Source organism: Leclercia adecarboxylata (assembly GCF_006874705.1).
Taxonomy (GTDB): domain Bacteria; phylum Pseudomonadota; class Gammaproteobacteria; order Enterobacterales; family Enterobacteriaceae; genus Enterobacter; species Enterobacter adecarboxylatus_C.
The window spans coordinates 4,125,835-4,356,520 of sequence record NZ_CP035382.1 but is presented as its reverse complement, the minus strand read 5'-3'; the positions used below and the strand labels follow the sequence as shown (position 1 = coordinate 4,356,520).

Annotated in this window: 210 protein-coding genes and 2 pseudogenes (2 of these 212 running past the window's edge); 128 read left to right on the top strand and 84 right to left on the bottom strand. The window is 57.1% G+C overall.

Annotated features, from left to right (window positions below):
- Positions 1–888, top strand: the 3' portion of a protein-coding gene (locus ES815_RS21715) for an aldehyde dehydrogenase family protein (RefSeq protein WP_142489677.1). Its footprint begins 612 nt before the window's first position; 888 of the gene's 1,500 nt are visible here — the last part of the coding sequence; its start codon lies beyond the left edge, outside the window; the stop codon is at positions 886–888.
- A 122-nt stretch (positions 889–1,010) separates the two neighbouring features.
- On the opposite strand, the gene ES815_RS21710 is transcribed toward ES815_RS21715, so the two are convergent.
- The 3 genes from ES815_RS21710 to paaZ form a co-directional block, all read right to left on the bottom strand.
- The gene (locus tag ES815_RS21710) at positions 1,011–2,987 is read right to left on the bottom strand and encodes an alkyl/aryl-sulfatase (protein ID WP_142489676.1); all 1,977 of its coding nucleotides are present in this window, start codon (positions 2,985–2,987) and stop codon (positions 1,011–1,013) included.
- A gap of 323 nt (positions 2,988–3,310) precedes the next feature.
- On the bottom strand, positions 3,311–5,578 hold the full coding sequence (gene tynA, locus ES815_RS21705) for a primary-amine oxidase (RefSeq protein WP_142489675.1): 2,268 nt from the start codon (positions 5,576–5,578) through the stop codon (positions 3,311–3,313).
- 176 nt (positions 5,579–5,754) lie between these two features.
- Positions 5,755–7,800, bottom strand: coding sequence for a phenylacetic acid degradation bifunctional protein PaaZ (gene paaZ / locus ES815_RS21700; protein ID WP_142489674.1), 2,046 nt, complete (start codon positions 7,798–7,800; stop codon positions 5,755–5,757).
- 282 nt (positions 7,801–8,082) lie between these two features.
- On the opposite strand from paaZ, the gene paaA reads away from it, so the two are divergent.
- From paaA to paaY, 13 genes are all read left to right on the top strand, one after another.
- Complete coding sequence (gene paaA, locus ES815_RS21695; RefSeq protein ID WP_260609645.1) at positions 8,083–9,012, top strand: 1,2-phenylacetyl-CoA epoxidase subunit PaaA; 930 nt, start codon at positions 8,083–8,085, stop codon at positions 9,010–9,012.
- 11 nt (positions 9,013–9,023) lie between these two features.
- Entirely contained in the window at positions 9,024–9,311 is a 288-nt protein-coding gene (gene paaB / locus ES815_RS21690) for a 1,2-phenylacetyl-CoA epoxidase subunit PaaB (protein WP_032611057.1), read from the top strand.
- 8 nt (positions 9,312–9,319) lie between these two features.
- Positions 9,320–10,066 (top strand): 1,2-phenylacetyl-CoA epoxidase subunit PaaC, encoded by a 747-nt coding sequence (gene paaC / locus ES815_RS21685; RefSeq protein WP_142489672.1) that lies wholly within the window; start codon positions 9,320–9,322, stop codon positions 10,064–10,066.
- A gap of 14 nt (positions 10,067–10,080) precedes the next feature.
- A complete protein-coding gene (gene paaD / locus ES815_RS21680; protein WP_142489671.1) occupies positions 10,081–10,578 on the top strand; it encodes a 1,2-phenylacetyl-CoA epoxidase subunit PaaD in 498 nt (165 codons plus the stop codon).
- 7 nt (positions 10,579–10,585) lie between these two features.
- Entirely contained in the window at positions 10,586–11,656 is a 1,071-nt protein-coding gene (paaE, locus tag ES815_RS21675; RefSeq protein ID WP_142489670.1) for a 1,2-phenylacetyl-CoA epoxidase subunit PaaE, read from the top strand.
- A complete protein-coding gene (gene paaF / locus ES815_RS21670; protein WP_142489669.1) occupies positions 11,653–12,420 on the top strand; it encodes a 2,3-dehydroadipyl-CoA hydratase PaaF in 768 nt (255 codons plus the stop codon). Before paaE ends, paaF begins: the two co-directional genes overlap by 4 nt.
- A complete protein-coding gene (gene paaG, locus ES815_RS21665) occupies positions 12,420–13,208 on the top strand; it encodes a 2-(1,2-epoxy-1,2-dihydrophenyl)acetyl-CoA isomerase PaaG (protein WP_142489668.1) in 789 nt (262 codons plus the stop codon). The genes paaF and paaG overlap by 1 nt, the downstream gene beginning before the upstream one ends.
- 1 nt (position 13,209) lies before the next feature.
- Positions 13,210–14,634: a 3-hydroxyacyl-CoA dehydrogenase PaaH gene (gene paaH / locus ES815_RS21660; RefSeq protein ID WP_142489667.1), complete on the top strand. Its 1,425-nt coding sequence runs from the start codon at positions 13,210–13,212 to the stop codon at positions 14,632–14,634.
- Positions 14,624–15,046 (top strand): hydroxyphenylacetyl-CoA thioesterase PaaI, encoded by a 423-nt coding sequence (gene paaI / locus ES815_RS21655; RefSeq protein WP_142489666.1) that lies wholly within the window; start codon positions 14,624–14,626, stop codon positions 15,044–15,046. Before paaH ends, paaI begins: the two co-directional genes overlap by 11 nt.
- On the top strand, positions 15,046–16,251 hold the full coding sequence (pcaF, locus tag ES815_RS21650; protein WP_142489665.1) for a 3-oxoadipyl-CoA thiolase: 1,206 nt from the start codon (positions 15,046–15,048) through the stop codon (positions 16,249–16,251). The genes paaI and pcaF overlap by 1 nt, the downstream gene beginning before the upstream one ends.
- A 39-nt stretch (positions 16,252–16,290) precedes the next feature.
- Entirely contained in the window at positions 16,291–17,628 is a 1,338-nt protein-coding gene (gene paaK / locus ES815_RS21645; protein WP_142489664.1) for a phenylacetate--CoA ligase PaaK, read from the top strand.
- 87 nt (positions 17,629–17,715) lie between these two features.
- Positions 17,716–18,651, top strand: a complete 936-nt coding sequence (gene paaX, locus ES815_RS21640; protein ID WP_142489663.1) for a phenylacetic acid degradation operon negative regulatory protein PaaX — start codon at positions 17,716–17,718, stop codon at positions 18,649–18,651.
- Positions 18,652–18,661: 10 nt separating this feature from the next.
- Complete coding sequence (gene paaY, locus ES815_RS21635) at positions 18,662–19,258, top strand: phenylacetic acid degradation protein PaaY (RefSeq protein WP_142489662.1); 597 nt, start codon at positions 18,662–18,664, stop codon at positions 19,256–19,258.
- Positions 19,259–19,915: 657 nt separating this feature from the next.
- On the opposite strand, the gene nadS is transcribed toward paaY, so the two are convergent.
- The 3 genes from nadS to azoR all read right to left on the bottom strand — a co-directional run bounded on the left by nadS (position 19,916) and on the right by azoR (position 21,377).
- Entirely contained in the window at positions 19,916–20,200 is a 285-nt protein-coding gene (gene nadS / locus ES815_RS21630) for a NadS family protein (protein ID WP_142489661.1), read from the bottom strand.
- Between the two features lies 1 nt (position 20,201).
- Positions 20,202–20,534 (bottom strand): type II toxin-antitoxin system RelE/ParE family toxin, encoded by a 333-nt coding sequence (locus ES815_RS21625; RefSeq protein WP_142489660.1) that lies wholly within the window; start codon positions 20,532–20,534, stop codon positions 20,202–20,204.
- A gap of 237 nt (positions 20,535–20,771) precedes the next feature.
- Positions 20,772–21,377: an FMN-dependent NADH-azoreductase gene (gene azoR / locus ES815_RS21620; RefSeq protein ID WP_142489659.1), complete on the bottom strand. Its 606-nt coding sequence runs from the start codon at positions 21,375–21,377 to the stop codon at positions 20,772–20,774.
- A 203-nt stretch (positions 21,378–21,580) separates the two neighbouring features.
- On the opposite strand from azoR, the gene hrpA reads away from it, so the two are divergent.
- A complete protein-coding gene (gene hrpA / locus ES815_RS21615) occupies positions 21,581–25,483 on the top strand; it encodes an ATP-dependent RNA helicase HrpA (RefSeq protein ID WP_142489658.1) in 3,903 nt (1,300 codons plus the stop codon).
- A 79-nt stretch (positions 25,484–25,562) separates the two neighbouring features.
- On the opposite strand, the gene ES815_RS21610 is transcribed toward hrpA, so the two are convergent.
- The 4 genes from ES815_RS21610 to ES815_RS21595 are packed head-to-tail and all read right to left on the bottom strand — an operon-like array spanning position 25,563 to position 30,466.
- Positions 25,563–26,222, bottom strand: a complete 660-nt coding sequence (locus ES815_RS21610) for an O-methyltransferase (RefSeq protein ID WP_142489657.1) — start codon at positions 26,220–26,222, stop codon at positions 25,563–25,565.
- Positions 26,223–26,274: 52 nt separating this feature from the next.
- Complete coding sequence (locus tag ES815_RS21605; protein ID WP_142489656.1) at positions 26,275–27,693, bottom strand: efflux transporter outer membrane subunit; 1,419 nt, start codon at positions 27,691–27,693, stop codon at positions 26,275–26,277.
- Complete coding sequence (locus ES815_RS21600) at positions 27,690–28,769, bottom strand: HlyD family secretion protein (RefSeq protein ID WP_142489655.1); 1,080 nt, start codon at positions 28,767–28,769, stop codon at positions 27,690–27,692. The genes ES815_RS21605 and ES815_RS21600 overlap by 4 nt, the downstream gene beginning before the upstream one ends.
- A gap of 44 nt (positions 28,770–28,813) precedes the next feature.
- Positions 28,814–30,466: an MFS transporter gene (locus ES815_RS21595; RefSeq protein ID WP_409518819.1), complete on the bottom strand. Its 1,653-nt coding sequence runs from the start codon at positions 30,464–30,466 to the stop codon at positions 28,814–28,816.
- Between the two features lie 189 nt (positions 30,467–30,655).
- Between ES815_RS21595 and ES815_RS21590 the strand changes: the two genes are divergently transcribed.
- Both ES815_RS21590 and aldA read left to right on the top strand, forming a co-directional pair.
- Positions 30,656–31,459, top strand: a complete 804-nt coding sequence (locus ES815_RS21590; RefSeq protein WP_142489654.1) for a YdcF family protein — start codon at positions 30,656–30,658, stop codon at positions 31,457–31,459.
- A gap of 198 nt (positions 31,460–31,657) precedes the next feature.
- The gene (aldA, locus tag ES815_RS21585) at positions 31,658–33,097 is read left to right on the top strand and encodes an aldehyde dehydrogenase (protein WP_142489653.1); all 1,440 of its coding nucleotides are present in this window, start codon (positions 31,658–31,660) and stop codon (positions 33,095–33,097) included.
- Between the two features lie 101 nt (positions 33,098–33,198).
- Here the strand turns inward: aldA and ES815_RS21580 are convergent, their stop codons facing one another.
- Together ES815_RS21580 and gap are read right to left on the bottom strand one after the other, a co-directional pair.
- Positions 33,199–34,125 carry an alpha/beta hydrolase gene (locus tag ES815_RS21580; RefSeq protein ID WP_142489652.1) on the bottom strand — a complete coding sequence of 309 codons (927 nt, stop codon included), beginning with the start codon at positions 34,123–34,125 and terminating at the stop codon, positions 33,199–33,201.
- 103 nt (positions 34,126–34,228) lie between these two features.
- Positions 34,229–35,230 (bottom strand): type I glyceraldehyde-3-phosphate dehydrogenase, encoded by a 1,002-nt coding sequence (gene gap, locus ES815_RS21575; protein WP_142489651.1) that lies wholly within the window; start codon positions 35,228–35,230, stop codon positions 34,229–34,231.
- 183 nt (positions 35,231–35,413) lie between these two features.
- On the opposite strand from gap, the gene cybB reads away from it, so the two are divergent.
- On the top strand, positions 35,414–35,941 hold the full coding sequence (gene cybB, locus ES815_RS21570) for a cytochrome b561 (protein ID WP_142489650.1): 528 nt from the start codon (positions 35,414–35,416) through the stop codon (positions 35,939–35,941).
- A gap of 9 nt (positions 35,942–35,950) precedes the next feature.
- The gene (locus tag ES815_RS21565; RefSeq protein WP_260609644.1) at positions 35,951–37,219 is read left to right on the top strand and encodes an MFS transporter; all 1,269 of its coding nucleotides are present in this window, start codon (positions 35,951–35,953) and stop codon (positions 37,217–37,219) included.
- A 67-nt stretch (positions 37,220–37,286) separates the two neighbouring features.
- On the opposite strand, the gene ES815_RS21560 is transcribed toward ES815_RS21565, so the two are convergent.
- From ES815_RS21560 to ES815_RS21550, 3 genes are all read right to left on the bottom strand, one after another.
- Positions 37,287–37,505, bottom strand: coding sequence for a hypothetical protein (locus ES815_RS21560; RefSeq protein ID WP_142489649.1), 219 nt, complete (start codon positions 37,503–37,505; stop codon positions 37,287–37,289).
- 117 nt (positions 37,506–37,622) lie between these two features.
- Positions 37,623–37,805, bottom strand: coding sequence for a general stress protein (locus ES815_RS21555; RefSeq protein WP_039028538.1), 183 nt, complete (start codon positions 37,803–37,805; stop codon positions 37,623–37,625).
- Positions 37,806–38,111: 306 nt separating this feature from the next.
- The gene (locus ES815_RS21550; protein WP_142489648.1) at positions 38,112–39,446 is read right to left on the bottom strand and encodes a PLP-dependent aminotransferase family protein; all 1,335 of its coding nucleotides are present in this window, start codon (positions 39,444–39,446) and stop codon (positions 38,112–38,114) included.
- Positions 39,447–39,536: 90 nt separating this feature from the next.
- Here ES815_RS21550 and ES815_RS21545 point away from each other — a divergent pair, with 90 nt between their 5' ends.
- The 6 genes from ES815_RS21545 (at position 39,537) to ES815_RS21515 (ending at position 48,134) form a co-directional block, all read left to right on the top strand.
- Entirely contained in the window at positions 39,537–40,415 is an 879-nt protein-coding gene (locus ES815_RS21545) for a DMT family transporter (RefSeq protein WP_142489647.1), read from the top strand.
- Positions 40,416–40,951: 536 nt separating this feature from the next.
- Positions 40,952–41,413 carry a hypothetical protein gene (locus ES815_RS21540; protein WP_142489646.1) on the top strand — a complete coding sequence of 154 codons (462 nt, stop codon included), beginning with the start codon at positions 40,952–40,954 and terminating at the stop codon, positions 41,411–41,413.
- A gap of 578 nt (positions 41,414–41,991) precedes the next feature.
- Positions 41,992–43,479, top strand: a complete 1,488-nt coding sequence (gene ltrA / locus ES815_RS21530) for a group II intron reverse transcriptase/maturase (protein WP_004178082.1) — start codon at positions 41,992–41,994, stop codon at positions 43,477–43,479.
- Positions 43,480–43,553: 74 nt separating this feature from the next.
- Positions 43,554–43,973 carry a translesion error-prone DNA polymerase V autoproteolytic subunit gene (locus ES815_RS21525; protein WP_142490102.1) on the top strand — a complete coding sequence of 140 codons (420 nt, stop codon included), beginning with the start codon at positions 43,554–43,556 and terminating at the stop codon, positions 43,971–43,973.
- A gap of 574 nt (positions 43,974–44,547) precedes the next feature.
- On the top strand, positions 44,548–47,646 hold the full coding sequence (locus ES815_RS21520) for a CapA family protein (protein WP_185902360.1): 3,099 nt from the start codon (positions 44,548–44,550) through the stop codon (positions 47,644–47,646).
- Positions 47,643–48,134 carry a GNAT family N-acetyltransferase gene (locus ES815_RS21515; protein ID WP_142489644.1) on the top strand — a complete coding sequence of 164 codons (492 nt, stop codon included), beginning with the start codon at positions 47,643–47,645 and terminating at the stop codon, positions 48,132–48,134. The genes ES815_RS21520 and ES815_RS21515 overlap by 4 nt, the downstream gene beginning before the upstream one ends.
- A 12-nt stretch (positions 48,135–48,146) precedes the next feature.
- Here the strand turns inward: ES815_RS21515 and gcvA are convergent, their stop codons facing one another.
- On the bottom strand, positions 48,147–49,073 hold the full coding sequence (gene gcvA / locus ES815_RS21510; protein ID WP_142489643.1) for a transcriptional regulator GcvA: 927 nt from the start codon (positions 49,071–49,073) through the stop codon (positions 48,147–48,149).
- Positions 49,074–49,251: 178 nt separating this feature from the next.
- On the opposite strand from gcvA, the gene ES815_RS21505 reads away from it, so the two are divergent.
- The 11 genes from ES815_RS21505 (at position 49,252) to ES815_RS21455 (ending at position 59,663) form a co-directional block, all read left to right on the top strand.
- Positions 49,252–49,533 (top strand): hypothetical protein, encoded by a 282-nt coding sequence (locus ES815_RS21505; RefSeq protein WP_142489642.1) that lies wholly within the window; start codon positions 49,252–49,254, stop codon positions 49,531–49,533.
- Positions 49,534–49,559: 26 nt separating this feature from the next.
- Positions 49,560–49,901 carry a carboxymuconolactone decarboxylase family protein gene (locus tag ES815_RS21500; protein WP_142489641.1) on the top strand — a complete coding sequence of 114 codons (342 nt, stop codon included), beginning with the start codon at positions 49,560–49,562 and terminating at the stop codon, positions 49,899–49,901.
- Between the two features lie 55 nt (positions 49,902–49,956).
- A complete protein-coding gene (locus ES815_RS21495) occupies positions 49,957–50,631 on the top strand; it encodes a cupin domain-containing protein (protein WP_142489640.1) in 675 nt (224 codons plus the stop codon).
- Positions 50,628–51,698 (top strand): flavin monoamine oxidase family protein, encoded by a 1,071-nt coding sequence (locus tag ES815_RS21490; RefSeq protein ID WP_142489639.1) that lies wholly within the window; start codon positions 50,628–50,630, stop codon positions 51,696–51,698. Before ES815_RS21495 ends, ES815_RS21490 begins: the two co-directional genes overlap by 4 nt.
- A 3-nt stretch (positions 51,699–51,701) precedes the next feature.
- On the top strand, positions 51,702–52,727 hold the full coding sequence (locus tag ES815_RS21485; RefSeq protein ID WP_142489638.1) for an alcohol dehydrogenase: 1,026 nt from the start codon (positions 51,702–51,704) through the stop codon (positions 52,725–52,727).
- 192 nt (positions 52,728–52,919) lie between these two features.
- Positions 52,920–53,858 carry a LysR family transcriptional regulator gene (locus tag ES815_RS21480; protein WP_142489637.1) on the top strand — a complete coding sequence of 313 codons (939 nt, stop codon included), beginning with the start codon at positions 52,920–52,922 and terminating at the stop codon, positions 53,856–53,858.
- A 372-nt stretch (positions 53,859–54,230) separates the two neighbouring features.
- On the top strand, positions 54,231–55,511 hold the full coding sequence (locus tag ES815_RS21475) for an amino acid permease (RefSeq protein WP_142489636.1): 1,281 nt from the start codon (positions 54,231–54,233) through the stop codon (positions 55,509–55,511).
- Between the two features lie 193 nt (positions 55,512–55,704).
- Positions 55,705–56,889, top strand: coding sequence for a PLP-dependent aminotransferase family protein (locus ES815_RS21470; protein WP_142489635.1), 1,185 nt, complete (start codon positions 55,705–55,707; stop codon positions 56,887–56,889).
- Between the two features lie 79 nt (positions 56,890–56,968).
- Positions 56,969–58,174: a cystathionine beta-lyase gene (gene metC, locus ES815_RS21465; protein WP_142489634.1), complete on the top strand. Its 1,206-nt coding sequence runs from the start codon at positions 56,969–56,971 to the stop codon at positions 58,172–58,174.
- Between the two features lie 51 nt (positions 58,175–58,225).
- On the top strand, positions 58,226–58,915 hold the full coding sequence (locus ES815_RS21460) for a LysR family transcriptional regulator (RefSeq protein ID WP_312845882.1): 690 nt from the start codon (positions 58,226–58,228) through the stop codon (positions 58,913–58,915).
- 50 nt (positions 58,916–58,965) lie between these two features.
- Positions 58,966–59,663 (top strand): IS1-like element IS1A family transposase gene (locus tag ES815_RS21455; RefSeq protein WP_231600413.1). Its coding sequence is split into 2 segments (ribosomal slippage): positions 58,966–59,215 and positions 59,215–59,663, totalling 699 coding nucleotides; the frame shifts between segments, so codons are not numbered across the junction.
- Here ES815_RS21455 and ES815_RS21450 read toward each other — a convergent pair.
- Together ES815_RS21450 and ES815_RS21445 are read right to left on the bottom strand one after the other, a co-directional pair.
- The gene (locus ES815_RS21450; protein WP_142489633.1) at positions 59,657–59,779 is read right to left on the bottom strand and encodes a helix-turn-helix domain-containing protein; all 123 of its coding nucleotides are present in this window, start codon (positions 59,777–59,779) and stop codon (positions 59,657–59,659) included. The genes ES815_RS21455 and ES815_RS21450 overlap by 7 nt on opposite strands.
- Positions 59,780–59,926: 147 nt before the next feature.
- Positions 59,927–60,568, bottom strand: a complete 642-nt coding sequence (locus tag ES815_RS21445) for a hypothetical protein (protein ID WP_142489632.1) — start codon at positions 60,566–60,568, stop codon at positions 59,927–59,929.
- 495 nt (positions 60,569–61,063) lie between these two features.
- On the opposite strand from ES815_RS21445, the gene ES815_RS21440 reads away from it, so the two are divergent.
- From ES815_RS21440 to ES815_RS24010, 7 genes and pseudogenes are all read left to right on the top strand, one after another.
- A complete protein-coding gene (locus tag ES815_RS21440) occupies positions 61,064–61,633 on the top strand; it encodes a fimbrial protein (RefSeq protein WP_142489631.1) in 570 nt (189 codons plus the stop codon).
- A 58-nt stretch (positions 61,634–61,691) separates the two neighbouring features.
- The gene (locus tag ES815_RS21435) at positions 61,692–62,387 is read left to right on the top strand and encodes a molecular chaperone (protein WP_105902572.1); all 696 of its coding nucleotides are present in this window, start codon (positions 61,692–61,694) and stop codon (positions 62,385–62,387) included.
- Positions 62,388–62,397: 10 nt separating this feature from the next.
- Positions 62,398–64,794, top strand: a complete 2,397-nt coding sequence (locus ES815_RS21430) for a fimbria/pilus outer membrane usher protein (protein WP_142489630.1) — start codon at positions 62,398–62,400, stop codon at positions 64,792–64,794.
- A 20-nt stretch (positions 64,795–64,814) separates the two neighbouring features.
- Positions 64,815–65,834 carry a fimbrial protein gene (locus ES815_RS21425; RefSeq protein WP_142489629.1) on the top strand — a complete coding sequence of 340 codons (1,020 nt, stop codon included), beginning with the start codon at positions 64,815–64,817 and terminating at the stop codon, positions 65,832–65,834.
- Positions 65,835–66,120: 286 nt separating this feature from the next.
- On the top strand, positions 66,121–66,672 hold the full coding sequence (locus tag ES815_RS21420; RefSeq protein WP_142489628.1) for a hypothetical protein: 552 nt from the start codon (positions 66,121–66,123) through the stop codon (positions 66,670–66,672).
- Between the two features lie 81 nt (positions 66,673–66,753).
- Complete coding sequence (locus tag ES815_RS21415; protein ID WP_142489627.1) at positions 66,754–67,062, top strand: hypothetical protein; 309 nt, start codon at positions 66,754–66,756, stop codon at positions 67,060–67,062.
- Positions 67,063–67,181: 119 nt separating this feature from the next.
- Positions 67,182–68,872 (top strand): annotated as a pseudogene (locus ES815_RS24010) (ISNCY family transposase).
- Between the two features lie 3 nt (positions 68,873–68,875).
- Here the strand turns inward: ES815_RS24010 and ES815_RS21405 are convergent.
- Entirely contained in the window at positions 68,876–69,457 is a 582-nt protein-coding gene (locus ES815_RS21405; RefSeq protein WP_103825505.1) for a DJ-1/PfpI family protein, read from the bottom strand.
- Positions 69,458–69,498: 41 nt separating this feature from the next.
- On the opposite strand from ES815_RS21405, the gene ES815_RS21400 reads away from it, so the two are divergent.
- A protein-coding gene (locus ES815_RS21400; protein ID WP_260609641.1) for an IS1-like element IS1A family transposase occupies positions 69,499–70,196 on the top strand; the annotation gives its coding sequence in 2 pieces (ribosomal slippage) (positions 69,499–69,748 and positions 69,748–70,196; 699 coding nt in all).
- A 169-nt stretch (positions 70,197–70,365) separates the two neighbouring features.
- Positions 70,366–72,198, top strand: a complete 1,833-nt coding sequence (locus ES815_RS21395; RefSeq protein WP_142489626.1) for a methyl-accepting chemotaxis protein — start codon at positions 70,366–70,368, stop codon at positions 72,196–72,198.
- Between the two features lie 308 nt (positions 72,199–72,506).
- On the opposite strand, the gene ES815_RS21390 is transcribed toward ES815_RS21395, so the two are convergent.
- The 3 genes from ES815_RS21390 to ES815_RS21380 form a co-directional block, all read right to left on the bottom strand.
- Positions 72,507–72,950, bottom strand: coding sequence for an EAL domain-containing protein (locus tag ES815_RS21390; protein WP_233212313.1), 444 nt, complete (start codon positions 72,948–72,950; stop codon positions 72,507–72,509).
- Between the two features lie 35 nt (positions 72,951–72,985).
- Positions 72,986–73,683 (bottom strand): IS1-like element IS1A family transposase gene (locus ES815_RS21385; RefSeq protein WP_260609641.1). Its coding sequence is split into 2 segments (ribosomal slippage): positions 72,986–73,434 and positions 73,434–73,683, totalling 699 coding nucleotides; the frame shifts between segments, so codons are not numbered across the junction.
- A 222-nt stretch (positions 73,684–73,905) separates the two neighbouring features.
- Positions 73,906–74,136: a hypothetical protein gene (locus ES815_RS21380; protein ID WP_142489625.1), complete on the bottom strand. Its 231-nt coding sequence runs from the start codon at positions 74,134–74,136 to the stop codon at positions 73,906–73,908.
- A gap of 143 nt (positions 74,137–74,279) precedes the next feature.
- Here ES815_RS21380 and ES815_RS21375 point away from each other — a divergent pair, with 143 nt between their 5' ends.
- Entirely contained in the window at positions 74,280–74,681 is a 402-nt protein-coding gene (locus tag ES815_RS21375; protein ID WP_142489624.1) for an H-NS family nucleoid-associated regulatory protein, read from the top strand.
- Between the two features lie 814 nt (positions 74,682–75,495).
- Here ES815_RS21375 and ES815_RS21370 read toward each other — a convergent pair.
- Positions 75,496–75,798, bottom strand: coding sequence for a sigma-S stabilization anti-adapter protein IraP (locus ES815_RS21370; protein ID WP_185902359.1), 303 nt, complete (start codon positions 75,796–75,798; stop codon positions 75,496–75,498).
- Positions 75,799–76,032: 234 nt separating this feature from the next.
- On the opposite strand from ES815_RS21370, the gene hmpA reads away from it, so the two are divergent.
- The 4 genes from hmpA to ES815_RS21350 all read left to right on the top strand — a co-directional run bounded on the left by hmpA (position 76,033) and on the right by ES815_RS21350 (position 79,106).
- Positions 76,033–77,298: an NO-inducible flavohemoprotein gene (gene hmpA, locus ES815_RS21365; protein WP_142489622.1), complete on the top strand. Its 1,266-nt coding sequence runs from the start codon at positions 76,033–76,035 to the stop codon at positions 77,296–77,298.
- A gap of 421 nt (positions 77,299–77,719) precedes the next feature.
- Entirely contained in the window at positions 77,720–77,950 is a 231-nt protein-coding gene (vapB, locus tag ES815_RS21360; RefSeq protein WP_039032651.1) for a type II toxin-antitoxin system VapB family antitoxin, read from the top strand.
- Positions 77,947–78,375 carry a type II toxin-antitoxin system VapC family toxin gene (locus ES815_RS21355; RefSeq protein WP_142489621.1) on the top strand — a complete coding sequence of 143 codons (429 nt, stop codon included), beginning with the start codon at positions 77,947–77,949 and terminating at the stop codon, positions 78,373–78,375. The genes vapB and ES815_RS21355 overlap by 4 nt, the downstream gene beginning before the upstream one ends.
- A gap of 33 nt (positions 78,376–78,408) precedes the next feature.
- Positions 78,409–79,106, top strand: a protein-coding gene (locus ES815_RS21350; RefSeq protein WP_231600413.1) for an IS1-like element IS1A family transposase whose coding sequence is annotated in 2 segments (ribosomal slippage) — positions 78,409–78,658 and positions 78,658–79,106 — 699 coding nt in all. Because the reading frame shifts where the segments join, the coding sequence is not laid out codon by codon here.
- A 388-nt stretch (positions 79,107–79,494) separates the two neighbouring features.
- On the opposite strand, the gene ES815_RS21345 is transcribed toward ES815_RS21350, so the two are convergent.
- The gene (locus ES815_RS21345; protein WP_142489620.1) at positions 79,495–80,814 is read right to left on the bottom strand and encodes a 6-phospho-beta-glucosidase; all 1,320 of its coding nucleotides are present in this window, start codon (positions 80,812–80,814) and stop codon (positions 79,495–79,497) included.
- A gap of 132 nt (positions 80,815–80,946) precedes the next feature.
- Here ES815_RS21345 and ES815_RS21340 point away from each other — a divergent pair, with 132 nt between their 5' ends.
- From ES815_RS21340 to ES815_RS21315, 6 genes are all read left to right on the top strand, one after another.
- Complete coding sequence (locus ES815_RS21340) at positions 80,947–81,855, top strand: LysR substrate-binding domain-containing protein (protein ID WP_142489619.1); 909 nt, start codon at positions 80,947–80,949, stop codon at positions 81,853–81,855.
- Positions 81,839–82,327 carry a copper-binding protein gene (locus ES815_RS21335; protein WP_260609640.1) on the top strand — a complete coding sequence of 163 codons (489 nt, stop codon included), beginning with the start codon at positions 81,839–81,841 and terminating at the stop codon, positions 82,325–82,327. Before ES815_RS21340 ends, ES815_RS21335 begins: the two co-directional genes overlap by 17 nt.
- 46 nt (positions 82,328–82,373) lie before the next feature.
- A complete protein-coding gene (locus tag ES815_RS21330) occupies positions 82,374–84,392 on the top strand; it encodes a protein-disulfide reductase DsbD family protein (protein ID WP_142489618.1) in 2,019 nt (672 codons plus the stop codon).
- A complete protein-coding gene (dsbG, locus tag ES815_RS21325) occupies positions 84,392–85,147 on the top strand; it encodes a thiol:disulfide interchange protein DsbG (RefSeq protein WP_142489617.1) in 756 nt (251 codons plus the stop codon). Before ES815_RS21330 ends, dsbG begins: the two co-directional genes overlap by 1 nt.
- Before the next feature lie 118 nt (positions 85,148–85,265).
- Positions 85,266–86,237 carry a GlxA family transcriptional regulator gene (locus tag ES815_RS21320; RefSeq protein WP_142489616.1) on the top strand — a complete coding sequence of 324 codons (972 nt, stop codon included), beginning with the start codon at positions 85,266–85,268 and terminating at the stop codon, positions 86,235–86,237.
- Positions 86,238–86,378: 141 nt separating this feature from the next.
- Positions 86,379–87,464 (top strand): LLM class flavin-dependent oxidoreductase, encoded by a 1,086-nt coding sequence (locus ES815_RS21315; RefSeq protein WP_142489615.1) that lies wholly within the window; start codon positions 86,379–86,381, stop codon positions 87,462–87,464.
- 46 nt (positions 87,465–87,510) lie between these two features.
- On the opposite strand, the gene ES815_RS21310 is transcribed toward ES815_RS21315, so the two are convergent.
- A complete protein-coding gene (locus tag ES815_RS21310) occupies positions 87,511–88,059 on the bottom strand; it encodes a cysteine hydrolase family protein (RefSeq protein ID WP_142489614.1) in 549 nt (182 codons plus the stop codon).
- 102 nt (positions 88,060–88,161) lie between these two features.
- Positions 88,162–89,145, bottom strand: a complete 984-nt coding sequence (locus ES815_RS21305) for a GlxA family transcriptional regulator (RefSeq protein WP_142489613.1) — start codon at positions 89,143–89,145, stop codon at positions 88,162–88,164.
- Positions 89,146–89,453: 308 nt separating this feature from the next.
- Between ES815_RS21305 and ES815_RS21300 the strand changes: the two genes are divergently transcribed.
- Positions 89,454–90,719 (top strand): Y-family DNA polymerase, encoded by a 1,266-nt coding sequence (locus tag ES815_RS21300; protein ID WP_142489612.1) that lies wholly within the window; start codon positions 89,454–89,456, stop codon positions 90,717–90,719.
- 439 nt (positions 90,720–91,158) lie between these two features.
- On the opposite strand, the gene ES815_RS21295 is transcribed toward ES815_RS21300, so the two are convergent.
- Positions 91,159–91,836 (bottom strand): SOS response-associated peptidase, encoded by a 678-nt coding sequence (locus ES815_RS21295; protein ID WP_142489611.1) that lies wholly within the window; start codon positions 91,834–91,836, stop codon positions 91,159–91,161.
- A 107-nt stretch (positions 91,837–91,943) separates the two neighbouring features.
- On the opposite strand from ES815_RS21295, the gene ES815_RS21290 reads away from it, so the two are divergent.
- Positions 91,944–92,747 carry a DMT family transporter gene (locus tag ES815_RS21290; protein ID WP_231600392.1) on the top strand — a complete coding sequence of 268 codons (804 nt, stop codon included), beginning with the start codon at positions 91,944–91,946 and terminating at the stop codon, positions 92,745–92,747.
- A 5-nt stretch (positions 92,748–92,752) separates the two neighbouring features.
- Here ES815_RS21290 and ES815_RS21285 read toward each other — a convergent pair whose 3' ends face one another.
- Both ES815_RS21285 and ES815_RS21280 read right to left on the bottom strand, forming a co-directional pair.
- Entirely contained in the window at positions 92,753–94,558 is a 1,806-nt protein-coding gene (locus tag ES815_RS21285) for a glycoside hydrolase family 15 protein (RefSeq protein ID WP_231600391.1), read from the bottom strand.
- A gap of 146 nt (positions 94,559–94,704) precedes the next feature.
- Positions 94,705–95,091, bottom strand: a complete 387-nt coding sequence (locus tag ES815_RS21280) for a helix-turn-helix domain-containing protein (RefSeq protein ID WP_142489608.1) — start codon at positions 95,089–95,091, stop codon at positions 94,705–94,707.
- Between the two features lie 112 nt (positions 95,092–95,203).
- On the opposite strand from ES815_RS21280, the gene ES815_RS21275 reads away from it, so the two are divergent.
- Positions 95,204–96,253: an NAD(P)-dependent alcohol dehydrogenase gene (locus tag ES815_RS21275; protein WP_142489607.1), complete on the top strand. Its 1,050-nt coding sequence runs from the start codon at positions 95,204–95,206 to the stop codon at positions 96,251–96,253.
- Between the two features lie 126 nt (positions 96,254–96,379).
- On the opposite strand, the gene catA is transcribed toward ES815_RS21275, so the two are convergent.
- Entirely contained in the window at positions 96,380–97,057 is a 678-nt protein-coding gene (gene catA, locus ES815_RS21270) for a type A chloramphenicol O-acetyltransferase (protein ID WP_142489606.1), read from the bottom strand.
- 344 nt (positions 97,058–97,401) lie between these two features.
- On the opposite strand from catA, the gene ES815_RS21265 reads away from it, so the two are divergent.
- A complete protein-coding gene (locus ES815_RS21265) occupies positions 97,402–97,884 on the top strand; it encodes a glutathione peroxidase (protein WP_142489605.1) in 483 nt (160 codons plus the stop codon).
- 76 nt (positions 97,885–97,960) lie between these two features.
- Here the strand turns inward: ES815_RS21265 and ES815_RS21260 are convergent, their stop codons facing one another.
- From ES815_RS21260 to ES815_RS21245, 4 genes are all read right to left on the bottom strand, one after another.
- Positions 97,961–98,992 carry a methionine synthase gene (locus ES815_RS21260; protein ID WP_142489604.1) on the bottom strand — a complete coding sequence of 344 codons (1,032 nt, stop codon included), beginning with the start codon at positions 98,990–98,992 and terminating at the stop codon, positions 97,961–97,963.
- A 27-nt stretch (positions 98,993–99,019) separates the two neighbouring features.
- Complete coding sequence (locus ES815_RS21255; RefSeq protein ID WP_142489603.1) at positions 99,020–100,003, bottom strand: DUF1852 domain-containing protein; 984 nt, start codon at positions 100,001–100,003, stop codon at positions 99,020–99,022.
- 162 nt (positions 100,004–100,165) lie between these two features.
- A complete protein-coding gene (locus ES815_RS21250; protein ID WP_142489602.1) occupies positions 100,166–100,936 on the bottom strand; it encodes a hypothetical protein in 771 nt (256 codons plus the stop codon).
- A gap of 1 nt (position 100,937) precedes the next feature.
- Entirely contained in the window at positions 100,938–101,135 is a 198-nt protein-coding gene (locus tag ES815_RS21245) for a hypothetical protein (protein WP_142489601.1), read from the bottom strand.
- Between the two features lie 174 nt (positions 101,136–101,309).
- Here ES815_RS21245 and ES815_RS21240 point away from each other — a divergent pair, with 174 nt between their 5' ends.
- Positions 101,310–102,683 carry an FAD-binding oxidoreductase gene (locus ES815_RS21240; RefSeq protein ID WP_142489600.1) on the top strand — a complete coding sequence of 458 codons (1,374 nt, stop codon included), beginning with the start codon at positions 101,310–101,312 and terminating at the stop codon, positions 102,681–102,683.
- A gap of 68 nt (positions 102,684–102,751) precedes the next feature.
- On the opposite strand, the gene ES815_RS21235 is transcribed toward ES815_RS21240, so the two are convergent.
- On the bottom strand, positions 102,752–103,075 hold the full coding sequence (locus tag ES815_RS21235; protein ID WP_142489599.1) for a hypothetical protein: 324 nt from the start codon (positions 103,073–103,075) through the stop codon (positions 102,752–102,754).
- Between the two features lie 230 nt (positions 103,076–103,305).
- Here ES815_RS21235 and ES815_RS21230 point away from each other — a divergent pair, with 230 nt between their 5' ends.
- From ES815_RS21230 to ES815_RS21215, 4 genes are all read left to right on the top strand, one after another.
- A complete protein-coding gene (locus ES815_RS21230; protein WP_032610935.1) occupies positions 103,306–103,581 on the top strand; it encodes a metal/formaldehyde-sensitive transcriptional repressor in 276 nt (91 codons plus the stop codon).
- 29 nt (positions 103,582–103,610) lie between these two features.
- Complete coding sequence (locus tag ES815_RS21225; protein ID WP_142489598.1) at positions 103,611–104,729, top strand: S-(hydroxymethyl)glutathione dehydrogenase/class III alcohol dehydrogenase; 1,119 nt, start codon at positions 103,611–103,613, stop codon at positions 104,727–104,729.
- Positions 104,730–104,904: 175 nt separating this feature from the next.
- Entirely contained in the window at positions 104,905–106,596 is a 1,692-nt protein-coding gene (locus tag ES815_RS21220) for a methyl-accepting chemotaxis protein (protein ID WP_142489597.1), read from the top strand.
- Positions 106,597–106,802: 206 nt separating this feature from the next.
- Positions 106,803–107,255 carry an energy transducer TonB gene (locus ES815_RS21215; RefSeq protein WP_142489596.1) on the top strand — a complete coding sequence of 151 codons (453 nt, stop codon included), beginning with the start codon at positions 106,803–106,805 and terminating at the stop codon, positions 107,253–107,255.
- A 41-nt stretch (positions 107,256–107,296) separates the two neighbouring features.
- On the opposite strand, the gene ES815_RS21210 is transcribed toward ES815_RS21215, so the two are convergent.
- Together ES815_RS21210 and ES815_RS21205 are read right to left on the bottom strand one after the other, a co-directional pair.
- Positions 107,297–109,675 carry a glucose/quinate/shikimate family membrane-bound PQQ-dependent dehydrogenase gene (locus ES815_RS21210; protein WP_142489595.1) on the bottom strand — a complete coding sequence of 793 codons (2,379 nt, stop codon included), beginning with the start codon at positions 109,673–109,675 and terminating at the stop codon, positions 107,297–107,299.
- Positions 109,676–109,955: 280 nt separating this feature from the next.
- Positions 109,956–110,879, bottom strand: a complete 924-nt coding sequence (locus tag ES815_RS21205) for a LysR substrate-binding domain-containing protein (protein WP_142489594.1) — start codon at positions 110,877–110,879, stop codon at positions 109,956–109,958.
- A gap of 274 nt (positions 110,880–111,153) precedes the next feature.
- On the opposite strand from ES815_RS21205, the gene ES815_RS21200 reads away from it, so the two are divergent.
- Both ES815_RS21200 and ES815_RS21195 read left to right on the top strand, forming a co-directional pair.
- Complete coding sequence (locus tag ES815_RS21200) at positions 111,154–112,497, top strand: VOC family protein (RefSeq protein ID WP_142489593.1); 1,344 nt, start codon at positions 111,154–111,156, stop codon at positions 112,495–112,497.
- A 42-nt stretch (positions 112,498–112,539) separates the two neighbouring features.
- Positions 112,540–114,048 carry a carboxylesterase/lipase family protein gene (locus ES815_RS21195; RefSeq protein WP_142489592.1) on the top strand — a complete coding sequence of 503 codons (1,509 nt, stop codon included), beginning with the start codon at positions 112,540–112,542 and terminating at the stop codon, positions 114,046–114,048.
- Here ES815_RS21195 and ES815_RS21190 read toward each other — a convergent pair.
- Positions 114,035–114,877: a LysR family transcriptional regulator gene (locus tag ES815_RS21190; RefSeq protein ID WP_142489591.1), complete on the bottom strand. Its 843-nt coding sequence runs from the start codon at positions 114,875–114,877 to the stop codon at positions 114,035–114,037. The two genes, ES815_RS21195 and ES815_RS21190, sit on opposite strands and share 14 nt — an antisense overlap.
- Positions 114,878–114,987: 110 nt before the next feature.
- Between ES815_RS21190 and ES815_RS21185 the strand changes: the two genes are divergently transcribed.
- From ES815_RS21185 to rimL, 4 genes are all read left to right on the top strand, one after another.
- A complete protein-coding gene (locus ES815_RS21185; protein ID WP_142489590.1) occupies positions 114,988–116,172 on the top strand; it encodes a pyridoxal phosphate-dependent aminotransferase in 1,185 nt (394 codons plus the stop codon).
- Positions 116,169–116,942: an ABC transporter substrate-binding protein gene (locus ES815_RS21180; RefSeq protein WP_059307840.1), complete on the top strand. Its 774-nt coding sequence runs from the start codon at positions 116,169–116,171 to the stop codon at positions 116,940–116,942. Before ES815_RS21185 ends, ES815_RS21180 begins: the two co-directional genes overlap by 4 nt.
- Before the next feature lie 377 nt (positions 116,943–117,319).
- Entirely contained in the window at positions 117,320–118,975 is a 1,656-nt protein-coding gene (locus tag ES815_RS21175; RefSeq protein ID WP_142489589.1) for a glucan biosynthesis protein D, read from the top strand.
- Positions 118,976–119,139: 164 nt separating this feature from the next.
- Positions 119,140–119,685 (top strand): 50S ribosomal protein L7/L12-serine acetyltransferase, encoded by a 546-nt coding sequence (rimL, locus tag ES815_RS21170; protein ID WP_142490101.1) that lies wholly within the window; start codon positions 119,140–119,142, stop codon positions 119,683–119,685.
- On the opposite strand, the gene ydcK is transcribed toward rimL, so the two are convergent.
- Positions 119,680–120,660, bottom strand: coding sequence for a YdcK family protein (gene ydcK / locus ES815_RS21165; protein WP_142489588.1), 981 nt, complete (start codon positions 120,658–120,660; stop codon positions 119,680–119,682). The two genes, rimL and ydcK, sit on opposite strands and share 6 nt — an antisense overlap.
- A 122-nt stretch (positions 120,661–120,782) precedes the next feature.
- On the opposite strand from ydcK, the gene tehA reads away from it, so the two are divergent.
- Complete coding sequence (tehA, locus tag ES815_RS21160; RefSeq protein ID WP_142489587.1) at positions 120,783–121,787, top strand: dicarboxylate transporter/tellurite-resistance protein TehA; 1,005 nt, start codon at positions 120,783–120,785, stop codon at positions 121,785–121,787.
- The gene (gene tehB / locus ES815_RS21155) at positions 121,784–122,380 is read left to right on the top strand and encodes a tellurite resistance methyltransferase TehB (protein WP_142489586.1); all 597 of its coding nucleotides are present in this window, start codon (positions 121,784–121,786) and stop codon (positions 122,378–122,380) included. Before tehA ends, tehB begins: the two co-directional genes overlap by 4 nt.
- An 86-nt stretch (positions 122,381–122,466) precedes the next feature.
- On the opposite strand, the gene pepT is transcribed toward tehB, so the two are convergent.
- A complete protein-coding gene (pepT, locus tag ES815_RS21150) occupies positions 122,467–123,696 on the bottom strand; it encodes a peptidase T (protein ID WP_142489585.1) in 1,230 nt (409 codons plus the stop codon).
- 114 nt (positions 123,697–123,810) lie between these two features.
- On the opposite strand from pepT, the gene ES815_RS21145 reads away from it, so the two are divergent.
- Together ES815_RS21145 and ES815_RS21140 are read left to right on the top strand one after the other, a co-directional pair.
- Positions 123,811–125,403: an ABC transporter substrate-binding protein gene (locus tag ES815_RS21145; RefSeq protein WP_142489584.1), complete on the top strand. Its 1,593-nt coding sequence runs from the start codon at positions 123,811–123,813 to the stop codon at positions 125,401–125,403.
- 140 nt (positions 125,404–125,543) lie between these two features.
- Positions 125,544–126,215, top strand: coding sequence for a DUF3313 domain-containing protein (locus tag ES815_RS21140; RefSeq protein WP_142489583.1), 672 nt, complete (start codon positions 125,544–125,546; stop codon positions 126,213–126,215).
- A gap of 35 nt (positions 126,216–126,250) precedes the next feature.
- Here the strand turns inward: ES815_RS21140 and ES815_RS21135 are convergent, their stop codons facing one another.
- Complete coding sequence (locus tag ES815_RS21135) at positions 126,251–127,147, bottom strand: DMT family transporter (RefSeq protein ID WP_142489582.1); 897 nt, start codon at positions 127,145–127,147, stop codon at positions 126,251–126,253.
- Between the two features lie 186 nt (positions 127,148–127,333).
- Here ES815_RS21135 and ES815_RS21130 point away from each other — a divergent pair, with 186 nt between their 5' ends.
- A complete protein-coding gene (locus ES815_RS21130; protein WP_142489581.1) occupies positions 127,334–128,206 on the top strand; it encodes a helix-turn-helix domain-containing protein in 873 nt (290 codons plus the stop codon).
- Here the strand turns inward: ES815_RS21130 and ES815_RS21125 are convergent.
- A complete protein-coding gene (locus tag ES815_RS21125) occupies positions 128,186–129,352 on the bottom strand; it encodes a benzoate/H(+) symporter BenE family transporter (RefSeq protein ID WP_185902358.1) in 1,167 nt (388 codons plus the stop codon). The genes ES815_RS21130 and ES815_RS21125 overlap by 21 nt on opposite strands.
- An 89-nt stretch (positions 129,353–129,441) precedes the next feature.
- Here ES815_RS21125 and ES815_RS21120 point away from each other — a divergent pair, with 89 nt between their 5' ends.
- Both ES815_RS21120 and ES815_RS21115 read left to right on the top strand, forming a co-directional pair.
- Positions 129,442–129,969 (top strand): helix-turn-helix domain-containing protein, encoded by a 528-nt coding sequence (locus ES815_RS21120; protein WP_142489579.1) that lies wholly within the window; start codon positions 129,442–129,444, stop codon positions 129,967–129,969.
- 80 nt (positions 129,970–130,049) lie between these two features.
- On the top strand, positions 130,050–132,014 hold the full coding sequence (locus ES815_RS21115; protein ID WP_142489578.1) for a peptidase U32 family protein: 1,965 nt from the start codon (positions 130,050–130,052) through the stop codon (positions 132,012–132,014).
- Here the strand turns inward: ES815_RS21115 and ES815_RS21110 are convergent, their stop codons facing one another.
- From ES815_RS21110 to ES815_RS21075, 8 genes are all read right to left on the bottom strand, one after another.
- Positions 132,015–132,245: a DUF2554 family protein gene (locus ES815_RS21110; protein ID WP_142489577.1), complete on the bottom strand. Its 231-nt coding sequence runs from the start codon at positions 132,243–132,245 to the stop codon at positions 132,015–132,017.
- A 151-nt stretch (positions 132,246–132,396) separates the two neighbouring features.
- Complete coding sequence (locus ES815_RS21105; RefSeq protein ID WP_142489576.1) at positions 132,397–132,525, bottom strand: DUF2474 domain-containing protein; 129 nt, start codon at positions 132,523–132,525, stop codon at positions 132,397–132,399.
- Positions 132,525–133,535: a cytochrome d ubiquinol oxidase subunit II gene (gene cydB / locus ES815_RS21100; protein WP_142489575.1), complete on the bottom strand. Its 1,011-nt coding sequence runs from the start codon at positions 133,533–133,535 to the stop codon at positions 132,525–132,527. Before cydB ends, ES815_RS21105 begins: the two co-directional genes overlap by 1 nt.
- On the bottom strand, positions 133,535–134,941 hold the full coding sequence (locus ES815_RS21095; protein ID WP_142489574.1) for a cytochrome ubiquinol oxidase subunit I: 1,407 nt from the start codon (positions 134,939–134,941) through the stop codon (positions 133,535–133,537). Before ES815_RS21095 ends, cydB begins: the two co-directional genes overlap by 1 nt.
- Before the next feature lie 495 nt (positions 134,942–135,436).
- Entirely contained in the window at positions 135,437–135,697 is a 261-nt protein-coding gene (locus ES815_RS21090; protein WP_142489573.1) for a hypothetical protein, read from the bottom strand.
- Positions 135,697–136,173: a DUF2778 domain-containing protein gene (locus ES815_RS21085; RefSeq protein ID WP_142489572.1), complete on the bottom strand. Its 477-nt coding sequence runs from the start codon at positions 136,171–136,173 to the stop codon at positions 135,697–135,699. Before ES815_RS21085 ends, ES815_RS21090 begins: the two co-directional genes overlap by 1 nt.
- The gene (locus tag ES815_RS21080) at positions 136,170–136,652 is read right to left on the bottom strand and encodes an Hcp family type VI secretion system effector (protein WP_142489571.1); all 483 of its coding nucleotides are present in this window, start codon (positions 136,650–136,652) and stop codon (positions 136,170–136,172) included. Before ES815_RS21080 ends, ES815_RS21085 begins: the two co-directional genes overlap by 4 nt.
- A 178-nt stretch (positions 136,653–136,830) precedes the next feature.
- A complete protein-coding gene (locus ES815_RS21075) occupies positions 136,831–137,859 on the bottom strand; it encodes an LLM class flavin-dependent oxidoreductase (RefSeq protein ID WP_142489570.1) in 1,029 nt (342 codons plus the stop codon).
- A gap of 374 nt (positions 137,860–138,233) precedes the next feature.
- Between ES815_RS21075 and ES815_RS21070 the strand changes: the two genes are divergently transcribed.
- From ES815_RS21070 to patD, 7 genes are all read left to right on the top strand, one after another.
- Complete coding sequence (locus ES815_RS21070; protein WP_142489569.1) at positions 138,234–138,422, top strand: cold-shock protein; 189 nt, start codon at positions 138,234–138,236, stop codon at positions 138,420–138,422.
- Positions 138,423–138,535: 113 nt separating this feature from the next.
- On the top strand, positions 138,536–139,954 hold the full coding sequence (locus ES815_RS21065; RefSeq protein ID WP_142489568.1) for a PLP-dependent aminotransferase family protein: 1,419 nt from the start codon (positions 138,536–138,538) through the stop codon (positions 139,952–139,954).
- A 293-nt stretch (positions 139,955–140,247) separates the two neighbouring features.
- Positions 140,248–141,393: a putative ABC transporter substrate-binding protein YdcS gene (gene ydcS / locus ES815_RS21060; protein ID WP_142489567.1), complete on the top strand. Its 1,146-nt coding sequence runs from the start codon at positions 140,248–140,250 to the stop codon at positions 141,391–141,393.
- Positions 141,394–141,410: 17 nt separating this feature from the next.
- On the top strand, positions 141,411–142,424 hold the full coding sequence (locus ES815_RS21055) for an ABC transporter ATP-binding protein (RefSeq protein ID WP_142489566.1): 1,014 nt from the start codon (positions 141,411–141,413) through the stop codon (positions 142,422–142,424).
- Between the two features lie 7 nt (positions 142,425–142,431).
- The gene (locus ES815_RS21050) at positions 142,432–143,370 is read left to right on the top strand and encodes an ABC transporter permease (RefSeq protein ID WP_409518840.1); all 939 of its coding nucleotides are present in this window, start codon (positions 142,432–142,434) and stop codon (positions 143,368–143,370) included.
- Complete coding sequence (locus ES815_RS21045; RefSeq protein ID WP_142489564.1) at positions 143,360–144,166, top strand: ABC transporter permease; 807 nt, start codon at positions 143,360–143,362, stop codon at positions 144,164–144,166. Before ES815_RS21050 ends, ES815_RS21045 begins: the two co-directional genes overlap by 11 nt.
- 24 nt (positions 144,167–144,190) lie before the next feature.
- Positions 144,191–145,615 (top strand): aminobutyraldehyde dehydrogenase, encoded by a 1,425-nt coding sequence (gene patD / locus ES815_RS21040; RefSeq protein ID WP_142489563.1) that lies wholly within the window; start codon positions 144,191–144,193, stop codon positions 145,613–145,615.
- A 39-nt stretch (positions 145,616–145,654) separates the two neighbouring features.
- Here patD and ES815_RS21035 read toward each other — a convergent pair whose 3' ends face one another.
- Positions 145,655–145,837: a DUF1869 domain-containing protein gene (locus tag ES815_RS21035; protein WP_059307860.1), complete on the bottom strand. Its 183-nt coding sequence runs from the start codon at positions 145,835–145,837 to the stop codon at positions 145,655–145,657.
- Positions 145,838–145,841: 4 nt separating this feature from the next.
- Positions 145,842–146,183, bottom strand: coding sequence for a DUF1971 domain-containing protein (locus ES815_RS21030; protein WP_142489562.1), 342 nt, complete (start codon positions 146,181–146,183; stop codon positions 145,842–145,844).
- 423 nt (positions 146,184–146,606) lie between these two features.
- Here ES815_RS21030 and ES815_RS21025 point away from each other — a divergent pair, with 423 nt between their 5' ends.
- Positions 146,607–146,780, top strand: coding sequence for a GhoT/OrtT family toxin (locus ES815_RS21025; RefSeq protein WP_072036615.1), 174 nt, complete (start codon positions 146,607–146,609; stop codon positions 146,778–146,780).
- A gap of 212 nt (positions 146,781–146,992) precedes the next feature.
- Positions 146,993–147,763, top strand: a complete 771-nt coding sequence (locus tag ES815_RS21020; RefSeq protein ID WP_142489561.1) for an alpha/beta fold hydrolase — start codon at positions 146,993–146,995, stop codon at positions 147,761–147,763.
- A 103-nt stretch (positions 147,764–147,866) separates the two neighbouring features.
- Here ES815_RS21020 and ES815_RS21015 read toward each other — a convergent pair whose 3' ends face one another.
- From ES815_RS21015 to ES815_RS21005, 3 genes are read right to left on the bottom strand one after another with little or no spacing between them, the layout of a single operon-like run.
- On the bottom strand, positions 147,867–150,029 hold the full coding sequence (locus ES815_RS21015) for a virulence factor SrfC family protein (protein ID WP_142489560.1): 2,163 nt from the start codon (positions 150,027–150,029) through the stop codon (positions 147,867–147,869).
- Positions 150,026–153,007, bottom strand: coding sequence for a virulence factor SrfB (locus ES815_RS21010; protein WP_142490100.1), 2,982 nt, complete (start codon positions 153,005–153,007; stop codon positions 150,026–150,028). Before ES815_RS21010 ends, ES815_RS21015 begins: the two co-directional genes overlap by 4 nt.
- Before the next feature lie 4 nt (positions 153,008–153,011).
- The gene (locus ES815_RS21005) at positions 153,012–154,352 is read right to left on the bottom strand and encodes an SrfA family protein (protein WP_142489559.1); all 1,341 of its coding nucleotides are present in this window, start codon (positions 154,350–154,352) and stop codon (positions 153,012–153,014) included.
- A gap of 281 nt (positions 154,353–154,633) precedes the next feature.
- Here ES815_RS21005 and ES815_RS21000 point away from each other — a divergent pair, with 281 nt between their 5' ends.
- From ES815_RS21000 to ES815_RS20985, 4 genes are all read left to right on the top strand, one after another.
- Positions 154,634–156,232, top strand: coding sequence for an ABC transporter substrate-binding protein (locus ES815_RS21000; RefSeq protein WP_142489558.1), 1,599 nt, complete (start codon positions 154,634–154,636; stop codon positions 156,230–156,232).
- Positions 156,233–156,329: 97 nt separating this feature from the next.
- Positions 156,330–156,563, top strand: coding sequence for a YdcY family protein (locus tag ES815_RS20995; RefSeq protein WP_142489557.1), 234 nt, complete (start codon positions 156,330–156,332; stop codon positions 156,561–156,563).
- A 172-nt stretch (positions 156,564–156,735) separates the two neighbouring features.
- Entirely contained in the window at positions 156,736–157,197 is a 462-nt protein-coding gene (locus ES815_RS20990; protein ID WP_260609639.1) for a hypothetical protein, read from the top strand.
- Entirely contained in the window at positions 157,197–157,463 is a 267-nt protein-coding gene (locus tag ES815_RS20985; protein WP_142489556.1) for a hypothetical protein, read from the top strand. The genes ES815_RS20990 and ES815_RS20985 overlap by 1 nt, the downstream gene beginning before the upstream one ends.
- Positions 157,464–157,474: 11 nt before the next feature.
- Here ES815_RS20985 and ES815_RS20980 read toward each other — a convergent pair whose 3' ends face one another.
- Together ES815_RS20980 and ES815_RS20975 are read right to left on the bottom strand one after the other, a co-directional pair.
- Entirely contained in the window at positions 157,475–157,924 is a 450-nt protein-coding gene (locus ES815_RS20980; protein ID WP_142489555.1) for a DMT family transporter, read from the bottom strand.
- Positions 157,921–158,439, bottom strand: a complete 519-nt coding sequence (locus ES815_RS20975) for a GNAT family N-acetyltransferase (RefSeq protein WP_142489554.1) — start codon at positions 158,437–158,439, stop codon at positions 157,921–157,923. Before ES815_RS20975 ends, ES815_RS20980 begins: the two co-directional genes overlap by 4 nt.
- A gap of 149 nt (positions 158,440–158,588) precedes the next feature.
- On the opposite strand from ES815_RS20975, the gene ES815_RS20970 reads away from it, so the two are divergent.
- The 4 genes from ES815_RS20970 (at position 158,589) to ES815_RS20955 (ending at position 162,910) form a co-directional block, all read left to right on the top strand.
- Positions 158,589–159,164, top strand: a complete 576-nt coding sequence (locus ES815_RS20970) for an XRE family transcriptional regulator (protein ID WP_142489553.1) — start codon at positions 158,589–158,591, stop codon at positions 159,162–159,164.
- Positions 159,165–159,229: 65 nt separating this feature from the next.
- On the top strand, positions 159,230–160,270 hold the full coding sequence (locus ES815_RS20965) for an NADP-dependent oxidoreductase (protein WP_142489552.1): 1,041 nt from the start codon (positions 159,230–159,232) through the stop codon (positions 160,268–160,270).
- Between the two features lie 252 nt (positions 160,271–160,522).
- On the top strand, positions 160,523–161,191 hold the full coding sequence (locus ES815_RS20960) for a GntR family transcriptional regulator (protein ID WP_142489551.1): 669 nt from the start codon (positions 160,523–160,525) through the stop codon (positions 161,189–161,191).
- 180 nt (positions 161,192–161,371) lie between these two features.
- A complete protein-coding gene (locus ES815_RS20955) occupies positions 161,372–162,910 on the top strand; it encodes a methyl-accepting chemotaxis protein (RefSeq protein WP_142489550.1) in 1,539 nt (512 codons plus the stop codon).
- 34 nt (positions 162,911–162,944) lie between these two features.
- Here ES815_RS20955 and pqqU read toward each other — a convergent pair whose 3' ends face one another.
- On the bottom strand, positions 162,945–165,059 hold the full coding sequence (gene pqqU / locus ES815_RS20950) for a TonB-dependent receptor PqqU (RefSeq protein WP_142489549.1): 2,115 nt from the start codon (positions 165,057–165,059) through the stop codon (positions 162,945–162,947).
- A gap of 264 nt (positions 165,060–165,323) precedes the next feature.
- On the opposite strand from pqqU, the gene ES815_RS20945 reads away from it, so the two are divergent.
- Positions 165,324–166,385 (top strand): YncE family protein, encoded by a 1,062-nt coding sequence (locus ES815_RS20945; protein ID WP_142489548.1) that lies wholly within the window; start codon positions 165,324–165,326, stop codon positions 166,383–166,385.
- Positions 166,386–166,473: 88 nt separating this feature from the next.
- On the opposite strand, the gene ES815_RS20940 is transcribed toward ES815_RS20945, so the two are convergent.
- Positions 166,474–167,070 carry a TetR/AcrR family transcriptional regulator gene (locus ES815_RS20940; protein ID WP_142489547.1) on the bottom strand — a complete coding sequence of 199 codons (597 nt, stop codon included), beginning with the start codon at positions 167,068–167,070 and terminating at the stop codon, positions 166,474–166,476.
- 128 nt (positions 167,071–167,198) lie between these two features.
- Between ES815_RS20940 and ES815_RS20935 the strand changes: the two genes are divergently transcribed.
- A complete protein-coding gene (locus ES815_RS20935; RefSeq protein WP_142489546.1) occupies positions 167,199–167,591 on the top strand; it encodes a RidA family protein in 393 nt (130 codons plus the stop codon).
- A 294-nt stretch (positions 167,592–167,885) separates the two neighbouring features.
- On the opposite strand, the gene ansP is transcribed toward ES815_RS20935, so the two are convergent.
- The 4 genes from ansP to ES815_RS20915 all read right to left on the bottom strand — a co-directional run bounded on the left by ansP (position 167,886) and on the right by ES815_RS20915 (position 173,258).
- Positions 167,886–169,382 carry an L-asparagine permease gene (gene ansP, locus ES815_RS20930; protein WP_142489545.1) on the bottom strand — a complete coding sequence of 499 codons (1,497 nt, stop codon included), beginning with the start codon at positions 169,380–169,382 and terminating at the stop codon, positions 167,886–167,888.
- A gap of 376 nt (positions 169,383–169,758) precedes the next feature.
- Entirely contained in the window at positions 169,759–170,649 is an 891-nt protein-coding gene (locus ES815_RS20925; protein ID WP_142489544.1) for a LysR family transcriptional regulator, read from the bottom strand.
- Positions 170,650–170,703: 54 nt separating this feature from the next.
- Positions 170,704–172,008, bottom strand: coding sequence for an HdeD family acid-resistance protein (locus ES815_RS20920; protein WP_142489543.1), 1,305 nt, complete (start codon positions 172,006–172,008; stop codon positions 170,704–170,706).
- Between the two features lie 2 nt (positions 172,009–172,010).
- Positions 172,011–173,258, bottom strand: a complete 1,248-nt coding sequence (locus tag ES815_RS20915; protein WP_142489542.1) for an MASE1 domain-containing protein — start codon at positions 173,256–173,258, stop codon at positions 172,011–172,013.
- 302 nt (positions 173,259–173,560) lie between these two features.
- Between ES815_RS20915 and ES815_RS20910 the strand changes: the two genes are divergently transcribed.
- Positions 173,561–174,379 carry an HNH endonuclease signature motif containing protein gene (locus tag ES815_RS20910; RefSeq protein WP_142489541.1) on the top strand — a complete coding sequence of 273 codons (819 nt, stop codon included), beginning with the start codon at positions 173,561–173,563 and terminating at the stop codon, positions 174,377–174,379.
- A 139-nt stretch (positions 174,380–174,518) separates the two neighbouring features.
- On the opposite strand, the gene ES815_RS20905 is transcribed toward ES815_RS20910, so the two are convergent.
- A complete protein-coding gene (locus ES815_RS20905; protein ID WP_142489540.1) occupies positions 174,519–176,054 on the bottom strand; it encodes a methyl-accepting chemotaxis protein in 1,536 nt (511 codons plus the stop codon).
- Positions 176,055–176,402: 348 nt separating this feature from the next.
- Here ES815_RS20905 and ES815_RS20900 point away from each other — a divergent pair, with 348 nt between their 5' ends.
- The 10 genes and pseudogenes from ES815_RS20900 (at position 176,403) to pptA (ending at position 185,486) form a co-directional block, all read left to right on the top strand.
- Positions 176,403–176,942: a (d)CMP kinase gene (locus ES815_RS20900; protein WP_142489539.1), complete on the top strand. Its 540-nt coding sequence runs from the start codon at positions 176,403–176,405 to the stop codon at positions 176,940–176,942.
- A gap of 110 nt (positions 176,943–177,052) precedes the next feature.
- Positions 177,053–178,048, top strand: coding sequence for an LLM class flavin-dependent oxidoreductase (locus ES815_RS20895; RefSeq protein ID WP_142489538.1), 996 nt, complete (start codon positions 177,053–177,055; stop codon positions 178,046–178,048).
- Positions 178,045–179,166, top strand: coding sequence for an amidohydrolase (locus ES815_RS20890; protein WP_142489537.1), 1,122 nt, complete (start codon positions 178,045–178,047; stop codon positions 179,164–179,166). Before ES815_RS20895 ends, ES815_RS20890 begins: the two co-directional genes overlap by 4 nt.
- A 15-nt stretch (positions 179,167–179,181) precedes the next feature.
- Positions 179,182–181,457: pseudogene (locus ES815_RS24005) on the top strand (NtaA/DmoA family FMN-dependent monooxygenase).
- Positions 181,458–181,466: 9 nt separating this feature from the next.
- Entirely contained in the window at positions 181,467–181,976 is a 510-nt protein-coding gene (locus tag ES815_RS20875) for a GNAT family N-acetyltransferase (RefSeq protein WP_142489534.1), read from the top strand.
- Positions 181,977–181,985: 9 nt separating this feature from the next.
- Positions 181,986–182,909, top strand: coding sequence for an amino acid ABC transporter permease (locus ES815_RS20870; protein ID WP_142489533.1), 924 nt, complete (start codon positions 181,986–181,988; stop codon positions 182,907–182,909).
- Positions 182,893–183,666, top strand: coding sequence for an amino acid ABC transporter ATP-binding protein (locus tag ES815_RS20865; RefSeq protein ID WP_142489532.1), 774 nt, complete (start codon positions 182,893–182,895; stop codon positions 183,664–183,666). The genes ES815_RS20870 and ES815_RS20865 overlap by 17 nt, the downstream gene beginning before the upstream one ends.
- A 9-nt stretch (positions 183,667–183,675) precedes the next feature.
- Entirely contained in the window at positions 183,676–184,563 is an 888-nt protein-coding gene (locus ES815_RS20860) for a transporter substrate-binding domain-containing protein (protein WP_142489531.1), read from the top strand.
- Between the two features lie 39 nt (positions 184,564–184,602).
- On the top strand, positions 184,603–185,223 hold the full coding sequence (locus tag ES815_RS20855; protein WP_142489530.1) for a glutathione S-transferase family protein: 621 nt from the start codon (positions 184,603–184,605) through the stop codon (positions 185,221–185,223).
- Between the two features lie 32 nt (positions 185,224–185,255).
- Entirely contained in the window at positions 185,256–185,486 is a 231-nt protein-coding gene (gene pptA, locus ES815_RS20850) for a tautomerase PptA (RefSeq protein WP_142489529.1), read from the top strand.
- A 51-nt stretch (positions 185,487–185,537) separates the two neighbouring features.
- Here the strand turns inward: pptA and ES815_RS20845 are convergent, their stop codons facing one another.
- A complete protein-coding gene (locus ES815_RS20845; RefSeq protein WP_142489528.1) occupies positions 185,538–186,431 on the bottom strand; it encodes an ABC transporter six-transmembrane domain-containing protein in 894 nt (297 codons plus the stop codon).
- Positions 186,432–186,523: 92 nt separating this feature from the next.
- Between ES815_RS20845 and ES815_RS20840 the strand changes: the two genes are divergently transcribed.
- On the top strand, positions 186,524–187,105 hold the full coding sequence (locus tag ES815_RS20840; protein WP_142489527.1) for a TetR/AcrR family transcriptional regulator: 582 nt from the start codon (positions 186,524–186,526) through the stop codon (positions 187,103–187,105).
- Positions 187,106–187,479: 374 nt separating this feature from the next.
- Positions 187,480–188,664: a hypothetical protein gene (locus ES815_RS20835; protein WP_142489526.1), complete on the top strand. Its 1,185-nt coding sequence runs from the start codon at positions 187,480–187,482 to the stop codon at positions 188,662–188,664.
- 258 nt (positions 188,665–188,922) lie between these two features.
- Here the strand turns inward: ES815_RS20835 and ES815_RS20830 are convergent, their stop codons facing one another.
- Complete coding sequence (locus ES815_RS20830) at positions 188,923–189,819, bottom strand: LysR family transcriptional regulator (RefSeq protein WP_142489525.1); 897 nt, start codon at positions 189,817–189,819, stop codon at positions 188,923–188,925.
- Between the two features lie 129 nt (positions 189,820–189,948).
- On the opposite strand from ES815_RS20830, the gene ES815_RS20825 reads away from it, so the two are divergent.
- The 7 genes from ES815_RS20825 to ES815_RS20795 all read left to right on the top strand — a co-directional run bounded on the left by ES815_RS20825 (position 189,949) and on the right by ES815_RS20795 (position 197,405).
- Entirely contained in the window at positions 189,949–191,256 is a 1,308-nt protein-coding gene (locus tag ES815_RS20825; protein ID WP_142489524.1) for an MFS transporter, read from the top strand.
- A gap of 14 nt (positions 191,257–191,270) precedes the next feature.
- Positions 191,271–192,338: a tartrate dehydrogenase gene (locus tag ES815_RS20820; RefSeq protein ID WP_142489523.1), complete on the top strand. Its 1,068-nt coding sequence runs from the start codon at positions 191,271–191,273 to the stop codon at positions 192,336–192,338.
- Positions 192,339–192,341: 3 nt separating this feature from the next.
- Complete coding sequence (locus ES815_RS20815) at positions 192,342–193,604, top strand: glycerate kinase (protein WP_142489522.1); 1,263 nt, start codon at positions 192,342–192,344, stop codon at positions 193,602–193,604.
- Between the two features lie 292 nt (positions 193,605–193,896).
- Positions 193,897–194,130 (top strand): type II toxin-antitoxin system Phd/YefM family antitoxin, encoded by a 234-nt coding sequence (locus ES815_RS20810; protein WP_142489521.1) that lies wholly within the window; start codon positions 193,897–193,899, stop codon positions 194,128–194,130.
- Positions 194,131–194,158: 28 nt separating this feature from the next.
- Positions 194,159–194,494, top strand: a complete 336-nt coding sequence (locus tag ES815_RS20805) for a type II toxin-antitoxin system RelE/ParE family toxin (RefSeq protein WP_142489520.1) — start codon at positions 194,159–194,161, stop codon at positions 194,492–194,494.
- Positions 194,495–194,668: 174 nt separating this feature from the next.
- Positions 194,669–196,771, top strand: a complete 2,103-nt coding sequence (gene fusA / locus ES815_RS20800) for an elongation factor G (RefSeq protein WP_142489519.1) — start codon at positions 194,669–194,671, stop codon at positions 196,769–196,771.
- A gap of 16 nt (positions 196,772–196,787) precedes the next feature.
- Positions 196,788–197,405 carry a serine protease gene (locus ES815_RS20795; protein WP_142489518.1) on the top strand — a complete coding sequence of 206 codons (618 nt, stop codon included), beginning with the start codon at positions 196,788–196,790 and terminating at the stop codon, positions 197,403–197,405.
- Here ES815_RS20795 and ES815_RS20790 read toward each other — a convergent pair.
- Positions 197,399–197,974, bottom strand: a complete 576-nt coding sequence (locus ES815_RS20790) for a flavin reductase family protein (protein WP_142489517.1) — start codon at positions 197,972–197,974, stop codon at positions 197,399–197,401. The genes ES815_RS20795 and ES815_RS20790 overlap by 7 nt on opposite strands.
- Positions 197,975–198,110: 136 nt before the next feature.
- Here ES815_RS20790 and ES815_RS20785 point away from each other — a divergent pair, with 136 nt between their 5' ends.
- The 4 genes from ES815_RS20785 (at position 198,111) to nhoA (ending at position 202,379) form a co-directional block, all read left to right on the top strand.
- Positions 198,111–198,803, top strand: coding sequence for an ABC transporter ATP-binding protein (locus tag ES815_RS20785; protein WP_142489516.1), 693 nt, complete (start codon positions 198,111–198,113; stop codon positions 198,801–198,803).
- Entirely contained in the window at positions 198,800–199,768 is a 969-nt protein-coding gene (locus ES815_RS20780; protein WP_142489515.1) for an ABC transporter substrate-binding protein, read from the top strand. Before ES815_RS20785 ends, ES815_RS20780 begins: the two co-directional genes overlap by 4 nt.
- A 38-nt stretch (positions 199,769–199,806) precedes the next feature.
- Entirely contained in the window at positions 199,807–201,462 is a 1,656-nt protein-coding gene (locus ES815_RS20775) for an iron ABC transporter permease (RefSeq protein WP_142489514.1), read from the top strand.
- Positions 201,463–201,533: 71 nt separating this feature from the next.
- Positions 201,534–202,379 (top strand): N-hydroxyarylamine O-acetyltransferase, encoded by an 846-nt coding sequence (gene nhoA, locus ES815_RS20770; protein WP_142489513.1) that lies wholly within the window; start codon positions 201,534–201,536, stop codon positions 202,377–202,379.
- A gap of 27 nt (positions 202,380–202,406) precedes the next feature.
- Here nhoA and ES815_RS20765 read toward each other — a convergent pair whose 3' ends face one another.
- The 7 genes from ES815_RS20765 to ES815_RS20735 all read right to left on the bottom strand — a co-directional run bounded on the left by ES815_RS20765 (position 202,407) and on the right by ES815_RS20735 (position 212,151).
- Positions 202,407–202,643 carry a type II toxin-antitoxin system PemK/MazF family toxin gene (locus ES815_RS20765; RefSeq protein ID WP_260609638.1) on the bottom strand — a complete coding sequence of 79 codons (237 nt, stop codon included), beginning with the start codon at positions 202,641–202,643 and terminating at the stop codon, positions 202,407–202,409.
- A 620-nt stretch (positions 202,644–203,263) separates the two neighbouring features.
- Positions 203,264–203,944, bottom strand: coding sequence for a respiratory nitrate reductase subunit gamma (narI, locus tag ES815_RS20760; protein WP_142489511.1), 681 nt, complete (start codon positions 203,942–203,944; stop codon positions 203,264–203,266).
- The gene (narW, locus tag ES815_RS20755; protein ID WP_142489510.1) at positions 203,941–204,636 is read right to left on the bottom strand and encodes a nitrate reductase molybdenum cofactor assembly chaperone; all 696 of its coding nucleotides are present in this window, start codon (positions 204,634–204,636) and stop codon (positions 203,941–203,943) included. Before narW ends, narI begins: the two co-directional genes overlap by 4 nt.
- On the bottom strand, positions 204,636–206,180 hold the full coding sequence (narH, locus tag ES815_RS20750) for a nitrate reductase subunit beta (protein WP_142489509.1): 1,545 nt from the start codon (positions 206,178–206,180) through the stop codon (positions 204,636–204,638). Before narH ends, narW begins: the two co-directional genes overlap by 1 nt.
- Positions 206,177–209,917, bottom strand: a complete 3,741-nt coding sequence (locus ES815_RS20745) for a nitrate reductase subunit alpha (protein WP_142489508.1) — start codon at positions 209,915–209,917, stop codon at positions 206,177–206,179. The genes narH and ES815_RS20745 overlap by 4 nt, the downstream gene beginning before the upstream one ends.
- 68 nt (positions 209,918–209,985) lie before the next feature.
- On the bottom strand, positions 209,986–211,377 hold the full coding sequence (locus tag ES815_RS20740) for a NarK family nitrate/nitrite MFS transporter (RefSeq protein ID WP_142489507.1): 1,392 nt from the start codon (positions 211,375–211,377) through the stop codon (positions 209,986–209,988).
- A 198-nt stretch (positions 211,378–211,575) separates the two neighbouring features.
- A complete protein-coding gene (locus tag ES815_RS20735) occupies positions 211,576–212,151 on the bottom strand; it encodes a TetR family transcriptional regulator (RefSeq protein WP_142489506.1) in 576 nt (191 codons plus the stop codon).
- A 115-nt stretch (positions 212,152–212,266) separates the two neighbouring features.
- Here ES815_RS20735 and ES815_RS20730 point away from each other — a divergent pair, with 115 nt between their 5' ends.
- Positions 212,267–213,760 carry an MFS transporter gene (locus tag ES815_RS20730; RefSeq protein ID WP_142489505.1) on the top strand — a complete coding sequence of 498 codons (1,494 nt, stop codon included), beginning with the start codon at positions 212,267–212,269 and terminating at the stop codon, positions 213,758–213,760.
- On the opposite strand, the gene ES815_RS20725 is transcribed toward ES815_RS20730, so the two are convergent.
- Positions 213,757–214,785 (bottom strand): LacI family DNA-binding transcriptional regulator, encoded by a 1,029-nt coding sequence (locus ES815_RS20725; protein WP_142489504.1) that lies wholly within the window; start codon positions 214,783–214,785, stop codon positions 213,757–213,759. The genes ES815_RS20730 and ES815_RS20725 overlap by 4 nt on opposite strands.
- Positions 214,782–215,540, bottom strand: coding sequence for an MBL fold metallo-hydrolase (locus ES815_RS20720; RefSeq protein ID WP_142489503.1), 759 nt, complete (start codon positions 215,538–215,540; stop codon positions 214,782–214,784). Before ES815_RS20720 ends, ES815_RS20725 begins: the two co-directional genes overlap by 4 nt.
- 149 nt (positions 215,541–215,689) lie before the next feature.
- On the opposite strand from ES815_RS20720, the gene ES815_RS20715 reads away from it, so the two are divergent.
- The 4 genes from ES815_RS20715 to ES815_RS20700 are packed head-to-tail and all read left to right on the top strand — an operon-like array spanning position 215,690 to position 219,560.
- The gene (locus ES815_RS20715) at positions 215,690–216,676 is read left to right on the top strand and encodes an ABC transporter ATP-binding protein (RefSeq protein WP_142489502.1); all 987 of its coding nucleotides are present in this window, start codon (positions 215,690–215,692) and stop codon (positions 216,674–216,676) included.
- A gap of 35 nt (positions 216,677–216,711) precedes the next feature.
- Complete coding sequence (locus ES815_RS20710) at positions 216,712–217,857, top strand: extracellular solute-binding protein (protein ID WP_142489501.1); 1,146 nt, start codon at positions 216,712–216,714, stop codon at positions 217,855–217,857.
- A gap of 54 nt (positions 217,858–217,911) precedes the next feature.
- The gene (locus ES815_RS20705) at positions 217,912–218,739 is read left to right on the top strand and encodes an ABC transporter permease (RefSeq protein WP_142489500.1); all 828 of its coding nucleotides are present in this window, start codon (positions 217,912–217,914) and stop codon (positions 218,737–218,739) included.
- On the top strand, positions 218,739–219,560 hold the full coding sequence (locus ES815_RS20700; protein ID WP_142489499.1) for an ABC transporter permease: 822 nt from the start codon (positions 218,739–218,741) through the stop codon (positions 219,558–219,560). The genes ES815_RS20705 and ES815_RS20700 overlap by 1 nt, the downstream gene beginning before the upstream one ends.
- A 75-nt stretch (positions 219,561–219,635) precedes the next feature.
- Here ES815_RS20700 and ES815_RS20695 read toward each other — a convergent pair whose 3' ends face one another.
- Genes ES815_RS20695 through ES815_RS20665 form a run of 7 tightly spaced genes read right to left on the bottom strand, consistent with a single transcriptional unit; the run spans position 219,636 to position 226,087 of the window.
- The gene (locus ES815_RS20695; protein ID WP_142489498.1) at positions 219,636–220,862 is read right to left on the bottom strand and encodes a Zn-dependent hydrolase; all 1,227 of its coding nucleotides are present in this window, start codon (positions 220,860–220,862) and stop codon (positions 219,636–219,638) included.
- Positions 220,859–221,341, bottom strand: coding sequence for an L-2-amino-thiazoline-4-carboxylic acid hydrolase (locus tag ES815_RS20690; protein ID WP_142489497.1), 483 nt, complete (start codon positions 221,339–221,341; stop codon positions 220,859–220,861). The genes ES815_RS20695 and ES815_RS20690 overlap by 4 nt, the downstream gene beginning before the upstream one ends.
- A 17-nt stretch (positions 221,342–221,358) precedes the next feature.
- Positions 221,359–222,516 carry a branched-chain amino acid ABC transporter substrate-binding protein gene (locus ES815_RS20685; RefSeq protein WP_142489496.1) on the bottom strand — a complete coding sequence of 386 codons (1,158 nt, stop codon included), beginning with the start codon at positions 222,514–222,516 and terminating at the stop codon, positions 221,359–221,361.
- Between the two features lie 28 nt (positions 222,517–222,544).
- The gene (locus tag ES815_RS20680; RefSeq protein ID WP_142489495.1) at positions 222,545–223,264 is read right to left on the bottom strand and encodes an ABC transporter ATP-binding protein; all 720 of its coding nucleotides are present in this window, start codon (positions 223,262–223,264) and stop codon (positions 222,545–222,547) included.
- The gene (locus tag ES815_RS20675; RefSeq protein WP_142489494.1) at positions 223,257–224,024 is read right to left on the bottom strand and encodes an ABC transporter ATP-binding protein; all 768 of its coding nucleotides are present in this window, start codon (positions 224,022–224,024) and stop codon (positions 223,257–223,259) included. Before ES815_RS20675 ends, ES815_RS20680 begins: the two co-directional genes overlap by 8 nt.
- Positions 224,021–225,127: a branched-chain amino acid ABC transporter permease gene (locus tag ES815_RS20670; RefSeq protein ID WP_142489493.1), complete on the bottom strand. Its 1,107-nt coding sequence runs from the start codon at positions 225,125–225,127 to the stop codon at positions 224,021–224,023. Before ES815_RS20670 ends, ES815_RS20675 begins: the two co-directional genes overlap by 4 nt.
- 9 nt (positions 225,128–225,136) lie before the next feature.
- The gene (locus ES815_RS20665; RefSeq protein ID WP_142489492.1) at positions 225,137–226,087 is read right to left on the bottom strand and encodes a branched-chain amino acid ABC transporter permease; all 951 of its coding nucleotides are present in this window, start codon (positions 226,085–226,087) and stop codon (positions 225,137–225,139) included.
- A 170-nt stretch (positions 226,088–226,257) separates the two neighbouring features.
- Here ES815_RS20665 and ES815_RS20660 point away from each other — a divergent pair, with 170 nt between their 5' ends.
- The gene (locus ES815_RS20660) at positions 226,258–227,220 is read left to right on the top strand and encodes a LysR substrate-binding domain-containing protein (protein WP_142489491.1); all 963 of its coding nucleotides are present in this window, start codon (positions 226,258–226,260) and stop codon (positions 227,218–227,220) included.
- An 83-nt stretch (positions 227,221–227,303) separates the two neighbouring features.
- On the opposite strand, the gene yddG is transcribed toward ES815_RS20660, so the two are convergent.
- Complete coding sequence (yddG, locus tag ES815_RS20655) at positions 227,304–228,191, bottom strand: aromatic amino acid DMT transporter YddG (protein WP_142489490.1); 888 nt, start codon at positions 228,189–228,191, stop codon at positions 227,304–227,306.
- 222 nt (positions 228,192–228,413) lie between these two features.
- On the opposite strand from yddG, the gene fdnG reads away from it, so the two are divergent.
- Positions 228,414–230,686, top strand: partial view of a formate dehydrogenase-N subunit alpha gene (gene fdnG, locus ES815_RS20650; protein WP_142489489.1) — the 5' portion only. It continues 775 nt past the right edge of the window; the window shows 2,273 of its 3,048 coding nt (coding positions 1–2,273); its start codon is at positions 228,414–228,416; the stop codon falls past the right edge of the window.

Below are 230,686 nucleotides of genomic sequence, written 5' to 3'. Positions count from 1 at the left end.
ACCCTGCTGCGCGTGGCGGAGCTGGCAAGCGAAGCCGGGATCCCGGACGGCGTTTTCAACGTGGTAACCGGCAGTGGGGCGGTGTGTGGCGCTGCGCTGACCAACCATCCGCATATCGCCAAAGTGAGCTTTACCGGCTCAACCGCCACCGGCAAACAGATTGCGCGCTCCGCCGCCGACCGCCTGATGGGCGTGACCCTGGAACTGGGCGGTAAAAACCCGGCCATCGTCCTGAAAGATGCGGATCCGTCATGGGTTATCGAAGGGCTGATGACCGGCAGCTTCCTGAACCAGGGGCAGGTCTGTGCGGCAAGCTCGCGCATCTACATCGAAGCGCCGCTGTTTGATACCGTGGTGAGCGGCTTTGAGCAAGCGGTGAAATCCCTGAGCGTCGGGCCGGGTATGTCCCAGGAGGCGCACATCAACCCGCTGGTGTCCCGTGCCCACTGCGACAAAGTGCAGAGCTTCCTCGACGAAGCGCAGTCGCGTCAGGCCGAGCTGATCGCCGGTAACCGCGGCCCGAATGGCGAGGGGTACTACGTCTCGCCGACCCTGGTAGTCAACCCGGACGCCAGCCTGCGTCTGACCCGCGAAGAGGTGTTTGGCCCGGTAGTGAACCTGGTGCGCGTCGCCGACGGTGAAGAGGCCCTGCGCCTGGCAAATGACACCGAATACGGCCTGACCGCCAGCGTCTGGACGCAAAACATCAGTAAAGCGCTGGAGTACAGCGATCGCCTGCAGGCCGGCACGGTGTGGATCAACAGCCACACCCTGATCGACGCCAACCTGCCGTTCGGCGGCATGAAGCAGTCCGGCACCGGCCGCGATTTCGGCCCGGACTGGCTGGACGGGTGGTGTGAAACTAAATCGGTGTGCGTGCGTTATTGATGCCCGGCGGCGCTGCGCTTGCACGGACCTACGGTTTCGTAGGCCGGGTAAGGCAAGCCGCCACCCGGCAGCAAACCGCACAATCCGTACGCCGGGTGAGCGCAGCGCCACCCGGCAATAAGTTACGGTGTCACAATGTTGAACCAGAACTCAAACTTATCCATATAGCCCAGCATGGTATCCAGTTTCGCGCTGTCGCCGGTCACCTTCACCGCACCGCTCTCTTCAGCCTGTTTCAGGGTCGTCTCCTTGAGGATGATTTTATTCAGCGTGTCGCGATTAAGCGTAATGGTGGCATCCGCATTGGTCGCTTCGGCATTGGCGGTGTGGTTCAGCACGCCGTTTTCAAACTCCAGCTTGTATTTCCCGCCGTCGCTGCCCAAATCGATGTTGAACACCGCTTTGTCTGATCCCGCTTTTTCACCATTAATGTGCACCGCCAGATAGTCAAAGAACATCTCCGGGGTCATCGCCCGCACCGTATCCGGGCTGGCGGTGTTCGGCGTCGGGCCTTTCACCACGCCGTTACGCAGCTCCTGCGCGCCGGTGAGATAGAAGTTACGCCACGGGCCGGATTCTGCCTGATAGCCCAGCTGCTCCAGCGCATCCGCCTCCAGGTTGCGGGCTGCCTGGTTGTTCGGATCGGCGAACACCACTTTACTCACCACCTGCGCCACCCAGCGATAGTTCCCCTGGTCGAAGTCGGTTTTCGCCTTCTGCAGAATGGCGTCCGCGCCGCCCATGTACTCGACAAATTTCTTCGCCGCGTCTTCCGGCGGCAGCTCATCCAGGGTCGCCGGGTTGCCGTCGAACCAGCCGAGATAGAGCACGTAGGTCGCTTTCACGTCGTGGCTCACCGAGCCGTAGTAACCGCGGTTCGCCCAGGTGTGCGCCAGCGAGTCCGGCAGCTTGAAGTTGGCGGCGATCTCATCCCGGGTCAGCCCCTGATTAGCCATGCGCAGGGTCTGATCGTTGATATATCGATACAGATCGCGCTGGCTTTTCAGCAGGTTATTGACGTTCTCTTTGCCCCAGGTCGGCCAGTGGTGCTGTGCCATCAGCACCTCGGCCTTATCACCCCAGCGCACAATGGCTTCGTTGATGTATTTCGACCACGGCAGCGGCTCGCGGATCTTCGCCCCGCGCAGGGAGTAGGTATTGTGCAGGGTGTGGGTCACGTCTTCGGCCGATTCGATCAGCTTTTTCTCTTCGATAAACCACAGCATTTCCGACGGCGCTTCCGAGCCCGGCGCCAGCATAAAGTCATAGGTCAGACCGTCGATGGTCTCCTTCTGACCGTCTTTTTCGATGATATTGGTTGGGGCAATCAGGGTGACGGTCCCGGCGGAAGTGGTGGTGCCCAGTCCGGCGCCGACCTGACCTTTGGCATCCGGCTTCAGCAGGTTGCCGTACATGTAGCTGGCGCGGCGGCTCATCACGTTACCGGCCATAATGTTCTCTGCCACCGCGGCTTCCATAAAGCCGGCCGGGGCGTAGATTTTCACCTTCCCGGCTTTAACATCGGCTTCGTCCACCACACCGCGCACGCCGCCGTAATGGTCCACGTGGCTGTGGGTGTAGATCACCGCCACCACCGGTTTCTGCCCGCGGTTTTTAAAATAGAGATCCATCCCGATTTTCGCCGTTTCCGCCGACACCAGTGGGTCAACGACGGTGACGCCGGTAGTGCCTTCGATAATGGTCATATTCGACAGATCGAGGTTACGGATCTGATACACCCCGTCCGTCACCTCAAACAGGCCGCTGATATTAATCAGCTGCGCCTGACGCCATAAGCTGGGGTTCACGGTGTCCGGCGCTTTATCGCCCTCTTTAATAAACGCGTATTGCTGCGGATCCCAGACCACGTTGCCCTGTTCGCCTCTGATCACCTCCGTGGGGAGCGGGGCAATAAAGCCTTTATGGGCATCGGTAAAGTCGGTGTTATCGGAGAAGGGCAGTTGACTAAAGAGGGCGTTATTGGCTTGTTGGGTGGCGGCGGCGGCTTCTTTGGGCGCTTCTGCGGCATACGCAGGAATGCCCGCAGAAATAAAAAGCCCGGCGAGCGCAAGGCTTCTTGCTATCAAGTTGAATCTCATCCTGAAAACCTCTCAATGTGCATACAGCGGCGTAGGGGAAAACTTCGCGTGATGTCCAGAAAAACGTTTTAAGAAAGGCAACCCAGGCGGAAAGGGGTTGATTAACTATAGGCAAGAATATCTGTTCAGAAAATAAACTACTTAACGGAAATTTAATGTCTGTCCAGGTCGGCAAACATAGCGCCGCCCGGCTTTGCCCGGCGGCGCTGCGCTTGCACGGGCCTACGAAATCATGGTTTTGTAGGTCGGGTAAGGCGTAGCCGCCACCCGACACCGCAAACCGCACAGGCGTAAAAAAACCGGGCAATATGCCCGGTTGGTTGTTACTGCGCCTCTTTCTTCTTGCCCAAAGACGGGGTTTCGTCGAAGAAGTTCCAGGGTTTAAGCAGGGTATGCACCCACTCGGTCGGCATGATGGGCCACTCTTCCGCGCGCGCCACGTGGGTGGTGCCGGTGGTCATCCATACTACGTTATCCTGATTATCCAGCGACTCGTTGTCCTTACTGAACTGGCCCAGACCGGTGTCCTGGGTAGAGCGGTTCGGGAATTTCCCTTCCGGGTACATCTCGTTTGGATGGTAGCGGGTCACCCACAGCTGTTTATCCATAAAGCTCAGGCGGTGATAGATCCACTCGTCCGGGGCGAATTTCGCGCCGGTGGCGACCGGGTGCGTACCGCCCGCGTACGGGATGATCTGGTAAGAGACCGGGTTGCCCATGCGGTTCTCTTTGCTGGTGTTGCTCAGCAGACGAATGGTGCCCGGGTCAAACTTTTGCGCCGCCTGCTGCTCGGTATCAATGCTGTACTGATTGATCTGCAGGGTACTGGTACGTGGGCCGCCGGCGGTGTTCGGCTTCACCTCCGGATCCATCGCCACCAGGCTGTTGTTCGTGCCATCCACGTCCATATCCAGACGGAAGTTATAGATGTGCTGGTGGGTGGTGCCGACGATATTGTGGTCGATCAGGGTACCGTACTTTGTATCCTCTTTCGCGCTCGGGTCGTGCATGGTTTTCGCCGTCACGCCTTTCACCGCTTCGATGCCGGTTGCCCCGGCATCAATGCCGATGGTGCCGTTTTCATGGAAGATCCAGTCGAAGATGTAGTCGTAGTTCCCCACGGTGCTGATCCAGCGCACCACCAGCTCACGACGTTCGGTGCTGACGTTCGGCTGGTTCATCTCCTGGTGCTTATACTCCGGCCCGGCGTAGCGTTCGAAAATCGCCATCGCCCGTGGGATTTCCATTGGTGCCCCGGTGTAATCCGGGATGGTCTGATTCAGCAGCACGGCGTTGGACGGCACATCTTTACCGCGCACCAGCGGGGAGGTCAGGGTACCCATGCCGTAGTCGCCAGAGTCCAGATAGGCCTTGAAGTACCAGCCCACGTCCGGGTCGCCGTAAGGGACGATCATCCCGCCGAGCGATCCTTCGTACATCACCTGGCGTTTTTTGCCGTTGTCGTTAAAGGTGACGGTAGAGATGATGGGGCCAACGCGGGAGTCGAGGCTCAGGTGGAAGTCCCAGTTCTGCCAGTGGATCATGTTGCCGGTAATGGTGTAGTTCTTACCTTCCGGCTCGGTGATCTCCAGCGGCTTATGCGCGACCGGCTCGCGGTCGCGGCCGTCATAAGGGCGGGGCTCCATCGGCACCGGGACGATCGCTCCTTCTTCGATTTTGATAATTTTCTTCTCGACCAGGTCCACCACCGCGACCAGGTTTTCAATCGGGTGCGCCCAGTAGTTGCCGTCGCCAATATCCAGATAGCTCACCACTTTCAGCAGGCGATCTTCCTGCTTCAGGCCATCTTTACCGTCAAAATAGCCGACGGTCAGCGGGGTGGTCATCACCTTGCTCGGGTCGTTGATCCCGCGTTTTTTCAGCGCGTCGGCATACTCCTGGCTGCCGGTAACGATCTTCTGTACCGCCATAAAATCATCCAGCAGTACCATGCCGTGCGCATCCTTGATCGGCTCCCAGTGCAGGATTTTCTTATCTTTCAAATCCACCCGCGCTTCGATAATGAATTTGCCGTCCAGCATGGTGATATTGGCTTCACGCGGCGCATCCACCGCCGTGCCGTTCAGCACGAAGTCCCACACTTTGGCTTTGTCTGGCTCGGCCAGCGCAATCTGGGTAAAGCGGGTGTTGGGTTTGAAGTCCGGCGAGGCTTTCACAATCCCGACGGCCTGTTTAATTTCATCCGGGGATAACGCATTCAGCGGGTGCGGTGTCTTTTCCACCTGGAAGGTCTGGTCGAGGCCGGACTGGAACACATCGTTAACAAAGGTATCAGAGATCCAGGCCTTATTGTCTTTCATCACTAACGGCGCCTGTAGGGTGAGCGACTTGCCGTTGACGATGGCGGTATTCGCACCTGGCTTCACTTTGATGAAGGCCCCGTCTTTGGTGATGGTGTAGATCTGGGCATAGTCGTCCCATTTCACATCAGCGCCGAATTCGGTCAGGGTTTTATCCATCTCGACCATATGCGCTTCACCACCGTGAGCCAGCACCTGACCGGAAAAGAGACAAGCAACGGCCAGGGCCAGCGCCGTTTTACGTGGAGAAAAGATTGAGGAGCTTCCCATGATTAACCTCTGTTGTATGTGTTGTTATCCACTCGGGACCGCTGTTCTGCGCGCGGTTTATTCAATGCCAACATAGCAATAACGCTGTGCGTACCGTTTGCCTGCATTTGCCAGATGTTTTGTCAGATGTGCCAGAAGCCGGGTAACGTGCGCGACGTTACCCGGAGGGAGGGGGATCAGGCGTCAAAATCGCCGTGCTGACGGGAGACAAGAGTCAGGATGGAGTAAAGGGCCACCGGCTGCTGGTGCTGGTTGAAGATCTCCACCGACCACTCCACCACGCCGGTCGGTTTCTCTTCCGCCGTGCGCTGTTTCTTCAGCGTTTTGCGCTTGCAGGTCAGACGCACCTGGATGGTATCGCCCGGTTTAACCGGCTCAATAAAGCGCAGGTTCTCCATGCCGTAGTTGGCGATCACCGGCCCGACGCCCGCATCGACGAACAGCCCGGCGGCAGCGGAGATCAGGAAGTAACCGTGCACCACGCGCTCGCCAAAAATCGACTCCGCCGCGCCAATCTTGTCCATGTGGGCGTAGAAATGATCCCCGCTCAGGCAGGCAAAGTTGACGATGTCGGTTTCGGTCAGGGTGCGGCGCGGGGTCAGCAGGCTGTCGCCCGGTTGCAGCTCCTCGAAATATTTGCGGAACGGATGGACGCGATCCTCCTGCACCTGGGCGCCGCGCACCCACTGCTGGCTGATGGCGGCCAGCATGCTCGGGCTCCCCTGGATCGCGGTGCGTTGCAGGTAGTGCTTCACCGCCCGCAGGCCACCCAGCTCTTCGCCGCCGCCGGCGCGCCCGGGACCGCCGTGCACCAGCTGCGGCAGCGGGGAGCCGTGGCCGGTGGACTCTTTGGCCGACTCTTCGTTGAGGATCTGGATACGGCCGTGAGCGCGCGCGGCCCCGGCGATAAACTGACGCGCCAGGTGCAGATCGGCGGTCACCAGCGTTCCGGCGAGGCTGCCTTCCCCGGCGCGGGCCAGCGCCATGGCATGGTCGCGGGTTTGATACGGCATCAGGGTAGCCACCGGGCCAAAGGCTTCGGTGGCGTGCACCGCCGGGGTTTCATCCGGCTGTGGACAGAACAGCAGTGTCGGCGGGAAGAAGGCCCCGGCGGCGTGCAGGTCGGCTTTACCGCCCAACAGGGCCTGGCAGCCCGCCGTCACTAAGGCATCCACTTTCTCCTGCACGTCAGCGCGCTGTTCGGCATTGACCAGCGAACCCATCTTAATCCCTTCCTGCGCCGGGTCGCCAACAGCCACTTTTTCCAGCCGGGCGATCAGCGCCTGGCTGACGGCCTCCGCCTGCGCCTGCGGCACGATGATGCGGCGGATGGCGGTACATTTCTGTCCGGCTTTGGCCGTCATCTCCCGCACCACTTCACGGATAAACAGGGCAAATTCCGGCTGCTCCGGGGTGACGTCATCCCCCAGCACGCAACAGTTCAGGGAGTCGGCCTCCATGGTGAAGGGAATCGAACGGGCGACGATGTTCGGGTGTACGCGCAGCATCTGGCCGGTGACCGCGGAGCCGGTAAAGGTCACCACGTCCTGGCTGTCGAGCTGGTCGAGCAGATCCCCCGCACCGCCGCAGATCAGGCTGATGGCGCCGTCCGGCACCAGGCCGCTGTCGACAATCGCTTTCACCATCGCCTGGGTGACCTGGGCGGTGGCGGTGGCCGGTTTGATGATGGCCGGCATCCCCGCCAGCCAGGTCGGGGCCAGTTTTTCCAGCATTCCCCAGCACGGGAAGTTAAAGGCGTTGATATGGACGGCCACCCCGGATTTCGAGGTCAGGACGTGACGGGCGGCAAAACCACCCTCTTTCGACAGGGGGATCAATTCATCTTCCGGCCACAGGGTATCGTCCGGCAGTTCACGACTGCCGAGGCTGGCGAAGGTGAAGAGGGTGCCGATCCCGCCCTCGATATCCACCCAGCTGTCGGCGCGGGTCGCCCCGGTCTGGGCAGAGAGGGCATAGAACACCTCTTTCTGGCTCAACAGATGTTTTGCCACCGCTTTCAGCATCGCGGCGCGCTCGATGAAGGTCATGGCGTGAAGTGATTCACCGCCTTTCTCAATGGCGTAACGACGCGCGGCGGCCATATCCAGCCCTTCGCTGGTGACCTGCCAGAGGGTTTCGCCGCTGATGGCGTGCTGAATAGTGCGCTCACGGCCCCGGCCAGACTGCCAGGTGCCGGACAAAAAGCTGGCTAACTGCTGCATTTTTCTCTCCAGGTGGTTCGTTATTTCGCTATAGATAGTTTGATTATGAATCATAAAATGCAAGTGATGTTTTAATGATTTGTTAACATTGTGATCTTGTCTGGCTATTCCCGTTCCAGTTTTCCCACCACCAAAGGGGCTTCGCAAAAGGCTTGCGAGCCACATCACAAAATAAGCAAACACTCCTTGGGGTTATATTTAACCTTTGTGTAACTTTTAAGAAACGAAGTGATTCATCATTGAGTGGAATTTACTGTTTATACGAATCATAAGGGTGATGACGTGACGGAAGAACAACGCTTTGAACAGCGAATCGCGCAAGAGACGGCCATCGAGCCGCAGGACTGGATGCCTGACGCGTACCGCAAGACGCTGATCCGCCAGATTGGTCAGCATGCCCACTCCGAAATTGTCGGCATGCTGCCGGAAGGCAACTGGATCACCCGCGCCCCGACGCTGCGCCGCAAGGCCATTCTGCTGGCGAAAGTGCAGGACGAAGCCGGGCACGGTCTCTATCTCTACAGCGCGGCGGAGACGCTGGGCTGCGCCCGGGAAGACATCTACCAGAAGATGCTCGACGGCAAGATGAAGTACTCCTCCATCTTCAACTACCCGACCCTGAGCTGGGCCGATATCGGCGTGATTGGCTGGCTGGTGGATGGCGCGGCCATCGTTAACCAGGTGGCGCTGTGCCGTACCTCCTACGGCCCCTATGCCCGGGCGATGGTGAAAATCTGTAAAGAAGAGAGCTTCCACCAGCGTCAGGGCTTTGAGGCCTGCATGGCGCTGGCCCAGGGCAGCGAGGCCCAGCGCCAGATGCTGCAGGACGCCATTAACCGTTTCTGGTGGCCGGCGCTGATGATGTTTGGCCCGAACGACGACAACTCGCCGAACAGCGCCCGCAGCCTGGCCTGGAAAATCAAACGTTTTGGCAATGACGAGCTGCGTCAGCGCTTTGTCGACAACACCGTGCCGCAGGTGGATATGCTGGGGATGACCGTCCCGGATGCGGATCTGCACTTCGATGCCGAGAGCGGTCACTACCGTTTTGGCGAGATCGACTGGCAGGAGTTTGACGAGGTCATCAACGGCCGTGGCCTATGTAACCACGAGCGTCTGGCCGCCAAGAATAAAGCCTGGGAAGAGGGAACGTGGGTGCGCGAAGCCGCCCTGGCGCACGCAGAAAAACAACACGCCCGCAAGGTCGCGTAAGGGGAATCACGATGAGCAAAACATACTGGCCGTTATACGAAGTTTTTGTCCGCAGCAAACAGGGGCTGTCCCACCGTCACGTGGGGAGCCTGCACGCCGCCGATGACCGCATGGCGCTGGAAAACGCACGCGATGCCTACACCCGCCGCAGCGAAGGCTGCTCCATCTGGGTGGTGAAGGCGAGCGAAATCGTCGCCTCGCAGCCGGAAGAGCGCGGCGAGTTTTTCGATCCGGCGGAGAGCAAGGTCTACCGTCATCCCACCTTCTACACCATCCCTGATGGCATCGAGCACATGTGAGGTCGGGGATGAAAATGTTAACGCACTATGTTCTGCGCCTGGGTGATAACGGCCTGGTGCTCTCCCAACGTCTGGGGGCCTGGTGTGGCCACGCCCCGGAGCTGGAGATCGACCTCGCGCTGGCCAATATCGGCCTCGACCTGCTGGGCCAGGCGCGCAACTTCTTAACCTACGCCGCCGAACTGGAAGGGGTGGGCGACGAAGATACGCTGGCCTTCCAGCGCGATGAACGCCAGTTCAGCAACCTGCTGCTGGTGGAGCAGCCGAACGGCAACTTCGCCGACACCATTGCCCGGCAGTACTTTATTGACGCCTGGCACGTGGCGCTGTTTACCCGTCTGACCCAGAGTCGCGATCCCCAGCTGGCCGCCATTGCCGCCAAATCAATCAAAGAGGCCCGCTACCACCTGCGCTTCAGCCGCGGCTGGCTGGAACGCCTGGGCAACGGCACCGCCGTCTCGGCGCAGAAAATGCAGCAGGCGGTCAACGACCTGTGGCGCTTTACCGCCGAGCTGTTCGAGGCCGACGAGATTGACCAGGCCCTGGTGGCGGAAGGTATCGCCGTCGATCCCCGCAGCCTGCGCGAAGCGTGGGAAGCGGAAGTGTTTACCGGGCTGAACGCGGCGACGCTGAGCGTGCCGTCTGAGTCCGCCTACCGCAGCGGCGGCCGTAACGGGCTGCACACCGAACATCTGGGACCGATGCTGGCAGAGATGCAGTATTTGCAGCGCGTTTATCCCGGGCAGCAGTGGTAACGCAGGAGAGCACTATGCAACATGCCGTCGAACTCACACCCGCCGCCGTCCCGCAGATCTGGTCCCTGTTGAGCCAGATCCCGGACCCGGAGATCCCGGTGCTGACCATTACCGATCTGGGCATGGTGCGCAGCGTTACCCCGCAGGGTGAAGGCTGGGCTATCGGCTTCACGCCGACCTATTCCGGCTGTCCGGCTACCGACCATCTGATGGGGGCGATCCGCGACACGCTGACCACCCACGGCTATGCCCCGGTGCAGATCACCATCCAGCTCGACCCGGCCTGGACCACCGACTGGATGACCCCGGATGCCCGGGAGCGTCTGCGCCAGTACGGCATCAGCCCCCCGGCCGGTCATAGCTGCCATGCGCATCTGCCCGCCGAGGTGACCTGCCCGCGCTGCGCCAGCACCCGCACCACCATGATCAGTGAATTTGGTTCCACGGCCTGTAAGGCGCTTTATCGCTGCGACAGCTGCCGGGAACCTTTCGACTATTTCAAATGTATCTGAGGTCGCCATGACAACGTTTCATTCCTTAACGGTGGCAAAAGTAGAACCCGAAACCCGCGATGCGGTGACCATCACCTTCGCGGTTCCCCGGGCGTTGCAGGAGGCGTATCGCTTCCGTCCCGGCCAGCATCTGACCCTGAAGGCCCATCTCGCGGGCGAAGAGCTGCGTCGCTGCTACTCCATCTGCCGCAGCGTTCAGCCGGGCGAGATCAGCGTAGCGGTGAAAGCCATCGACGGCGGACGCTTCTCGCGCTATGCCCGGGATGAGATCAAACAGGGGATGGCGCTGGAGGTGATGGTGCCCCAGGGCCATTTTGGCTACCAGCCGCTGGCAGAGCGGGAGGGCTGCTACCTGGCGATTGCCGCCGGGTCCGGCATCACCCCAATGCTGGCGATCATCTCCAGCACCCTGAAAACCGAACCGAACAGCCAGTTCACCCTGATTTACGGCAACCGCAGCAGCCAGAGCATGATGTTTCGCCAGGCGCTGGCCGACCTGAAGGACAGCTACCCGACGCGCCTCCAGGTGGTGAACATCTTCAGCCAGGAGACGCTGGACAGCGAGCTGCTGCATGGCCGCATCGACGGTGAAAAGCTCCAGGCGCTGGCGAAACACTTAATCGACTTCAGCCAGTTTGACGAAGCCTTTATCTGCGGCCCGGCGGCAATGATGGACGAAGCTGAGCTGGCGCTGAAAGCGCTGGGGATGCCGGAAAAATCGCTGCATCTGGAACGCTTTAACACCCCGGGCACCAGCGTGAAACGCGCCCACACCGTGCAGGTGGAAGGGCAGAAAGTGACGGTGCGCCAGGACGGACGCGACCGCGAGATCGTCCTCACCGCTGACGACGAAAGCATTCTCGACGCCGCCCTGCGTCAGGGCGCGGATCTGCCGTACGCCTGTAAAGGCGGGGTCTGCGCCACCTGCAAATGCAAAGTGGTGCGTGGAAAGGTGGACATGGTCACCAACTACAGCCTCGAGCCGGACGAACTGGCGGCGGGCTACGTTCTGAGCTGCCAGGCCTTGCCGCTGACCAGTGACGTGGTGGTGGACTTCGACGCGAAGGGGATGGCATGAGCGACCTGATTATCACCCGTCAGGGGCGGGTGCTGCACCTGACCCTGAACCGCCCGGCGGCGCGCAACGCCCTGAACAATGCCCTGCTGAGCGAGCTGGCGACCACCCTCGAAGCCGCGGCAACCGATAGCGAGGTTTCGGTGTGCGTAATTACCGGCAACGAACGCTGCTTTGCTGCCGGGGCCGATCTCAACGAGATGGCCGAAAAAGATCTGGCCGCCACCCTGAACGACATTCGCCCGCAGCTGTGGGCGCGGATCAACGCCTTCAGCAAACCGCTGATTGCCGCCGTCAACGGCTACGCGCTGGGCGCGGGCTGCGAGCTTGCGCTGCTGTGTGATGTGGTGATTGCCGGGGAAAACGCCCGTTTCGGTCTGCCGGAAATCACGCTGGGCATTATGCCGGGCGCGGGCGGGACCCAGCGCCTGATCCGCAGCGTCGGCAAATCCCTCGCCAGCAAAATGGTGTTGACCGGCGAAAGCATCACCGCCCGTCAGGCCCTGGCCGCGGGCCTGGTGAGCGACGTTTATCCCGAATCCCTGACCCTGGAATATGCCCTCCGGCAGGCAGGGCTGATGGCGCGCCACTCGCCGCTGGCATTGCAGGCGGCGAAGCAGGCGTTACGCCAGTCTCAGGAGGTGGCCCTGCAGGCCGGGCTGGCCCAGGAGCGTCAGCTCTTTACCCTGCTGGCGGCCACCGACGATCGCCGGGAAGGGATCGCCGCCTTCCTGCAAAAACGCACCCCCGAATTTAAAGGACGCTAATCATGGATTTCATTCTGAGTCACGTTGAGCAGGGGGTCATGACGATCACCCTGAACCGCCCGGAGCGTCTCAACAGCTTTAACGAGGAGATGCATCAGCAGCTGGCGGCGTGCCTGACCCAGGCCGAGCGCGACGACAGCATCCGCTGCCTGCTGGTGACCGGGGCCGGGCGCGGCTTTTGCGCCGGGCAGGATCTTAACGACCGCAACGTCGACCCGAACAGCCCCGCGCCGGACCTCGGGATGTCGGTGGAGAAATTTTACAACCCGCTGGTTAAGCGCCTTGCAAAACTGCCTAAGCCGGTGATCTGCGCGGTCAACGGCGTGGCCGCCGGAGCCGGTGCCACCCTGGCGCTGGGCTGCGATATCGTCATTGCCGCCCGCTCGGTGAACTTTGTGATGGCCTTCAGCAAGCTCGGTCTGGTGCCGGATTCCGGCGGGACCTGGCTGCTGCCGCGCCTGACCGGCCGCGCCCGGGCCATGGGCCTGGCCCTGCTGGGGGAGAAAATCAGCGCCGAGCAGGCCCATGCCTGGGGAATGATCTGGCAGGTGGTGGATGACGCCGAACTCACCGACACCGCCCGCCAGCTGGCCGTGCATCTGGCATCGCAGCCAACCTTTGGCCTGGGGCTGATCAAGCAGGCGATCAACGCCGCCGAAACCAACACCCTTGATGCCCAGCTGGATCTGGAGCGCGACTATCAGCGCCTGGCCGGACGCAGCGCCGACTACCGTGAAGGCGTCAGCGCCTTCCTCAACAAACGTGCGCCGCAGTTTACGGGGAAATAAGATGACGACAATTCATACCGTGGCGGTGATTGGCAGCGGCATCATGGGGGCCGGGATCGCCGAAGTGGCGGCCAGCTACGGCCATCCGGTGCTGGTGTATGACATCAATGCCGACGCGATTTCCCGCGCCATCGACGGGATCCGCACCCGGCTTGAGTCCCGCGTGGCGCGCGGCAAGCTGAGCGCTCAGGCGAGCGAGCAGACGCTCCAGCGCCTGATGCCGGTGACCGATATTCACGCCCTGGCGGCGGCCGACCTGGTGATCGAAGCCGCCTCCGAGCAGATGGCGGTCAAAAAAGCGCTCTTTGCCGAACTGGCTGAGATCTGCCCGGCCAACACGCTGCTGACCAGCAATACCTCCTCTATTTCCATTACCGCCATTGCCGCCAACCTGCGCCACCCCGAGCGCGTGGCCGGGCTGCACTTCTTTAACCCGGCCCCGGTGATGAAGCTGGTGGAGGTGGTGAGCGGGCTGGCGACCTCCGGCGAAGTGGTGGAACAGCTGAGCCAGCTGGCGGTGAACTGGGGTAAACAGCCGGTGCGCTGCCAGTCCACCCCGGGCTTTATCGTCAACCGCGTGGCGCGTCCGTACTATGCCGAAGCCTGGCGGGCCCTGGAAGAGCAGGTTGCCGCCCCGGAAGTTATCGACGCCGCGCTGCGCGACGGCGCGGGCTTCCCGATGGGGCCGCTGGAGCTGACCGACATGATCGGCCAGGACGTTAACTTCGCCGTCACCTGTTCGGTATTCAACGCCTTCTGGCAGGAGCGCCGTTTTCTGCCGTCGCTGGTGCAGCAGGAGCTGGTCCTGGCCGGGCGCTTCGGCAGGAAGAGCGGTCAGGGTGTCTACAGCTGGCGCAACGAGAAGCCTGCCGTGAACTGGCTGGAGCCCGTCAGCGATACCTACAGTGCGATGCAGGACCAGCGGAGAAGTGACGGTGTCACCGAAATTGACGGCCTGCTGCTGATCGAGACCCAGGGCGAGACCGCCCAGATGCTGGCGAACCGTTACGGCCAGCCGGTGGTGGTGTGCGATCGTCAGGAAGGGGATGTCGCCGTCATTGCGGCTGCGGCCAGCAATCCGGCCTCCGCCACCCTGAAAGCGGTGTGGCACCTGCAACAGCAGGGCAAGCGCGTCCTGCAGGTGGCCGATTATCCCGGCCTGCTGATCTGGCGCACGGTGGCGATGATCGTCAACGAAGCGCTCGATGCCCTCCAAAAAGGGGTTGCCAGTGAACAGGATATCGATACCGCCATGCGCCTCGGAGTGAACTACCCGCGCGGCCCGCTGGCCTGGGGAGAACAGCTTGGCTGGCAGCGTCTGCTGCGCCTGCTGGAAAACCTGCAACGCCACTACGGTGAAGAACGCTATCGCCCGTCATCCCTGCTGCGCCAGCGTGCGCTTCTGGAGAGTAGCTATGAGTCATAACGCCTGGCGCAACGCCCACGCCATGTATGAAAACGATGCCTGCGCCCAGGCCTATGGCATCGACATTATTGAGATGGATGAGGGCATGGCAGTACTGACCATGACCGTCACGCCGCAGATGCTCAACGGCCATAAAAGCTGCCACGGCGGCCAGCTGTTTACCCTTGCTGACACCGCCTTCGCCTACGCCTGTAACAGCCAGGGGCTGGCGGCGGTGGCCTCGGGCTGCACCATCGATTTTGTGCGTCCGGCCTTTGCCCACGACAGGCTCACCGCCACCGCGCAGGTGCGCCATCAGGGGAAACAGACCGGCGTGTACGACATTGAAATTGTTAACCAACAGCAGAAAACCGTTGCCCTGTTCCGTGGGAAATCCCACCGCATCGGCGGCACTATTACAGGAGAAGCATAATGCGTGACGCCTTTATTTGTGACGGGATTCGTACCCCCATCGGCCGCTATGCCGGGGCATTGTCCGGCGTGCGCGCGGACGATCTGGGCGCTATCCCGCTGCGCGAGCTGCTGGTGCGTAACCCGGGGCTGGACGCGGAACGTATTGATGACGTGATTTTTGGCTGCGCCAACCAGGCGGGGGAGGACAACCGCAACGTGGCGCGAATGTCCCTGCTGCTGGCCGGGCTGCCGGAGACCGTCTCCGGCACTACGCTGAACCGCCTGTGCGGCTCCGGCCTCGATGCGCTGGGCTTTGCCGCCCGCGCCATTCGTGCCGGTGATGGCGACCTGATGATTGCCGGTGGCGTGGAGTCGATGTCCCGCGCGCCCTTCGTGATGGGCAAAGCCACCAGCGCCTTCCAGCGTCAGAATGAGATTTTTGATACCACCATCGGCTGGCGTTTTGTGAACCCGCTCATGGCCCAGCAATTCGGTTCTGACAGCATGCCGGAAACGGCAGAGAATGTAGCAGAATTGTTACGGATTTCCCGCGAGGACCAGGACGCCTTTGCTTATCGCAGCCAGCAGCGCACCGCCCAGGCCCAGGCCAACGGCATCCTGGCCCAGGAGATCGTCCCGGTGATGATTAAAGGCAAAAAAGGGGCAGTGACCGAAGTCATGCATGACGAGCATCTGCGCCCGGACACCACCCTGGAGATGCTGGCCGGGCTGAAAGCGCCGTTCCGCGCCGGGGGCGTGGTCACCGCAGGTAACGCTTCCGGGGTGAACGACGGCGCTGCGGCGCTGATCATCGCCAGCGAAGAGATGGCGGCAGCGCAGGGCTTAACGCCGCGTACCCGCATCGTGGCGATGGCGACTGCCGGTGTTGAACCGCGTCTGATGGGGCTGGGCCCGGTGCCTGCCACCCGCCGCGTGCTGGAGCGCGCCGGTCTGAGCATCAACGATATGGACGTTATCGAACTGAACGAAGCCTTTGCTTCGCAGGCGCTGGGCGTGCTGCGCGAGCTGGGGCTGCCGGACGATGCTACCCATGTGAACCCTAACGGGGGCGCCATTGCCCTGGGCCATCCGCTGGGAATGAGCGGGGCCCGTCTGGCGCTGGCCGCCAGCAACGAGCTGCATCGTCGTAAAGGGCGCTATGCGCTCTGCACGATGTGCATTGGTGTCGGTCAGGGCATTGCCATGATCCTTGAGCGTGTCTGAACAATTATAAAAAGTGAGTACCCTACAATGACAATCACAATGACAGCAGCGACAACGACAACGACAGCGGCCACTCAGCTTGACCCGATCGAAACCGCCTCCCTGGATGAGCTGCAGGCCCTGCAAACCCAGCGCATGAAGTGGACGCTGGAACACGCCTATAACAACGTCCCGATGTACAAACGCAAGTTTGATGCGGCGGGGGTCCATCCTGACGATTTCAAAGAGCTCGCGGACATTCGCAAGTTCCCGTGCACCACCAAACAGGATCTGCGTGACAACTATCCGTTCGACACCTTCGCGGTGCCGATGGAGCAGGTGGTGCGTATTCACGCCTCCTCGGGCACCACCGGGAAACCGACCGTGGTCGGCTACACGCAAAACGATATTGATAACTGGGCCAACATTGTGGCTCGCTCCCTGCGCGCCGCCGGTGGCAGTGCGAAGGACAAAATTCACGTTGCCTACGGCTATGGCCTGTTCACCGGCGGCCTGGGTGCGCATTACGGTGCCGAGCGTTTAGGCGCGACGGTGATCCCGATGTCCGGCGGCCAGACCGAGAAACAGGCCCAGCTGATCCGCGATTTCCAGCCGGATATGATCATGGTGACGCCATCCTACTGCCTGAACCTGATCGAAGAGCTGGAGCGCCAGATGGGCGGCGATGCCAGTAAATGTTCCCTGCGCGTCGGCGTCTTTGGCGCCGAGCCCTGGACCCTGGCGATGCGCCGTGAAATCGAGAAGCGCCTTGGGATCACCGCGCTCGACATCTACGGCCTGTCCGAAGTGATGGGCCCGGGCGTGGCGATGGAGTGTATCGAAACCGCCGACGGCCCGACCATCTGGGAAGATCACTTCTACCCGGAGATCGTCAACCCGAACGACGGCACGCCGCTGGCCGACGGTGAGCAGGGCGAACTGCTGTTCACCACCCTGACCAAAGAGGCGCTGCCGGTGATCCGCTACCGCACCCGCGACCTGACCCGCCTGCTGCCGGGCACCGCCCGCACCATGCGCAGGATGGATCGCATCAGCGGTCGCAGCGACGATATGCTCATCATCCGCGGCGTAAACGTCTTCCCGTCCCAGCTGGAAGAGGAGATCGTCAAGTTCGAACATCTGTCGCCGCACTACCAGCTGGAGGTGAATCGCCGGGGCCATCTTGATTCGCTTTCGGTGAAGGTGGAGCTGAAAGAGAGCAGCCTGACGTTGACCCACGAACAGCGTTGCCACGTGTGCCATGAGCTGCGCCACCGCATCAAATCGATGGTGGGGATCTCCACCGACGTAACCATTGTGAACTGCGGCAGCATCCCGCGTTCCGAAGGCAAAGCCTGCCGCGTCTTCGACCTGCGCAAGGCCGCCGCCAACGGCTAACCCCCGCCTGCTGACCCTCTCCGTATTGGGGAGGGTCAGGCTTTTAGCGCTATGCTATGATTCATCCGGAATAATAATCACAACAGAATGAATCACATGAGTAAACTCGACGCCTTTATTCAGCACGCGGTCAGCTCCGTTCCCGTCAGCGGCACGTCGTTGATCTCCTCCTTGTACGGTGATGCGCTCTCCCATCGCGGCGGGGAAGTCTGGCTGGGTAGCCTGGCGGCCCTGCTGGAAGGGATGGGATTTGGCGAGCGCTTCGTGCGCACCGCGCTGTTCCGCCTGAACAAGGAGGGCTGGCTGGATGTGATCCGCATCGGCAGACGCAGCTTTTACCGGCTAAGCGACAAAGGGCTGCGCTTGACCCGGCGAGCAGAGGCGAAAATTTATCGCGCCGAGCTTCCGGCCTGGGACGGCAAATGGCTGCTGCTGCTGTCCGAAGGGATGGACAAAGCCACGCTGGCGGATGTGAAAAAACAGCTCATCTGGCAGGGCTTCGGCACTCTGGCGCCCAGCCTGATGGCTTCGCCGTCGCAACAGCTGGCGGACGTACAGACCCTGCTGCACGAGGCGGGCGTGGCCGAGAACGTGATCTGCTTTGAGGCGCACTCGCCGCTGGCGCTCTCCCGCGCCGCGCTGCGCTCGCGGGTGGAGGAGTGCTGGCAGCTCAGCGAGCAGAACGTCATGTATGAAACCTTCATCGATTCGTTCCGGCCGCTGCTGCCGCTGCTGCGTGAAGCCACCCCGGAGGAGCTGACGCCGGAACGCTGCTTCCAGATCCAGCTTTTACTGATCCATTTTTACCGCCGGGTGGTGCTCAAGGACCCGCTCCTGCCGGAAGAGTTACTCCCATCGCACTGGGCAGGCCAGACGGCCCGCCAGCTGTGCATCAACATTTATCAGCGCGTGGCGCCAGGCGCGCTGGCGTTTGTCAGTGATAAAGGGGAGACCAGCGTTGGCGAACTGCCATCGCCGGGCTCTTCATACTGGCAACGCTTCGGCGGCCTGACGCCTGCGTAAAGGAGGTAATGTGCCTGTATATCAAATCGATGGGATGACCCCGGTCGTTCCGCCAGAGAGTTATGTCCACCCGACCGCGGTGCTGATTGGCGATGTGATCCTCGGCAAGGGCGTCTACGTGGGGCCCAACGCCAGCCTGCGCGGTGATTTTGGCCGTATTGTGGTGAAGGACGGGGCCAATATTCAGGATAACTGCATCATGCACGGTTTCCCGGAACAGGACACGGTGGTGGAGGAAGAGGGGCACATCGGTCATGGTGCCATTCTGCATGGCTGCATCATCCGCCGGAATGCGCTGGTGGGGATGAATGCGGTGATCATCGACGGGGCGGTGATTGGCGAAAACAGCATTGTCGGCGCCGCCGCGTTTGTGAAAGCGAAAGCGGAAATGCCAGCCGACCATCTGATCATCGGCAGCCCGGCCAAAGCGATTCGCGTCCTGAGCGAGCAGGAAAAAGAGTGGAAGAAGCAGGGCACCCGGGAGTATCAGACGCTGGTTGAACGTTGCAAACAGACGATGCACCAGGTCGAGCCGCTGCACGAGGTGGAGCCGGATCGTAAGCGGCTGGTGTTTGATGAGAATCTGCGCCCGAAATCGTCCAGCTGAGCGGCTAAACGCCTTACCAAACGAGATCCCGATCACGTAATTATCTGTTTTAATGATATTAAACAATAAAATATAACAGTGCGTGATTCGGGTGTTGACAGTGCATCTATAATGAGTAAATTAGAACTCAGCACCAGAGAGAAATAAATGCTTAACGGTGCGGTAATAAAGCAGTAATGAGATGCGATAAAGGCCACGAAGTAGTGTAGTTTGGGTCCTGGTAATAAGTAAACGCCAGTGTGAACACGCTTTCAGGCCATGCAGTAAATCAGTACGATCGCATGATGGGGAAGTCAACGCGATGATGTAAGGCCTTGTTTCAAAGAGTAATGGTCGCGATCCGGGGACGTAAGTATGGCGTTAAGAATATCGCGACGCAATTAAGGCAACGCATCAAGAGTATATATCGCGTGGGTGATGTACACGACAGGACATGATGTTATTTCACATACTTATCAGAGGAGGTAGCGTTAACTTGTTTTATCGGTAATCCTGTGAGAATACGTACATCTTTGAAGTTGTAGTGTGTAATTAAGTTGATGAATGTTAATTATTAATTTGGTAGTACCCTAAAAGCCCCGGCAATATAGCGCTGGGGCTTTTTCATTTCTGCTGCGGTATTTCCCGCTCCGCTGTTGATGGCGTAAAAACGACCATTTAATGTGCAGCCAGTTCGTAAAAGAATGCGGGGTTCGCCTGGATAGTGGCCAGTACTTTTGCCGCAAGGCCGGTTGGGTTACGCCGTCTGGATTCCCAGCTTTTGATGGTATCGACGCTGGTGCCCAGCGCTTTTGCCATTTCCGCCTGGGAAACGTTAAGCTGCTCTCTGATCGCTTTGACATCGGCAATCTCATAGCGGGTAACGCGGGCAGGGGCTTTGGTCCCGTTTTTGATGTCGACTGCCTCTTCCAGGGACGTTTTCAGCTCGTCAAAAAAATTCATTTTAGACCTCGTTTTTCAGTAAGGTTGTCAGCTTTTTTAGTTCAGCCTTTTCCGCATCAGTCAGATTCTCTTTGGCGCTTTTCGGATAAGCGAGCACCAGCCAGATAATCTCCCGTGTCGCCAAAAGGTAAATCACCCTGGTGCTGCCGCTTTTCCCCTGAGTACCCGTTGCCATCCGGATTTTTCGAAGCCCACCAGTATGCTGGATGACATCCCCTTTGTCCGGAAATGCAATCAGCTCTCTCTGTAGCGCCAGGAGTTCATCATCTGTAGCAATCTGTTTGATCTGCCGAGTAAACAGTGATGTCTCGATAAATTCTATTGAATGGCACACGATTCTCACTCCATGTAAGGTACCATGTACACCTTATAGTGTACATAGTACAGGTCCATAAATATTTTGCTGTCAGAGCTCGAGTCAACTCAAATGACCTCTGCTACTCGTCGGCATTGTATGAAGTGTGGGGATATCGTGCTGAAAAGCGTGCTGATTCTACGAGGCGTCTCGTAAAGATGCGGGGAAGGCAGGGGGAATAAAAAAACTCCCACCAGGCGGTGGGAGTGGGAAATCTTATGCAGCCACCAGGCTGTCGATCGCGGCTTTCGCGTCGTTCTGCGCTTTGGTCGCCACTTCCGGACCGTAAGCGATACCTTCAGCGAACACGAAGTTCACGTCGGTGATGCCGATAAAGCCCAGGAACACAGACAGGTACGGCGCAATCAGGTCGGTTGGGGTATCTTTGTGAATACCGCCGCGGCTGGAGAGCACAATTGCACGTTTACCGGTCACCAGGCCTTCAGGGCCTTTCTCGGTGTAGCGGAAGGTTACGCCAGCGCGCGCCACCAGGTCGAAGTAGTTTTTCAGCTGGGTCGGGATGTTGAAGTTGTACATCGGGGCGTTAATCACGATCACGTCGTGCGCTTTCAGCTCGGCAATCAGCTCATCGGACAGCGCCAGCGCTTCCTGCTGACGTGGGGTCAGTGGCGCATCGCTCGGACGCAGGGCACCAACCAGTTCACCATCCAGTACCGGGATTGGCTGAGCGGCCAGATCGCGGACGGTAATTTCGTCACCGCTGTGCTGTTCACGCCACTGCTCAACGAAATAATCAGACAGCTGACCAGACTGAGAGTACCCTGCCAGAATACTGGATTTAAGAACTAATACTTTGCTCATGGGTGATTCCTTTTTTGTATTTGATGAGGGGGGTTGCCCCGTTGCTTGCTGACACTCTATTCACAATCCTGCCGCAGGGATAGCGCAATATATCGAAGTCTATGTTCGAATTTTTTGAATAAGGCGTAAAAACCGTCGATGTGGTACTCTATATCAATCATTAAAAAGAGATTTTATCCGGCAGTGCACTGCCCGTTAACGCTATGACAGAACAACAGAAATTAACCTTCCCGATGCTGATGCAACAGCTGGATCCGCTGATGCTGCGTGACAAACAGCGGTTTGCCCGCCGCCTGCATGGGGTCAAGAAGGTTAAAAATCCTGATGCACAACAGGCTATCTACCAGGAGATGGCGAAAGAGATCGAACAGGCGGCGGGTAAGGTCGTGCTGCGCGAAGCCGCGCGTCCGGCGATTACCTACCCGGAAAACTTGCCCGTCAGCCAGAAGAAACAGGAAATTCTCGAAGCCGTGCGCGACCACCAGGTGGTGATTGTGGCGGGGGAGACCGGCTCCGGTAAAACCACCCAGCTGCCGAAAATCTGTATGGAGCTGGGGCGCGGGATCAAAGGCCTGATCGGCCATACCCAGCCGCGGCGTCTGGCGGCACGTACCGTGGCGAACCGTATTGCCGAAGAGCTGCAAACCGAGCCGGGCGGCTGTATCGGCTATAAGGTGCGCTTCAGCGATCACGTCAGCGACAACACCATGGTCAAGCTGATGACCGACGGGATCCTGCTGGCCGAAATTCAGCAGGACCGTCTGCTGATGCAGTACGACACCATCATCATCGATGAAGCGCACGAGCGCAGCCTGAACATCGACTTCCTGCTGGGTTATCTGCGGGAACTGCTGCCGCGTCGCCCGGATCTGAAAGTGATCATCACCTCGGCCACCATCGACCCGGAACGTTTTTCGCGCCACTTCAACAATGCGCCGATCATCGAAGTCTCCGGTCGTACCTATCCGGTAGAGGTGCGTTATCGCCCGATGGTCGAAGATGCCGACGATACCGAGCGCGACCAGCTACAGGCCATCTTCGACGCGGTGGACGAGCTGGGGAACGAAAGCCCGGGCGATATTCTGATCTTTATGAGCGGCGAACGCGAAATCCGCGATACCGCCGACGCGCTGAGCAAGCGCGACCTGCGCCATACCGAGATCCTGCCGCTGTATGCCCGTCTGTCTAACAGCGAGCAGAACCGCGTGTTCCAGTCCCACAGCGGCCGCCGCATCGTGCTGGCGACCAACGTGGCGGAAACCTCGCTGACCGTACCGGGCATTAAATATGTCATCGACCCCGGCACGGCGCGTATCAGCCGCTACAGCTACCGCACCAAAGTGCAGCGCCTGCCGATTGAGCCGGTGTCCCAGGCCTCCGCCAACCAGCGTAAAGGCCGCTGCGGCCGCGTGTCGGAAGGGATCTGTATTCGTCTCTATTCGGAAGACGATTTCCTGTCGCGTCCGGAATTTACCGACCCGGAAATTCTGCGTACCAACCTGGCATCGGTGATCCTGCAGATGACCGCGCTGGGGCTGGGCGACATCGCCGCCTTCCCGTTCGTCGAAGCGCCGGATAAACGCAATATCCAGGACGGCGTCCGCCTGCTGGAAGAGCTGGGGGCGATCACCACCGACGAGCAGGCCACGGCCTACAAGCTGACCCCGCAGGGTCGTCAGCTCAGCCAGCTGCCGGTGGACCCGCGTCTGGCGCGGATGGTGCTGGAGGCGCAAAAACACGGCTGCGTGCGTGAGGCGATGATCATCACCTCGGCGCTCTCCATCCAGGATCCGCGCGAGCGCCCGATGGACAAGCAGCAGGCCTCCGACGAGAAGCACCGCCGCTTCCATGACAAAGAGTCCGACTTCCTCGCCTTTGTGAACCTCTGGAACTACATCGGCGAACAGCAGAAAGCCCTGTCGTCGAACCAGTTCCGCCGCCAGTGCAAGCTCGATTTCCTCAACTACCTGCGGGTGCGCGAGTGGCAGGATATCTATACCCAGCTGCGTCAGGTGGTGAAGGAGCTGGGCATTCCGGTGAACAGCGAGCCGGCGGAGTATCGCGAAATTCACATCGCGCTGCTGACCGGTCTGCTGTCGCATATCGGGATGAAAGATGCCGATAAGCAGGAGTTTACCGGCGCGCGTAACGCCCGTTTCTCCATCTTCCCGGGCTCCGGTTTGTTCAAAAAGCCGCCGAAGTGGACGATGGTGGCCGAACTGGTGGAGACCAGCCGCCTGTGGGGCCGCATTGCCGCGCGCATCGATCCGGAGTGGGTCGAGCCGGTGGCCCAGCATCTGCTGAAACGCTCGTACAGTGAACCGCACTGGGAGCGTGCCCAGGGCGCGGTGATGGCGACCGAGAAGGTCACCGTCTACGGCCTGCCGGTCGTGGCCGCGCGTAAGGTCAACTACAGCCAGATCGACCCTGTGCTGTCACGCGAGCTGTTTATCCGCCACGCGCTGGTGGAGGGCGACTGGCAGACCCGTCACGCCTTCTTCCGGGAAAACCTGAAGCTGCGCAGCGAAGTGGAAGAGCTGGAGCACAAAACCCGTCGTCGCGACATCCTGGTGGATGACGAGACGCTGTTTGAGTTTTACGACCAGCGCATTAGCCACGATGTGGTGTCGGCCCGCCACTTCGACAGCTGGTGGAAAAAGGTCAGCCGCGAAACCCCGGATCTGCTCAACTTTGAAAAGAGCATGTTGATCAAAGAGGGGGCGGAGCAGGTCAGCAAGCTCGATTACCCGAACTTCTGGCATCAGGGCAATCTCAAGCTGCGCCTGAGCTACCAGTTTGAACCGGGCACCGATGCCGACGGCGTGACCGTTCACATTCCGCTTCCGCTGCTCAACCAGGTGGAAGAGAGCGGTTTTGAGTGGCAAATTCCCGGCCTGCGCCGGGAGCTGATTATTGCCCTGATCAAATCCCTGCCGAAGCCGGTGCGCCGCAACTTTGTGCCTGCCCCGAACTACGCCGAGGCGTTTTTAGGCCGCGTGACGCCGCTGGAGCTGCCGCTGCTGGATTCGCTGGAGCGGGAGCTGCGCCGGATGACGGGCGTGACTATCGACCGGGAGGACTGGCACTGGGATCAGGTGCCCGATCACCTGAAAATCAGCTTCCGCGTCGTGGACGAGAAGAACAAGAAATTGCAGGAAGGGCGCTCCCTCACCGAGCTGAAAGAGGCGCTGAAAGGCAAAGTGCAGGAGACCCTCTCTGCCGTGGCCGACGACGGTATCGAGCAGAGCGGGCTGCATATCTGGAGCTTTGGTCAACTGCCGGAAAGCTACGAGCAGAAGCGCGGCAACTACAAGGTGAAAGCCTGGCCGGCGCTGGTGGACGAGCGCGACAGCGTGGCGATCAAGCTGTTTGATAACCCGCAGGAGCAGCAGCAGGCGATGTGGCGCGGGCTGCGCCGTTTACTGCTGTTGAACATCCCGTCGCCGATCAAGTATCTGCACGAGAAGCTGCCGAACAAAGCCAAGCTGGGCCTCTACTTTAACCCGTACGGCAAGGTGCTGGATCTGATCGACGACTGCATCTCCTGCGGCGTGGACCAGCTCATCAACGCCGCGGGCGGCCCGGTGTGGACCGAAGAGGGCTTTGCGAAGCTGCACGACAGGGTGCGCGCCGAGCTTAACGAGACGGTGGTCAACATTGCGAAGCAGGTGGAACAGATTCTCACCGCGGTGTTCAATATCAACAAACGCCTGAAAGGGCGGGTGGATATGACCATGGCGCTGGGGCTGTCGGACGTCAAGGCCCAGATGGCCGGGCTGGTCTATCGCGGGTTTGTCACCGGCAACGGCTACAAGCGGTTAGGGGATACCCTGCGCTATCTGCAGGCGATTGAAAAACGGCTGGAGAAAATGGCCATCGATCCGCACCGCGACCGGGCGCAGATGCTGAAGGTAGAGAGCGTGCAGCAGCGCTGGCAGCAGTGGCTGAACAAGCTGCCGCCCGCCCGTCGTGATGACGAAGACGTGCAGGAGATCCGCTGGATGATCGAAGAGCTGCGCGTCAGCTTCTTTGCCCAGCAGCTGGGAACGCCGTATCCGATCTCCGACAAACGTATTTTGCAGGCGATGGAGCAGATCTCAGCCTAAAACCATGCCCGGTGGCGCTGCGCTTACCGGGCCTACAAAACCTGTAGGCCGGGCAAGCGAATGCGCCGCCCGGCGGTTGTTACCCGTTCACAATCGCCAGCGTAAACCCATCCCACCCCTTCACGCCCACCGTCTGCAACGCCGTCGCGGTGAGACGCGGGTTATCCCCGATCATCTCGATAAACCGCCGCACACCGTGCACCCGGGCATCATCGCTCTGGCCGTTAATCACCTCCCCGTCGCGCACCACGTTGTCGCCGATAATCAACGTTCCCGGCCGGGAGTAGTGCAGGGCCCACTCCAGATAGCCCGGATTATTCGGTTTGTCGGCATCGATAAAGATCAGATCGAAGGGTGGGATGTTGTCGAAGCGTTCGAGGGAGAGCAGGGCCGGGCCTTCGATCAGCTCGATACGCGAATCCAGCCCCGCCAGATGGATATTCTGGCGCGCAACCTTCGCGTGCACCGGATCGGCCTCGAGAGTCACCAGCTTCCCGTCCGGCGGCAGGGCGCGCGCCATCCAGATGCTGCTGTAGGCCCCCAGGGTGCCAATCTCCAGAACGCGCCTGGCCTGGGTCATGCGCACAAACAGCGCCAGCAGCTGCCCCTGATTGGCGGCGACGTCGTGCGCCGGTAAACCGGCGCGCTGGTTATTCTCAAGCACCTGCTGGAGGACCTCATCCTGAGGAATGAGCTCGGAAATCATGTAATTATCTACGGCAGACCACTGTTGTTGCATAGATTGACCCCTTAGTGAGAGCTTTGCCCGGCGGCGCTACGCTTGCGCGGGCCTACGATCCTGTAGGCCCGGTAAGCGTAGCGCCACCGGGCATGTTTTCAGACCATCCACCCCCCAGCGCCTTATACAGATCGATCTGTGCCAGCAGCAGGTTATTTTTCGCCTGCACCACGCTGGTCTGCACCGAGAACAGCGTGCGCTGGGCGTCCAGCACGTCCAGATAGGACGAATAGCCGTTGTTATAGCGGTTCTGCGCGATCCGCAGCGTCTCCTGGGCGACCGACTGCTGCGCCACCAGCTCGGTCAGCTGCTCGCCGTAGCGGGCGATGGCATCCAGGCTGTCGTTGACCTCTTTAAAGGCGTTGCGCACGGTTTTTTCATAGCTGTAGAGCGCCTGGTTACGCTGCGACTGGCCAATATCCACCTGGGCGTTCAGCGCCTGACGGTTCAGCAGCGGGGCCAGAATACTGCCGCCGATGCTCCACAGCTCCAGCGGGTTGTCCAGCAGGCCGGGCAGAGTGCGATCCTGAATCGATCCGGTGGCGGTCAGGTTGATCGACGGCAGCAGGCTGGCGCGCGAGGCCGCAAGCGTAGCATCGGCGGCGATCAGCTGGCGTTCCGCCTGCACAATATCCGGACGGCGATTAAGGAGCGATGAGGGCAGCTGCGACGGGATACGCAGCGGGGTCAGGGTGTCGAAATCCGCGCTACGGGCGATGGCCCCGGGGTTGCCCCCCAGCAGCAGGGTCAGGGCGTTCTCCTGACGGGCTATCTGATTCTGCACCTGCGGGATCTGCGCCCGCGTCGAGCGCAGCTCGGAGTCGGACTGCATCAGCTCCAGACGCGAGCTGTACCCGGTCTGATACTGCCGTTGCGCCAGGTTAAAGGCCTCTTCCCGCGCTTTAAGGGTCGACTGCGTCACCCGGAGCTGCTCGTCCAGGGCCAGCAGGGTGACATAACCCGAGGCTACCGAGGAGGCCACCGTCAGATCTGCCGCGGCGGCGGCGGCTTTTTGCGCCTCGAGGGTTGCCTGAGCGGCATCGGCGGTGCGGCGGTTCACGCCCCAGATGTCCACGTCATAGCTGGCGGTCAGGCTGCCTTTGTACAGCGCGCCATAGGTGGGCAAACCGGTGGCCGCCGACTGGGACCGGGCGCGACCGGCATTCAGATCGGCCTCCAGGGTCGGAAACAGGTTGCTGTCGCTGGCATACACCCGGGCCTGATACTCGTTGATCCGCTCCCGGGCGATCAGCACGTCGCTGTTGTTGCGCAGGGCCCGATCGACATAGTGATTGAGCTGGCTGTCGTGGAAGTTGCGCCACCACTGCTGCTCTGCCGGGCTGGCGGGGCCGGTGCTGGCCCGCCACTGGGCGGGGATCTGCAATGTCGGTTTTGCCGGGGCGACATCCACCGACTGGCAGGCGCTGAGGACGGAGGTAATCAGCAGGGCGGTGAGCGGGCGGCGGATCATTCTGCCTCCCGGGTATCAATCGTCACCTGTACCGACATCCCCGGACGCAGCCGCGCCGCGTCCTCCGCCTTGCCCAGCACCTCGATGCGCACCGGAATGCGCTGGGCAATCTTGACGAAGTTCCCCGTGGCGTTATCCGGGGTAATGGCGCTGAACTCCACCCCGGTGGCGGGGGAAATGCTCTGCACCCGGCCTTCATAGGCTCTGTCGTTCAGGGCGTCGACGGTGAATTTCACCGGCTGGCCGACGCGCAGGTTCGCCAACTGGGTCTCCTTGATATTGGCGATCACCCAGTGCTGCGGCGGCACCAGGGTAGTGAGGTGGGTTCCGGCCGTCACATAGGCACCTAAGCGCACGGCGATCTGTCCGAGCTGGCCGTCACGCGGGGCAACGATGCGGGTGTTCTGCAGGTCGATCTGGGCCAGCTCCAGGGCCGCCTTCGCGTTCTCGACGTCGGCCTCCAGCGCGGCGCGGTTGACGATAGCGGTTTGCAGATCCTGGCGCGACATCTCCAGGGTGGCTTTGGCCTGATCGATATCGGCGCTGCCCTGAGCGGCGCTCGCCAGGGCGGCATCCCGCTCGCGGATGGACAGCGAGCCGTCGGCGGTAAGGTCCTTCACGCGTTTTAAGTCGGCCTGGGTTTTCTGGCTCTGCGCGCGGGCGTTTTTCAGCGCCGCCTCGTTACGCTGGATCACCGCCTCGGCGCTTTTGCGCTGTTGCAGGTTGTTATTCAGGGTGGCGATTTTCATCGCCAGCTGGGCTTCAGCCTGGTGCACCCGCTGGCGGTAGATACGGTCGTCGATCTGCAGCAGCAGGTCGCCTTTCTTCACCTGCTCAAAATCCTGCACCTTCACTTCGGTGATATAGCCGTTGACCTGCGGGCTGATAAAGGTGGTCTGGCCGCGCACGTAGGCGTTATCGGTGAACTGAACGTGACGGGTAAAGGGCGGCAGCTGCCAAGCGTAGAGGATCACCAGCACGCCAACGATGCCGATCGCGGCGGCGGCGAACACTGATACCACGCGCAGATTATTACGGGTATTGGCCTGCTCTCTGGAGGCATCCTGCTGACTCATAACCACTCCTGATAAAACACATTAATCATTATTATTTATAACCGTTATTGACTGCCGGTGGCCTTTTTCAGCGCCAGACGGGCAGTGATGCGCAGCCGCAGCAAGCGCCATATAATCCAGACCAGCGTGGCGGTGGCAATGCCAGCCGTCAGAAGATAAGTATCGTTGTAAGCGAGAATATTTGCCTCCAGCGTGCTGGCGTTCTGCAGCTGGAGCGCCGACTGGGTGCTCAGCAGGGCGCTGTCGCCAATCTGGCTCCGGTACATCTGGCTGTAGATCTGCAACCGCTCATTCACCAGCGGATTGAGGCTGGTAAGCTGCTCGGCCAGCAGACCGGAGTGGTACTTCTCACGCCAGGTCTGAAAGGTGCCCAGAATGGCAGAACCCAGCAGACCACCGATGTTCTGGCTCATGCCGAACAGCACCGAAAAGCTGACCAGATTACGCGGATCGGCAACCACGCCGCCAATTCCGGCCAGCATCGCCGGGGCGAGGAAGAAGGCGCTGCCGAACCCGAGCAGGAACTGGCTCAGCATCAGTTGATCCGGGCGGGTGAGGCTGGTGGACTGGCTGTCGAGCAGCGAGGCAATAATCATCAGCACCAGCGAGGTGATAATCGGCCAGGCGAGTTTGGTTGGTTTGATGGTCAGGCAACTGGCGGCGATGCCGCAGACGATCCCGGCAAAAATCGACCACGCCAGATGAGTCATCTGTTCATTCTGCAGGCCGACATACTGCAGCCAGCCGATCACCCCGGTGTTCTGTTCCGCCAGCACGATGCGGATCAGCAGCATGATCAGCCCCAGGCGCACAATGCTGCCGCTGGAGAGCCAGCGGGTGTTGAGCAGCGGGTTGCTGCGGTTATGTTCAAACACAATCGCCGAGACAATCAGCACCAGCGAGCCCGCCAGCGACCAGCCGATCCACGGCGCTTCAAACCACCAGTCGAGCCGTCCCAGCGACAGCACAGCGCACAGCAGCGCCATTCCCGGGGCCAGCAGGATAAAGGTGATGAAATCTTTCTTCTCGAATACCTTGCGCCGGTCACCAGGGGGCAGCTTGAGGGCGATCACGCAGCCCAGCGAGATCAGCGCCAGGCCCAGTTCAAACAGGTAGAGCCCGCGCCACTCGTCCAGCTGCAGCAGTTCGGTGGAGAACAGCCGCGCAATGGGGATCGCCAGCGACGAACCGGTGATGCCGATGGTCAGGGCCTTCAGACGATGTTTCGCCGTCCAGGCCTGGATCTGATAGTAGATCCCCAGCGAGCTGAGGGCCGCAGCCACCATCCCGTGGGCGGCGCGCACCATCAGGGCCGAGCTGAGATCGTTGACGAACAGGTGAAAGAAGGTCACCAGCACATAGAGCACCAGAAAGCCTTCGGTGAAGGCGCGCAGGCCAAACTGCTGGCGAAACTTCACCAGCAGCAGGTTTATCGACACGTTGGTCATCACGTACACCGCCGGCAGCCAGGCGATCTCGGTTGACCAGGCGGAGAAGGTGCCCTGCAAATTTTGCAGGTTGGCCGCGACCATCGCATTGCCCAGCGCCCCGGTCAGACAGACCAGCAGACCCACCACCCCGTAGGCGATGCGCTTCGGGGGGCTGTGCAGGGGGGTGGACGGGGAGCCTAACAGCATTGGCTTTTCGTGAGGCTGCCACTCGCGAGGAGCATAGGGGTCGCGCTGGGGCAGGCGCATAACGATAATTACCTATAGTTTTTGTGAATAGTTAGTGGGCTAATGATTCTACGTCTGACGCAAAGTCTGTTTCAAGTGAATATGATCATGCGAGGTTACGCAAATGTGAGCGAAAATATTTCAGAGGGATCCTCTGTTAACCAGTAGCCTATGCGTTACTCTGAGCTTACTTGCTGGAAGGAGGTAACGATGAGTCTCACAATCTTCCCGTCTCTGCCCGATAAAACGCTGGCCGCGGTCAATACCGTCGGGGCCTGGCTCGCTGAAGATAACCTGCCCTACAATCCGCCCGCGCTGCAGCCGGGTCTGGTGGTGCTGGCCGGTAATGCGGTGATCCCCTCCATCGACGCGGCCTGTCGTCTGGCGTCGTCGCTCGCTATCCCCTTGCTGATCAGCGGCGGCATCGGCCATTCAACCACCTTTTTATACGCCGCCATTGCGCGACACCCGCGCTATAACAGGGTGCGCACCACCGGCAAAGCCGAAGCCACTATCCTTGCGGAGATCGCCCGGGAGTTCTGGCATATTCCGCCCGAGCGCCTGCTGGTGGAAGATCAGTCCACCAACTGCGGTGAAAATGCCCGTTTCAGCGCCGCGACGATCCACCATCATCAGCTGCGGGTGAAACGTGGGATTGTGGTGCAGGATCCGACCATGCAGCGCCGCACTATGGCAACCTTTGCCCGGGTGTGGCGCGATAAGCCGGATGCCCCGGAATGGACCAGCCATCCCGGCATCGTACCGCAGCTGCAGAACAGCGAGGAGGGGCTGGTATTCCGCGGCGGCGGCGAGGGGCTGTGGCCGGTAGAACGCTATCTGTTGCTGGTGCTGGGTGAACTTCCGCGCCTGCGCGATGACATTAATGGCTATGGCCCGCTTGGCCGCGATTTCATCGTCCATGTCGATATACCCGCTGAGGTGGAGGCCGCCTGGCAGATCCTGCGTAACGACGTCATTCTCACCGAAGCGCTGGTCAGCCGCTCCCTGCTGTAACCCATTGCCCGTTTGCGATGACTTTCCCGCAAACGGGCAGCCTTTGTTGTCGAATTGTGATTTTTTCCTCCTGCTGACCCGTTTCTTTTATGAGATGTCTCACAAAAACAGCGCGATAGGCTGTGATTACGGGTCGGGAACTGTAGTTTTTAACAATAATTTTACTTGTTAAAAACAGTGCAATTACAGGAGCAGGTCATGACAGTACCCGTACAACATCCTATGTATATCGATGGACAGTTTGTAGCCTGGCAGGGTGATGCCTGGATTGATGTGATCAACCCGGCCACCGAAGAGGTCATTTCCCGTATTCCCGACGGCAGCGCTGAAGATGCCCGCAAGGCCATCGACGCCGCCGAGCGCGCTCAGGCCGACTGGGAGGCGCTGCCCGCTATCCAGCGCGCGGGCTGGCTGCGTAAAATCTCCGCCGGCATTCGTGAACGCGCCAGCGAAATCAGCGCCCTGATCGTGGCCGAAGGCGGCAAAATTCAGCAGCTCGCGGAGGTGGAAGTGGCGTTCACCGCCGACTATCTCGACTACATGGCCGAGTGGGCGCGTCGCTACGAAGGTGAGATTATCCAGAGCGATCGTCCGGGCGAAAACATCCTGCTGTTCAAACGGGCGCTTGGCGTGACCACCGGTATTTTACCGTGGAACTTCCCGTTCTTCCTGATCGCCCGCAAGCTGGGCCCGGCGCTGCTGACCGGTAACACCATCGTTATTAAGCCGAGCGAGTTCACCCCAAACAACGCTATCGCTTTTGCCAAAATCGTTGACGAGATTGGTCTGCCAAAAGGGGTCTTTAACCTGGTGCTGGGCCGCGGTGAAACCGTGGGTCAGGAGCTGGCGGGTAACCCGAAAGTGGCGTTGGTCAGCATGACTGGCAGCGTGGGCGCAGGCGAGAAGATCATGGCCGCTGCGGCGAAGAACATCACCAAAGTGTGCCTGGAGCTGGGCGGTAAAGCCCCGGCCATCGTGATGGACGATGCGGACCTGGAGCTGGCGGTAAAAGCGATTGTCGACTCCCGGGTAATCAACACCGGGCAGGTCTGCAACTGCGCCGAGCGTGTGTATGTGCAGAAGGGCATCTACGACCGCTTTGTGAACCGTCTGGGCGAAGCGATGAAAGCCGTGCAGTTTGGCAACCCGGCCGAGCGCAACGACATCGCCATGGGGCCGCTGATCAACGTTGCGGCGCTGGAGCGCGTGGAGCAGAAGGTGGCTCTGGCGGTGCAGCAGGGGGCAAAAGTGGTGCTGGGCGGTAAGGCGGCAGAGGGGAAAGGCTATTACTACCCGCCAACGCTGCTGCTCGACGTACGTCAGGATATGACCATCATGCACGAAGAGACCTTCGGGCCGGTGCTGCCGGTGGTGGTGTTTGACACCCTGGAAGAGGCGCTGAAGATGGCCAACGACAGCGACTATGGCCTGACGTCGTCGATTTACACCCGGGATCTGAACGTGGCGATGAAAGCCATCAAAGGGCTTAAGTTCGGTGAAACCTACATCAACCGCGAGAACTTTGAAGCGATGCAGGGCTTCCACGCGGGCTGGCGTAAATCCGGGATCGGCGGAGCGGATGGCAAACACGGTCTGCATGAGTACCTGCAGACCCAGGTGGTCTACTTGCAGTCCTGATAAAAACGCCGGGTGGCGCTGCGCTTACCCGGCCTACAAAACCGATAACCGCATCGGACACGTAGGCCGGGTAAGGCGAAGCCGCCACCCGGCGATGTAGGCTACACCTTTGTTTCAATCCAGTTCATCATCAATTCCGGCCAGACGGCTACCGGCAGGCCTTGGGCATCGCGGATGCCAAACCCGTGTTTTCCACGCTCAAAGATATGCATCTCAACCGGCACCCCCAGGCGGCGCAGGGCGCTGTACATCGCCAGGCTATTCTCGACTTTCACCGCCGGGTCGTCGGCGGCATGCAGCAGGAAGGTTGGCGGGGCGTCGCGGGTGGCGCGCTCCTCCAGCGAGTAGCGACCGATCTGCGCCTCTGTCGGGTTATCGCCGATCAGCTCATGGCGCGAACCCGAATGATGATGCGCGTCACGCATGGTGATCACCGGATAAACCAGTGCCATAAAGGCCGGACGGGCAGGGAACGCGTCGGCGGCGTCCACCGGGGCATAGACCGCTTCATCGTGCCGGGTGCCGAGGCTCGCTGCCACGTGCCCACCCGCAGAGAAACCCAGTACTCCAATGCGGGCCGGATCCAGCTTCCACTCCGCTGCCCCGGCGCGGATCACGCGCATCGCCCGCTGCACGTCGGCCAGCGGCGCGTCGGCCCCCTCTTCATGGCCATCTCCCGGCATGCGGTAGGTCATCACAAACAGGGTATAACCGCGGGCATTAAAGAACGCGGCCAGCGCGCTGCCCTCTTTATCCAGCACCACGCGGCGATAAGAGCCGCCGGGCGCCACCAGAATACCCACGCCGTTAGGGCGGGCAGGGGCATACACGGCGATCTCCGGCGCGCGGATGCCGGTGACGGCGCGATCGTAGTCGGAGGTCCCGGTATGGCGGGGTTCACGGGTAAAAACGGCGTCGCTGGTGCGTGCGCCAGGGGCTTCATTATCGGGCCAGATGGTAAAGGTGGCCGAACGGCCCACGGCTTGCGCCATCTGTTGTTCTAATGTGTCGCGGCTCAGTGCTTCCATGATAAGGCTCCCTCTCTGGAAAGCCTTTGTTATATCAGGGTTAACAAAATGAAAACCAGCACCGACTCACAGGATGCGGACAGCAGGGCTGTCCGCGGCGTGTTTACAGGGCAGCGAACTTATCTAAAGTCCGCACCAGCTGGGTGACAAACCCGTATTCGTTATCGTACCAGGCCACCGTTTTCACCAGCTGGACGTCGCCCGCGTCGGTGACTTCCGTCTGGGTGGCGTCGAAGACCGAACCAAAGTGCGAGCCAATCACATCCGATGAGACAATCTCTTCATCGGTATAGCCAAAGGACTCATTGCCTTCGGTAGCCTTTTTCAGCGCCTGGTGGATCTCATCCACGCTCACTTTTTTCTCCAGAATCGAGACCAGCTCGGTCACGGAGCCAGTTTTGACCGGCACGCGCTGGGCATGGCCCTTCAGCTTGCCGCTCAGTTCAGGGATCACCAGCCCGATGGCCTTCGCCGCGCCGGTGGTGTGCGGGATGATGTTTTCCGCTGCGGCACGCGAGGCGCGCAGATCTTTGCCGCGCGGGCCATCCACCAGCGCCTGGGTGCCGGTATAGGCGTGGATGGTGGTCATGGTGCCCGCCCGGATGCCAAAGGCGTCGTGCAGTACCTTCGCCAGCGGTGCCAGGCAGTTGGTGGTGCAGGAGGCGACGGAGATAATGGTATCGCTGGCGTCGATGGTGTCGTCATTGACGTTAAAGACGATGGTTTTCATCTCCCCGGCCGGGGCGGAGATCAGCACTTTTTTCGCTCCGGCGTCCAGATGCGCCTGCGACTTCTCCTGCGAGGTGTAGAACCCGGTGCACTCCACCACCAGATCCACCCCGGCGGCTTTCCACGGAATGTGTTTCGCCTCTTTTTCGGCATACACCGAAATGGATTTGCCGTCGACGATCAGGGAGTCTTCCGTGAAGTCCACGCTCCACGGGAAGGGGCCGTAGTTGGAGTCGTGTTTTAGCAGGTAGGCCAGCACTTTCGGTGACGTTAAATCGTTAATCGCCACGACGCTATTACTGTCCTGAGTTTCCAGTAACCGACGAAGAACCAGTCGGCCAATACGACCAAATCCGTTAATGCCAATCTTACTCATGATGTTCTCCTGAATGATGTACGGGACGTTGAACTCATCCAGGAATAGACCAGGAAGCCCAGCGAGGCAATTGAAGATGCCTCATCTGCGCGGAAGTTTTTGAAAACGCGGGGACAAAAGTTAATGAATTTTTAACTGAAGCTGGTTATTTTACCTTTTTATTAGCCTTTATCAGGAAAGACTATGCGCAATAAATACACCGGCCTGCAAATTGCAATTCACTGGCTGGTTTTTCTGCTGGTGATCGTGGCCTACTGTGCCATGGAGTTTCGCGGCTTTTTCCCCCGCAGCGACCGCCCGCTGATCAACATGATCCACGTCTCCTGCGGTATCTCTATTCTGGTGTTGATGGTGGCGCGTCTGCTGGTGCGTCTTAAGTACCCCGCGCCGCCGATCGTGCCTAAGCCAAAACCGATGTATATCGGCTTATCCCATCTGGGCCACCTTGCCATCTATCTGCTGTTTATTGCCCTGCCGCTGATTGGCCTGGTGATGATGTATAACCGGGGCAATACCTGGTTTGCCTTTGGCCTGGGGATGCCCCACGCCGCCGAGGGCAATTTCGACCTGGTGGACACGCTGAAAGCCTGGCACGTCACCCTGGCGAACCTGGGTTACTTTATTATCGGCATTCACGCCTTTGCCGCGCTGCTTCATCACTACTTCTGGAAAGATAACACCCTGCTGCGCATGATGCCGAAAAAGCGTTAAGAGCAGCCTGTGGCCCCTCAACTGCGTAAGGTGCTGCTCGCCACCGGCATCGGTCATTTTGTCGAATGGTTCGATTTCGGGCTCTACGGTACGATGGCGACCATCATTGGCATGCAGTTCTTCCATACTGACAACCCGGCGTCGGCGCTGCTCTCCTCGTTCGCGGTGTTTGGTGCCGGGTTTGTGATACGTCCGCTCGGCGGGCTGTGGTTTGGATCCCTCGGAGACAGGATTGGGCGGCGCAAGGTGCTGGCTACCGTGATCCTGCTGACCTCCGGCGCTACCTTTACCATCGGGTTACTGCCCACCTACGCGCAGGCCGGGCTGCTCGCCACGGGCCTGCTGGTGCTGGTGCGGATGATCCAGGGGTTTGCCGCCGGGGGCGAAAGCGCAGGGGCCACCACTTTTCTGGCCGAGTATGCCCCCGCTGACCGCCGGGGCTACTTCACCTGCTGGACAGACAGCTTCGGCTTTATGGCTTTTGTCGCCGGATCGGGCCTGGTGCTGCTGTTAACCGCGGGGCTGGGGGAGGCGGCGATGAACGACTGGGGCTGGCGCATTCCGTTTCTGTTAGCCGGGCCGCTGGGCTGGATTGGCCTCTATCTGCGCAACAATCTTCAGGACTCCCCTGAATTTCAGGCGCTGCTGAACTGCCATCAAACGGAAGCTGCGCCGCTGCACAGGGCCGTGACCACCGGCAAGCGGGCGCTGGGCTTTTGCATCGGGTTTGTGGCGATCAAGGCGGTGGTGCACTGGATGCTGCAAACCTTTATTCCTGCCTGGCTGGTGGCGACGCTGCACTACCCGGCGCTGGATGCCTATACCATCACCACCCTCGGGCTGTTGACCGTCGCCGTGCTGGTGCCTTTTATGGGCTACCTGTCGGACCGGCTGGGCCGTAAACCGCTGATGCTGGCGGGATGCCTTGGGTTGATCCTCGTCGCCTGGCCGGCCATGAAGCTGATGGCAAGTGGGGCGGTGTTCCCTGCGGTGCTGGGGTTGCTGCTGGTGGGGCTGTGCATCGCCGCCTTTGACGGCGCCAGCAATGCGGCGATGGCGGAGCTGTTTCCGACCCGGGTCCGCTATGGCAGCATGGCGATTGCCTATAACCTTGCGGTGGCGTTCTTTGGCGGAGTGACGCCGTGGTTGCTGGCCTGGCTGCCGATCGTGACCGGTAATCCGCTCTCGCCAGCGCTGTATGTGATGGCGGCGGCGCTGATTACCCTCCTGACGGTGCTGCGCGCCAGAGAGAGTGCCGGGCTGCCGCTGCGGGCATAAAAAAGCCCGGCGGGGAAGGCCGGGCGAATAACAAAGCACAACACGTTCTACATCACTTAACAGCTGTTTACTTCAGATCGCGGTTCGCCATGGCGTTGACCAGATACGACTGACGCTGGCTGAGCCTCACCTCACTGCTGGCGTCATTGTCTCTTCTGAGCTGGAGTGCCGGGCCGCTATCCGGTGAACGGGTACGCTCAGCGTCACCCGGAATTATCCAGCCGACATCATCACTGGTGCGATGATTATTACGTGCGTTGCGAACTCTTCTTCTCAAATGCAGCATATAACCTCCGCATAATTCATCGAACTGCCTGTTAAAGGTCAGGTATTTATACCTTTCTCGCCGTTTCAAATATATTGTCTGACAAAAATGGGTCAGAGAGAGAATATATTGTGGAGCTTATGCCGCTGGTTTGCGGCCGCCGCCCCGGCTATTCTGTCCACCTTTTTTTCCCGCTTCGGATGCACGCTGCGGGTCATTTTTAAAATTCCCGCCGCTGCTCTGTCCACCTTTGCGGCCCGCCTGGGATGCACGTTCCCGGTCTTCTGCGAAATTGCCGGAACCGCCTCGATGTTTAGTCATAACATGTCTCCAGTGTTTCGTTGAGAATATTTACTGAGAGGAAATTAACCTCTTCAAATGTGTGCAGAAATAAATGTAGACAGAACGGCAGAAACTTCAATAAGCCTTTTGGCGCGTTTTTGTGCTCCGTCTGAATATATTTTAGGCATTTTTGCAGGTGATGGAGAATATATCGACGCTAATAAATAAGTTAGCAAAAATTACATGTGGTCCGAATTATTTCAGGGGAGATATTTACTGTGATCAAGCGCCAGAAAAAATGACTTTCCCAGGTAAATTAAGACGAGTCTTAAGAAGCAATCCGGCTTAACGACTCTGCTCCAGCTCCACCGCCGCTCTGACCTGCAAGAGCGCGTGACGTAAATTTTTGATCGTCACCGACCCAAGGGCGATGCGGATCGCCTGCGGCACCGTGCCGGAGGTTGAAAACGGCTCCGCGGTCGAGACGGAGATATGGTTGTCCATCAGCGCCTTCACGACCCGATCGGCTCTGGCCTCGTCCGCAAGCGGCAGCCATGCAAAATACGAATCGGGATGGGTAATGCAGGGCAGATCCCCCAGCACCGCTTTCAGAACGGTTTGCCGCTGCCGGGCGTCGCGTCTTTTCAGCGTTTCAAAGCGGGACACGGTGCCGTCCTGGATCCAGTGACAGACCATGGCGGTCATTACCGATGGCGTATTCCAGGTGGTGGCCCGGATGGCCCTCTCGAGGGCCGGGCGCAGATCCGGCGGGCAGATCACCGCCCCGACCCGCAGACCGGTCGCCACATTTTTTGAAAAGCCGGTGACATACACCGTGCGTTCCGGGGCAAAGCTGGCGACGGGCGGCGGTGGACGGCGGATCAGCCACCCGTAAGCGGTGTCTTCGACGATCAGCAGGTCGTGCTGCCGGGCAATATCCGCCAGGGTTCTGCGCTGCTCATGGTTCAGCACCCAGCCCAGCGGGTTGTGCAGGGTGGGCATGGTGTACACCGCCCGCACGTGACGCCGCTGGCAGAGCTGGCGTAACGCCGCCAGATCCGGGCCGGTTTCCGTGCAGGGGATGGCGAGAAGCTCCAGATGATAGAGCGCCGCCAGGGCCTTAAAGCCGGGATAGGTGAGAGCGTCCACCGCCACCACGTCACCGGGCCTAAGCAGCCCCATCACTGCGACAGTCAGGCCATGCTGGGCCCCGTTCACGATCAGCACATTATCCGCAGAGGGTTGAAAATGTGGCCCTGCAAGGTGGGCGGCGACGATCTCCCGCTCGATCTGCCTGCCGGCATGCGGCTGATAGCGCAGGTGTGATTCGATATCGCCTCCGGCGGCGACCTGCCGGAGCGCCTCGCGCAGCAGCTCCCCCTGGCCCGGCAGGGCGGGATAGTTGAAGTTCAGATCCAGCACATCGGTGGCGATCGCCTGCTGATCGATCCCCTGGCCCGAGGGCAACAGGATCTCTCTGACGAAGGTTCCGCGTCCGGTTTCGCCGCTGACCAGCCCCATCTTCTCCAGCTCAGCATAGACCCGCGTCGCGGTGGCAAGGGAGATATGCTCCCGGGTGGCGAGCGTGCGGTGGGTGGGCAGGCGGGTGCCTGCCGGGATCTGGGTAGTCCGAATCAACGCAGCGTAGCGATCCACGATCCCTTTGTAGCGGGCTTTCATCAAATGTATCCATGACAATAATTTGATTGTATTAGATTGGCGAGACTACCATCCGCTCAACAGAGGCTCAAGACTGGGAAGGTAAGGGTAATGAATATGGCGGTAGATAAAAACGCGCTGTCAGGCTGGCTTAACGGCCTGCTGGGGGTAGTGATTTTCAGCGGCTCCTTGCCCGCCACGCGGGTTGCGGTGCAGGACTTTGATCCCTTTTTCCTGACCTTTGCCCGGGCCTCTCTTGCCGGGGTGCTGGCCCTGATGCTGATCCTCGTATCGCGGGAAAAACGCCCGCCAGCCGCCCGGATTGTGCCGCTGATGATGGTCTCGCTGGGCGTGGTGGTCGGCTTTCCGCTGCTGACAGCCCTGGCATTGCAGCACGTCACCGCCGCCCATTCGATTGTGTTCCTTGGCCTGCTGCCGCTGATGACCGCTATTTTCGCGGTGCTGCGCGGCAAGGAGCGTCCGGCCCGGGCCTTCTGGATCTTCTCGGTGCTCGGTAGCCTGCTGGTGATGGGGTTTGCGCTTTCGCAAGGTGCCGCGCTCTCCCTGACGGGCGATCTGCTGATGCTCGCGGCGGTGATCGTCTGCGGCCTGGGCTATGCGGAGGGAGCCGCGCTCACCCGCGAGTCAGGCGGCTGGCAGGTGATCAGCTGGGCGCTGATCCTGGCGCTGCCTTTTATGGTGCTGGCCTCTCTGCTGACGATGCCGGCATCCTTCAGCGGCATCGGTTTTCCGGCCTGGAGCGCGCTCGGCTATGTGTCGCTGTTCAGTATGCTGATCGGGTTTATCTTCTGGTACAAGGGGCTGGCCCGGGGCGGGATCGCCGCCGTCGGGCAGTTGCAGCTGTTGCAGCCGTTTCTGGGGCTAGGGTTGTCCGCTACGCTGCTGCATGAGCGGGTGAGTCCGTTGATGATGGTGATTACCTTAGGGGTCATTTTATGTGTGATCGGCTCGCGGAAATATGCCAGGTGAAGGTAGAGGATTTGCACGAACTGTTCCCTCTCCATTGAGGGAGAGGGTTAGGGTGAGGGGGAACATGCGGCGGCGGAGGTGGTTCCGTTCACTTCACGTTCCTTGCTTCTCTGATACGCCCGAACCCGTGAACGTGCCAGGGGGGCTCGCCGCCTCCCCCTGGCTACCCCGGCTCCCGGCAAAGAAAATCGCCGCTTCGCGGTGCCCTCGGCTTATTCCCTCCGGCTATCGGGTCGGGCGTGATCCTACATCCATGTAGGTCACGCCCTCTCGGCGCATCCATGCGCCTCGCCCCGGCCTGCGGTCAACGCCTCAGCGATTTTCAGCCGGACCAGTGCGCTGCTGTAAATTGTTTATCTTTATGATATTTCTCTATTGCGTTAAATTTTTTGCGAGGCGTCTTCCGGGAATGGTTTTGCAGGCTTGTCGCCTCGTTCTCCCCGCAGTATCTTCCTGTTGCGCCTGCAAAATCAGGCGTCGGGATTGGAACCCTGGCAAATTTTATCGATGACATTACTTAATCGGAGATTGCCACTATGGCTACAACCCCAACTCTTGATCACGCTTTATTTACCACACCGTTCTCCCATAACACCGACTTCACCGAGCTGGCGAACCACTGCGAACGCTTTGCCCATACCCTGCTGGAAAGCGACGATCCCGCTGAAAAGCTGGCGCTCTGCGCCCGACTTTCTGCCTGTCTCGCGTTATTGCAACCAACGCTCAACGAGCCTATCCCGCCGCACCTGGTGGGCCGCTTCACCCTTAACGATCTGCCCTCGCGCCTGCCTGCATTCGAACCGGAAAGCGACCAGCTTGGCCTGTATTGTCAGACCCTCACGCAGCTGTTGATCGGCAACGTTCTGCCGCCGGAGATGGCGCGCGTGATAGAAGGGCTGCTGTATGAGCTGGTGAACTTCTACGCCGATACGCTCAACGCGCCGCGCTGGCTGCAAACGCCGGACGGGCGCGTGGCGATTGATGCGTTGATTAACTGAGGAGCACGTAGGCCGGGCAAACGCAGTGCCGCCCGGCGTTTCCCCTCTCCCTCAAGAGAGAGGGAGCCGTCCATGCAACCTCCTGAAATATTTACAAAATAAATATCATCAAACACATTAATAACTTATAAGCGAAGCGGTTACGCAATAAACAGCCCCCATTGCCCCGCGACTTGCCTGCGCGCCTCGCTACGACTACTGTATATAAAAACAGTGTGCGCCGGGAGACCGGTAGAGATCAAGGGGTGAAAGTCCCCGACCATTGAAGGACCAGCAATCCACAAGGTCCCCGAGTCATGCGTTGCATACCGCGAGGTATGGGGCGAAGCGTTGACAGGGGTGTTGACAGGCCAGCCATTGAGCCACGAAATGTATATTAAATTACCGGGTGCCGACGTTGTACTGTTAACGGAAGGCAACATCATAGGGTGCGATACTGCGAGTGCCACATGGACCCGGCGGGGTCTGAGACCCTGGCATGTCAATACGATCTCTACGCGGGAACCGGGAGATCTCCCCTCTGACCATCTGCCAGTGTCGGAGATGGCCCGCACCGGGAAGACGAGGAGTCATAGCCGGTGATGTACGGAGAGGAGAAGTCGGACTCGCTCATAGTAGCGGCGAAGCAGGCGAACAACCCGAAAGGAGCGGAGTCAGTGGAGCGAAGGAGCGGGGCCAAGGGGAACGCGGAACAGCCACACATGCGCCGGACACAGAGCCGGGAAAGCATGTCACAGAGGCTGTCACGCGTGCGGGAAGCTGCGAAGCAGCGGAAGAAAGAACGGTTTACAGCATTGTTCCACCTGCTGACAGTCGAAGCACTGGAAGCCGCATTCCTCTCCCTGAGCAGGAAAGCGGCCGCCGGAGTGGATGGCATCAGGTGGATGGACTACGCCGGAAACATGAAGAACAACATAACAGATCTGCACCGGAGGCTACATCAGGGCAGCTACAGGGCGCAGCCCGGCAGGCGTCACTACATCCCAAAAGCGGATGGAAAACAACGCCCGCTCGGCATCGCCTCGCTGGAGGACAAGATCGTCCAGTATGCGCTGGTGAAAATCCTGAACGCAGTCTATGAAAACGACTTTATGGGGTTCTCATACGGGTTCAGACCCGGGCGAAGCCAGCACGATGCACTGGACGCACTGGCCACAGGGCTGGTACGCACTAACGTAAACTGGGTACTGGATGCCGACATCAGTCAGTTCTTTGACAGGGTGAGCCACGAATGGCTGATCAGGTTCACAGAGCATCGGATCGGCGACCGGAGGGTAATCAGGCTCATACGTAAGTGGCTCACAGCCGGGACGTCGGAGGAGGGTCAATGGCGAGCAACGGAGGAAGGCACCCCACAGGGTGCGGTCATCTCACCGCTGCTGGCAAACATATACCTCCACTACGTCTTCGATCTGTGGGCGCATCAGTGGCGACGTCGCTATGCCACAGGCAATGTGGTAATGGTCAGATACGCCGATGACATCGTCATCGGGTTCGACAAACGATACGATGCCCGGCGCTTCCGTATAGCCATGCAGCGCAGACTGAGGGAGTTCGGACTCACGGTTCACCCGGAGAAAACCCGTCTGATGGAGTTCGGCCGCTTCGCTGCCGAAAACCGTGCCATCAGGGGAAAAGGCAAACCAGAAACGTTCAACTTCCTCGGGTTCACGCACATCAGCGGGAAAGATCGCAACGGCAGGTTCATGCTGATACGAAAGACCCGCCGGGATCGGATGACGGCAACTCTGAAAGCCATCAAAGACGGTCTGCGAAGGCGCTGGCATTACTCAATCCCCGAACAGGGAAAATGGCTCAGGAGAGTGGTTCAGGGATACCTGAACTATCACTCGGTACCGGGCAACTTCCCCACCATGCAGAAGTTCAGGACACACGTAACAAACCTCTGGCGCCGGGCGCTCAGGCGCAGGAGCCAGAAGGATGATACGACCTGGACGAAAGCAAACAAACTGGCAGCCGCATGGCTACCAAGGGTTCGGGTTCTTCATCCATGGCCTGTGGAGCGGTTCACCGCCAGACACCCGAGGCAGGAGCCCGGTGCGTAAATCGCGCACGCCGGGATCTGTGCGGGGGGTATCCGGTAACGGGTATCCCTACCGCGACATTCGAGGAACGAATCATGGTGTTTTACCAACTTGCAGCGCTGCGCGAGGTGATCGCGCTACCCCTTTTCAGCGATGTTGTGCCGTGCGGCTTCCCCAGTCCGGCTCAGGACTACGTGGAACAGCGTATCGACCTGAACAAATTGCTGATCCAGCACCCCAGCTCGACCTATTTCGTGAAAGCAGCCGGGGATTCGATGATTGATGCCGGCATTGGCGATGGCGATCTGCTGATTGTCGACAGCGCCAGAACGGCGCAGCACGGGGATATTGTCATCGCAGCGGTGGAGGGGGAGTTTACGGTAAAGCGCCTCCAGCTCAGACCCCGGGTGCAGCTTAACCCGATGAACAGCGCCTATTCGCCCATCGTCGTAGGCAGCGAAGATTCGCTCGATATCTTTGGCGTGGTGACCTATATCGTCAAATCGGCGGATTAGCAGGACGGCTCTCCGTGAAATACATTCAGGTGTATAACACGGCGATTATTACACCCAGTGCGGCGGGATATTTCCCGCCTTTTCTGTCAGGTCCGAAAATTCTTACAAAAAAGATATCCTGAATCACTATAAACACTTACATCTGAAATGGTTATTCAATAAACAGTCGCCGTTCCCCCGCAACTTGATTGCCCCCATCGTCATGTCTACTGTAGAAAATATTTCCGTTGGTTGGCGCAAAAATAATGAGCAACACCAACGTTAATAGCAAATTAACAGGGATGTCGTTTTTAATAATAAGGGATATATATCAGTGAACAATCATGCAGGATGGACGGCAGCTGATTTCGAAAATTTGTTGAAAGGACAATGGCTTGTACCTACCGCGGTGGGGTGGCACGCGGAGGATATTGCCATTTTTTTATCCGATCGTGGCAGAGGCGTTCCCCGTCTCTTTGTTGCCATGGATGTCGATACCTGGCTAAGAGGAAGCGGTAATACCGGAATTTACGCCAGATGGTCCGATACCCATGATTATCTGAAAAAGCACTATGCGAATTATTGTGGCGCAGTAGTGCAACGCTATATTCCCGAATTGCCGCCCGATTTTCCGCAGTTTCTGGTTGAGGATTCGTATGAGGCGCTTATTTCACTGGGGGCCGAAGCGCGGCGCAGGTTTAATGGAAAAGCCGTCGCGGTAACCGGCACCGTCGGTAAATCCTCAACCAAAGACATGCTCAGCGCCGTGCTCTCTTCTGCGGGATCGGTCGTGACGACGCAAGGCAATAATAACTCGCGCACGGGTGTTTCGCTGACGCTGGCACGCGCAGGCGTTAACCCTGACTATGTGGTTATTGAGGCCGCTATTTCTGCATTGTGGATGCGCAATGGTGGCGTGGGTCTGCGTATAAAACCGCATATCTGTATTATCACGGAAGTGGGTATCACTCAGGTGCGTGAAAATAACCGCACGCTCCAGGATACTGCCCGGCATAAGGCCCGGGTCTGTAACGGCATAATTCCTGGCGGCTATGCCATTGTGAATCGTGATATCGCGGAATATGAACAGGTGCATCAGGAAGCGGTGCGCTATGGCGCGAACGTTATCAGCTACGGCTTTCACCCGCTGGCAGATGTGCCCGTGACCTGGTTTGTGTCGGATATGAAGGGGTCTGATATCGGCATCTGCCTGCAGGGCGAAACAATCCGTTATCGTCTCGATGAGCCGGGGAAGGGGATTGCAACAAACTCGGTGGCAGTGATGATAGCGGCAAGGCTATTGGGACTGGAGGCCGCGCAAATCGGCAAACAGCTTGCTGCATTTCGTAATCACCGCCGGAAAATGCAGATCTCGTCTCTGCCCGTTCCCGCAGGCGGCAGCGTAACGTTGATTGATGACAGCTACAGCGCAGAATACCTGTCGATGCTCAATGCGTTCGATTTTGCCGCGCGCCAGGCTGCGGAAAAAGGGGGGCGCTTAATTGCGGTGCTGGCACGCATTATCAACCTGAACGATAAAGCAGAGGAAGTTCACCGTTCGCTGGCGGAACCGCTGTTAGCCGTTGGTTTTCACCAGGTCTTTGTTCATGGCGAGGAGATGCGTTATCTCCATGAAATCCTGCCACCCGCGCGGGCGGGTGGGCATTTTATGCAGGCTGGCGCTATGGTGGAGTCTGTGCTGAAGACGCTGCGTGAGGGGGATATCGTGCTGGTCAAAGGCGATCCCTATGAATCGGATTTTGGTGAGGTCGTGAAATTACTGCACGAGCAGACTCAGGCGCCACGGCCGGTACAGAGCTGCGCTACCCTGCTGGTTAATCTTTCAACGGGCGAGACGCCCGTAGCCCGGCATGAGGAGGATACGCTAACCCCCCGGCATCTGAGTCAACTGCTGCTGGCCTTGCTGTGCGCTCAACGGTTGCAGGAGGGAAAACTCGCGCTGGTGGAGAGAGTCCCGGTCCGGGAAATTGCGGCAGAGGTGCTACAGCAGGGGCCGTCACTGGGTCTGAAAAAGGGCGACAGCCTGACGGTGAAGTCGCTGGTGCAGGCCATGCTGATTGAGAATGCCCGCGACGCGGCGATTAATCTTGGTGAGTATCTGTTTGGTGATAACCAGACGGCGCGAGAAGGGATCCAGAAACAGGCTGATGCCATAGGAATGACCCGGACCCGACTGCACAGCGTCTCGGGGCGTCTGCGCGACGGGCAGTGCACGACCCTGCAGGATATCGTTCTGATGATCCGCCATTTCTATCAGCATTATCCCCATCTCCTGCACTGGTTTGCTGAAAGTGAAATGACCTTTGGCGACAAACTGTACCGTAAAACGACCAATATGCAGATGGATGGTCGTGCCGGTTACAGCTATACCTCTGGCGGCTCTCCGCGCTGGGGGTTTGCGATCCAGCGTATCGGAAAGCAGGTCTGGCTCGCCTGCGTGGCGGGTGCCAGCGATGCGTTCCATCTGGATTATCAGCTTGATAAATTGCTGGCGCAGGCGGAAGGCACAGAGACATCCGTCACCGAAGAACGGGATGACAGAACGGTCTCGCTGGATAAAAAGGCGGCGGTTTTTACCCTCATTGGCGATACCTACTATGGCGAGTGGTATACCCGACAGCGCCAGCAGAAGGGGATTGATGATGCGCTCCAGCACCATGGCTACGATTACTCCTTTCAGGGGCTTCGGCCGCTGATCGCCCGGAGCGATTACACTATTGCTAATTTCGAAGCCGCGCTGGGGACAGCGACCACACAGAGCCTGCAGGGGCGCAAACCCTTCTGCCTGATCGGCGATCCTGAACGCTCTGCGGCAGCACTACGACGTGCGGGCGTGGATGCGGTGGCGCTGGCGAATAATCACAGTATGGATGCCGGCGAAGCAGGGCTGAAACAGACCCTGGCCGCGTTCCGCCAGCAGGGTATCGTCAGCTTTGGCAGCGGTCTAAATGCTCGCCAGGCGAGCGCGCCGCTGGTGATCTCGGTTGGCGGGAAAGTGTTTAAATTTTATAGCGCGTACTGGTTCCGGCTGTATATGGAGCAGGATTGCGCGTTTTATGCGCAGCCGCGTCGGGCGGGCGCGGCCTGCATCAGCGGCGAATTGATTGAACAACTGCGTGCAGAAAAAGCGCGTGATAATCCGGCGACAACCATCGTGCTTGCTCACTGGGGCATGGATTATCGTTGGACGGGTGAACAACAGCGAGCGCTGGCAAAAAGGCTGACGCGTGCAGGGGCAGATCTGATCATCGGTTCCGGGCCGCATATGCTGGGCGAGATTGAGCGTTTGGGCGATGCGTGGGTGGTCTACAGCATCGGTAATGGCGTGTTTAACAGCAATGGCGAATACCGCCAGCGCAACGTTCCCCCTTACGGCTTTATCGTGCGGCTACAGGTGGGCGGCGAACAGCCGAAGCTCTGCTTGCATCCGGTGTTGCTTGATAATCAGCAGACGTTCTGGCAGCCCCGGCCCGTCGGGCCCGCGGAGTTTGAACAGGTCATGACGATCCTGGCGGAACGGGGCGTAGATTTTTCGCCGTCAAGCGGTATAGCCACTGGGGCGGAGAGCGGTGTGATTACGTTGCCGCTCGGCCCGCAGTTTGGGGGGGATTTAGCGGTTGTCAGAAAAAAGGTAACCTGTCGCCCACAACATGATGAAGAGGCAATAATATGACCACCCCGGTATTCCGCCAGGCAACCCCAGCTGACGTTGATCGTTGCTATGACATTGAAATCACATCCTACGAAGGGGATGAAGCGGCAACGCGTGAGAAAATTGCCACCCGCATTAACCGCTACCCGGAAGGCTTCCTCTGTATAGAGCTGGAGGGCAACGTCATCGGATTCATTAATGCGGGCTGTGCAGGGGAAGTGGTGATGTCCGATGAAGCGTTTAAAGAGCTGGTGGGCCACGATCCGGATGCGCCAAACGCGGTGATCATGTCCGTGGTGGTTCATCCGGATTTTCAGGGGAAAGGCTACTCGTCACTGCTGATGCGTGAGTTCGTGTCACGCATGAAGGCGATGCACAAAAAGACGATCCACCTGATGTGTAAAGATCGCCACGTCGATCTGTACGCCCATTTTGGCTACCGCTATATCAAGCCCTCGGCGTCCGATCACGGCGGAATGGCGTGGCATGAAATGATGATGACGCTCTGAATTTTCTGCACCTTATTGCGCAGCGTTAAACAGCCTGGCCTGCTCAATCATCCACTCCCGGAAGTGGGCGATCTTCGGCAGGCTGTCGCAGCCCGGGCGATAGACCAGGTAATAGGCCAGCGGGCTGGTAAGCGACACCTCGGGGCACAGGCGGATAAGTCTGCCGCTTTTCAGATCCTCATCCACCATAATGCTGCGCGCCAGCGCCACACCATGACCTTCCACGGCCGCCTGTAATACGGCGGCTGAGCTGTTGATACGCAGGCCGGGCTTACGGGCCATGGCCTGCACGTTGAAGCGGCGCAACCACAGATCCCAGGTAATAAAATCGTTGTGCTGTTCCATCGACAGGTCGTGAATCAGCGTCTGCCCCGTGATGCCCGTCAGGCAGTTTATGGCCGGGTTGTCCGCCATCATGGCGGGGGCACACACCGGAAAAACCTCTTCCGACATCAACAGTTCTGCCTGTAATCCCTCCCACTGCCCCAGTCCGTAGCGAATACCGACATCCATCCCCAGCGCGGTGAAATCCAGCAGCTTCAGGCTGGTTTCCAGACGCACGTCGATATCGGGCCAGCGCTGCTGAAAATCTTCGATACGCGGCAATAGCCACTTGGCGGCAAAGGCCGGGCTGATGGTGACATTGAGAATGCCATGGGTGGCACCTTCGCGCAGCAGGGTCATCCCCAGGTTCAGGTTCTGAAATCCCATGCGAATATCCGGGAGCGCACGCTGCGCGGGCTCTGTCAGCACCAGCGCGGCGCGTCGGTTGTGGCTGCGATGAAAGAGCGGATAGCCCACCACCTCTTCCAGGGAACGCACAAGCTGACCGACCGCGGCAGGAGTGACATTGAGCTCTTCCGCAGCCAGGGAAAAGCTTTGATGGCGCGCGCTGGCTTCAAAAGCCCGCAGTGCATTGAGGTGAACCGGCAACTTCATATCAGATAGAAAACCTTTTCAGAAAGCCAAGATTATCTCATTTGTTCATGAGGGCGATGCTAAAGATAATGCAGAAACGGTAAGGCTTACAAAACAAATCGTTTAAGTCCTTAAACCTGTCGATGCTTTCAAGTGAAAAGTTTTTCTTTGTTCTACTAACAGAGTAAAGGAGTTAACAATGGCTTATTTGCAAATCACCCTCGATATCAGCGAACAGAACCGTGCCGCTGCCGCCGCGGTGTATCAGAAGTATAAAGCGCCTTTCCTGGAAACCATTGAGGGTGCGGTTTCTAAAGAGCTGCTGGTGCGCGCGGAAGATGTACAGGTGCTGCATGGTTTCGACACGGCAAAACAGGCCGAAGCCTATCTCGGCTCTCAGCTGTTCACCGCGGATGTCGTTGAAGCATTGAAACCTTATCTCAACAGTGCGCCGGATGTACGTATCTACACCCTGGCCTGATGACCCACTTCTAAAAGGGGATGTGTGTGTTTTTGAACTGGACTGAAATGCGTAAAGAGCTGCGTGCCGCTATCGGGAAATTTGCAGGTCTGCAACCCGACGTGATGCAGGGTATCGATAAGATGCAAAACGGCGCGGCAGCGACCGGGCATCTGGATGCCAAAACGCATGAGCTGATTGCGCTGGCTGTCGCCGTCACGACCCGCTGTGATGGCTGCCTGTCGGTGCATGCTGAAGCCGCGGCAAAGCACGGTGCGACGCGTGAAGAGATTGCGGAAGCCTTAGGTGTGGCGATCACGCTGAACACCGGTGCGGCGCTGGTTTACTCCTCCCGTGCGCTCGATGCTTTCGATTCGTTGCCAAAATAACCTCAGTACGGCGGCTTCTTCCTGAAGTCGCTTTTCCCTCTTGCAGGAACGCCACATGTTAATTAATCACGATTTTACCCGGCGCGTCACCGTCACCCGCGATCGGTACCGTTGGATCCCTTCGCCGCAGCCCGGGGTTGATCGTGTGATGCTGGATCGCATTGGGGCGGAGCAGGCACGTGCAACCAGTCTGGTTCGCTATCTTCCCGATAGCGCCTTTCCCTCCCATTGTCATCCGGGCGGCGAAGAGATTCTGGTGCTGGCCGGGCAATTTTCCGAAGGCGGGCAGCATTATCCCGTCGGTTGGTATCTGCGCAACCCACCCGGATCTGCCCATCAGCCTTATAGCACCGGGGGGACATTACTGTTTGTTAAGCTCGGGCAAATGGCGGAGAGCGAGAAACTGCCGTTGCGCGTCAATACCTGCGACCCGGCAAACTGGTTAACGCGCGATGAACATCAGGTGTGTCCCCTGTTCAGTAATGCGCAGGAGAACGTCTGTCTGTTACGGCTGCGGGCCGGGGCGCTGTTAGTTGAATCCACTCTGCCGGGCGGCGCGGAGCTGCTGATCGTTGAAGGCAGCCTGATTGAAGCCAACAGCATTCATGAACAGGGAAGCTGGATCCGCATCCCATCGGGTCAGCGCATGGCGTTTATTGCTGAGAAAGAAAACACCCTCGTCTACCTCAAAACCGGCCATCTCGCGCCCGCACAGGAACCCCAACCATGATCAAGACCCGGGTGGTAATTGTAGGGGCGGGATTAAGTGGGCTATACGCGGCATACCTGCTGGAGCAAGCCGGAGTGGATTACCTGCTTCTCGAAGGGCGGGAACGCGTCGGAGGGCGGATTGTGCAGGCCCCGGGTTCGCAGGCAGATTTGGGGGCTACCTGGATTTGGCCGGGGATCCAGCCGGCGCTTAATCAGCTACTCGCCAGGCTGGGCATCGATATTTTTGTCCACCAGGAGACAGGCGATATGCTCTTCGAACGCGGGGACAATACGCCGTCGCGCCATCCCGGATTTGTCTCTTCCCCGGCGGCGGCGCGGGCGCGCGGCGGGATGTCTCGTCTTATCGCTGCCCTGAAGCAGCAGATTGAGCCTGCGCGGATCATGACGGGCATGCAGGTCACGCAGGCGGAACAGCGTGACGAGCAGATCGCGGTGACCTGTTTGGCCGCGGATAAGCAGTACGTGTCAGTGCAGGGCGATCATCTGTTGTTAGCCCTGCCGCCAATGCTGGCCTCGGCGATCGCCTTTTTACCTGCATTACCGTCGCCGCTGCTGCAGGCCTGGCGCAACACCGGGACCTGGATGGCGCCACATGCAAAATATGTGGCGCTCTATGACCATGGCTTCTGGAAGAACAATGGCTTATCCGGTGAGGCCCGCAGCAGCGCTGGCCCCATGGTTGAAATACATGATGTCTCTGAGCCTGATGAGATGTTTGCCTTGTTTGGCTTCATCGGCGTGCCGTTCGCCGCTCGTCAGGCGCTGGGCGAGGAGCAGTTACAAAAGCTGTGTAAAGCGCAGCTGGTGCGCCTGTTTGGTGCGGAGGCCGCCTTTCCGCGAGCTGAATATCTGAAAGACTGGGCTGGAGATCCGTTTACCGCGACGTCGCGCGATCTGACCTTACCGGCGGGTCACGCCGTCCCTCCGGCCTGGCCGACAGAAGGACGGTGGAGCCGCGTCGTCACGGGCATCGCCAGCGAGTGGTCGCATGATTTTCCGGGCTTTATCGCGGGAGCCATAGAGGCTGCCGAAGAAGGCGTTAAACGCATCCTGAATCGGAGTTAAAACATGACTAACACCTACACAGCCATGCAGGTCACCCGGCCGGGACAACTGGAAAGGGTGGAGAAACCCCTACCGACACCCGGCCCGGGAGAGGTGCTCATCAAAGTGGAAGCCTGCGGAATTTGCGGCGCGGATTCGGGCGTGATTGAGGGGCTGGAAAAGGGCGTGGACTATCCGCGCGTGCCGGGGCATGAGGTGGTTGGCACCATTGTCAGGGTCTCTGATGCTCTGCCCGCGTACCTGAAACCGGGCCAGCGCGTCGGGGTGGGGCGCCTGGGCGGGCACTGTCATGCCTGCGAGCAGTGCCGACTGGGGCATTTTAACCTCTGTCAGAATCAGCCCGTGACGGGCAGCTCGCGTGACGGAGGCTATGCCGAGTATATGCTGGCGCGTGCAACGGGGCTGGTCACTATTCCGGATGATCTTACCTCTGTGGAGGCCGCGCCGCTCCTCTGTGCCGGTATTGCGACCTTCAATGCCCTGAGAAAATCCCACGCCCGGGCCGGGGATACCGTAGTGATTCAGGGTGTGGGCGGCTTAGGCCATCTTGCGTTGCAATACGCCCGCAAGATGGGCTTTCGCGTCGTCGCCGTTGGCCGGGGGGACGACATCGCGGATGATGTCATGGCCCTGGGAGCGCACCACTATATTGATATCCACCGCCACGATGCCGCCGCGGCGATCAAATCCCTCGGCGGGGCGCAGGTGATTTTGTCGACCATTACCGATAGCCAGGCCGTCTCGGCGTTATTATCGGCGCTGGCGCCCCAGGGCAGGCTGATGGTGGCTGGCGTGGGTAAGGAGCCGCTGGCGTTAATGCCGGGTTTGCTGGTCGGCAGGGAGCTGTCGGTCAACGGCGCTATTACCGGCACGCCCATTGAGCTGGAAAAGGCGCTGGATTTCAGCCTGCTGGCGGATGTGCGCGCCAGAATAGAAACCCGGCCCCTTGCTCAGGCACAGGAGGCCTGGGAAAAGATGTGCAGCGGACAGGCCAAATTCCGCATGGTGCTGACGATGGATCGCGCCTGATCGGGCGGGAGACGGTTAAAATACGCCTCACAAACAAGGCCTGGGCAATATGTTGCGCAGGCCTTTTTATTGAAAGAAAACCTTCCTCATCCACAAAGTTTATCTGCTTTGTCGCACGTGCAGTTTCCCGCGCATACTGCCGCAAATAACCCTGTTCCCTGACGCCACGCGGTACGCCGACCGAAAAGAGCCATGACCATTCCATTGACGATCAAACAGATTGAAATGCTGGTGAAAATCAGCGAAGGGCAGGGGCTCTCGGAAGCCGCACGCCTGCTTAATATTTCCCCTTCAGCCGTCAGCAAGGGGCTGGCGGTGATGGAAGAGAATCTTGGGGTGCCGCTGATCCAGCGAACCACGCGCACCTTCCAGCTAACCGAAGCCGGAGAATATTTCGTTTCCAGGGCCACGGAACTGCTGAAGGAGTTTGACGACATCATCAACACCACCTGCGGCTATTTTAACCATCCGCATGGCGCCCTGAAGATCACCTGCTCCGTGGCGTTTGGTTATTCCCACTTGATCGACATCTTTGAAGAGTATCGAAGAAAGCATCATGACGTGGAGTTGATCCTCGACCTGGACGATCATCTGATCAACCTGAACGAAAACAACGTTGATATCGCGCTGAGGATCACAGCTACCCCGCCGCAGAACTATGCCGCGCGCAAGCTCTCCCGAATCAGCTGGCTTTACTGCGCGGCACCTGCGTACCTTGAGCGTAACGGCACCCCGACAAAACGTGCTGAGCTGGTCAGCCATGAGTGCTTAGTCTATCCCGGGCTAACGCCCCCGTTACGCCTGAACGAGAGGGGGTTACAGCATCCCCACTGCGACATCAAACCCAGAACACCGGTACAGGCCAACAGCAGCCTGCTGTTGCTGAAGGCGGCGCTCTCAGGACAGGGTATCGCCTGGCTGCCCTCCTACCTGATCAGCGAGCACATTGCGAGCGGGGCGCTGCTTCCCCTGAAGCTGGATGGCCGCTATGCGTATCCGACGCACAGCCTCTACGCGCTCTACTTCCCGAGCAAGTTCCGCAACCCGAAAGTCAGATCGTTCATCGATTATTTGGTAGAAGAACATCAGCCCTGGAACCTGTGGGAAAAAACGATTGCCAGCCTCGATTAAGGCCCGGTAAATAAATATGATCTGCTTCACAAAACAAATGACAGATAAGAATGTACTCATAAATAAAATCTCTCGCCCGGATCACATTCGGGATAAATAAAAAACTGCCATTTGCGGCTTGCGTCATGTTATTTCCATCTGCCCTGTTTGTGAGCAAAAGTAGAAACTGTTTTCTCTAATTTTCATTCGCCATCTATTCTGGGCTGTGTAAAGCTTTCCGCATTCAATCATTAATAACCGCAGGGTTATAGTCATTGAAAATAGCGGCGGCAACGTTATTAGTGTTTCAGGTAAATATAACACTGAGTTGCAGGGTGCATATTTTGAACAGCGTCCGCCGGTTTTATTATTTTTTGCAGATTGGGGTCTCCTATGACAGTAGGAATTAATAACGAAGTGATTAATAAAAAGAATATACCCTTTACCCTGTACGATCTTGGGTGGGTGGTACTCTGTATTGGCGCCGCGATTGGCTCCGGGATTGTTTTTTTCCCGTTACAGGTGGGACTCAAAGGGGTGTGGGTATTCGCCCTGGCGGTGCTGCTGGGCTATCCGGCGGTCTACTACATGCAGAAACTGTTTATCGAAACCATGGCACGTAGTGATGAACAAGATTCCTATCTGAGTATTATCACCAGCTATGTCGGTAGCCGTTGGGGCGTGCTGCTGGGGGCCCTGTACTCCATCACCATGCTGAAATCGATGGTGGAGTATGCGTTAGCCATCACCAACGACAGCGCTTCCTACCTGAAAACCTTCGGCCTTACGACCCAGACGTTATCGGAACACTGGTGGTGGTCTTTGCTGCTGATTGCCGGGCTGTCGCTGGTGGCATCAAAAGGGGAAAAGCTGCTGTTCAAGGTATCGGGCAGCATGATCGCCATAAAGCTGGTGATTATCGTGGCGATTGGCTTTGTGGTGGTGCCTTTCTGGGATCTGAGCAATATTGGCGAGTTTCCAACGGTGAGTCATCTGGTTGTCGGCACCTTCCCGACTTTGCCTTTTGCAATCTTCTCCATCATGTTTGTGGGCATCCTGAACCCGATGAATATTGCCTACAAGAAGCGCGAAGAAGATAAAGAGGTAGCGAAATATAAGATCCTGCGGGTGCATAAAGTCGCCTATCTGATTCTGGTCGCCACCGTCCTGCTGTTTGTGGTCTCCATTGTGCTCTCTATCAGCGAGGCGGACGCGCTGCGGGCCTATCAGGATAACATCTCGGCGCTGGCGCTGGCGGCGAAAGTCATCCCCGGAGCGGCGGTGAAATACATGAGCGTGATCCTCAATGTGTTCTCCATCGTCACCGCCTTCCTGGCGCTGTACCTGGCGGTACATGAATCCTTCGTCGGGTTAATCAAAGTCACCGTAGAGAAGTACTTCCGGGTGCGGGAGGATAACGCCAACGGGATCGCCATTGCCGCATTCTTCATGGTGGTGCTGGTGCTGTGGTTAATCGTGTTGACCAACTTCCCGATCCTGAAGGTGTTCGTGTTTGGCGGCGTTACCTACGGCCTTATTAGCTGTATTGTCCCCGGGATAATTATATTGAAGAATGACAAGTTTGTTGATCTTCGCGGGGCACCGGTTTATTACGTGATTCTGATTGGGCTGCTGATGTGTATCGGACCCTTCGTTATGCTGTTTTCACAATAGATATTTTACCTCTGTAACTACAATGTTGTCTTAACCCTATAATAATACAGTGCGGCATTATTAATTATATTGCGGGTCATCATTAATCTCATTCATGATGACCCGATAATTAAATGGCGTAAGTGGAAAGTCATTATCAAAAACGTTTACCTGTGATATTAAAAAAGAGACGTAATGAAAAGGGGAACGGAAGATGTCGCATAATAAAATTGCCAGTAAATTACAAAATCTTCAGTCATCTGCAATTAGAGAATTATTAAAACACAGCAAAATGGACGGGGTGATCTCCATGGGCGGCGGTATCCCCGATCCGCAGCTGTTTGACCGTGAAGGGCTGCAACTGGCCATGGATAAGGTGCTCTCCAGCGCCTGGCGAGACGCTTTTCAGTATGGGCTGAGCGAGGGCAGCCCGGAACTGCGCGGTGCGATCTGCCAGCTGATGCACGAGCGGGCAATTCACGCCACTCCGGATGAGGTGGTGGTGACCTCGGGATCGCAGCAATCGCTGGATATTCTTGCCCGCGCCCTGATCAATCCCGGCGACGTTGTGGTCGTGGAGCGGCCCACCTATCTGGCGGCACTGCAGGTGCTGCAGCTGGCGGAGGCAAACCTGATGTCGGTGGGAACCGACGGGGACGGGATGAAGATTGACGAGCTCGACGCGCTGGTGAAAACCACGTCGGTAAAGGCCGTCTATATCGTCCCGACCTTCGGAAATCCCGGGGGCGTAACCCTGGCAGAGCACCGCCGCAAGCAGCTGGTGGCGCTATCCCAGCGGTATGGTTTCGTCATCATTGAAGACGATCCCTATGGCGAAATTAACTTCACCGGGACCACCTTCACCCCGCTGAAAGCCTGGGCGGCGGAAGTGGGGAATAGCGATAACGTGATTTATACCTCCACGTTCTCCAAGATCCTCGCCCCGGGCGCACGCGTGGGATGGTTGGTGGTGCCTGGCTGGCTGAAGCGCCAGGTGGTGAACCTGAAGCAGGCCACCGATCTCCACACCAGTTCGCTGTCACAGTCGCTCGCGTACCACTATCTGATGAGTGGCCGTCTGGCCGGACAGATCGCCCTGATACGCGCGGCTTATAAACAGAAGTGTCAGGTCCTGAGCCAGCACCTGCAAAACGAACTGGGTGACCATCTGACCTTCCACCTGCCGAAGGGCGGCATGTTTCTGTGGGCGAAATTTAAGTACGAGATGGATACCACCCGGTGGCTGCAAAAGACGCTGAACCACGGCGTGGTGTACGTGCCCGGCGAATTCTTTTACTGCGATGAGCCGGACCACGCCACGCTGCGGATGTCCTACGTTAGCACCACGGAAGAGAACCTGAAAGAAGCGGTCAGGCGGTTAAAAGCCGCCCTGAATTAACTGTCCCCGTTATCCACTTCGGGACGGGGACAAGGGTAATAACAAATCTGTACGTGTTGTGAAAAGAGGAAGAGTAAGAATGTCTAATCATAGTTTTGATCGCCAGGTATCCCCGGAAACCTATCTCTGCCATGGTCCGTTTGATCCCGACGTGTTCGGCGGCGTGGTTAATCCGCCGGTTTATCATGCTTCCACCGTGATTTTTAAAACCTGCAAAGAGCTCAGCGAACGCCATCAGGCGCTGTTCGACGATGCGGAAGATGAGGTCATGTACTACGGCCGTTTTGGAACCCCGATCACCTTTGCCGTGCAGAAAGCCCTGGCGGAGCTGGAGGGCGGCTATCGCGCGTTATTAGTGCCGACCGGCCTGGCGGCCTGCACCAGCGCGCTGCTGGCGCTGGTAAAAAGCGGCGATCATATTCTGGTCAGCAGCAGCGTGTATGGCCCGACGCGCGGCTTCGTCAACAACGTGCTGGCGAAGATGGGGGTGGCGGCAACCTTCTTCGATCCGACCCTTGGCGAGGGGATTGCCGAGCTGTTCCGCGACAACACCAGCGTGGTATTTACCGAATCGCCGGGATCGCAAACCTTCGATATGCAGGATATTCCGGCCATTACGCGAGTGGCGCATGCGCGCAATGCGAAAGTGATTGTCGATAACACCTGGGCGACGCCGCTGTTTTTCAAACCATTCGACCACGGAGTGGATGTCTCGGTCCATGCCGCCACCAAGTACATCGTCGGCCACTCTGACGCCCAGATGGGGCTGATCGTGACCAACAAAGAGACCTGGCTGGCTATCCGTCGCTTCGTCTATCTTTTTGGTCTGCATGCCGCCCCCGACGACGTTTACCTCGCCCAGCGCGGGCTGCGCACCATGTCCCTGCGACTCGAGCGGCATCAGGCTTCCGCGCTGAAGATCGCAAAATGGTTTGCCGAGCGTGACGAGGTGGAACAGGTGCTGCACCCGGCGCTGCCTTCCTGTCCGGGACATGATATCTGGAAGCGAGACTTCACCGGGTCGAGCGGTCTGTTTAGCGTGGTGCTGAAACCACATTATTCAAAAGCGTCGGTCGAAAAGTTCATCGATAGCCTGGAGTATTTCGGCATTGGTTTCTCCTGGGGCGGCTTCGAAAGCCTGGCGATACCGTTTAACCCGCGCAAGGATCGGCCGGAGTATCACTGGCCGTATGAAGGGGAAGCCTTCCGTCTGCAGATTGGCCTGGAAGACCCGGTGGATTTAGTGAAGGATCTGGATCAAGCCTTACGTCACCTGAAGGCCTGACCCTTGTTATACTCGCGTGATGAATACCTGTTCTGATTTACGGATGGCGTAATGGATATCCCGATTGACCTTAAGCACTTACACACCATTCTTACGTTGCGTAAAACAGGCAATTTAACGCGCGCTGCGGTCGCGTTACAGCTGACGCAGTCAGCGTTATCGCACCAGATCAAGCAGCTGGAAGATCACTATGGCGTCACGCTGTTCGTCCGCAAAACCACGCCGGTGCAGTTCACCCATGCCGGCAAGCGTTTGCTACAGCTGGCCGAAACCGTGCTGGGTGCTATCGAAAATGCCGACCGCGACCTCTACAAGTTTGCCTGTGGTAAGCAGGGGGCGCTGCGGGTCACGCTGGAGTGTCACACCTGCTATGGCTGGCTGTTGCCGGTGATGGATGAGTTTCGCAAAAAGTGGGCCGAGGTTGAGATCGATATTCTGCCCGGCTTCCAGCCGGATCCGGTTGGGCTGTTGCTGCAAAACAGAGCGGATGTGGCCATCGTGGATGAAACAGAGCAGACGGCGCTGGTGAGCTACAGCCCGCTGTTCAAATATGAAATGGTGGCGATTTTATCCAACGACCATCCCTTAGCGCAGAAGCCGTGGCTGGAGGCGGAGGATTTCCGCGGCGAAGCGTTAATCACCTATGCGGTGCCCGAGGATCGTATCGATCTGTGTCGGAAGGTGCTTAAACCTGCCGGTATTCCGGTACGGCGAAAAACAACCGAACTCACCATGGGGTGATGCTGCCAACTTACTGATTTAGTGTATGATGGTGTTTTTGAGGTGCTCCAGTGGCTTCTGTTTCTATCAGCTGTCCCTCCTGTTCAGCTACTGACGGGGTGGTGCGTAACGGCAAAAGCACTGCCGGACATCAGCGCTATCTCTGCTCTCACTGCCGTAAAACATGGCAGCTACAGTTCACTTACACCGCCTCTCAACCCGGTACGCACCAGAAAATCATTGATATTGCCATGAATGGCGTTGGATGCCGGGCAACCGCCCGCATTATGGGCGTTGGCCTCAACACGATTTTACGTCACTTAAAAAACTCAGGCCGCAGTCGGTAACCTCGCGCATACAGCCGGGCAGTGACGTCATCGTCTGCGCGGAAATGGACGAACAGTGGGGATACGTCGGGGCTAAATCGCGCCAGCGCTGGCTGTTTTACGCGTATGACAGGCTCCGGAAGACGGTTGTTGCGCACGTATTCGGTGAACGCACTATGGCGACGCTGGGGCGTCTTATGAGCCTGCTGTCACCCTTTGACGTGGTGATATGGATGACGGATGGCTGGCCGCTGTATGAATCCCGCCTGAAGGGAAAGCTGCACGTAATCAGCAAGCGATATACGCAGCGAATTGAGCGGCATAACCTGAATCTGAGGCAGCACCTGGCACGGCTGGGACGGAAGTCGCTGTCGTTCTCAAAATCGGTGGAGCTGCATGACAAAGTCATCGGGCATTATCTGAACATAAAACACTATCAATAAGTTGGAGTCATTACCGTCTTCGCCTCTTCGAGAATTTTATAAACCGTGAAGCGAGCAGTATTAAGCTGCCGGGCGATATTTGTTGCAGCAGTATCTTTCCGGTGGAGGGCCAGCATACATTTTCTATCAGTAGCGCGCCTACGGCCAAACCGTTTTCTTCACCAGAATGACGCCACCTGTTACTTCCAAAGGACATTTCAACTTTGCCCTGCCCCGGACATCTCTACTTAGCTTTGACAGCTATTATAGCAGCTAAATGAGATTTATTGGGTATATATCATGTAATAACTAAGTAACTCTGAATGGATTAATTTCACTAGTGTGTTATTATCTTTAACCTGCATTTTATTTCGTGCTCTGGCGCAATGATAATGTATTTTATTGAGTTCACATTTTTGACTTTTTGCGATCTGTGACAATGGACTTCCACTCATCATCAAACAAATCACAGACGCTTCTTCTTTTGTTATTCCAAATTTCAACGTTGTAGCCAAGTAAATTTTATCCGCAGGTGGTATGGAATGAGCATGTATATCGTTTATTGAAATAAAAAGCTCTGATAAACCAAGGCAAATCTTCGCATCAAGAATTGTTATATATAACCTGACCAGCTCATCAAAAACCACATTAGGTTTCTTTATAATAAAGAAACGTGCTAACGGATAAAATGTACGTAAAAGAATGATGAACTGTAATGTTTCAATGCTTATAGTGGCGTGATCGACAACAATAAACTTTAATTTTTTACCGCGCAATGTATTCTGTAGATCATGCATTAATTCATCTTTTGCTATGGATGGGTAACTACATATTTCATCAATCAGTGATTCGTCATTACGAATATCAGAAAAATAGCTACTCAGAGCAAAGTTAAAATAGTAGGAATTAGATAGGGTTATCAGCATGATTCACTCCTTTTATGCATTATGCACATCTATGCTGCAATGAAATAACGATTGATGTAGGTCACCGTAAGTACTGAGTGTGAATATTACATCCCCTTTTTAGTAAAATTTGACGGCGTAGATTGGGGGATGAGAATGTAGCTAATTATAATTAGTGTGCAGTATCTCATTTTTAAATTTTTAGCTGCAATAGCAATCTTAATAATAACCTATTGTTTTTCATGATGAAAACTGCCTATTGTCTATTTTTTAAATACAAGCATTTAGGATTATTTAAATTTTATCGTTACATGTCTTACTTTTTAGCCTTGAATAAATGCCAGAGACAATGTTAAAATGCAATTGCATAGCATATTCCAAAATGGATCATAGGTAATGAAAATTACGTATTTCAATATTTTAATGTGATGCCTCGAGGATCTCGCTGTGTTTTTTAAGTGACTTGATGATGAGTGTTACGTAAATTTATTGAAAATTACAGATAAGGGGTTATTTATGAACATGTTCATCAAAGGAATGGCCTCAGCAGCGGCAGTAATGATCTTTGCCCCAACAGTGGCGCTGGCTGCTGATGGAAAAGTGACCTTCAATGGTGAAATTATTACTAATACCTGTACTGTCATCAGCGGTGATAAAGATAAAATTGTCACACTACCCACTGTTCAGGTGTCTGCATTGTCTGCCGCGAATCAAACTGCGGGGACAACACCTTTCACTATTGGTCTTGAAAATTGTGCAAGTGCTTCAGATGTTTCGGTCTATTTTGAACCGAATGAATATGTCTCAACGGAGGGGCGACTAAAAAATACCATTCCTGCTGGTGGCTCTGATAATGGCGCGGATAATGTTGATATCGAGCTACTGAATAATAATCATGGTGTAATTGACCTTGCAAACCAAACCATTGATCCAACGACCGGAAAAGTCACGGGTGGTAACTCAACGGTCGTGACGCCTGTCGATGGTTCTGCGACACTGCCTTTCTATGCACGTTACTTTGCGACAAATGCCGCTGAGGCTGGGAAAGTGAGTTCCTACGTGAACTTCACTATCGTTTATCCGTAAGACGTTAAGGCAGCTCCGGCAGGGGCTGCCTGCTCAGAGAACAGGGAGGTGTTGAAATATGACTCGTTACTTTTTTACGTTTCTTTTATTCGTATATATACCTTTCGCGAATGCAAATATTGTCATTGATGGGACCAGAGTGATCTTTCCATCTGACCGGAAAGAGGTATCAGTCAGAGTCACTAATTCAGGGGATATGCCGTCACTGACGCAAGTATGGGTTGATGGTGGCACAATACAAAATAATACAGGCAAAGACATGGCGCCTTTTGTGGTTCTGCCGCCGATTATTCGTGTTGAACCAGGAAAAGGACAGACCTATCGTCTGGTTTTTAGCGGCGCCGCGCTTCCACAAGATCGTGAGTCATTGTACTGGTTTAACATGTTGGATATACCGCCAGAGCCTAAAAACAGTCAAGGTAGCAACTATTTACAGTTATCGATTCGTTCACGTATTAAGTTATTTTATCGTCCGATAACATTAAAGGGAAATGTCAGCGAGGCTGCCAAATCTTTAACCTGGGAATTTCACAATGATAATAACACACTCTTTGTGAATAACCCATCTCCATGGTACATCACCATTGATAGCATCACGATTAATGGGAATAAACAACCTGCTGGTATGGTGGCGCCATTTTCAACGATGAGCATAAATAATAAAGAGCATACACTGAAAGCCATGCCAGGTAAGTTCAGCTTCACTACCATCAATGATTATGGTGCTGTTGTGACTCATAATTATCCTCAGTAAAGACATTATTATGAAATTCATGGAGATCAATGCTGGGTTAATAATAATAATAATACCATGGGGTGTTGCATGGTCAGAAGACGCATTTAATTTCAATAGTGCGCATTTGCATAACGCGACACATATCGATCTCCAGAAATTTAAGTATGGTAATCCGATGAATGTCGGGAAGTATCGCAGTAAGCTTTACTTAAATGGTTCGTATGCGAGCGAAGTTGAATTCGAGCTACAGAAGGTGGGAGAAAAAATTGAGCCCTGCATAACACCAGTATTATTTAGAGTGATGAGGCTTAAAGATAAAACGTGGCCAGAAAAGGCTTCATGTCTCCAGTTATCGCAGATCAATGCTGGCATTTCATGGCATTATGACGTCGGGGAGAATGCGTTAAATTTAACCATCCCGCAGGCGTTACAAAAACCGAAGTATCGAGGCGAGATTAATCCTGAGAGTATCGATGTTGGTGTTCCAGCAGCAGTATTACGTTATCAGGCGAATAGTTATCAGAGCATCAATCATGGCGATAGTCATAATTACAGTTATGTCGGGCTTGATGGTAGTTTTCGCGCTTACGGCTGGCGCTTTTACCACCAGTCTAGTTATCAGGCAAATGATAACGATACTCAGTGGGATAATATTTCGACATACGCCGAGAAAAGCCTTTTCGATTTGAGCTCAACCCTTAGGCTCGGGCAGGGATGGACAGATGGCACCTTCTTCGACAGCGTCAGCTTCGTGGGCGCCAGGGTTGCGACTGACAAACGGATGCTGCCAGGGTCACGACGTGGTTTTGCACCCACGGTAACGGGAATCGCCAGGACAAACGCGCGCGTCACCGTCACTCAAAATGGTTCCTTACTCTATGAGGCCACCGTTCCGCCAGGTAAATTCTCCTTTGCGGACCTTTATCCAACGAATTCAGGTGGCGACCTGATCGTGACGATTCATGAGGCCGATGGCAGCCAGGACACGTTTACTGTGCCTTATGCTTCCATACCTGGCCTGGTTCGTAAGGAGGCGCTGTATTACGATTTGTCGATGGGATATCTGGATGACAGCTATATCTCAAACCGTCCGGGATTCGGAGAATTAACTCTGCAGTATGGTTTTAATGACTATATTAGCGGCTATATGGGGGTAAATGGAACCGATGGGTATTACTCCACTCTTGTCGGTAGTGCATTAAATACTTACTGGGGAGCACTGGCTGTCGATGTTTCGCGTTCCTCCTGGAAAACTGTTGAAAATGACTGGCTGGATGGGTATCGCTGGCGCGTTTCGGCAACAAAATCATTGACCAGTGATACCCGAGTTACCTTATCAATGAGTCACAGTAACGATGCAAGGTATATTTCAATTCGTGATGCGGCATCGGCTAATAACCATGACAACTATACTTACCGCGAAATGACAAAGTATACAGCCAATCTATCGCAACAAATCGGCGGCGGTAGCTTGTCATTTTATGGCATATGGAGTGAAAACTGGAAGCATGGTACCTATCACTCCTATCAGCTAGGATATTCGAATAATTATAAACGCCTGGGCTACTATATCTATGCACAGAAAAGTCAGGATGCTAACCATAAAAATAACCAAATAGTCGGAATTTCTTTCTCTATACCTATTAGCGGTAATGGCAATATTCATACTCGTTTCAATTATGACAAGAATAACGGCAACCAGTTACAAGCGACTTATACTGGGAGTCGGGGTGAAAAGAACGAACTCAGCTATGGCCTGACGACAAGTTACGATATGCCAAAGGAAGGGGGCCATGAGAGTTCCATTGGAGCAAACGGTAGTTACCGAACTCATTATGCCTATCTGAATGCGAGCGCCAGCGCCGGCAAGAATCAACAGCAGTACTCCCTTGGGACTTCCGGCGCGTTAGTTGCGCATGAAGGAGGGGTGATTGCGACACCTGATATTGGTGAAACATTCGCCATTGTACAGGCCCCTAAGGCTGCCGGTGCAACGGTGGCCAACCGTATTGGACGTCCAGTGGATAATCGTGGTTACACCATTATCCCTTATCTGAACCCATTTACAGAAAACTGGCTGGATCTCGATCCGCAAGGAATTAGCGATCAAGTTGAGATCGTATCAAGTAGCACGGTCGTCGTTCCTGACTCAGGCGCGGCCGTGAAGGTAAAATTTGCGACCCGTACTGGCTACCCATGGTTTGCCAATGTCACGCTCAGTGATGGTAATACGCCGCCATTGGGTGCTGAGGTCTTTGACAGCAAAGAAATAGCCATCGGGGCCGTGGGACAAGGAGGGCTGCTATATGCCAGAGTCCCGGACATCAAGGGGGTTTTACATGTGGTCTGGGGCGACAATAGTGTTCAGCGTTGCCAGCTTGCGTATTCCGTTAATCAACAGACCAGCCGAAACCTTTGCAAATAGATGATTAAGGAAGACAAAAAATGAAAAGAGAAATGATACTAGGGTTATCTGTTTTCCTGTATCTAGGATATATCCCCACAATACTTGCATGCGTGATGACCAGTGGTAAAACAATTGAATATAGCGTCAATCTGGGTAATAAATATTTTACAGTAGATGTGCTTAATCGCCAGCCTGGAGATTTATTATTCACCTATGGCGGCATGACTCTGACCAATAATACGGAATGGAATATAACTTGTAGTGGTTCAGAACCGAGTGGCTACAATAGTATTGGTGGCGCTCCCGTTGGACCGGCTTATCAAAGCAAGCCAGGATATGTTTACAGTATCGATCGTCTACCGGGGATTGGTTACAGTTTTCAAATGGGTGAACAGGATGGTATTGATTTCGATTCCCTTTTTATGCCTTATCCAACAGCACGCCCCTTTTCTGGGGGCAGGTATTTTAATTCAGAAAGCAAAAAACCCACTATTTATTTTTGGCGCATTCCTGATACCAGCGGTTTACCACCTCCAGGCCAGTATTGCCTGAATGATTATCTCGGTGATATTTATCTTGAGGGGGTCAACGCCTTAAAGTTTAGTGTAAAAGGATTGTGCATTACGGTAAAGTCCCCAACCTGCAAAATCAGTAACGCTGATATTAAAGTTAATTTGGGAAGACACAATAGGTCCGTATTTATGGGGCCTGGGAGTACCACCAATATGGTACCGTTCAATATAGATCTTACCACCTGCGAGAATGTTGGTAACATCTTTATGCAATTTAATGCAACGGCTGATAGTAATCACGCGGCAAACGGTATTATAAAAATAGATGATAGTGGTGATGATAGTTCCGCGACCGGGGTTGGAGTCCAGGTATTAAAAAATAGCGTCCCGATAGTGTTGAATGAACCTGCGACAATCTGGTCGGGAAGTAAAGGTAGTGAGTCGGCCTACAGTTTCCAGTATCAGGCAAGATACATTCAGACTGAATCGACGGTTACCGCCGGTCAGGCGAATGCGAGTGCGACGTTTGTGGTTACCTATAATTAAGAAGTGGCGCCGTCGCTGACACGCTCAGAACAGGATAAGTCATTTAACAATGAAATACACCTGCGAACAGTAAGTATTATTGAGGCTCACCATTTGCGATAAGCGAATAGGTTCTTCAATAGCGGTTTTTACGCCGATGTGAACGTTACTGATTTTGTATTAGAGATAAGCTCAGCCCTGTATCTCATCCTGGTAAAAAGAAACGATGGGGTATGATTTTTTATAGTGTCTGGACATATTATTATTCGCATGATTGGGTGTGGTGATATTACATAGGGAGTGAATAATGTTATTGGTTATTTCTGGTTCTGGATATTTTGATCTGGGGTTTGATAGTTACTTTTCGAGGGTGAAGTGCAGGACAACATGCACTGAAAAAATTTTATATTGTTCGTTTGAAGATCCTAAGGCTATCGTTAGTAACGTGATGGCAGCATCAGAAAAGTATTATTTGCGATGTCTCGTTATCGATTATCCATGGAGTAACATAGCCGTCCTTCAGTCAGCACTCTATATAAAAATACACTTCCCACTTATTAGCGTGGTTGTCTATTCAACCGGTGGGTACCGATTCAACGAACTGGAAGCATCTTATCTGGAAATTCTTGGGGCGCAATTGAATGTGGGATTCTCAGGCGTATGCTCAGCTTTGATGCAAAGGCGGATGCCGGTATCTGCGGTGGATATCATCTATGCGGCGGCATCAAGGTTTGTCGAAATATCTAAAAAAGATGCGTTGTTAATATCTTTTATCCTGGCGGGACTGAAGCTAAAAGATATAGCCAGTGCTTATAACAAAGATATTAAGCAGGTTTACTATGACAGAGCAGGCTTCTGAGTAAGTTCAGCATTAAAAATAATGTTGAACTGGTAAGTAATATAAGGTGTTTTGTTTTGTGCAAACCTGGCGGAGGTCGTGATGAGAGAGTATCGACAAGCGAAAGAAAAACTGGATTCATTGATCTTTGCGATATGGTTAAATAATAGCTTAAACAATAATGTCTGCGATTATAGCGTCATACGCGAAGAGATGAATGATATTATTGTGCCATATGTATACAGAAAGGAGTTGGACGATGTGATTGCGGCTGTCAATTTAATGATTTCATCAGAACCAACTGTGCGCCAGGAGCATAATGAAATTCTATTTAAACGATTACTCGATTTATACGCCAGGTTAGCGGGGCATCTGGCCGTTGAGAATTACCTTTTGGCCAAAATTTACTAAATAGCTGCGCGGAATAGTGCTGAATCGCCACGGATAATCTAGACACTTTTCAGCCAGATATGGACTGACCCCACCCCGGTAGACGATCCTGCCCTATAGTTTGAGCATAGGAGGAGCGTATGGGCACACCACGATTTACACCTGAATTTAAGGAAGAAGCCGTCCGTCAGATAACGGAACGCGGTTATTCCGTGGCCGAAGTTTCTGACCGGCTGGGCGTTTCCGCACACAGTCTCTATAAGTGGTTACGGGCAATTAAACCCGATAACAGCGAACAGCATGCCCGTGATTTACTGGAAGCGAAAAGCGAGATCCTGAAGCTCAGGGCCCAACTGAAGCGCACTGAGGAAGAACGGGATATTCTGAAAAAGGCCGCGCGGTACTTTGCAAGGGAGCCCGACTGAAGTACCGCTTTATCAATGAGCACCGCACTGTATGGGGTGTGATGACGATGTGTCGGGTGTTGTGCGTTGCCCGGGCCGGGTTTTATGCGTGGCTGCATAACCCGGTCTCCGCGCGGGATAAAGATAACCAGCGTCTGCTGGCGCTTATCCGTGAATCTGGCCCACTGGGTATGGCTAATCGTCGTCGCGGGAGACCCAGCAATAATCAGTTGCCTGATGGTCTTGCCCTGTATGCACTCAGTATTATACGTGAGCGCTATACCGACTTTGGGCCGACGCTGGCGTGTGAAAAGCTTGCAGAACTGCACGATGTCCACCTGTCCAAAGAAACTGTCCGGTCGCTCATGGTTAAAGCCGGTCTCTGGGTCCCCCGTAAGCAACGTGCGCCAAAAATTCAGCAGCCACGCTATCGCCGGGCCTGTTGTGGCGAACTGATACAGATAGATGGCTGTGACCACCACTGGTTCGAGAACCGTGCTCCAGCCTGTACCGCGCTGGTTTACGTTGATGATGCAACGAGCCGACTGATGCAGCTCCGCTTTGTAAAATCGGAATCAACATTCACCTATTTTGAGGCCACACGAGGCTACCTGGAAAAGCATGGTAAACCGCTGGCGTTATACAGCGACAAAGCCAGTGTATTCAGAATAAACAACAAAAATGCCACTGGTGGCGATGGCTATACCCAGTTTGGGCGTGCGATGCATGAACTGAATATCCAGACTATCTGCGCGAATACCAGCTCTGCCAAAGGCCGCGTGGAACGCGCTCATCTGACGCTTCAGGACCGACTGGTAAAAGAACTCCGGCTCAGGGGAATTTCTTCTGTTGACGCTGCCAATGAGTATGCTGATGAGTTTATGGACGATTATAACCGGCGCTTTGCCAAAGTTCCCCGACATGACTTTGATGTGCATCGGCCACTCGAACATGATGATGATCTGGCTGCCTTTTTCACATGGCGGGAACCGCGCCGCGTTTCAAAATCTCTGACGGTTCAGTATGACAAAGTGCTCTATCTTATTGAAGACAGTGAAATTAGTCGCAAAGCCATCTGGAAATACATAGAGGTCTGGCACTATCTGGATGGCCGAAAAGAACTCAGGCTTAACGGTGTTACACTTCCCTACTCCACTTATGATCGCCTGTCGGAAATCGACCAGGGAGCTATCGTGGACAACAAGCGTCTCGGTCGTACACTAGAATATATTAAACTGGTTCAGGACAAACGCGACAATAATCGTTCTCAGGCAATACCTGCTGGCGATGGGCCTTCACGGCGTCGCAGGAAACCAACTGAAAAGAAATCCCAGCGGTCACTGAACGGCGACGATATGCTGGAAGTTTTGAAGGTTTTACAGAGTCGTTCTGATGAAATATTTGGATCTAATACTCAAAAGACGTAGGGATTAAAGGAGGGGAAAACCCATTCCTTCTTTAATTTTTTCTACGTTAGCTCTGGACGTAAGTTTTTCTATTAAAGTAAATGCGACATTAATCGCTGTTGCAGGACTTTGCGATGTAATGATATTTGCGTCCACTACAATTGGGCGTTGAATAACATTGACACCCATATCTGATAACTGTGTTTGACGTTTACTGCTCAGATGATACGTCGTACCCATTCTACCGTGAAGAGCACCGCTTTTTGCTATTGCTAAAGCGCCAACACAGACAGAAGCGATAATTTTGTTTTGGTTATTAAATTTTCGAATAAGGCTGACCAGTCGCTCATCAAATGCATCCTCGTAAAAACCAGCCCGGCTCATCCCCCCAGGAATGGCAATGGCATCAAAGCTATCACCATCAATTTCATCCAGTTGATATTCTGGTTCGATAGTGAAATTCCAGGCACATTTAACTTTTTTTCGTAGACCAACTGTTACCAATTCTACGGGTTCTAATCCGTACGTTGTTGTCCAGCCAATAGCATCAGTAAATGCACTGGCTTCATACTCTTCTAATCCCTGACAAAGGGGTGATGCTGCCAACTTACTGATTTAGTGTATGATGGTGTTTTTGAGGTGCTCCAGTGGCTTCTGTTTCTATCAGCTGTCCCTCCTGTTCAGCTACTGACGGGGTGGTGCGTAACGGCAAAAGCACTGCCGGACATCAGCGCTATCTCTGCTCTCACTGCCGTAAAACATGGCAGCTACAGTTCACTTACACCGCCTCTCAACCCGGTACGCACCAGAAAATCATTGATATTGCCATGAATGGCGTTGGATGCCGGGCAACCGCCCGCATTATGGGCGTTGGCCTCAACACGATTTTACGTCACTTAAAAAACTCAGGCCGCAGTCGGTAACCTCGCGCATACAGCCGGGCAGTGACGTCATCGTCTGCGCGGAAATGGACGAACAGTGGGGATACGTCGGGGCTAAATCGCGCCAGCGCTGGCTGTTTTACGCGTATGACAGGCTCCGGAAGACGGTTGTTGCGCACGTATTCGGTGAACGCACTATGGCGACGCTGGAGCGTCTTATGAGCCTGCTGTCACCCTTTGACGTGGTGATATGGATGACGGATGGCTGGCCGCTGTATGAATCCCGCCTGAAGGGAAAGCTGCACGTAATCAGCAAGCGATATACGCAGCGAATTGAGCGGCATAACCTGAATCTGAGGCAGCACCTGGCACGGCTGGGACGGAAGTCGCTGTCGTTCTCAAAATCGGTGGAGCTGCATGACAAAGTCATCGGGCATTATCTGAACATAAAACACTATCAATAATTTTGAGTCATTACCGATAATTCCTAACTATGTTTTTTTTGCAGGTAACCGTTTGCGTCTTCACTCAAGAAGAAATCAATGTGATGGTAATCACAGAAAGCATAATTTTATTAAAGTAAACGCCGGGAATGACGATTGTAGTAAAACATATAGAAATAGGGACAAAAGAATGAATATTTCCTCAATGGTTTCTTCTGGAATTGAAAATCTTAAGATCAGTAGGAAACTATTACTAAGTTATATGTTGCTTATAATAATAACATTTTTTATATATGCAATTGCAAGTCATGGCCTAGAATCCATCAGTAATAATAACGTCAGACAAAACAAAACAACAGAGATTTCAAAGCTTTTAGATAACTTAAAGCTTTATAATGTAAATTTCAGATATACTAAAAGCATTGAATATGCTGAACTCCAGAAAAAAGGGCTCGATACCTTAATTGAGCAAGTAAGGCTGCTTGAAGTCGACAACAGAGATAATGTTGGCAGTAAAATAAACCAACAATTAAATATTGCCTCGGCAGAATATAAAAAAATCTCTGATGATTTTGTAGGTTCAATTGAAACGGGAAGAGCTATTGAACTGAGTTTGCAAAAATCTGCAATTTTTAATGTCGGAGAACAATTAACTAATAAAAGCAGGAGTGCAGGTTTTGATGTTGGTCTGGGAGAGTTTTCATCATACATAAATCTTAAATTAAAAGACTTAAGATTCAGAATAGCGGATCTCGTTGCAAGTAAAAATGAAGAATCTTTCATTAAAATTGAAAACATTTTGAAAGATATTATCAAAGAATCCGATAATTACAATTCTGCTAGTATGAATTCATCACAAGAATTAATTGCGGAACTTAAAAAAAATGCTGATGCAATGATAGGCAATACTCAGGAATTTAGGAAAAACTCAATTCAACAAAATGAGTTATTTGAGAAACTTAATCAGGGTTCCAACGAAACATATGCTGCCATGGAATTACTGTTAAAACATCAAAACATGCAAACCAAAAATGTTATAGGTAACGCTAAAACTATCATGCTGGTTGCGTCGGTTTCCGGCATTATTATTGCATTATGCATTGCTTACTTTATGACAAGACATATTTCAAAACCTCTCAATGAGACACTTCATATCTCAAGTCGAATTGCCTCTGGTGATTTATCCGCATCTGTTAAATCTACAAGAAAAGACGAGTTTGGGAAATTATTAACCTCTATAGGTATAATGAATGATCGGCTAAAACACATAATAGATGAAGTGAAAGTTGGCGTGGATAATGTATCTAGAGCTTCTGCAGAAATTTCTTTAGGAAATTCAGACCTTTCTATCCGCACAGACCAACAATCATCTGCGTTAGTGCAAACCAATAATAACATCAAGCAACTTTCTGATGCTATGAAAAATAATGCGCAAAATGCAGAGTATGCAAGTATTCGAACTAATGCCGCCTCGGCTAACGCAGAAAATGGAGGGCTAATTGTTAAGAATGTGATTATAAAAATGAAAACGATCTCAGAAAACTCTTCAAAAATTTCCGATATCACTAATGTAATTAATGGAATCGCCTTCCAGACTAATATTCTTGCACTTAACGCAGCTGTCGAAGCGGCCCGTGCAGGAGAACATGGGAAAGGGTTTGCTGTAGTCGCCGGAGAAGTAAGAACTCTTGCTCAACGTAGCGCTATAGCAGCCAAAGAAATCGAAAATTTATTAAGCGATGCGGTAATTAATATAAAAGACGGGGTTTCTCTGGTTACGCAATCAGGGGAGACTATGGAACAAATTGTTTCTTCCGTACACCAAGTTAATCTGATTATAGAAGATATTGCTAGGGTATCAGAGAAACAAAGCAAATGGCTGTCTGATGTGCATGATGCAGTCTCAAAGATGGACATTACAACAAAACAGAATGCGAGCCTAGTTAAAGAATCTGCTATTGCATCCACATCCCTTGCTGAGCAAGCCCGACAACTAAACACTTTGATCTCAGTATTTAGTTAAATTTACTCTGGTTTGTGGCATTATCCAACATAGATAAAGCCACAAGCCTACCATTAATAAAAAAACCTTTCTGTGTTAGCATGGTTAAGAATACGATGTTGCTGATTAAATAAATTAGTTAGTACTTTATAGCTTGCTTCAAGCAGGATCAGAATATACTGGTTACTATCATATATTTACCTATCAACCTTTAGTTTCTTCGACCATATATAATGCAAGCTAATTATTATTAAAGGTGGATTATTGCTGTGCGTACGGCTTTACGTATGATCAGCAATCATGCCGGTTTAATTTTCTTTTTGGTCGCTTTAAGGCAATTTCCGGAAAAACTCGTTTATTGGTAACTGGCGACCATACAGGTAACCTTGCATGAAGGTTATGTTATTTTTCCGCAAATAAGCTGACTGCGCTTCAGTCTCTACACCTTCTGCAACTGTTTTGAGCTTCAGCCTGCGGGCAAGATCAATTATATTATCAATGATATGGGATGATAGAGCGTCACTTCCAACCATGCTAACGAAACTTCTGTCAATTTTTAGAACATCTACTTGGAATTTTTGAAGATAGCTTAGACTGGAGTTACCGGTGCCGAAGTCATCTATAGCAATGAGCACGCCCAGTTTATGTAGATCAGTAATCACACTGGCCGTAACGCCATCAATCACAAGAAGCTCTCGTTCTGTTAATTCCAGTACCAGAATTACAGGACTATCGCTAAATGCCAACAGGAAATTACGACAGTCATCTACCAAGCTAAGCTCTTTAAAGTGCGGGTAATGACTCAAAATTATTGATAGTGTTTTATGTTCAGATAATGCCCGATGACTTTGTCATGCAGCTCCACCGATTTTGAGAACGACAGCGACTTCCGTCCCAGCCGTGCCAGGTGCTGCCTCAGATTCAGGTTATGCCGCTCAATTCGCTGCGTATATCGCTTGCTGATTACGTGCAGCTTTCCCTTCAGGCGGGATTCATACAGCGGCCAGCCATCCGTCATCCATATCACCACGTCAAAGGGTGACAGCAGGCTCATAAGACGCTCCAGCGTCGCCATAGTGCGTTCACCGAATACGTGCGCAACAACCGTCTTCCGGAGCCTGTCATACGCGTAAAACAGCCAGCGCTGGCGCGATTTAGCCCCGACGTATCCCCACTGTTCGTCCATTTCCGCGCAGACGATGACGTCACTGCCCGGCTGTATGCGCGAGGTTACCGACTGCGGCCTGAGTTTTTTAAGTGACGTAAAATCGTGTTGAGGCCAACGCCCATAATGCGGGCGGTTGCCCGGCATCCAACGCCATTCATGGCAATATCAATGATTTTCTGGTGCGTACCGGGTTGAGAGGCGGTGTAAGTGAACTGTAGCTGCCATGTTTTACGGCAGTGAGAGCAGAGATAGCGCTGATGTCCGGCAGTGCTTTTGCCGTTACGCACCACCCCGTCAGTAGCTGAACAGGAGGGACAGCTGATAGAAACAGAAGCCACTGGAGCACCTCAAAAACACCATCATACACTAAATCAGTAAGTTGGCAGCATCACCCATTTTTAGACTGTAAAAGCCACGCCGTGATGGTGGCTGCCGACAGGCTGGTCACCTGCGATGAAATAGCCAGGGCGCACAGGCGTCTCATCGCCTGGCCGGATTTAGCAAAAGCAGGCTGACCCGGATCCGACAAGGACCGGGGCATACCCTGAAAATAAGGCTTTTCACAAGGTAGTTCTGAAAGAGAACTGCTCATGGAAGCCGAAGATGAAGACGATTTTTTGCGGGTAGATATAGCCATATGGGGTTGCCCAGACAGAAATAATGAGCCTGTCTCTCAGCGAGACCCGAAGTAAAGCCGCCGGTCCGGCAACGCCGTGTCCGGCTGCAGAATATGCCAGTGTTCTGAAGAGGAAATTAAAATTCTCCTGATACGAATATCGCAGATACGTCATTCTGAAGGTTCCTCTTGTTAAACTCCGCTGATGAAGGTTCAGTCACAGTTCTGGAGAGGTTAAACATAAATTAACTCCGGAAACCTATATACTTATACCGGGCAACGTATCTGTAAATCCTAACCCTCCATTCAGGATAAAAAATGGCAGATGAACTGAAATTATTAAACAACATCCGCAGCTTGAGGGTCGCAACCCGTGATTTTCCCCTGGCCTTTCTGGAGATGGTGCTGCAAAAAGTCAGACTCGTGATCAGTGAACGTCGGGAACAGGAGCTGTCCCGGAAAAAAGTGCAGGATGAGCATAATGAGAGAGTGGAAAAGCTACGTCTTCTGCTGCTTGAAAAAGGAATCGATCCGGCAGAACTGGTTACCAGTACAGCAGACGATGAAAAGCCTGTAAAAGCGCGACCTCCCCGTACGCCCAGATATAAATATCGGAGTGAAAATGGCAAAACCAGAACCTGGACTGGCCAGGGACGTATGCCTAAGGCCATTGCGGAACAACTGGCTGCAGGCAAGTCGCTGGATGATTTTTTGATTTGACCAGCAGTTAATAAATCGTACTTTCCCGGTGTCGCTGTAAAAGCGGCTGAGATATACCTGCATGTCCTAGGCATGAATCAGCTATTCCCGCATGTCACTGGGGCAAAATGCGATGGGTACCAATTTGTCCTGACAGATATCCGGACTGTATACCGGCCGATATAAGATATGATTTTAAAATTCCTGTAAAAAGTACCTTAGCGACTTTACATGTATTACCTTAGGCGGAGTTATGGAGGATCCCCGCACCCCGGGCTCTTTATACCCTGCCTTAATAAATCTGAGCAGCGCTTAAAGCTATGCCTGTTACTGCCTGGCGTCAACAGTATGCTTACCGGGAGCCGGAACAACACAGCCAGTAAAATAAGTTTTGCAAGTAAAAAGACAGAAATAAAAGGAGTATCAAAAAGTGCCAGTACCAGACATCTGAATGGTACTGGCCAAAACCTTACTTTTCTTATTAGCAGCAAACTATAACAATTCACATCAGGGGGATGCCAGCCCCTTTTTTTCAGGTTGACACTACGTGACTGAAAAGAAGCTATATTTCTACAATTAAGAAACATCTTAAATAATAACGGGACGTTCAGTGACAATGAGCCTCACGGGAGGCAGCTACGACAGAGGAATTCCGGTTTACAGGGGAGCTGAATATGGCGGCAGGCATTATGCCAGACATACTATGTGCCGTATTCGTAAAGTGACAGTTTATCCACGAACATATAGCCTCCCTTCCTGTTCATCCCGGAATACCGTTCACCGCGGTACCAGGCCGGCAGAAATACCGACCGGCTCTATGCCTGCCTGAGACCTCTTAAGGTTGGTTTATGGACTGTATGCGTCTCCTTCCTAGTGATGGACGCATATGAAAATTAAACAATTCTTCCACAGCACGCTGGAGTATGTGCGTTTCATCCGTATATGTGGGGCAACACCCGTGCTGTGAAGCGAAGGACTCATCAATCTCATTTTTCAGTTGCATACGAACGCTGTCATCCAGCCGCATGAGAAGGGCAGCCACAACCAGATTCAGTGCTTCAGTCTGAATAATCACTTCCTTTTCAGATTCATGCTGCTCCGCAATAATATCAACCAGCTCCGCCAGTAATGCCTTCATCTTCATTTTCCTGTGCAAGACAACATGAAATCACTCTATACCATATTTTATTCATGCCGGTCGGACCACTAATTCTCATCGTTGGACCTGTAAAAAAATATGCGTTCCATTCCATTTTCTGGCAGAAAGAATACAGCGGCTGTACCGGATTTATAAGCCGGGTCACACTTCCCAGCATGGTTTATGCTTATCAGGACCATGACTGTTACTGAATTAAATCCCACGGAGGATCGCATGCTAACTCAAGAGCAGAAACAACTGGTTGAAGATACCGTTCCGGTACTGAAAGAAAATGGCGTTGCGTTAACGGATTATTTTTATAAGCGCATGCTACGGAATAATCCTGATTTACAGGAAGTATTTAATATGGGGCATCAGCGCAGCGGTGCACAGGCGAAAGCGCTGGCAGGCGCGGTGCTGGCCTATGCCGAGAATATCGACGATCCCGGGGTACTGGCCCCGGTCATTGAACTGATTTGCCACAAACATGTCAGCCTGAATATTAAAGCCCCCGATTACGGTATTGTCGGTGAAAATTTACTCCATTCAATCAGCGAAGTGCTTTCCGTACCTATGGACAGCCCGCTCATCGGGGCTTGGGGGGCCGCTTATAAGGATTTGGCCGACATATTTATCGGAGCCGAGAAAAGGCTTTATGATGAGCGCCGTAACACGCCCGGCAGCTGGCTGGGCTGGCGCGCCTTTACCGTCAGCAGGAAAGTAAAGGAAAGCGAAGAAATCACGTCTTTTTATCTGAAGCCTGAAGACGGACAGGCCCTGCCCGATTACAGGCCGGGACAGTACGTGACACTACGCGTTCTTGTCCCTGAACTGGGCCTGAAGCAGCCCCGGCAGTACAGCTTATCCGCCAGGCCGGGAGCAGATTACCTACGTATCTCCGTGAAACGTGAAGATCCTCGTGCGGAAGGACAGGATCCGGGCTATGTCTCATCAACCCTCCACAATGCCGTCAGTGAAGGCGACACGGTGGAATTGAGCGCGCCGGCGGGCAACTTCTTTTTATTAAATCCTGAAGTGGACAATGTGCTTATCAGTGCCGGCGTCGGCCTGACGCCCATGATGTCCATGACCCACCATTTGCTGGCAGAAATAGCCGATCCGAATACCGTGCTAAAAGCGGACCACACAGAACAGACGCAGGACAGGAAGCAGATATTTTTCCTTCATGCGGCCCGCAGCTCCGATGTTCATGCCCTGCGTCAGGAACTGGCGGCACTCTCTGAGCAGAACAGCAATCTGCATATCTTTATCGCCTATGAACAGGTGAAGGAAACTGAGGTGCCCGGGGAAGATTACCATGTGCAGGGCCGGCTCGATCTCAGCGCGGTACCGGCGAAATATCTGCCGGCAGACGCCGACTATTACCTGTGCGGTCCGGTTCCGTTTATGCATGAACAGTACCGTTCCCTGCTGGCGCTGGGCATTGCGAAAGAGCGCATCCACAGTGAGGCCTTTGGCACGGGAGGTGTGGGTATCTGACCTGAGATGCAATAAATTGCGGGGGCAAGCTGCCCCCTTCGTGACCAGCAGTGATGCCCGCCAGAATGTTTGACATCCCATATTATCCGCGACGGAACCACCGCTTACAGGGACCTGTTAACTCCCCTTGTATCTGAACCTTTCTGTAACGAAGTATAAGCCTTTCTATCTTCTCCGACTGCGGCCAAAGATCCGACTCTTGGGGTTTTCGGATCTCAGGAGAAATAAGAAGAGAACTGAGGATAGGTTTGGCATATCCATATCCATATGCCGTACATCTGCATATCCAGACCCTATACATATGCCTCACATCTGCATATACTATACCTATCCAATGGTAGGTGGTGTTTTTTAATTCGCCTGTGCTTTTCACAGGCCATGCCCGAAGTATCGGGCAAATGACTTGATGGGGTGTAACGTAATGAGAACCGTATCCATTTTTAAAAATGGCAACAACCGCGCCATCCGTCTGCCCCGCGATCTGGATTTTGAGGGGGTGAGCGAGCTGGAGATCGTCCGGGAAGGGGACAGCATCATCCTGCGCCCCGTCCGGCCGACCTGGGGCTCGTTCGCGCAGCTCGAGAAGGCCGACCCGGACTTTATGGCGGAGCGCGAGGACGTTGTCACCGACGAAGGACGATTTGACCTGTGAACAAAACCTATATGCTGGACACCTGTATCTGCTCGTTCATCATGCGCGAGCAGCCGGAAGCCGTACTGAAGCGCCTGGAGCAGGCGGTGCTGCGAAACCAGCGCATCGTGATCTCGGCCATTACCTATTCCGAGATGCGCTTTGGCGCCACCGGTCCGAAGTCCTCGCCGCGCCACATCGAGCTGGTTGACGCGTTTTGCGCCCGCCTCGATGCCATCCTGCCCTGGGACAGCGCCGCGGTGGATGCGACCACGGACATAAAGGTGGCGCTGCGCCTCGCAGGGACGCCGATCGGCCCGAACGACACGGCGATCGCCGGGCATGCCATTGCCGCCGGCGCCGTGCTGGTGACGAATAATGTGCGGGAGTTTGAGCGGGTGCCGGGCCTGGTGCTGGAAGACTGGGTGATGCTGCCAACTTACTGATTTAGTGTATGATGGTGTTTTTGAGGTGCTCCAGTGGCTTCTGTTTCTATCAGCTGTCCCTCCTGTTCAGCTACTGACGGGGTGGTGCGTAACGGCAAAAGCACTGCCGGACATCAGCGCTATCTCTGCTCTCACTGCCGTAAAACATGGCAGCTACAGTTCACTTACACCGCCTCTCAACCCGGTACGCACCAGAAAATCATTGATATTGCCATGAATGGCGTTGGATGCCGGGCAACCGCCCGCATTATGGGCGTTGGCCTCAACACGATTTTACGTCACTTAAAAAACTCAGGCCGCAGTCGGTAACCTCGCGCATACAGCCGGGCAGTGACGTCATCGTCTGCGCGGAAATGGACGAACAGTGGGGATACGTCGGGGCTAAATCGCGCCAGCGCTGGCTGTTTTACGCGTATGACAGGCTCCGGAAGACGGTTGTTGCGCACGTATTCGGTGAACGCACTATGGCGACGCTGGGGCGTCTTATGAGCCTGCTGTCACCCTTTGACGTGGTGATATGGATGACGGATGGCTGGCCGCTGTATGAATCCCGCCTGAAGGGAAAGCTGCACGTAATCAGCAAGCGATATACGCAGCGAATTGAGCGGCATAACCTGAATCTGAGGCAGCACCTGGCACGGCTGGGACGGAAGTCGCTGTCGTTCTCAAAATCGGTGGAGCTGCATGACAAAGTCATCGGGCATTATCTGAACATAAAACACTATCAATAAGTTGGAGTCATTACCTATCTTCTTGATCCCTGCACTTTGCCTGTAAGTAAATGAATGATAACGAATGAAAACACCGTTGATGCCCGGATGGTAAAGGGATTCTGCATTTATTTCGATGGGTGAAACAATTCCCCGATCGTGGGTTTGTGACTATGATCTCTGTTTGTTGGGCTACGTTAATAATATTGTCCCGATATTAACGGCATTTGGCCCAATCGCTTTCTGAGATATTTTATTGATTGTGTTTATTGTGTTGTGGTTATTATTTTTGAGGTGAGTTATTTAAATAAAAATAATCTGCGTAACAGGAAAGGTGAAAAAGAGATATTGCTAATGAAAAGCAATAAACGGCTGACTGGCAGCCAGCCGTTTTACAGGTTCTGCGAATTTAAGGGTGTTTGTGGAACGCAGGCATCAGCGCTTTGTTATGCTCGATAACTTCCGCCAGCGCCTTTTCAAGCACCTGGCCGCTGTTGATTAAGGGGTTAATGACCAGCGCGCGCCACGCCGTGTGGCGATCGCCGGTAATAGCCGCTTCGATCGTCAGCGCCTCAAAGCTCTTCATCAGCTGGATCAGGCGCAGCGTATCCTCCGGGAAAGGTTCGACGTTCAGCGGAATAGGTCCAGAGCGGGTGATCAGGGAACTCACCTCAACGGCACAGTCATCCGGCAGGCCGGCGATGGTGCCGTTATTGCGCGTGTTAACGTGCATAATGATACGTTTATCGTTGTAGATCGCACTCATCAGTTCACATGCTGCATCTGAGTAATACTGACCGCCACGTCCCTCCAGCGCCTTCGGTTTCTCAGCCAGCTCGGGGTTACGGTAGATATCGAAGAGCTGTTTTTCCAGGGCTTTCACCACTTCGCCACGGGTTCCTTCGCCCTGCGCCTCGCCCAACTCCTGGCGATACATATCGTCGCTCATATAGTAGTAGCGCAGATAAGGGCAGGGGATCATGCCCAGGTTTTCCAGCAAACCCTCCGGCCATTTGAAAGGGGGAATATTACGTGGGATCAGCGGGTCGTTGCCTGCGGAAATGTTCTGGATCACCTGGGTCAGTTTATCGCGGCCTTCATGCCAGATATGACGCGCGAAAATAAAGTGGTTAAGCCCGGCTACCTGGAGAATAAAGTCATTGACGTCATTGACCCCCAGTAAACTCGCAATCCCTTTTTGCATGATGACCGGCACATTACACAGCCCTACCGTCCGTACCTTACTGTGTTTAAGAATGGCTTCGGTGACCATTCCTGAGGGATTTGTGAAATTAAGCAACCAGGCGTCGGGACAGAGCCGCTCCATTTCGGCCGCAATTTCCAGGGCGACAGGAATGGTGCGGCACGCATTAGCGAACCCGCCCAGTCCGTTGGTCTCCTGGCCAATCATGTCGTATTTCAGTGAAATACGCTCGTCGCTGATACGCGCGTCCAGGCAACCGGCCCGGAACTGGGAGCAGACAAAATCGGCATCCTTCAGAGCTTCCTGACGATTCAGCGTCTCAAAAACCGGAATATCCAGACCATTTTTTTCCAGCATTCGTCGGGTGAGGCCAGCGATAATAGCCATCTTCTCCCGACCCTCTTCGATATCCACCAGCCACAACTCGCGGACCGGAAATTCATGCTGTCGCTTGATGATGCCTTCCATTAACTCCGGGGTGTAACTCGAACCGGCACCGATAACCACGATTTTTAGATCTTTCACCTTCGTGCTCCTTTTTATGATGTATTTGTCATCACGATTAAAAGGCAGCGAGCACGGCTGGACAAACGATCGTTTCAGGGGTATGCATTAGCTCATTTAATGCATAAAGGCTACCGGATGGAGATTATCACTATGTTAGCTCAGGAAAATCTGCTGGCGCTATTGCATACCTTTGAAATAGCCGCGCATCATCTCAGCTTTACGCGGGCCGCGAAAACGCTCAACCTGACCCAGGGCGCAGTGAGCCAACGTATACGGCATCTCGAAACCCTGCTGGGGTTCAGGCTGTTTCTCCGCCTGACCCGCAAGTTGCAGCTTACCGATGAAGGGGGGCGACTGTTGAACGTCCTGTCCATGTCCCTTAAGCGCATTAATGATGAAATCGAAGATATCCGCGTCCAGGGGTTGCGCGGCACACTCTCTGTGGGGCTTCCCCCCACGTTTGCTTTCCTGTGGCTGATCCCGCGTTTAGCCGAATTCCGGGCGCGGTGGCCTGGGCTGAATATTAATTTCCGGGTCAGGGCAGGGCTGGTGGATTTCAATCTGGAACGGGTAGATGCTGCGATTTACTACAGCAATCTCCGCTATCCGGATCTCTATTGTGAGCGCCTGGCCGACGAGGCGCTGGTTCCTGTGTGTTCGCCGGCGTTAAAAAATAGCCTCCTGGCTAACGGTGACTGGCCTGCGGATATCCCCTTCATCCATGCTTCTGAGTCAGTGGATTCGCAGGACGTCTTTTCAGAGTGGCGCGAATGGTGTCAGGTCACAAACCAGCCCCTGCCGGTGGAAGAGAATTTTATGAGCTTCAACAATTGTCAGATGGCGATTGAGGCGGCGGTCAGCGGATGCGGGGTGGCGATGGGCAGAAAGCGGCTGATTAAGAAGTACGTTGCCGCGGGCGATCTGGTTATGCCCTTTGAACAGGAAATTCCAGCCGGGCATGGATATGATCTCATTATGCCGCGTGAAAACCTGAACCGACCGGGGATTGTGGCCTTCAGCCAGTGGGTGAAAGAGATCCTGCGTGAAGGGTCAAACTGACGCCTGCCGGAACGCCCGGGCTGGCATTACTTTACAAATTGCCGCTTGCCCGCTGGCGAGTCGCTCACTATTCTCATTGCCCATGACTATCCTGACGGGTCCGACTCAACATAAAAACAGGCAACTTAAAGCGGTCGCGCTTCTGGTGGTTGCCTGTTTTGTCATGCTGATCTGTCTGACCCAGCGGGCCAGTATCCTGCATCACATGCAGGTTAAAGCCGCCGCGCTCTCTTTGACTGCTGACACCAGCCCGCAGGAACTTACGTCGCCAGGGTTGTCACCCTGTGAGCTGAGCGCCCACTCGCTGCTTAGTACGCAGCCCCTCCATTTCGATACCATTCTGCTCTTACCCGGTCTGCTGGTTCTTGTTTTAGCGGTGCTGCTTAAAATCAGCGTCTTGCCGAGACCGGTGATCTTTTTCCGACCCCCCTTACTTCGAATACATCTTAAGAACTGCGTTTTCCGTGAATGACTGAACCGGACGTTCCTGTTTAGTCACTTTTTCACGGAGAAAACATATGAAAACCTTTTTCAGGAGCCTGTGGTTCCTGTTATTCAGCCTGTCTGCGGCCTCAGCCGCGGTACCGGGCTGGCCGATAAAGCCTGACAATTTACATGCTCAGGTTCATGTCTGGCATGATGCGCCCGCAGAGGGGAAAGTTCGTCTGCTGCTGGACGTAACCCCCAATGAAGGGTGGAAAACCTACTGGCGAACGCCCGGCGATGGCGGCTTTCGGCCCGCGATCGCATGGGAGCAGCAGACAAAAACGCAGTGGCACTGGCCCCGGCCCGTCCGGTTTGATTCTGCTGGCTTCAGTTCCGTCGGCTACGATCGCCGCGTCGTGTTTCCGCTAGACGTTGCCATCGATGAGCGCCAGCGATTGCGCGGGAAACTGACGCTTTCGCTGTGCAGCAATCTCTGCGTGGTCAATACCTTCCCGCTGGATATCGACCTGGCCTCCGGTCCGTCAGCGCACTTTGCCGAGGCCTGGGACAACGCGATGCGCGCGGTTCCGCCAGATAACGGCCCGGTGGCGGTTAAATCTGTCGTCGCGGACAATGACACGCTGATTGTCAAACTGACCACCCCGGAAGGCTGGTCGCAGCCCGATCTCTTTGCTGATAACCCGGCCGGGGCGAACCTGTCGCCACCGCAGACAGAGATCCTCGGTGACACGCTGACCGCCCGGTTTAGCGTCAGCGATAAGCAGGGCAACCCGCTGGATGCGTCCCGGCTACAGCAGCTCCCTCTGTTGATCAGCAATGGTGCGCAGAGCCAGCAGCTCAGGGTCGATATCAGCCCGTCCACCACGCTATGGCAGATCGTGGTTGTGGCGTTAGCGGGCGGGCTTATTCTGAACCTGATGCCCTGTGTCCTGCCTGTACTCGGGATCAAACTCGCTTCGCTGATGACCCTGGCTGAGAGTAGCCGCCGTCAGACGCGGCTGCGTTTTCTGGCAACCGCGGCCGGGATCATCTTCTCGTTTCTGGTGCTGGCGGCAGTCATCACCGGCCTGCGGCTGTCCGGTGCCTGGATTGGCTGGGGCTTCCAGTTCCAGAGCCCCTGGTTCATTGCCACCATGGTGCTGGTGACGTGGATCTTCTGTTTCAGCCTGGCAGGCCTGCTTGAGATCCGCCTCCCTTCAGGGCTTTCCACCCGGCTGGCTACCGCCGGTGGTAACGGCATCGGGGGGAGTTTCCTTGAAGGCGCCTTTGCGACCCTGCTTGCCACACCCTGCACGGCACCTTTCCTTGGTACTGCCGTGACCTTCGCGTTAGCCGCGCCCGTGCATCAGCTGTGGCTTATCTTCCTGGTGCTGGGTGTAGGGATGAGTCTTCCCTGGCTGGTAATCAGCATCGCCCCCGGCGTGGCGCGCTGGTTGCCTAAACCCGGCCCCTGGATGGCAAAACTGCGCCTGGTGCTGGTGCTCCTGATGCTGGGATCCTGTCTCTGGCTGATGTCGCTGCTGGTGAAAGAGTGGGGCGCACGCTATGTGCTGATCGTCGGCGGTTTGATGGTGGCGTTTTTCCTTTTCCGCTGCGCGCAGGCCATGCCGAACCACAAAGAGAATCTGCGCAGCCTGGTGTTTGGCGTGCTGTTTGGCGCGGGACTGTATGCTTTTCTGGCTCCCCAGCCCCAGGGGAAGGCCGACTCCCCTCTGAACTGGCAACCGCTCAGTGAAGCGGCGCTCAGTGAGGCGCTGGATGCCAGAAAGCGCGTGCTGGTGGATATTACCGCCGACTGGTGTCTGAACTGCCGGGTTAATGAAGTCCTGGTGCTTCATCGCCCTGAGGTTATTGCTGCCTTAAACCGCGACGACGTTGTGCTGTTGCAGGGAAACTGGAGTCAGCCCTCTGCTGAAATCGAGCAGTTCCTGCGCCGCTACGGCGCCAGCGGCATTCCTTTTAACGCCATTTTTGGCCCTGCCATTCCGCAGGGGCATGTCCTGCCTTCCCTTTTGAGCAAAGACGCGCTGTTGACCACGCTGACGAGGGCGAATCCGGCCCCGTCTCCTGATTTTACTGAGGAAAAATAATGAACAAGATCCTGACACTGTTAATTCTGCTGCTTAGCGCTACCGCTCAGGCGCAGACCGCTGACCTGCCCGAACCTGTTAAACAAATGGAGAAGCAGGGCATTGAAATTATTAAGCCGTTCAGCGCCCCCGGAGGCGTGGAAGGGTGGTTGGGTAAATATCAGGATATGGGCGTAACGCTCTACCTTACCCCGGATAAAAAGCATGTGGTTTCAGGCTATATGTATGATACGCAAGGCAATAACCTGAGCGAGAAAATCATCAATGATGAGATTTATATTCCCGCCGGGCGCGAAATGTGGAAGCAGCTCACCGCCGCGCCGGGGATTTCAGAAGGCAGCGCGGACGCGAAGTGCCAGGTGGTGGTCTTTTCCGATCCCTTCTGCCCCTACTGCAACAAGTTCTGGCATCAGGCTCAACCTTTTATCAAAGATAAAAGTATCAGCACCAAAACGCTGCTGGTTGGCGTGATCCGCCCGGACAGCGCGCAGTATGCGGCGGCAATCCTCTCCGCGAAGGATCCGGCTAAAGCCTGGCATGACCTTGAGAGTAGCGACGGAAAGATTAAACCGGCGCTGCAAGGCAACACGCCGCCCGCCGTGTTTAAGCAGATACAGCAGAATCAGCAGCTTATGGAGCAGACAGGGGCCAGCGGTACGCCTGCCATTTATTACCTGAATAAGGCGCGGGCTTTGCAACAAATCATCGGCTTGCCTGATGCTGAACAAATGGCCGATCTGGTGGCCTGTAAATAAACCTCTCTCTCCCTACCCCTGTCCGCACCTTGCGAAAGGTCGCGGACAGGCGGCGAAGTATGTTATTGGTACAGGGCTCTGCTGTCCTTTATATCCCTTTTTTGTCTGCGAGGTTTCCGTGTCTGCGGTTCGTATTGTGGTCCTGGCTTTTGAAGGAGTCAGTCTGTTTCAGCTTTCTGTACCTGCCGTTGCCTTCGGCGTTGTGAATAAGCCCGCAGGTTTCCCGGCCTATGATGTGCAGTACTGCGCGCAGTCCCCGGGGCTAATCATCAGCGATCAAGGGCTACCAATTAGCGTTTCATCCGGTCTGGAGGCGATGGAGGAGGCCGATATTATCGTGGTTCCGGCCTGGAAAGATCCGGAAGAAGAGGTGCCAGACGACATCATTGAGGCGCTGCAAACCGCCAATGCGCAGGGGAAACCGATAGTCGGGTTTTGCCTGGGGGCATTTGTCCTTGGCGCTGCCGGGTTGCTTGCCGGGCGGGAGGCGACGACCCACTGGGTTGCCCGGGAGATTTTTGCCCGCCGTTTTCCTGACGCGAAGTTCCGACCGGATGTGCTGTATGTGACGGATGGCAATATTGTGACCTCCGCTGGCACCGTTGCGGCGTTTGATTGCTGCCTTGAGATGATCCGCCAGCAGCATGGCTCCGATATGGCTAACCGGATCGCCCGCCAGCTGGTCACGCCGCCGCACCGACAGGGCGGGCAGGCCCAGTATATTGAACAACCGGTTCCGCAACTGCCCTGCGTCGGACGCCTGGTTGAAGTACTGGAGTGGGCCCGGGAACATCTGTCTGAACCCTTAACCCTCGATACGCTGGCGGGCGTGGCGAAAATGAGCCGCCGTACATTTACCCGTCGCTTTCGCGACACAACCGGCACGACCGTCACCAAATGGTTAAATGCCGAGCGCGTGGCGCGTGCCCAGCAGCTGCTGGAAATCACCGAACTGCCGGTAGAGTGCATTGCTTCTGAGGTGGGATTTGGGACACCGATGTCTTTACGTCTGCAGTTTACGGCGCATCTGGGCACCTCGCCTTCAGAATACCGGCGTACCTTCTGTCAGCGGCGCGGTACACAGGCCTGAACATATCCCAGCGATTGGCCCAATAGTTTTTAATATTGTCATTCAGGTCAATTGTGCCCTGACGTTATTCTCCGCAAAATTTGTCTCCTCTGCGCTACGTCATCCAGACGTAGCCGCCTTCGCATTTTGAGGAACGACAGTGTGAATCAGGTCATTTTTGGTACGCGCCGGGGCGGGGCTCCGGTTCCACTTTCCGTGCTGGACTTCGCTATGGCGGGAAAAGGGGTAACGGCGCATGAGGCGCTGTCGGGGAGCATCCGGCTTGCCCGTCTGGCTGATAAGCGTGGTTTTACCCGTTACTGGCTTGCGGAGCACCACGCTATGCCTGGCGTTACTACCCCTTCGCCGCCGTTATTGCTGGCGCGGTTAATTGGTGAAACGACCCATATCCGGCTTGGCGCGGGTGGGATGATGTTACCTAACTTTCCGCCGCTGGTGGTGGCTGAACAGTTCGGATTGCTGGCCTCCCTTGCGCCGGGGCGTATTGATCTGGGCGTCGGTCGTGCCCCGGGAACCGATATGGCCACCGCGTCGGCGTTGCGGCGCGGTGACGTGGGAGCAGACAGTTTCCCGAAACAACTTGATGAGTTAATGCACTTCCTGAAAGGCGATTTCCCGAAAGGGCATCCGTGGCAAAAGGCAGGCGTGTATGCCGTTCCCGGCCCGCTGCAGGATAAAGAAAATGGGGTGCCAGGCGCGTATCAGCGTCCCCCCGTCTGGCTGCTGGGTTCGTCCGACTATTCTGCCCGGCTGGCGGCGCAAATGGGGTATCCGTTTGCGTTTGCTGCGCATCTGGCCGATCAGAACGTCATGATGGCCATCAAGGTCTATCGGCAGAACTTCCGTCCTTCTGCAAATCTTGACCGGCCTTATGTTATTGCCAGTTTTGGCGTGATGGCAGCGGATGATGAGAGTGAAGCCCGGCGTCAGGCATGGGCCTATTCCCACGCGATGATGCGCATGAGCACAGGCCGCTCATTTATCGTCCCAACGCCGCAGGAAGCCGAAAACTACGGTTATTCTTCGGGAGAGTTGCAGCTGATTAAAATGTGGAATGCCAAAATCATGAGCGGCACCGGTAACCAGGTGGTTGACCAGCTGGCCGTCTGGCAACAGCGCATTGATGCTGATGAAATTATGCTACTGAATCTGGGGCACTCTCAGGAGGCAATTTATCGCTCGACGGAACTGATTGCAGATGTCTATGAAATGCCCGTCAACCTTTAACCACACCTATTAAAAAGCGTCCCTGAAAAGGGACGCTGGCACGGGATTATGCAGACAGATAGTCTGATGTTGACTGGACTTTGCCATAGCCAAACTCAAATGCGGCCATCATCGCAGCATGAACCTGGGCCGCCGGTACAGTGACTCCGCCAAAAGACAGGTCAAGGGTGGCGCAGGCATCATGCAGGACGGTAACCGGGTAGCCCATATCTGCCGCCGCCCGCACGCAGGCATCCACACACATATGGCTCATCGCCCCCACGATAATCACCTCTTCAACGCCTTTCGCATCCAGCTGCGCTTTTAAGTCAGTGTCCCGGAAGGCGTTGACGAAATTCTTCACGATCACCGCTTCATCCGCTGCGGGCTTAACGGTTGGCTGGATCTCCACACCCTCAGTCCCGGGAACAAACACCGGTGCTTCGCCATGAGCGAACTCATGACGAATATGGAAGACGGGGATCTCTTTTGAACGTGCGTCAGCAATAGCAAGCGCTGCGTTATGCGCTGCCGCCTCGATGCCGGTCAGGGGTAATTTACCGCCTGGCAGATATTCGTTTTGCAGATCGATGACGATTAAACCGCGTTGTTTCATTATCTCATTCCTGTTTTATGGCTCATTGAAGCACAAGTTTGACAGCGAAAGGGATGGGGCTGAAGTGGCGTAAACGACATAATAAGGGGTGATATCGCCATTTTATGCCATCTGTTCCTTTGCCTGGCTGGCGCTAAAGCGACGGCGATATTCTCCGGGGGTGAGCCCGACAATGCGGGTGAAAATCTTACGCAGGGCGCCGGGATCGCTGTAGCCCACTTCCCACGCGATGCGATCAAATGAATCGCTGCTGAACTGCAAAAGCTCCTGCGCCCGGCCAACGCGCAGGTGCTGACAATATTCCGTGCTGGTCATCCCGGTTGCCTTCTGAAAGCGGCGCAGAAATGTACGCTCTTCTAATCCCGCCTGCGCCGCCAGGCTCGACAGGGTGGCATCTTTTGCCTGCGTTGCCTGGAGCCAGTGTTGCACCTTAAGGACCGCCGCGTCGCCATGGGTCAGACGCGGCGAGAAGACGCTGTAATAGCGTTGCTCGCGCCCGGGTGGATCGACAAGCAGCATGCGCGCGGTGTCGATCATCACGGTCGGACCGAGCAGCCGATGCACTAACCGCAAGCCGAGGTCTGTCCAGGACATAAGCCCGCCCGCGGTGATGATCTCGCCGTCATCAATAATGAGCTGATTCACATCGACCTCTATGTCGGGAAAACGCTGGCTCAGTAAATCGGCATAGGCCCAGTGCGTGGTCATTTTCCGCCCGTTCATTAACCCCGTTGATGCCAGGACAAACGCGCCAGCGCATACGGAACTCAGGATAACCCCCTGATTGTGCAGACCGGTAAGCCATGGCGTTAACGCCGGCGTCGTGCCAATGATGGCAGGCTCGCGTAAGGTCGGCGGGACGATTATCGCGGAGGGTAACGTCGGGTCGGCTTCAGGTTCCGTATCAAAAACGCGCACAGGAAGGTCTTTCGGGCCAGGCTGCTGCCAGTGTGTCACTCTCAGCAGGTTCGCTTTATTTGCCTGATATTTTTGGGAAAACATGTTGGCCACGCCAAAGAGATCGTTCAGCCCAAGCACGGCAGCCTGCTGAACCCCGGGGTAAAGATACAAACCAATTTCCAGCATAGTTACCTTCGCGAGATGTCGTTTTTGCCATTTAGAGTGTCGTTTCCGACGCTTGTTACCTTAGCACTGCACAGACATACTGAGCAAAGATTCAGGTAACTAATTAAACAATCCGGCGTGCAAATTACGATAGAAGGCAAGGTTGCGCACTAAATCCGCGTCGGTACCGCTTTCGTTGAATCAGCGGGCAGCGCCTTGATTTATCCTTAAATTCATGGATACTGTATAAATATACAGTTAAATGGATTTGATACTATGCCGTTTATCTTTCCGCGCGTTACCGCGCCTGTTAAAGCGCGCAAATAATCATGTTTGCGCTTGTCGACGTGAATAGCTTCTATGCCTCCTGCGAAACTGTTTTTCGCCCGGACCTGAAGGGGCGCCCGGTGGTGGTGCTGTCGAATAACGATGGCTGCGTCATCGCCCGCAGCGCCGAAGCGAAAGGGCTGGTGACAATGGGGGCGCCTTATTTCAAACAGAGAGAGATTTTCCGCCGCCACGGCATTGTCACCTTCAGCAGTAACTACGAACTTTACGCCGATATGAGCCTCCGGGTGATGACCACCCTGGAAGAGATCACCCCGCGAGTCGAGATCTACTCGATTGATGAAGCCTTTTGCGATCTCACCGGGGTCAGCAACTGCCTCAACCTGGAGGCCTTTGGCCGCGAAATTCGACATACCGTTGAGAAACGTACGCACCTCACCGTCGGGGTCGGTATTGCGCCTACCAAAACGCTCGCCAAACTGGCGAATTTCGCAGCGAAAAAATGGCAGCGGCAGACCGGGGGCGTGCTCGATTTATCCAGCATCGCACGGCAACGTAAACTGATGGCGGCGCTGCCCGTCGAAGAGGTGTGGGGCGTCGGGCGGCGATTGAGTAAAAGACTCGATGCGATGGGAATTAAAACGGTGCTGGATCTGGCTGACACCCATACCGCCGTTATCCGCAAACATTTCAGCGTGGTGCTGGAGCGCACCGTGCGGGAACTGCGCGGCGAGTCCTGCCTGGGATTTGAAGAATTTGTACCGGACAAGCAGGAAATTATGTGCTCCCGCTCGTTCGGCGAGCGGATCAGCGATTATGAGTCGATGCGCCAGGCTATCTGCAGCTATGCCGCCCGTGCCGCCGAAAAACTGCGGGCCGAGCATCAGTACTGCCGGTTTATTTCCGCCTTCGTGAAGACCTCGCCGTTCGCGCTGAACGAGCCTTACTATGGCAACAGCGCCTCAGTCAAACTGCTGACGCCCACCGAAGACAGCCGGGATATTATTAACGCGGCAACGCGCTGTCTGGACGCCATCTGGAAAGAGGGGCTGCGCTATCAGAAAGCCGGGGTCATGCTGGGGGATTTTTTCAGCCTTGGCGTCGCTCAGCTCAATCTGTTTGATGAAAATCCTCCCCGGCGCAACAGCGCAGAGCTGATGGCAGTCATCGATGAACTGAATAAAAAAGAAGGGCGCGGAACCCTCTGGTTTGCGGGGCAGGGCATCGAACAGCAATGGCAAATGAAAAGAGAGATGCTATCTCCCCGATATACCACGCGTTTTTCTGATTTATTGCGGGTGAGATAATTCGTTATCGCTAAAATAATATGGAGAGTGAAAAGAAATATATGCGAAACGGGGTGTTTTTATACGATATATCCCTGGTCGATTGATATTTACGTTATGGTGGTCGTTCTATTCACCTGCCCGGAGGGGCTATTCCCAACCTAAAATTTGAGTGCCCGGTTTGCACAAGTAAGCGATTTCGTTTTACCACGTTTAGTCCAGCGCAAACCCAACCTCATGGTGCTGTTTGTTCCGTCTGTGGAACCCGACTCACTACCCACTCATGCGTGCCACTCCCGAAAAGGAGACGCTGGCCAAAACAGGTTGTTTAAGTGTAAAGCGGGGGCCTGATTCAGGCCCTCCTGGATATTATTTTGCCGCTTCGCTTACGACATTTTTTATATTTTTTGGGTGTTAGTAAGTTCCAGAAATAATAGCTGTCAATGCCATTGACGTTATTTTACACCTCACCGATGTTCTCAATTAATTCTGGCCCCTGGTTTCTTATATTCCCCACCGCCCGGGTCACGGCATGCCAGTGGAACTGGTCTGCGGGGACGGCTCCCGTCTGCGCGATCTCTTCTGCCTCTTGCCCGCTCACCGTTTCGCGCAGCCATTCCCGCGCCGCCTCTGGCGTTAACACCAGTGGGCGCCGATCGTGGATATCCACCAGCCCTTTATCCGCCGCGGCGGTAACGATCAGAAATCCTTCAGCCTCATCCCCGCGTTCAAACGGCGTACTGCCGATGGCCGCCATAAAAATAGGTTGCCCGTCGGCGCGATAGAGAAAGTAAGGCTGCTTTTTATCCCCCTCTTTTTTCCACTCGAACCAGCCGTCGGCAAAGACAATTGCCCGGCCATGGTGCCACAGCGGTTTAAACATCCGGCTGCTGGCGGCGGTCTCCTGCCGGGCATTGATCAGCGGTGGCTTGTCCCACCAGCCGGGGGCGTAACCCCAGAAGACGGGGTCGAGATGCAACTGGTCCTCGCGCTCGCTGAGCAGTAAGACTTTGGTGCCGGGCGCGACGTTATAGCGCCCGATAGGTTCCGGATCGTAGGGGATGTTGCAATCCGCTTCATCGGCAAGAAAGGCAAGGTACTCTTCCCGGGTCTGGGCCTGGGCGAAACGTCCACACATAGTCACCTCCGAAGGTTTGCTTAAGTATAGGATAGGGGGCATAGCTGAAGGGCTTCGGGCAGGTTTCACTTGTGAGATACGATATGACAGGAAAAATAATACTTACCATGCTGGCGTTTGCCGCGAACTCCGTCCTGTGCAGGGTGGCGCTGACCAGCGGATACATCGATCCGGCGACCTTCAGCGATGTGCGGATCGTCAGCGGGGCCCTGTTCCTGGTTATTCTGATGAGCGTCAGAAAAAAACCGGCATCGAAAATACATTATGACTGGCGCAGCGGCCTGGCCCTGACGCTGTATGTCCTGGCGATGTCCTGGTCCTATCTCCGGATCGATACCGGAACCGGGGCGCTGTTGCTGTTCGGCACCGTTCAGACGGCAATGGTTATCTATGGCTGGCGGCAGGGAGAAAAGGTCGGTGTACTGAAGGGGGCGGGGCTGTTTCTGGCGGTGGCAGGAACGGTGCTGCTTCTGCTCCCCGGCGCGCATGCCCCGGAACCGACCAGTGCGCTGATGATGATCGGCTCCGGGCTGGCCTGGGCCTACTACTCGGTGAAAGGGAAAAGCATGCCGGAGGCGATACCGGCAACGACGGGGAATTTTATACTGGCCGTGCCTTTCACCCTCATTCTCTCTCTTTTGCCGTCGGTGGAACGATTTGCCAGCGCGCCCGGACTGTTGTTAGCCATGACGTCCGGGGCGCTGGCCTCAGGCGCGGCCTATGCCCTGTGGTATACGCTGCTGCCGAGGATGAAAGCTATGACCGCCAGCACGGTTCAGCTGAGTGTTCCTTGCCTTGCCACCCTGGGTGGCGTGGCACTGCTGGGCGAAACATTCAGCCTGCGCATGTTGCTGTCGATGTGCGCCGTGCTGCTCGGCATCCTGATGGTTATCCGGGCGGGCCGCGCCTGAGGATATTATTTCTTCTCCCGTTGATGCTCGCTGATCGCCTGCGCCGCGCAGATCAGCGCGAGATGGCTCAGGCCCTGGGGCATGTTGCCGACCCACTCGCCGGTTCGGGTATCAAACATCTCATTGAAGGTTTCCACGTTGCCGCGGTGGCACAGCGTCTTAAGTATTTCATCCATGCTCTCTGCGGCAGCCGCCGGTTCGCCCATCGATGCCCAGGCCTCTGCCAGCCAGAATGAGCAGGCAATGAAGGTGCTTTCCTCCTGCTCAACGCCGCTGTAGCGATAGACCATCGCGCTGTTATGGCCCAGCTGCTGGTGGATAGCCTGATAGGTCAGCTTCATGCGTTTCGGGTTCACCTTCACGCCGTAGCGTGAAACCAGCGCCAGCGAGGCGTCCAGTTGCCCGCCGTCGCCAACGTAGAAGCAGTAGGACTGATGGGCTTCAGACCAGCAGTGCTTTTCCACCCAGTCGCGGATCCGGTCCCGCTCGCGTTCCCAGCGCGCCTTCCAGGTAGGTTCGATATGGCTGTGCTCCGCCAGCACCACGGCGCAGTCCAGCGCCAGCCAGCAGGACATTTTGGAGTGGGTGTAATGGCGCTCTTCCGGCAGCTCCCAGATCCCCGAGTCCTTCATGCGCCAGCGGTCGGCACACTGATTGGCAAGGTGTCCGAGGAAGCGCGAGGTGCCCGTATCCAGAATATGGCCCGCTTCGACAAACAGTTTTGCCACCCCAAGCATATCGGCATACATGCTCAGCTGGCGCTGGTTGCGGGCATTATTACCTACCCGTACCGGCTGCGAATCCCGGTAGCCCTGGAGTTCTGCATACCGCTCTTCCGGGACCAGCTCGCCTTCGAGGGTGTAGCAGGCCTGCATTTCCGGGCCGTGCCTGATGATGGTTTTCGACAGCCAGGAAAAGGCCGCTTTACACTCTTCGAGGGTACCCAGATAGGTAAAGGCTTTGATAATCAGGCAGGCATCTCTCACCCAGGCAAAGCGGTAGTCGTAATTTTTCTTTCCACCGATCCCTTCCGGCAGGGAGGTGGTCGCGGCCGCGGCCAGCGCGCCGGTTGGCGAATACCAGAGGAACTTCAGCGCCAGCGCGGAGCGAATGACGTGATCTTTATAGAGGCCATCATATTTAAGCCCCTGGACCCAGTCCTGCCAGGCGGTATGGCTGGTTTCGATGCGGTTATCAATCGCCTGAATGTCCGGCACGGCCAGCGGTTCACTCTGGGTCACGAGCAGCGCGACAACCTCCCGGCTGCCCTTTTTAAGGGTGATCTCCGCTTCGATCTCTTCGTCATCAGCATGCGTAATGACGACGTTTTCACTGGTGTGCAGCATCGCCATCAGGTCGCCGATATGGTAAACGCTGCCCTTAAAGGTATCCGATCGCCAGGGCGATCGCGTTTCGACCATCGTCCCAAACCGCAAATGGAGCCTGAAAGGCACGGTGCCGCGCACGCCCTCAAGCCGCCGCGCCAGCTCACTCCAGGGCAGACGCCCCGCCAGCGTGCTGTTAATCGATTCGGTTAACAGCACCGTGCCGTCCTCCGTCTCAAAGCGGGTTTCCAGCACATTGCTGTCCTCGCGATAGGCGCGGGAGACGGTATAGTCAACCGCGGGCGTCAGGCTGAAAAAACCGCCGATGGTTGGGTCAAGCAGCCGATCGAAAAGGGGCGGGGAATCAAGATTGGGCGCGCTCCACCAGTCAATCGAGCCATCCGGGGCGATGAGCGCAACGGAGCGGCCCTCGCCGATCGCGGCATAATCTCCCAGACCAATGAACCCTTCCTCGCGTAAAGGCATTGTGTATTTAGCATTTTTCAAATGAGTCATCCCTTTAGTCTGGCGCAGCAGGCCGCGTTATCGTCACCTTGTGGTGGTGCATATAAAGCCTGGCATAATGTGATGAATATCGCGCTTTCAGGAGGAACATTTGAGAATTCAGCCCGTTAACTGAACGACGCCGCCTGATAACAGGCTTCCATTTGATCCAGTGCGGACTGATTTTCCAACCCCCACTGGTACATTTGCTCAATGGGTTCGGCAAAGGTTCTGCCGAGTGGGGTCAGGCGGTAATCGACTTTTGGTGGGACCACGTCATACACATGGCGGGCAATCAACCCTCGCTGCTCCAGCTCTTTGAGCGTCTGGAACAGCATTTTTTTGGAAATCCCCTGCAGGCTACGCTGTAACTCACCGGTACGGGCGCGTTCATCCGGCCAGTGATACAGCGCATGCAGCACCATTGAGCTCCATTTCACTGAAAAGAGCTCCATCAGGCGGCGCGGCGGCGAGTCCGCATAGAAAAAGAGTTTACCCTCAACCCAGGCTGGCATTGTTCTGTCCTCTGCTTATGGTCACCAAATGGTGACTACTATCAATATGGAACCCTGTTGACTATAGTCTGCCCCCTTGAGTTAGCCAGAACCAGCACATTCCTGAGGTAAGATGAAAATCAACGCATTAGTCGCCCATGACGCGGCACAACCCTTAACATCAGGCCAGATTTCGCTGCGCGCGTTACAAAAGCAGGATGTCAAAATCGAGATCCTCTTCTGCGGCGTGTGCCACTCCGATCTCCATATGGCGCGTAACGAATGGGCGGTTAGCCAGTATCCGCTGGTGCCGGGGCATGAGATTGTCGGGCGAGTCGTGGAGGTTGGGGACGAAGCCACCCGTTTTAAACCCGGTGATATCGTCGGTGTGGGCGTGATGGTCGACGCCTGCCGCGAGTGCCATTTCTGCAAGCACCACGAAGAGCAGTACTGTGAGGCGGGGTTTACCGCTACCTACAATGGTATTGATAAATATACCGGCGAAAGAACCCGCGGCGGCTATGCGCAGAGCGTGATTGTCGATCAGCATTTTGTGGTTTCTGTACCGCAAAACCTGCCGCTTGCCGGGGTTGCACCGCTGTTGTGTGCGGGCGTCACTGTCTGGTCGCCGCTGCGCCATTTCAACGTCAAAGCAGGCGATCGTGTGGGTGTTGTGGGGCTGGGGGGGTTAGGCCATATGGCAGTGAAGCTTGCCAGTGCGATGGGGGCGGAAGTGACGCTGTTTACGACCTCCCCGGAGAAGGGTAAAGATGCTCTTCGTCTGGGGGCAAAGCAGGTGGTGGTATCGCGCGATGCCGCGCAAATGGCTGCCTGCCAGACCTCGCTGGATTTTATCATTGACTGCGTAGCGGCACCGCACGATCTGGATCCCTATCTGGCAATGCTGAAAACCAATGGCCGCCTGGTGTTGGTAGGCATTCCGGACCAGCCGCACAACTCGCCGAATATTACGCCCATGGTGTTCCGGCGTTTAAGCATCAGCGGTTCGTCGATTGGCAGCATTCAGGAAACGCAGGAGATGTTGAACTTCTGCGGCGAACACAATATTACCGCTGATATTGAAACGATCGGTGGTGAGGATATCGAGGCTGCCTTTGCCCGTATGCTTAAGGGAGACGTTAAGTACCGCTTTGTCATTGATATGCAGGCTACGACCTGGTAGTGGAGCGGGAGTCTCGGGCGGCCATTGCAGGCCGCTTTGCGCCTGAGCGTAAATCAGTAGAGCAGACATGACGGCTATCGATGCTGCCCACTCCCTGTAAAAGGAGATATCAAGACGACTGGCGCATCAGGCATTGGGTCCCTCTGAAAGGTGCGGTAAGTCATCACATAACGCCTGCAATTCATTGAAGAGTCTTGCCACATGGAAACCATCGCACACGGAATGATGGACCTGAACGGCGACAGGCAACAGTACTTTCCCATCCTGGTTGAAATATTTTCCAAACGTGAACATAGGGGCAAAAAAGTTCTGCATGTTAGCCACGTTAATATTAAAACTGGTAAAACTTCCCCATGGAATAGACGAGACGAAAAATATATTTTCCGGAGATTCGCCCTTAGGCCAATAAGAAAGATTATTACCATAGCGCGCAACGTCTTCGGAATAAACCGTCTGGAAGTTTTGAATATTGCCATCGTACGGGCTCCATAATGATGAAAACGTCTCGGTTTCATTATGGAAAATGGTATAGCTTGGATGCACTTCCTTCCAAATGACAAGCTCATTATTCTTCATGGCCATACGAAATTCCGAATGGCTGTTTGCAATTTTAGAAAGAAGTGAAATCATAGTGGGGTAAAATCTCCAGCCCACCTCTTTGATATGTTTTAGCAGCACGGTAATATCTAAATTAACAGTTTGGTTAATTGTACTTTGAGCAAACGACTGAAATACCTCAAAATGCTCCTTCCTTGCCCAACGGGATAAATCAACAGTGGTATATTCCGGGATTGTTTTTTTCATTTTTCATCCTTATTAAGCAATCATATATCAGACTAAGTTTGTCATAAATTAAGCAAGGGTACAGGTCTCGAACCGTTTTGGTCGCGAACGCATTTGTGAGAGTAGCCTATCCTTATACAGGAGGAAAGAAAATGTTAAATGTTTAATATGTCAGATAATAAAAGTAGATTGTGCAATCTTCGGGTGTTTTCCTGTCGAGAAAATGCTCTGGAATATCCGCTCCTCCCTCATGATGGACCTGATAACCTTGCTTTTTGTTCGCTTCGCGCCAGAAGCAGACATGTTAAAATCCAGATCCTATAATTCAGAAGTCCTGAAAAAGGTAATGCTTTGAGGTTTCCGACATGACGACCTTTCATCAACTTTCTGCCACCAGCCTGCGCGGCCAGCTCGTCTCTATGGCCGACTATGCAGGTAAGCTGGTTCTGGTGGTGAACACTGCCAGCCATTGTGGCTTCACACCCCAATACGCCGGCCTTGAAAAGCTCTATAAAAAGTATGCCGATCGGGGGCTGGTGGTGCTGGGTTTCCCCTGTAACCAGTTCGGTAAACAGGAGCCCGGCGGTGCCGACGATATTTCGCAGACCTGCCATATCAACTACGGTGTGAGCTTCCCGATGTTCGAGAAAGTAGAGGTCAACGGCGCGGCTACGCACCCGGTATTTCGCTATCTGAAAGAGGCGTTGCCCGGCGTGCTGGGGGGGCGGATCAAGTGGAACTTCACAAAGTTCCTGGTGGGGCGCGACGGCAAACCGCTGAAGCGTTTTGCACCGATCTCCACCCCGGAGAAGATGGAAGCCGCTATCCTTGCTGCACTTGAAATCTAAGTGGGCCAGAAAGGGAAGGCCGGGAGCGCTTCGCTTGCCCGGCCCGGATACTGCAACGGTTGCCCTGTGGCGGACCTTATTTTGTCGCCAGTTCTCTGCGGATAATCTCCGCCCCCGCGCTTAACGCGTTGAGCTTGCCGTTGGCAACCTGGCGGGATAACGGCGCCATCCCACAGTTGGTCGAAGGGTAGAGCTTGTCAGCATCAACGAACTGCAGCGCTTTGCGTAAGGTACTGGCTACTTCTTCTGGCGTCTCGATGGTATTGGTGGCTACATCGATGGCGCCAACCATCACTTTTTTACCGCGGATCAGCTCCAGCAGATCCATCGGCACGCGCGAGTTATGGCACTCCAGCGAGATGATATCGATGTTGGAGGTTTGCAGTTTAGGGAACGCCTCTTCATACTGCCGCCACTCTGAGCCCAGCGTCTTTTTCCAGTCGGTATTGGCTTTGATGCCATAGCCATAACAGATGTGCACCGCCGTTTCGCATTTCAGCCCTTCAATGGCTCTTTCTAACGCGGCGATCCCCCAGTCATTCACCTCATCGAAGAACACATTAAAGGCGGGTTCATCAAACTGGATAATATCCACCCCTGCCGCCTCTAGCTCTCTGGCTTCCTGGTTGAGAATTTTGGCGAACTCCCAGGCCAGCTTTTCGCGGCTTTTGTAGTGGTTGTCATAGAGAGTGTCGATCATCGTCATCGGGCCCGGCAACGCCCATTTGATCGGCTGCGTGGTGAGCTGACGTAAATATTTGGCATCTTCAACAAACACCGGCTTCTGGCGAGCCACGGCACCCACGACGGTCGGCACGCTGGCATCATAGCGATTACGGATTTTAACCACTTCGCGCTTCGCAAAATCGACGCCGCTGAGGTGCTCAATAAAGGTGGTGACGAAGTGCTGACGCGTTTGCTCACCGTCGCTGACGATATCAATGCCGGCCCGCAGCTGATCGTCGAGGGATAAACGCAGCGCATCCTGCTTACCGGCGAGTAATTCCTCATTCTCCAGCTTCCAGGGAGACCACAGGGTCTCCGGTTGGGCAAGCCAGGACGGTTTCGGCAAGCTGCCGGCAGTAGACGTGGGGAGCAATGTTTTCATAACAGGTGACCTTATTGTTTTAATTAATCAACGCGCGTACTGAGCAGACCATTGCTCAAGAATATTCTTGTACGGTTTGATGAAGTGTTTCTCAGTAAACTTTCCCTGCTCAATCGCTAACTGGCTACGCTCTTCGCGATCGTAAACAATTTTGGTCAAGGAGTGATCCTGGTTCGTCAGGCTGGGTTGATAGTGTTGCCCGGCGACCGAGTTAGCGTTGTAAATCTCAGGACGGTAGATTTTCTGGAACGTCTCCATCGTACTGATGGTGCCGATCAGCTCAATAAAGCTGTAGTCGCTCAGTAAATCGCCGATGAAATAAAACGCCAGCGGCGCTGCGCTGTTTGGCGGCATAAAATAGCGAACCTGCAGGCCCATTTTTTTGAAGTACGCTTCCGTCAATGACGAACCCTGCTGCTGGTATTCGAAGCCTAAAACCGGATGTTCATTCCCGATGCGCTGGTAGACATTTTTATTGGATACGCTGAGGCAGATCACCGGCGGCTTGTTAAAGTTCTGCTGGTACTCTTCAGAGTTCACAAAATGTTTGAAGATATTGCCGTGTAACGCGCCAAAATCCTGCGGAATGCTGAACTCCGCCTGATGTTTATTGTGATCCGGCAGCAATACGCTGAAATCATAATCCCGCACGTAAGAAGAGAAGTTATTCCCGACAATACCTTCGATGCGCTCGTTGGTATGTTTATCAACTATATTGGTTTTCAATATTTCAATGGCCGGGAAGGTGAAGCGGCTATCTTCCGCATCAATATTCATCTCGACAGAGATAATATCCAGCTCAACGGAATAACGATCGCCTTTGGGGTTATCCCAGTGCGCTAAGGCGTTGAATCGGTTGTCGATCATGACTAACGTATTACGCAGGTTCTGCTGGCGATTATCGCCGCGGGCCAGATTGGCAAAGTTGGTGGTAATACGCGTGTTTTCTGAGGGATTATAATTCTCATCGAAACGACTGCGCTTAATCGTAAAGGTGAAGTCTTTATTCATCGTTATCTCACTTCCTGAGCTCTGGCATAAGGACTGAAGCTATCTCATTTCAGTCTTTATGTTGCTGATACGTTAATGCATCTTTTATGCCAGAGCCCCGGAACGAGTGAAAGCGACTAAATTTCACTACAACATGAGCCATCTTCATGATCGGCGAACCGATCAGTCACTTTTCTCCGAACGCTGCTCCAGATCCAGCGCGCTGGCGCTGGCGGGATCGAAGAGTGAAAGACTTTCAATTTGATCCAGCATAATCACCTTGCGGAAGGCCATTGCGCTTCTGGGCTGTGAATCGAGGGTAATATCATGTTCGGCATACCACTTGCTGTAGTTATGCTCAATGCACAGATTCAGCGTCGTACCGTCACGATAGCCGCTGAGCATCGGGATCAGCACGATATTGGCGGTCTTTTCATATTCGAGGGTCGCGGTATGGATCATGCCGACATAAATTCGCCGCGACTTCAGGGTCACCAGCGCCAGTTCGCCTTCCTCCATACACTGGTAAAGCAGCTGTTCGATACCGCTGGATTGCGACAGGCGCTTATAAAGCTGTTTCCGGCCTTCGCCGTCCAGCCTGGCGCTGCCTGCCCAGTTAGAGCGATAGAGACAAAACAGGATGGCAAAGGCCAGCATCACCACCACCGGCGCCTGGATGCCCAGAAAGCTCCAGTTCATAAAATCCACTTGCCAGTTGGCGTTGTCCTGGGCGGTTAAGTGGAACGTATTGGCAGCATACGAAAGCCCGAGCAGCAGCAACCAGAGCAGGCCGGTGGCGATCACGCCCTGCAATACAAAGATACAGCCGTACAGCGCGACCAGAAAATAGACGTCCCAGCCGAAGGAGCGCTTAATTTTAAACCGGGTGGAGAGGTCACGACTGGTGTACCAGTATCCGCTCACCATCAGCACCATAAATATCGCCGTTCCCATATCAGGCCCTCTTCAGCGCGTTAACATGGCGCAGAAAGTCCTGTCGCACCTCTTTGCTTTTGTAATTGACCGAGGCGTTACCGTCCTGATCGATAATAATGCGGTCCCCGTCCTCGACGGCTTCAATAATTTCCTGCTGACTCATCACCTGCAGTAACGACTCCGGGCTGGAGAAGATCGACATAACCAGACGTCTCATCGCGTGGCATCCTTATAAACAAAAAGGTTAAGTCTGGTCGATCCGCGCAGGCGCTGCCTTAAGGTTATGCTGAAAATGTTTAGCTTAGGGCCACACAGGGGAGGGTGAATTAACCTGCCAGGGTGCATAAAACCCACCATAATTAGTAGGGTTAAACAACGCCAGGTGACAATCATGAAGGACAATATTGACGAGTTTAAAACGCACTTCCAGGGGGAAGTGCTTCTTCCGGACGATGCCGGCTACGACGAGGTGCGCCAGATCTGGAACGCCATGATCGACCGCAAACCCGCGTTAATCGCACGCTGTACGTCAACGGAAGATGTGATGCAGGCCATCCAGTTTGGCCGCACGCACAATCTGCTCATTTCGATCCGCGGGGGCGGGCATAACATCGCCGGCAACGCCGTCTGCGACGACGGTCTGATGATCGACCTCTCGCTGATGAAGGACGTGCAGGTAGACGTGACTACCCGTACCGCCAGCGTCGGGCCCGGCTGCACCCTTGCCGACTTTGATCGGGTGGTGCAGGCTCATGGTCTCGCCACGCCGCTGGGCATCAATTCGACCACCGGGGTGGCCGGCCTGACGCTTGGGGGCGGTTTCGGCTGGCTGAGTCGCAAGTACGGGATGACCATCGATAACCTGCTCTCGGCCGAAGTCATTACGGCAGACGGCCGGCAGCTGAACGCCAGCGAATCGGAAAATGCGGATCTCTTTTGGGGGCTGCGCGGGGGCGGCGGCAACTTCGGGGTGGTGACGCGCTTTGATTTTCAGCTCCATCCCGTCGGGCCGAATGTGCTGAGCGGGCTGATCGTCTTCCCGTTTGAGCAGGCCAAATCGGTGATCTCCCAGTTTGCCCGCTTCACCGAGACCATGCCGGAGGAGCTTAACGTTTGGATGGTGACGCGCAAGGCGCCGCCGCTGCCGTTCCTGCCCGCAGAGGTTCACGGCAGGGAGATGATCGCGCTGGCCCTGTGCTATGTGGGCGATCCGGAAGAGGGTGAGAGGATTATCGCGCCGCTGCGCGAGTTCGGTACGGTGCTGGGCGAGCACGTCGGCGTGCAGCCTTATACCGCCTGGCAGCAGGCCTTCGATCCGCTGCTGGCGAAAGGAGCGCGCAACTACTGGAAGTCGCACAACTTCGCGCAAATCAGCGACGGCGTGATCGATGCCATCATCGAATACGCGGCCAGGCTACCGTCCCCGCACTGTGAAATATTCATCGGAACCATTGGCGGTCAGACGACACGCGTCGCGCCCGAAGCCATGGCCTACTCCAGCCGTGACGCGAACTACGTGATGAACGTACACGGGCGCTGGGAAACCGCCGCCGAGGATGAGCGCTGCATCGCCTGGGCGCGAGAGTTCTTCGCCAGATCGCAGCCGTTTGCCAGCAGCGGGGCCTATATCAACTTCCTCACCCAGGAGGAGACCGACCGCATCGCCTTTGCATACGGGGCCACCTGGAACCGGCTGGTGGAGCTGAAGAGCAAGTACGACCCGACAAACCTGTTCCGGATGAATCAGAACATTAAGCCGGTATGAGGTTGGTCAGGACGAAGCAGGTAAGCCAGTCCGCAGCTAGTCGGACTGGCGTTTAGCATTAACCGGGATCAGTTCTCTTCAGATTCATTTTCCGCGTCGTTATCGCCACCAAAACTGAGCAGTTCGGAGACTTTCATATTGCCGATCTCCTCGGCTTTCTGCTTAACGCTGTCGATTTGCTTGTTCGTCTCTTCCGATAGCCCAGAGGCGAGGGCACTCTGTTTAGCTTTTTCCATTTCGCTGTTCACGGAGTTGGTTAACGCTTCAACCGAGGCATTGGCCTCCTGGGTCGTCTCTTCAACTTTGGATTTCGCTTCCTGCGAGAGCTCCATATCACAGCCCGCGAGGAGAACGCTTCCCGCAAGAAGGAGTGCCGGGGTAAGTTTGATCATAGTGGTGCAGGCCTTTTTCGTTATCCGGACGTGTCGCAACGTCGTTGTGGTGGTATTTGCCAACATGATGACATGCCGCTTTGATATTTATTCGAGCGATAAAGTAAGAAAGCGCAAAGTTGGGTAAGCCAGTGGAACGCCACCTTTACCGGGCTGCGCAGATATCACGGTTTACATCGCTGTAGCAGATCGCATACCATACCCCCCTACAGTATCAAGGAGCCCCTTCCATGCCACATTCACCTGAAGATAAAAAACGTGTCCTGACGCGCGTGCGCCGCATCCGCGGGCAGGTCGATGCCCTGGAGCGGGCGCTCGAGTCCGGCGAACCCTGTCTCGCCATCCTGCAGCAGATCGCCGCGGTGCGCGGGGCGGCTAACGGGTTGATGGGCGAGATGGTTGAAATTCACCTCAAAGATGAGCTGGTGACAGGCGAAACCACCGCCGATCAGCGGGCCGTCAGAATGGCAGAAGTCGGTCATTTGCTGCGCTCTTATCTAAAATAAACACCTGACATCACTAAAAGGAAAGCAAGATGAAATCACGTGCTGCTGTTGCATTTGGCCCAGGCCAGCCGCTGAAAATTGTTGAAATTGATGTGGCACCGCCGAAGAAAGGTGAAGTGCTGGTGAAAATCAGTCACACCGGGGTATGCCATACCGATGCCTACACGCTTTCCGGTGATGATCCGGAAGGTCTGTTCCCGGTGGTGCTCGGCCATGAAGGTGCCGGGGTGGTGGTTGAGGTCGGTGAGGGCGTCACCAGCCTGCAGCCGGGCGATCACGTCATCCCGCTGTACACCGCAGAGTGTCGCGAGTGTAAGTTCTGTAAATCCGGCAAGACCAACCTCTGCCAGGCGGTTCGCGCTACCCAGGGCAAAGGCGTGATGCCGGACGGCACCAGCCGTTTCTCTTACAACGGTGAGCCGATCTATCACTACATGGGCACCAGCACCTTCAGCGAATACACCGTCTGCGCCGAAATCTCGCTGGCGAAAGTGAACCCGCAGGCGCCGCTGGATAAAGTCTGTCTGCTGGGCTGCGGCGTCACCACCGGCATTGGCGCAGTACACAACACCGCGAAAGTGAAAGAGGGCGATACCGTAGCGGTCTTCGGTCTGGGCGGGATCGGTCTGGCGGTTATCCAGGGTGCGGTGCAGGCGAAAGCCGGACGTATTCTGGCAGTGGACACTAACCCGGAGAAATTCAAGCTGGCCGGGGAAATGGGCGCGACCGATTTCATCAACCCGAACGACTACGACAAGCCGGTGCAGGACGTGATCGTTGAACTCACCGACGGCGGGGTCGACTTCAGCTTTGAATGTATCGGGAATGTCAACGTGATGCGCGCGGCGCTCGAGTGCTGTCATAAGGGCTGGGGCGAAAGCGTGATCATCGGCGTAGCCGGGGCCGGGCAGGAGATCAAAACTCGTCCGTTCCAGCTGGTGACCGGTCGCGTCTGGCGTGGTTCCGCCTTTGGCGGCGTCAAAGGCCGCACGCAGTTGCCGGGCATGGTCGAAGACGCGATGGCGGGCAAAATTCAGCTCGATCCGTTCATTACCCATCGCCTGCCGCTGGAGCAGATCAACGAAGCCTTCGATCTGATGCACGAAGGCAAATCCATTCGCACCGTTATCCATTTCGGCGATAACTAACAGACCCTCTCTCTCCCGCTGCGCCTTTACGGGCAGCGGGACGACATTTCTTTAAAAATCATTGCGAAAGTGTGACCAGTGTTGCGATTTTAGGCGTAATCAAATTCAGTGTAGTGCCGATGACTATTTTACAGGCGTGTTCCCACGCATCTTACCTATGAGAGAGTCAACGGCTATGGACAAAACAACAACAGTTCGGGCGCAACATAAGCTGGGCTTCCTGCATCACCTCAGGCTGCTTCCGCTTATCTCCTCGATTTTGGGTGGTATTATTTTGCTGTTTGCCCTGAGCGCCGGGCTGGCAGGCTATTTTTTACTGCAGGCAGACAAAGATCAGCAGGATGTCACCGCTGAAATTCAGGTGCGTACCGGATTATCAAACAGTTCTAACCACCTGCGTACGGCGCGTATCAACATGATCCACGCGGGTGCCGCCAGCCGTATCGCGGAAATGGACGCGATGAAAAAGAACATCGCGGAAGCCGAACAGCGTATCAAACAGTCTCAGGACAGCTTTGCCATTTACATGAACCGCGGCGTTCGTACTCCGGCGGATGAAGCGCTGGATGGCGAGCTGAAATCGAACTATCAGGCCTATATCGACGGCATGCAGCCGATGCTGAAATATGCCAAAAACGGCATGTTCGAAGCCATCATCAACCATGAAAATGAATCGGCGCGCCCGCTGGATGACGCCTATAACGAGGTGTTGCTGAAGGCGATCAAGATCCGCACCGACCGCGCCAATATGCTGACCGAACAGGCGCATACCCGCACCCAGCTGGGGCTGATGTTTATGATCGGCGCCTTTGGTCTGGCGCTGGTGCTGACGGTGATCACCTTTATCGTGCTGCGTCGCACGGTGATTAACCCGCTGCAGCGCGCGGCGAACCGTATTGCTCATATCGCCAAAGGCGACCTGACCCTGGCTGAGGACCTGACCGGGCGCAGTGAAATTGGCCGCCTGACCCACGACCTGCAAACCATGCAGCGTTCGCTGGTGGGCACCGTAGGCACCGTGCGTCAGGGTGCGGAAGAGATCTATCGCGGAACCAGCGAAATCTCCGCCGGCAACACCGATCTCTCATCACGTACCGAGCAGCAGGCCGCCGCCATTGAGCAGACCGCTGCCAGCATGGAACAGCTGACCGCCACCGTGAAGCAGAACGCCGATAACGCGCATCACGCCAGCAAACTGGCGGAAGATGCCTCCGGTAAAGCCAGCCGTGGCGGCCAGATGGTCTCCGGCGTGGTGAAAACCATGGGCAATATCTCCAGCAGCTCGAAGAAAATCTCTGAAATTACCGCGGTGATCAACAGCATCGCCTTCCAGACTAACATCCTGGCGCTGAACGCCGCGGTGGAAGCTGCCCGTGCCGGTGAGCAGGGGCGTGGATTTGCCGTGGTCGCCAGCGAAGTCCGTACCCTGGCCAGCCGCAGCGCCAACGCCGCGAAAGAGATTGAAGGGCTGATCAACGAATCGGTGTCGCTCATTGACCAGGGTTCCGGTGAAGTGGTGGCCGCCGGTAATACCATGAACGAGATCGTGGAAGCGGTTAAACGCGTCACCGATATCATGCTGGAGATTGCAGCCGCCTCCGACGAGCAGAGCCGTGGCATTGTGCAGGTCAGCCAGGCGATCTCGGAGATGGATAAAGTCACCCAGCAGAACGCCTCGCTGGTGGAAGAAGCCTCTGCGGCGGCGGCCTCGCTGGAAGATCAGGCTGCCCGCCTGACCGAAGCGGTTGGTACCTTCCGTCTGCACGGTATGACCCAGGCCCGCAGCAGCAGTAAAGCGGCACCGATTACGCCTGCCGCGCCGCTGCGCCCGGCGGTAGCCGATGGTGATAACTGGGAAACCTTCTGATTTGCTAACCCTACCCGGTGGCGGCTACGCCTTACCGGGCCTACGAAACCTGGCACCATGTGGGTTTTCGTAGGCCGGGTAAGCGCAGCGCCACCCGGCAATAGAGGGGCACCCTTGCCGCCGGGAAAAAAGGGTTCATGTTTCGACATGAACCCTTTTTTTATTCCCCGCTATGATGGTTGTAAGGGCTGAAGAGGAACAAGACGATGAAACGATTTACGCAGGTGGTTTGCGCCGCATGGCTGCTGGCCGGGTGTGCTTCCGGCGGCAGCGTGGGGATTGGCGGCGTGGGAATAGGCGGGGGCGGTGGCAGCGGCGGCGTAGGGGTTGGACTCTCTTTTCCGGTGGGCGGCAGCACCTCGACCGCGGACAACGGGCTGGCGGACTGCGAGGGTGATGTCTACCGCGTGCAGCCCCGCTATCCAGAGCAGGCCGCGGCGCAGAACTACTCCGGCAGGGTGACAGCGTCGTTTAACGTCAAGCTGAACGGGCGGGCGGCGGACTACGAGGCGGCGGGAGATAAACCCTTCTTCGACGAGACGAAGCGGGCGGTGATGCGCAGCTGTTGGCCAGCCGGCGTCAGACAGAGTTGGGTCGTGAACTACCAGGGCGGCAAAACGGCGACCTGGATGCAGAATTCCTTGTCAGGCACGCCATAAAGATAAAAAAAACCGGCCACACGAGGTGGCCGGCTGGAGCATTACTGCTTATCAGGCAAGGCGTACGCGATGATGTAATCCCCGCGATCCGGTGACTGACGTGCGCCACCCGCATTGATGATGATGTACTGCTTCCCGGTTTTCGGTGACACGTAGGTCATCGGCCCGGACTGACTGCCCACCGGCAGACGGTCTTTCCAGATCTCTTTTCCGTTGGCGGTATCGAACGCGCGCAGGTAGAAGTCCTGCGTACCGGCGAAGAACAGCAGGCCGGACTGGGTAGAGAGCGATGCGCCCAGGGTTGGCATGCCGATCGGGATAGGCATATGCATGCGGATCCCCAGCGGACCGGTATCTTCCACGGTACCTACCGGCACCTGCCACACCAGTTTGCCGGACTTCAGATCCACGGCAGACATGGTGCCGAACGGCGGTTTCTGGCACGGAATGCCCAGCGGGGACAGGAAACGCTCGCGCATCGCGCCGAACGGCGTACCGTCCATCGGCACGATCCCCATCTCAATCCCGCTGGCGTTTTTGGCCACATTGGCGCGCGGCACCATGTAGTTCGCCAGCCCCAGGCGCATATCGTTAACGAACATCAGGCTGTTGTTCGGATCCACCGAGACGCTGCCCCAGTTCATCCCGCCCAGCGATCCCGGGAACTGCAGGGAGCGATCCAGACCCGGTGGGGTATAGACGCCCTGATGGCGCATCTCTTTAAACTGGATGCGGCACAGCAGCAGGTCAACCGGCGTCGCGCCCCACATATCCGATTCGTGCAGGGTCTGGTTGCCGATCATCGGCATGCCGACCGAGTACGGCTGGGTAGGGGAGTAACGCTCGCCCTCGACATTGCCGGCAGGCACCGGACGCTCTTCCACTTTCGCGACCGGCTCGCCGGTTTCGCGGTTGAGCATAAAGATCATGCCCTGCTTGCTGGTCTGCACCAGCACCGGAGTGGTATCGCCTTTATCATCCGGCAGATCGTACAGCAGCGGCTGAGACGGCAGGTCGAAGTCCCACAGGTCGTGGTGGGTGGTCTGGAAATGCCAGCGTACCTGGCCGGTAGCGGCATCCACCGCCACAATTGAGGAGCTGTATTTATCGTCCAGTTCGGTACGTTCGCCCGCGTAGAAGTCCGGGGTGGCGTTACCGGTCGGGAGATAGATCAGGTTCAGCTTCGCGTCATAGGACATGGCTGACCAGACGTTCGGCGTCCCGCGGGTATAGGTCTGGCCTTCCGGCGGCAGGCCGGTCAGGTTCGGGTTGCCCGGATCCCAGGCCCAGGCCAGTTTACCGGTGTGGACGTCATACGCCCGGACCACGCCCGGGGGTTCGCCGGTGGAAAAGTTATCAGCCACGCGTCCGCCCACAACCACCACATTACCCGCTACCAGCGGAGTGGAGGTTTGCTGATAGTAGCCCGGCTTGATCTCACCCATGCCTACGCCAAGGTCAACCACGCCGTGGTCGCCAAAGTCTTCGCACAGCTGGCCGTTATCGGCGTTGAGCGCAATCAGACGAGCATCGGTGGTCGGCAGGAACAGACGGCGCGCGCAGGCGGCAGGCTGCGTTTCTGTCGGTGACGTTGTCACGTTAGAGGTATCTTCGAAATAGCCCAGGCCACGGCAGCGCTGCCAGTTTGGCGCGGTGGCTTTCGAATCATAACGCCACTTCTCTTTCCCGGAGTCCACGTCCAGCGCCAGCACCTTGCTGTACGGGGTACAGACAAACAGCGTGTCGCCAATCTGCAGCGGGGTGTTCTGGTCTTCCGCGCCGGAGCCGTTGCTCTGCGGAATGTCGCCGGTATGGGCAACCCAGGCCACCTTCAAATCGTTAACGTTCTGCTTGTTAATCTGATCCAGCGCGGCAAAACGGTCGCCGTGGGTGGTGTTACCCCAGTGCGCCCAGTTCTTCTGCTGCTGCCCCGCAGGCACCGGTTTAACCGGGACGGGTTCGTTAGCGGCCACCAGGGTTTGCGGCTTAAACATCCAGCCGAAGCTCACCAGCATCACTACGGCCAGGACGGCAGCAATACCGAACGCCGGGGCTTTATTGACCGGCCGATCCGCGCCACGCAGGTACGGCCAGACGATCGCGGCCAGGAATGCCAGCACCGCAAAGGTGAACAGGCGCGAGAACAGCGGCCAGAAATCCCAGCCTGCGTCACTGACGGCCCAGATCGCCGAGGCGATAAACGCCACCGCGTAGAGGATAATGCCGCTGGTGCGATGACGCGCAATGAGGAACGCGGCGATCAGCATCACCACGCCCATGGTCAGGAAGTACCAGCTTCCCCCTACGGTGGCGAGCTTAAAGCCCAGCCCACCGACGGCCAGTCCGATGAGTGCCATCAGACCGACCAGCAGCCACAGCAGGATCCGGGGGAACCCACGTAGCGAATTACCTATAGCCATTTCTGTCTCCTGAAATAATCTTGTCTTCACTGGACAGGCAGAACCAGGCCTGAACCAAATGGGTAACAGAAGAGAAGATCCATGATGAAAAAGTCGGGCATGACGCCGTTATAGCGTCAGGGAAATCACCGCTGCGTTATTTGAATGAACCATTTGGTGAAATCGGCGGGTATGATAAAACTGTTAAATTGTTTAGCGCAATTGTTAATGAATGATTTCGCATTATTTGAGTAACGGAAACAAAAAGCCCGTCAGCAAGACGGGCGTAGGGGAAGTGTGATCACACCGGCATGGATTTACGAATCGCGCTGAGGAGCGTTTGCGTGGCAGTGGAGAGCGGGGCTTCGACGCGGGTTAATACCCCAATAGGTTCGCCGGGGCTGGAGGTTGTCACCGGCAGCGCCACCAGCGTGCCCTGGCGCAGATCTTCTTTCACCGCGCCGGAAGGGACAAACCAGACATAGTCATAATCGACGGTCAGCTGGCGTGACAGGGAGGCTGACAGGGTTTCGATACAGCCCGACGGCAGTTTGCACCCCTGGGTTTGCAGCAGCGTTTCCGCGGTCTGGCGCGGAACGGTGCCTTTCGGGGAGACCACCACCGGCCACTCCATCACCCGGCTGAGGGTCACGGTATCGTTGAGGATCGGGTGACGCGGGCGCACCACCAGCTTCAGGGATTCCAGGAACAGCAGTTCGTAGTTGAGACCGCTCATCAGCTCCGGGTCCGACATTCTGCCGATGCCAATATCCAGCTCTCCGGATTTCAGCCCCGCCAGCAGCATGGTGTTATTCATGGTGGCGACCTGCAGCGTGATGTTGCGCTGCTGCTTGTGGAACTGGCCAATGACCGCAGGGAGGATGCCCAGCGCCGCGGTAGGAAGCGCACCGATGCGCACCACATCTCCCGGCACGTCGTTGCGCCGCGTCAGGGACTGGCCCGCCGTATTCAGGGCATCGAGCACTTTAATGGCGTGGGTCAGGAATTGCTCTCCCACCAGCGTCAGCTGTGCACCCAGTCGTCCCCGGTCGAACAGGCGGGTGCCGGTTAGCTGTTCCAGCTCATTCAGCGTTTTTGAGAGCGCAGGCTGGCTCAGGTTGAGAGTTTCAGCCGCACGCCCCAGCGTTCCCTGTTGAGCGACGGCCACAAAAGTGTGCAGATGGCGCAGACGAATGCGCTGACTAAACAAACCATTTTTTTCCATAGGCGATGTTAAAAACAGAGGTAGCGGAGTGACAAGTAAAGTTGTTTAATTTTGATAACCTGCTAGCAAAATATTATTAACATTCAATCTAATTGAGTAACAAGCAATTTTTGGTTCTGCCCGTAAATAGTTGTGCAGACGCCTGAATCGCTTCACATCGCCGCTAGTCAGGAAATGAGCACCTCTCCACCTGGATCACAATTCGTAAATTCTTCCAGACGGCCTTAATGGCCTTCTCTACACTCCAGATAATATTCACTGGAGGCATTAAATCATGGCGAACAACATCACGGCTGATGATATTCGGGAGAACTTTTCACAGGCGATGTCGGCAATGTATCAGCAGGAAGTTCCGCAATACGGGACGCTGCTGGAGCTGGTCGCAGATGTGAATCTGGCGGTACTGGAAAATAACCCGAAGCTGCATGAGCAACTGGCCAACGCGGATGAACTGGCTCGCCTCAACCTCGAACGCCACGGGGCAATCCGTGTCGGTACGGCCTTGGAGCTGGCCACCCTGCGGCGGATGTTCGCCATTATGGGCATGTTCCCGGTCAGCTATTACGACCTCTCTCAGGCCGGGGTGCCGGTCCACTCGACCGCGTTTCGTCCGGTTGACGATGCCGCTCTGTGCCGCAATCCGTTTCGGATCTTCACCTCGCTGCTGCGCCTCGATCTGATTGATAACGTCGCCCTGCGCGAACAGGCGGCGGCGATCCTTGCCCGGCGCAATATCTTCACCCCCCGCTGTCTGGAGCTGATTGCCCTGCACGAAGCGGAAGGGGCGTTCACCCCGGCGCAGGCCGAGGAGTTTGTCCAGCAGGCGCTGGAGACCTTCCGCTGGCATCGTCATGCCACGGTCGATCATGAAACCTATCAGGCGCTGCACAACGAACACCGGCTGATTGCCGACGTGGTCTGCTTCCCGGGCTGTCATATCAACCACCTGACGCCGCGCACGCTGGATATCGACCGGGTACAGTCCCTGATGCCGGAGTACGGTATTGAGCCGAAGATGCTGATTGAAGGGCCGCCGCGCCGGGAGATGCCGCTCCTGCTGCGTCAGACCAGCTTTAAGGCGCTGGAGGAACCGATTTTGTTTGCGGGCGAACATCGGGGGACTCATACCGCCCGCTTCGGTGAGATCGAGCAGCGCGGCGTGGCCTTAACCCCGAAAGGGCGTGAACTCTACGATCGCCTGCTTAACGAAGCCGGAACGGGCAAGGACAACCTGACTCATCAGCTGCATCTGCAGGAGGTATTCCAGGCCTTTCCCGACAGCGATATTTTCCTGCGCCGTCAGGGGCTGGCGTGGTTCCGCTATCGCCTGACTCCGGCCGGGGAGTCGCACCGTCACTCCTTTGGCCCCGGGGACGATCCGCAGCCGCTGATTGAGCGCGGCTGGGTGGTGGCGCAGCCTATTACCTATGAAGATTTCCTCCCGGTAAGCGCCGCCGGGATCTTCCAGTCGAACCTCGGTAACGAGACGCAGGCCCGCACCCACGGCAACGCCAGCCGCGATGCCTTCGAGGAGGCGCTGGGCTGCCCGGTGCTGGATGAGTTCACCCTCTATCGCGAGGCGGAAGAACGCAGCAAGCGGCGTTGCGGTTTGCTCTGAAAACGGTACTCTGCGGGGATGTGATTGCAACCTGAGGTCAGTATGGAAAACGACTCATCCCCGATAATCACCACGCGCCAGGGGGCGCTGGGCGGCATCACGGATGGCGATGTGCAGGTCTGGCGCGCCATTCCCTACGCCGCGCCGCCGGTGGGCGCCCTGCGCTGGCGTTCGCCGCAGCCGGTTGAGCGCTGGCAGGGCGTGCGTCAGGCCACCACTTTTTCGCCGTCGAGCTGGCAGAGCAGCGAGTACTGCCAGCAGCTGGGCGGGGGCGATCCGGGGCGTTTCTCGGAAGATTGCCTCTACCTGAACGTCTGGGCCCCGGTTCAACGCCCGGCGCCGCTGCCGGTGATGGTCTGGCTGCACGGGGGCGGCTTCACCATCGGCGCAGGCGGGCTGCCGCCCTATGACGGGAAGGCGCTGGCGCAGCGCGGCGCGATCCTGGTGACGCTGAACTACCGGCTGGGCCATCTGGGCTTTTTTGCCCATCCGGCGCTGGCAGGGGAAGAGGAGCGGGTGGTGCATAACTTTGCTCTGCTCGATCAGATTGCCGCCCTGGAGTGGGTGCGAGACAACATCGCGCAGTTTGGCGGTGACCCGAACAACATCACCCTGTTTGGTGAATCCGCCGGGGCGCGCAGCGTGCTGTCACTGCTGGCCTCGCCGCTGGCGTTGGGGCTGTTTCATAAGGCGATTATCCAGAGCGGGTATACCCTGCCGGACACGCCCCGGGAGCAGGCGCTCAAAAAAGGCAAGGCGCTGGCGGCCCATTTTGGGCTGGAAGATGCCACCGCAGAGCAGCTGCGGGCGATCCCGCCCGAGGCGCTCTGGCCGCTGACGGCCCCGCTTAACGTCTCCCCTGCGCCGATCAATGGGGATTGCGTCCTGCCGGAGCCGATGCTGGAGGTCTTTTTTGCCGCTCGTCAGCATCCGGTGCCGATCATGGTCGGCTCCAACAGCGACGAAGCCAGCGTGATGGCGGTGTTTGGTATCGATCTCGCAGGGCAGATCCAGAAGCTGCGCCGGGAGCGGCGGCTGGGACTGGGGTTGATCAAGCTGCTCTATCCCGGCATCAAAGACGATGCTGAACTAGGACGCCAGGTGTGCCGCGATATGGCCTTCACCACCCTGGGATTTGTGGTGATGCAGGCCCAGCGTCGGGTGGGGCAGCCGTGCTGGCGCTACTGGTTCGACTATGTGGCCGAAGCCGAACATGCCACCTATATCAACGGGGCGTGGCATGGCAACGAGGTGCCGTACGTGTTTGATACGCTCACTCTGGCCGAGCCCGCCCGGCGCTACGTGAATGACAACGACCTGGCCTTCTCAGCCCAGGTTGCCGATTACTGGGTCAACTTCGCCCGCCATGCCAGCCAGCAGTGCGACGCGTTGGATGGCCCGACGCGCTGGCCTGCCTGTCACCACGGGCGGGACGTGTTGCTACGCATTGGAGTGAATAAACATGCGGGATTTAAGCTTGAAAACCGCTTTATGCGCGCCCGCATGGCGCTGTTTAAACGGGTGATGAAGCACCACGTCAGCCTGGATTGAGCAGACACTCGCGAAAGGCGGCCAGCCCGGCCGCTTTGCCCCGCGACTCCCGCAGCACCAGCCGGTAGCTGGCGCCGGTCCTGACGCTGCTGGCGTAAGGCCGCACCAGCCGCCCGGCGCGGATATCCTCCGCCACCAGCGTCTCGTCGGCAATGGCGACCCCGAGCCCCTGAATCGCGGCGGTGATCGCCAGATCCATGGTGTCGAAGTGTTGATTTTTGTGCATGACAGGCGGCGAAGTGGTCTGTTTTTCCAGCCACAGCGACCAGTCGGTCTTATCCCGCGTCGGATGCAGAAAGGTAAGCGACTCCAGCGCCGGGCCCTGGCGCAGAGGGCTGACCACCGGGGTTAACGCCTCTTCAAACAGCAGATCCCCGGCGCTGAGCTGGGTGCCAAAGACAATGGCGGCATCATAGGATTCGGTTTTGAAATTAACGCTGTGCTCGTTGGTGGTGGTCAGGGCAATCTGTAACTCGGGCTGTTCGCGCTCCACCTGCAGCAGCCGCGGCACCAGCCAGCGCATGGCGCAGGTGGGAACCTTCAGACGCACCACGGTTTGCTGGGCGCGGGCCTGATCCGCCACCGTCAGAAAGTGCTCCCAGGAGGCGCGCAGATCCGGCAGCAGGGCGCTGCCCTGGGGGGAGAGGCGCAGCCCGCGGGCGTGACGTTCAAAGAGCGGAAAACCGAACCAGCTTTCAAGAGCGGCGATTTTGCGGCTCACCGCCCCCTGGGTGAGGCAGAGCTCTTTTGCGGCATGGGTCAGATTCAGATGCCGCGCGGTGATAATAAAAGCCTCAACGGCGGTAAGCGGGAACGAGCGACGCGACACAGAACCTCCAGGTATGATTTTTTGTCATGGCTATTATGACAACAATTCGATTGTCGCCACAATAGTGTTCGGGTTGAATAGTTATGCATTCTCCACCAGAGGAATTTCCGATGACGCTGCGTACCCCGATACAACCCCGTTCCAAACTGCCGGACGTTGGCACCACGATTTTTACCGTTATCGGTCAGCTTTCCGCTGAACACAATGCCATCAACCTTTCCCAGGGTGCGCCGAACTTCGAATGCGATCCGGCGCTGATTGCCGGCGTTCACCGTGCGATGCAGGCGGGTCACAACCAGTACGCGTCGATGACCGGGCTGGCGCCGCTGAAAGCGCGCATCGCCGATAAAATCGCCTCGCTGTATGGCACCCAATACGATCCCGCCAGCGAAGTGCTGATCACCGCCAGCGCCAGCGAAGGGCTCTATTCGGCCATCAGCGGGCTGGTGCATCCCGGCGACGAAGTCATCTACTTTGAACCCTCATTCGACAGCTATGCGCCGATTGTGCGCCTACAGGGCGCGACGCCGGTCGCCATCAAGCTGACCGTGCCGGATTTCGCGGTGAACTGGGATGAAGTGCGTGCCGCCATCACCTCGCGCACGCGGATGATCATCATCAACACGCCGCATAACCCGAGCGGGCAGGTCTTCTCGGCCGCCGATCTGGAGCAGCTCGCGCTCGTCACCCGTAACACCGATATCATTATTCTCTCTGACGAAGTGTACGAACACGTGGTGTTTGACGACGTGCCGCATCACGGCATGGCGACCCATCCCGGGCTGGCGGAACGCAGCGTGATCGTCTCGTCCTTCGGCAAAACCTATCACGTCACCGGCTGGCGCGTGGGCTACTGCGTGGCCCCGGCGGAGCTGATGGAGGAGATCTGCAAGATCCATCAGTTTTTAATGTTTTCTGCCGATACCCCTATGCAGTACGCTTTTGCCGAGCATATGGCCGATCCGCAAACCTGGCTGTCGCTGGCGGCATTTTACCAGCGCAAGCGCGATCTGCTGGTCAATCTGCTGGCCGATTCACCCTTCCGTCTGCTGCCGAGCGCAGGCTCGTTCTTCCTGCTGGCGGATTACAGCCACTTCAGCGACGAGCGCGACAGCGAGATGGTGAAGCGGCTGATTGTGGATCACGGCGTTGCCACTATCCCGCTGTCGGCGTTTTATACCGACGGGACAGATAACAAATTAATCCGTCTCTCTTTTGCCAAAGATGAGGCGACATTACGGGCAGGTGCGCAGGCCCTGTGTCGGGTAACACCACGCTTAGGAGTTCAGTCATGAAATTAAAAGCCTTCGTTGTCGGCCTGGGATTGCTGTGTTCGTTTTCGTCCTTCGCGGCAACAGAATTACGTTACGGCGTCGAAGCCGAGTATCCGCCATTTGAGAGCCGCAATGCCTCGGGTGAGCTGGAAGGGTTTGATATTGAGCTCGGCAACGCCATTTGCGCCGCCGCCGCGCTGAAATGCAGCTGGGTTGAAACCTCGTTCGACGCGCTGATCCCGGGGCTGGTGGCGAAGAAATTCGACGCCATTAACTCGGCGATGAACATTACCGATCAGCGTCGTCAGAGCATCGACTTTACCCAGCCGATCTACCGGATCCCCTCCCAACTGGTGGGCAAAACCGGCAGTGCGGTAGACGCTACGCCGGAAGGGCTGAAAGGCAAGACCATCGGCGTGCTGCAGGGCTCCATTCAGGAGACCTATGCCAAGGAGCACTGGGAAAAACAGGGCGTCACCGTGGTGTCCTATAAAGATCAGAACATGGCCTGGGGCGATCTGCTCAATGGCCGTATCGATGCCTCGCTGGTGATGTCTGCCGCCGGGCAGGCAGGCTTCCTCAGCAAGCCGCAGGGGAAGGGCTTCGGCTTTATCGGCAAACCGGTATCGGATGACACTATTCTCGGCAGCGGGATCGGCTATGGCCTGCGTAAAGGCGACGAGGCCACCAAAAAGCAGCTTGATGCAGCCATTGATAAAGTCCGCGCTGACGGCACTATCGATAAGCTGGCGAAGAAGTACTTCCCGGGTATCGATGTCAGCGTAAAATAACGACAATCTGACTTTTTAGCCCCTGTCGTTAATGTCCGGCAGGGGCCTTTTTATACCCGTCATACTTCAAGTTGCCTGTGCGTTGGCTTTCCTCGCTCACCCCAGTCACTTACTTTAGTAAGCTCCTGGGGATTCGCTGCGTCGCCGCCTTCATGCAACTCGAATTATTTAGGGTATATACGTTTCTTTACCCCCGATTCAGGCAATTCTCCTCGACATAATAATCTTTCTCCCATTGCGCATATTCTCGCCTGTCAATTATTGGATTCTTAACCGTTTTTGTTTAGGCTGTGCCCTCTTAATGATGTTCTTTCTTGCCGTTGTTTCGCCCTGAGCGAAATCCACCTCCCCACGACCATAAGGACGTTTTTCCAGGCATGAATCGCAGACGTTTTTTAAAAGGCTCCCTGGCTGTTGCCGCCCTGAGCGGGACTTCCGGCCTCGCCGCGCTTTTTTCCCGGGCAGCCAGTGCGGCTGAGTCGGATATTGCGGACGGTACGAGCCGTCGTTTCGACTTCTCCGTGCTGCAATCCATGGCGCACGACCTGGCGCAAACACCCTGGGGCGGTGCGCCGCGTCCGCTGCCGGATACCTTAGCGACGCTGACGCCGCAGGCCTATAACAGCATCCAGTACGATGCGAAGCAGTCGCTGTGGAACAACATCGAAAACCGCCAGCTCGACGTGCAGTTCTTCCACGTCGGGATGGGCTTCCGCCGCCGGGTGCGCATGTTCTCGCTGGATAATCAGACCGCGCAGGCGCGTGAAATTCACTTCCGCCCGGAGCTGTTCAACTACCACGACGCGGGCGTTGATACGAAGCAGCTGGAAGGCCAGAGCGATTTAGGCTTTGCCGGTTTCCGCGCCTTTAAATCCCCGGAGCTGGCGCGTCGCGATATCGTCTCCTTCCTGGGCGCGAGCTACTTCCGCGCGGTGGATGACACTTATCAGTACGGCCTCTCTGCCCGCGGTCTGGCGCTCAACACCTATGCCGATACGCAGGAAGAGTTCCCGGACTTTACCTCGTTCTGGTTTGAAACCGTCAAACCGGGTGCGACCACCTTTACGGTCTACACCCTGCTCGACAGCCCGAGTATCACCGGGGCCTATAAGTTCGTGATCCACTGCGAGAAGACTCAGGTGATCATGGACGTCGAAAACCACCTGTATGCCCGAAAGGACATTCAGCAGCTGGGGATCGCGCCGATGACCAGCATGTTCGCCTGCGGCAACAACGAGCGCCGCATGTGCGACACCATTCATCCGCAGATCCACGACTCCGATCGTCTGGCGATGTGGCGCGGCAACGGCGAGTGGGTCTGCCGTCCGCTGAACAACCCGCAGAAGTTACAGTTCAACGCCTATACCGATAAGAACCCGAAAGGCTTTGGTCTGCTGCAGCTCGATCGCGATTTCTCGCACTATCAGGACATCATGGGCTGGTACAACAAACGTCCAGGCCTGTGGGTCGAGCCGCGCAACCAGTGGGGCAAGGGCACCGTGGGGCTGATGGAGATCCCGACCACCGGTGAAACCCTGGATAACGTGGTCTGCTTCTGGCAGCCGGAAAAACCGGTGAAAGCAGGCGACAAGCTGGACTTCCAGTACCGTCTCTACTGGAGCGCCAAACCGCCGGTCCGTTCTCCGCTGGCGAACGTGATGGCGACCCGTACCGGGATGGGCGGCTTCCCGGAAGGCTGGGCCCCGGGTGAAAACTATCCGAAGGTGTGGGCGCGCCGTTTCGCTATCGATTTTGTTGGCGGCGATCTGAAAGCGGCTGCGCCGAAAGGGATCGAGCCGGTGATCACCCTCTCCAGCGGCGAAGCGAAGCAGATCGAGATCCTGTACGTGGAGCCGTTCGACGGGTATCGCATTCTGTTTGACTGGTATCCGACCAGCGACTCCACCGATACGGTGGACATGCGCATGTTCCTGCGCTGCCAGGGGGAGGCGATCAGCGAAACCTGGCTGTATCACTACTTCCCACCGGCGCCCGATAAGCGCCAGTACGTGGATGACCGCATAATGCGTTAAGCCTGCGCCGGGTGGCGGCTGCGCCTGACCCGGCCTACTCAAACCATAACGATCCGGACCCTAGGCCCGGCAAGCGAATGCGCCGCCGGGCATCAGCCGCACCGATGCCACATTGCCGGGTGGCGGCTACACCTTACCCGGCCTACAAAGGCTAACCGATGAATATGACTAACGAAGAAGAAATTATCCCCGTCAGCGCACATATCGAACTGCGCGCCACCGACGAGCGTTACACCACCGAGCTGCACAATCTGGTAGTCAAAAACCGGGAGTGGCTGCAGGAATACCTCAACTGGCCGCAGTTTGTCGGCTCCGAAGACGATACCCGGCAGAACATCCTGAGCAACCAGATGCTGCATCAGCGCGGTTACGCCAAAATGTTCCTTATCTTCAGGGATAACGCCCTGGTGGGAGTGTTGTCGTTCAATTCCATCGAGCCGCTGAACAAAACCGGCTACATCGGCTACTGGCTGGATGAAGCGCATCAGGGGCAGGGGATTTTGTCTCAGGCGCTGGAAGCGTTTATTCAGCACTACGCCGGACGGGGAGAGATCCGCCGCTTCGTGATCAAGTGCCGCGTAGACAACGCCGCCAGTAACCAGGTGGCGCTGCGCAACGGCTTTCTGCTGGAAGGGTGCCTGCAAGAGGCCGAGTTCCTCAACGGGCGCTATGATGACCAGAATATCTACGCCCGGATCTGCACCTCATAATGCCCCGAGCAACGGCGTGCGGGTAATGTGCTGCGCGCCGTTGATCATCTTCTCGCCGCGCAGGTGAATCACCTCTCCGTCTGATGCCTCAATTACCGCGTCATCGGTAATTTCAATATGATGCTCGATCAGCACTTCGCCGCGAATGCGCGCCCGACCCTGGATCACCACTTTATCGTCAATCAGAATCGGCCCACCGCGTAGCCAGGCGTCGCCGCCAATCAGGACGTGATGTTTGATCACGCAGTTGCCCTCCACCAGGGCGTTTTCCGCCACCTGGGAGCTGTAGCGCAGGGTGGGGATGGCATCCTCCTCCAGCCCGGCGAGCAGGCGGGCGTTGCCATACACTTTGGCGCAGTCACACACCCAGACGTTATTCACCTCGTTGCCTTCGACCAGCGCGTTCTCAAATACTTCCGCGCGGTGTTCAACAAAGGCGTACGTGACGATGGCGTTGCCGTAGATCTGCGCCTGATGCACGACTCGCGACTGGCTGACCGTGGCTTCGCCAAAAATGCGCAGGATCTGATGCGGGTCCGGGGTCAGGCCTTTGGCGGCAATAACCATACTGTTATGCAGGACGCGGGCATTGTTGAAAAGATGACACTCACCGTGCACTATCGAGGATTGCACCGTGACGTTGTCACCTATACGCGCGCCGTGGGTGATCTGCGCCCCATCGACCCAGACGTTATCACTCACCGAGGCCTGATGGCTGATGACGCAGGGCCGGGTGATGCGCGCATTGCCGCTGACCTGCGCCCCGGCGAACACCACGCTGTTCTCGTCGTAGATCCAGCAGTCTTGCTCGTGCGACAGCGCCGATTCGTCATCGATCCAGCCGCCCCGAGTGCCGCACTTCACATCGTTGAAATCGCGCGCAGCGATAATCTGGCGCACTTCTACCGCTGCCTTCGTCTCGCCGTCCTGCCAGTAGTGCTGACGGCTTTCATCGCTAAGTCGATATTTTTTCATCACTCTGCCCGCAGTTGTCCTCTCCACTAAACGTAGCAAACTTTAGCTTGATCGAAACAGTGGCATCCGCAAATGAAACACCTTAAACTAGTATTTCAAATATATTTTATAGATTAAAATTTATGTATAAAACGCAACCGACTGAACGCGTTCTTAATTTACCCGCGGGCTACTACGGTATGGTGCTGGGGACCATTGGGATGGGCTTTGCCTGGCGTTACGCCAGCACTATCTGGCCGGTGACGCGCTGGCCGGGCGAGATCCTGGTGACGCTGGCGATGGCGATCTGGGCATTTCTGACCGTCGCTTTTCTCACCCGGGCGATACGTTTTCCGCGCAGCGTGCTGGCGGAGATGCGCCATCCGGTGATGAGCAGCTTTGTCAGCCTGTTTCCGGCCACCACGCTGCTGGTAGCGATTGGTTTTGTGCCCTGGTATCGCCCGCTGGCGCTGGCGCTGTTCACCGTCGGGGTGGTGGTGCAGTTGAGCTATGCGGCGTGGCAGTCTGCCGGACTGTGGCGCGGCAAACACCCGGAGGAGGCGACTACCCCGGGCCTCTATCTGCCTACGGTGGCGAACAACTTTATCAGCGCGATGGCCTGCGGCGCGCTCGGGTTTCACGATGCCGGGCTGGTGTTCCTCGGGGCCGGGGTCTTCTCCTGGCTGAGCCTGGAGCCGGTGATTTTGCAGCGTCTGCGGAGCGCAGGCGAACTGCCCCCCGCGATGCGCACCTCCCTTGGGATCCAGCTGGCACCCGCGCTGGTGGCCTGTAGCGCCTGGTTCAGCGTCAACGGCGGCGAAGCCGATACCTTCGCTAAAATGCTGTTCGGCTACGGCCTGCTGCAGCTGCTGTTTACCCTGCGCCTGATGCCCTGGTATCTTTCGCAGCCGTTTAATGCGTCGTTCTGGAGCTTTTCGTTCGGCGTCTCGGCGTTGGCCACCACCGGTCTGCATCTGGGGCAGAGTAGCCCGTCCGGTTTTTTCCACGCCATCGCCATCCCGCTGTTTATTTTTACCAATGCCATCATTGCGCTATTACTGGTGCGCACGTTTATCCTGCTGATGCAGGGCAAACTGTTGGTCCGTGCAGACAAAGCAACGCTTATGCAAGCTGAGGAAAGAGAATGACTGTGTTTGATGAGAACTACTTTACCGAAAAATATGGTATTACCCGCACCCACTCTGAGGTGGTGTACAGCGCAGGGATGGTTAAACCGGGCAAAACCCTGGATCTCGGCTGCGGCAACGGACGTAACAGCCTCTACCTGGCGGCTAATGGCTTTGACGTTACCGCGTGGGATAAGAATGCGGCAAGTATCGATAACATCGAGAGCATCAAGGCCAAAGAGGGGATCGCTAACCTGCAGACGGCGATTCAGGATCTCAACAGCCTGCGCTTTGACGGCGAATACGATTTTATCCTCTCAACCGTCGTGCTGATGTTCCTCCAGCCAGAGACTATTCCGGGCCTGATTGACAACATGCAGCGCTGCACCAAACCGGGCGGCTATAACCTGATTGTGGCGGCAATGGATACCGAAGACTATCCGTGCAACGTCGGCTTCCCGTTTGCGTTTAAAACCGGGGAGCTGAGCGGCTACTATGCGGGCTGGGAACAGCTGAAGTACAACGAGGACGTCGGTGAGTTACACCGCACCGACGCCCAGGGGAATCGTATTAAACTGCGTTTCGCCACGCTGCTGGCGCGTAAACCAGCGTAACGGGCATTGCCTGGCGGCGCTTCGCTTGCACGGGCCTACAGGTCAGGGATTTTGTAGGCCGGGTAAGGCGTCAGCCGCCACCCGGCTTAACGCGCCGCCAGCAGACAAAGCTGCAGCGCCGTATGATACGAGGCCTCGAACGATTTCAGCGGTAAAAACTCAAACTTCGAGTGGAAGTTATGGGCACCGGTGAAGAAGTTCGGGGTCAACAGCCCCTTCGCTGAAAGCGCCGCGCCGTCAGTGCCGCCGCGCATCGGGGTCGGTTTCGGCGTGATGCCTAAGCTTTCCATCGCCTCAAACATCAGGTCGATAGCCCGACGATCTTCCCCTACGGCGTTGCTGATGTTGCTGTAGGTATCTTCGATGTGCCAGCTCACCTTCGCGGTAGGATGCTGTGCCGCGATCTTCTGCGCGACGTCGCCAATTTGCGCCTTGCGGGCGGCAAAGCTGTCGCGATCGAAATCACGAATATTGGCCTTCAGGACCGCCTCGTTTTGCCCGGCCTGGATGCCGTTGAACCAGATGTAGCCTTCACGGCCTTCGGTATGCTCCGGGGTTTGCAGGCGATCGAAGTGGCTGATGTAGTCGGTGGCCATCAGCAGCGGGTTCACCAGCACCCCTTTGGCCGACATCGGGTGCGCGGTCACGCCGGTAAAGCGAATTTCCGCCGCTGCGGCATTGAAGTTCTCATAAACAATCTCTCCCAACTCGCAGCAATCGATAGTCCAGGCGAAATCAACGTCAAAACGCGCCAGATCCAGGGCTTTCGCCCCGCACAGGCCAATCTCTTCGTCCGGCACGAAGGCCACCACGATATCGCCATGTTGATGCTCTGCGGTGAGGTTCTCCAGCAGCGTCATCACTACGGTGACCGCCGCTTTGTTGTCGGCGCCCAGCACGCTGGTACCGTCGCTAAAGATAATCTCTTCGTTGGGATAGGCCAGAATTTCCGGGTGCTCGCTGACCCGCAGCCAGATATCTTTTTCACGGTTCAGACAGAGATCATCTCCGGTAAACGTGAGGATCTGCGGATAAATATCCGGTGACAATCCCACGTCGACGGTATCGATATGGGTGATAAAACCGATGCGCGGTGCGCCGGGCACATTGCCCTTTTTCACCGCGGTAACGGTGGCAAATTCGTCGATCACAATGTCGTCCAGACCCAGCGTTTGCAGCTCCATCGCCAGTGCACGAGCCATCTCATGCTGACCGGGGGTGGAGGGCAGGGTTTTCACCTTCGGATCGCTCTGGCTGGTGATAGCCAGGTAGCGAAAGAAGCGTTGGGTTAATTGACTGGCGAGCGCGTGAGCCATGGTGGATCCTTCTTTATTTGTGTTATCAGGTGTTTGCACAATCACTTTAGTGTTATTTATGGTTTGGCACGACAAAAATTCATTAGCCGTCAAATTAAAAGACAGGAAAACGCGATGAAAAGCAACCTCACAACCCTGGCACTGATGGTCGCCGCGCTGACGGTCAGTTCCACCGTTGCCGCTAAAACGCTGGTCTACTGTTCGGAAGGATCGCCGGAGAACTTTAACCCGCAACTCTATACCTCGGGCACCAGCGTGGATGCCAGCGCCGTACCGGTGTATAACCGGCTGGTGGATTTTACTCCGGGCACTACCGATCTGGTGCCGAGCCTGGCCGAAAGCTGGGACGTCAGCGAGGATGGCAAGGTCTATACCTTCCATCTGCGCAAAGGGGTCAAGTTCCAGAGCAATACGCTATTCACCCCGACACGAGACTTTAACGCCGATGATGTGATCTTCTCGTTTATGCGTCAGAAAGATGCCAGTCATCCGTATCACAACGTCTCCAACGGTAACTACTCCAATTTCGAGAGCTTGGAGTTCGGCAAGCTGATCGTCGCCATCGACAAAGTGGATGAGCATACGGTGCGCTTCACCCTGGCCCATCCGGAAGCGCCGTTCGTGGCGGACCTGGCCTGGTACTTCGCCTCAATCCTCTCTGCCGAATATGCCGACGCGATGCTGAAAGCCGGCACCCCGGAGAAGGTGGATATGGAGCCGATCGGCACCGGGCCGTTTAAGCTGGCGAAGTACCAGAAGGACTCGCGTATTCTGTTTACGGCGTTCCCTGAGTACTGGCAGGGCAAAGCGAAGCTGGATCGCCTGGTGTTCACCATCGTTCCGGACGCCTCGGTGCGCTTCGCCAAGCTGGAGAAAAACGAGTGCCAGGTGATGCCGTTCCCGAACCCCGCCGATCTGCCGCGGATGAAGGCCAACAAAGATCTCAATCTCATGAGCAAGGCGGGGCTGAATACCGGCTTCCTGTCGTTCAATACGCAAAAACCGCCGCTGGATAACGTCAAGGTGCGCCAGGCGCTGGCGATGGCGATCAACAAACCGGCCATTATCGAGGCCGTCTTCCAGGGCACCGGCACCGCCGCGAAAAACCTGCTGCCGCCGGGCGTCTGGAGCGCAGACAGTGAGTTGAAAGACTACGACTACGATCCAGAAAAAGCCAAAGCCCTGCTGAAAGAGGCCGGTTTTGCCAACGGGATGACCATCGACCTGTGGGCCATGCCGGTCCAGCGTCCGTACAACCCCAATGCCAAACGGATGGCCGAGATGATCCAGGCCGACTGGGCAAAAGTCGGCGTGCAGACCAAAGTCGTCACCTATGAGTGGGGGGAGTACCTCAAGCGGGTGAAGGGGGGTGAGCATCAGGCGGCGCTGATGGGCTGGACGACGGCAACGGGCGATCCGGATAATTTCTTCGGCCCGCTCTTTACCTGCACCTCGGCCAACGGCGGGTCGAATTCCGCCAAATGGTGTTATCCGCCATTTGATAAAATTATTGCCGAAGCGAAATCTATTACCGATCAGAATAAACGTGCGGCGTTATACCAGCAGGCACAGCAAATGATGCACGATCAAATGCCAGCGGTAATGATTGCGCACTCAACTATTTTTGAACCTGTACGCAAAGAAGTCACAGGTTATGAAATTGATCCGTTCGGTAAACATTTATTCTGGCAAGTGGATATAAAATAAACGTTTAATTCTGCCCGTCATCAAGACGGGCGATTTTTTTTTAATTTGTGCTGTCTTCATCATTTTTTGTCACTTTTCTTTCAGCCAACTTTTGCTATAACTTCAATTGCATATTTGCACTTAACAGGGATACACCCATTATGCGTACTACTACTTTATTTAAAGTTGCCGCGCTTTCCGGCCTGTTGCTTCTTGCTGGCTGTGCGTCAAAAGTGGCTGCGCCTGAACAATATTCAGGCTTTTTAAAAGACTACTCCGGGCTCCAGCAAACCACCTCTGCATCGGGTAAACCAACGCTGCGCTGGGTTGATCCGTCTTATAACGAAGCAAACTACGACAGCATTATCTGGAACAATATCACCTATTATCCGACGCCTAAGCCTACCACTCAGATCGGCCAACGCACGCTGGATGAACTGTTAAACTACACCAACACCAAAATGAAAACCGCTATCGGCCAGCGTAAGCCGATTGTGACGACCCCGGGTTCACGCAGCCTGATCTTCCGTGGCGCCATCACCGGTGTCAGCTCGCAGAAAGAAGGCCTGCAGTTCTATGAAGTTGTCCCTGTTGCGCTGGTGGTTGCCGGCACGCAAATGGCAACCGGTCACCGTACTATGGATACCCACCTCTTCTTTGAAGGTGAGCTGATTGACTCTAAGACCAACAAGCCGGTCATCAAAGTCGTCCGTAAGGGCGAAGGGAAAGAGCTGAATAACGAAAGTACACCAATGACCTTCGCGACCCTCAAGCAGGTTGTTGATGACATGGCGACCGATGCCACCATGTTTGATGTGAATAAAACCAAATAACCACAGACCGGCCTGCAACGCGCAGGCCGGTTTTTTTAGGCCGTTCGCAGCCGTCTGAACCAGTTCTCCGGTCGGGCAAACATCACCAGATTCCCCGTTAAGATCAGCAGCAGCCCGGCAATGCCGTTGCTGTGCCAGATGTACCCCTCGTACACCGTCGAGAACGAAAGCGCCACCAGCGGGAACAGCAGGGTGCTGTACGCCGCTTTGCCCGCACCAATCCGCCCGACCAGCGTGAAGTAAGCGCCAAAGGCAATCACCGAGCCAAAAAGCGCCAGATAGAGCAGAGCGCCCATATAGCTCACCGACCAGACCGGCGTAAAGTCATCCCCGCGGATCAGCGCAATCGCCCCCATCACCAGAGTGCCGTACAGCATCGCCCAGGCGTTGGTGGTCATGGTTTCCAGCCCGTTGCGCTGGTGGCGCAGGCTGATCATATTCCCGAGTGAGAAGCCGTAGGTGCCCAGCGCCGACAGGGCAATGCCGAACAGCAGACCGGCGCTCCAGCCGCTGGCTAACAGGTCGTTCCAGAACAGGGTGATAATGCCGAGCAGCCCCAGCGCCGCCGCCAGATAAAAGCGTGCCGGCGGGCGCTGACCAAAGAAGAGGAAGCTGTTCAGGGCGTTATAGAGCACCGCCATCGAAAAAATCACCGATTCGAGGCCGGTATTGATATATCCCGCTGCCGTATAAAAGCACCAGAAATTAAAGCAGAAGACGCAGCAGCCCTGCAGGCCGCAAAACAGATGGTCGCGCAAGGCGAGCGGGCGCAGGCGTCGCAATATTAACAGCACCGCCATAATGGTGGCGGTGGCGACGGCGAAGCGCCAGAAAATAGAGACCGGCGCAGGCACCGGCCCCTGTTGTAAAAAGATGGCAATCCAGGTGGTTCCCCAGATCACGACCACCAGCGCGTACAATAATGCGTTCATCGTTTTTTCTCTTATCAGCAAAGTCTGACCCCAGTATGGCGGCAGGGAGAAGGGCCTTCTTTCACAGGCTTGCGGCGAACTTGCATATTCTTGCGCTTTTTTCCTGACGGAGAGTGAACAGGGCTGGCACTGAAGTGAAGATCTTTTTAGACTCAATGGTTCTTATTTATCAGGGTGTGAGTCGCTATGGCTGAGATGTACGGTGCCTTTGAAAATCTGCGCAAGCATAAAGCGGTATTGCACAATGCCGTGGCGCTGAATTCAGGCATCCAGCTGGCGGCCTGGTCAAATAAACGCGACACCATTACGCAATATTGCGATCACCACACCCTGAGCCTCTATATTGCCGACGGCTACGAGAGCTATCACAAAACCAACGCGGGCTGGAAAAACGGCGGCGGCCCGGATCGCTTCTGCCTGATGCCAAAAGAGAGCGAATCCAGCTGGGATATCCGCGACGATCTGTCGTTTATCCATCTCTACTGTACCGACGCGCACCTGCGCAACGTCGGGGAGCAGATCTGGGATAAAAGCCCGTACAGCTTTACCCTGGACGAAAATCTGTTTGGCGACGATGCCAGCATTACCGCCCTGTACCGCCATTTTATCCTCGGCTGCGACTGGCAGCAGTCGGCCAACCAGCTCACGCTGAGTACCGCCTCGACGCTGCTTCTTACCCATCTGGTGCAGCATTACAGCAACGTGCAGTGGGCGCTCCCGACGGTAACGGGCGGCCTGTCGCCGTTCGTGCTGCGTAACGTGCTGGGGTTTATCGAAGAGAATCTGGCCCAGCCGCTGATCCTGGCGGATCTGGCGGGACAGGCGAGCTTAAGCGAGTTTCATTTTGCCCGCATGTTCCGTCAGTCGATGCAGATGGCGCCGCACCAGTATGTGATGCAGCGGCGGATGGAGAAGGCCAAAGTCCTGGTACGATCCACCCGCCAGCCGCTGACCGAGATCGCGCTGGCCTGCGGGTTCAGCTCCGCCAGCCATTTCAGCAACCGCTTTCGCGCTGCCACCGGGCTGACGCCGTCCCAGCTACGCGCGTCGGGTGCGTAACAGCAGGGCGTAGCAGATGCCGCCCGCCACTAATCCCCAGAACGCCGAGCCAATCCCGGCAAGCGTCGCGCCGCTGGCGGTGAGCAGAAAGGTCACGATCGCGGCATCGCGTTCGGCCTCATTGTGCAGGGCCTGATGCAGACTGCCACCGATGGTACCCAGCAGTGCCAGCCCCGCCAGAGTCTGGATCCAGCTTAACGGCAGGGCCGCCATCAGCCCGCTAATCGAGCCGCCGAAAATCCCCGCCAGCAGATAAAAGATGCCTGCCGCCGCCGCGGCCAACCAGCGTTTGCCGGCATCCGGGTGCGCATCCGGGCTCTGACAGATGGCGGCGGTGATCGCCGCAATGCAGATAGAGTACACGCCAAACGGCGACAGCAGCAGCGCCAGCCCGCCGGTAAAGACGATCAGCGGCGAAACCGCCACCGGGTAGCCGGAGGCTTTGAGCGTGGCGAACCCGGGCGCATTCTGCGAGGCCATGGTCACCAGGAAGAAGGGCAGACCGATACTGACAAGCGTGGTCAGGTTAAAGGTCGGGGCGATAAATTCCGGCATCACCACCGCAAAGGTTAACTTATCAGTGACAACGTCACCTTTCAGGGCCGCTACTGCACCGCCCACCAGCAGGGTAGCCACGATGGCATAGCGCGGGGCGAAAGCTTTGGTAATAAGCCAGGCCAGCAACATGCTGCCGCACAGCAGCAGGTGCCCCTCCAGATTGCTGAAGGCCTGTAATCCGAAACGCAGCAGAACGCCCGCCAGCATCGCTGCCGCCAGGGAGTGGGGAATAATTTTCATCAGCCGGGCGAACAGGCCGCTCACGCCGCAAATCAAAATCAGCGCGTTAGCAAAGATAAAGATGCCGATGGTCTCTGACAGCGTCACCCCCTGCAGGCTGGTCGCCAGCAGGGCGGCTCCGGGCGTCGACCAGGCGGTGAGCACCGGGGCTTTATACCACCACGACAGCGCCAGGGTGCTGATCCCCATGCCGATCCCCAGCGACGTCATCCAGCCTGCAATCTGTGGTGCCGTCGCGCCTGCCGCAGCGGCCGCCTGCCAGATGATGGCGGCGGAGCTGGCGTAGCCCACCAGCACGGCGACAAAACCTGATAACAGGGTGGGAAAGGTGAGCGAGGTTGCGCGCATAGGAACTCCGTTGTGCGTTATAACAGCCGTGAATGTAGCACTGTGCGTTATAGCATACAAGTGATACACTCGCGACAACGGGAGGGCCCATGGACATCACACAACATCTTGCCTTTACACTGAAAACGCTGCGTCAGGCGCGCGGCTGGAGCCTGTCAAAGCTGGCAGAAGAGACCGGCGTGTCGAAAGCGATGCTCGGCCAGGTGGAACGCAACGAATCCAGTCCGACAGTCTCAACGCTGTGGAAAATTGCCACCGGGCTGAACGTGCCGTTCTCCACCTTTATCACCCCCGAAGCGGAGAATCCGCCGGTCTTCGACCCGCAGCTGCAGGCGATGGTGGTCAAACCGCTGTTTCCCTGGGACGAGACGCTAAAGTATGATCATTTCTCGATTACCCTCGCCCCGGGCGCACTCAGCGAATCCACGCCGCACGAAGCCGGGGTGATTGAGCACGTGGTGGCGATCAGCGGGGAGCTGGAGATGCAGATCGACGGCGTCTGGCAGACGTTAGCCCCCGACACCGGCCTGCGATTTGCCGGAGATAAACCGCACGCCTACCGCAACAGCAGCGGCCAGACGGTGCACTTTCACTCGCTTATCCATTATCCCCGCTAAAGGCACGCAAAACTGTTTCACTGGCCCATACTTCTGACTACAATAGCCGCCATTTTGACCATAACGGATAACGACGAAGTATGCGCCTGCCATCCCATCATCTTGAACTCTTAAGCCCGGCTCGTGACGCCGCCATTGCCCGTGAAGCAATTCTTCACGGCGCCGATGCGGTCTATATCGGCGGCCCTGGATTTGGCGCCCGCCATAATGCCAGCAACAGCCTGCGCGATATCGCCGACCTGGTGCCGTTCGCCCACCGTTTCGGGGCGAAGGTGTTTGTGACCCTGAACACCATTCTTCATGATGATGAACTGGAGCCGGCGCAGCGTCTGATTACCGACCTTTATCAGACCGGCGTCGACGCGCTAATCGTCCAGGACATGGGTGTCCTCGAGATGGATATCCCGCCGATTGAGCTGCATGCCAGTACCCAGTGCGATATCCGCAGCGTGGAGAAAGCGAAGTTTCTCTCTGATGCCGGGTTCACCCAGATCGTGCTGGCGCGCGAGCTGAACCTCAATCAGATCCGCGATATTCACCAGGCGGCCGACGCCACCATCGAGTTCTTTATCCACGGCGCGCTGTGCGTGGCCTACTCCGGGCAGTGCAACATCTCTCACGCCCAGACCGGGCGCAGTGCCAACCGCGGCGACTGCTCCCAGGCCTGCCGTCTGCCCTATACCCTGAAAGACGATCAGGGCCGCGTGGTGGCCTTTGATAAACACCTCCTGTCGATGAAAGATAACGACCAGACCGCCAACCTTGGCGCGCTGATCGACGCGGGCGTACAATCCTTCAAGATTGAAGGGCGCTACAAAGACATGAGCTACGTGAAGAACATCACCGCTCATTATCGCCAGATGCTCGATGCCATCGTTGAAGATCGCGGCGACCTGGCCCGCAGCTCCGCCGGGCGCACCGAGCACTTCTTTATTCCGTCCACCGATAAAACCTTCCACCGCGGCAGCACCGACTACTTCGTGAACGCGCGTAAAGACGACATCGGCGCCTTCGATTCACCGAAATTTATTGGCCTGCCGGTGGGTGAAGTGCTGAAGGTGGCGAAGGATTACCTTGACGTGGAAGTGACAGAACCGCTGGCGAACGGCGATGGCCTGAACGTGATGATCAAACGTGAAGTAGTGGGCTTCCGCGCCAATACGGTGGAGAAAACCGGCGAAAACCGCTACCGCGTCTGGCCGAACGAAATGCCCGCCGACATGTATAAAGCACGTCCGCATGCGGCCCTGAACCGTAACCTCGATCATAACTGGCAGCAGGCGCTGATGAAAACCTCCAGCGAGCGTCGTATCGCGGTGGACATTGAGCTGGGCGGCTGGGAAGAGCAGCTGATCCTTACCATGACCAGCGAAGACGGCACCAGTGTGACCCACACCCTGGATGGGATGTTCGAGGTTGCTAATAACGCCGAAAAAGCGCTGAATAATCTGAAAGACGGCATCGCCAAACTGGGCCAGACGATTTATTACGCCCGGGATATTCAGGTTAACCTGCCTGGCGCACTCTTTGTGCCGAACAGCCTGTTAAACCAGTTCCGCCGTGAAACCGCTGAAATGCTCGATGAAGCCCGTCTGGCGAATTACCCGCGCGGCAGCCGCAAAGCGGTCTCCGTACCGCCGCCGGTCTACCCGGAAACGCACCTCTCATTCCTGGCAAACGTCTACAACCATAAGGCGCGGGCCTTCTATCAGCGCTATGGCGTTGAGCTGATCGATGCCGCTTATGAGGCGCACGAAGAGAAGGGCGATGTACCGGTGATGATCACCAAGCACTGTCTGCGCTTCGCCTTTAACCTCTGTCCGAAGCAGGCGAAGGGCAGCATCAAGAGCTGGAAGGCCACGCCTATGCAGCTGGTGAACGGCGATGAGGTGTTAACCCTGAAGTTTGACTGCCGTCCGTGCGAAATGCACGTCATCGGCAAGATGAAAAATCACATCTTTAAAATGCCTCAGCCGGGCAGCGTTGTGGCCTCCGTCAGCCCTGACGAACTGCTGAAAACGCTGCCGAAGCGTAAAGGCAGTTAATCAAAGAAAGTGAGTATCCGGTTTGCGCGACTTCTGCCAGTGGTGATGTTCGCGCAAACCCTCAGCGGAATCTTCCGCCACGGCGCGCAGCTCATCGCTGTCGGCTTCGTGGCGCAGCTGCTGATCGACGTTCTTCACCCAAAAAAATTCATGCCCTTTGTGTCCCGCCATCAGCTGCCCGGAAAAAAGCGCGCAGGTCAGCATCACTATCGATAACGTTTTTGTAAACATTCTGCCACCACCCGGTTACGTTGAGCGGCCATCATGCCGATAGTTCAGTTAGGTTATTATTAGGATCTTCAAAGGCGCGAAAAGGTTTTGTCAGAATTTGTCTGGGCATGGACTGTTCCCTCTCCCTTGCCGGGAGAGGGTTGGGGGGTATTTAGTGCGCTTTAAACCCCGCCGCGGTCATCAGCACGCGGAAGAACATCCCCACCAGCGCCAGGGCCAGCACGCTGCCGCCCCAGATAATCACCATCCACATCAGACGTTTCCAGACAGGTTGATTCATCAGTGATAGCCCTCCCCAGGCTGGACTTTGCCGCGAAATACGTAATAGCTCCAGAAAGTGTAGACAAGGATGATCGGGATGATGAACAGCGCGCCCACCAACATAAAGCCCTGGCTCTGCGCTGGCGCGGCGGCCTGCCATAAGGTTATCGACGGCGGAATGATATGCGGCCAGATGCTGATCCCCAGCCCGCTAAAGCCGAGGAAGATTAACCCGAGGGTCAGCACGAACGGCAGATGGTGGCTGTGCGGATTGTTCAGGCTGCGCCACTGCCACAGGCCCAACACCGCCACCAGAACCGGGACCGGCAGCAGGAAGAACAGGTTCGGCAGGCTGAACCAGCGGTCGGCAATCGCGGGCTGGGAAAGCGGTGTCCAGATGCTGATCGCCGCGATAATCCCCAGCAGCGCCAGCAGCAGACGCTTCGATACCTCACGCATCCACCCCTGCAACGGGTTCTCACTTTTCATCACCAGCCAGGTGGCGCCTAAAAAGGCATAGGCCACCACCAGTCCCAGGCCGCAGAACAGATTGAAAGGGGTGAACCAGTCGAACGGGCCGCCGGCAAAGGCGCGGCCGCTGACAGCAAAACCGTTAATCACCGCGCCCACCACCATACCCTGGGTGAAGGTGGCCAGCACCGAGCCGCCGATAAACGCCTTATCCCAAAACGGACGGTGCGCGGGCGTCGCCTTGAAGCGAAACTCAAACGCCACGCCGCGGAAAATCAGGCCGATCAGCATCAGGGTCAGCGGGATGGTCAGGGCATCGACGATCACCGCATAGGCCAGCGGAAAGGCACCGAACAGCGCGGCGCCGCCCAGCACCAGCCAGGTTTCATTTCCGTCCCACACCGGGGCAACGCTGTTGACCATCACATCCCGGTCGTCGGCGTCCTGAATGGCGGGAAACAGAATGCCAATACCCAAATCAAACCCGTCCATCACGATATACATCAGGGTGGCGAAGACGATTATCACAAACCAGATCAGGGAGAGATCGATACCCATTATGGTGTCTCCTTGGTAGTAAACTCAGGGCTCGCTGCCGAGAGCGGGCGCGCCGGGCGACCATCATTTTCGGTCGGGAAGGACTCTTCTTCCTGCGGACCCTTTTTAATCAGGCGCACCATATAGCTGTAGCCCACGCCAAACACCGAGGTGTAGACCACAATAAAGGCCAGCAGGCTGACGCTCATGTGCAGATCGCCGTGGGCGGAGACCGCATCTTTGGTTCGTTGCAGGCCGTACACGACCCACGGCTGACGGCCCACTTCGGTAGTAACCCATCCGGCGAGAATGGCAATTAACCCCGACGGCCCCATCAGCAGGGCAAACCACAGGAAAGGCCGCGAGTGATAGAGCCGCTGCTTGTAGCGCAGCCACAGGGCAACGGCCCCCAGCAACAGCATCAGCATCCCCAGCCCGGCCATAATGCGGAACGACCAGAAGACGATGGTAGCGTTGGGGCGGTCCTCTTTCGGGAATTCCTTCAGAGCTGGAACCTGCTTATCGAGGCTGTGGGTGAGGATCAGACTGCCGAGCGCCGGGATCTCTAGCCCGTAGCGGGTACGCTCCTGCTCCATATCGGGCCAGCCAAACAGCAGCAGGGGGGTAGGCTCGCCGGGCGGGTTCTCCCAGTGGCCTTCGATGGCGGCAATTTTGGCGGGCTGATGTTTCAGGGTGTTCAGACCATGCATATCCCCGACCATCGCCTGGATGGGGGCGACAATCAGCGTCATCCACAGCGCCATGGAGAACATGCGGCGAATGGCGGGGGTACTGTTGCCGCGCAGCAGGTGCCAGGCCGCCGAGGCTGCGACAAACAGGGCGCTGCTGAGAAACGCCGCAATCGACATATGCAGCAGGCGATACGGGAAGGAGGGGTTAAACACCACCGCAAACCAGTCCACCGGCACCACCTGGCCGTTGACGATCTCAAAGCCCTGCGGGGTCTGCATCCAGCTGTTGGAGGCGAGGATCCAGAAGGTTGAGATGATAGTACCCAGCGCCACCATGCAGGTGGCAAAGAAATGCAGCCCCGGCCCGACTTTGTTCCAGCCGAACAGCATCACGCCGAGAAAACCGGCTTCGAGGAAGAAGGCGGTCAGCACTTCATAGGTCAGCAGCGGCCCGGTAATGCTGCCGGCAAACTGGGAGAAACCGCTCCAGTTGGTGCCAAACTGGTAGGCCATCACCAGCCCGGAGACCACGCCCATGCCAAAGTTGACGGCGAAGATCTTCGACCAGAAATGGTACAGCGAGCGCCATACAGGGTTTTTGCTTTTCAGCCATAGCCCCTCCAGCACCGCCAGATAGCTGGCGAGGCCAATGGTTATCGCCGGGAAAATAATGTGGAAGGAGACAGTAAAGGCAAACTGGATCCTCGCCAGATGAAACGCATCTAAACCAAACATGCACAACCTCAGGGTAAAACGGTGTGGCTGTTATGGTAATGAGGCAGGAAGCGAAGTATCAGAGACAGAAAAGGGGAATTTATGTATAACAGTTTTATGAAATTAGATTAAATAGTAACTCTGTTATGCTACAGGTGAAAACGATAAGCCAGCAAAACTGGCAGGTGAATATCCTCTAAAGCTGACGATTAACGGGCAGGGCTGTGTGTTAGCGGATTAAGGCGATGGCGGGGCCAAGGCCCCGCCACAGTCAGCGGTTTTTGCGTATATGCCTATAACGTGCGATAAGCCAAATTAAAAACGTCGTTAAGAGCAAAGATAAAACTAACAAACTAAAAGTATAGCGGTCGTACCATTGTTCCTCGGTAAGAAAACCAAACTTATCCGTATAAACGTCATATAAATAGATGTCCGGCATTAATACGCAAAGCATCGAATATACAATGCAAAGTAGGAACAATTGACTAAACCAAACCACGATACTGATTATCGGTTTCATAATATTCTCCGATCATCAGAACGCTTACCGATGATAATAGAACTGGTAAAAATACACATTCCTGTAAGGAGAGCATCAAGTACGAGCAGAATTGTCATATGAGTATTATCCCAATCAATTTCACTGACCTCACGGGCATGACCAAAGATACTCCTATGAAGCGCCTCCTCGGGTATGCCAACAAAAAGCCCACAGAAAATGGCGATATAGACCGCAAAGAAGAGATACCAGATTAAGACCTTTTTTAAATGTTTCATCAAAATACCTGAACTGTGCCATAAGCTCTAAGGCTTGCTGTTACCATTGCTGGAGCAGTGTTGAGCAGCGCCGCTCGTAGGACCAAAAAATGACATCTGCTGGCAAGAGTTATACAACCATTACTTATCCCCTGATATCCTGCAGGGTGTAATCGGAAACTACCTCGGCTCATACCCTCTATTAAAGTTGTGTCGTCGATTTGGCTGTCCTCACGGAATAAGCCAAACCATAAATCTCGGTCCGAACCACTCAGCTGCGAGGAAAAGTAATCTTTTAACGGGGACAGTAGACCGGTGGGACGAGTAACGATAAAGTATTTACCCTGCGGAAGAGGGCCAACATCCCTAATAGCAACAGAATCAGGATTGTTTCTGTGGGTTCCTGCGTTTCCAGAATAAGCTGGAAAGAAACCAACGCCCGGGCAACTTAAGGTCGACATCTGTCCGCCATTTAAATGAAATGTGCAACGGATCATCGCTCATTCCACGCATCGGAGAAAATGATATTCCCATCACAATGTTTCCATGTGATCCTTTCGTAGCGAAGGGCAACGGACTCCAGGTGATTATGTTTTTCAGTTGAGGGATTTTTCACGTCATGCATGAGAGGGCAGATAGAAACGACTTTAACGCCTTCAAGGAGCATATTGAAGTACTCTTCTTCCTGCCCTGAGTAGTTGATTCGATACCACTTAAACTCAGCTGCTTTTAATGTTTGTCCTTGGGCAACTGCTTTATAAAGATATGGGCTTGATGAATCGAATTCTTTTTCGAATACCAGTGCACTATGAACTCGCGTGCCGGTAATTTTGCCAGTATTGTTGTCTGTAGGTAAATGAAGTCCGTGACCAAAACCTAATATTTCAATGCTACCTTCACGATCTTTTACATCGACAGAACCGCGGATAGTCGATCCGCCATCATCCTTTAACCACAGATAGGCCGGTATTGCCATGTCAAACTCCTTTTGTCAGTTAGCTTAAAAAACAGGCATTACTAAACAATGGTTTTATGACAAAGGCCAGGCATATCGTGCTATAGTTATTATAAATAAATCATGTGGTTATATACGGATTAATAATTCGGTGAAGTCAACGCCTCACATAATATTACCTACATGAGACGTTATTTCTTTATTCGTTGCGCCAGCCCATTTCCGGGGCAACATGCTTCAGAATCGACTCAATCACATGCACGTTATAGTCGACGCCCAATTGATTCGGCACGGTGAGTAACAACGTATCCGCTTCGGCAATCGCTTCGTCCTGTTTCAGCTGGGCAATCAGCTTGTCAGGCTCGGCAGCATAGCTGCGCCCGAAAATGGCACGGGTTTTCTCATCCAGGTAACCCACGCTGTCGCTTTCGTTACGACTGGAGCCGAAATACATCCGATCGCGGTCGTCCATCAGGGCAAAAATGCTGCGGCTGACCGAGACGCGCGGCGTGCGGGTGTGTCCCGCTTCGGCCCAGGCGTCACGGTAGGCGCGGATCTGTTTTGCCTGCTGGATGTGGAACGGCTCGCCGGTTTCGTCGTCCTTCAGGGTCGAGCTTTGCAGGTTCATCCCCAGCTTCGCGGCCCACACGGCAGTGGCGTTCGAACCCGCCCCCCACCAGATCCGATCCCGCAGCCCTTCGGAGTGCGGCTCAACGCGCAGCAGGCCCGGCGGGTTAGGGAACATCGGCTGTGGATTGGGTTTGGCAAAACCTTCTCCGCGCAGCGCTTCCAGCAGCACTTCGGTGTGACGACGGGCCATATCAGACTCGTTTTCACCTTCGCCCGGTACATAACCAAAGTAGCGCCAGCCGTCGATCACCTGCTCCGGGGAGCCGCGACTGATGCCCAGCTGCAAACGTCCACCGGAAATTAAGTCGGCTGAACCGGCATCCTCCGCCATATACAGCGGGTTTTCATAGCGCATATCGATAACGCCGGTACCGATCTCAATCCGGCTGGTTTTCGCGCCAATTGCCGCCAGCAGCGGGAAGGGGGAGGCGAGCTGACGGGCGAAATGGTGCACGCGGAAGTAAGCGCCATCCGCGCCCAGCTCTTCAGCGGCAACCGCCAGATCGATGGATTGCAGCAAGGCATCAGCGGCGGTACGGGTTCCAGACTGCGGCGAGGGCGTCCAGTGACCAAATGACAAAAATCCGATCTTTTTCATGTCGGGATTTCCTGGGTTCAGATAAAAACAGTGACCTTTACTTTACGGATTACCGGATGAGAAGAAATGCCGTTTATTTCACAGATGTGGTCAAAAAATTTGAAGGAATACAGAGAGTCGCTTAACCAAAAGAATTTTATCGTGAAAAGCGCTTGCATCCTTTCTTCGGTTGTGCGTAAATGGATTTTCGGTTTGAATGCCAAAAAAATATCCGTCGCAGTCCCTTAAAGCATCTCTCAACACGTTGTGCCTCTCCGCAGCCTCTCTTGGGTTTTATCTTTACGCTCTGAACGCTCTGATTAGTTTTGTCTCAGACCTCTAATGCCTTAAAGGCCCAATTTAGTATTTAACGTTTTTACGTTCAGGAGATTTACATGAGTTCTACTATCCATTTTCGTTGCCCGTGCTGTCATGGTTCGCAGTTCCGCACCTCCATTTTCGACGTGTCTGAAAAAAATCCACACGGCGCGAAGTGCATTTTCTGCAAATCATCGATGATCACCCTCGATCATTTAGCGGCCTCCCGCCATGCGCGTCAGGTGCCGTTTGAGTTTCGTAAGTAAGCCAGTCGGGCGCCGTCACGCCTGCTGAATTCTTCACTACTACCTATAACAGTTTATTAATCCTGCCTTTTTTCTCCTGCTGATATACACTGTGATGCAGCAAGGAGAACCCGATGAAAAAATACCAGCGCCTGGCGCAGCAAATCATTTCGCAGATCGAGCTTGGTGTCTGGCAGCCCGGCGATAAGCTGCCCTCCCTGCGTGAGCAGGTCACCAGCAGCGGAATGAGCTTTATGACCGTCGGTCATGCGTATCAGATGCTGGAGAGCCAGGGGCGCATTGTGGCCCGTCCACAGTCGGGCTACTACGTCGCGGCCCGTCCTACCGGGCAGCAGCCGATGCCGCCCGCGCAGGTGATGCGCGACGAAGCGGTGGATATCAACACTTATATCTTCGACGTGTTACAGGCCAGCCGCGATCCCTCGGTGGTGCCCTTTGCCTCGGCCTTTCCCGATCCGCGTCTCTTTCCGTTACAGCAGCTGAACCGCTCCCTGGCGAACGTCAGCAAGACCGCCACCGCCATGAGCGTGATCGAGAACCTGCCGCCGGGCAACGTCGATCTGCGTCACGCCATCGCCCGACGCTACGCGCAGCAGGGGATGAACATCTCCCCGGATGAAATTGTTATTACCGCCGGTGCCCTCGAAGCGCTGAATCTCAGCCTGCAGGCGGTCACCGAACCGGGCGACTGGGTGATTGTGGAAAACCCCTGCTTCTACGGGGCGTTACAGGCACTTGAACGTCTGAAATTAAAGGCGCTGTCGGTGGCCACCGACGTGCACGAGGGGATCGATCTCAACGCCCTGGCGCAGGCGCTGAACGACTATCCGGTCAAAGCCTGCTGGCTGATGACCAACGGCCAGAACCCGCTGGGCTTTACCCTCAGCGCGGACAAAAAAGCGCAGCTTATCGCCTTGCTCACCGAACATAACGTCACGCTGATTGAGGACGACGTCTACAGCGAACTCTATTACGGCCGCGAAAAGCCGCTCCCGGCCAAAGCCTGGGACCGCAGCGACATGACGCTGCATTGCTCATCTTTCTCCAAATGTCTGGTCGCCGGGTTCCGTATTGGCTGGGTGGCGGCCGGGAAACATGCCCGCCGTATTCAGCAGCTACAGCTTATGAGCACTTTGTCCACCAGCTCACCGATGCAGCTGGCGCTGGTGGATTATCTCGCCACCAAACGCTACGACGCCCATCTCAGGCGCTTGCGCCGCACGCTGGCCGAGCGTAAACAGCAGGCGTGGCAGGCACTGCTGCGCCATCTGCCGGCTGAAGTGAAAATCCATCACAGCGACAGCGGCTATTTTTTGTGGCTGGAGCTACCCGCGCCGCTCGATGCCGGGGAGCTTAGCGCCCGGGCGCTGGAGCACCACATCAGCATTGCGCCGGGCAAAATGTTCTCCACCTCTGACACCTGGACGCCGTTTTTCCGCTTCAATACTTCCTGGGCCTGGGGAGAGCGGGAGGAGCAGGCGGTGATCCAGTTAGCGCAGATAATTAGCGGAATGTTAAACGCGCAAAAATAGTATTTTCGCGCGATTGATCCGCGCGTCTGAATAAAGTTTTCTTATCCCGTTAATCACGCCGCAATTAATTTGCGGCGTTTTTTTATTGTCGCTCATAGGAAATATGCATAACGCCAGCGCCTGCTAACCCCTTGTCTATAATCCAGTTACCGGGGAATGCGCCCCCGGTCACAACCTGGTGAAATTTCCACAGCCCGCCGGGTGCGCGGCATTGGCGCGGTCTACGTTTAATTCAGGAGATATTTTTATCGGCACGGCTGCCTTCTGATTTCATTACGACAGGAGTAAGACGTATGAGCAAAAAATTTGCCCGTAGCAGCCTGTGCGCGCTCGGCATGACTGTTTTGACTGCGCAGGCAGCGGAGCCGCCAAAAGAGATCGGTCAGGGCGAAGGTCGGCTGGATATCATTGCCTGGCCGGGCTACATCGAACGCGGCGAGACCGATAAAGCCTACGACTGGGTCACCGCCTTTGAAAAAGAGACCGGCTGTAAAGTGAACGTCAAAACCGCCGCCACCTCCGACGAGATGGTCAGCCTGATGGCGAAGGGCGGTTACGATCTGGTGACCGCCTCCGGCGACGCCTCCCTGCGTCTGATCATGGGCAAACGCGTTCAGCCCATTAATCCCGATCTGATCCCCAACTGGAAAACCCTCGACCCGCGCATCGTCAAAGGGGAGTGGTTTAACGTCGACGGTAAGGCCTACGGCACGCCCTATCAGTGGGGGCCAAACCTGCTGATGTACAACACCAAAACCTTCCCGACCCCGCCCGACAGCTGGGGCGTGGTGTTTAAAGAACAAAACCTCCCGGACGGCAAAACCAACAAAGGGCGGGTTCAGGCCTACGATGGCCCGATCTATGTTGCCGATGCGGCGCTGTACGTCAAAGCCACCCAGCCGGATCTGGGGATCACCGACCCCTATCAGCTGACCGAAGCGCAGTACGCGGCAGTCCTGAAAGTGCTTAAAGATCAGCACGCGCTGATCCACCGCTACTGGCACGACACTACCGTGCAGATGAGTGATTTCAAAAACGAAGGGGTGGTTGCCTCCAGCGCCTGGCCGTATCAGGCTAACGCCCTCAAAGGCGAGAATCAGCCGATTGGCACCGTCTTCCCGAAAGAGGGAGTGACGGGCTGGGCGGACACCACCATGCTGCACGCCGACGCCAAACATCCGATGTGCGCCTACAAATGGATGAACTGGTCGTTGACGCCAAAAGTGCAGGGCGATCTCGCAGCATGGTTCGGTTCACTGCCGGTGGTGGCGGAAGGTTGTAAAGCCAGCACCCTGCTGGGCGACAAAGGCTGTGAAACCAACGGCTACAACTATTTCGACAAAATCATGTTCTGGAAAACGCCCATCGCCAACGGCGGAAAATTTGTACCTTACAGCCGCTGGGTGCAGGACTACATCGCCATCATGGGTGGTCGTTAAGCGCCAGGGAGCGGATTATGACGTACGCAGTAGAGTTTAACGATGTTTCACGCCTGTATGGCGACGTGCGTGCGGTGGACGGGGTAACGATCCGGATTCGTGACGGCGAGTTTTTCTCGATGCTGGGGCCTTCGGGCTCCGGCAAAACCACCTGCCTGCGCCTGATTGCCGGTTTCGAACAGCTGAGCGGGGGCTCCATCTCGATCTTTGGCAAAGACGCCAGCGAGCTGCCGCCCTGGGAGCGTGACGTTAATACCGTCTTTCAGGACTACGCCCTGTTTCCCCACATGTCGATCCTCGAGAACGTGGCCTATGGGCTGATGGTAAAAGGAATTAACAAATCCACCCGTCAGGCCCAGGCGCGAGAGGCCCTGGATAAGGTCGGCCTCAGCTTCGCGGAAACCCGCAAACCCTCCCAGCTCTCCGGCGGACAGCGTCAGCGGGTGGCGATTGCCCGGGCGCTGGTTAATCAGCCCCGGGTGCTGCTGCTGGATGAGCCCCTCGGCGCACTGGATCTGAAACTGCGCGAGCAGATGCAGTTTGAGCTGAAAAAATTGCAGCAGGAGCTGGGCATCACCTTTATTTTCGTCACCCACGATCAGGGCGAAGCGCTGTCGATGTCGGACCGGGTGGCGGTGTTCAACAATGGCCGTATCGAACAGGTAGATACCCCGCGCGAGCTCTACCTGCGCCCGCGCACGCCGTTCGTTGCCAGCTTCGTCGGCACCTCGAACGTTTTCACGGACGCCCTGGCGCAGCGCGTCTGCGGCCTGACGGGGAGTTACTCCCTGCGCCCGGAACATATTCGCCTCGATGGGGAGGGAGAAATTCAGGTCCAGGGCCGGGTGCAGGCCGTGCAGTTCCAGGGGGCGTCCACCCGCTTTGAGCTCCGTCTTGCCGGGGGGGAAAAGCTGCTGGTGAACCAGGCGAACCTGACCGGTGCCGCGCTGGCCGCAGGCGTGGAACCCGGGCAGACGGTGACCGCCTCATGGGCGCGCGACGCCATGGTGCCGCTGCATGAGGAGAGGTGATATGGACATGAGCGTGGCACCCACCCCGGCGCCGCACGGCCTGGCCAGCCGTCTGTCGGCGCTGTTCTGGCGCAGACCGGCGCTGGGGCTGTTCTTACTCCTTCTCGGCCCGCTAATGTGGTTTGGCATTGTTTATCTGGGGTCGCTGTTTACCCTGCTGTGGCAGGGGTTCTACACCTTCGATGACTTCACCATGTCGGTGACGCCGGACCTGACCTTTGCCAACATCCGCGCGCTGTTTAACCCTGCCAACTACGACATCATCCTGCGCACCCTGACGATGGCAATTGCCGTCACTGTCGGCAGCGCGATCCTCGCCTTCCCGATGGCCTGGTATATGGCGCACTACACCCGCGGGAAGTGGAAAGCCTTTTTCTACATCGCGGTGATGCTGCCGATGTGGGCCAGCTATATCGTCAAGGCCTACGCCTGGACGCTGCTGCTGGCGAAAGACGGCGTGGCGCAGTGGTTTCTCAGCCATATGGGGCTGGAGCCGGTGCTGACCTCGCTGTTAACGGTGCCGGGTATTGGGGGCAGTACGCTCTCCACCTCCGGGCTGGGGCGTTTTCTGGTGTTCGTCTATATCTGGCTGCCGTTTATGATCCTGCCGGTGCAGGCGGCGCTTGAGCGTCTGCCGCCGTCACTGTTGCAGGCCTCTGCTGACCTGGGGGCCCGCCCGCGTCAGACCTTCCGCTACGTAGTACTGCCGCTGGCCATTCCGGGTATCGCCGCCGGGTCGATCTTCACCTTCTCCCTGACGCTGGGCGACTTTATCGTGCCGCAGCTGGTGGGCCCGCCGGGGTACTTTATCGGGCAGATGGTTTACTCCCAGCAGGGGGCGATTGGCAATATGCCGATGGCGGCAGCCTTTACGCTGGTGCCCATTGTTCTCATTACCGTTTATCTGGCGTTCGTGAAGCGCCTGGGAGCGTTTGATGCACTCTGAACGCGCGCCGCTGTTTCTGAAAATTGCCACCTGGAGCGGGGTGATCTTCCTGCACTTCCCGCTGATGATTATTGCCATCTATGCTTTTAATACCGAGGATGCGGCGTTCAGCTTCCCACCGCAGGGGCTGACGCTGAAGTGGTTTAGCGCGGCGGCGGGGCGCAGCGACATTATTGAATCGGTGACGTTGTCACTGAAAATCGCTGCTCTGTCGACGGTGATTGCCCTGGTGCTCGGCACCCTGGCGGCCGCGGCGCTATGGCGGCGTGAGTTCTTTGGTAAGAACGCGGTGTCGCTAATGCTGATCCTGCCGATTGCCCTGCCGGGGATCATCACCGGTCTGGCGCTGCTGACGGCGTTTAAGACCATCAATCTGGAACCCGGCTTCTTTACCATCATTCTCGGTCACGCCACATTCTGCGTGGTGGTGGTGTTCAATAATGTGATTGCCCGTTTCCGGCGTACCTCCTGGAGCCTGATTGAGGCTTCGATGGATCTCGGCGCCAACGGCTGGCAAACCTTCCGCTACGTGGTGCTGCCCAATCTGGGGTCGGCGCTGCTGGCGGGGGGAATGCTGGCGTTCGCCCTGTCGTTCGATGAGATCATCGTCACGACCTTTACTGCCGGACATGAGCGCACCTTGCCGCTGTGGCTGTTAAACCAGCTCGGTCGCCCGCGCGATGTTCCTATTACCAACGTGGTGGCCCTGCTGGTGATGCTGGTGACCGCGATACCCATTCTGGGAGCCTGGTGGCTAACCCGCGACGGCGAGAGCGTTGCCGGCAGCGGGAAATAACGTTGATTTCAACAGGACAATACTATGCAAACTCAACTGCTGATTAATGGTGAACTGGTCAACGGCGAAGGGGAAACGCAGCCGGTCTATAACCCTGCGACCGGCGAGGTGCTGCTGGACATTGCGGAGGCCTCTGCCGCCCAGGTCGATGCTGCCGTACAGGCCGCCGACCGCGCCTTCGCCAGCTGGGGGCGCACCACGCCGAAAAGCCGCGCCGAGTGCCTGCTCAGGCTGGCCGACGCCATCGAAGCCAATGCTGAGGCCCTGGCCCGGCTGGAGTCGCAAAACTGCGGCAAACCGCTGCACTGCGTGCTGGGGGATGAAATTCCGGCGATAGCCGACGTGTTTCGCTTCTTTGCCGGGGCGGCGCGCACCCTGCACGGCTCGGCGGCGGGAGAGTATCTGGAGGGTCACACCTCTATGATCCGCCGCGACCCGGTGGGGGTCGTCGCCTCAATTGCGCCCTGGAACTATCCGCTGATGATGGCGGCGTGGAAGCTGGCCCCGGCCCTGGCCGCCGGGAACTGCGTGGTGCTTAAACCTTCGGAGATCACGCCGCTCACCGCCCTCAAGCTGGCGGAGCTGGCACAGACGATTTTCCCGGCAGGGGTGCTCAACGTGCTGTTCGGGCGGGGCAAAACCGTCGGCGATCCGCTGACCGGGCATGAAAAGGTGCGGATGGTGTCGCTCACCGGCTCTATCGCCACCGGGGAACACATCATCGGCCATACCGCTTCGACCATTAAGCGGACCCATATGGAGTTGGGGGGCAAGGCGCCAGTGATCGTTTTTGATGACGCCGATCTCGATGCGGTAGTGGAAGGGGTACGCACCTTCGGTTTCTACAATGCCGGGCAGGACTGCACCGCCGCCTGCCGTATCTACGCGCAAAAGGGCATCTATCCGGCGCTGGTGGAAAAATTGGGTGCCGCGGTCGCCAGCCTGAAGATCGGCGATCCGAATGACGAGAGCACCGAACTGGGTCCGCTAAGCTCGCAGGCGCACCTCGACCGGGTGTGTCAGGCTGTGGATCAGGCCAAAGCCCTGGAGCATGTGCAGGTCATTACCGGCGGCAGCAAGCACGACGGCAAAGGCTACTGGTTCCAGCCGACCCTGCTGGCAGGCGCGAAGCAGGAGGACGCCATCGTCCAGCGGGAGGTGTTTGGCCCGGTAGTCAGCGTCACCGAATTTGACGACGAAGATCAGGTGCTGGGCTGGGCTAACGAATCCCAGTATGGACTGGCCTCGTCGGTCTGGACCCAGGACGTGGGCCGCGCGCATCGCCTCAGCGCCCATCTTCAGTATGGCTGCACCTGGGTGAACACCCACTTTATGCTGGTGAGTGAAATGCCGCACGGCGGGATGAAAATGTCAGGCTACGGCAAGGATATGTCGGTCTATGGCCTGGAAGATTACACCGTGGTCAGGCATGTGATGATTAAGCATTAATGCGGAAAGCAGGCAGCGACGAAGCGTCGCTGCCTTCGGTTACCAGCCGCACACCTCGTGCTCATTCTCCGTGTCGTAAGCCCGCACGGTATTCACGAGGTCTTTCACCACCTGAGCGGCGACGTCCGGGATCATCAGCTCCATCGGGGCGTCCGTCTCGTAATCTACCGACACGCCGTTGCTGTTGTTGGTGACGGTGACGGTATAGGTTGCTTTGCCCATGATGTTACTCCTTCTCTATTTTCGGCTTTCTCAACACATCAGGTTCAACGAAAAAGTCGATATTGAAATAAGTATCGTCGGTCATCACTTCGATGTGGTGCCAGCGTTCAGGTGGAAATACGCCAAAATGCCCGGCCTCAATAATCAGAGTACTGTCGGGCTCGGGGGAGGTTTCGTCGGCATAGCCGAGATAACGTACCGCCCCCTGCATGACGCTGAGGCGTGGATAGACGCCGGGCTGGGTGCCGGTATCAAGATGGCGTTTGAAAATCCCCGGCGGGGCAGTGTCTTTGTTCCAGAACGGAGTGGAACGGGTGTGAATACAACTTTGCGGAATACGCAGCATAACGTCCTCCCTGTAAAAACTGAGGATATTACAGCACGAAACGCTAACGTGAATTTGCCAAAAAGTGCATTTAAAATGCGTCTTTAAAGTGGTACTCCTCAGGTGGGCTATACTTACTCATTCCGAAGGCCGCAAAGGAGCGTCTTATGCTACAAGTCGATAAAGACAAATCCCGTAAGGTGCCCGACTCGGGTAATAAAAAGCCTCAGCCGGTGAAGAAGTAGTCCCGGAAACCAGGGCCGCATCATGCGGCCCTCATTGTGTTTGGGTGCCAGGCAGGCATGCCCGGAGGATGTAGCGAAAACTACTCAGTTGTTATTAACCATAATATCTATGTGGTTAATATGTAACAAAAAACTTGATCTGCCTCAACATTTGCCGCATATTGCGCGCGGTTATTGAACAGTAGATTGGGTGAATGAGATGACGTTGTACCAGAAAATGTTAATGTTTTACGCCGTCATGGCGACGATCAGTGCGCTTATCACCTGGTTTCTCTCTAAAGATCGCAAACGCATCCGTTTTCTGAGCGCCTTTCTGGTGGGCTCCACCTGGCCGATGAGTTTTCCGGTCGCGCTGCTGATTTCTCTCTTCTGACAGCGATCCCTGCGCGGCGTATTGCCGGATGCGGTGCAAGCACCTTATCCGGCCTACAAAACCCATTTCACCTGCTGCACTGACCGTAGGCCTGATAAGCGTAGCGCCATAAGGCATCTGTTTCTGAAGACGCCTTCCAGATTTAAATTCCAGCAATAGCATTCCTCTTCGGTTGCCTGTATAAAAACACAGTCATCTGAAAAGGAGTGCTTATGAACAGCTTTTATTCGCAGCAGGCCCATTGCACGGTGCGCTGGCAAGAACTTCCCGGCCACGGCGAGCCACTGGTTTTTATCCACGGTCTCGGCTGCGCCTCTTCTTATGAATATCCCCGTATAGTCTGCGACCCTGAGTTCGGTTCCCGTCGGGCCATCCTTATCGATCTGCCTGGCAGCGGTTACAGCGATAAACCTGAAGCCTACAGCTATCAAACCTCAGCGCAGGCCCGGGTGGTCATTGAACTGCTTAACCATTTAGCCATAACGTCATTCTGGCTGTACGGGCACAGCATGGGGGGCAGCATTGCAATCGAAACGGCAGAACTGGCCGATAGCCGTCTGCTGGGTCTGATCGTTTCTGAACCCAATTTCCATGCCGGAGGTGGCGCCTTTAGCCGGGATATCGCCGCCCGGACGGAGAACGATTTTATCCGTACCGGTTATCAGGCCCTGCTTGAAGCTGAAACCTCGCCCTGGAAAGGATGCCTGCAAAGTAATGCTCCCTGGGCGGTGTGGCGCGGTGCCGCGAGTCTGGTTAAAGGCGTACAGCCCAGCTGGAACGTGCGTTTTCAACAATTACCTTGCCCGGTCTGGCTGATTTTTGGTGAGCTTTCGCTCCCCGATGCCGACGTGGACGAGATGCGCCAGCAGGGTATTGAGGTAAAAATTATCCCCGATGCCGGGCATTCGATGTCGTGGGAAAACCCGTCGGCGCTGGCGAAGGCGTTGGCTGATTGTATCCAGCACGGTCAGGCGGGCCGGTGAGGTTGCCGGATGCGGTGCAAGCACCTTATCCGGCCTACAAAACCCATTTCACCTGCTGCACTGACCGTAGGCCTGATAAGCGTAGCGCCATCAGGCATCAGTCTCAGGCCAGCAAGCCCTGCAACGCCTTCCGATCCTCCATCGTCATATCGTGTGGATGCTGATACCCGATATTATCAATCGCCTGGGTATACAAGGCCACCAGCCAGTCATAGACATAGGCCGTAGCGGCATGCACTGGCTGCTCGCCGAGGCGGGTTAAGCGGGGGGCGCTGCTGTTGACCGTTGGCGTGACAAATACCGGCTGGCCCTTGCGGACACGGCTGGCAGGGCGCTCAGAAGCTGGCGTCTGCGCATAGCCGACCCAGCCCACAAAGTTCCCCAGCGCGGCGTGCAGCTGCGCGGCGCTGCTTTTATCGGTATCGACAATCTTTTTCAGCTGGGCGAGCAGATTCAGGCGGTAGCTGGCGATCACCAGCACATCGCTAATCTGTTGCAGCACCGCGGTGTCGAGACCCAGGCGGGTGGCGACGGCGTCGTCGCGGCTCCACTGGCGCAGGTGATTCACCCAGACCTGATGGGCGAGGCGGGCTCTGTCCGTCGGCTGCCATATCTCATCGGTATCCTGGGCGCTGTCGGCAAACAGGTCGATGGCGTCGGTAAAGAGACCGTTAACCTGCTCCTCGCGCGGCTGCTGCACCGCGAGCAGCGTTTCGAACGCGCGCAGCGGCGGGAGTAACCCTTCCAGCAGCTCTCCGTGACGGGCGGCGCTTCCCTGCAGGGCGCGCACCACCGCTTCCGCGGCGCGGCGCTGGGCAGTCGGATCCTGAGTTAATGGCGCCAGATACCCCTGCATCAGCTGGTGCAGGTCACGCTGATGCCGCTGGCGTAAGGCCAGCAGACGCGTCTGGCGCTGGGATGGCAGGGTTGCCTGCGACAGCCACTCGAGCACCCGCTGCATGCTGCTGCTGTCGAGCGCCTGCAGGGTGCCCCAGTACTGGCCGGGTTTGCCAAGCAGCTGTTGCACCGCTTCGTCGAGATTTGTGCGGCGGGTAAAGCGTGCATCCTGCGGGGTGATCGCCCACACCAGCCCCGGCAGGGCGGCGTCGTCGCCCGGCTGGGTCTCTTTTACCCAGTTGAGCAGCGTTTTAGCGGTCTTCGCCGTCTGGCCGTGATGGGCGGTGGCGTTGCAGATCACCAGCACGTCCGGCTGCAAATGCTGGCGATAATGCTCCAGCAGCCACTGCTGTTTGGCCTGGGCCAGCGGGAGATCGGGCTGGGCCGACGGGGCCGGAATATCAATGACATCCACCCCGGCCAGGGCGCTGTTTTCGACCGGCAGGATCAGCTCGCGGGTAAGCAGGGCCAGCACGTCCAGCGGAATGCTGATGGCATTGAGCAGCTCGCCGTTATGCAGCGGATGCAGCACCGCCTGCTGCACGTCCGGCAGGGCAATATCGCCCCGGGTGAGAAAACCTTCCGTCGGCAGGCCAAAATTATCAACCAGCAGGCTCAGCGGTGCGGCCAGCTCCCGGGCATGGCTGGTCTGGTGCAGGATATGCGCCAGCTTCAGCCACTGCTGCGTCAGTTCCTGCTGCTCGCCCCACAGCAGCGACCAGACGCTGGCGCGGGTGCTCAGATCCAGCGACGGCAGCAGCAGGGCAAACTGGTGCCACAGGGCATCGTCCATCTGCTGGGCTGCGGCGGGCACCGTATCGCGCCAGTAGTGGGCGATGGTACCCACGTCGGCGGGGGTGATCCCCGGTACGCTCTGGGGCTGACGCAGGGCGCGCCACTTCTCCAGTCGCGCTTCAATCACGGTTTTGTCCACCGCAGGCAGCGTGGCGCGGGCAAGGAACACCTGCACCAGCTCCGCCTCGGTGAGCAGGCTCAGGCGCAGTGGAAAGGCGTCGTCAGCGACCTCTGCCGCGTTCGGACTGAAGCGCAGCGCCATGTTGGTCAGGGCATGCCCGGGGTTGATATGCGAAAAGTAGTCAAAGGTCCGCTGGCCGACAATCACGTTCATTCGCTGATTGTCACTGCCGCACAGGGTAGCGAGCAGGTGGGCTTTCGCCGCCTGTGAGTGACCATATAAACCAATGGTGCTCCCCGAGGTCAGCGCCCGCGCAATGGCGTGTTCCCGCGCGTCGGCCACCGCCAGTCTTGCCAGCAGGGCGTCGGCGTCGTTATCGAGGATCGGGGCGTGCTGGCGCGTTGTGTTGATCCACCCGATTAACGCCTGAGTTGTGGTCGTCGTGGCTGTCATTTCAGGTATACGCTCCCGCTGTCGATCCAGTAGTGGCTGCCGCTGTGTCTGCGATCCGCCAGGGTATTCAGTTTAAAGGTCAGGGCATCGGGCGGCACCGGCGTACCGTCCTGCAGCCAGGCATCGCTCAGTTCAAAGGCTTCCGGGCCATCATGCTTATTGCCGCCGCAAAGCTTCAGGCGCACGTTCAGCACCCCGTCCCCGGCGATAGATTTCGCCAGTTCCGCCGAGTTAATGCTCAGCGTGTAGAGCGGGGTGGCAGGCCAGCGGGCGTTCGCCAGCTGACGGAAGCCGAGAGTCACGTTGCCGCGCAGCGGGAAGTGCAGACGGGTATCCAGCTTCGCCCCCGGCTTGTCGAGGTCGATATCCTGATACCAGACGTTCTCTTCACGCAGGGTGTTGACGGTGTTATCCAGCACGCCCAGGTAGCGCACGGTGGAGTACGCCCCGATATCCGCCGCCTTAAAGTTGAAGCGCGGAAGGCGCAGATCCAGCGCTAGGCTACAGAGCATCGCCCCGACCGCCGCGGTGGATTTCGGGTTGCCGATGCGTCCCTGCTGGCTGAACGGATACCACTCATGCACCCGGTACTTATCCAGCCACACCATCCGGCTGACCGGGACCGGTTGCAGATGGCGGATCAGCGCCTGGACGCCCGGCAGGCAGCCTGGACGTCCGGTGATCAGCAGAATATCGCAGGCGTAGTGGGAGATCGCCTCCGCCACGGCGTGCAGCGGCGCGGCCAGGGTAAAGTGCCCGGCCAGCATCGCATCCTGCATTTCGCGGAAGTTGACGTGCAGCGGCACGGCAAACAGGTCGAACGGTTCCGATCCCGCTGGCAGGGCGTGTTCGATGGCCTGCTGCAGATAGTTCATTACGTTGCGCGTTGGTTTGCGGGTCAGCAGATCGCCAAAGGTGGCGTGCAGCCCGTCGAGCGGATCGTCGATATCGCTGGCTTCCCAGGCGGCGAGGATCGCATGACCAATCGGCATAAACAGCTGTAACGCCGTCTGCTGGCGCAGCACCGCCTGGGTGTCGATGCGCCCGGAGTCGCCAAACAGAGAGGCCATCAGCAGCGAGGCATCGGCAATGCCGGACTTCTGCAATTGCGTCTGCAGGGCAGGCAGGACGTAACGCTGAATCACATCCAGCAGGGTGTCATCGCCCGCCACCTTAAAGCCTTCGCGGAACAGCAGCTGCGGCGTGATTTTGACGTTGCTGCCGGAGCCATCGTCGAGCTGGTAATGGGTGATCGCCATATCGGTGGTGCCGCCGCCGATATCAATCGAGGCCACACGCAGGGCGCGACCCGGCTGACAGCCCGGCTCCGGCTCGCGATCCGGACGTGCCACGGCCGCAAAGAAGGCTTCGGTCTGGCCGTTATAATGGGAGATGGCTTCGTTATAGAGCCACACCAGCTGGCCGCAGCTGGCTTCGTCCCACTCCATCTGGATCTCCGGCACCGGCACCACGCTTTTCTCCTGCTGTTTGCGGCTGGAGAAGTCGTCATCCTGCGGGTGCCAGCCCATCGCTTTCCAGACGATGGCGATAGCTTCGAACATGCGGCGGCGGAAGATCTCGCGCTCCTGCTTCGGCATCGCCGAGGGCAGGGTCAGGATCAGGGTGCGCAGCTGACGCGGCGAGGCCGGGAAGCCCAGACGCAGACGGGTGGCAACGCTGTTAATCTGCCCCAGCGCCTGCGCCAGCAGCTCGCACAGCATATGGGTCATCAGGGTGCTGCGGCTGTACTGCGGCGAGAAGACCGGCAGACGCTCGTCCTGCGGCAGGGTGAAGAGCGGCTGACCGTCATCGTTCATCAGGTTCATCAGCGGGAAGGCGGTCGCCAGCGGCTCGCGCTGGGTTTTGCTGTTCATCTGGCTGAAACGCCAGTCCTGCACCACCGGGGTTTCATCCCACAGGTAGCGGCGCGGGCTGGAGATACCGCTGTTGCCTTCGGTGCCCAGTCGCTGGGTTGCCAGCTTCCGCGCTTCGTCGCCGACGCGCACGATGGATGGCCAGACGAAAGCATCTTCGCGGCCGCTCTCCACCGAGAAGTGCTGCTTGCCGAAGCGGGCTTCGGAAAACTCCAGACGGCTGGTAAACAGCGGCTCGTTGAGGTACTGCGGTTCGCTCAGGGATCGCACCTGCAACTCGGCGGTCTGACGCAGACCGTCGTTGGCGTCGCCGTGGTCTTCAATGATCACGCCGCAGGTGTGGGTATTGCCCACATCCAGGATCAGGTCCACCGGGATCGCCGGGGTGCTGAGAGTATGAGTGACGAATTTTACCTCCGGCACCGTCAGCTGCTCGCCCAGCATCGCCATAATGTTCAGCCAGTGCGCCTGGTACTCAAAGTTACGCATCGCCAGCTGGAGATCGCGTTCGGCGCGATTCTCCACGCCCGTGGCGTACTGGGTGAAGGCCTCGCGCAGCCAGCCGTCAATCCAGGTCTGGTCGAGGAAGTTCGCCACTTCGTCATCGCGCCAGGCCAGCGCGAAGCGGGTGCCGTTAAGAATATCGTTCTCCACCGGCGACAGGGGGCTGGTGGCGTGGGCGGCAATCTGGCTGTCCAGCGCCAGGGTTACGCGATGGCTGTTCCCGGCATTATCGGGCGTCTCCAGCTTGCGCACCTGCACCCGCGCCCAGTTATCCGGGCCTTCAACAAAGGTACGCGGCGGGTTAAAGCGTAAAAACGGCACCGGCAGCCAGACGCCGTCCAGCACCGCCAGCGACTGCTGGAGCAGAATGGTGCTTTCGGGTTTGACCACTTCCGGCTGTCCACCGCCCGTGGCAGGCAGGGTATAGCGGCCATTAACCAGATCGAAATCCAGGCGCAGCAGGGGGCCATTCGCGGTTTTACGCACGAAACGTCCGCTCTGGGCGGAGTCCTGCGGCGTCAGGCCAAAATCAAGAAACTGAACGCCGCTGTTCGCAATCAGCGTGACGCTCTGTTTGTAGTCGCAAAGGTTTACCAGCATAGGATCACGCACCTGCCTTCCTGAATGTCAATGGAACCACGGTTTTCGCGTCGTAGCGCGCGCTGCATTCTGCCACGTCGTTGGTACCGGCTTTACAGGTAATTTCCGGCATCGGGTAGCGCGAGCCGTCGGCGCAGCGGGCGTTGCCGCGGGTTTTAATCATCAGCTCACCGTTGCTGTGCAGCCCGGAGAAGACCGTTGCGCGGCAGACCACGTTCTTACCGTGAACGACGCGGGCCGTACCTTTATTGTTCTGGATCTGATAGCGCACGTACGGCGGCTTACCGGTGATGGGATCGGTCACCTCCAGCATCGCCCGCCAGCTGCCGTTAAGAAAACGGGTCGAGCCGGATTTCACCTGACCGGCTTCCATCACCATCGCATCTTTCGGGATCGCGGTAATCACCACAGGTTCAGCCTCGACCGGCTCAGCAGCTTTCACGGCGGCCACTTCGGCCTGGTGCAGCGGTAAATTCAGCGGCAGAGGCTCAACGGCGGCAACGGGTTTTGGCGCGATCGCCACCGGGGCGACGGCTACGGCTTTCACCGGCTCAGCGGTGGGGGCCTGCTTCGGCCACAGCAATGGGGCGGCCACGGCGGCAACAACCACCGCGGCGACAGGCAGCGCCCAAAGCGCAACGCGGCGTTTTTTCGCCGCGACGATCGCCGGGGCGGGTTCTGGCTCAGGCTCGCTGGCGGTCATGACCGGGGCAGGATGCGCCTCGTAGAGATCGTCGGCGGTGATATGCACCGTCGCCGGGGCGGCAACCAGCGGTTCATCGGCTTTCTCAAAGACGATGGCCGGGGCCGGCTCGGGCTCGGGTTCCGGCTCAATAACCGGGGCAGGCATTGGGACCGGCAGCAGAGAGGCGCGCAGGCAGTCGAGAATATCCTCACGCGCGTTTTCATTAAGATTCACAAAGCCCCAGAAGGTGATCACCGGCTTGCCGTCCACCAGGAACAGGAAGTTTTCCCCCGGGAACTGAAACGCTTTAGACAGCAGGGAACCAAACAGCTGCTGGGCGGTTTTTGGCGACTGGAGCGATTTCTTGCTCAGGGATTCCACGCTGGACAGGGTGCTTTCCAGCAGGCGCAACGCCCGGAAACGTGCATCTTCGTCGGCGGCTTTCCAGCTGGTCACGGCGCCTTCCGTAGGCGAGTACCAGTCTACCCGGTCGCCTTCGTCGTTGACCTGGGGGATCGCAAGGCAATCAACGATCGACTGCTGTTTGCGCAGGCGCAGGGCCTCACGGATTTGCAATGCTGATTCAAAAACGGCCTGTCCGCCGCCGCCAACGGCCTGAAAATCATCCAGATTGCCGCTGCGTAAAAGGGTTTTTGCCACGATTTGGTCCCATAGACTTTTTCACGCGTCTACTTTACGAAATCTGCGGGCAAGCAAACGGCAGAAGAGACGGCAAAAGGGGTGATTTCTTACAGCATTGAGGCAGCGGAAAGTGCTTGACGTTGAATGTACCTTAAGACAAATCACTCTCCCGCAGGTGGTGGGAAAATCAGCGGAAATAACTGCTTTAGAATAACCTGATAGTGTTTCGTTATTTGCCAGGGGAGAGGGGCTGTGCTGTTATTACCATTCTATATAATAAAACCAAACAGGTAATAAACATGTCTACAGGGAAAACTCTCCTCGCGCTGGCATTAAGCGCGCTGTTACCGGCAGGTGCCGCCTCGGCGGCGAATAACGACACCATTATCTACTGCTCAGAGGCCTCGCCTGAGTCGTTTAACCCGCAAATCGCCAGCTCCGGCCCGACCTTTGTCGCCAGTTCGCAGGTGCTGTACAACCGCCTGATTAACTTCGATCCGGTGAAAAACACCCCGGTTCCGTCGCTGGCTGAATCCTGGACCATCTCCCCGGACGGTAAAACCTATACCTTTACCCTGCGCAAAGGAGTGAAGTTCAACAGTAATAAATTCTTTAAACCGACCCGCGACTTTAATGCCGACGACGTTATTTTCTCGGTGCTACGTCAGAAAGACCCTAATCATCCGTATCACAAGGTGTCGCAGGGCAACTATGAATACTTCAATGACGTCGGCCTGGATAAACTGATCCAGGAGGTGAAGAAGGTGGATGATACCCACGTCCAGTTTGTGCTGAGCGAACCGAATGCCGCGTTCCTCGCCGACTGGGGAATGGACTTCGCCTCGATCCTCTCCGCGGAATATGCCGACGCGATGCTGAAAAAAGGCACCCCGGAAAACGTCGATACCTGGCCGATTGGCACCGGGCCGTACGTGCTTCAGCAGTATAAAACCGACTCGCAGATCCGCTATCTGGCTAACCCTGACTACTGGGATGGCGCGGTGCCGACCAAACACCTGATCTTCTCCATTACGCCGAACGTCGAAACCCGCCTGGCGAAGTTGCAGACCAACGAGTGCCAGATCATTCCTGCACCATCTCCGGTGCAGTTTGACGTGATCAAGAAAAACAAAGATCTGACCCTCCACTCGGTGGATGCGCTGAACGTCGGCTATCTGGCGTTTAATACCGAGAAAAAGCCGTTTGATAACGTGCTGGTGCGCCAGGCGCTGAACTATGCCACCGATAAGAACGCCATTATCAACGCCGTATTTATGGGCTCCGGTACGGTTGCAAAATCGCCGATCCCGCCGAACATGATGGGCTTTAACAAAGATCTGCAGGACTACGGTTACGATCCGGAAAAAGCGAAAGCGCTGCTGAAACAGGCCGGGCTGGAGCAAGGGGCGGAAGTGACGCTGTGGTCGATGCCGGTGCAGCGTCCGTATAACCCGAACTCACGCCGCATTGCCGAGATGATCCAGAGCGACTGGGCGAAGGTGGGGATCAAGGCGAAAATCGTCTCTTACGAGTGGGGCGAATATCTCTCCGGGATGCGTAAAGGCGAACACGACAGCGCGCTGTTTGGCTGGATGTCGGATAACGGCGACCCCGATAACTTTGCTGACGTGCTGCTGGGCTGTAACAGCATTAAAACCGGCTCCAATGCTGCACGCTGGTGCGACAAGGGCTATGATGACCTGGTCCAGAAGGCGAAGCTGACCAGCGATCCGGCTGCCCGCGCGAAGCTTTACAGCCAGGCGCAGGAGATCTTCTACCAGCAGGCCCCGTGGATTGCGCTGGCGAACGGCAAAACCTTCTATGCCACCCGCAGCAACCTAAGCGGGTACAGCGTGAGCCTGATGGGAAGCGATTTCTCGAAGGCGAAGCTTAACTGACGGATTGCCGGGTGGCGGCTTTGCCTTACCCGGCCTACCCATGCACCCGTAGGCCCGGCAAGCGCAGCGCCGCCGGGCAGACTAATAAGGAGTGACAATGTCACATTTAGAGGAAGTTATCGCCCGCGTTGATGCCGCGGTGGCGGAAAGCGTGATCGTTCATATGAATGAACTGCTGATTGAATTAAGCGAAGACAGCGAATTAAGCCGGGAAGATCGCTATACCCAGCAGCAGCGTCTGCGCACGACCATTGCCCATCACGGCAAACATTATAAAGAGGAGCAGGAAGCCCGCGAAGAGAGCCTGACCAAAGGCGGCGTGATCCTCTGAATTCAGAATTGGCACCAGGCGATTAAACAGTCATATATTGTTATTCGATCCTCTTTTTTCACGTTGAATAAAGCGATTGCCACCAAAGAGATCGAAACAGCACTCAGGACTAAAGCTAAATCAATTAACCCGCGCAATATGTGCGGGTTTTTTATTGGCTAAGGAAATTAAAATGAAGTTTCAAAAAACAATGACTGTGACTGTACTGTTTGTGGGAGCGTGCTTGCTGTCGGGATGCGCCACTATTGTTGGGGATAGTGCTCAGTCCGTTCAAGTCAACAGCGTGCCGCCAGGGGCCAAGTTCATTGTTAAGGATAATGCCGGGGTGGTGGTGTCCAGAGGAACGACGCCGCAATCCGTTCTGCTGCAGAAGTCTGATGGAAGTTATTTTGGAAAAAGAGAATATAACATCACCCTTTGCAAAGAGGGCTATAAGCCAGAAACGCTTTCAGTCAACTCAAGCGCAAATGGCTGGTATATGGGGGGGAACATCGTCTTTGGTGGCTTAATTGGCTGGCTAGGGGTAGATCCGTTTAATGGCGGCATGTACACGCTCCATCCCAAAGAAACCAATGCCCAGTTGATGAGTAGCTCGCAAGGGGCTTCAGGCAGCAACTGCGAGGGTGTGATTTAATGAGAAAAATACTGTTAGTTGCAGCTTTCTTTATCACCGCACCGGCTTTGGCGGATTGCGAATCGGGTTATTACATTCAGACGCTTAGTGAGGATGGTTCACTGATTACTCTTGATGATGGATCAATTTGGCGTGTTGATAGCGGTGATGAAGCCGACGTCCAGGCGTGGGTTGACAATGATGAAATCCTGGTCTGTGATGATGCATCTCTGATTAACAAAGATGAAGACAACGAAGAGGTGGAGGTCAGCCTGCTTTCCCGTTAATCAGATTGTTATCAAAATGAGCGCCTTGCCACCAGCCAGGCGCCAATCACCAACAGTACCGCTCCGCATACCGGGCCGATCAGCGCCTTTAACGGTACCCCCTGGCTGCGCACCACGTCCATCACCAGACCGCCAATCAACTGGCTGGCGACCAGCACCGCAATGGTCGTTGCGGCCCCGACATACTGATACCCGCTGATGCTGGCAAAAACAAAGAAAGACCCCAGCAGGCCGGGAATTAAGGTCCACCAGCGCACCTGGTGCACCAGCTCGCTGAACCCGGCGACACCGTTTTTAATCAGCAGGATCGAGACAAACAGCACAATGCCCACCAGCGAGTTGAGCAGCATGGCGATAAGAATGGTGCTCGAGGTCTGGGTGATGCGCACCATCAGCGTGTTCTGCACCACCAGGCCAATGCCTGCCGCCACCAGAAACACCAGAGTCAGGGACTGATTCATCCGATAGCATCCGGGTCGGTGCGCTCGTCGAGCTGCAGCTGCATAAAGGTCAGATCCAGCCAGCGGCCAAACTTGGTGCCCACCTGCGGCATCTGTCCGGTAGTGACAAAACCCAGGGTCTCATGCAGATGTAGTGAGGCGCCGTTCTGCGCTTCAATCCCTGCCACCATCACGTGTTTACCGATGCGACGCGCTTCCGCGATCAGGGCCTTCATCAGCTCGCGACCAATGCCTTTGCCCTGATGGTCGGGATGAACGTACACCGAATGCTCAACGGTATGGCGAAAGCCGTCGAAGGCACGCCAGTCACCGAACGAGGCATAGCCCGTCACCACTTCGTTTTCCACGCTCACCAGCACCGGGTATCCGGCCAGTTGGCGCGCTTCGAACCATGCGATACGGTTATCGGTATCGACCGTGGCATCGTTCCAGATCGCGGCGGTGTGCAAAACCGCGTGGTTATAAATTTCACCGATGGCGGCGCAGTCCTCTTTTAAGGCGTGACGAATAATCATGGCGATCCTCAGGCTGTGTGTTCACTATAGTGGTACGTTTCGTCACAATATTACACAGAGTGACAGGCTAAACGCTACGGTATAAGCCATATCTTTTTATTATGGAAAAACCACGTTGTAATCCATTACTTTCACTATAGTATTACGTGATGAATACTATGCCAGACAATATTAATCAACGGATCAGCGCCCGCATCCGGCTGGAGCGTGAATCCCGAGGCTGGTCTCTGAGCGAGCTGGCGGAACGCGCCGGTGTCTCACGGGCGATGATCCACAAAATTGAACGTGCTGAGAGTAGCCCAACGGCCACGCTGCTGGCACGGCTTTCCGGCGCGTTTGGCATCAGCATGTCCACGCTTATTGCGCGCGCTGAACTGCAGGAAGGCAAGTTGTTGCGCTTTGCCAACCAGCCGGTCTGGCGCGATCCGCAGACGCACTATCTGCGTCGTCACGTTTCGCCGCGCTCCGATCTGCCTATCGATATGGTGCAGGTTGAACTGCCCGGCGGCAGCGACGTGCCGATGCCAGCCTCTTCTTATGCCCTCGCACGCCAGCTAATCTGGCTCCAGTCTGGCGAACTGGTGTTCCTGGAAGGGGATACCCGCCACGAAATGCGCGCCGGGGACTGCCTGGAATTAGGCCCACCTAACGATTGTCGGTTTATCAACGAAAGCCGCGAGCCCTGCGTGTATCTGGTCGTCAGGCTGAACCAGTCTGGCTCGTAATGTCAAAGCAGACAGAGGAAGATGCGGCTAGTCTCTAAGGACGTTTGTCTAAACAGGAGTGAGGTATGAGTCAATCTTCAACGCAGAATCGTCAATGGCTTCTGGCTTCCCGCCCCCATGGCGCACCCACCACTGATAACTTTCGCTTAGAAACCACATCTATTCCGGAACCTGCCGACGGCCAGCTTCTGCTGCGCACTATCTGGCTGTCGCTCGATCCCTATATGCGCGGCCGCATGAGCGATGCGCCGTCTTACTCGCCGCCGGTGGAGATCGGTGCGGTGATGGTAGGCGGCACCGTCAGCCGCGTGGAAAAATCGAATCATCCTGACTATCAACCCGGCGAATGGGTGCTGGGCTACAGCGGCTGGCAGGACTATGACGTCTCTGACGGCAGCGGGCTGGTCAAACTGGGTACAGACCCCGAACACCCCTCCTGGTCGTTAGGCGTGCTGGGGATGCCCGGCTTCACCGCCTATATGGGGCTGCTTGATATTGGCCAGCCGAAATCAGGTGAGACGCTGGTGGTCGCTGCGGCTACCGGCCCGGTGGGCGCAACCGTCGGCCAGATTGGCAAGCTGAAAGGCTGCCGGGTGGTGGGCGTTGCTGGCGGTGCGGAAAAGTGCCGTCATGCAGTCGAGGTGCTGGGCTTTGACCAGTGTGTGGATCACCACGCCGCGGATTTTGCCGAGCAGCTTAAACAGGCGTGCCCGCAGGGTATTGATATTTATTATGAAAATGTTGGCGGTAAGGTATTTGATGCCGTGCTGCCGCTGCTGAATACCGCGGCGCGCGTGCCGGTGTGCGGGCTGGTCAGCGGATACAACGCCACCGACCTGCCGCCTGGGCCGGATCGTCTTGGGCTGCTGATGGGCACCATCCTGAAGAAACGCATCCGCATGCAGGGCTTTATCATTAACCAGGACTATGGTTATCGCATCGCAGAATTTCAGCAGGAGATGGGCCGTTGGGTCCAGGAGGGCAAAATCCACTACCGTGAACAGGTCACGGACGAGCTGGAAAATGCCCCTCAGGCACTGATCGGACTGCTGGAGGGAAAAAACTTCGGTAAAGTCGTGATACGTGTCGCGAACAATAACTTATAGTACCTGTTATGGCGGATTATTCCGCCATAATTACCTGGGCAAAATTCGAAATAACGTCTTTAATTATACCAACATAGATTAGTCCGGTCGCCATATACGTAATGAGGAACATTAATTAATCAATTAATTTTGGTTTTGATGGATGACTTTTTTTAAAGTTAATCAGGCATGAAGATACAGGATATATCTTTCCCGCAGCGGTCAGTTTATCACTGTGGTATATAAGTTAAGTGTTGGTAACAGGAATTGAACATGCTGGATTTGGACAATTTAGAAAAGGCTCAACGAATGAGCCTGACGATGCAAGTTGAGGTGAGTCTGAAAGGTGCCCTGATTGCAGGGGCCCTGAAACCAGGCGCACGGCTCGTCACTAAAGAGATTGCGGATAAGTTAGGTACCAGTATTACTCCTGTTCGTGAAGCACTGCTGCGGTTGGTCTCCGCTGGCGCGCTGCACGCCACCCCGGCGCAAGCGTTTCTGGTGCCGGAAGTCTCGCTTGAGCGCTACAACGAAGTCAATGCCATCCGTAAGGAGCTGGAGTGCATGGCCGTTGCGGCGGCGTGCGAGCAGATGTCTGATGAGCGGATCGCCACTCTGCGTACTCTCTCCGACAATTTTCATGATGCGATGAGCAATGGAGAGGTGGAGCGTGCGCTTCATGCCAACCGGGCTTTTCGCTTCACGCTCTATCACTATGCGGATATGCCAACGCTGATGGCGCTGATTGAGCAGTTATGGGTGCGTATTGGACCCTGTTTCAACTGTCTGTACGATCCCGAAATTGTGCTGCCGTGCCGCTCCTATCGCTACGATGAATTACTCACTGCCCTGGAACAGGGCGATACAGAAGCCAGCCGCGCGGCGATTGACAAAGTCATCGACGAGGCAAATGCCATATTGATTAAGCAGTTTTTACCGTAATTTACTTAAACAAGCGAAGCGGTAATATCGCGGACTATTTCCCTGCATTATTTTCCGGCGGTCATTGTGCTGCCGGAAATGCTATTTCCTTTCAAACTGATAAGACCAGCCTGGCTATGAATTAACCACAACACCTGCCGATAACCTTAAAAGGCACAGTTGCCTTCTAAGGAGCCAGGAATGAGTGTCAGTCAACGATTACGTAATATAAAAATGAGCAGAAAGCTCGCGACAGGTTTTGGTCTGGTGCTGCTGCTGGTGGCGGTATCGACGCTGTTGAGCGTGCAGCGATTCAAAGAGATTCGCGACGTCTATCAGCAAACTAACCTGATCTATAACATCAATATCGAGGTCTTCCAGGCCAAGATAAACCGCCTTAAATTCCTCTATAACGGTGACGAAAAATCCGGTCAGCTGATGGCGAACTACGTCAGGCATGCTGCCGACCTGACCGCTGAAGCCCAGCAGCTGGAGTGGACACCCAAAGAGAAAGCGATCATTGACGCCATTGCCGGGCATCTGGCCCGTTTTGGCAGCAGCGTGAGCGAAATGCAGACCGCGATGGCGGCCTGGCACGCGGACAAAAACGATCAGGCTGCAACAGCAGCCCTGAAGGCGGCGGAAGACAAAGTCAAAACCGCAGGGGACGACAGCAGCGCTGCGATCCGCGACATCATCGCGCTAGTCAAAGTCCATAACGACTCGCTGGCCTACAGCTCCAGCACCATCACCGCCATTATTGGCGTGGTGGCCGTTCTCTTCGGGATCCTCGTCTCCTGGTGGGTTACCCGCCAGATCACCCATCCGGTTAAACACAATCTCCAGCTGGCCGAGCGCATTGCCAGCGGCGATCTCAGCTCGGATATTCTCCCGCAGGGTGAAGACGAACTGGGCAAACTGACCGGGGCGATGGGAAGGATGAACGATAAACTGCGGCTGATGATTGGCGAAGTCCGCAGCAGCGTGGCGCAGTTGTCGCTGGCGGCAAGCGAAATTGCCGAAGGCAATACCGACCTGTCATCGCGCACCGAGCAGCAGGCCGCGGCCGTGGTGCAAACCGCAGCCAGCATGGAAGAGCTGACCGCCACGGTGAAAAACAACGCCGATAACGCCCGTCACGCCAGCCAGCTGGCGGCAGAAGCCTCGCAAACCGCCACCCAGGGCGGACGGGTGATGCGCGATGTGGTGAGCACCATGAGCGACATTAATACCAGCTCGCAAAAAATTGCCGATATCACGGCGGTGATCAACAGCATCGCCTTCCAGACCAATATTCTGGCGCTGAATGCCGCGGTAGAAGCGGCGCGCGCGGGGGAGCAGGGGCGCGGCTTTGCGGTCGTGGCCAGCGAAGTGCGCAGCCTGTCGCAGCGCAGCTCTCAGGCGGCGAAAGATATCGAACTGCTGATCAGCGAATCGGTCACGCGTATCAACACCGGTAGCGATCTGGTGGCGAAAGCCGGGCAGACCATGGAGCAGGTAGTGGACTCGGTGACCCGCGTCAACGATATCATGGGTGAGATCTCCTCGGCTTCCGAAGAGCAGAGCCGCGGCATTGAGCAGATCTCCCGTGCGGTGATGGAGCTGGACACCACCACCCAGCAAAACGCCTCGCTGGTGGGCGCATCCTCGACGGCGGCAGGGGCGCTGGAAGACCAGGCCCGTCTGCTGGAGTCGCTGGTAGCGGCGTTCCGTCTCGAACAGCGCGCGCAGATGGCATAAAAAAAACCGGCAGCCTGGGCTGCCGGTTTTTTTATTACTCGAAGCGATACGAGACGGAAAGGCCCACCCCGTAGTTACGCCCCGGAGCCGGTTCGTAGTAACGCCCGTTTGATTCGTTGACGATAACCGAGCCGACATACTCTTTGTCGAACAGGTTATCCACGCGACCAAAGACGTCCATGCCCCAGTTGCCGACGTTCAGCTTATACCCGGTATTCAGGCCCACGACGGTATAAGAGGGGGCTTTGGCGTTGTTTTCGTCATCGGCCTCGATGTCGCTCATGTAGCGCACATCCGAACCCGCGTACCAGCCCTCTTCAGGCTGCCAGCCAAAGGAGGCATAGCCCATGTTGCGCGCAATGCCCGGCATCCGGTTGCCTTCGCAGTCTGCGTCACCACAGACGTTGGTGCGGTAGGTGGCATCCAGGTACGTCCACGCCATCTTCAGCTTCCAGTTCTCAGCAAACTGCTGATCGAGTGAAAGCTCCACACCCTGACGACGGGTTTTACCGGCATTTTTGTAGCTGGTGCGTCCGCCTGCGCTGGCATCCACCACGATTTCATCGTCGGTATCGGTGCGGAACAGCGCCGCGGTGAACAGGCCGTTACCGACTCGCGTTTTGCTCCCCACTTCATACGTATTGTTGGTCGACGGCTTGAGGCCGAAGTTCAGGCCGCTCTGGTTATCGGAACGGTAGGAGAGTTCGTTGATGGTCGGGGTTTCAAAACCACGGCCTGCGGCGGCATAGACGTTCCAGGCATCGGTCACGCGGTACTTCAGCGCGCCTGCCGGGAGCCATTTGTGGTAGCTGGCGTCGCCGCTGTCATCGCCGTTAGCACCCTGAATATAGTGGTCGTTCGAGTCGAACCACACCGAGCTGTAGCGCACGCCCGCATCAAGGGAGAGCTTATCTGTCAGCTGCCAGTTGGTTTGCAGGTAAGGGTCGACGTTCCACATCAGGTTGCGCTCATCGCGGCGCTTCGCCCCTTTCACGCCATAGTCCGGCACCCCGTTGTTCATCACGAAGTTTTCATACCCGCGACGATCTTCGCTCAGGTTTTCGTAGTTCAGACCGGTGGTGAAAGTCATCGGCACCAGCAGTTCCCCACGGTGGGTCCAGCGGGTGTCGATCCCCTGGTAGTGGCGCTGCATGTCGATCACGCCGCCCGCGTGGGTTGGACGCAGCTGCGGCTGGTACGGGATCGACTGGTACTGGGTCATCTCACGCTCGCCGGCGTAGGCCATCACGCTGAGGTCGTCCTGCGCGCTCAGCTGGCGCTCATAGCGCAGGCCCGCCTGGGTCTGCTTGATGGTTTTACGGGTGTTGTACTGATCCCCGCGCGGGGACTGACGTGGGTTATCCCGCCACTCCTGATAATCCAGTCCGCCGGGATCGTTGGCTTTCATATCGACGCTGTTAAAAATCAGGCTCAGCTTGCTGGCATCGTCGATGCGCACGCCCAGTTTGGCGTTGGCGAGGTTTTTACGCGCGCCGCTGTGATCGCGATAGCCGTGGGTGGTGAAGCGGGTGGTGGAGACGGTGTAATCCACATCCCCAGGCTGCGTGCCGTCGCCCATCGCGCCGGTGGCCTTCATGCCGTAGCGCCAGCTGCCATAGCTGCCGTAATAGCTGCTGGCCTCCACGGTGGTGGGCTGGCGTCCGGTTTCGGTGGTCATGTTAATCACGCCGCCCGAGGCATTGCCGTACAGGGCGGAGAACGGCCCGCGCAGGACCTCCACGCTCTCGATGCTGTTGATATCGATGTTCGAGGTTTGCCCCTGTCCGTCCGGCATGGTGGCCGGTATCCCGTCGACGTACAGACGAATACCGCGCACCCCGAAGGTGGAGCGGGCACCGAAACCGCGGGTCGACAGCTGGAGATCCTGGGCGTAGTTCTGACGGTTCTGGATTTGTAGTCCGGGAACGCTGCCGAGGGTTTCAGAGAGGTTAATGCGCGGGGTGGCCTGGCGCATATCATCGCCGTTGACCACACTGACCGCCGCAGGCGTATCCAGCTCAGATAGCGTTTGCGGCGACGCGCTGACGATCATGGTTTGCTCTTCGGCCGCCATCGTGGCGACAGGCGAAAAAATAACAGGAACCAACAGCAGGGGAAGCGTTGCCTTACGGGCAGAAATGATTTTCATGAATAAAAGCCGGTTAAGGGAATGACGAACCAAATGGAACATGTACTTATATGGTAAATCTTTTGTAAATGTTTTGAAAACCATAAAAGCACATAGCGTTAATCAAAGTGTAGGATAAATCGGCGGATCGTCTTGATGCGATCAAGAATTACTCCACATTGCGATAAATAATGATTACTATTCTCATCAATAATCAGGCGAAGCGATGACTTTGCCAGCCGGAAGCGATGTCACCGATACCATCTACGTTAAAAGGGAGTTGTTATGAATTTACGTCACCTGTGCTCGCCGCGTCTGCGTGGCTCACTGCTGTTAGGTTCTCTGCTGGTCGCCGGGACCTTTAATGTTCATGCCGCCGAAGAGATGCTGCGTAAAGCGGTGGGTAAGGGCGCGTATGAAATGGCCGTCAGCCAGCAGGAGAACGCATTGTGGGTCGCTACCACCCAGAGCCGCAAAACCGATAAAGGTGGGGTGGTTTACCGTCTCGATCCGCTGACCCTGGAAGTGACACAGGCTATTCATAGCGACCTGAAACCTTTTGGTGCCACTATCAACAACGCCACCCAGACGCTGTGGTTTGGTAACACCACCAACAGCGCGGTGACGGCGATTGACGCCAAAACCGGTGACGTGAAGGGCCGTCTGGTACTTGACGATCGTAAGCGCAGCGAAACCGTCAAACCGCTGCAGCCGCGTGAGCTGGTGGCAGATGACACCACTAACACCGTCTATATCACCGGTATCGGTAAAGAGAGCGTGATTTGGGTGGTGGATGGCGAAACGCTGAAGCTGAAAGAGACCATCACCGGCACCGGCAAGTTCAGCACCGGCCTGGCGCTGGATGCGCAGGCTAAGCGCCTGTACACCACCAACGGCGACGGCGAGCTGCTGACCATCGATACCGCGACCCATAAAATCATCGAGCGCAAAAAACTGCAGGACGACGGCAAGGAGCACTTCTATCTGAACCTGAGCCTCGACGTGAAGGGCCAGCGCGCGTTTATCACCGACTCTAAGCAGCCGGAAGTGCTGGTCATCTCCCTGAAAGACGGCAGCGTCATCAGCAAAGTGGCGGCACCTGAGTCACTGGCCGTGCTCTTCAACCCGGCACGTAATGAAGCCTACGTGACCCACCGTGAAGCGGGCAAGGTGAGCGTGATCGATGCGAAAACCTATAAAGTGACGAAAACCCTCGACACCCCGACCTTCCCGAACAGCCTGGCGCTCTCTGCCGACGGTAAAACCCTGTTCGTGACGGTGAAGCAGAAGTCTTCCCGCCAGCAGGAAGCAACCCAGCCGGATGATGTGATCCGTATCGCGCTGTAAGTGAAGTCCCGTGCCGGGTGGCGGCTGCGCCTTACCCGGCCTACCAAACCGTAGGCCCGTGCAAGCGCAGCGCCGCCGGGCAAATATGTTATTCCGGACGCTGGCACAGTCCGCTTGCCAGCTGCCTGAACACCGCAATGATGTAAGGCAGCGCCTTGTGCGGATCCGGGCGGGTGGCAATCCATAGCGCGGCGCTCATCGCGGCGCTGTTTAACATATAGGCCGCGGCATCCGCGTTCACGGGGTTTATCTCGCCGCGTTCGAGCATGTTTATGATGCTCTGGCGGGTGGATGCAAGGCAGCTAAGCTGACCCGGCCACTGGGCGGGGTCGCCCAGAAAAGCAGGGCCATCCAACAGAACGATGCGTTGCACCTCCGGGTCGAGCGCCATTTTAATATAGGCCACCCCTTCGGCTAACAGTCTTTCCCAGTCATCATCCACATCAGCGGCCTCAGCCTTAGCGCGTTGCGCCATTTCACCATCTATCTGGTCGACAACGGCGGCGAGGAGACCTTTTTTATCGCCAAAATTGTGGTACAGCGCCCCGCGAGTAAGGCCGACGCTGGCGGTGAGTTCATCCATTGATGCTGCGGCAAAGCCCTTTTCAGCAAAGGCTTTTCTTGCCGCCAGGATCAGTTTTGCCCGGTTCTCTTCCATCGTTTCGCTGCGGCGTTTGGCCACCATAGGTCCTCCATCTTCATTTGACATACGCGGCGTATGTGTGATTAATTTGACATACGCCACGTATATTAAATCATCCTTACGTGCTGCGCTTGACGTTTTTTAACCTTCTCTACAGTACAGGACACGCTATGATCCAGCGCGAACCGATTTTCCCTGCAAACCGACATGCGCTCTATGAAGCGCACGGTTACTCTGCCGCCATCCGTTCCGGCGATTTACTCTTTGTTTCTGGTCAGGTGGGAAGCCGCGCCGATGGCACGCCGGAGCCGGATTTTGCCGCTCAGGTACAGCTTGCGTTTGAGAACCTGAAAGCGACGCTTGCCGCGGCGGGATGTACATTTGACGATCTGATTGATGTCACGACCTTCCATACCGATCCGCAGAATCAGTTTCCAGTGATTATGCAGGTCAAACAGGCTATTTTCCCGCAGCCTCCTTATCCGAACTGGACCGCCGTCGGCGTGACCTGGCTGGCAGGATTTGATTTCGAAATTAAGGTGATTGCACGCATTCCGCAGTAATCCAGGCCCGTGCAAGCGCAGCGCTGCCGGGCAAAAGGGTGAGTGCGGTCTGTTTGCCGGGTGGCGGCTTCGCCTTACCCGGCCTACGAAAGGATGTGCGTGCGGATTTTGTAGGCCCGTGCAAGCGCAGCGCCGCCGGGCAAAAGGGTGAGTGCGGTCTGTTTGCCGGGTGGCGGCTTCGCCTTACCCGGCCTACGAAAGAATGTGCGTGCGGATTTTGTAGGCCCGTGCAAGCGCAGCGCCGCCGGGCAAAAAAAAGGGAAGGCATCTGCCTTCCCTTTTTTATTCATGCTTTTACCTTGAGGTCTCTTCCACCAGCGGACCATCCTGCTTTTCATCGTCCGGGTGTTTCGGCGCGGTGCTGTGGATCTCATGCACGCGCTTACGTACGCCAAACCAGCCCGCTACCAGCAGAACCGCCAGCAGAGGGATAGTCGCAATGGTGTAGGTGCCGTTCGGGTAGTCGAACGCCATCAGCACCAGCACGCTGAACAGGAACAGCAGGGTCAGCCAGGAGGTGACCGGTGCGCCCGGCATTTTGAAGCTCACGTCGGCAGCGGTGCCTGCCTTTATCGCTTTGCGCAGACGCATCTGGCACACCACGATAAAGGCCCAGGAGGCGATAATGCCCAGCGCCGCCACGTTCAGCACGATCTCAAATACCTGCGACGGCACCAGATAGTTCAGGAACACGCCGAAGACGTAGACCACCAGGGTCGCCAGAATGCCCGCGTACGGCACCTGCTGCTTGCTCATCTTCGACATATACTTCGGTGCAGAACCACCCATCGACATGGAGCGCAGGATACGGCCGGTGGAGTACAGGCCGGAGTTCAGGCTCGAGAGCGCCGCGGTGAGAACCACGATGTTCATGATGCTGCCCACGTACGGCACGCCGAGCTTCGAGAAGAAGGTCACGAACGGACTTTGACCCGCCTGGTAGGCGTTCCACGGCAGGAGCAGAACCAGCAGCACCACGGAGCCAACATAGAACAGGCCGATACGCCAGATCACGCTGTTGATAGCCTTTGGCACCATGTTCTCTGGATCTTTACATTCGCCCGCCGCCGTACCCACCAGCTCAATGGAGGCAAAGGCGAACACCACGCCCTGGACCAGCACCAACGCCGGCAGAAGGCCGTGCGGGAAGAAACCGCCGTTATCGGTGATCAGATGGAAGCCGGTCATGTTGCCGTCCAGCGGTTTACCGCTGCCGAGGAACACCGTACCGACGACCAGGAAGATCACAATCGCCAGCACCTTAACCAGCGCAAACCAGAACTCCATCTCCGCGAACCACTTCACGCCGATCATGTTCATGGTGCCGACAATCGCCAGCGCGCCAAGGGCAAATACCCACTGCGGCACATCGCCAAACGCGCCCCAGTAGTGCATGTAGAGCGCCACCGCCGTGATATCCACGATCCCGGTCATCGCCCAGTTGACGAAGTACATCCAGCCCGCGACATAGGCGGCTTTTTCACCGAGAAACTCACGGGCGTAGGAGACGAAGCTGCCGCTGGACGGACGGTGTAACACCAGTTCGCCAAGGGCACGCAGAATAAAGAAGGAGAAGATACCGCACACCAGATAGACCAGTGCGAGGGCCGGGCCAGCCATCTGCAGACGAGCGCCTGCACCTAAAAACAGCCCCGTACCGATAGCGCCGCCGATGGCGATCATCTGCACCTGACGGTTGCCCATCGCCTTGTGATAGCCCTCTTCGTGGGCGTTCAGCCAGCGACGTTTCGCAGCATGATGATCGGCTGCGCTTTTATTGCTTGTTTTCATTGAGTTACCTGTTTACCTGTCTGAATCATGTTTCATGATGTCCTCTCCGGCAGGTCACAATACAAACGATTGCTTTTGCGCGGAAATGTGCTGCCTTTCCAGTCATTCTGCGTATGGATAAGGCAAAACATGGCGAAGCATCCTACCTGCAAATAGTAAGGGACGCAAAATATAACGGGCCGAAAGTGAGGTGGCTCTAAATAATTGGTCGGGGCAGTGCTGTCGGGGGTTTGAGGCTGCTGAATCGTGCGTATTTTTGAAACGGCTTTTTGCGTTTTCGCCGCAATTTATATCAGTTTTGCTTAATTATTGCACAGCGGTAAATACGGAGATGCCGACCCGATCGCAGGACCGGCAAAGCGGGGCAGAAAGACCGCTATTTGTGGCGCAGAGCCTCAACCAACAGGGCAAAGGCGGTAGTGTGCTGGCGGCGGCTGGGGTAGTAGAGATGGTAGCCGTCAAACGCGGGACAATACGCCTCCAGCACTCGCGCCAGACGCCCCTGGCTGATGGCTTCCTGTACGGTGTCTTCCGGAACATAGGCGAGTCCCAGACCGGCCTCGGCGGCGTCCAGGCGCTGGGGCAGGTTATTCAGGGTTAACTGCCCGTCCACCCGAACGCGGATCTCCCGCCCTTCACAGGTAAACTCCCAGGCATACAGGCCGCCGCGCGTCGGCAGGCGCATATTGATGCAGCGGTGATCCGCCAGCTGCTCGGGAGTCTGCGGCTCGCCATGCCGGGTGAAATAGTCCGGGGAGCCGACGACCGCCATCCGCATATCTGGCGCGATGCGCACCGCAATCATATCCTTTGCCACCTGTTCGCCCAGCCGCACGCCGGCATCATAACGGCCGTCGACGATATCCGTCAGGCCGTTATCCACCGTCACTTCCACATTGATATCCGGGTACTGCGCCATAAAGGGTTTCAGCACCGGCCACAGCACCCCGGTCATGGCATGTTCTCCGGCGTTAATGCGGATATTGCCCGCCGGGGTATCGCGCATATCGCGCAGGGCGGTCAGCTCCTGCTCGATCTCCCGCAGATGCGGGCTCAGGCGTATAAACAGCTGTTCGCCCGCTTCGGTGGGGGCCACGCTGCGGGTGGTCCGGGTCAGCAGGCGCATATCGAGGCGCGCTTCAAGGTTGCGCATGGCGTGGCTGAGGGCCGACTGCGACACGCCCAGCTGCGCCGCGGCGCGGGTGAAGCTGCGCTCCCGGGCGACGACCATAAACGACAGCAGATCGTTAAAATTATCCTTCAGCATCGTGGCGCTCCCATTATATGAATTTCACTCATGTTTCCTTGTAGATTATGCAGTCTAATCTTCGCCGTCCGCCGCCGTAAACCATCTCTTTTTGATCAGGTGGATCAGCGACACCTCCGTGGGGTGAACCACCGCATGTAGCGCCCGGGTATAGTCCAGCACCAGCCCGGGCGTCCAGGCCATGTTGGTGGCACGCTTGCGCAGCTGCGCGGCGATCCACAGCTCCGGAATAAACAACAGCCGCACAAAGCCGCCCCGGGTACAGCGCTCTTTCAGGGCACCATCCATGGCGGCTTCAAGGGCCCAGGCCACGCTGCTGGAGCAGTTGCGCCAGGTCAGGTTGTAGGTTTTGGTTTGCCGGTAATGGTTCCAGAAACTGGTGAGTGATGTCGCATTAAAGGTGGAGAAGTGGATTTTGCGGTCGGACTCGCACCACATATTGGCTTCAAAGGGATAATCCGGTTGATACTTACCCGCCACGGTGTTCGCCTCCACCGCCTTCAGCAGGTTAAAAAACTCCGACGGTGACCGGTCAATCTCCGCCGCCGGGTAGAGGCTGATATAGAGCGTCGGCGGCAGTTCCAGCGCCGCATGGCCGGTCGAGATCACGCCGTCGGCATCCACGGCGGCAATGTAGCGGTTGATCACCGGGCGCGGAAGCGTCTGTTGTTTAGCCGAGCCCTCCGGCGTCCAGACGTGAACGATCAGCTGATTACCCGGCGTGTTCTCAACCTCCTGCGGGAGCGCCTCGCGCTCGCCAATCCTCAGCGTCTGCGGGACGAGAATATCGAATACCGAGCGGCCGTGGCGGACCTGGCGCATCCGCAGGGAGAGGATCACCGAGTGCACCCCGCCGGTGAGCATCACCATGCCGATAAACTGCGAGACGGTGCCGTCGTGTTCTGTCGGAAAGGGCAGGAACAGGAAAATAGCAAACAGGATTTGCGACACCCCGGAGAGCAGGGCGCGACGCCAGTGGCTAAAGCGCACCACCACCGCAGAGGCGATGGTGAACAGGCCGGTAATGAAGTACGCAATTCCGAAGACGATCGCCAGCGCCAGGGTGCCATCATGGCGACCCGATAAAATCAGAATGGCGATTAACAGGAACACGCCGCCCTTAAAGTAAAAAATCCCGCGCTGGGTCCCTTTAGCCGCCGAGCCCAGCGCCAGGGACACCAGGCTGTCGAGCAGCAGAAACAGCCCAAAGACATGCAGGGGGAAGTGCAGCCCACCCTGCAGGCCATCGATAAAAATGGCCAGCCCCAGCCCGCCCCAGAGCATTCCGGCCACCATGAAGAACGGCGCTGCTCTGCGGACAAACGCCGCCCCGGCCAGCAAAAAAGCGATTTGCAGCATGGTTAACTCTCCTCCTGCGGCGCGGGCTGAAACAGGCTTTCCTTGTCTTCAGACCAGAACGCGACAATCACCGGGCGATCCTTATCGGCCATCAGCAGCATATTTCGTTCAGTTATTCTGATGGGCGGATGGTCCCGGAGCGCCAGCGTAAAATGAAATGCCTCCGCAACGGGCTGGCTGTCCGCTACCGCCTGCCAGCGGGCGGCCATCTGCGCCTGCTGTCGCGGATCGGGTACCCGGATCAGCAGCGCTTCCCGGGTGGTGACCTGGGCTAACGCGGCGGCGAGGGCCGGGTGCGCATGAGGAGCCCAGACCAGGCGACCCGTTTCGGGATCGAGGGAGTAGGCCGTAGACCGGGCATGACGGTCGGCGGGGGTATGCGTTTTCTGGGCGCGAATAAACACCAGCAGCAGGGCAGCGGCGGAGAGGTAACATTGCGCCAGCAAAATCGACTCCTCCGGGGTCAGGCGGGCGAAATAAAAGGGGCCGGTTTCGCGCCAGGAGGCGTAGATCACCACGGCGCTAAAGAGGATAAACGCCAGCGATGCCAGGCGATTACCGCATATAACGGTGGTGGCGGTCAGCAGGACCAGCGGCAGGCAGGCCAGGGCGTAAATCAGGGCGATATTGTCGCTGCGGTCGGGCACGCCGTTGAAGATATAGAGGGTCGTCAACAACACGGCGAACACTAAAAACACGCCTGCTAATGACTCCTGCCGCGCCCCTTTATCGACCGGGGCCAGCAGGCCCATCAGCGGCGGGGTGACAAACAGCGTGCCGGTGACGTTGGCGCTCCAGACGATCCACAGCCACGGCATCTGCACGCTCCCGGCCATCAGGGAGAGCCAGCCGACCCCCGCCAGCGCCGCCAGCGCGCTGAAGATGATAGTGGAAATCACCCAGTTGACGATTTTGTGCAGGCGGTCGTAGCCCCGGGAAAAGTAGCGCACGCTCCATGCAATGCCCAGATGGCTGGTCAGCGAAAACAGGGCCAGCACCAGCGAGACGTGAAGCGTATGCTGAAAGGTCACCCCCAGTAACAGGCGGGCAAGGAACAGGGTAAGCCAGAGCGCGAGCCACCGCTTTCGCGTTGTGATGAGAAAGGCGGTGACGGCCACGCCCGACGGCAGCCAGATAAAGGCCGCCCGGCTCTCAGGACCGTCGAGGAATAACGAGATCCAGCCCAGCAGATAATAGAGTGCGCCCCAGGCGAGTAACGAGACCGCTAACGTCAGTTTATCTGCTTTCATCCAGGGCTCCCGGCAGCGACCGTCGCTTTAAAAAAGATATGACCTTTTCGTCGGGTTAGCCATTTTTGCCGTGGCGATGAGTCGCCAGGCGCCGCAAGTGCCTGTTGCAGCCGAAAGGGGAATTCACCTCATTATCACTGCTGTATCATTCATATAATCAATAACAAAGGTGCTCCCATCACGGACATGCGGATAGTAAAGCGGTAATCTACCCAATATATTTTTACGTCGGAGAGATCCGGCGCAGAGAATTAAGACCACTGGCGAACTTCAAACTTATCCACTTCGAGAGCACGACTGAAATGACGCTTATCGCACCGAAACACTATGCCACCATTAATGACCTGAACCTGACTGGTCGCGTTCTGATTATCCAGACAGACGGAAAAAAAGGCGCGCTGATACTGGATGAAACGACGGGCACTGGCTCATCAGGTTTCTGGCGCGTTGGAGCCTCGCACCGTTTCGATCACATCATCCTCCGCGTCGGGGAGAACAGGAACTATCGGTTAATCCAGGCGACTCATAGCCGTACAGAACGCCTGGATGGCCGCAACGCGAATGGAAACAGCAAAGTTGTCCATTTCGAAAACTTCCGTTACATCGGCGTGACGACGACAGAATCGCCATCAGAATTTGCCGGTGCGAAAACAAGTTATGGTTTTGTATCAGTAGACTGTCTGCCAAAACATGAGCCCATACCTGTGTTTTCAGAGTCGCCAGAACCAAAACGGCAGGGAACGGAGGTCATCATCGAGACAAGGCCGGATCAACCTGACTTTGCGGCAGATGTCTGGGAAAATTGCAAAAGACGTTGTGTTATTTCTGATGTGAAAATGCGCGCTCGATTACAGGCTGCACATCTTATCAGCCATGCTGACCAGGGTCCCGACCACTATTCCAATGGACTGATACTGCGTAGCGATCTGCATGGACTTTTCGACACGGATCATCTGGCCATTGAGCCTTCTACACTCACAGTACGAATCAGCCCAGCGGCATTGGCTACTGATCCTGATTTAGCGAAATTTGCTGATAAGCCATTATTGAATATTCATCATCCTGTCGATCCGTTCTTTCTTGAGCTTCGCTGGAAAAAGTTTCTTTCCCTCCACCATTGATAGTGATGGTTACCAGGTAGCTTTTCCGTCGTTTTGTCGACGACCCGACCATTCGGGCTGTTATTAACGACAGCATTGGGGCGCAGCGCGCCCCTTCACGTCGATGAGTCTATTGCAAGGGCCTTTCCCCTGAGACTCGTCAGCCGCCGAACACCGCAATCGCCTGCTGCAGGCGGGTGGTGCGCTGGGTGAGGTGGTTGGCCGCCTGGGTGACGTGCTCCACCATCCCGGTGTTGTTATGGGTCATCACCCCGATACGGGAAATGGATTCATTAATCAGGGTCAGCGCCTGGGTCTGTTCCTGGGTGGCGTGACCGATCTCCTTGATCAGGGCCGACATGTTCAGCACGTTACCAATCATGGTGGTCAGCTGGGTTTCGGTCTGTTCCACCATATCCACCCCGGCGTTGACGCTGGCGACGTTCTTCTCGATAAGCGATGCGATCTCCTTCGCTGCTGAAGCAGAGTGCTGGGCCAGGTTACGCACTTCGGCGGCGACCACTGCGAAGCCGCGTCCCGCCTCCCCGGCGCGGGCGGCTTCTACCGCGGCATTCAGCGCCAGGATATTGGTCTGGAAGGCGATCCGGTCGATCACCGCGATGATATCGACAATCTGGCCGTTATCCCGCGACACCGACTGCATCACGCCGATGGTCTGCTTCATTACCGCTTCGCCGCTGTATGCGCTGGCACTGGTCTGGTCGGCCATCCGGATTGCCTCTTCCGCCGTTTGTGCGGTCTGTTTTACCGCGCTGGCAATCTCTTCCACCGCCGCAGCCGTCTGCTGCAGATCACCGGAGGTCTCTTCCGAGCGGGCCTGCAGGGCATCGCCTTCTTTGGCGACCTGCTGGCTGATATCGCGGATACCGTTGATTTGCGTCCCGACATCATCCACCAGCGAGTTCAGGTTTAATCCGGACTGGTTAACCAGCCGCATCATTAAGCCAATCTCATCGACGCGATCGAAATGGGTGTAATCTGTCTTGCGACCCGACACCACGCGCTGCATCTGTTTAACGATGGTTTTTACCGGGCGACAGATCTGGGCATTGAGAAATAACGCCAGCAAAATAAACAGCAGCGCCAGGGCGACGGACTGCATTATTCCGGTAGAGAATAATAAAGGCAGGGCCAAAGCGAGCAGGGCGGTAATACCAAGGGAGTAATTAACCCGCTTCGCGGTACTGAGCCGTTTGGAAATAGAGAGAAAGGAGAATATTCCCCGACGCACCAGCACCCCTTTATAAAAACGATGGCCTTTTATTTCGTTATTTCGCACCCGCTGATAGAGCGCCTCGCTGGCATCGATCTCACGACGTTCGGGAATATTGCGCACCGAGATATAGCCGGTGAGGCTGTCATTCTGGTAGACGGGCGTGACGTTGGCCCGCACCCAGTAGTGATCCCCGTTGTGACGGCGGTTCTTCACCAGCCCGGTCCAGCTCTCGCCCTGCTGCAGGGTAAACCACATATCGCCAAACGCCTCCGGGGGCATATCAGGATGGCGGATCACATTATGCGGTTCACCAATAAGATGTTCTTCTTTATAACCACTGGCATCAATAAAGGCCGAGTTCGCGTACGTAATATGACTCTGGATATCGGTGGTCGACATTAGGGTCGACCCTTCGTTAAGCAAATACTCGTTTTGTGTAACGTGATTGTTACGCCTCATGAATAACTCCATGGTGATGTCTGTGTAAAGAGAAGCCGCCCGAAAAAAAGTTTCAGGCAAGGTTAACTGTTTATTCTGTAATATTACGGCTGGCGTATTCTCCACAAAAATTAATGAATTAGAAAGCGCCAGAATTAACTATTTTTTGTATTAACCGGTGCTTCTGTAATAAAAATGCAATCAGCAGGGGGCGAATATCAATGCAGGCGGGAAATAAACCGACTTAAGGCAAATATAACGGAAATAATGGCTCCATGGCGAAAACCACACTTCCGAAATCGTGTTTCATTAACATTCATAAAACATTATCATTGTTAGCCCGTTTTTCACGACGCATCAGGAAATGTGATGAAAATCAATATTGTTGGCACCAGCGGCAGCGGCAAGAGCACGCTGGCCCGCAGGATCGCTAGTGAACTGGCACTGCCCTGTATCGAAATGGACACTCTGTACTGGCGTCCTGACTGGCAGGGCACCCCGGACGAGGTCATGTTCGCAAAGCTGGAGACGGCGCTCAGCGCCACGCCAGGCTGGGTGCTGGACGGCAACTACAACCGCACCCGCCCGATAAAATGGCGCAACGTCGATCTAGTGGTATGGGTCGATTACGGCCTGGCCCGCACCCTGCGTCAGGCCGTTACCCGGGCGGTAAAACGCGCCTGGACGCAGCAGGAGCTGTGGCCCGGCACCGGCAACCGGGAGAGTTTTCGTCGCTCCTTCTTTAGCCGGGAATCGATCCTGCTGTGGACAATCAAAACCTGGCGCAGCAACCGGGTGCGCTACGAGGCCGACATGCAAAACCCGGCTTTTGCCCATATCCGCTTCGTGCGCATCACCTCCCGCCAGCAGGCCAACGCCCTGATCGCCGGGCTCCGTTCATCGCGATAATCCGACGCGGTATTTCTGAAATCCGGCAAACCAAATGTAAATTAATTGTTTCTCAGAGGTGAAATCGCCCTTTAATAATGGCGACATGTTTAGTCAAACGAGATTGCAACATGTCCTGGCGAATCAGCATTCTGGATAAAAGTCCTGTCGCAGAAAACGAAACGGCCGCCGATGCGCTGTCGCGCACCTTAAGCCTGGCGCAACAGGCCGAAACCCTGGGTTATCACCGCTTCTGGATTGCCGAACACCACAACACCCCGCAGCTGGCGAGTCCGTCGCCTGAGCTGCTGATTGCCTGGATCCTCGGGCAGACCCGTCGCATTCGCGTCGGCTCCGGTGGGGTAATGCTGCAACACTACAGCCCGTACAAAGTGGCAGAGAACTTCAACCTGCTGGCGGCTATCGCCCCCGGGCGTGTGGATCTGGGTGTCGGCAAAGCGCCGGGCGGCCTGCCGCTCTCGACCCGGGCGTTACAGCTCGGCCTCAGCCAGCAGGAGAAGGGCGATTTCGCCGACCAGCTGGCGCAGCTGGATGGCTGGATCAACCCGGCTTCACAGGAGGAGGCGGTTCGTGCCACTCCGTTACCCAAGGTTCCGGCTGCTGGCTTCCTGCTGGGCGCCAGCGCAGAGAGCGCGCGCCTGGCCGCCCGCCTCGACTGGGACTTCGTTTTTGCTGCCCATCTGAATGGCGATCCCGATCTGCTGCGCGAGGTGATTAACACCTGGCGCGTCCATAGCGCCCGGGAGGTGATTGTCGCGGTGCAGGCCATCGTTGCGCCAACCCAGGCGCAGGCCGAGGAGCTGGCCAAATCCGTCGAAGTGTGGGGCGTTGAGCTTGTCAACGGCCAGCGGGTCACCGTTGCCAGCGAGGAGCAGGCTTATGCCTTTGCTCGCCAGGCGGGCAGCGAGCCGCTGCGCATCGCCCGACGCGCCCAGTCGCTGCTGGCGGGTACTGCGGAGTCGGTACTCGAACAACTGGAGGCACTGCATCAGCAGTGGGGCATCGATGAGTTCATCATTGATACCCCGGTTGCCGACGGCACCGCCCGGGTGCAGTCCCTGCGCCTGCTGGCCCAGGCCCGACAGCAGAGGGAGGTGGCCGCATGAGCCTCGAACAACAGCTGATCGCCTGGCGCCGCGAGCTGCACCAGAACCCGGAGCTTTCCGGCGAGGAAGTACAAACCACCGCCCGCCTGCGCCAGTGGCTGGGTGACGCCGGGATCACCGTCCTGCCCTATGACCTGCACACCGGCCTGATCGCCGAGGTGGGGAAGGGTGACAAACAGATCGCCCTGCGGGCCGATATCGACGCCCTGCCGATTGAGGAGCGCAGCGGCGTAGCCTTTACCTCCCAACGCCCGGGCGTCATGCACGCCTGCGGCCACGACATCCACACCAGCGTGATCCTCGGCGCGGCCCTGAAGCTGAAAGCCCGCGAAGACGCGCTTAATGGCCGGGTGCGGATCCTGTTCCAGCCCGCGGAGGAGAACTTCGGCGGCGCAAAGAGTCTGGTGCGCGCCGGAGCCCTGCGCGATATCAGCGCCATCTTCGGCATGCATAACGAACCCGGTCTGCCGGTGGGCAGCTTCGCCACCCGCGGTGGCCCGTTCTACGCCAACGTCGACCGCTTCGTATTCCGTATTACCGGCAAAGGGGCGCACGCCGCCCGTCCGCATGAAGGCAACGACGCCATCCTGCTCGCCAGCCAGCTGGTCACCGCCCTGCAAAGCGTCGCCAGCCGCAACGTCAACACTCTCGATTCGGTGGTGCTGAGCGTGACGCGCATTACCGGGGGTAACACCTGGAACGTACTACCGGAAAGCGTCGAGCTGGAAGGAACGCTCAGAACCCATCGCACCGAAGTGCAGCAGAACGTGAAGGGCCGGGTGGCCGAAATCGCTGCCGGATTTGCCGCCGCCTTTAACGCGCAGATCGACATCACCTGGTATGCCGGGCCTACCGCGCTGGTTAACGACGCCAACTGGGCCGAGTTTGCCACCTCGGTGGCGCGGGAAACTGGGTATGAGACCCGGCAGGCCGAGCTGCACATGGGCGGGGAGGATTTTGCCGTCTACCTGCAGCAGATCCCCGGGGCCTTTGTCAGTATCGGCAGCGCCAGCCAGTACGGATTACACCATCCGGCCTTTAACCCGGATGAAGCCTTAATCGAACCCGCCGCGCGTTATTTCGCCCGACTTGCGGAAAAAGCACTGAACCAACTTTAAGGGTAAGGAGGGAATATGTCCGCAACACGACAGCTGCGCCTGGGCACGATTTTGCACGGCGCTTCGGGGAATATGTCAGCCTGGCGCCATCCGGCAGCCCCGGCCAATGCCAGCATCAATTTTAACTTTGTCAAAGAGACGGCCCTGAAGGCCGAAGCGGGCAAGCTCGACTTTATCTTTGTCGCGGATGGTCTGTACATCAACGAGAAGTCGATCCCGCATTTTCTCAACCGCTTTGAGCCCCTGACCGTGCTGTCGGCGCTGGCGACCGTCACATCACGGTTGGGGCTGGTGGGCACCTTATCCACCTCCTACAGCGAGCCCTTCACCGTGGCGCGCCAGTTTGCCAGCCTCGACCATCTCAGCAACGGCCGGGCGGGCTGGAACGTGGTGACTTCGCCGCTGGAAGGTTCAGCGAAGAATTTCTCCCGCGACAAGCACCCGGAGCACGCCCTGCGTTACCGCATCGCCGATGAGTATCTCGACGTGGTGAAAGGGCTGTGGGACTCCTGGGAGGGCGACGCCTTTGTGCGTAATAAAGAGACCGGGGAGTTCTTCAACCCTAAAAAGCTGCACACCCTCGATCACCACGGGGATTTCTTTAAGGTAGCCGGGCCGCTGAACATTGGCCGCACGCCGCAGGGCAGGCCGATCGTCTTCCAGGCCGGCGCCTCGGACGACGGCAAAAAGCTGGCGGCGAAACATGCTGACGCCATCTTTACCCACCATGACACCTACGAAGAAGCCCAGGCGTTCTGGCACGACGTGAAAAGTCAGCTGAAGCAGCATGGCCGCCGTGAGGACGAATTGCATATCTTCCAGGGGGTGAGCGTCATCGTCGGGAAAGACGCCGCCGACGTGGAGGAGCAGTACCAGACCACCGCCGCGCTGGTCTCCATCAACGATGCCCTGAACTATCTGGGCCGCTATTTTGAGCATCACGACTTCAGCCAGTATCCGCTGGATGAAGCCTTCCCGGACATTGGCGATCTGGGGAAAAACAGCTTCCGCAGCACCACCGATGAGATCAAACGCAACGCCCGGGAGCGCAACTTAACCCTGCGTCAGGTGGCGCTGGAAGCCGCCTCGCCGCGTCCGCGTTTTTCCGGCACCCCGGAACAGGTTGCTGACGGCTTACAGCAGTGGTTTGAGGGCTATGCCGCGGACGGGTTCATCATCCAGGGCGGCACCCCGGATACCTTCCCGCGCTTTGTGGATCAGGTGGTGCCGCTGTTGCAGGCGCGCGGCCTGTTCCGCACCGAATACCCCGGCACCACCCTGCGTGAGAGCCTGGGATTAGACCAGCCCGTTAATCAGTTCACACAACAATAACGCACACAACAATAAGAGAACCTGCCATGAAAAAATCATCGCTTATTCTGGCGCTCGCGCTGGCCTTTACCCCTGCCGTCTGGGCAGAGAACGTCAACATTAACGGCACCGGGGTCAGCCTCGAGGCCAACAAAACGCCGATCAACACCGCAAAAAATCCGCAGGCCATCGCTCAGCTGCCCGCCAGCTTTAAGCCGGTAGTGCCGGGGAAATTTACCGTGGCGATTGCCGGGCTCAGCCAGCCGCCGCTGACGGTGTTTGCCGATGACAACAAAACCCTGATTGGCAGCGAGGCCGATATCGCCCGTCTGGTGGCCGACAGCCTCGGGCTGGAGCTGAACGTGGTGCCCACCTCCTGGGAAGACTGGCCGCTGGGGGTGACCTCCGGGAAATACGACGCGGCGATCAGCAACATCACCGTCACCAAAGAGCGTAAAGAGAAGTTCGATTTCGCCACCTACCGGAAAGATTCCCTGGGCTTCTACGTGAAATCCACCAGCTCAATCAAGAAACTTGAGAAGGCGGAAGACATCGCCGGGCTGCGGATTATCGTTGGCTCCGGTACCAACCAGGAGGCGATTCTGCTGGCGTGGGATGCGGAAAACCAGAAGAAGGGGCTGAAGCCGTTCACCCCTATCTACACCAAAGATGATGCCGCCCAGACCCTGGCTTTGCAGTCTGGTCGTGCGGATGCTTACTTTGGCCCGAACGTGATTGGCGCGTGGAAAGCGGCCCTCAACGGTAAAACCAAACTGGTGGGCAGCGTCGACGGAGGCTGGCCGAAAGCGGCGCATATCGCCGTGACCCTGAAAAAAGGCAGTGGACTGGCCGAGCCGGTGCAGACCGCCCTGAACGGCGTGATCAAGAACGGCGACTATGACAAGGTGCTGAACCGCTGGGGTGAAGGCGTGGAGCGCATCCCGAGTTCCGAAGTGAATCCGGCCGGCCTTGGCGACTAAGGAGAACCTATGAGCGACCTCTTTCGTGACGTTTCGCCGGAGGACGCCGATCTTCAGCCCATCATCGAGGGGCTGTTCGGCGAGTACGCGGCGCGCTACGGCGACTACTTCTCTAAAGATGCCGAGATCGAGCTGACCGAGTGGTATCTGGCGCCGCAGGGGCTGTTTATTGTCCTGGAGCGCGACGGAAAAATCATCGCCACCGGGGCCTATAAACCCTTCGATGGGCAGACCGCCGAGATCAAACGGATCTGGACCGACAAATCCCTGCGCCAGCAGGGACTTGCCGCCCGGGTGGTGCAGGAGCTGGAGCGCCGGGCGGTACTGGCCGGCTACAGCCAGATCTACCTCACCACCGGCTTTCGTCAGCCGGAAGCGGTGCGGCTCTACCTGAGCCAGGGCTACGCGGCGCAGTTCGACCTGACCCGCGACCCGGAAGAGTACAGCCAGCCGCCGTTCGACGGACGGCTGCGCTTCACCAAAACGCTGGTACGCGAAGCGTTCAGTAAATCGGCATGAGGAACGACGATGAACAACGTTGAAACCATCAAAGTGGTCCCGGCGCGCTACCCGCTGCGCACGGTGGGGGCGATTGTTGCGCTGTTTGTGCTGGCGGTGGTGATCCAGTCGGTGGCCTTTAACCCGCGCTGGGAGTGGAGCGTGTTCGCGCGCTGGTTCTTCGATCCGGTGATCCTTGAAGGGGTGGGGCAGACGCTGCTCCTGACCCTGATCGGCACCGCGCTCAGCGTGGCGATCGGCGGCATGTTAGCCCTGGCCCGACTGTCATCCTCGTGGCTGCTGAGCAGCCTCGCCTGGGGCTATATCTGGCTGTTCCGCTCCCTGCCGCTGATTGTGGTGCTGATTATTCTCTATAACTTCTCCTATCTGTACGACACGCTGTCGCTCGGCGTGCCGTTCACCAGCATCACCTGGGGCAGCTTTGAAACCATCAACGTGCTGGGGCAGTTCTCCACCGCCGTTGTCGGCCTGACGCTGGTACAGAGCGCCTATACCGCGGAGATCATTCGCGGTGGCTTCCTGGGGGTCGATCACGGCCAGTACGAAGCGGCGGCCGCGCTGGGTTTGCCGGCCTCGCGCCGTACCCTGCGCATCATCCTGCCGCAGGCGCTGCGCACCATTCTGCCGTCCGGGTTCAACGAAATCATCAGCCTCGCCAAGGGCACGGCGATGGTTTACGTCCTGGCGATGCCGGAGCTGTTCTACACCATCCAGATGATCTACAACCGCACCCAGGAGGTGATCCCGCTGCTGATGGTCGGTGCCGTCTGGTATCTGGTGATCACCACCGTGCTCTCCGCCATTCAGCATCTGGTTGAACGTGCTCTGGCCCGCAGCGAGCGCCGCTCGGCGGTGAACACCTCCCGCGCCACCCGCACCCGTTCCGTTACCACCCAAACCACACAGGAGCCTGTCCATGCGAGCCTCTCCTGAAGGACATATTTCCATTACCGGCGTCAGCAAGTTTTTTGGCCGGCACAAGGCGTTGGATAACGTCTCGCTGGAGATCCCGCCGGGCTCGGTGACGGTGATCCTCGGCCCGTCCGGCTCCGGTAAATCCACACTGCTGCGCACCATTAACCACCTCGAGCGCGTTGATGAAGGCTTTATCCAGATAGACGGGGACTACATCGGCTATCGCCGGGAGGGCAACACGCTGTACGAGCTGAAGGAGAAAGCGATCCTCAAACAGCGCATCAACGTGGGCTACGTGTTCCAGAACTTCAACCTGTTCCCGCACCTGACGGTGCTGGAGAACCTGATTGAGGCGCCGATTGCCCACAAACAGCTGAGCCGAAAAGAAGCGGTCGATCGGGCCTACGATCTGCTGGACGTGGTGGGGCTGCGCGATAAGGCCGACGCCTGGTCGCGGCACCTTTCCGGCGGGCAGCAGCAGCGCATCGCCATTGCCCGTGCCCTGGCATTACGCCCACGAGTGATGCTGTTTGATGAACCGACGTCCGCCCTTGACCCCGAGCTGGTGGGCGAGGTGCTGGACGTGATCAAAAAGCTGGCCCGCTCCGGCACTACCCTGGTGGTGGTGACCCATGAGATCGGCTTCGCCCGGGAAGTGGCAGACCAGGTGGTGTTTATGGTCGACGGCAAAATCGTCGAGCAGGGGAGCAGCGACGAGGTGTTGAACCGTCCGTCCCACGCCCGAACGCGGCAGTTCCTGTCCAAAGTGCTGTAAGGAGAGAAGATGAAAAAGGGATTACTGGCGTTGTTAATGGTGGCGTCCACAAGCCACGCCGCCATTGATTTACAGGCGAACGAGCAGCCGCTGCCGGTGACGGTGGATAAGCAGGCGGTGGCGAAAATCCCCGCAAACTATAAATTTGTCGAACCGGGCACCTTAACCGTCGCCATTTCGGCGCTGAACTCGCCGCCGCTGGCGCTGCTGGCCAGCGATAACCGCACCCGCATCGGCAGTGACCCGGATATCGCCCGGCTGCTGGCGGGCAGCCTCGGTTTAAAACTCAAGCTGGTGCCGACGGCGTGGGAAGACTGGCCGCTGGGCATCACCTCCGGGCGCTACGACGTGGCGCTGGTCAACATTGCGGTGACCGAGCAGCGTAAACAGAAGTTTGACTTCGCCACCTATCGCGTCGATAACCTGGCCTTTTCAGTGAAATCCACCAGCGAGGTGCAATCGATCAAGAGCGCCGCCGATCTGGCGGGTAAAAAGGTGATTGTCGGCTCCGGCACCAACCAGGAGCGCATTCTGTTGGGATGGAACGAAGAGAACAAAAACGCCGGGCGCGAGCCTGCGCTGCCGGTCTACCTTACCGACGACGCCTCAGGCAATCTTTATATCCAGTCCGGCAGGGCGGACGTGTTCTTTGGCCCGCAGTCGGTATCGGCTTACAAAGAGGCCCTGACCGGAAAAACCCGGGTAGTGGGCTTAGGGCCGAAAAAAGCGTATGTCGCCACCACCACCAAAAAGGGTAACGAGCTGGTGTATGCCCTCCAGGCGGCGCTCGACGGGGCCATCCAGCGCGGCGAATACCAGAAGGTACTGGCCCGCTGGGGCGAGCAGGGCGAGGCGGTGGCGCAGTCGGAGGTTAACCCGCCCGGGATAACCTACTGAGGCTGCTCTACACTTAAGGCTTTGACCGAGGTATAGCCGATGATCAAAGTCTATGGCGTTCCCGGCTGGGGCTCAGCCATCAGTGAAGTGATGCTGACCCTCGCCGATATTCCGTATCAGTTTATCAACGTCGACGGTTTCGATAAGCCGGGCGCGACGCGCGAACTGCTCGAAAAACTGAATCCCCTGTGTCAGGTGCCGACCCTCGAGCTGGAGAACGGCGAGATCATGACGGAAACGGCAGCGATTGCGCTGCTGGTGCTGGATCGCTGTCCCGATCTGGCACCGCCCGTCGGGCACCCGGATCGCCAGCAGTTTCAACGCCTGCTGATCTGGCTGGTGGCCAACGTCTATCCCACCTTTACCTACGCCGATTACCCGGAGCGCTGGGCACCCGACGCCCCGGAGCAGCTGCAACAAAACTGCCGTGAATACCGTAAATTGCTCTATCTTTGGCTGGATAATCACCTGAAAGCCGCGCCCTGGGCCTTTGGCGAGCAGATCACCCTTATCGACTGCTATTTGTGCGTGATGCGTATCTGGGGGCCTCGCCCGGACTGGTTTGCCGCCAACACGCCGAACATTACCGCCATTGCCGATAGCGTGTGCAAGCTCCCGAAACTGCACAAGGTGCTAAAAGACAACGAGATACTCTGCTAGTCTGGAACGCTTACTCAAAAGGAGCCCTGCACATGCCACACGTCAATATCAAATGTTTTCCCCGCGATCTGAACGACGAACAAAAAACCGCGCTGGCGGCAGATATCGCCGAGGTGATTACTCGCCATCTGAACAGTAAAGATCGCTCCATTTCGGTGGCGCTGAACGAAGTTCAGGAAGCCGACTGGAAAGCGCAGGTCTGGGATACGGAGATTGGTCCGAAGCTGGATGAGTTGATTAAAAAGCCGGGCTATTCGATGTAAAAGCAGTAAACGTATCCCCCGCATCGGCAAGATGCAGGGGATAAAAGCTGATTAAAGGGTACTGGTATTAACCCGCTTGCCAATATCTTTTAGCTGAGAATACTTTTCCAGTAATTGCGGTCCGTCATCCAGACTCATGGCAAACATCCACATATAGGTCATGACCGAATAGATATGCCCGGCATCCAGCCCGCCTTCGAACGACATGGTCATTATGGTGCTGGCGAATAAAATCGCCGTCACGGAACCGATGGCTAAATAGCCAAATGCTTCCCGATCCGACAGTTTAATTCTGAGCCGCGCCAGCACATCATAGTGCCTGGACAGTGACATTCTGGACGCGTTATTCACGAACGCCACCTCTTTTTCCAGCCGATCGTTCAGCCTCAGGAATAATGCTTCGTTCCTGCGGGTGAAGCCCGGTAAAAACAGGGCAAAAAAGATCAGAATGAACAGACAGGCGACGCCGGTCCAGAACTGCAGCAGGAGCAGCATCACTGCGGCACCGATGATTGAAGCGACAGAGGTCACCAGTACCGGCAGATGTTTCTCGAAGAAATCGACAAATTCCCGCGACAGCGCCACGCGGGCCGCAATCGTTGAAGCGCTGTGCTGTTCTTCACGTTGGGCAAGGATGACCGGAACGGCCAGTTCGGCATAAATGCGCGCAAATGTCCGGGTATCAATGCTGCGTCTTGCCGCGCCAATCGCCCACATCACAAAAACCATCACCGCATAAAGGACGGCATGTAACGCCTGGCCGGAGATGATGGCATTGATCGCAAACCCCGCCAGCAGGGGATAGAGCAGCATGGTGACGTTTTCAGCCGCCACCAGTAAGAAGGTCAGAATGAGTTTTCGGCTATGTCGTTGGCCCAGCAGTTTGAGCGTTTTGACCGCGCTGTTTGATACTGCGGCAGGAGCCGCATTTTTTAAGGTAAGCATACAATTTTCTGTTAAGATAAATTTGAGCGGTTGCTCAAATTTGTAGGGCGAGTCTATTTGAGCACTTGCTCAAAGTCAATGTGGGCGTGTAGATGAAAGAAGCAAAAGAGACGTTAAAAGCCAGGATTCTGGACGGGGCTATCGCACTATTTCTGGAGAAGGGGATCGCCAACGTTACCACGCGTGAGTTGACCGAGTCGTTAGGGATCTCACGCAGCCATATTTATCATTACTTCAGCAACTGGCAGGCCTTGTGTATTGCGGCGCTGGATCGTTTTATGCGCGACGAGCTGGAGACATTTACGCGTGAAGTCGCGGGGTTATCCTCCGCGCAAAAAATGGAGCGCCTGGTCGCCGATTTTCTGCCCTTTGAGCAGGATGCCGCCTGGCAGCTGTATGGCGCCACGTGGCAGTTAGCGCTGCATAATGACGCTTACGCCGAATTCGTTGAGGCCATTATGCAAGCGTGGAGCGAACGGGTTCGCGACATTATTGAGGAAGGTGTGGGGAATAGAACCTTCCGCGAGTGCGACCCCAGCCGCACCACGCGACAGCTGATTTCGCTCCTGAGCGGTTATGACGAATTTTTGGGCGTCAGACCTTCGGCGGAAAAATGCGCGATGGTCGAAGCCGATATTGCCGATTTTATCCAACGATTTATTTATAAGGCGTAGGGGCTGGGTAAGGCGCAGTCGCCACCTGGCAAACAGGCCGCACGAAGTGACTTATCCTGTTTCGGATGCTAAAAAAAGCGTTGATTTGACCTCGAGATCCGAATTTTGCAATTATCAAAAAAATACTCTTCTGATTTTAGTTAGGGCGAGATAAAGACATGCCTATTGCTTATTAGTATTCTCCGACCCCTTTAGGTTTTTAATAGTAGTATAAAAAGTCGAGCAACTACCATTTATGGTGGATTTATAAGTCTGCGCCTAAGAAAAAAGACTTCAACATGTGGTTCCTAAGCATTAAAATGTCCACGCTAAAAATTATCAAAAAATAGTAAATTAAAGTTATTATAAAATTGCCAATGGATGATACAGATCATATGAAAAAGAAAATTTTAGCTACCACGTTACTTACGTTGGTTTCCGCTGTTCTGGTAGGGTGTGGCGATAAGCAACCGGAATGTACTTCCGAGGCCTTTTCTAAAGCTATTGTCGATCGTGTTGGTGATAACTTATTCCGCAACTACAATGATACCGACGTTAAATTTAAGGATAAGGACGACTTAATCGCCCGTAACCATATTGAATTAAGAAACGTAAAAGAGGTTTCTGCAGATGAAAAAGCGCAGTCGAAGGTATGCTCTTTTGACATTAGCATCCAGCCAGTAGGCCCCTTAACCACCCGTTTTGAATCCAGAAACCATCAGGCCAGCGTCTTAATTGATAATAACGGTAAGGAAGTTATCTCCGCAGCGTCTAATTTAGGGCATTCGTTGATGGAAGATCCTGACATTGCTGAACGGGGTAAACCGTCCAAAGAGCAACAAGAAGCCCTTGATGCCTATAAGAAACAAAAGGAAGAACAAGAAAAGAAAGCGGCTGATTTCAAAAAACAGGTTCTTGCCGTACCAGCAGAAGATTACAAATTCATCAGCGATGAGGATTTTACCTGGCTGTATCTGGCGCGAGCTAAAAACATTGATAATAAAGAGATGCTTAACCTTGTTGATGCCAAATATTATAATGAGCAAGATGAGTTTAAGAAGCGCGATATCGAAAAAACCGCCATTCCGGCCATGCTTGATAAACTTGAAGAATATAAAAAAATCAAGTATATAAAATTTATATCAGCAGAGCGTGACCCTAAGGGGCAATTCCCTACCGTTTCGGGTGGGCCTGTGATGGTGAAATTTTTACCCGGTATTTTCCCTGAGAAGTATAACTTTGAAAAACAGGTTTACACTCTGACTTTGGACGGATGCCCTGATGTACCCAGCATTAAAAATCTCATGGTTAATACTCAGAATGTCATGATGGCCTGGGATACGGAAGCCTCACTCACAACATGCCAGATCAAACCTAAAGATGAAGCGGAAGCGCGTGCCTGGAATGACATCTTCCAGACTGAAAAAAGCCAGTATGGACATAATAACTATGGTGTGGTTTATTTCGCACTGAACGATGAGCTCGATGATTCTGGTCATCTCAAGTCTGTGCTGATCCGCGCGGATGTTAATTATAATGGCGAGCAGCCGCTGAAATTAACGACGCAGTTAAAGAATTAATGTTGTAGTCACTACAGGGGTTGAATGGCTTATTATTCAGCCCCTTTTTTACAGGCCGTATAACCTTTCTCTATATTAAAAGTCCATGAGCCGATCGCGCGATTTTGACTTTTAGCGATATAAACAGGCTTAAACTCTCATCCCAACATTAAAGCGGGAATATTTCACCTCTGAACGTTGATACCTCTTTTTATAGAGTTAGCACGTCCCATGCTGCACGTTCTTATACGTTCCATAGAGTATCTAGGGGGCAAAATTCTATCCATACAGCTCCGGATGCTCCCGCAACATCGCCAGCATATTATCCCGTATCTCATCCTGCGCACCGGCCATCCATACCGCCTCCAGCGGCATCCCCATCTGCTCCGCGCCGTTCAGCTGCACAAACTTCACCCCCGGCATCAGATAGCGGCTGCTCCACGCCGGGACAATCGCCAGGCCAATGCCCGCCGCCACCAGGTTGATGATGGTCTGCTTTTCGTCCGCCATCTGTGACACCGTCACTTCAATGCCCGCATTATGGAACAGGTTCATGGTCAGATCGTGGCTGTGCGGGCGCGAACGCCGCTCCGGCAGGATCATCGGCATTCCTTCCAGCTCGGCGATATCGACCCTTTCCCGGTCGGCAAACGGATGGCCGGCCGGCAGGGCAAGGATGCCGGGCTCATTGCATAAAAACGCCCGGCCAAACTGAGGATCCAGCTGCGCGGGCGGGCGAATAAACACCAGATCCAGCCTGCCGCTTTTCAGCTTCGGCAGCAGATGGACGGTCTTGTCTTCAAAGAGCTGGATCTCCACCGTCGGGTAGTGCTGGCGAAACAGCTGCAGCAATCCCGGCAGCAATCCGATGGCCGCGCTGTCGATAGTCCCGACGCGTAAAAGCGGCTGCGCCCGGCACGGATTTTGACGAAATTGCAACATAATGGCGTCGGCGTGGGCGAGCAGCTTTCGCGCCTCTTCCCGCAGCAAAACGCCATTCTGCGTGAGCGCCACCCGGCGGGTTGAACGCGTGAATAGCCGCGTGCCAAGTGCCTCTTCTAATAGACGAATATTCCTTCCCAGGGCAGAGGGCAGCATATCCAGCCGCTGTGCCGCCTGACCGAAATGCAGGGTTTCTGCCACCGCCAGGAAACAGCGCAGGTGTTGTAGTTCCATTTTGGCTCGCTCGTGATTATTGCATTTTTTTGTATAAACCGATGCGCATGATCATGCAAGAAATATCAGCATACTCATCAAGGCAGCCCGACTGCGTACCCTACAAAATAATTATGAGGAACACCTCACATGACCTGCACAATCGAACAACGGGTCATGCGCAAGATCACCTTGCGCATCGTACCCTTTATCATGCTGTTGTATTTCATCGCATTTCTCGACCGCGTCAATATCGGTTTCGCGGCGCTCACCATGAACGCCGATCTCGGCTTCTCCCCGGCGGTGTTTGGCTTCGGGGCCGGGATCTTCTTCCTCGGCTACTTCCTGTTTGAGGTGCCGTCCAACCTGATCCTGCACAAGGTTGGGGCGCGCATCTGGATTGCCCGGGTGATGATCACCTGGGGGCTGGTCTCCGGCGGCATGGCCTTTGTCCAGGGCACTACCAGCTTCTATACCCTGCGTTTCCTGCTCGGCGTGGCGGAAGCAGGCTTCTTCCCGGGCATCATCCTCTACTTAAGCTACTGGTTCCCGGCGCAAAAGCGCGCCCAGGTGACGGCCATCTTTATGGCCGCGGCGCCTATCTCCACCGCGCTCGGCTCGCCGATTTCCGCCGCACTGCTGGAGATGCACGGCATGATGGGCTTTGCCGGCTGGCAGTGGATGTTTGTCCTCGAAGCGGTGCCGGCAGTGATCCTCGGCGTGGTGGTGCTGTTCTGGCTGACCGACCGCCCGGAAAAGGCGAAATGGCTCAGCGAAGAGGAGCGCGGCTGGCTGATTGCCACTCTGCAACGCGAGCAGGCGGCTAAACAGGCTACGGCGCAGCACAGCGTCTGGAAAGGGCTGCTGGATAAACGCGTTCTGGCCCTGTCGCTGGTCTACTTCGGCACTTCCGCCGGGCTCTATACCCTGGGCATCTGGTCGCCGCAGATCATCAAAACCCTCGGCGTCTCCTCCATGACCGTCGGCCTGCTGAATGCGATTCCGGCGGTGCTGGCAGTGGCGGCAATGGTGCTCTGGGCGCGTCATTCCGACAAAACCGGCGAACGCTCGTGGCACGTGATTGCCGCCTGTATCGTCGCGGCTGCCGGGCTGTTTATGGCGGGCAGTACGACGAGCATCTTCGGGGTGATCCTAGCGCTGACCATCGTTAACTGCGGCATCAGCGCCTCTAAACCCCCGCTGTGGAGCATGCCAACCCTGTTCCTTTCCGGTTCGGCGGCGGCGGCGGGTATCGCCACCATCAACTCACTCGGCAATCTGGGGGGCTTTGTCGGTCCGTTCATGATTGGCCTGATCAAGCAACAAACCGGGAGTTACACCTGGGGACTGTGGTTTGTCGCCGGGCTGCTGATCCTCTCCTCAATCGTGGTGCTGTGGCTCTCGGCGTCCAGCCGCAAGGCGCAGGCCAGCGAAACATTAATTCAGTCAAAACATTAATTTAAGGAAAAACCATGAAAGATTACGCCATTGCAGCTATCCCCGCAGACGGTATCGGCCCGGAAGTGATCACTGCGGGTGTGGAAGTGTTACACGCGCTGGCCCAGCGTCAGGGCGATATGCGTTTCTCGGTGCACACCTTCGAGTGGGGCTCGGATTACTACAAAACCCACGGGGTGATGATGCCGGAAGACGGGCTGGAGCAGCTGAAAGCCTTCGACGCCATCTACTTTGGCGCGGTGGGTGCCCCGGACGTGCCGGATCACATCACCCTCTGGGGGCTGCGCCTGCCGATCTGCCAGGGTTTCGACCAGTATGCCAACGTCCGTCCGACCAAAATCCTGCCGGGTATTCAGTCCCCGCTGCGCAAGGCGGTTCCGGGCACCCTCGACTGGGTGATCGTGCGCGAGAACTCGGAAGGGGAATATTCCGGCCACGGCGGTCGCGCCCACCGCGGCCTGCCGGAAGAGGTGGGTACCGAGGTGGCGATTTTCACCCGCACCGGAGTCACGCGCATCATGCGCTACGCCTTCCGCCTGGCGCAGACCCGTCCGCGCAAGCTGTTAACCGTGGTCACTAAATCCAACGCCCAGCGTCACGGGATGGTGATGTGGGACGAGATCGCCGCCGAAGTGGCCCGCGAGTTCCCGGACGTCACCTGGGACAAAATGCTGGTGGATGCCATGACCGTGCGCATGACCCTGCACCCGGAGTCGCTGGACACCATCGTGGCGACCAACCTGCACGCCGATATTCTCTCCGATCTGGCGGGTGCCCTGGCGGGCAGTCTGGGGGTGGCCCCGACCGCCAATATCGATCCGGAGCGTCGTTTCCCGTCGATGTTCGAACCGATCCACGGCTCGGCGTTTGATATCACCGGCAAGGGCATCGCCAACCCGGTCGCCAGCTTCTGGACCGCGGCCCAGATGCTTGAGCATCTGGGCGAAGGCGAGGCCGCTACACGTCTGATGGCCGCCGTCGAGGCCATCTGCGCGAAGGGCATCATGACCCCGGACGTGGGCGGTACGGCCAACACCCGCGAGGTCACTCAGGCGGTGATCCGCGCCATCGCAGAAGGCTGATCTATGGCTCAACACGACGACAGCGCCCTGCGAGGGGCGCTTACTGAGATCTTCATGGCAGCGGTGAAGAGTGCCGACCCCCATGAGGCGTTGATTAACGCGCTGCCGGAGAAACCACGAGGGCGCTGCATGGTGGTTGGCGCGGGGAAAGCCAGCGCCGCCATGGCCGCCGCGCTGGAGGCCGCCTGGCCGGACGTCGATCTGCAGGGCGTGGTGGTGACACGCTACGGTCACGCGGTGCCGACGCAAAAAATCCGCATCGTCGAGGCGGCGCACCCGGTCTCGGATGCGATGAGCGAAGTGGCTTCGATGCTGATGATGGAGCAGGTCAAGCACCTCACCGCCGACGACTGCGTGGTTGCGCTGATCTCCGGCGGCGGCTCGTCGCTGCTGGCCCTGCCGCGCAAGGGCATCACCCTGGCCGATAAGCAGGCGGTGAACAAAGCGCTGTTGAAGAGCGGGGCGACCATCCATGAGATGAACACCGTGCGCAAGCAGCTGTCGGATATCAAGGGCGGACGGCTGGCGCTGGCCGCCAGACCCGCCCGGGTGATCACCCTGATCATCAGCGATGTGCCCGGGGACGATCCCCAGAGCATTGCCTCCGGCCCGACGGTGGCGGACAGCTCCACGGCGGAAGAGGCGCTGGAGATTATCGCCCGCTATGGCCTGGATCTGCCGGAACCGGTGATGCGGGTGCTGCGCATGCCGCGAGCCCCGGTGACAGCAAAGGAAATAGACGACGATATCCGCCTGATCGCCACCCCCTCCGGCGCGCTGGCCGCTGCCGCCGACGTGGCGCAGCGGATGGGTTTCACACCCTTGATTCTGGGGGATGCCCTGGAGGGGGAAAGCGCCCAGCTGGGTATTATGATGGCCGGGATCGCCAAATCGGTGAAGCAGCACGGCCTGCCGGTGAAAGGCCCGGCAGTATTACTCAGCGGCGGGGAAACCACGGTCACCATCGGCGAGACGGGCTGCGGGCGCGGCGGGCGCAACACCGAATTTCTGCTGGCGCTGGCCTGTGCGCTGAAGGGTGAGGAGGGGATTTACGCCATCGCCGGAGACAGCGACGGGATTGACGGCACCGAGGATGCGGCGGGCGCAATTGTCACCCCGGATACGCTGGGCCGCACTTCGCTGGACGCGAAGGCGATGCTGCGGGGGCATGACAGCTACAGCTACTTTGCCGCGGCGGGGGATCTGGTGGTGACCGGCCCGACATTAACCAACGTGAATGATATTCGGGTGATGTTGATTACCTGATGTGGGTTTTGCCGGGCGGCAGCTTCGCTTTGCCCGGCCTACAACACCGATCCCGTAGGCCGGGTAAGCGTTAGCGCCACCCGGCGTTTTTTCAACGATTTGCGAGGCCGCTTCCGGGAATGGCTCTTGCCGCCTCGCTTTTAACGCAGTACCTTTTTGTCGAGAATGAAAAAGCGACGGAGCGAGAATCTTTTGTTGAAGTATCAGTGTCTTACCATGTGGTATTGGTGTGGATTGAATTTGGTCTAAATATAGACTAAATTGAAGATTCATTTACTAACAAGGGGGCTCTATGAAAGTTGAAACTATTAGCTTCGTTAAGAAAAATGCGGCAACGCTCGATCTTTCTGAACCTATTCTCGTAACCCAAAATGGCATTCCTGCATATGTCATTGAATCTTACGAACAACAACAAGAAAGGGAAGATGCCATTGCGCTTCTAAAATTGCTTACTCTTTCGGAAAAAGATAAGGCTGAGGGAAAAGTTTTTTCAAAGGATCAATTACTCGATGGATTAAATGATTGAGTATCCTCATGGAAACGAGGGCATAGTGATGGATAACAACGACATCGTTGTTGAGTACACGCTTACTACAAAATACTGCATTGATGATATTGTCAGATTCTTGCGTCGGGCTGAGGTTGAACCGCGTCCCGTGATTGCAGGTATCCTGGAACAGTTTGAAAATACAGTTCGCGAATTTCCTCTGGGATGCCAGATTTGTCCAGAGCTCCTGAAAATTGGTTGTGCAAAGTATCGCGAATTTAATAGCCGGGACGGATACAGAGTTCTCTATTCCGTCGAGGAAAGAACGGTAACATCTCACGCGATACTGTCCCAGCGTCAGGATATTCAGCAGTTACTGTTCAAACGATTAATTCTCGTCTGAAACAAAGACCAGGATAACATTTGTCCCGCTCTCTGTAATAAACCATTCTGCTTGTCTCTGTTGAACCACACCAGAATCACCCATCCCCACTTTGACAGGGCACTACACTGATCTACATACCTGCACGCGCTCACCCGGCGCGTGATTGTCATGTCCATTAAAGAAGGATGCATCATGATCCGGCCCATTCCTCTCGAGCGTTATCGCAACATCGGTATCTCGGCGCACATCGATGCCGGAAAAACCACCACCACCGAGCGCATCCTGTTTTATACCGGGGTGAGCCACAAGATGGGGGAAGTCCATGATGGCGCGGCGATCACCGACTGGATGGCGCAGGAGCAGGAGCGGGGCATTACCATCACCTCGGCGGCGGTGAGCTGCTTCTGGTCCGGCATGGACCGCGGCTTTGAGCCGCACCGGATCAACATTATCGACACCCCCGGGCACGTCGATTTCACCATTGAGGTGGAACGCTCCATGCGCGTGCTGGACGGGGCGGTGATGGTCTACGACTCGGTGGGCGGGGTGCAACCGCAGTCGGAAACCGTCTGGCGGCAGGCCAATAAGTACCGGGTGCCGCGCATCGCCTTCGTCAACAAGATGGACCGTCCGGGCGCCGATTTCTTCCACGTGGTGCAGATGATGATCGACCGGCTGAAAGCCCACCCGGTACCGATTGTGATCCCCATCGGTGCCGAGGATCACTTCACCGGGGTGGTGGATCTGATCCACATGCGGGCCATTATCTGGGATGACGCCACCCAGGGGATGACCTTCAATTATGCCCCGGTACCGGGCGATCTCCAGGCGACCGCCCAAACCTGGCGGGATAAAATGGTCTCGGCGGCGGCGGAAGACAGCGACGACCTGATGGATAAATACCTCGAAACCAACGATCTCGACGAGGCGGAGATTATTCGCGGCCTGCGCAAACGCACGGTGGCCGGGGAGATCCAGCCGATGCTGTGCGGCAGCGCCTTCAAAAATAAAGGGGTGCAGCGGATGCTGGATGCGGTGATTGAGCTGATGCCGTCGCCCCTCGACGTTCCCGCCATCGACGGGGTGGATGAGAAAGGGCAGCACGCCGAGCGTCACCCCAACGACGACGAACCCTTCTCGGCGCTGGCGTTCAAGCTGATGTCCGACCCCTACGTCGGGCAGCTGACCTTTATCCGCGTCTACTCCGGGGTGCTGAAAAAAGGCGACGCGGTCTTTAACCCGGTGAAGGGCAAAAAAGAGCGCATCGGGCGCATCGTGCTGATGCATGCCAACGACCGGCATGACGTCGAGGAGCTGCGGACCGGGGATATTGCTGCCTGCGTCGGGCTGAAGGATGTCACTACCGGCGATACCCTGACCGACCCCAACGCGGTGATCACCCTCGAGCGGATGGAGTTCCCGGACCCGGTGATCTCCCTCTCCATCGAGCCGAAAACCAAAGCTGACCAGGAGAAAATGGGCATCGCGCTGCATCGACTGGCGGCGGAAGATCCCTCCTTCCACCTGCATACCGACGAAGAGTCCGGCCAGACCATTATCTCCGGGATGGGGGAACTGCACCTGGAGATCATCGTCGACCGCATGCGGCGCGAGTTCGGCGTCGAAGCCAATATCGGCCGTCCGCAGGTCACCTACCGGGAAACCATCCGCAGGGCGGTAAACGACATCGAAGGCAAGTTTGTCCGCCAGTCCGGCGGGAAAGGGCAGTACGGCCACGTGGTGCTGAGCCTCGAGCCGCAGGCGCCGGGCAGCGGCTTTGCCTTTGTCGATGCCACCAAAGGCGGGGTGGTGCCGCGAGAGTACATTCCGTCGGTGGAGAAAGGGCTGCGCGAAGCGATGAACAGCGGCGTGCTGGCGGGATATCCGGTGGTCGATGTCAAAGCGACCCTGACCTTTGGCTCCTATCACGACGTCGACTCCTCGGAGATGGCCTTTCGCATGGCGGCGATATTCGGCTTTAAGGACGCGGCGCGCAAAGCCGATCCGGTCATTCTCGAGCCGATGATGCACGTGGAGGTTGAAACTCCGGAAGAGTATGCCGGGAATATTATGGGCGATCTCTCCTCCCGGCGCGGGCTGGTGCAGGGGATGGAGGAGCAGTTCGGCAGCCAGATTATCCGCGCCGACGTGCCGCTGGCGGAGATGTTCGGTTACGCCACCACGCTGCGCTCCATGTCCCAGGGGCGGGCAACCTACAGCATGGAGTTCCACCATTACGCCGAGGCTCCGCGTATCGTGGCCGATGAGATCATCGCCGGGCGGTCGAAAAGGTAGGGCCGAGGGGTGAACCATGAAGCGTCTGCATTATGCTCTCGCCGCACTCATGGCACCCCTTACACTGCTGGGGTGCGTGGTGATGTCCGGCACCAGCCGCACCGACTTTTCCGCCACGAAACAGGCGGATCTCGTCTTTATCGGCCTGCCTGCGCCGCTAAACTGGCTTGCGGCCGGGATGCAGGGCACCACCTTTGCAGTCTCAAGCACGCTTTCTCTTACCGCCGCCCACGTCGCGGTGCCGTTGCTGAAGCCCATCAGGGCGCAACATCCGGCCTGCGACGTGGCGGTGATTGCCGATAACAACCGGGGCAAGATCGTGCATCAGCTGGCCTGGGCCAGGGTCGGGCGCAACGTTACCCTGTTCGGCTACAGCGCTATTAATAGTCTGCCTAAATCCAGCATGGGAAAAATCGACGGCTTCGTGAAGCGTGACGGCTGCTACTACGGCATCATCACCGGGGCGGGGGCGGTGTCCGGCATGTCAGGCGGGCCGGTCATCGACAGCCTGACCGGGGAGACGGTGGGCATCATCACCAACGTCATCCCCGGCAAAGGGGCAGTGGCATTCGTCGCGGTCCAGGATTTTACCAACCTGCTGGACCGGATGCGCATCCCCTATAAGACCTACTGACCCGGCGCTTTCACCTGCCTGCCGCTGGTGACGAAGGTCCCCGCGCCAAGGTGATGCAGGGTATTGCGCTTATCGTCATCAAACTGCCAGCGTCCGGCGACAAACGCCTGCTCATCCGCCGCGGCAGAGACCACCTCACCAAACAGGGTGTCATACTTTTCCGCCGCCGAGGTGGCGGGCAGCAGACGGCACTCCATCCACGCCAGGCACTTCTCCTCAATCACCGGCAGCCCCAGCACCGGACCGTTGATGGCCGGAATACCGTAGCAGTTGAACTTATCCTCATCGCGGCCGCTGACGCTACCCACCGCGTAGGTCCAGTTGGTCGCCGCCACGCCGGGAATGACGATCCCGAACATGCCGCTGCGCTCAATCAGCTCCCGTGACCAGGCGCTTTTATCCACCACGATGGCGATCCGCGGCGGCTCGAACTCCACCGGCATTGACCAGGCGGCAGCCATCACGTTGCGCCGATCAAGGGTGTCGTCGCGGCTGGTAATTAAAACGGTCGGGCCGTGATTTAACAGGCGGCTGGCGTGCATTAACTCAACGGGGCGGAAGTGGCTCATAGAAATTCCTCATAAATAGCATCAGAGCATTAAACGTCTGAAAGCCATCGGAAATCAATACGCAACATTTACGTCATGTATACGTCACATAAGCTGCCTACAGTGGCGAGCATCAAATCCCAAAGAGGATAACAATATGCTCACTTCCATAACGCTCAAAGGCGTCTCCTACGCTTTTGGCGCGAATACCGTTTTGAATCAAATCGATCTGCATATCGAGCCGGGTAGCGTGGTTGCGCTGCTGGGGCCCTCGGGCTGCGGCAAAAGCACGCTGTTGCGTCTGCTTGCAGGGTTAACCCAGCCCGCGCAGGGGGCGATCCATTTTGGCGAACGGCTGGTGGCGAAAACCGGTTGGGCCTTGCCGCCGGAAGCCCGGGACATCGGCATGGTGTTCCAGGATTACGCCCTCTGGCCGCATATGACCGTGGCACAGAATGTGATGTTCCCGCTGAAGATGCGCCAAATCCCGCGTCAGGAACGCGACAGCCGCGTGGCTCAGGCATTGGCCCGCGTCGGCTTAAGCGATTTCGCCGACCGCAAACCCGCCGGGCTCTCCGGCGGGCAGCAACAGCGCGTGGCGCTGGCCCGGGCGATTGTCGCCGAGCCGCGGGTGCTGCTGTTCGACGAGCCGCTCTCCAACCTCGACAGCGAACTGCGTGGAACCTTGTGTCACGAGATGGCCACGCTGCTGCGCCAGCTCGGCACCACCGCCGTCTATGTTACCCACGACCGCCGGGAGGCTGAAATCCTGGCCGATCGCATCGTGCATTTGTCTGCTGGCAGCGTCGCTGCCGATCGTTTGATTACATCCTCAGGGGAGTTCGCATGAAAGCTGCATTGTCCGTCAAAAAAGGAGTTCTGTTAGCCATGGCGTTATCGTCCGTAATGATGTCCAGCGCACACGCGCTGACCGTCTACACCGCCGGCCCGGGGTCGCTCGCCAAAAGCCTCGCCAGCGGCTTTGAAAAGAAAACCGGCGTGAAGGTGGATATCTTCCAGGCCACCACCGGCAAGGTGATGGCCCGCCTCGAGGCGGAGCAGGCCAATCCGCAGGCCGATATTCTGATCTCCGCCTCCTGGGATACCGCGGAAGATCTGCACAACCGCGGCTGGCTGCTGCCGTACCAGAGTGCCAATGCGGCGAAGGTGCCCGCAGACCTGAAATCAGACGACTACGTCGCGCAGGGCGTGTCAGCCTTAGGCATCGTCTGGAACACCAAAAGTGGCACCCCGGAGCCGAAAGAGTGGCGCGATCTGACCACCGACGCCTTCAAAGACAAAGTGACCACCCCGGACCCGGCGCTCTCCGGCGCCTCGCTGGATCTGCTGATCGGGCTGCAAAATGGCATGGGCGATAAGGCCTGGACCCTGTTTGATGAGCTGAAAAAGAACGGCATGGTGGTCAGCGGCCCGAATGCCCAGGCGGTAACGCCGGTGATGCAGGGGGCGAAAGCGGCGGTGTTCGGCGCGGTGGATTACGTGTCGTATGGCAACATCAGCCAGGGCGAATCCCTGAAGGTGATCTTCCCGGCCAGCGGGACGGTGATTGCCCCGCGCCCGATGATGATCCTCAAATCCACCCAGCATGCGGAGGATGCCAAAGCCTTCGTCGATTACGTCCTCTCCCCTGAAGGCCAGGCGATGGTGGCCGATGCCTGGCTGATGCCCGCCCGCGGCGACGTGCAGGCTAAGCGTCCGCTGCTCAACGATCTGAAAATCCTGCCGACCAAAAGCGACGGTACAAGCGAACGCAGCGATATCCTCAAGCGTTTCAACACGCTCTTCACCTTATAATCATGTGACGGGGGCAACCCCGTCTTCAGGACTGCTTTGTGAATCCTAAATACTTGTCGGTGACGACGCTGGCGCTACTGGTGATCCTGGTGGCGTTTCCGCTGGTCTTTATTCTGCTGCAGGCGGTGTTTCCGCAGTTCAGCGCCGGGGTCTTCTCCGGGGCCTTTAGCGGCGTTGCGACGCTGCTGGCCGAACCGCAATTGCCCACCATGCTGGGCGGTACGCTGCAGGTGGCCGTCGGCGTGGCGCTGGTCAGCGCGTTGATTGGCTTTCCCCTCGGCGTGGCGCGCGGGCTGCTGAACCTGCCGCTGCCCCGGCTGTGGGATCTGCTGTTTCTGATCCCGTTTTTAACCCCGCCTTATATCGCCGCGCTGTCGTGGATGCTGGTGCTGCAAACCAATGGCTATCTGCAACAGCTCACCGGGTTCAACCTGAATAATCTGCTGTTCAGCCAGACCGGGATTGTGTTGGTGATGGCCCTGAATATCTTCCCGGTGGTCTATTTCGCGGTGTCGCGCAGCCTGCTGGCCAGCGGGCAGCGTCTGGCCCTGGTGGCGCGGGTTCACGGCGCGACGCCGGGGCGGGCGTTCTGGCATATCACCCTGCCGATGCTTTCGCCGTCGCTGGCGGCGGGGATGCTGCTGGCCTTTACCCTGGCGATTGAAGAGTATGGCGTGCCCGCCGCGCTCGGCACCCGTGCCGGGGTGATGCTGCTGACCACCGATATCGAGAAAAAACTCGCTGAATGGCCGATCGATCTCTCCGGCGCATCGATGCTCTCGGTGGTGCTGGTGACCATCGCCCTGAGCGCCTGGTGGTTGCAGAAAAGACTGACCGGCCATCAGGATGTGACCAGCATTACCGGCAAACCGACGGAGAACATGGGCGCGGATGCCGGGGGCTTTACCCTGCCGGTGGTAGCGCTGCTGGCGCTGACCGGGTTTATCGCGGTGATCCTGCCGGGGGCCTCGATGGCCTTGTCCGGAGTGCTGGGCACCTTATCGGGCGGGGTGGCGCTCGCCAATCTGACCGGCGCTCACTATGCGGCGCTATTCAGCCAGCAGGGGGATGCCCTGTCGGCGCTGGGCACCAGCCTGTCGCTGGCGCTGGGGGCGGCCTGTATTACCGGGCTGCTCGGCCTGCTGGCCGCCTGGCTGGTGGTGGTGCAGAAGATCAAAGGGCGCGGCGTGCTGGATGCCCTGTCCCTGATGCCCGCGGCGTTACCCGGCGTGGTGGTGGGCGTGGGGCTGATCCTGCTGTGGAACCAGCCGTTCTGGCCGGTCACGCCCTATAACAGCTGGGCGATCCTGCTCCTGTCCTACTGCTGCCTGCTGCTGCCGTGGCCGGTGCGCTATGTCGGGAGCGCGCTGCGCCAGCTGGGTGGGAATCTGGAGCCTGCCGCGCGGGTACATGGCGCATCGGCGTTGCAGGCCTTGCGCTTTATCGTCCTGCCGCTGGTCTCCCCGGCGATGCTGGCGGCGATGCTGATGGTATTCGCTATCGCCTCGCGCGAGCTGGTCACCTCGCTGTTGCTGGCCCCGGCGGGGACGCAAACCGTGTCGGTGTTTATCTGGCGGCAGTTCGAGCAGGGATCAGTCGGACAGGGGATGGCGATGGCTACGCTGACGCTGCTTACCGGGCTGGTATTAATGTTGACGGCGCTGGGGATCATGCAACGCACAACGCGCGGGTAAAAAGCACATTTGCGACAGTGGTTGAGGAAAAATAGTTTATAAACAAGGAAGCATTGTTAAAGGAGCCCACCATGACCCCGTTTTTGACCGAATATTTCGCCCGTACCGGCTGGCAGCAGCCGGTTTCTGTGGATATCGACACCCTGCGGGCGTTGCACCTGCAGCACAACAGCGCCATCCCGTTTGAAAATATCGATGTGGTGCTGCCGCGGGAGATCCAGCTCGACGATCGTTCCCTGGCCGATAAGCTGGTCACCGCCCGACGCGGCGGTTACTGCTTTGAGCAAAACGGCCTGTTTGAGCGGGCGCTGCGTGAAGTAGGGTTTAACGTCCGCAGCCTGCTGGGTCGGGTGGTACTGGCAAACCCGGCACAGATGCCGCCGCGCACCCATCGTCTGCTGATGGTCGAGCTGAATGGCGAGCGCTGGATAGCCGATGTGGGCTTTGGCGGGCAGACGCTGACCGCGCCGATTCGGCTGATCGCCGAGGAGGAGCAGGCGACCCCGCACGGGGTCTACCGCCTGATCAACGACGGCCAGGACTGGGTGCTCCAGTTCCGTCATCACGATCACTGGCAGTCGATGTATCACTTCGATCTCGCCGCCCAGTATCAGACCGATTACGTGATGGGCAACTTCTGGTCCGCGCACTGGCCGCAGTCCCATTTTCGTCATCATCTGCTGATGTGTCGGCATCTGCCGGACGGCGGCAAATTGACGCTCACCAATCTGCACTTTACCCACTGGCAGGAGGGGCATGTGGTGGAGCAGATAAACCTGCCGGACGCAGCGGCGCTATATCAGCTGATGCAGGAGCGGTTCGGGCTGGGCGTGGAAGATCCGAAGTACGGTTTTTCACTGGCAGAACTGACGGCGGTGATGGCCGGGTTTGAAACCCATCCGCAGGCGGGGAAATAGGCGGGAAGGGGCGACAGCCCCTTTCTTTTACCTGATTAAAACTTTAGCGCGTATTCTCACGGCATCCAGTTCTTCGGCGGTTGCCGTTCCCTTTTTCGCCGCGTTAAGCGCCCGCCAGTCCAGATTTTTGATCTGGTCGGCGTGGGCGACGTTGCGATGTGAACCGCTAATAACCACTTCGAAGGGATAGTTTTTGATTTGCGACGTGAGCGGACAACAGAGCATTAAGCCGGTACGTCCATTGTAGGTGGCGGGTGAAATCACCAGCGCGGGGCGATGTCCTGCCTACGGTGTGGTGCAGTTTTCGTAGGCCGGGTAAGGCGGAGCCGCTACCCGGCATGGTTTGGTACCCTGCGGTCTGCAACGCCGGGCGGCGCATGCGCTTGCCCGGCCTACGGTATGGTGCGGTTTTCGTAGGCCGGGTAAGGCGGAGCCGCCACCCGGCATGGTTTGGCACCCTGCGGTCTGCAACGCCGGGCGGCGCATACGCTTGCCCGGCCTACGGTATGGTGCGGTTTTCGTCGGCCGGGTAAGGCGGAGCCGCCACCCGGCATGGTTTGGCACCCTGCGGTCTGCAACGCCGGGCGGCGCATGCACTTGCCCGGCCTACGGTATGGTGCGGTTTTCGTAGGCCGGGTAAGGCGGAGCCGCCACCCGGCATGGTTTGGCACCCTGCGGTCTGCAACGCCGGGCGGCGCTAGCGCTTGCCCGGCCTACGGTATGGTGCGGTTTTCGTAGGTCGGGTAAGGCGAAGCCGCCACCCGGCATGGTTTGGCACCCTGCGGTCTGCAACGCCGGGCGGCGCTAGCGCTTGCCCGGCCTACGGTATGGTGCGGTTTTCGTAGGTCGGGTAAGGCGAAGCCGCCACCCGGCGTGGCTCGGGCTTACCTCCGGGAGCGCACCAGCTGATAGCGTCGGGTGATGTATTCGAACGGGGCGCTCCAGACGTGAACCAGACGGGTAAACGGGAAGATCAGGAAGATGGTCATCCCCAGCACCAGGTGGACGCGGAATATGAACGCCACGCCGGTCAGCATCTCAGACGATCCGCCGCGGAAAGTGAAGATCCCCTGCGCCCAGCCGACCAGTTTCAGCATCTCGCTGCCGTCCGGGTACTGGGCCGAGAACGGAATCGTCGTCAGGCCGAGCACGCACTGGGTCAGCAGAATGCTCATGATGATGATATCCGGGGTGGTGGAGGTGGCGCGCACCCGCTGATTAAACAGACGACGATACAACAGCATCGAGCCGCCAATCAGGGTCAACACGCCGCAGATCCCCCCGGCAATCATCGCCAGCTGCTGTTTGACCGCCATCGGCAGGAACCAGGCGTACATCCAGTGCGGGGTTAACATCCCGAACAGATGGCCGAAAAAAATCCCCAGAATGCCGATGTGGAACAGGTTAGAGCCCCAGTTCATGCCGCGCTTGTCCAGCAGCTGGCTGGAGGAGGCGCGCCAGGTGTACTGGCCGTAGTCATACCGCAGCCAGCTGCCGAGGAAGAAGACCGCGGCGCAGATGTACGGATAAATGTCGAAGAAAAAGACGTTCAGATGGTGTGTCATTTTGGGCCTCCGGCACTGACGTCCACGTACTGCGGCGCGACGTCCTGGCTAAAGCGTCGTTGATATTGCTGCATGGGCGAGCTTTCGCACGCCGTGGCGTTATCCTCAATAAACTTCACCTGCTCCTCTTCCCAGACCGCATCCAGCGCCTGGCGGGTGTCGTCCCGTTTTTCACCCGCCACCTGCTGCGTGACGCTGTCACTGGAAAGCTTGCTGCCCGCGAACCTCAGCAGGGCATCAAACAGCTGATAGTGCGCCACCTGGCGCTGTTTCAGCCTTCCGCCAATCAGCGCCAGGATTGGCGCCACGTTCTGCAACCCCTCCCGGGCCTGCGCCTCGGGCAAAATGCTTAAATACTCCAGATAGAGCGGCAGATAGTCCGGCAGCTCGCGGCAGTCGAGCTGCAGCCCGGCCTGCTCGTACTGATTCATCAGGTCGACCATCGCCTGTCCGCGATCCCGGGACTCCGCATGCACGTGTTCGAACAGCAGCAGCGAGGTGGCGCGCCCGCGCTCGAACACCTCACACCACTCGGCCTGGCGGTCGAGCAGCGGCGCGTTAAGGTACTGCTGCGCAAAGGGCAGCAGCGCCGGCGCGTCCTGCGCCACCAGAGCGATCGCCTCGTCGCGGCTCTCCCACAGCGCCTCGTCCGGGTACTCAATCAGCAGGGCAATAATTTTGAGGATCTGCATTACTCTCCCTCCCCATGTTCCCGCACCTCGGTGATGTTGATGGCGTCGATGCGGCTGCTGTTGAACAGGTTAAATTTGGTGTCGGAACCGTGGCAGCCGTCGCCGAAGGTAAAGCCGCAGCCGTTTTTCTCCGGGAAGGCGTCCCGGGCCATCTCCCGGTGGCTGGTCGGGATCACGAAGCGGTCTTCGTAGTTGGCAATGGCGAGATAGCGGTACATCTCTTCCACCTGCTCGACGCTGAGGCCCACTTCCTCAATGGCGCGGGTATCGGTCACGCCTTCCACGGTCTGGGAGCGTTTGTAGTGGCGCATCGCCATCATCCGTTTCAGGGCGCGCAGCACCGGGCCAGTGTCGCCCGCGCTGAGCATGTTCGCCAGATACTGCACCGGAATGCGCAGGCTTTCGACGGCCGGGAGGATGCTGTCGGTCTGCGGCAGACCACCGGCATCGGCATAGGATTGGATCGGCGACAGCGGCGGTACATACCAGACCATCGGCAGGGTGCGGTACTCCGGGTGCAGCGGCAGGGCCAGCTTCCAGTCCATCGCCATTTTGTAGACCGGGGAACGTTGGGCCGCGTCAATCACGTTCTGCGGAATGCCTTGCTTAACGGCCTCTTCAATGATGGCCGGGTCGTGCGGGTTCAGGAACACGTCGCACTGACGCTCATAGAGATCGGTTTCGTGCTCGGTGCTGGCTGCCTCTTCAATACGGTCTGCGTCATACAGCAACACCCCGAGGTAGCGGATGCGCCCGACGCAGGTTTCCGAGCAGACGGTGGGCTGGCCGGATTCGATGCGCGGGTAGCAGAAGATGCATTTTTCCGACTTGCCGCTCTTCCAGTTGAAGTAGATCTTTTTGTACGGACAGCCGCTGATGCACAGACGCCAGCCGCGGCACTTGTCCTGGTCGATCAGCACGATGCCATCCTCTTCGCGCTTGTAGATCGCCCCGCTCGGGCAGGTCGCCGCACAGCTCGGGTTCAGGCAGTGCTCGCACAGGCGCGGGAGATACATCATGAAGGTGTTTTCGAACTGGCCGTACATCTCCTTCTGCATCCTGTCGAAGTTGCGGTCGCGGGCGCGCTTCTCGAACTCGCCGCCGAGCAGCTCCTCCCAGTTTGGCCCCCATTTGATCTTGTCCATCCGTTTGCCGTCAATCAGCGAGCGCGGGCGGGCGGTGGGCAGGTGGTTGCCCTCCGGGGCGCGGTGCAGATCCTGATAGTCGAAGGTGAAGGGTTCGTAATAGTCGTCGATCTGCGGCATCTGCGGGTTAGCGAAGATTTTCGACAGCACCCCCAGCTTGCCGCCCAGACGCGGGGTTAGCTTGCCGGAGATGCCGCGGATCCAGCCGCCTTGCCACTGCTCCTGGTCCTCCCAGTTTTTCGGGTAGCCGATGCCCGGCTTGGTTTCGACGTTGTTAAACCAGGCGTACTCCATGCCTTCGCGCCCGGTCCAGACGTTTTTGCAGGTCACCGAGCAGGTGTGACAGCCAATGCATTTGTCGAGATTAAGTACCATGCCAACCTGTGAGCGTATTTTCATTTTTTCGCCTCCTGTACCTGATCCCGACCTTCGCCATCCAGCCAGTTAATGTTCTTCATTTTGCGGATCATGATGAACTCGTCGCGGTTCGACCCGACGGTGCCGTAGTAGTTGAAGCCATACGCCAACTGGGCGTAGCCGCCAATCATGTGGGTCGGTTTCGGGCAGATGCGGGTGACCGAGTTGTGGATCCCCCCGCGTCGTCCGGTCACTTCAGAGCCCGGAATGTTCAGAATGCGCTCCTGGGCGTGGTACATCATGGTCATTCCCGGCGGCACGCGCTGGCTGACCACCGCGCGGGCGGTGAGGGCGCCGTTGGCGTTGAAGCACTCGATCCAGTCGTTATCCTCAAGGCCCAGCTCGCGGGCGTCGGTTTCGCTGATCCAGACAATGGGCCCGCCGCGCGACAGCGTCTGCATCAGCAGGTTCTCGCTGTAGGTGGAGTGAATACCCCATTTCTGGTGCGGCGTCAGGAAGTTCAGCGCCTTCTCCGGGAAGCCGTTGGGTGGGATCTCGCGCATATGGGTCACGCTGCGGGTATCAATCGGCGGACGGTAGGCCACCAGACTCTCGCCGAAGGCGCGCATCCACTGATGATCCTGATACAGCTGTTGACGCCCGGAGAGGGTACGCCAGGGGATCAGCTCGTGGACGTTGGTGTAGCCGGCGTTATAAGAGACATGTTCGCTCTCAATGCCGGACCAGGTCGGGCTGGAGATGATTTTACGCGGCTGGGCCTGAATATCGCGGAAGCGGATTTTCTCGTCTTCCTTGTTCAGGGCCAGGTGGCTGTGTTCCCGGCCGGTAAATTCCGCCAGCGCCTCCCAGGCCTTGACCGCCACCTGGCCGTTGGTTTCCGGGGCCAGGGCGAGGATCACCTCCGAGGCGTCAATCGCCGTCTCAATGCGCGGGCGGCCTTTCGCCGGGCCGTCGAGCTTGACGTAGTTGAGCTTGCCGAGGAAATCGACCTCGTCCTGCGTGTTCCACGAGATGCCTTTCCCGCCGTTGCCGAGCTTGTCCAGCAGCGGCCCGAGGGCGGTAAAGCGCTCGTAGGTGTCCGGGTAGTTACGCTCCACCACGGCGATGTTTGGCGCGGTTTTGCCGGGGATCAGCTCACATTCGCCTTTGCGCCAGTCGGCGATGTCGAACGGCTGGGACAGCTCAGCCGGGGAGTCGTGCTGCAACGGTTGCAGCACCACGTCGGTTTCGGTACCCAGATGGCCGACGCAGACCTCAGAGAAAACTTTGGCGATGCCCTTGTAGATCTCCCAGTCGCTGCGCGACTCCCAGGCCGGGTCCACCGCGGCGGAAAGGGGATGAATAAACGGATGCATATCCGAGGTATTCATATCGTCTTTCTCATACCAGGTGGCGGTCGGCAGGACGATATCCGAGAACAGGCAGGTGCTGGACATGCGAAAATCGAGGGTCACCAGCAGATCCAGCTTGCCCTCGATGGCGGCGGTCTGCCACTCCACCTCTTCGGGTTTCACGTCGTCGGTATTGCCGAGATCGTCGCCCTGAATACCGTTTTCAGTGCCCAGCAGGTACTTAAGCATGTATTCATGGCCTTTGCCGGACGAGCCCAGCAGGTTCGAGCGCCAGACGAAAAGGTTGCGTGGATGGTTACTGCCGCTGTCCGGCTGCTCGCAGGCCATACGGATATCGCCCGATCTCAGCGCCTGGGCGGTGTACTCCTGGGGCGACATGCCGACTGCCTCGGCCTGAGCCTTGATGTGAAGCGGATTAAGGTTCAGCTGCGGCGAAGACGGCAGCCAGCCCATGCGCTCGGCGCGCACGTTAAAGTCGATCAGATGCCCGGTGAACTTCGAGGCGTCCGCCAGGGGGGAGAGCAGCTCCTGGGCGGTGAGTTTTTCATAGCGCCACTGGCTGGCGTGATTGTAGAAGAAAGAAGTGCTGTTCATCTGGCGCGGCGGGCGGTTCCAGTCGAGGGCGAAGGCCAGCGGCAGCCAGCCGGTTTGCGGGCGCAGCTTCTCCTGGCCGACATAGTGCGACCAGCCGCCGCCGCTTTTGCCCACGCAGCCGCAGAACACCAGCATGTTAATCATCCCGCGGTAGTTCATGTCCATGTGGTACCAGTGGTTCACCCCGGCACCGAGGATAATCATCGACCGTCCATGGGTTTTATGCGCCGTGTCGGCGAACTCCCGGGCGATCTGCTCAATATGGCGACGCGGCACGCCGGTGATCTGCTCCCCCCAGGCCGGAGTGTAGGCTTTGATTTCGGCGTAATCTTTTGCGGCGTGAACATCTTCCAGCCCGCGATCGAGACCGTAGTTAGCCAACACCAGATCGTAGACGCTGGCGACGTGCAGCTGGCGGCCATCGGCGAGGGTCAGGGTTTTTACCGGCAGCTGACGCACCAGCACCGGCTCCTGCTTCACGCTGCGAAAATGCGGGTTTTCATTGCCGCCAAAGTAGGGGAAGGCCACCCCGGCGACGGTGTCGCGGGTGCCCAGCAGGGAGAGCGCCAGCTCCGTTTTCTGACCGGCCGCCAAAGGCTCGAGATTCCATTTGCCTTTTTCGCCCCAGCGGAAGCCGATAGAGCCGTTGGGCACCACCAGATCGCCGGTGGCGGTAAAGGCGACGGTTTTCCACTCCGGATTATTGGCTTCGCCCAGCCCGTCGGCGAGGTCGGAGGCCCGCAGCATCCGGCCCGGCACGTAGCTGCCGTCCTCGCGCGGGTCGAGCATCACCAGCATCGGCATGTCGGTATAGCGACGGCAGTAGTTGAGGAAGTAGTCGCTCGGATTATCGAGGTGGAACTCTTTCAGGATCACGTGGCCCATCGCCATCGCCAGGGCGCTGTCGGTACCCTGTTTCGGCGCCAGCCACTGGTCGCTGAGTTTCGCCACTTCCGAAAAATCGGGGGTGATGGCGATGGTTTTGGTGCCTTTGTAGCGGACTTCGGTAAAGAAGTGGGCGTCCGGGGTACGGGTCTGCGGCACGTTGGAGCCCCAGGCGATGATATAGCTGGAGTTGTACCAGTCGGCGGACTCCGGCACGTCGGTCTGCTCGCCCCAGGTCATCGGCGAGGCGGGCGGTAGATCGCAATACCAGTCGTAGAAGCTCAGACAGGTGCCGCCCAGCAGGGAGAGATAGCGGGTGCCCGCGGCGTAGGAGACCATCGACATCGCCGGGATCGGCGAGAAGCCTGCCACCCGGTCCGGGCCGTAGTGTTTGATGGTCCAGACGTTGGCGGCGGCGATAAGCTGGTTTAATTCTTTCCAGTTGGAGCGGATAAACCCGCCGTGACCGCGCGCCTGCTTGTAGCTCTGGCTCTTCTGCGGATCATTCTGGATGGCGTTCCAGGCCAGCACCGGATCGCTGTGCTGTGCCAGCGCCTCGCGCCATAGCTCGATCAGCTTGCGGCGCACCAGCGGGTACTTCAGGCGGTTGGCGCTGTAGAGATACCAGGAGTAGCTGGCCCCGCGCGGGCAGCCGCGCGGCTCGTGATTCGGCAGGTCGGGGCGGGTGCGGGGGTAGTCGGTCTGCTGGGTTTCCCAGGTGACCAGTCCATTCTTGACGTAGATTTTCCAGCTACAGGAGCCGGTACAGTTCACGCCGTGGGTGGATCGCACAATTTTGTCGAACTGCCATCGCTGGCGATAGCTGTCCTCCCAGTCGCGGTTGGTGTGCATCACCTGACCGTGTCCATCAGCGAAGGTCTCGCCTTTTAGTTTGAAATAACGAAAGCGATCCAACAATTTACTCATGACGTTTCTCCTGACGGGGCGACTCCCGCCCCGTGGTTACACTGCTCACAAAAAATTGAACTGACTCGTTATGATTTGACGTGCTTCTGACGACGGCCATACACCAGCCAGGTGACGAACACGCAGACGATGTAGAACACCAGGAAGACCTTCATCGCCCCTACCGGCGAGCCGGTCATCGCCAGGGAGGTGCCGAAGGCTTTGGGAATGAAGAACCCGCCGACGGCGCCGATGGCCGAGATAAAGCCCAGCGCGGCCGCGGTGTCGGTAACAGCCTCTTTCTGGGCCTGCTCGTCCGTGCCGCCGTGCAGTTTGACTCTATAGACGGTGATTTGCCGGAAGATGACAGCGATCATCTGGAAGGTGGAGCCGCTGCCGAGCCCGGCGGTGAGAAACAGCCCCATAAACACCAGATAGAAGGCGGTAAAGTTGCCGGAGCCGGAGCCCGGCAGGGTGAGGAACAGCAGGGCGCTGAACAGGGCCATAAAGATGAAGTTCACCAGCGTGACGCGCACCCCGCCAAGCTTATCGGAGATCACCCCACCGGCAGAACGCGCCAGGGCCCCAATCAGCGGGCCAAAGAAGGCCAGATGCAGGATATTGACGTCCGGGAACTGGGTTTTCGACAGCATCGCGAACCCGGCGGAAAAGCCGATAAACGACCCGAAGGTGGCCAGATAGAGCAGGCTCAGCAGCCACAGGTGCAGGCGCTTGAGTACCGGCAGCTGGCTGGCGATGGTCGCCTTCGAGCTGGCGATATCGTTCATGCCGAAAAAGGCGGCGAGGGTGGCAAGCAAAAGCAGCGGGGCCCAAATCCAGGCGGCGTTGGCGAGGAACAGCGTCGAGCCATCCTCCTGCGGCACGCCGTGCACCCCAAGGAAAGTAAACATCGGCAGGAAGATCACCACCGGAGCCAGCATCTGCATCACGCTGACGCCGAGATTGCCTAGCCCGCCGTTAATCCCCAGCGCGCTGCCCTGTTTGGCTTTGGGGAAGAAAAAGCTGATGTTGCCCATGCTGGAGGCGAAGTTGGCGCCGGCAAAACCGCACAGCAGGGCAATAGTGATAAATACCGCATAGGGAGTAGCCGGGTTTTGCACCGCAATACCGAGCCATACGCAGGGAATAATAAGAATAACGGTGCTTAATACCGTCCAGTAGCGGCCGCCAAATATGGGCACCATAAAGGAGTAGGGAACGCGTAATATCGCCCCGGAGAGCGAAGGCAGGGCGGTTAACATAAACAGCTGATCGGTGGTGAAATTAAAACCCACCTTATTCAGGTTCACCGCCACCGCGCTAAATAACATCCAGACGCAGAACGCCAGCAGCAGACAGGCAACCGAAATAACTAAATTTCGTCGCGCAATCTTTTTACCTTTATTTTCCCAAAATGCCGCGTTTTCCGGTTTCCAGTTACTCAACAGATAATGATTATTCTTCTCAGCTTGTTGTGACATATTACCCTCTTGCATATCCGTAAATGGCAGAAAGAGAAATACATTCAGGCAAATGCCTGAGTTTTTGATGAGAAATTATTAGATGTGTTTTGGGAGTCTTCTGAAAGGATAGATAAAAAAGCGAACCCCTGAGTTTAGAAGGGAGATGTGGGCTCGCTTAATGTGTTACAAATCGTAACAGTTAAGAATGGCTGATGATTAGTCCAGCTCGAGGGTAATTAACGTATTAAGGTGTTGATTAAATGCTGCGTCGTCCATCTGCGGCATGGATAATACATACAGCCCGTCCAGCCCACAGACCAAGCCAATCAGCCGCCAGGCGACGTTTTCAGCCCTGTCTTTCAGCCTGAAGGCCTGCTCTTGTTCACCCGCCCGTATTATGGCGACCGTCTCCTGATGCCACATCTCCATGGTTAACACATAAGCCCCTTTTATTTCGTCATCGCGGGTGGCTAACAGCTGGGCTTCCCGCCACAGGCGAATATAGGGTTCAAAACTGCGGTCATCGCTGCCGAGCATGGCGTGGAGCCGTTCCCGCCAGGTGGCGTTTTCTGCTACCACATCGGCATCCAGCAGGGCGCGGATCAGGCGGATAAAGGCCTGCGATTTGAGCTCGCCTGCAGAGGCAAAATGGTGATGCACCTGACCGGTCGCCACTTTCGCCTCACTGGCAATACGTCTTACGGTCATCGCGGTAAAGCCTTCGCTCAGCGCCACGCGCATCGCCGCCTGCAGGATCTCTTCCCGCCGCTCGTCCTTGCTCAGATAGCTCATTATTTTCACTCTCAACTGGGGGACAACGAGTGTAACAAAAAGCTGGACACGCGTTCAACTTTACGTAGGATCGCAATCTGGACATGTGTCCAGGTTTAGTCAGATAAGGAAAGTTATGTTTCGTCAGTGGTTAGCGTTAGTGATTATTGTGCTGGTCTATATCCCGGTGGCGATCGACGCCACGGTGCTCCACGTCGCCGCGCCGACGCTGAGTATGACCCTGGACGCCAGCGGCAATGAATTGCTGTGGATCATTGATATCTACTCCCTGGTGATGGCCGGGATGGTGCTGCCGATGGGGGCGCTCGGGGATCGCATCGGCTTTAAGCGGCTGCTGATGATGGGCAGCACCCTGTTTGGCCTCTCGTCGCTGGCGGCGGCGTTTGCCCCTTCGGCGGGGTGGCTGATTGCGGCGCGGGCCTCGCTGGCAATTGGGGCGGCGATGATCATTCCCGCCACTCTGGCCGGGATCCGCACCCTGTTCCCGGATGCGCGTCGGCGTAATATTGCCCTCGGGGTCTGGGCGGCGGTGGGGTCCGGCGGGGCGGCCTTTGGCCCGCTGGTGGGCGGGATGCTGTTGGCGCACTTCTACTGGGGAGCGGTATTTTTGATCAACGTCCCGATTGTGCTGCTGGTAGTCTCCCTGGCGGCGCGTTATGTTCCGGCTCAGGAGGGGCGGCCTGAGCAGCCGCTGAACATCACCCATGCCCTGATGCTGATCGTGGCGATTTTGCTGCTGGTCTACAGCGCTAAAACGGCGCTGAAAGGGGGAATTTCTCCGTGGCTGGTGGCGGGCACGCTGCTGACCGGGACGGTAATGCTGTGGATCTTTATCCGCATCCAGCTGCGCGCCCGCACGCCGATGATTGACATTCGCCTGTTCGGCCACCGCATTATTCTCAGCGGCGTGGTGATGGCGATGACGGCGATGATTGCCCTGGTGGGCTTTGAGCTGCTGATGGCCCAGGAGTTACAGTTCGTCCACGGCTTTACCCCGTTTGAGGCGGGGATGTTTATGCTGCCGGTGATGGTCGCCAGCGGCTTTAGCGGCCCGATTGCCGGGGTGCTGGTGGGGCGTCTGGGGCTGCGGATCGTGGCGACCGGCGGCATGGGCCTGAGCGCGCTCAGCTTTATCGGTCTGTCGATGCTCGATTTCAGCACTCAGCAGTGGCAGGCCTGGTGCCTGATGGTGCTGCTGGGCTTTAGCGCGGCGAGCGCGCTGCTGGCCTCCACCTCCGCGATCATGGCCGCCGCGCCAAAAGAGAAGGCCGCTGCGGCCGGGGCGATTGAAACCATGTCCTATGAGCTGGGGGCCGGGCTGGGGATTGCGATCTTTGGTCTGCTCCTGACCCGCAGCTTCTCGGCATCGATCGAACTGCCGCCGGGGCTGGATGCCAGCCTTGCCGATCACGCCTCCTCATCCATCGGCGAGGCGGTGAAGGTCGCCCAGCATCTGACGCCAACCCTTGCCGAATCGGTGATCGAGGCGGCGAAAACCGCGTTTATCACCTCGCACAGCGTGGCGCTCGGCAGCGCAGGGGCGATGCTGCTACTGCTGGCAACAGGGGTGTGGTTTAGCCTGGCGAAAGTCCCGCGCCAAGCGGGCTAAGCGCTTTCGGGCCTGGGCGAGGTTTGGCGGTAAACCAGCTCCACGCTGACCCACTCCACCTGGGAGGGCTGGAGCGGGTTTTGCGCCCGTGCCAGCAGCCGCGTCAGCGCCCGACGGGCAATCTCGGCCACATCCTGATGCAGCGTGGTCAGCTGATAACTTAACTGACCGCTTTGCGGGGTATTATCGAAGCCAATCAGATGAAAATCGCACGGGGCAGATTTGCCACGCTGGCGCATCCCATCGAGAAAACCGCAGGCCAGCTGCGCATTGGCGCAGAAAATCCCCTCCGGCAGCTCGCCTTGATAGCCCTGGGCCGTCGTCAGCCCGCCCTCATAGCCCTCCGCAGCGGCGGCGAGCCTGGTAACCTGCTGCGCGGTGTCGACGCCCAGCTGCTGCAGGGCCTGGACAAAAGCCTCGCCGCGCATCCTGCCCGCCCAGGTGGAGGCCTGATGGTTAAGCCAGCCAAAGCGACGACACCCGGAGCGCCAGAGCTGTTCAGCCGCCAGCCGGGCGCCGCGCTGGTTATCCGAGCAGATAAAATCCACCAGCGGGATATCGGGATGACGATTGATGCCGACCACCGGGATCTGCTGGCTGACGCATTCGTTAACGATGGCCTCCGGCGGTTTGCCGGAGGTGACGATGACTCCGGAGACGCGAAACTGAGTGAAGCGTCGTAGGGTATTGACCAGATCGTCCTCGCCGGTGATCTCGCTGACCAGCGCCTGATAGCCACGCCGCTGGATCTCGTGCAGTAACCCCTCAAGCAGACTGCTGCGAAACGGATCGCCAATCCGGGCGACGATCACCCCAATCAGCTGGCTGCGCTGGCGGTTCAGTCCCTGAGCGAGAAAATTCACCTGATAGCCCAGTTCCTGAGCGGCCCGTAACACCTTTTCCCGGGTCGCAGGGGAGATGCTGCCGTTGCTGCTCAGGGCGCGGGAGACGACGGCCCGGGACACGCCCGCCCGTCTGGCCACGTCCTCGGCGGTCACCGCCTGCTTGCGAAGGCTGCTACTCACGGGGTTTCCTCCCGGCGATGGGGCAGCTCGAAGGTCATGCCATCTTCACTGACGAACAGGCCGGGGTAGGGCTCGCAGGCCTCCACCAGGGTCGGCCTGGCGCTGTCGTTGCAATGATAGAGCCCCAGCGCCGGCAGTTTGAGGCGGGAAAAGAGCGCCAGACAGTCGGGGAAATCCCCATGGGACGCGTCACCGGGCAGCGGCGTCGCCGAGGCGCACTCCTGGAATGCCAAATCTGCCCCGGCCATCAGGGCAATACTCTCTGGGGTTGGACGGCCATCGCCGCTGTAAAACAGAGTGGCGAGGGCCGTCTCAATGCGCAGGGCCAGGTTCGGGATCTCATGATGGGTGAAGGCGGTACGCAGGATCCAGTCCTGCCAGCGCCACTCTGGGGTGCTGTCGCGCCAGTCGATCGCAAAGCAGAGTCCGGTTTCCGGCCAGTTCGCCAGGCTTGCCAGCTGCAGCAGGGCCGGGCGATGCGCAGGCTGCGACCAGATAATGAGCGGTTTTGTCCGCTGAAAGCTTTTCCAGTGGTTGAGGAGCGCCGTCAGCCCGGTGCAGTGATCCGGGTGGATGTGGGTGAAGTAGAGAGCATCAATGTCGTTAACATCCAGACCGCGCTGCCATAACGCCCGGGGAATAGTGGGGCCGCAATCGATCAGCAGCTGATAACCGGCGCTGTCGATCACCCGGATTGCCGAGGTATTCTGCCGCAGAGAGAAGGCGCTGCCGCAGCCCAGAATATCTATTTTCATTTCGCCTCATTAATTTTTTGCTGACTTAATCAAATTGTCACAAATACACGACAGAGTAGGCGAACATAATGCCGCTGGAACGTTGCGTTTTTTTTACAAACAAATGAACACGTGTTCATCGGTAACGGAAAAGAATTAAGGGATCGTGCGTGAGTTATTTGCAAATAGATAAACTGAAGGTTGCCTACGGGAATAATATTGTTCTTCACGATATCCATCTGGCGGTGGGCAAGGGCGAGATGATCGCGCTCCTCGGCCCCTCCGGCTGCGGCAAGACAACGTTATTGAATGCGTTATGCGGTTTTCTCCCGGTCCATTCTGGCTCCGTGGCGATTAATGGCCGGGATATTACCTACAGTTCGCCGGAGCAGAGAAATATCACCATGGTGTTTCAGAGCTACGCCCTGTGGCCGCATTTAACGGTCGCGCAAAATATCGGTTACGGGTTAAAGGTCCGCCGCGTTAAAAAAGAGGAGATACAGCGCCGGGTACGCGAGTTATTAAAAATTATTAACCTCGAAGGCTATGCGGAAATAAAAGTGACGGCGCTTTCCGGCGGCCAGCGCCAGCGCGTTGCCCTGGCCCGTGCGCTGGCGATTGAGCCGGATGTGCTGGTGCTCGACGAGCCTCTGTCGAACCTCGATGCCAAAGTGCGCCTCAACGTGCGGCATGAAATTAAAGCCCTGCAAAAACGGCTCGGTTTTACCTCGCTGATTGTCACCCACGATCAACAGGAAGCGCTGGTGATGGCCGACCGAATCGCGGTGCTGAATAACGGCCGCATCGAGCAGATCGGCACCCCCGAGGCGATTTATCACCGCCCGGCAACACCCTTTGTGGCGGATTTTATGGGCGCGGATAACTGCCTCACACCTGACGATGGACAGGGAAGAACGCTCTATTTCCGCAGCGCCGATATCGCCATGCATGCCGCGCTACCGGAGCCCACGCCGGAAGGGTTAACCCTCGAAGGAACCGTCGAAGAGAGCGCCTTTTTAGGTCATCAGTACCGACACAGCGTGCGCTGCGCCGGGCAGATTTTACTCGCAGACTCAGCAACATGCTGGCCTGACCGTTCGCCGGTCGTGTTGCATGTGCCTGAGGCTGCGCTCCACAGGTTTGAACCTGCTTTGTAATGCCAACCGACACACACTTTTTCTGGGGAACGATCATGTCCGTAAAAACAAAAATGGCTGTCACCGTCGCACTGACTCTGGGCTGCCTGCACGGGGCGAATGCCGAAACGGTACTCAACGTCGCCACCGCAGGTGACCAGAATATGGTGGACTACGTCAAAACCTGGCTGGGACCGAAATTTGAAGCCGCCCATCCGGGGGTAAAAGTGCAGGTGGTCGGCACCGGGCCAGGCGATGCCGGATCGAACAAGATTATTGAAAAACTGACGGCGCAGGAGCAGAGCGGCGCCAAAACCTGGGATATCGACGTGGCGGTCGTACATCAGGCCGCAGGCGGACAGCTGGTCGAGAAAGGGCTGCTTGAGAATTACCGCCAGTCGGTTAAAACCGGCACCATGACCACCGCCGAGAACGCAAGAAACGCGCTGGGGGTCAACGTTGACGGCTATGTGATGCCTATGTTCCTCAGCCAGACGGCGATTGCTTACAACAGCGACCTGATCAACACCCCGCCGAAATCCTACGACGAGCTGGTGCAGTGGTCGGAAAAAAATCCCAAAGCCTTTGGCTATAACGGCATCAAAAACGGCATGTCGGGCGTGAGCTTTGTGGTGGGCTGGATGTACGCCTACGGCACGCCGGCCGAGCGTCTTACCGCGCTGCCTTACGATAAAGGGGTTGAAAAGGCGTGGGGCCCGGCCTGGGCTAAGCTGAAAGAGTTCAATAAAAACATCACCTTTACGCCGGGTAATGCCGGAACCCTGGATATGCTGAGCCGGGGCGAAATTACCATGGGGCCGGTATGGGTTGATATGTTCTACAGCTGGAAAGATCAGGGCAAACTGCCGCCGTCCATCAAGCTGGCTTTAATCGCACCGGGCATGCCAGGGCAGCCGATGTACTACGTTGTACCGGCCAAAGCCGCGCAGGCAAAACTGGCCCAGGCCTTTATCGAGCTGGCGACCAGCCCGGAGATTCAGGCTGAGGGGATCGTTAAGCAGTTCAACTGGTACCCGGGCATCGACGCCAAATATGTGAAAGGGGCGCTGGACGATGCCACCTGGCAGAAGCTGTTTGCGGAAATTTCGCCGGAAGCCTTAGCGGAAAACGGCAAAAGCTTCCCAATCAAACCGTTCTTTGACGATATCAAAGAAGGCTACGAGAGCCAGGTTTCAAACTGAATAGATGACGTGCCTGGCGGGTCTCTGCCGGGCACCTTTTAGCGGTGATTATTCATGCGACACGCACTTAACGCTCTCCTGCTGGTTGCCCCGGCTACCCTGATGATTGGCATTTTTTTTCTCTGGCCGCTGGGCTACTCGCTCATGTCGGCTTTTACCCATGAAACAGGCTTAACCCTGGCGCACTTTGAAAAAGTGTTCAGCCTCTATTCCAACGATATTCTTTTTACCCTGATTATTGTCCTGGCCTCGCTGGCGATCCTGGCGCTGCTCTCCATCACCATTTCCGCCGTAATTGTGCTCTCACCCTGTCGTCGCCTCGTTAAGGCGCTGGCCTTTTTATACCGCCTGCCGCTGTTCATTCCGTTTATCGTAGCCGCGCAGATGATGCGCACCTTCCTGGCGAAGAATGGCCTGATGAACAATGTGCTGGTTGCCCTCGGGGTGATGACGCCGATGGAGACCAGCTCGCTGCTCGGCTGGAGCGGGATCATTATTACCTTTGTCTGGAAGCAGATGGCGTTTACCACGCTGCTGATCGGCGGCGCCATGGCGGCGGTGGACGCAACCCATATTCTGGCGGCGAAAAACCTCGGTGCCTCCCGGGTGCGGATCCTGTTCGACATTATTTTGCCCCAGATGCTGCCGACCATAGGCATCGCGATGGTGTTGTCCACCGTGACCATGATGTCGGTGCTCTCCGTCCCCCTGATGATCGGCACCGGTACGCCGACGATGATGACCGTGGATATGGCGTTTCGCGTTAACTCTTATGGCGACTATCCGGTGGCGAACGCGATGGGGGTGATCTCTTATCTGATGTGCGCCGCGCTGTCCTGGTTCTATCTCCGTCACAGTCTGAATGCGAAAGGAACCCACTGATGAACGCGCTGTTTCATAGAATTCGCGGCAGCTTTATTCTGCAAACCCTGCTGCTGACCTTTCTGGTGCTGGCGCTGTTTGGCCCGCTGTTGAACCTGCTGATCTGGACCGTGGCGGAGAGCTGGTTTTTCCCACATACGCTGCCCAATCAATGGGGGCTGAAATACTGGGGGCAGGTATTCAGCCCCTACAGCGACGTCTCCGGCTCGTTGTCCATCAGCGTACTCATTGCCCTGCTGTCAGTGGTGGTGTGCCTGCTGATTTCGATCCCGGCCGGGTATGCGCTTTCGCACCGTTCCATGCCGTGCCGCGCCTTCTTTATGCTGTTGTTTCTGATCCCGCAGGCCTTCCCGAACCTGACCGTCTATATGAACGTGGCGCGTCTGTTCTACCAGTGGGGATTGAATGGAACCATCGCCGGGGTGGTGCTGGTGCATAGCGTGCATGGGCTGATGTACTCCATCTGGATCAGTGTAGCGGCGTTCTCGGCGCTCGATCCGCTGCTGGCGCGGGCGTCACGCAATCTCGGGGCCGGGCCGGTCTACACCTTTTTCCATATCATCCTGCCGCAGGCAGCGCCCGGGCTGATTGCCGCCAGCATCTTTGTGTTTCTGGAGTCGCTGGATGAGTTTACCGCTACCTTCTTTGTCGGCGCGCCGGAGATCAACACGCTGCCGATACTGCTCTATACCGCCAGCATGTCGGGTAACTATCAGATGTCATCCATTACGGCGCTGATCCTGCTGGTGCCTTCAGTCATCTTTATGCTGGTGATCCATAAATTCATGCACCCGGAGATGCTGTCGAAGCTGGGGAAATAACCGGTCATAGTTACAACATACTGTAAGGTTTTTTCATAAAAGGTTCCCCGGCCGTTGGCCGGGGAAAGTGCCTGTTTAGCGCTCCTGCGCCGCACTCAGCACGCTATGCAGCAACACATTGGCGCCTTTCTCTGACCATTCCGGCAGGATCTTTTCCGCTTCGTTATGGCTGATGCCTTTTACGCACGGAATAAAGATCATGCTGGCCGGCGCGATTTTGCTGATATAGCAGGTATCGTGCCCGGCACCGGAAACCATCGGCTTCGCGCTGTACCCCAGCTCTGCTATCGCTTTCTCGCTGCGCGCAAGACAGCCGGCGTCAAAGGCGATAGGCGCATAGTCGAAAATGCGCTCCACCTCTGCGGTGATGCCGCGCGCAGTAAGGCTTTCCGCCGCCTGATGCAGGGCGGTTTCCATCGCAATCAGCGCCGCGCTTTCCGGATGACGGAACTCGACGCTGCACACCACCCGGGAAGGGACCACGTTGCGCGAGTTCGGCGTGATTTCAGCCATCCCAATTGTCGCGCGGCCGTCGGGCGCATGCTGATAGCCAATGGCTTCCACCTTCAGCGCCAGCTCTGCAAAGGCGGTTAAGGCGTCGCGTCGGCTGTGCATCGGCGTGGTGCCTGCATGGGCGGCGAAACCGTCCAGCGTGAGGGTAAACCAGCGCTGGCCCATCGCCGCACGTACCAGTCCGATATCAACAGCTTCATCTTCCAGAATCGGCCCCTGTTCGATATGCAGCTCGTAGCAGGCGTGGATCGGGAAGGCGCGGGCAGGGCGTTCGCCGCGATAGCCAATGGTATCCAGCGCTTCACTTACGGTAATGCCATCCCGGTCGGCCCGGGCGTGGGCGTACGCTTCGCTGAACTGCCCGGTCCAGACGCCGGAAGAGAGCATCGCCGGAGCAAAACGCGCCCCTTCTTCGTTGGTCCAGTTCACCAGCACGATATCGCGCTCGGTTTCAATCTGATGGTCGTTCAGGGTGCGCAGCAGCTCCAGCCCGGCCAGCACGCCGTAGATCCCGTCGTAGTTGCCGCCCAGCGGCTGAGAGTCCACGTGCGAGCCGGTCATCACCGGGGCGAGGGCAGCGTTCCTGCCCGCGCGGCGGATAAACATATTGCCCATGCTGTCAACATCGCAGGAAAAACCCGCCTCCAGCGCCCAGTCGCGCAGCAGGTTGCGGGCAATCCGGTCTTCGTCGCTTAACGCCAGGCGGGTCACGCCGCCCCTGGGCGTACCGCCGATCTGCGCCATCCTCTCCAGCGTCGACCATAGCCGGTCTCCATTCACGCGGATCATGCTTTGTCCTTGCTGCTGCGATAGCGGAAGTCGCAGCACTTGCCGCCCTGCATGATGGTGGTGGTACGGGTCAGCTCCACATCTGGCGCATAGCCGACGATAAATTTCTCATCGCGGGCGCACGACAGCAGGTGGCCGATCTCACCCAGCCCCATCTCGTGATACATCTCGGCATAGCGACAGCGGGTGACGTTGTAGTTGTACTGCTGGTCGTCGGCGTCGATCACCTTCACGTCCAGAGCGTTATCCTTCTCCCACAGATACTGCAGGGCGATAAAGCTCTTCACGTCCGCGCCGTTCGGCTCCTTGCTGGCAAACGCTTTGCCCGCGTCAATGGCGGCCTGCTCAATGGCCTCGCCAATTACCGCCTGGGCGCGGGTCTTGCCGATCTCGCGCACCAGAATTTCGTAAATGGGCTTAATAATTTCTGCTTCAATTTTGCGGCGGGCGAGAATGCCCAGCTCGTTATTATCACTCATCACATTGCCTCACTGCGTTACTTAGCTTTTGCGCCGCCCAGTACGGTTTGCGGCTGCCATTTGCCGTCGACCACTTTATAGACGGTGAACGACGGGGCTTTCAGGTTGCCCTGGTCATCAAAGGCGATCTGCCCGGTGACGCCGGAGTAGCTGATGGCGCGCAGGGCAGGCAGGTACTCTGCCGGATCCACCGAGCCGGCTTTCTCCATCGCCGCTACCAGCACGCGGGTGGCGTCATAGGCGAACGGGGCGTGCAGTTCGATATGGGTGTGGTAGCGGGACTGATACGCCTGCTCAAAGGTCTTGCCGCCCGGCATCTGATCCACCGGCAGGCCCGGTTCCAGCGCCACCACGCCTTCACCCTCTTTCTGCGCCAGCTGCAGGAAGGTCTGGCTGACAAAGCCGCCCGCGCCCATCAGGGTGGCGTTCATCCCCAGCTGTTTGATACGGCGCGCCAGCGGCGCTGCCTGGCTGTCCACGCCGCCGAAGAAGATCAGATCCGCGTTTTTGCTACGGATCGCGGTCAACACGGCGCTGAAGTCGACGGTTTTGTCGTCAACGTACTGACGGTCGACAATCTTCACGCCCTGAGCTTCGAGGGATTTAATAAACTCGTCCGCCAGCCCCTGACCAAAGGCGGTACGGTCGTCGATCACCGCGATGCGTTTGGCTTTCAGGGTGTCGATGGCGTACTGCCCGGCAAACTGACCGCCGTCATCGTCATGGCCCATCACGCGGAAGCTGGTGTCAAAACCCTGTTTGGTATAGGCGTGACCGGTGGCGACCGGGGCCACCTGGGCGATACCCGCGTCGTGATACACCCGTGCCGCCGGGATGCTGGTGCCGGTGTTCCAGTGACCGACTACGCCCGCTACGCCGTTGTCTACCAGACGCTGGGCCACGGCCACCGCGGTACGCGGATCCGACTGGTCATCTTCGGACTGTAGCTTGAAGGTTACCGCTTTGCCGCCGATGGTCGGATGCTGCTTGTTGATGTCGTCAATCGCCAGTTGGGCGCCGTTCTCCAGGTCTTTACCGATACGGGCAGACGGGCCGGTGAGTGGGCCCGCCAGGCCAATCACCACGGTTTCGCTGTCGGCGGCCCAGGCTCCGGTAGAGGCAAACCCGCTGAGCAGAATAGCGGCGCTGAGGGCGCTGATTTTTACGGTTTTCATTATTTTTCCCTGATGTTGGTTGGTGTCGTTAAACGGGCATTTCGCCCAAATAAATCTGTGCAATCTGGTCGTCGTCGAGCATCGCTTTCGATGCCCCGTGATGAACGATGCTGCCGCTGTCCATTACCCAGGCCTGGTCGGTGACTTCCAGCGCCAGGCGGGCGTTCTGTTCGATCAGCAGCAGGGCGACGCCGCGCTCGCGCAGCCCGGCGATGACGGCAAAAATGTTCTCCACCATCTTCGGCGCAAGGCCCATCGACGGCTCGTCGAGGATCAGCAGACGCGGTTGGCTGAGCAGGGCGCGGTTCAGCGCTAAAAGCTGCTGTTCCCCGCCGGAGAGCAGCCCGGCCAGCTGGTTCTGGCGTTCACCGAGGCGCGGGAAACGTTCGAAAATCTCTTCCATCTCCTGCTTCACGGTGACAGTGTCACGTCTAAGCCAGGCCCCCATCTGTAAGTTCTCCAGCACCGTCATGCGGGCGAAGATGCCCCGACCTTCCGGGACCATCACCAGCCCGTTGCGCAGCAGCCCTTCGGCTTTCTGTTTACGCACCGGCTTGCCGTTAAATTCAATGTTGCCGCCAAAACGCTCCAGCCCGGTGATGGCCCGCACGGTGGAACTTTTGCCCGCGCCGTTAGCACCGATCAGGGTGGCCTGTTCGCCTTCGCGCAGGCTAAAGGAGACATCCCGGACCGCCTGGATCCCGCCGTAATGCACGTCCAGACGTTCCACTTTCAGTAATTCAGACATGGGCATTGCCTCCAAGCCAGGCGGCGATGACCGCCGGGTCGCGGCGCATGCTGTCCGGGGTGCCGCTGGCTAACGTTTTGCCGTAATCCAGCACCGTGAGGCGATCGCAGATCCCCATCACCAGCTTCACGTCGTGTTCAATCATCAACAGGGTTTTTCCGTCGTCACGAATGCGGGTCAGCAGTTCACCCAGGGCCACTTTTTCTGCCGCGTTCATCCCGGCAGCGGGTTCGTCCAGCGCCAGCAGCAGCGGATCGGTGGCCAGCGCACGGGCAATCTCCAGGCGACGCTGATGGCCGTAGGCCAGGTCGCAGGCGCGGTAGTGGGCGAACTTCGCAATGCCGGTGTACTCCAGCCAGTGCCAGGCCTGCTCCAGGGTCCGGGCTTCTTCTTCCCGGGCGCGCTTGTGACGGCTCAGCGCCGCCCACAGGCCGTTGCGGGTGCGCACGTGGCGACCGACCATCACGTTCTCCAGCACCGACATTTCGTTAAACAGCCGCACGTTCTGGAAGGTGCGGGCGATACCCGCGGCGGTCACTTTTTCGATCTGGGTTGGAAAATAAGGTTTGTCGGCAATGGCGAACTCGCCGCTGTCGGCCGGATACAGGCCGGTGATCAGGTTAAAGCAGGTGGTTTTGCCCGCACCGTTGGGGCCGATCAGACCGTAGATCTCGCCCTTGTTAATCGACAGCGAGACGTTATCCACCGCCGTCAGGCCGCCAAAGCGTTTGGACATGTTGCGCACGGTTAACAGGCTCATGCTTTCACCTCCTTGTGGCGCTTCGGCCAGATGCCCGACGGGCGAACCAGCATCACGCCGACCAGGGCCAGGCCGTAGAACAGCTGGCGCAGGATCTCCGGGTCAATGAGTACTGAACCAAACAGCGCCTGCTGCGCCGGGGCCGCCTGGCTGCGCAGCAGCTCCGGCAGGGCGGTAAGCAGCACCGCCCCGAGGATCACTCCCGGGATATGGCCCATCCCGCCCAGTACTACCATCGCCAGCACGGCAATGGACTCCTGCAGGGTAAAGGATTCCGGGGAGACAAAGCCCTGGAAGGCACCGAACAGCGCCCCGGCCACGCCGCCGAAGGAGGCGCCCATGGCGAAGGCCAGCAGCTTAAAGTTGCGCACGTTGATGCCCATCGCCCGGGCGACGTCTTCATCCTCGCGGATGGCGTGCCACGCCCGGCCAATGCGCGAGTGTTGCAGGCGCAGGCAGACAAAAATGATCCCGACAATCACCAGCATCAGCAGGTAGTACCACAGCCACAGGGCGGGCACTTTGACGCCAAACCAGTGGTAAACCCCGCTGAACTTGAGGCCGAACAGGTTGAGGGTATCGACGCCGGTAATGCCTTTCGCGCCGTTGGTGATGTTCACCGGGCGGTCGAGGTTACGCATCAGAATGCGGATGATCTCCCCGAAGCCGAGGGTCACGATCGCCAGGTAATCCCCGCGCAGCTTCAGCGTAGGGGCACCGAGCAGAATGCCGCACACTGCCGCGACCAGCGCCGCAAGCGGGATAATCAGCAGGTAAGAGGTGTGCAGCCCGTCCGGGAACCAGACGTTGAGGATCGGGAACACCTCCGCCAGATGCGGAGACGCCAGCAGCGCCGCCAGATAGGCACCGACGGCGTAGAAGGCGATAAAGCCCATATCCAGCAGGCCGGTGTAGCCGACCACGATATTCAGCCCCAGCGCCAGCATGATGTAGAGCAGGGCGAAGTCGATCACCCGCACCCAGTAGTTGCCGCCCAACTGGGTAGCCACCACCGGTGCAAGCAGCAGGGCAAGGACGAAGAGCGTCATGCCGGACCAGAATTTACCGCTGGTCGCCGGTGTTTTGAGTTCAATGGCAGTCATGATTTTCCCTTACGCCCTGTGCGCCACGCGCTCGCCCAGCAGACCTGCCGGACGGAAGACCAGCACCAGAATCAGCACGATAAAGGCGAACACGTCCTGATAGTTGCTGCCGAACACGCCGTTCGTGAGCTCGCCCAGATAACCGGCGCCCAGCGCTTCGATAATGCCGAGCAGGATCCCGCCAATCATCGCCCCGCGAATATTGCCGATGCCGCCGAGCACCGCCGCGGTAAAGGCCTTAATGCCGGGCAGGAAGCCCATCGAGAAGCTGGCGTTGCCGTAGTTGCTGGCCATCATCACCCCCGCCAGCGCGGCAAAGATGCCGCCAATGGCGAAGGTCAGGGTGATGATCGCATTTGGATTGACGCCCATCAGGGTGGCGACGCGCGGATTTTCCGCCACCGCGCGCATACCGCGGCCAAGACGGGTGTACTCCACCAGCAGCCACAGGCCGGTCATCACAATCAGGGCCAGCGCCACGGTCACGATGCCGGTCACGGTGATAATCGCCGGGGGATGTGCCTCGCTGCCTGCGGTGACGGCAATGGGGTCCATCGGCAGGATCTGCGGAAACATCAGCGGGTTGCGCGACCAGATAACCATCGCCAGGGTTTGCAGCAGCACCGACACGCCAATCCCGGAGATCAGCGGGGCCAGCCGCGGGGCGTTGCGCAGGCGACGGTAGGCAAAGCGCTCCACCGCCATCGCCAGCAGGGCGCAGACCGCCATGGCAATCACCAGCGCAAAGCCGAGCTGCAATAGCTGCGGCATGGCCGGGAAATGGTTGCTGAGAAGATTCAGCGCCGACAGGGTAGTCAGCGCGCCGACCATCAGAATATCGCCGTGGGCGAAGTTAATAATGCGCAAAATGCCATACACCATGGTATAGCCCAGCGCGATCAGCGCGTAGATGCTGCCCAGCATCACGCCGTTGATCAGTTGTTGTATGAGTGTGTCCAACGTTGTTACCCGACAAATTGCTCTTTCAGCGGTTAACATCTAATAATTGAATTAAATTGTGAAATACGCATATATTCTTTCTTATGATTTTTGGAGCTTGCGTTATCTGATTGATTTTAAAGATTATGATAAATAACTGATTAACCTGATTATCCATAACAGGTCAATATATGAATAAAACAGAACAATCCATGGCGTTGGCGGCCTTTGCCGAGAGCCGGCTGGCGAACGATCCGCCCCTGCGGGCGGTTCGGGCCTTCGAAGCGATAGCCCGTCTGGGCAGCGTGACGCAGGCAGCCCGGGAGCTGGACATCTCTCCGTCGGCGGTCAGCCATCAGTTGAAGGTGCTGGAAGGGTATCTGCAAATGCCGCTCACCGAGCGCCAGGGGCGCAGGTTGATCCTCAGCCAGCAGGGGCGGGACTACTACCGCTCCATTCGCGCGGCTTTTAACGTGCTGCGCCAGGCCACGGAGCATTTACTGGAGCAGGTGCAGACCCGCCAGGTGACCATCAGCCTGATCCCGCTGTTTGGCATGGGGTGGTTTATTCCGCGCCTGCCGGGGTTTATGCGCGCCAATCCGCAAACCGAGATTAACGTGGTTTACGCCAACCACCGCAACTACCTGAGCGATGCCTCGGATATGTCGATTCGCTTTGGTAACGGCCAGTGGGCGGGCTACCAGAGCGAAAAATTGATTTCCGGGCAGATGGTGCCGGTCTGTAGCCGGGCGTTTTTGCGCCTGCACGGGCATATAGACACCCCCGAGCAGCTGCTGCAAATGCCGCTCCTGCACGACGAGGAGCGCGCCACCTGGCAGCAGTGGTTTATCCAGCAGGGAGTGAAGCGCCCGGTGCGGCGCAGCGGACCGATGTTTGAAGACGGGCTGTTAACCCTGGCGGGAGTGCAGGCGGGGCTGGGCTGTGCCCTGATGCGCGAGCCGCTGATTGCCCCCTATCTGGAGAGCGGGGAGCTGGTGAAGATCTTCGAACTGCCCATTGATGATGGCCGGGATTATTACCTGTGCGTGCGTCAGGACGGCGAGATGAGCCAGGACGGGAAGCTGCTGCAAAGCTGGCTGCGCAGGAACAGTTCCCTCACCCTGGAGGAGATGCCGGGTGGCGGCTCCGCCTGACCCGGCCTACAAAATCTACAAACGGCACCACGCCGTAGGCCGGGCAAGCGCATGCGCCGCCCGGCGTGGCAGGCCGCAGAATCCTAACCCTTACGGGCCCGCGTGGCGTACCAGCACAATAGCGACCCCGCGCACACCATCATCGCGCCCTGCCAGAAGCTAAACGACAGGGGCGCACTCAGCAGCACCGCAGCCAGCGCTGCTGACAGCACCGGGGTAAAATAGGAGGCCGCCGCCAGCAGCGTCACGTTGCCGTGCAGAATCCCGACGTTCCACGAGGCATAGCCAAACCCCAGCGCCACGCCGCACATCAGGAGCTTGATCGTCACCGGCACGCTGAACACCATCTCGGGCTGATCGCTGAAGGCATATTTCAGCCACAGGCTTAGCGCCGTCAGCAGCACAAACAGCGTAATCCCGTTCTGCCCCCTGGCATATTTGCTGGTCACGGTGCAGTAGGCCGCCCAGATAAAGGCTCCGACAAAGGCGAGACCGTAGCTCAGCGGATTGGAGACGATGTTACGGGCAATCTCCGCCGGATTGAGCCCGTTCTCGCCGCCCAACACCCAGCTGACGCCCAGCAGGGAGATAATCAGCCCCGGGATCACCCACAGGGTCGAACGCTGGCGGTTAAACAGAATGGCAAACACAATGGTCAGGCTCGGCCAGAGATAGTTAACCATCCCCACCTCAATCGCCTGATGGCGGGTAGTGGCGTAGCCTAACGACAACGCCAGGCAAATTTCATAGCTGACGAACAGCACGCTGCCGGCAATCAGGTAACGGCGCGAGAAACGCCGGAGGTCAGGAAACCCGACCGTGATCAGGCAGAGTAAACCGCTGAGCGTGTAGATCATCGCCGCTCCCCCTACCGGGCCGAGCCCCTCGCTGACGCCCCGGATCAGGCCCACCATCGTGCTCCAGAGCACAATTGCGGCCAGCCCGATCAGGGTGGCTTTTTTTCTGTCCATCTTATTTCCACAGTCTTTGCATTTTTAGGGGCAAATTTATAGCACTGTTTCAGTACCTTCCGCGAATTAATCTCCCTTCAGCTACTCATTAAGCAGTAATAAAACCGCTCCCCGCTGACTATTAAGAGGGCGAAGATCGGTGATATTGATTTGCCGCAAAAAAAACAGGGGCTTTGCTGTTAGTTTTCCGCCGGAATTCTCAATGATCTAACGAGGACAGCAATGGACGTCAGCCGCAGACAGTTTTTTAAAATCTGCGCGGGCGGTATGGCCGGTACGACAGTGGCTGCTTTAGGGTTCGCCCCTAAAATGGCGCTGGCTCAGGCGCGCAACTATAAGTTGCTGCGCGCCAAAGAGATCCGTAACACTTGCACATACTGCTCCGTGGGATGCGGGCTATTGATGTATAGCCTGGGTGATGGCGCGAAGAACGCCAAAGAGTCGATTTATCATATTGAAGGCGATGCGGATCATCCGGTCAGCCGTGGGGCGTTATGCCCGAAAGGGGCGGGCCTGCTGGACTATGTCCACAGCGATAACCGTCTGCGTTACCCGGAATACCGCGCCCCGGGCTCCGACAAATGGCAGCGACTCTCCTGGGATGAAGCCTTCACGCGTATCGCGAAGCTGATGAAGGCCGACCGCGACGCTAACTTCGTCGAAACCAATGAGCAGGGCGTGACGGTAAACCGCTGGCTCTCCACCGGGATGCTGTGTGCATCCGCGGCAAGTAATGAAACCGGCATGCTGACGCAAAAATTTGTGCGCTCCCTCGGCATGCTGGCGGTAGACAACCAGGCGCGCGTCTGACACGGACCAACGGTAGCAAGTCTTGCTCCAACATTTGGTCGCGGTGCGATGACCAACCACTGGGTTGATATCAAAAACGCCAACGTCGTGATGGTGATGGGCGGTAACGCCGCTGAAGCGCATCCGGTGGGATTCCGCTGGGCGATGGAAGCGAAAAACAACAATGATGCGACGCTGATCGTCGTCGATCCGCGCTTTACGCGTACGGCATCGGTGGCTGATATCTATGCGCCAATCCGCTCCGGCACGGACATTACGTTCCTCTCCGGCGTGCTGCTGTACCTGATCGAAAACAACAAAATTAACGCCGAGTACGTTAAGCACTATACCAACGCGAACCTGCTGGTGCGGGAAGATTTTGCCTTCGACGACGGGCTGTTCAGCGGCTACGACGCCGAAAAACGCCAGTACGACAAGTCCTCCTGGAACTATCAGTTCGACGAAAACGGCTATGCCAGACGCGATGAAACCCTGACCGACCCGCGCTGCGTGTGGAACCTGCTGAAACAGCACGTCTCCCGCTATACGCCGGAGGTAGTGGAGAACATCTGCGGCACGCCAAAAGCCGATTTCCTCAAGGTGTGTGAAGTGCTGGCCTCCACCAGTGCCGCCGACAGGACCACCACGTTCCTGTACGCGCTGGGCTGGACGCAGCATACCGTCGGGGCGCAGAACATCCGAACCATGGCGATGATCCAGCTGCTGCTCGGCAACATGGGCATGGCCGGTGGCGGGGTGAACGCCCTGCGCGGTCACTCCAACATCCAGGGCCTGACCGATCTCGGCCTGCTGTCGACCAGCCTGACCGGCTATCTGACGCTGCCGTCCGAGAAACAGACGGACCTGCAGAGCTATATGGCGGCGAACACGCCGAAAGCGACGCTGCCTGACCAGGTGAACTACTGGAGCAACTATCCGAAGTTCTTCGTCAGCCTGATGAAATCTTTCTACGGCGATGCGGCACAGAAGGAGAACGACTGGGGCTTTAACTGGCTGCCGAAATGGGATCAGTCATACGACGTCATTAAGTATTTCAACATGATGTCGAAGGGGAAGGTCACGGGCTACATCTGCCAGGGCTTTAACCCGGTGGCGTCGTTCCCGGATAAGAACAAGATTGTCGCCAGCCTCAGCAAGCTGAAGTACATGGTGGTGATCGATCCGCTGGTGACCGAAACCTCGACCTTCTGGCAGAACCACGGCGAGATGAATGACGTGGATACCGCCTCGATTCAGACCGAGGTCTTCCGTCTGCCGTCGACCTGCTTCGCGGAAGAGGACGGCTCCATTGCCAACTCCGGTCGCTGGCTGCAGTGGCACTGGAAGGGGCAGGATGCGCCGGGCGAAGCGCGCAACGACGGTGAGATCTTGGCCGGGATTTACCATCGCCTGCGCGAGATGTATCGCACCGAAGGCGGCAAAGGCGTCGAGCCGCTGCTGCGGATGCGCTGGGATTACAAACAGCCGGATCACCCGGAATCGGAAGAGGTGGCGAAAGAGAACAACGGCTATGCGCTGGCGGATCTCTATGATGCCAACGGCGTACCGATCGTGAAGAAAGGCCAGCTGTTAAGCAGCTTCGCCCAGCTGCGTGATGACGGTACGACGGCATCGTCGTGCTGGATCTACACCGGGAGCTGGACCGAGCAGGGTAACCAGATGGCTAACCGCGATAACGCCGACCC

What these genes read in the sequence shown, in the direction of transcription:
- ES815_RS20745 (WP_142489508.1), bottom strand. Translation starts at nt 209,917, where the DNA reads ATGAGTAAATTGTTGGATCGCTTTCGTTATTTCAAACTAAAAGGCGAG.
- ES815_RS21205 (WP_142489594.1), bottom strand. Translation starts at nt 110,879, where the DNA reads ATGGAAAAAAATGGTTTGTTTAGTCAGCGCATTCGTCTGCGCCATCTG.
- ES815_RS21020 (WP_142489561.1), top strand. Translation starts at nt 146,993, where the DNA reads ATGAACAGCTTTTATTCGCAGCAGGCCCATTGCACGGTGCGCTGGCAA.
- ES815_RS21435 (WP_105902572.1), top strand. Translation starts at nt 61,692, where the DNA reads ATGACTCGTTACTTTTTTACGTTTCTTTTATTCGTATATATACCTTTC.
- ES815_RS21025 (WP_072036615.1), top strand. Translation starts at nt 146,607, where the DNA reads ATGACGTTGTACCAGAAAATGTTAATGTTTTACGCCGTCATGGCGACG.
- ES815_RS21395 (WP_142489626.1), top strand. Translation starts at nt 70,366, where the DNA reads ATGAATATTTCCTCAATGGTTTCTTCTGGAATTGAAAATCTTAAGATC.
- ES815_RS21185 (WP_142489590.1), top strand. Translation starts at nt 114,988, where the DNA reads ATGACGCTGCGTACCCCGATACAACCCCGTTCCAAACTGCCGGACGTT.
- ES815_RS21490 (WP_142489639.1), top strand. Translation starts at nt 50,628, where the DNA reads ATGATCAAGACCCGGGTGGTAATTGTAGGGGCGGGATTAAGTGGGCTA.
- ES815_RS20935 (WP_142489546.1), top strand. Translation starts at nt 167,199, where the DNA reads ATGATCCAGCGCGAACCGATTTTCCCTGCAAACCGACATGCGCTCTAT.
- ES815_RS20915 (WP_142489542.1), bottom strand. Translation starts at nt 173,258, where the DNA reads ATGAAAGCAGATAAACTGACGTTAGCGGTCTCGTTACTCGCCTGGGGC.
- ES815_RS21475 (WP_142489636.1), top strand. Translation starts at nt 54,231, where the DNA reads ATGACAGTAGGAATTAATAACGAAGTGATTAATAAAAAGAATATACCC.
- ES815_RS21120 (WP_142489579.1), top strand. Translation starts at nt 129,442, where the DNA reads ATGGACATCACACAACATCTTGCCTTTACACTGAAAACGCTGCGTCAG.
- ES815_RS20840 (WP_142489527.1), top strand. Translation starts at nt 186,524, where the DNA reads ATGAAAGAAGCAAAAGAGACGTTAAAAGCCAGGATTCTGGACGGGGCT.
- ES815_RS20785 (WP_142489516.1), top strand. Translation starts at nt 198,111, where the DNA reads ATGCTCACTTCCATAACGCTCAAAGGCGTCTCCTACGCTTTTGGCGCG.
- ES815_RS21215 (WP_142489596.1), top strand. Translation starts at nt 106,803, where the DNA reads ATGAAACGATTTACGCAGGTGGTTTGCGCCGCATGGCTGCTGGCCGGG.
- ES815_RS21030 (WP_142489562.1), bottom strand. Translation starts at nt 146,183, where the DNA reads ATGCTGCGTATTCCGCAAAGTTGTATTCACACCCGTTCCACTCCGTTC.
- ES815_RS20860 (WP_142489531.1), top strand. Translation starts at nt 183,676, where the DNA reads ATGAAAAAGGGATTACTGGCGTTGTTAATGGTGGCGTCCACAAGCCAC.
- ES815_RS20705 (WP_142489500.1), top strand. Translation starts at nt 217,912, where the DNA reads ATGCGACACGCACTTAACGCTCTCCTGCTGGTTGCCCCGGCTACCCTG.
- ES815_RS21610 (WP_142489657.1), bottom strand. Translation starts at nt 26,222, where the DNA reads ATGCAACAACAGTGGTCTGCCGTAGATAATTACATGATTTCCGAGCTC.
- ES815_RS21230 (WP_032610935.1), top strand. Translation starts at nt 103,306, where the DNA reads ATGCCACATTCACCTGAAGATAAAAAACGTGTCCTGACGCGCGTGCGC.
- ES815_RS20695 (WP_142489498.1), bottom strand. Translation starts at nt 220,862, where the DNA reads ATGATCCGCGTGAATGGAGACCGGCTATGGTCGACGCTGGAGAGGATG.
- ES815_RS21555 (WP_039028538.1), bottom strand. Translation starts at nt 37,805, where the DNA reads ATGACTAAACATCGAGGCGGTTCCGGCAATTTCGCAGAAGACCGGGAA.
- ES815_RS20735 (WP_142489506.1), bottom strand. Translation starts at nt 212,151, where the DNA reads ATGAGCTATCTGAGCAAGGACGAGCGGCGGGAAGAGATCCTGCAGGCG.
- paaE (WP_142489670.1), top strand. Translation starts at nt 10,586, where the DNA reads ATGACAACGTTTCATTCCTTAACGGTGGCAAAAGTAGAACCCGAAACC.
- ES815_RS21280 (WP_142489608.1), bottom strand. Translation starts at nt 95,091, where the DNA reads ATGCCAGCCTGGGTTGAGGGTAAACTCTTTTTCTATGCGGACTCGCCG.
- ES815_RS20960 (WP_142489551.1), top strand. Translation starts at nt 160,523, where the DNA reads ATGCTGGATTTGGACAATTTAGAAAAGGCTCAACGAATGAGCCTGACG.
- ES815_RS21505 (WP_142489642.1), top strand. Translation starts at nt 49,252, where the DNA reads ATGGCTTATTTGCAAATCACCCTCGATATCAGCGAACAGAACCGTGCC.
- ES815_RS20985 (WP_142489556.1), top strand. Translation starts at nt 157,197, where the DNA reads ATGAGAAAAATACTGTTAGTTGCAGCTTTCTTTATCACCGCACCGGCT.
- ES815_RS21135 (WP_142489582.1), bottom strand. Translation starts at nt 127,147, where the DNA reads ATGAACGCATTATTGTACGCGCTGGTGGTCGTGATCTGGGGAACCACC.
- ES815_RS20675 (WP_142489494.1), bottom strand. Translation starts at nt 224,024, where the DNA reads ATGAGCCTGTTAACCGTGCGCAACATGTCCAAACGCTTTGGCGGCCTG.
- ES815_RS21300 (WP_142489612.1), top strand. Translation starts at nt 89,454, where the DNA reads ATGTTTGCGCTTGTCGACGTGAATAGCTTCTATGCCTCCTGCGAAACT.
- ES815_RS21130 (WP_142489581.1), top strand. Translation starts at nt 127,334, where the DNA reads ATGGCTGAGATGTACGGTGCCTTTGAAAATCTGCGCAAGCATAAAGCG.
- ES815_RS21470 (WP_142489635.1), top strand. Translation starts at nt 55,705, where the DNA reads ATGTCGCATAATAAAATTGCCAGTAAATTACAAAATCTTCAGTCATCT.
- ES815_RS20660 (WP_142489491.1), top strand. Translation starts at nt 226,258, where the DNA reads ATGAATAAAACAGAACAATCCATGGCGTTGGCGGCCTTTGCCGAGAGC.
- ES815_RS20835 (WP_142489526.1), top strand. Translation starts at nt 187,480, where the DNA reads ATGAAAAAGAAAATTTTAGCTACCACGTTACTTACGTTGGTTTCCGCT.
- ES815_RS21220 (WP_142489597.1), top strand. Translation starts at nt 104,905, where the DNA reads ATGGACAAAACAACAACAGTTCGGGCGCAACATAAGCTGGGCTTCCTG.
- ES815_RS20845 (WP_142489528.1), bottom strand. Translation starts at nt 186,431, where the DNA reads ATGCTTACCTTAAAAAATGCGGCTCCTGCCGCAGTATCAAACAGCGCG.
- paaF (WP_142489669.1), top strand. Translation starts at nt 11,653, where the DNA reads ATGAGCGACCTGATTATCACCCGTCAGGGGCGGGTGCTGCACCTGACC.
- narI (WP_142489511.1), bottom strand. Translation starts at nt 203,944, where the DNA reads ATGACACACCATCTGAACGTCTTTTTCTTCGACATTTATCCGTACATC.
- ES815_RS20795 (WP_142489518.1), top strand. Translation starts at nt 196,788, where the DNA reads ATGAAGCGTCTGCATTATGCTCTCGCCGCACTCATGGCACCCCTTACA.
- ES815_RS20900 (WP_142489539.1), top strand. Translation starts at nt 176,403, where the DNA reads ATGAAAATCAATATTGTTGGCACCAGCGGCAGCGGCAAGAGCACGCTG.
- hrpA (WP_142489658.1), top strand. Translation starts at nt 21,581, where the DNA reads ATGACAGAACAACAGAAATTAACCTTCCCGATGCTGATGCAACAGCTG.
- ES815_RS20890 (WP_142489537.1), top strand. Translation starts at nt 178,045, where the DNA reads ATGAGCCTCGAACAACAGCTGATCGCCTGGCGCCGCGAGCTGCACCAG.
- cydB (WP_142489575.1), bottom strand. Translation starts at nt 133,535, where the DNA reads ATGGGTATCGATCTCTCCCTGATCTGGTTTGTGATAATCGTCTTCGCC.
- ES815_RS20990 (WP_260609639.1), top strand. Translation starts at nt 156,736, where the DNA reads ATGAAGTTTCAAAAAACAATGACTGTGACTGTACTGTTTGTGGGAGCG.
- ES815_RS21000 (WP_142489558.1), top strand. Translation starts at nt 154,634, where the DNA reads ATGTCTACAGGGAAAACTCTCCTCGCGCTGGCATTAAGCGCGCTGTTA.
- ES815_RS20720 (WP_142489503.1), bottom strand. Translation starts at nt 215,540, where the DNA reads ATGAAAATAGATATTCTGGGCTGCGGCAGCGCCTTCTCTCTGCGGCAG.
- ES815_RS21460 (WP_312845882.1), top strand. Translation starts at nt 58,226, where the DNA reads ATGGATATCCCGATTGACCTTAAGCACTTACACACCATTCTTACGTTG.
- ES815_RS21380 (WP_142489625.1), bottom strand. Translation starts at nt 74,136, where the DNA reads ATGACGTATCTGCGATATTCGTATCAGGAGAATTTTAATTTCCTCTTC.
- ES815_RS21015 (WP_142489560.1), bottom strand. Translation starts at nt 150,029, where the DNA reads ATGACAGCCACGACGACCACAACTCAGGCGTTAATCGGGTGGATCAAC.
- ES815_RS20965 (WP_142489552.1), top strand. Translation starts at nt 159,230, where the DNA reads ATGAGTCAATCTTCAACGCAGAATCGTCAATGGCTTCTGGCTTCCCGC.
- patD (WP_142489563.1), top strand. Translation starts at nt 144,191, where the DNA reads ATGCAAACTCAACTGCTGATTAATGGTGAACTGGTCAACGGCGAAGGG.
- ES815_RS21375 (WP_142489624.1), top strand. Translation starts at nt 74,280, where the DNA reads ATGGCAGATGAACTGAAATTATTAAACAACATCCGCAGCTTGAGGGTC.
- ES815_RS21545 (WP_142489647.1), top strand. Translation starts at nt 39,537, where the DNA reads ATGAATATGGCGGTAGATAAAAACGCGCTGTCAGGCTGGCTTAACGGC.
- ES815_RS21340 (WP_142489619.1), top strand. Translation starts at nt 80,947, where the DNA reads ATGTTAGCTCAGGAAAATCTGCTGGCGCTATTGCATACCTTTGAAATA.
- pepT (WP_142489585.1), bottom strand. Translation starts at nt 123,696, where the DNA reads ATGGCTCACGCGCTCGCCAGTCAATTAACCCAACGCTTCTTTCGCTAC.
- ES815_RS21590 (WP_142489654.1), top strand. Translation starts at nt 30,656, where the DNA reads ATGAGTCTCACAATCTTCCCGTCTCTGCCCGATAAAACGCTGGCCGCG.
- ES815_RS20825 (WP_142489524.1), top strand. Translation starts at nt 189,949, where the DNA reads ATGACCTGCACAATCGAACAACGGGTCATGCGCAAGATCACCTTGCGC.
- tehB (WP_142489586.1), top strand. Translation starts at nt 121,784, where the DNA reads ATGACTGTGTTTGATGAGAACTACTTTACCGAAAAATATGGTATTACC.
- ES815_RS21275 (WP_142489607.1), top strand. Translation starts at nt 95,204, where the DNA reads ATGAAAATCAACGCATTAGTCGCCCATGACGCGGCACAACCCTTAACA.
- paaC (WP_142489672.1), top strand. Translation starts at nt 9,320, where the DNA reads ATGAAAATGTTAACGCACTATGTTCTGCGCCTGGGTGATAACGGCCTG.
- ES815_RS21125 (WP_185902358.1), bottom strand. Translation starts at nt 129,352, where the DNA reads ATGCGCGCAACCTCGCTCACCTTTCCCACCCTGTTATCAGGTTTTGTC.
- ES815_RS21255 (WP_142489603.1), bottom strand. Translation starts at nt 100,003, where the DNA reads ATGAATAAAGACTTCACCTTTACGATTAAGCGCAGTCGTTTCGATGAG.
- ES815_RS21445 (WP_142489632.1), bottom strand. Translation starts at nt 60,568, where the DNA reads ATGCTGATAACCCTATCTAATTCCTACTATTTTAACTTTGCTCTGAGT.
- ES815_RS21105 (WP_142489576.1), bottom strand. Translation starts at nt 132,525, where the DNA reads ATGAATCAACCTGTCTGGAAACGTCTGATGTGGATGGTGATTATCTGG.
- paaK (WP_142489664.1), top strand. Translation starts at nt 16,291, where the DNA reads ATGACAGCAGCGACAACGACAACGACAGCGGCCACTCAGCTTGACCCG.
- ES815_RS21085 (WP_142489572.1), bottom strand. Translation starts at nt 136,173, where the DNA reads ATGATCCGTTGCACATTTCATTTAAATGGCGGACAGATGTCGACCTTA.
- ES815_RS21450 (WP_142489633.1), bottom strand. Translation starts at nt 59,779, where the DNA reads ATGCTGGCCCTCCACCGGAAAGATACTGCTGCAACAAATATCGCCCGG.
- dsbG (WP_142489617.1), top strand. Translation starts at nt 84,392, where the DNA reads ATGAACAAGATCCTGACACTGTTAATTCTGCTGCTTAGCGCTACCGCT.
- ydcS (WP_142489567.1), top strand. Translation starts at nt 140,248, where the DNA reads ATGAGCAAAAAATTTGCCCGTAGCAGCCTGTGCGCGCTCGGCATGACT.
- paaI (WP_142489666.1), top strand. Translation starts at nt 14,624, where the DNA reads ATGAGTCATAACGCCTGGCGCAACGCCCACGCCATGTATGAAAACGAT.
- fusA (WP_142489519.1), top strand. Translation starts at nt 194,669, where the DNA reads ATGATCCGGCCCATTCCTCTCGAGCGTTATCGCAACATCGGTATCTCG.
- ES815_RS21115 (WP_142489578.1), top strand. Translation starts at nt 130,050, where the DNA reads ATGCGCCTGCCATCCCATCATCTTGAACTCTTAAGCCCGGCTCGTGAC.
- tehA (WP_142489587.1), top strand. Translation starts at nt 120,783, where the DNA reads ATGTATAAAACGCAACCGACTGAACGCGTTCTTAATTTACCCGCGGGC.
- ES815_RS21480 (WP_142489637.1), top strand. Translation starts at nt 52,920, where the DNA reads ATGACCATTCCATTGACGATCAAACAGATTGAAATGCTGGTGAAAATC.
- ydcK (WP_142489588.1), bottom strand. Translation starts at nt 120,660, where the DNA reads ATGAAAAAATATCGACTTAGCGATGAAAGCCGTCAGCACTACTGGCAG.
- ansP (WP_142489545.1), bottom strand. Translation starts at nt 169,382, where the DNA reads ATGAAAACAAGCAATAAAAGCGCAGCCGATCATCATGCTGCGAAACGT.
- aldA (WP_142489653.1), top strand. Translation starts at nt 31,658, where the DNA reads ATGACAGTACCCGTACAACATCCTATGTATATCGATGGACAGTTTGTA.
- ES815_RS20925 (WP_142489544.1), bottom strand. Translation starts at nt 170,649, where the DNA reads ATGCTGAAGGATAATTTTAACGATCTGCTGTCGTTTATGGTCGTCGCC.
- ES815_RS21055 (WP_142489566.1), top strand. Translation starts at nt 141,411, where the DNA reads ATGACGTACGCAGTAGAGTTTAACGATGTTTCACGCCTGTATGGCGAC.
- ES815_RS20875 (WP_142489534.1), top strand. Translation starts at nt 181,467, where the DNA reads ATGAGCGACCTCTTTCGTGACGTTTCGCCGGAGGACGCCGATCTTCAG.
- ES815_RS21595 (WP_409518819.1), bottom strand. Translation starts at nt 30,466, where the DNA reads ATGCGCCTGCCCCAGCGCGACCCCTATGCTCCTCGCGAGTGGCAGCCT.
- ES815_RS21600 (WP_142489655.1), bottom strand. Translation starts at nt 28,769, where the DNA reads ATGAGTCAGCAGGATGCCTCCAGAGAGCAGGCCAATACCCGTAATAAT.
- ES815_RS20995 (WP_142489557.1), top strand. Translation starts at nt 156,330, where the DNA reads ATGTCACATTTAGAGGAAGTTATCGCCCGCGTTGATGCCGCGGTGGCG.
- paaX (WP_142489663.1), top strand. Translation starts at nt 17,716, where the DNA reads ATGAATCACATGAGTAAACTCGACGCCTTTATTCAGCACGCGGTCAGC.
- ES815_RS21140 (WP_142489583.1), top strand. Translation starts at nt 125,544, where the DNA reads ATGCGTACTACTACTTTATTTAAAGTTGCCGCGCTTTCCGGCCTGTTG.
- ES815_RS21070 (WP_142489569.1), top strand. Translation starts at nt 138,234, where the DNA reads ATGAGTTCTACTATCCATTTTCGTTGCCCGTGCTGTCATGGTTCGCAG.
- ES815_RS21310 (WP_142489614.1), bottom strand. Translation starts at nt 88,059, where the DNA reads ATGAAACAACGCGGTTTAATCGTCATCGATCTGCAAAACGAATATCTG.
- ES815_RS20830 (WP_142489525.1), bottom strand. Translation starts at nt 189,819, where the DNA reads ATGGAACTACAACACCTGCGCTGTTTCCTGGCGGTGGCAGAAACCCTG.
- ES815_RS20905 (WP_142489540.1), bottom strand. Translation starts at nt 176,054, where the DNA reads ATGAGGCGTAACAATCACGTTACACAAAACGAGTATTTGCTTAACGAA.
- hmpA (WP_142489622.1), top strand. Translation starts at nt 76,033, where the DNA reads ATGCTAACTCAAGAGCAGAAACAACTGGTTGAAGATACCGTTCCGGTA.
- ES815_RS21065 (WP_142489568.1), top strand. Translation starts at nt 138,536, where the DNA reads ATGAAAAAATACCAGCGCCTGGCGCAGCAAATCATTTCGCAGATCGAG.
- pptA (WP_142489529.1), top strand. Translation starts at nt 185,256, where the DNA reads ATGCCACACGTCAATATCAAATGTTTTCCCCGCGATCTGAACGACGAA.
- ES815_RS21075 (WP_142489570.1), bottom strand. Translation starts at nt 137,859, where the DNA reads ATGAAAAAGATCGGATTTTTGTCATTTGGTCACTGGACGCCCTCGCCG.
- ES815_RS20685 (WP_142489496.1), bottom strand. Translation starts at nt 222,516, where the DNA reads ATGAAAACCGTAAAAATCAGCGCCCTCAGCGCCGCTATTCTGCTCAGC.
- ES815_RS21415 (WP_142489627.1), top strand. Translation starts at nt 66,754, where the DNA reads ATGAGAGAGTATCGACAAGCGAAAGAAAAACTGGATTCATTGATCTTT.
- ES815_RS21260 (WP_142489604.1), bottom strand. Translation starts at nt 98,992, where the DNA reads ATGAAAACATTGCTCCCCACGTCTACTGCCGGCAGCTTGCCGAAACCG.
- cybB (WP_142489650.1), top strand. Translation starts at nt 35,414, where the DNA reads ATGCGCAATAAATACACCGGCCTGCAAATTGCAATTCACTGGCTGGTT.
- narW (WP_142489510.1), bottom strand. Translation starts at nt 204,636, where the DNA reads ATGCAGATCCTCAAAATTATTGCCCTGCTGATTGAGTACCCGGACGAG.
- ES815_RS20865 (WP_142489532.1), top strand. Translation starts at nt 182,893, where the DNA reads ATGCGAGCCTCTCCTGAAGGACATATTTCCATTACCGGCGTCAGCAAG.
- gap (WP_142489651.1), bottom strand. Translation starts at nt 35,230, where the DNA reads ATGAGTAAGATTGGCATTAACGGATTTGGTCGTATTGGCCGACTGGTT.
- tynA (WP_142489675.1), bottom strand. Translation starts at nt 5,578, where the DNA reads ATGGGAAGCTCCTCAATCTTTTCTCCACGTAAAACGGCGCTGGCCCTG.
- ES815_RS21240 (WP_142489600.1), top strand. Translation starts at nt 101,310, where the DNA reads ATGAAGGACAATATTGACGAGTTTAAAACGCACTTCCAGGGGGAAGTG.
- paaB (WP_032611057.1), top strand. Translation starts at nt 9,024, where the DNA reads ATGAGCAAAACATACTGGCCGTTATACGAAGTTTTTGTCCGCAGCAAA.
- ES815_RS21515 (WP_142489644.1), top strand. Translation starts at nt 47,643, where the DNA reads ATGACCACCCCGGTATTCCGCCAGGCAACCCCAGCTGACGTTGATCGT.
- ES815_RS21605 (WP_142489656.1), bottom strand. Translation starts at nt 27,693, where the DNA reads ATGATCCGCCGCCCGCTCACCGCCCTGCTGATTACCTCCGTCCTCAGC.
- ES815_RS20810 (WP_142489521.1), top strand. Translation starts at nt 193,897, where the DNA reads ATGAAAGTTGAAACTATTAGCTTCGTTAAGAAAAATGCGGCAACGCTC.
- ES815_RS20680 (WP_142489495.1), bottom strand. Translation starts at nt 223,264, where the DNA reads ATGTCTGAATTACTGAAAGTGGAACGTCTGGACGTGCATTACGGCGGG.
- ES815_RS20945 (WP_142489548.1), top strand. Translation starts at nt 165,324, where the DNA reads ATGAATTTACGTCACCTGTGCTCGCCGCGTCTGCGTGGCTCACTGCTG.
- paaH (WP_142489667.1), top strand. Translation starts at nt 13,210, where the DNA reads ATGACGACAATTCATACCGTGGCGGTGATTGGCAGCGGCATCATGGGG.
- ES815_RS21095 (WP_142489574.1), bottom strand. Translation starts at nt 134,941, where the DNA reads ATGTTTGGTTTAGATGCGTTTCATCTGGCGAGGATCCAGTTTGCCTTT.
- ES815_RS21080 (WP_142489571.1), bottom strand. Translation starts at nt 136,652, where the DNA reads ATGGCAATACCGGCCTATCTGTGGTTAAAGGATGATGGCGGATCGACT.
- ES815_RS20805 (WP_142489520.1), top strand. Translation starts at nt 194,159, where the DNA reads ATGGATAACAACGACATCGTTGTTGAGTACACGCTTACTACAAAATAC.
- ES815_RS21295 (WP_142489611.1), bottom strand. Translation starts at nt 91,836, where the DNA reads ATGTGTGGACGTTTCGCCCAGGCCCAGACCCGGGAAGAGTACCTTGCC.
- ES815_RS21495 (WP_142489640.1), top strand. Translation starts at nt 49,957, where the DNA reads ATGTTAATTAATCACGATTTTACCCGGCGCGTCACCGTCACCCGCGAT.
- ES815_RS21090 (WP_142489573.1), bottom strand. Translation starts at nt 135,697, where the DNA reads ATGAAACATTTAAAAAAGGTCTTAATCTGGTATCTCTTCTTTGCGGTC.
- ES815_RS20855 (WP_142489530.1), top strand. Translation starts at nt 184,603, where the DNA reads ATGATCAAAGTCTATGGCGTTCCCGGCTGGGGCTCAGCCATCAGTGAA.
- ES815_RS21485 (WP_142489638.1), top strand. Translation starts at nt 51,702, where the DNA reads ATGACTAACACCTACACAGCCATGCAGGTCACCCGGCCGGGACAACTG.
- yddG (WP_142489490.1), bottom strand. Translation starts at nt 228,191, where the DNA reads ATGGACAGAAAAAAAGCCACCCTGATCGGGCTGGCCGCAATTGTGCTC.
- ES815_RS20820 (WP_142489523.1), top strand. Translation starts at nt 191,271, where the DNA reads ATGAAAGATTACGCCATTGCAGCTATCCCCGCAGACGGTATCGGCCCG.
- ES815_RS21145 (WP_142489584.1), top strand. Translation starts at nt 123,811, where the DNA reads ATGAAAAGCAACCTCACAACCCTGGCACTGATGGTCGCCGCGCTGACG.
- ES815_RS21050 (WP_409518840.1), top strand. Translation starts at nt 142,432, where the DNA reads ATGAGCGTGGCACCCACCCCGGCGCCGCACGGCCTGGCCAGCCGTCTG.
- ES815_RS20700 (WP_142489499.1), top strand. Translation starts at nt 218,739, where the DNA reads ATGAACGCGCTGTTTCATAGAATTCGCGGCAGCTTTATTCTGCAAACC.
- ES815_RS20790 (WP_142489517.1), bottom strand. Translation starts at nt 197,974, where the DNA reads ATGAGCCACTTCCGCCCCGTTGAGTTAATGCACGCCAGCCGCCTGTTA.
- ES815_RS21265 (WP_142489605.1), top strand. Translation starts at nt 97,402, where the DNA reads ATGACGACCTTTCATCAACTTTCTGCCACCAGCCTGCGCGGCCAGCTC.
- ES815_RS21430 (WP_142489630.1), top strand. Translation starts at nt 62,398, where the DNA reads ATGAAATTCATGGAGATCAATGCTGGGTTAATAATAATAATAATACCA.
- rimL (WP_142490101.1), top strand. Translation starts at nt 119,140, where the DNA reads ATGACTAACGAAGAAGAAATTATCCCCGTCAGCGCACATATCGAACTG.
- ES815_RS21285 (WP_231600391.1), bottom strand. Translation starts at nt 94,558, where the DNA reads ATGCCTTTACGCGAGGAAGGGTTCATTGGTCTGGGAGATTATGCCGCG.
- paaD (WP_142489671.1), top strand. Translation starts at nt 10,081, where the DNA reads ATGCAACATGCCGTCGAACTCACACCCGCCGCCGTCCCGCAGATCTGG.
- ES815_RS21560 (WP_142489649.1), bottom strand. Translation starts at nt 37,505, where the DNA reads ATGCTGCATTTGAGAAGAAGAGTTCGCAACGCACGTAATAATCATCGC.
- ES815_RS21370 (WP_185902359.1), bottom strand. Translation starts at nt 75,798, where the DNA reads ATGAAGGCATTACTGGCGGAGCTGGTTGATATTATTGCGGAGCAGCAT.
- ES815_RS20670 (WP_142489493.1), bottom strand. Translation starts at nt 225,127, where the DNA reads ATGACTGCCATTGAACTCAAAACACCGGCGACCAGCGGTAAATTCTGG.
- ES815_RS21210 (WP_142489595.1), bottom strand. Translation starts at nt 109,675, where the DNA reads ATGGCTATAGGTAATTCGCTACGTGGGTTCCCCCGGATCCTGCTGTGG.
- ES815_RS20730 (WP_142489505.1), top strand. Translation starts at nt 212,267, where the DNA reads ATGTTTCGTCAGTGGTTAGCGTTAGTGATTATTGTGCTGGTCTATATC.
- ES815_RS21195 (WP_142489592.1), top strand. Translation starts at nt 112,540, where the DNA reads ATGGAAAACGACTCATCCCCGATAATCACCACGCGCCAGGGGGCGCTG.
- ES815_RS21035 (WP_059307860.1), bottom strand. Translation starts at nt 145,837, where the DNA reads ATGGGCAAAGCAACCTATACCGTCACCGTCACCAACAACAGCAACGGC.
- nadS (WP_142489661.1), bottom strand. Translation starts at nt 20,200, where the DNA reads ATGAATTTTTTTGACGAGCTGAAAACGTCCCTGGAAGAGGCAGTCGAC.
- ES815_RS21235 (WP_142489599.1), bottom strand. Translation starts at nt 103,075, where the DNA reads ATGATCAAACTTACCCCGGCACTCCTTCTTGCGGGAAGCGTTCTCCTC.
- vapB (WP_039032651.1), top strand. Translation starts at nt 77,720, where the DNA reads ATGAGAACCGTATCCATTTTTAAAAATGGCAACAACCGCGCCATCCGT.
- ES815_RS21525 (WP_142490102.1), top strand. Translation starts at nt 43,554, where the DNA reads ATGGTGTTTTACCAACTTGCAGCGCTGCGCGAGGTGATCGCGCTACCC.
- catA (WP_142489606.1), bottom strand. Translation starts at nt 97,057, where the DNA reads ATGAAAAAAACAATCCCGGAATATACCACTGTTGATTTATCCCGTTGG.
- paaZ (WP_142489674.1), bottom strand. Translation starts at nt 7,800, where the DNA reads ATGCAGCAGTTAGCCAGCTTTTTGTCCGGCACCTGGCAGTCTGGCCGG.
- ES815_RS21200 (WP_142489593.1), top strand. Translation starts at nt 111,154, where the DNA reads ATGGCGAACAACATCACGGCTGATGATATTCGGGAGAACTTTTCACAG.
- pqqU (WP_142489549.1), bottom strand. Translation starts at nt 165,059, where the DNA reads ATGAAAATCATTTCTGCCCGTAAGGCAACGCTTCCCCTGCTGTTGGTT.
- ES815_RS20870 (WP_142489533.1), top strand. Translation starts at nt 181,986, where the DNA reads ATGAACAACGTTGAAACCATCAAAGTGGTCCCGGCGCGCTACCCGCTG.
- ES815_RS21245 (WP_142489601.1), bottom strand. Translation starts at nt 101,135, where the DNA reads ATGAGACGTCTGGTTATGTCGATCTTCTCCAGCCCGGAGTCGTTACTG.
- ES815_RS20980 (WP_142489555.1), bottom strand. Translation starts at nt 157,924, where the DNA reads ATGAATCAGTCCCTGACTCTGGTGTTTCTGGTGGCGGCAGGCATTGGC.
- ES815_RS21180 (WP_059307840.1), top strand. Translation starts at nt 116,169, where the DNA reads ATGAAATTAAAAGCCTTCGTTGTCGGCCTGGGATTGCTGTGTTCGTTT.
- ES815_RS21250 (WP_142489602.1), bottom strand. Translation starts at nt 100,936, where the DNA reads ATGGGAACGGCGATATTTATGGTGCTGATGGTGAGCGGATACTGGTAC.
- ES815_RS20780 (WP_142489515.1), top strand. Translation starts at nt 198,800, where the DNA reads ATGAAAGCTGCATTGTCCGTCAAAAAAGGAGTTCTGTTAGCCATGGCG.
- ES815_RS21110 (WP_142489577.1), bottom strand. Translation starts at nt 132,245, where the DNA reads ATGTTTACAAAAACGTTATCGATAGTGATGCTGACCTGCGCGCTTTTT.
- ES815_RS21440 (WP_142489631.1), top strand. Translation starts at nt 61,064, where the DNA reads ATGAACATGTTCATCAAAGGAATGGCCTCAGCAGCGGCAGTAATGATC.
- metC (WP_142489634.1), top strand. Translation starts at nt 56,969, where the DNA reads ATGTCTAATCATAGTTTTGATCGCCAGGTATCCCCGGAAACCTATCTC.
- ES815_RS21710 (WP_142489676.1), bottom strand. Translation starts at nt 2,987, where the DNA reads ATGAGATTCAACTTGATAGCAAGAAGCCTTGCGCTCGCCGGGCTTTTT.
- ES815_RS21225 (WP_142489598.1), top strand. Translation starts at nt 103,611, where the DNA reads ATGAAATCACGTGCTGCTGTTGCATTTGGCCCAGGCCAGCCGCTGAAA.
- nhoA (WP_142489513.1), top strand. Translation starts at nt 201,534, where the DNA reads ATGACCCCGTTTTTGACCGAATATTTCGCCCGTACCGGCTGGCAGCAG.
- ES815_RS21010 (WP_142490100.1), bottom strand. Translation starts at nt 153,007, where the DNA reads ATGCTGGTAAACCTTTGCGACTACAAACAGAGCGTCACGCTGATTGCG.
- ES815_RS21290 (WP_231600392.1), top strand. Translation starts at nt 91,944, where the DNA reads ATGCTGGCGTTTGCCGCGAACTCCGTCCTGTGCAGGGTGGCGCTGACC.
- ES815_RS21425 (WP_142489629.1), top strand. Translation starts at nt 64,815, where the DNA reads ATGAAAAGAGAAATGATACTAGGGTTATCTGTTTTCCTGTATCTAGGA.
- ES815_RS21550 (WP_142489648.1), bottom strand. Translation starts at nt 39,446, where the DNA reads ATGAAAGCCCGCTACAAAGGGATCGTGGATCGCTACGCTGCGTTGATT.
- gcvA (WP_142489643.1), bottom strand. Translation starts at nt 49,073, where the DNA reads ATGAAGTTGCCGGTTCACCTCAATGCACTGCGGGCTTTTGAAGCCAGC.
- ES815_RS20910 (WP_142489541.1), top strand. Translation starts at nt 173,561, where the DNA reads ATGACGCTTATCGCACCGAAACACTATGCCACCATTAATGACCTGAAC.
- azoR (WP_142489659.1), bottom strand. Translation starts at nt 21,377, where the DNA reads ATGAGCAAAGTATTAGTTCTTAAATCCAGTATTCTGGCAGGGTACTCT.
- narH (WP_142489509.1), bottom strand. Translation starts at nt 206,180, where the DNA reads ATGAAAATACGCTCACAGGTTGGCATGGTACTTAATCTCGACAAATGC.
- ES815_RS21420 (WP_142489628.1), top strand. Translation starts at nt 66,121, where the DNA reads ATGTTATTGGTTATTTCTGGTTCTGGATATTTTGATCTGGGGTTTGAT.
- ES815_RS20710 (WP_142489501.1), top strand. Translation starts at nt 216,712, where the DNA reads ATGTCCGTAAAAACAAAAATGGCTGTCACCGTCGCACTGACTCTGGGC.
- ES815_RS20740 (WP_142489507.1), bottom strand. Translation starts at nt 211,377, where the DNA reads ATGTCACAACAAGCTGAGAAGAATAATCATTATCTGTTGAGTAACTGG.
- ES815_RS20895 (WP_142489538.1), top strand. Translation starts at nt 177,053, where the DNA reads ATGTCCTGGCGAATCAGCATTCTGGATAAAAGTCCTGTCGCAGAAAAC.
- ES815_RS21045 (WP_142489564.1), top strand. Translation starts at nt 143,360, where the DNA reads ATGCACTCTGAACGCGCGCCGCTGTTTCTGAAAATTGCCACCTGGAGC.
- ES815_RS21330 (WP_142489618.1), top strand. Translation starts at nt 82,374, where the DNA reads ATGAAAACCTTTTTCAGGAGCCTGTGGTTCCTGTTATTCAGCCTGTCT.
- pcaF (WP_142489665.1), top strand. Translation starts at nt 15,046, where the DNA reads ATGCGTGACGCCTTTATTTGTGACGGGATTCGTACCCCCATCGGCCGC.
- ES815_RS20920 (WP_142489543.1), bottom strand. Translation starts at nt 172,008, where the DNA reads ATGCTGCAAATCGCTTTTTTGCTGGCCGGGGCGGCGTTTGTCCGCAGA.
- ES815_RS21580 (WP_142489652.1), bottom strand. Translation starts at nt 34,125, where the DNA reads ATGGAAGCACTGAGCCGCGACACATTAGAACAACAGATGGCGCAAGCC.
- ES815_RS21305 (WP_142489613.1), bottom strand. Translation starts at nt 89,145, where the DNA reads ATGCTGGAAATTGGTTTGTATCTTTACCCCGGGGTTCAGCAGGCTGCC.
- ES815_RS21540 (WP_142489646.1), top strand. Translation starts at nt 40,952, where the DNA reads ATGGCTACAACCCCAACTCTTGATCACGCTTTATTTACCACACCGTTC.
- ES815_RS20955 (WP_142489550.1), top strand. Translation starts at nt 161,372, where the DNA reads ATGAGTGTCAGTCAACGATTACGTAATATAAAAATGAGCAGAAAGCTC.
- ES815_RS20975 (WP_142489554.1), bottom strand. Translation starts at nt 158,439, where the DNA reads ATGATTATTCGTCACGCCTTAAAAGAGGACTGCGCCGCCATCGGTGAA.
- ES815_RS20690 (WP_142489497.1), bottom strand. Translation starts at nt 221,341, where the DNA reads ATGAGTGATAATAACGAGCTGGGCATTCTCGCCCGCCGCAAAATTGAA.
- ES815_RS20970 (WP_142489553.1), top strand. Translation starts at nt 158,589, where the DNA reads ATGAATACTATGCCAGACAATATTAATCAACGGATCAGCGCCCGCATC.
- ES815_RS20940 (WP_142489547.1), bottom strand. Translation starts at nt 167,070, where the DNA reads ATGGTGGCCAAACGCCGCAGCGAAACGATGGAAGAGAACCGGGCAAAA.
- ES815_RS21175 (WP_142489589.1), top strand. Translation starts at nt 117,320, where the DNA reads ATGAATCGCAGACGTTTTTTAAAAGGCTCCCTGGCTGTTGCCGCCCTG.
- ES815_RS20815 (WP_142489522.1), top strand. Translation starts at nt 192,342, where the DNA reads ATGGCTCAACACGACGACAGCGCCCTGCGAGGGGCGCTTACTGAGATC.